The sequence below is a fragment of the Halosolutus sp. YCN4 genome (genome assembly GCF_059736495.1).
In genome coordinates, this window is the sequence record NZ_JCASSM010000004.1 from 285,229 (window position 1) to 510,675 (window position 225,447).

The window sequence follows — 225,447 nt, forward strand, 5'->3', positions numbered from 1 at the left end:
GGGCGAAGAATTATAACCGGCGGCGACAATGCCCGCGCATGGAACTGGAGGGCGACCTCGACGTGCAGGTATCGGCGGACGCAGAAGACGGGACGGTCGCGTTCACGTTTTCGGTCACCAACGCCGGCGCGGACCCGGTCGAGCTGCAGTTTTCTGACGCCCGCAGGGCCGACTTCGCGGTCCGGGCCGACGGGCAGGAGGTCTGGCGGTTCACCGACGGCCGCATGTTCGCACAGGTCCTCGGATCGGACCGGCTCGCACCGGACGAAACGGCGACCTACGACGGCGAGTGGACCGATCCCCGGCCCGGTACCTACACCGCTGTTGCCGAACTCGAAGCACAGAACGCAACCTGCAAAGCGCAGACCGAGTTCACGGTCTGACCGCTCTCACGACTCCTCCTGTGTCCGCTGTCTCCGGACGCTGAATCGGCCGAGTACAAACTATTCGCCCGTTTTGAATCGAGTTGTTCTATTCCTAAATTATATACGCGGATTCGTTGGCCGTTCTACAGGATGCAACGATCGAAACCCCAGTCGTCGGCTCTCGCGGCGCTCGACACGGCACGGTTGAAACTCGTGTTCGTCTCCCTCGACGCGAACGGCGCGACCTCGACCTGTCGAAACTCGCGCTGTTGCCGATCATCGACGCACTGTCGCGAACGGGCCTCGTGGCACGAACGGAGGACGGCTATGGACGAACCTGATCGCGGAACGGGACTCCGGCGGGCGAACCGAACCGTCGATCGCGATCGAGCGGGCCGCGGAGGCGCGATCGACGATGACTGACCCGACGCTCTCCGATCGAGCCTGTCTCGTGACCGGCGGATCGCGAGGCATCGGCCGCGCGATCGCGATCGAACTGGGCCGGCGGGGCGCGGACGTCGTCGTCAACTATCGGTCCTCGGAGGCGGCCGCTCACGAGGTCGCCGACCGGATCGACGAGGCCGACGGCGACGGGCGGGGCTACCCCGCACAGGCTGACGTCGCCGACTTCGATGCGGTCGAGGAGATGCGGACCGGGGTCCGCGAGGCGGTCGGCGACCTGGACGTCGTCGTCACCAACGCGGGGATCAACGTCGATCGGACGTTCGACGACATGACCGTCGAGGACTGGCGCCGCGTCGTCGACGTCTCGCTCCACGGCGCGTTCAACACCACGAAGGTCTTCTACGACGACGTCCGATCGGCCGACGAAGGGCGACTGATCACCGTTTCGAGCGTGATCGGCAAACAGGGCAACGTCGGACAGGCGAACTACGCGGCCGCCAAGAGCGGCCTGTTCGGCTTCACGCGATCGCTCGCGCTGGAACTCGCGGAGTGGGGATCGACCGCCAACTGCGTCGCGCCGGGATTCACCCGGACGTCGATGGTCGAGGCGATTCCCGAGGAGATCAAAGAACGGATCCGATCGGACGTCCCGCTCGAGCGGTTCGCCGAACCCGAGGAGATCGCCGGTCTCGTCCGGTACCTCGCGAGCCGGGAGTCGTCGTACATCACGGGCGAAGTGATCGACATCAACGGCGGTGTCGATCTATAGTAGCCACTGACAGTCAGTGCCCACTCGATCGCACGACGACTGACCGATCGATGTGGAAACAGTGTCAGTGGCTACTATAGCGGCGACGCGGGCCGCCAGCGAAGTCACTAAACCGTCCCCATCCTAACGCCCGCCTATGCAAGCGCTGGTCATCGCGGCGCACGGCTCGCACCTGAACCCGGACGCCTCGGACCCGACGTACGCCCACGCGGACGCGGTCCGCGAGACGGGCGCGTTCGACGAGGTCCGGGAGGCGTTCTGGAAGGAAGAACCCCACTTCCGCGAGGTGATCCGGACCCTCGAGTCCGACGAGGTGTTCGTCGTCCCGCTGTTTATCAGCGAGGGCTACTTCACCGAGCAGGTCATTCCCCGCGAACTCCGACTCGAGGAGTGGGACCCGGACCTGTGGGACTCGGACGGTACCGACGCCTCGCAGGTCACGCTCGAGGCGACGGACGTCGACAAGACGATCCACTACTGCGGCCCGACCGGGACCCACGACGCGATGACGGACGTCATCGTCCAGCGGGCCGAGAGCGTGACGGGCGATCCGGACGTCGGCGAGGGGGTCGGACTCGCCGTCGTCGGCCACGGTACCGAGCGGAACGAAAACTCCGCGAAGGCGATCGAGTACCACACCGAACGGATCCGCGATCGCGATCGCTTCGACGAGGTGAAGGCCCTGTTCATGGACGAGGAGCCGGAGGTCGACGACGTCACCGACTACTTCGAGAGCGACGACGTGGTCGTCGTCCCGCTGTTCGTCGCGGACGGCTACCACACCCAGGAAGACATCCCCGAAGACATGGGCCTGACCGAGGACTACCGACTGGGCTGGGAGGTCCCCGCCGACGTCGACGGTCACCGGATCTGGTACGCCGGCGCCGTCGGCACGGAGCAACTGATGGCCGAGGTCATCCTCGAACGGGCCGCTGACGCCGGTGCCGACGTCGGCGACGCCCGCGACCTGATCCAGGACGCCGCGAGCGTCGCCGGTCCGGACGGCGATCGAGATCCGAACGCCGGCGCAGAGGCGGGGGACTGACCGTGACCGTGGCGACGGCCGACTTCGACGGACTCCGTGAAACCGTCGAGGCGGAGGGCGCGATCGCGTTCGACGGTCTCCACCTCGAACGAGGCGACGAGGGGTACGTCCTCGAGACACCCGACGGCGACTGGCGCGGACTCGACGAGGAAGGTCTTCGCGACGCCCTCGAGACGGTCGAGGAGTACGTGACGAACTGGCGGTACTGGCAGGAGACGGTCGGCGGCGAGGAGACGGCCCGTCGGGCGTTCCTCCGGTGGTGCGAGCGGGCCCCGATCGCCGCCGTCGAGGACGACGACACGGTCGGGAGCGGCGACCACCCTCACGCGCCCGACGACGTCGAGACGCGTCCCGTTCCGGAGCGGTACGAGTTGCTCCGGGACGGCCTCGATCGCGAGTGGGGCGAACTCTGCGTGACGGCCCGTCTCGTCGAGAGCGACGCGGGCGAGGAACCCGCCGGCGAACGCGTCTACGACCTCTGGCACGTCGACGACGCCGACACCGACCTCGGGGCCCTCGAGGTGTACGACGATCCGCGGGACGCCCGCGAGATCGCGACCGCCGACGCCGACGATCGGTACCGGCCGCTGAAGACCGCTCCGACGCTGGTCTCGGGGTGGGCCTTTACCGGCCTCTCGGGCGGAGAACTGGTGGAGACGATCGAGTTCTTCTATCCGGCCACGATCGCCAACTGGCACCGCGAACTGCGGGGGGAACTCGACGTCGACCACTGGCTCGAGACCGCCGAGCGCCAGAGCGGCATCTACGACGTCATCGACGAACTCCCACGGGAGGCCGTCGACTGGATGGCCGAGGCCTGTTGCGTCGATTCGCAGTGCCTCCGCCGGCGGGAGTGGGAGTACGAGGCGGGCGACGAACTGGACTCCGACGGTGGTGACGGCCCGTTCCCCTGCCGGGAACCCTGCTCGCTCGTCGTCGCCGCCGCCCGCAAGTGGACCGTCCTCGAGTCCGAAACGGAACGGACCTACGAACTCGAGTTGACCCCGAGCGAACTGAACCAGCTGACGGAACTGATCGACGCCGTCGCGGAGGGACGCACCGACGAGATCCGCGAGGCGGACGTCTACGACGGTGCCAACCGGTATCGCGCGCGCTATCTCCGGGCGAAGCGCTTCGACGAGGAGGGCTCACTCGCGGCTCGCGAGGTCGACGAGTAGCCGCGATCGGCTAGCGCAACAGGAGGCCGAGCCCCACGCCGACCCCGCCGACGACGATCGCGAGGCCGCCGAACGCGACGGGACCGCCGATCGACGCCGCCGTCGCGGTCGCGATCGCGATCGCGACGAGGCCGAGCGCGACGACCGCGATCGTCCCCAGTTCGATGTCGATCAGCGCCGAGACGCCGGTCACCGCGCGTTCGATCGGCGTCGGCTCCGGGTCCGAGCGGGTCGGGTCGGCGAGCGAGTCGTCGACGTCGACCTGTGGTGGGCCGGGCGTGATGATGACGTCGATCGAAACCGATTCGGCGCCGTAGCCGCCGACGATCTCGAGCGTTCCCCTGACCGGATCGTCGATGTCGTCGACGTCGACGTTGATCGGGACGGGCGTGACGTCGTCCGGTTCGACGTAGTAGTTCGACTGCGGGATCGACGCGATGCGATCGAGGCGCTCGTCCAGCCGACAGTGGACGTGAGCCGGCGTCTCGTGGCCGTGGAGCACGAGTTCGATCGGTTCGCAGGTCTCGACGGAATCCACGTCAGTCTCCAGGACGGCGTCGGTGGACCCGCGATTGACGTGAATGGTGACGTCGAGGGGAGACACGATCGATCAGGCCGGGGTTTCTTCGCGCATGTCCGGCGGCAGCAGGTTCGGAATGCCGTCGTCGATCGGGTAGCGCTCGCCGCACTCGGTGCAGACGAGGTCACCCGCGACGACTTCGTCGTCGTCGTATTCGGCGTCTTCGAGTTCCAGGTCGTGTTTGTCTAGTGGACAACAGAGGATCTCCAGCAACGACTCGTTCATGGTATACAGCATTTCCGCCGTCAGCAAAAGGTTTCGGGATCGGACGGAGAGTATCGCGCGGTGAAGGCCCGGGAACGACGTCGTTACTCGTACGGGTTCTCGAGGACGATCGTCTCTCCGCGACCGGGGCCGACGCCGACCGCGTAGATCGGGGTGTCCAGTTCGTCGGCGATGTACTCGAGGTAGGTCCGGGCGTTCTCGGGGAGTGCCTCGTAGCCCTCCTCGGCGACCGCACCCCAGTCGACGTCCGGCCAGCCGTCGAACGTCCGGAACGTGGCCTCACAGCGACTCCACTTCTCGGTCGTCGGTGGCATGGTGAAGGTTTCCTCGCCGTCGAACTCGTAGCTGTGACCGACCTTGACCTCGTCGAGACCGGCGAGGACGTCGACGTGGTTGACCGCGAGACCGGTGAAGCCGTTCGCGCGGGCGGCGTGGCGGAGCATCGGCATGTCGAGCCAGCCGACGCGGCGAGGACGGCCCGTCACGGTCCCGTACTCGCCACCCTCGTCGCGGATGTAGGTCGCCAGTTCCTCCTCGTCCTCGCCCGCGCCCGATTCCGAATCGTACTCCGGCGTCTGGCCGTCGACGCCGCCCAGTTCCGTCGGGAGCGGGCCGGTGCCGACCCGCGAGAGGTAGGCCTTGACGATACCGATGACCTCGCCCTGGCCGACGACGGTCGGCCCGAGTCCCGTCCCGACGGCCGCGCCGCCAGCGGTCGGGTTCGAGGACGTGACGTAGGGGTAGACCCCGTGGTCGATGTCGAGCGACGTCCCCTGTGCGCCTTCGAGCATCACGTTGTCGCCGGCGTCGACGCGCTCCTGAAGGAACGAGCCACAGTCTACGGTCATCTCTTCCTCGGCGAGGCGCTCGCCGTACTCGCGGTAGGTCTCATAGAGATGGTCGACATCGAACTCCGGGCCGGTCTCTTTGTCGAAGACGTCCTCGGCGAGGGCCCGCTTCTGCGGAACGACGTACTCGAGTCGCTCCCGGAGCACGTCGGGGTCGAGGAGATCGCCGACGCGAACGCCGCGGCGGCCGGCCTTGTCCTCGTAGGTCGGTCCGATACCGCGCTTGGTCGTCCCGGCCGCGAGGTCCTCCTTCTCGTCTTCCTCGATGCCGTCGAGCAGTCGGTGATACGGGAGAATAACGTGTGCGCGTTCGGCCACGCGAACGTCGGGGTCGAGCCCCCGTTCGCGGAGCGTGTCGATCTCGTCGAACAGCGTCTCGGGATTGACGACACAGCCGTTACCGAGCACGCCGACCTTTCCCCGGACGGCGCCCGACGGAACGAGCGATAGCTTGTACTTCTCGCCGTCGTGAACGACGGTATGGCCAGCGTTGTCGCCGCCCTGGTAGCGAGCGACGACGTCGGCGACGTCGCCGTACAGATCGACGACTCCGCCCTTGCCTTCGTCGCCGAGTTGGGACCCGACGATTGTGACGGTCATAACAGCGGCGGATTCTTGCCGGGCCGATAAACAGATTACGGTATTGCCGGGTAGCTCGATCGAGAATATACACGGACGTGAATACCCCCTCGCGACTCCAGCGCGCGCACCAGGTCCGCCCTCGCCGATCGCCCCCCGCCAACCCGTTACCGGGAACGGAAGCGTTAACTACTGACAGGAACGACCCTCGAGTTGAGAGTGGTCCTCTCAGTTGTCGAGAGTAACTTTTAAAGGGCCCAAAGACAAGTTAACAAATGCCATGATAGACCGACTTGAGAAGGAAGTCGATATGTTGGAACGGCACCTGCAGGTCCTGAAGATGGTTATCGAGAACGAACCGATCGGGATCGTCAAGATGTCGAACGAGACGGGTTACCCGCACCACAAGGTTCGCTACTCCCTCCGCGTCCTCGAAGAGGAAAACCTCATCGAGCCCTCCAGCCAGGGTGCGATCAAGACCGAGCGCACCGCGGAATTCGTCGACGAACTCGACGGCAAACTCGACGACATCGTCGACAAGCTCGAGGGGATGAAGATCGAAGACGTCGCAGAGATCGAAGGCTAACGGGTCGTTCCTCTACAGTTCCGGAACGTTCATGTGGAATCCCTCGGACCGGGACTCCACCAGGCACAGGTGGTAGCCCGCTTTTCGCGAGAGATTGACGTAGCTCAGTTTCGAGCCGCGGCTGAGGAATCCGCCACTCGTCGCCTGTTCCGCGACCTCTAGCGCCCCGGGTTCGAAGTAACTGGACGTGACGACGATCGCGGCCGCGAGATCCGGATAGTTCACCTTCACCGCTGACGCGGCCTCTTCCATCTCCGCGAGCATGCCCTCGGTCGCCGGACTCCGCGAATCGTTGAGGTTCGCGACCACGAGCGGGTTCCCCATCTTGTCGTAAGCGACGACGTCGAACGTCACCTGGTCGGGAACCTCCTCGGTGTCGTCGTCTTCGAGCGAGATCGACGCGTGGAGCTCGGCCCGATCGATCCGTGGGATGGCGTCGTACAGGTCACCCATTCCGTCGGCGTGGCCGGTGTCCCTGATTTCGAAGAGCACCATCTCCGTGAGCCAGTCGACGAACCGGTACTCCATCGTCGAGGCGAGAAACTCCTCGTAGGGCTGTCCGGCGACGGCGACGTCCGCCGCGTCGAACCCGGTGTGGTGTTCGAGCCGCAGGTTCCCGGCCACCTCGTCGCGATCCGCTTCGCCGCCGTGAGCCCGCTCGAGCGTCGGCTGGCTCTTCGAGGCGTACCTGACGAAGAGGTTCGTCTCCGTGAGCGCCCGCTGGGGCTGCAGTTCCGTCCGGGCCTCGACGGCGGTCCCGGCTGGTTCGCTCGCCGACCCGGCCGCGTTCCGTGCCCGATCGAGTTCGGTCTCGAGTTCGTCGATCCGCGACCGCAGTCGCTCGACGGTCGAGACCAGTTCCTGGTTCTTCGATCGGAGCTGATCGCGCTCGGTCTGGAGTTCCTTGGCTTTCTCCCGGAGCGCGTCGCGTTGCTCCTCGTACTGCTGTAGGCGCTCGGTCAACGCCGCGATCCGTTCCTGGGCCTCCGACTGGGTCCGGTCCGTAGCGTCCCCGCCGGCCGACGGCTGCTCGGATCGACCCTGCGTCGCGGCCGCCGTCGCCGTCTCGCTTCCGGCCCCTCGATCGGGACCGGTGGCCCCCGAACTGGCCTGCTGGGACTCGTCGGGATTGCCGGCCGACTGTGCTTCGGACCTCGGCGAGGCGGGCGTGTCGCTGTTGTCCGGATCGATCGACGGAATGCTCCGGGCCTCGCGCCACTGCTCTTCCTCCTGGAATCGCTCCTCGAGGTCGTCCTCCTCGGTCGCCGGCGCCGACGAAGCGCCTGCCGCGTCGGTGTCGTCGCCCGCCGACTCGTCGGACTCGTCTGCGACCCAGGAGATGTCGTTTCGATCGAGTTCCTCGGCGGCGGCCTCGACCTCAGCCAGATCGGGACTGGCCGTCGAGTCATCGGTATCGGTCGACGCCGTCCCGAACCCCTCGGTCGTGGTCCCGGGTTCGACGTTGTCGATCTCGGCTTCGACTTCGGCTTCGTCGATCGGCAACCCGGACGCCGCCTCGTCGTGTTCGTCGTCGGTCGCCTCGTCGACACCCGGGATGCCGACGGACGAGTCGAGGCCGTGGTCGTCCGCGGGGCCGGACTCGGCGCTCTGCGTCGACTCCGGTTCGGCGTCGGTAATCCCGGCAGACGTCGGTTCCGTTTCCGTCTCCTCCGTCGTGGTGATCCCGGCCGGATCGTCGGTGAGGTCGATATCCGACATCAGCGACGACGAATCCGCGGTGGCGTCGTCTTCGGTCGCGTCGGCCGTCGACCCGTCGAGGTCGCCGACGTCGATCGCGTCGATCGCCGACGTCGTGTCGTCGATTGCGGACGTGTCGTCGGTCGACCCGGACGCGTCGCCGGGGCCGCCGGTATCGGCCGCGGTGGTCGTCGTGCCACCCCCAGTGTCGGTCGCGTCACGGCCGGTGTCGGTCGCGGCAGCCGAGTCGGTGCCGCCGGTACCCGGGACGTCGACGACCTCGATGTCGACGGTGGTCACCTCGTAGATGCCGACCTCGTCGTCGGCGCGTTCGAAGGCCTCGTCCCCCGTGATCAGCCGTTCGGCGTTGCCGATGTAGGCGGCGGCCATCCGGCGGCCTCCGTAGTAGACGGCGTAGTAGTCGCCGCTGAGCACGTTTTCGCTCAGTTCGACGTAGCCGGTGAACGATCCGTCCTGGAGGGTGCGATCGACCTCCCGGAGCGGCGTCTCGTTGGTGTAGTACTTCGCTCTCGTCTCGCCGCCGCGTTCCTCCATCGCAGAGAGCAGTGGAAGCGACGGGTGCGGTGCGTCGTAGCGGGTTCCCGAGGCGTTCTCGAAGTCCTCGATGTCGCCGTCGACGACACCGACGATACGGCCGTTGAGCATGAACAGCCACGTTCTGCCCGCGGTCACGGCACCCGAGAAGTCCGCTGCAGCGAGATCAGAGAGACCGTCGTAGCCGCCGCTGAACGAACGCGAGTCCCACCGTTCGACGCGCTCTTGCGTGCGCGAGTCCATACGCCAACAAGCGGGAACCGCACCAAATACGTTTCGCCTAGATATCCCGTTCGCCGACCATTCCGGGTCGCCTATATTTTCGATTCCGCGTCCTCGGCGAGTTCCTTCATCCGCTTGCCGATCCGGCCCGCGCTCGAGAACTCGTCCTCGCTCATCGCCTTCGCCAGCGCGTTGCCGAGCACGAAGACGGCGTGTTTGTGTTCACTCTTCGACTTGTGAACGTGCGAGGGATCGACGTCGAGCTCCCGGTAGGGGTCGAACAGCTCTTCGTCGACCTCCTCGCGCTCGGAGAAGTACTCCATGATCACGACGAGTTCTTCGTGGAGCTCGAGGAGTTCGTCTTTATGCATGGACGCGTATAGGGAGGGTTTCGGTTTAAGCGTTGTGTGCCGATCGATCGCAAAGCCCGTATCACCCGCTCAGCGCGTCGGTATCCGACCACGCGGGACCGCCGACGGGCGATCGACCGCGACCACGAGGATCCAGCCGCCGAACGCGAGCGCGGCGACGAACTCTGGGACGGCGAACCACGCCCACGGATCGGCCGCGCCGGCGCGATACAGCAACCACCCGAGCCACGCGATCGGGTGGGCGATCCCGAGCCAGATAGAGACGAGTCCGCCCCGCCGATCGTCCGCGAGGACCTGCCCCGTTCCGTAGATCCACTGGGCGATCGGAGCCACGCCGAAGAACGTCAGCGCCGCCAGGAAGTGGCGTTCGGTCTCGAGGTAGACCGCCGTGTGATCGAGAAAGAAGACGCCGACGCCGATCAGACCGGCGACCGCGACGACGAGCAGGGCGACGCCGACGCGCTCGAAGACGCCGCGGCTGGTCCGCCAGAGGCGCCACGCGAACGGCAGGCCGAGCAGTCCGCCGACGATCAACCCGCCGTTGAACAGCGCGAACGTCTCCGCACCGTACCGGCCCATGTCCGAGAGCGCCCGGCCGCGCCACGTGAACGTCTCCGGCGACGCGACGATGGTCGCGAGGACGACCGCCCCCAGGGCGACGATCGGTGCCGCGATCCCACACCGCGTCGCGATCCGCTCCCAGTCCCTGTCGCTCATCGGCCCGGACTCGTCGGGGACGGATCAAGAATCTACTCGTTCAGAAACGGCAACCGGTCGGGAACTCGATACTGGCGGTGAGAACTGTCGACCGAATCCGCACTCAGTCGGCCGCGACCGATGGGGCCCTGTTGCGCTGGCCCGCGGGGAACCACGCGAGTTCGTGATCCGCGGTGACGCGAACCCGGACCCGTTCGTCGAGGTCGATCCGATCGGAGTGGTTGTGCATGCACTCGATCGTCTCGCCGGTATCGAGTTCGACCCGGTAGAGGACGGTCGGGCCGAGATACCGGCGGTAGACGACGGTTCCGTCCGCCTCCTCGTCCGCCTCGTCGGCGGGGTAGGCCGTCACGTCGTCGGGCCGAACCAGGAGGTCGATGTCGGTGCCGTCGTACTCCTGGGCGAGACCGTTGACGTTGTCCCGGAGGACCCGACCGAGCGCGGTGTCGACGTGGTCGCCCTCGACCGCGCCGGAGAGGAAACTCGCGTGGCCCAGAAAACCCGCGACGAACCGGGACTCCGGCTGCTGGAACACTTGTTCCGGCGTGTCGACCTGTTCGATCCGGCCGTCGTTCATCACGGCGACACGATCGGAGATCGACAGCGCCTCCTCCTGGTCGTGCGTGACGGAGATCGCGGTGACGCCCGCCTCCTTGATGATCCGGCGGACTTCCTCGCGCATCTCGACGCGCAGGTCGACGTCCAGGTTCGAGAACGGTTCGTCGAGCAGGAGCATCTCCGGTTCCGGCGCGAGCGATCGGGCGAGGGCGATCCGCTGTTGCTGACCGCCGGAGAGTTCGCCGGGGTAGTCCTCGCCGTGGTCGGCGAGGCCGACGAGGTCGAGGAGGCCGTCGACGCGGTCGTCGCGCGCGGACTCGTCCCAGTTCTGGAGTCCGAACGCGACGTTCTCGCGGGCGGTGAGGTGAGGGAAGAGCGCGAACTCCTGGAATACGACGCCGACGCCGCGGTCCTCGGGCGGGACGAACCGCCCGTTCCCCGCGACGGAATCGTTCTGGAGTCGAATCCGGCCGGCATCGGGTTCCTCGAGGCCGGCGATGAGGCGGAGCGTCGTGGTCTTGCCGCACCCGGAGGGGCCGAGCAGGGTGAGAATCTCGCCGTCCCGGACGGACAGGGAGAGGTCCGAGATGACGGCCTCGCTCCCGTACCGTTTGGCGACGTCGTCCAGTTCGAGAACCGCGTCGTCCGCCGTGGACGTCGCTTTCGTGGGTTCTGGAGACGTTTCGTCGGCCACCGTCGTGAGCAGTTGTCCGTTCGCCATTCTCGACTCCCCGGCGTCAGCCGGCGCACATTCGATTTAGGCGTCCCTAAAACACTTATATTTGCCGGTTGGCTCCTGCCCGCCGGGAGCTACTGGGGCGGCTACAGTTCGACGCCGCCCGGGATGAGACTGTGCTGGCGCAGGAGGTTGCCATCGTCGTCGTAGACGAGGAACATCTTCTTGTCGAAGGTGACGAACGGGTCGCCGTCCAGCGTGATCTCGACCTCGTACCGTCCCTCGTCTTCCGTCGCCTCTTCGCCGTAGCCGCGGGCCGCCCGGATGAACCGAAGCACGTCCTCGGCCTCCTCGTTCAGTTCGAGCACGTACTCGCCGGTGATCCGGTTGGTCACGCTCACTACTCCCGCAGTGTCGTTCCCGAGCGGTTCCTGCAGGCGAAGGGCTGCGTCGGTTTCGGCAGCGTCGAGAACGTCTCCGTCGGGACCAGTAAGGCGCTCGCGAAGTTCCGTCGCTGGGCCGGTGAAATCGATCGATACCGCGGGCTTCTTCGGTTCGCCGTCGGTTTCGACCCAGTCGACATTGCTGACGTCTAACGTGAAATGCTCGCGCCTCATTCCGTACCAGTTGGTTCGCACTCCCGCCGTATGAACGTAACGCACGACGAACCGGCGCCGATCGGATCCGACTGCCGACACGATGGTCCCGCCGGTCGGCCGCCGATCGCCGGCCAGTCGAGGTCCAGCGCCCTCGAGATCGGGACGAACCACGCGATCGTCCTCGTCGGTCTCTCGATCCTCTTGTTCGCCGTCTCCGTGTGATACGGACTTGCCGTGCGTCAGTCTCGGCGCAACCGCAACCGAGTCGCGATTGCGCCGCTACAGCAGTACAGGTGTCCGTCAGAGAGATCGATCGCGAACGCTTTTTGCACCCGCCACCCGGAGTACGGACCGATGGACCGTCGGGCGGCCGTCCGCGACACGTACGACCGAATCGCGAGCCACTTCGCCGCAACGCGGGAGTACGCCTGGCCCGAGGTCGAGGCCTTCGTGGCTGACTCGGTCGACGAGAGCGACGCCGTCGGACTGGATCTCGGCTGCGGAAACTGCCGGCACGCGGAGTTGCTCGCCGACGCCGGTCTCGATCGCGTCGTCGGCCTCGACGTCAGTCGCGGCCTGCTGGAGACGGGGCGCGAGCGGGCCGCCGATCGCGAGTTCGACGTCGCGCTCTGCCAGGGCGACGCCGCGACGCTCCCGATCGCCGACGGCAGCGTCGACGCAGCCGTCTACGTCGCGACGCTTCACCACCTGCCCACGGCCGACGCGCGCCGGGCGAGCCTCGACGAACTCGCACGCGTGCTCGCTCCAGGCGGGCGCGCCCTCGTCAGCGCGTGGTCGACCGCCCACGATCGGTTCGACGAGACCGAGGGGTTCGACACCACGGTCGAGTGGACCCTCCCCGGGGGCGAGACGGTCGATCGGTTCTACCACATCTACGCCCCAGACGAGTTCGAGCGCGATCTCGCGGCGAGCGACCTCGACGTCGTCGAGTGGGAGATCTCGAGCGGGAACTGTTACGCGGTCGTGACTGCCGCCGAGCGCTGATCCAGACCGCCCGTCGCGATCGGGTTTCGAGCGGCCGTTCGGCTCGGTCCCGAGCGATCGCGATCGGTCGAATCGCCCGCCGGAACTCGATCGGAAAAGCAAGAGCCTTATTGGTCGAGCGAAAAGCGGGAGATGCGCGCGGATGGTCTAGTGGTAGGACCTGAGCCTTCCAAGCTCATGGCCCGGGTTCAAATCCCGGTCCGCGCACTCCACAGCCCTTCTCTCGTTGGTTTTCCGGGTTTCCAGAAATGACCCGACTATGCCAATCCAAGCTCACAACGTGGGTACTCGAACAGTATCGTTCCGCCGTCATGCGATTATAAAAAGTATCAGGCTTACTAGAGCTAGCAGAGCCGAATCCACGGCTCTCCCCCGACTCGAGGTGATGACGTGATGTTGGACCGTGAGAACAAAGTCGAAGATATCGTCGTGGTACCAGAGCCATCGCAACGGTATCTGAACCAGCGCCAGCTCGAGGACTACTACGGCTTCCGCGAAAACCTGATCCGGTGGCTGCTCCACCTCGGGAAGGACCCGGAGAAAGCCGAGGGCTACGCGTACGACACCGTCCGCCAACGCTGCTACAAACTCGACCAGTTCTACCGCTGGCTCTGGAACGAAGAAGACGGCTACAGCCTGACGGTTACCGAGGAACACGCGGACGCGTACACGAAAGAACTGGTCTACGAGGAGAGCAGTCAGACGCATAAAGCAGCGGTCCAGAAATCGATCAAAGCTCTGTTCAAGTACCTGAATCACGAGAAAGGGAAAGACATAGACTGGGAACCCGAGATCAAGTTCACCAACGGCGGCAACACCCACCAGGTCCGCGACTTCCTCACACCGGAGGAACGGAGAAAGATCAAACAGGCCAGCCTCGAGTACGGCTCCATCCCCCACTACAACTCTCTGGATCCGCGCCAGCGCGACAAATGGAAGCAACACTTAGCGCAACGGTTCGAGAAACCGAAACGCGAGATCGGAAAAGAGGAGTGGGAGCGGGCAAATGGCTGGAAATACCCGTCAATCATCTACACCACGATGGACGCCGGCTTCCGACCGATCGAGGTCGGCCGCGCACAAACCAGTTGGCTGGACCTCCAGAACAAGATGCTGCGGATCCCGAAGGACGAGTCGACCAAGAACAAGGACAACTGGCGCGTCGCAATCAGCGAACGCACCGCCCACATCCTCCAGAAATGGCTGAACGAACGCGAGAACCGTGAGAAGTACAGCGGGACGGATACGCTCTGGCTCACCAAGTACGGCAACCCGTATGGAAGCTCATCCCTCAACCGATTGCTCCGGAAGCTGTGTGAGGAAGCCAATATACCGGTCGAAAACCGCGATCTTTCCTGGTATTCGATCCGACACAGTGTTGGAACACAGATGAGCCGTGACCAGGGACCCGCCGCTGTCCAACAACAACTGCGACAGAAAAGCTACGAGATGGCCGTCCGGTACGATCAAGCACCTGTCGATGATCGTCAAGAAACGGTCAACAAGTGGGACTAGACATACCCCCTTCAGAAAACTCAGTGTATAGTATAGTCGCCCGGGTTTTCAAACCCGATTCAAGGCTGATTTCCGGATACAGTGCAACGGACTCAAGGCTGATTCAAACCTGTCTCGAGCCTGAATCGGAATTCCGGCAGGGAGCAGTCAACACTTCTAAGGGGCCGTGTTTAGACGTAGCAACGATCAGCTCTCACGCGTTATGCTCTACGTGCGAAACTGGACCGTGAGGTGCTCACCACCGAGTTCTGTTTGGTCGACAGAACTCATAGCTCGTCCATTCAGAAGCGTCTAAACAAGACCCATCTAAGGTAGGTGGGCTCGAGGTGTCGTCGTACCGCAGGTCTGGCTCCTCCGGAATCGAACACAAATATCATACTTCGGTTCGCCTCCGCTGTTCTAGTCGAGCGGACGGGCCCGCTTCGGTGCATCGAACACACGTTTCTGGCCGTCGATCACGCGTTCGACCATTCCCTCCGGCTTCTCGACTTCGATAAGCCCCAGGTCCTCGAGTTTGGTGAAGCAGTGGTTGACCTCGTGGTTCACCAACTCGGTTGCTCTCGTGATCTTCTCGATGTCATCTCTCCCGTTCTCGATGCATCGGAGAACCTGTCGATCTTTCTCCCGTAGTGCTTCTACTTCCCGTTCTTCAGGTTCGTGGACCGTGAGTTCGTCTGTCGCGACTTCGAGAATGTGGTACTCGGCGTCCTTTAGGTCCTCAAGCCGTGTGAACGGCTCCCCGTCGGCAGTGTAGAAATCGTAGCTCCCGTATTGGTCGCTGTACCGGTCGCCGTTCCGGTTCACCGGGTCCTCGACGATCTGCTGGAGCGTATCAGTGTCTCCTTCCTCGACGACGAAGATGCACTCTCGGTCATCTTCGACTGCCCGCTCGAGGTTCTGGAGGACTTTGGCGGGTTTCGACAGCGTCGCGTGCTCGGCCTCGAGGTTGGCAACGTCACCAGTCGGGAGGTGAACGTGGCCGTCCGGTCTCTCAGCACCCACATCCTGATAGAGCAGATCGACACGGAGACCGCGCTTCTCAAGCCGCTGTTTCGCGGTCGTAAGGAGCGCCCGGTGCTTTTCTCCGCCACTGTTTGTTCCTGGACCGAGAGATGGACTGAGGCTAGTTCCCTGTGTGGGTGGCGTAGCACTCTGGTGTTTGATGTCGTCGACGTGGTCCCTGTTTCCGTCCCACGGTGGGTAGGTGTCGATGATTCTGGCGTTGTCTCGGTTTCCTTTGCCGGGTGTCTGAACGGCCGCCCTGAACCGTCCTAACTCGGCCAGGTTGCCTTTCTCGATTCCCTGGAGCATTCCCGCGATCCGGGTCAGGTCCTCTGAACTGCCCGGGTTGAACGCGATCTTGGTATTGGTGTTGTTGATGACCGCTTTCTGCATTGGTCGCTCTAGCTGGTGGAGGTACTGGGTGGCGAGCCAGCAGCCTAACCGGTACTCTCGGGCTTCGGACAGGATTTTCGCAAAGTTGCTTCCTTCGCCGCTGTAGTTCTGTAACTCGTCGACGAACAGGTAGAACGGTGTCCGCTCATCTATAGGCTGTGTGACACGGCTCTGTGCAGCTGCCCATACCTTGGTGATGACGATCGAGCCGACGAGTTCCGAGACCGTGGCCCCGACCTCTCCCTTCTGGACATCCACCAGGATGAGTTTCTGGCTGTCTATCGCCTCCTGGAAGTCGATGCCTGAACCGTCGGCGTCGATCACCCGTCGGATCGCCGAGTTCATCATGAAGTCGTTGAGCCGGCGCTGTAACGGCTCCATCTCGTACGATGTCATGTCCTCTTTGACCCGGACCAGTTGCTCCCGAACGACCGGGTCCTGGATCTGGTCGATCAGGTCGGTGAGCGTCTCGTGGTTGATGACGCTGCGGTAGACGTCGACCAGTGTGTGCGAGTCGCCGTTTTTGATGTTGAGCTCGAGGTATGCGTGGAGGAGGGTTTCGAGGACCCGCCCGAACTGGTCACCCCAATTTTCGCTCTGTCGCCGGAACAGATCGATCAGGTCGGAGACGATGATCTCCTTCTGGTTTTCCTGCTGTGCCAGGGTCATCCGCCCGTTCGTATAGGGCTCGAGGACGTTGACCGAGGGAACGGTTGGATGTGCTGGATTGATATAGATGATGTCGTCCCACCGCTCCTCAGAAAGCTTCGCGATGAACTCGTCGATAAGATCGCCTTTCGGGTTGATGATACAGCAACCGTAGCCCTTGTAGGCGTCTTGTAACGCGACGTGAACCAGTTCCTGACTCTTCCCGTACCCCGTTGGGCCTGTCGTCAGGACATGGGTCAATCGATCGGTATCGCGGAGCGTGACGTCTTCTTCGACGCCAAGGATCGAGGTTCGGGTCCCGAGGTACGTGGTGCTGCGGTTCTCCGCATCTTGGATGACTGCTCTGGTTGTTTTCGAATTCACGTCAGGGCACCTCCTACGCGATCGCCAGGTGTTCTACAACGCAGGGGTACTCTATTTTGGCCCGGGAATAGCCCACCTGTTTTCAAGCCGGATTCCACACTGACGTCGGATACAATAGGAGCATGGTCAGGGGTGTGCCGTCCTGAGGTTCTCTTGCTCTCTGTCTGGGATCGATACCAGCCCAGCGAGCTCCTCGGCAGAGGTCTGGAACGGAAGCATCCAGCCGCGAAACTCTTGGTCCGCTACGGCGGCCGCAAAGCCCCGTATGCGGGAGGCTCGAAGCGTCCGAAGATAGTGTGTTTCGAGAAACTGGCCGGTGGTCAAGTTCTCGAATACATTGAATCCGCCCGAGAGTTCTTTCACCCGGCTCAACGTGGCATCACCTGCCCCGATCACCAGGATGCGAATTCCCGTGTTGAATCGCGATCCGTCGACTTTCGCCTCGATCAGGTTAGCCTGTTCTCGTTCACGTGCAGTCACATTGCGCTCGGGCAGCAAGATGCCCGACCGATCGCCTCCGAGGTACTGTGCCTCTTTCTGGGCCTTCCGGGCCCATCGACGATCCCTGATCGACTTCCGCGCAGCCGGTTGGAACAGGACCTGGATAACGAGTCGCGAATCCCGCATGGCATGGCGATGGAGTGAACTCACCACCGAATTGATCGGTGGAGACTCGAAATCAGTCCGGAGTGGATACCAGTCTGTCTTTCCCATGGTGAGGACGCCGCCACCAATGGAGTTCCCCTTCTCGATGGGAAGGCCAGCTTCCCCCGACTCGAATCCGACCCCCGGGACGGTCTCCGCTAACTGGGTTCGGACTTTCCGCTCTAATCGCTTCGTAGGGACCGAGAACTGGAGCTGGAGCCGCTCCGGAGATGATCGACGGATCTCGTAGACAGAGACCGGTGACTTGTTCTGCAAGCCGAACCATGTCGTCTGGTACTCGGTGATACCTTTCACGAACCGGTAGACTGTCTCTGGAACGTCGTCGTTTGACGGTGGCTTAACCCTGACCGTGAACCTCCCGTCCGGCGCCTGAGAGAGGGCGTCCGCTGTCTCTTGATTTATTGTGATGTGGTTGCGGAGGAGTCGGTCTTTCGCGCTCATGACTGAGGCACCCCTGTCAATCGGACGGCAATCCCGAGGACCAGCACCCAGAGCACCTCGATGGCCACGAAGGCCACCGCCAGGGTAATCAGAACCCCCAGGTTGGTCGGCTCAGTGGGAATGATACCGACTGGGTCGAGGATCTGAATGAGCGTCCGCGACTCGACCACCCCCAATACGGAGAGGAGGAGGCCGCCGATGACCCCAGTGAACAGTCCTAGTTCGAACCGCTTGATGGAGGCTTTGGACGCCAGATTGAGGCTTGCGAGGAGGGTGAGCATCTTTCGGTTTGAGTCGGGGCTGTTATCTGAGTCCTGCTGATGCTTGTCTGCGTTCGGCTGCCCACCATCCGATTCCACCACCCGCCGTGGACGATCCGAGATTGCCTCGAGACCGCTATCCTCGTCTGCATGACCGGTTTCGAGGATGTCGTGTTCACGATCAGTGGCTTTGATCCTGAGCGTAGTGTTCACCGGCCCACGGAGCAGCGCCGTACTGAACGGGAGGTCCGACCCTGTCCGGAGCCGATGGAGTTCTCCGGACTCAGTCCCGATCAGGTTGAAGAACGGTTCGATCTCCGTGTCGACGTCTTCCTGCTTGAAGAACAGGTTGCAGTCCACGTTTCGCAGAATGTTCTTCCCTTCCCGCGAGCGGGTGAACTCGTCGGCATTCTGTGTGATCAGCGTGACGGCGATGTTCCGGTCCCGACTCTCTCTGATGAGCCGCGACACCGTGTTGAGCCCGTCGTGATTAATCCGGTCTCCGATCGTGATGGGGCGATGCGCCTCGTCAACAACGACGAGCACTTTCGAATCGGTCTTGGATGCTTCCCGGTAGATGTGGCCGAGTGCCTCAACGAGCAGTTCGGTGTTGTCTTGTGACGGATCCTCGACTGTGTATCGCGTCACCCCATCAGGTTCGACGGCTGTGAGGTTGACGTGATCGAGGACAACGGTCTGACCGCCGAGTGAGTCGGTGACGGCTCCGTAGTCCCGTCGCTTCGGATCAAGGATGTAGATGTCGAGGTTATCGTAGGTCTGGGCCGACCGGAGGAGCATCAGCCCGGTCCAGTACGATTTTCCGGAGCCAGTCTTCCCCATCACCGTCATGTGGCCTGCATCCCAGGAGAACCGATCCAGGATCACGGATGTCCCCTCCGAGGCATCCTGCCCGACCACGACGCCGTCTTCCTCGATCGTGTCCCCCGACGCGAAGGGGAACCCGGATGCGGCCGACCGGCCCGGCACGATCACTGTCTCGTGCAATGCGTCTGCGTGGTACGCCGAAGCAGCTCTGACCGCCTTGTGCGTCTTCAGGGCCGGCTCCTCCGTCTGGATCTGCTTTTTGCTCAGAACGGTCTCGACTGCTTTCCACGTCTCGTCAACCTCCTCGGGCGTCGACCCGGCGACCGTAATGTACACGCCGTAGTTCAGCAGGACTTCGCTCCGCCCTTCGATATCGAGCAGATCCTCGGCATCTCGTAATCTCCGTCTGAGGTCCACCTCGCGGGCCGGGCTCCGCGTTTCCTGCAGTTCAATTTTCAGCCGGCTGATCATCCGACTGATCCACGTGCGCTGATACGTGCTGATCGGCTTCGCAACCTGAACGACGTTGACTAACCCTGGCGCCTCAACGCTCAAGAGATCAGCCAACCAGGCCAGCTCCAGCTCGGCGGGATACTCCGTCACGTAGCGCAATTGCCGAACCTGCTTCTCCCCGTACTCCGTCTCGTATCGTCGCCGGTCGAGTTTCGTCTTCCCGAAGTAGAGCCGCTTCAAATGGGTTTTGAACGCGTCTCCTGTGATCCGCTCTGCGTACAGATCAGCCGCGGTTAACGCGTTTCGAATCTCTGTGCAGCGCTTATCTATCGCCTGCAATCGCTCCTGCACCGATGTGTGGGTTGACTCGTCAACCCGGACCACAACAACGTGGTCAGTGACGACCTCAGAGTCGGCGGCACCTGAATACTGGGAGAGGTCAACAGTCCGCTGTCTGGAGTGGAGTTCAACTTGATATCCGAGCGTCTTCATCAGCTCATGGACGGTGGCCAAGTTCGCCGTTTTCTCCAGATCTGAGAGGGTCTGGATGTCGCAAGACGACACCTTCACGAGGCCGAGGACCGTCCCGTTATCGAGGACAACTGCATCGTTGTGAAGCTGCTCAAACGACGGCGACGATACCTGAACAACCGATCCAAAGCCGATGAGGGTAGCGATATGCTCGTCGAGATGACGATCTCCCTGTTTGAACGCGACGAAGCCGAGTCCGATGATCGTCCCCGCCACCGCACCAAGATCGCCAGCCAGCCCCCAGCCGATGAGCGCCAGGATACCGATCCGGCCGAAATCGCCCACTGTGAATCGGTCCATGAATTTGACCTTGGTATCGATCGGGACTGGGAACGGGACGCGAATCATCGCCGGTCCCTCCATTCGAATCGGTTATCACTGTCATCACGGTCTGACCGGTCTCTATCTGGCCGGCTGTCCTCGCCTGATCGTCGACCCCCTTGGCTTGGACCTCCTCTCCTAGGGCCAGTGTTCGGTGGTCGACCTCCTCTTCTAGGGCCAGTATCCGGTGGCTGGCCCTGCCTGCCATTTGAACCAGATTTGAACCGGTCATACTGTCGCCGAATCGTATTCGGGGCACTCCGCATCAGACTGAGTCCGGGCCCCACCAGAACTGCTCCGGCACTGAGCACAGTCAATGGAAGCCCCAGGAGCATCGTCGTCCCAGCAAGTGCCCACAACCACTCTGGAATGAAGCCATTGGCTTCTATCATTTGGAGGAGCAGGCTGAGAAGCCCGGCGTTAAGTGGGCCAATGAGGAGAAATCCCACCCAGATCTGGGCGAGCATCCGACCATATCTGGTGAGCCCCGGTGTGATAGCCATGAGTGCGATAAGGGGGGCAATCCCCACTCCGAGGAGGATATATACGTTCCGTGCCAGGAACAGGAGGAGGATCCCGAGGACGATGACCACATCCAGGATGGCGATTACCGCCATTTGAAGGGTGAACTGGATAGACGTACGGAACTCTGGATCCGCCGGCAGTAGTGCCTCGGTCGTCTGTGCCGACAGTTCCACAGGGTACCACAGCAGATCCGGGGCAATCGCCCCGAAACCGACTGCCATCAAGACGTATACCGCCGTCCGCACGCCATCAGTCTGGTTGAGCATGTGAGTGATTCCGATCCAGACGATGGCCGCGACCGCGAGTACTAGGGCGACGGTGAACACCATTGCATGGAATTCCTGAACCCATGGCTGTCTTACGTCGGGGTAGTCAGCGAAGAGCGCCGCCATCACGCCTGCTGCTCCCTCGGACACCCACTCGAACGGTGTCAAGATTACGTCGGTCAGTGCCTCCCGGATGGTTTCCCCCAACCCGTCACCTTCTCCTCCATCGGGGGCAGGGGCCGGAGTTGCAGTGTCATTAGACGTTTTCCCGACAGGCGTAGGTTCCGGGGTTGCTCTTGCTAGCCTTGTTGGGACAACCAACGTGAGCAGCGCGAGGGCTACCCAGCGGCTCATTGTGGCACCCCACAAAGTGGTGTCGTGACGATCTCTACCAGCGCGCCGCTAAGGATGATAATCGCCAGTCCAATCGTTGTATTGATGAATATCCGCTTCGCACGTTCCTGTGCCTCGATCGTCCCCAACGACCAGTAGTACCCGGCCACAAGGTAGAGCAGCCCAGCTAGCGGGAACGCGATCCTCACCCCGAGCGCGTGGAGGTGGTCGATCAACGCTGTCAGTCGGACAACAGATGCTTCTTCGTGTTCAACGATATCCTCGCCTTCGTAGGGACTCCTGTTGGAACAGGCTGAGCTCGCCTCGTGTGCCACGGCTTCCCCCGCGAACAGAGATGTCGCGACGAGTACCAGGATAACTACTCGCCCAATGGTTGCTACAGTGGCAGGTCCATCTCTATACAGGCTGTTCTTCCAGCGTGAAATGCAAGTTGTACGTACCGATTCTTTGAATCGGATATTGTGGTTCACCCTCATTTTCAGGTAATCCAACGAGAAGGGACGGCCTACTTCAGATTGAACACCCTCTACAGAACTATGGAGAACTCGCGAAATCGGTTTTGTAGCACCTAAAGCTGGTAAATATTTGTTATTCAATTAATTTAACCTCAGAGCTGGGGTTTCTTATTCAGTATATAGTAATACGGGTGCAAACCCTCCTTCCCCATATGACTTCGAAACAGGTCGAGAGGCACGGGATCACGTATCACCCCGAGGACATTCAGAATCGAGGTACGAACAAGGTTCCAGATGTCCGGGCATACCTTCCGGATGAAATCGGGGACCTCGGCTTAGAAGAGGGTGACTCCATTGAGATAGAGAAAAACGAAGCAAGTGGAGATCCCTATCCGAGGACAGTACCGTATCTCGTCGGGAGAGAGTCGGACGATGAATCCGAGGGTGAGTATAAAATATTCACAGATGGCTCCCAGCGACTCCGCATGACGATTACTCCTTGGAAGGATCTGTTCAACGAAGACAAGAATGTCCCACTCGTTGTTGAGGTGAATCAGCGAGAAAAGACGTTCCGGATTTACAGGAACGAGGACTACCATTACAGGCTGCAAGACCTGTACGATCGCGATATTCACCCACAGCTGAAACAGAAGGGGGTTGTACCCCTCGTAGCCTATCCAAGAAAGGAAGGCACGCAGAAGTTTCGAATTATTCCTTTTAATTGTGAGCACAATATTTTCTCAAAAGTTGCTGCCGAATTTGATAAGGAGAAACGTCCTTCGAATCCAGCGGTGTTCCATGAAGTGCTTGAGAAGGGGGAGCTACCACGATGCACATGCCCGAAGCTGACGGTCTACTGGGACCCAGACGGGAATAGGGCTAGCAATAAAGACAACCTTGAGGCAATCTACACTGCAACGAATGTGGAGGAAGAAGATATCCTTCTACCTACCGAGGGCTATTTCAGGGTTTTAGCAGACCACCACGAAAAAGCAACATGGTTCAGCCACGATGAGCCCTGGGGTCATTCGAAACAGTGGGAGATGCCAGTCGTTGGAAAGTGGGAAGGGCCGAATATAAAAGCAGACGAAAACGATGAGTATATCGCCGTGTATGTCCCCTGTGCATCACCAAAATAGGACTTCTCCCGGGTAACTCGGTTTCGACAACTCATCAGAAATCAGGTGTCTCGTTGAGTACTACCCACTAGTCTTCCCCTGATTGGGTAGGGTGGTACAAAATTCAAGTAGAAACATACCAATTCCACGACTTGGACGGACTCTATCAAACCGCTGAAGATCTTCCTAACGTCGAACGGCACGAGGTCTACGCCAACCATGGAGAGCGAGACGAGTGGGAGCCAGTTCCATGGCGTGATAGCCTCTGGACTAATGAAAGCGATCCACAACTCGCGGGTGAGGTCTCCAACAACGACGAGTTCTACAACGTGATTCAGTACGGCGACATCCTCGAGGCGATCGGCCACGGCGTCGAACAACACGACCTCGATCCAGAGGGGCACGTTTCACTTTCCGAGACACGGCACAAGATGAGCGCCAAAATTGGCCTGGAGCAATCGATCGAGCCCGCGGAAGGAGATCAGATCGAGTTACAGCTCCACGCGCGGTCCGGCCACTCGGGGTACCACGGCGTAAAGTACGACATCGGAGCCGAACGCCTCGTCTGCAGCAACGGAATGACCGCATTCGTCGCCGACCACAGCTACGAGCAGACCCACGGCGAACCGTTCCAACCACAGCTGGCGTACCACGCCGTTGATTCGATGGTAGACGGTGTCGACACGGTCGAACAACGCCTGGAAGATGCCCAGGAACGCGAACTCATGAACCTGGACGAGGCGTTGCTCGTGCTCTACGATTTCGGGATCGACGAGCCACTCGAGAACCCAACCCCGGATCTCCTGACCGCACTCCACGAGGAAGTCGAAGACACTGATGCGCCAACCCTGTACGAGACGTACAACGCCGCGAGCTACGCACTCACCCATCTGATCGAGGAGGACATTCCGGAGTATGCCCTCGACGACGCCTACGAACGGGCGGCCGGCCTCCTCGAGTACGGAGACGGCATCCCACACCCAGAGATCCTTGGGGAGAATGCGGTCACGAACCGTGCAACCCAGTTGCTCGAATCCGACGATCCCCAGGCGGAGGAATACTGGGAAGGTGAAACCGAGTCCATCCGTGAGCTTCTGGACGTCCACGAGGTCGACGCCTGACCGATCCACACAAGCCGGTTACAGCGTGCGAGACGCCTAGCCAGCTACTGCCAACAGCGGTGGGGAGGAAACGGGTAGCCCACTTGGGCTACTTCATCCGAACCACCCCCTTCCCACAGATACCCGAGTCTCGGCATCGGAACAGCCCCTTGTGCGACGAACACAGGACCATCAACGGGTAGAACGCCTACTACGACTCGCCGACGATCTCGAGACTACGGACCCCCAGATCGACCAGTTGCTCAAGGCAGCAACGGTCTCCAATAGTCGATCGCTCACAGACGATGCGCTCACGCTTTTCGCAGCGAAAGCGGCGGAACAGCAACACTATCCATTTCCTGACGATGCTCACAGTGGATCGCTTCAATTTGGTGAAACACCACGGAACCGGCCCGTTGGCCTCGGTCCCAATGACCTCACCAAGCACCTCCTCACAGTCGGACAGTCGGGATCAGGAAAGACCACACTGTTCTACAATCTGATGAGCCAACTCGAGGTCCCGTTCTGGAGTTTCGACCTGAAACAGGACTATCGCCACCTTATCCACGAGTACGACGATCTCCTGGTGTTGCCGTGGTCGGAATTGAAGTTCAACCCGTTGAAGCCACCAGAGGACGTCCCGCTGTTACGTTGGGCACAGGTCTTCGCCGAGATCTTCGGCCACGCGACGGCACTACTGTCCGGTTCCAAGAACTACCTGCTGAAGCACGTAGTCAAACTCTACAAGCTCTACGACCTGTTCAACGACCGATCGCCACCGTATCCAAGCCTCCACGAACTCGAACTCCTGATCTGGGACGAGAACATCAATTACGTCCGGAAGACGTCGAACTATCGCGACACCGTCCTCAACCGGTTGGACGCGATGAACCTCGTTGCCGGAACTGTCTTCGACTGTAGCCACGGTCCAGCCCTGAACACGCTGCTCGATCGGAACATCGTGTTCGAGTTCGACGGCCTCAGCCGAGACCTCCAGAACTTCTTGATGGAAATCCTCTTCGCGTCCGTCTACGAGTACCGGTTGGCGCAGAACCAGCGAGACACTGGCCTCGAGCACGTCTTCTTCCTCGACGAGGGAAAGCAGGTGTTCTCCGTCTACAAGGAACGCCAGGACGCCGCGGGTATCCCTGAGATCGATCAACTGACCGCAAAGATGCGGGAATTCGGTGAAGGGCTCGTCGTCGCGGATCAGGAAGCGTCGAAACTCACCGATTCGATCAAGGCCAACACCGATACCAAGGTGTTGCTGCCGACTGGCGACCAGAAACAGTTTCGTGCGATTGCGGACTCGATGTCGCTGTCCGACCGCCAGCAAGCGTTCGCACAACGGCTCGAGGTTGGAAAGGCGATCGTTCAGGTCGGGAATAAAGATCCAGTGCCAGTACACCTCCGGAATTACAGTGTGCAAAAGACGATCTCCGATCAGGAATTAGAGGAGCATCAGCGCGAAGCGTGGCAGCAACTCTCTCACGAACCACGTGAAATTGCACCTCGGTTAGATTACATGCTCAGTGGTGGACGGACAGGCGATCGAACCAGATCGGAGTCCAGTGACGATCACGGTGATGAAGGGGTGTCGAGGGATGCTGACCGGCTCCTCAAAGACGTGGTCGAACACCCGTTCAAGCCGTTGCTCGACCGATACCAGCAGTTCCCGAGTCGGTACAAGGGAAACAAGTTGAAGAACGAACTCGTCGACCACGGCCTCGTCATCGAGAGAAAGGTAAAAGGTGGGGATCAGCGGAAGTTACTGGAACTTACCCAACACGGACGGGAGTACGTCGAGGACAATCTCGATTTCAATCCGAGATTCGAGGGACGAGGCGGTATCGTTCATCGGTACTGGCAACACCGAATCAAAGAGCGATTCGAAGAGGCAGGCTGGACAGCCGACCTCGAAGGTGATGATGCGGATGTCTACGTTAGCATGGGAAACACAGATCTGGCAGTCGAAGTCGCGATGGGAAACAAGCCACGGGAACTGGAACATGTGGAAACGCACCTTGAGAACGATATCGCTGTCTGGATCGTCTGTCGAACCGAGATCGTCAAAAAAGGACTACGACAACGGATAGCGGAACGCGATATCCAGAGTGAGCAGATCACACTTCACCTGTTTCAGGACTTCAGCGAAACTAAGACACTCCCCGAATAGCCGCTCACCGAGGGTGTCATAGAACTAATCACAGCGGTTTGATTTGCCCGCGATTCGAGGAATGCTATAGTAGACTGAGCGTGCTTGTTGATCGCCGCGTTCCTACCAGTTGGTGTGAGTGTTCGTAACCTCATGCAAGATACAAGGCGTATACTGCGAATGATTTGATCGTAGAATATTTTCGGCGCAGGTAGCTCTCGTTCGCGAGCCGTTTCGCTGTCGTACTCCGTGGAGTGCCGGGGAATGAGCGATTGAGGTCCTCGTGGTAGATCGGGATGTAGCGCTGCTGGGCGAGAAAACCGGGCACGTTCAGCACGTGCAAACAGACGAGCGCTCCGTGGATGTCTTCGGGTTCGTAGTGGTCCGCGACCTCCTGAATGATTTTGATGCCGTTGAGTTCGTCGCCGTGTACCGCAGCAGTCAGAAAAATTGTCGGTCCCGCTTGCTCACCGTTGATGACTGTGACCGGAATCTCGATCGGATCGTCGTTCCGACGGCGTACCTGAACTGTGTCTTCTCGCCCGGAGAGACCGTCTGGTCCCCAACTTCGAGCGATTGGTGGGTGTCGTCAGTCATGGGTCATCTCTCCGTGAGGCGTTGGTGTGTTCATGTTGTACGGGCCGCTGGCTCGGACGACCGATGAATCGAGGAACCGACTCGCGGTACGCCTCGTACGCCTCTCCGTACTGGTCTCGGAGCCACGGTTCCTCCGCAAGCGGCGCCATCAGGAACCAGACGATCCCGAGTAAGACCAGAACCACTGTCATCCAAGATCCAGCGATAACCGCTCCACCGATGAGCATCGTGACGTAGCTGACGTACTGCGGATTCCGAGAATACCGATACGGTCCATCAGTGTGTAATTGCCCTTCGAGACCGGCACTCTCGCGGAATCCGAGACGCCACACCGCCCAGAGAGAGACCAGCGCGCCAGCCAAGAGCAACAGTAGACTGGCAATCTGGAGGAGCGTCGAGGGACGGTACCAGCTCCACCAGTCGAGGTACGCCACTCCGAACAGACTTCCAACGTAGACGATCCATGCTGTCCAGCCGAGCCAAAACGTCCAGTTGCGGGTTCCGTGGGGCCAGAACCGGACTGACTGGCTCCGGATACTCACGAGAAGCCCACCGAGCAGTATCCCTCCGGACAGGAGTCCAAGGCCAAACAGCGATGTCTTGATGACGGGCATGGGTGAGATTGTGGGTTACGCAGGCAGGGAGAGATCTACATTCCCTAGTCTGCGGGCGTTAATCGCGACGATGACCGTCGACAGCGACATAAACACGGCGCCGATCGCCGGCGACAGGAGGATACCGATGGGCGCGAGAATCCCCGCCGCAAGCGGGAGCGCAAACACGTTGTAGCCGGTCGCCCAGACAAGATTTTCTTGCATCTTCCGGTAGCTCGCCTTCGACAGTCGGATGAGCCGCACCACGTCCACCGGGTTGTTGTCGACGAGGATGATATCGCCCGATTCGATGGCGACGTCGGTCCCCGATCCGATGGCGATACCGACGTCAGCTCGCGTGAGCGCCGGCGCGTCGTTGACACCGTCGCCGACCATCGCGACGAATTTCCCTTCCGACTGGAGTTGTTCGACCTTCGTGTCCTTCGCCTCGGGCAGCACCTCCGCGAAGTACTGGTCAATACCGAGTTCCTCGGACACAGCCCTCGCGACATCCTCGCTGTCGCCGGTGAGCATTGCCACTTCGATGCCCATCCCGTGCAGCGCCTCGATAGCCTGCCGGCTTGCTTCCCGAATGACGTCCGCCAGCGCGAACGCTGCGGCGATCTCGGATTCATCGTGGACCAGGTAGATGACCGTCTGTGCGTTCGAGCCGGCTTCCTCAGCGAAGGCAGCGATATCGTCGGGTCGTTCGATGCCGAGTTTCTCGATCAGGTTGGGGCCACCCAGATGAACTGTCTCGCCGTCGACGGTGGCTCTGACACCGAGACCGCGGAGGTTTTCGAAGTTCGAGACGCTCGCTCGCTGGACCTCCCGTTCCTCGGCAGCATCCCGGATGGCGCGAGCGATCATGTGTTCGGAGTCGCCCTCGACACCAGCGGCGATTTCGAACACGCGCTCTTCACTCCAGTCGCCTGCCGTCTCGACGCCGACGACGCCCTGTTCGCCCTTCGTGAGCGTGCCCGTCTTGTCGAACATCACCGTATCGAGGTTCCGGGATTCCTCCATAGCTATGCGGTCGCGGATGAGCATCCCGTTCTGGGCAGCGGTCGAGGTGTTGATTGCGACAACGAGCGGGACGGCTAGGCCGAGTGCGTGGGGACATGCGATGACGAGAACCGTGACCACGCGTTCGAGAACACCGATGTTGAACCCGACTGCGACGATCCACGCGACGGCCGTAATGCCCGCAACGGCGAGTGCGATGTAGAACAGCCACCCTGCTGCGCGGTCCGCCAGGAGCTGCGTGCGGGATTTGGACTGCTGGGCTTCATCAACGAGCCGCATGATGCCCGCTAACGTCGTCTCCTCGCCCGTCTTCGTGATTCTGATGCGGAGGCTCCCGTCCTGGTTGACCGTCCCGGCGACCACTTCCGAGCCGGGTTCCTTGCCCACGGACCTGGACTCGCCAGTGATCATCGATTCGTCGACGGATGACTCGCCCTCGGCGACCTCGCCGTCGGCGGGAACCGAAGTACCGGGACGAACGAGTACGACGTCGTCCTCGGAGAGTTCGGAGACTGGCACTTCCTCGGTATCCCCACCCTCGGTGACGCGCTCGGCGGTGTCGGGCATGAGCTTCGCCAGTTCGTCGAGCGCACCGGAGGCCTGTCGAACCGAGCGCATCTCCATCCAGTGGCCCAGCAGCATGATGTCGATCAGCGTGACCAGTTCCCAGAAGAACGGCGTCGTCCCCTCGAGAAACAGGCTCGCGATCGAGTAGACGAACGCGACGGTAATCGCCAGCGAGATCAGCATCATCATCCCTGGCTCACGGTTCTCGAGTTCCGTTCGGGCCATCGAGAGGAACGGCACGCCACCGTACGCGAAGATCACGACTGAGAGGACGGGTGTGATCCAGACGCTTCCAGAGAACGACGGCGCCGTATAGCTGAAGACATCCTGAATGAACTCGCTGAAGAAGATGACCGGCACCGAGAGCACGAGCGATACCCAGAACCGCCGCCGGAACATCTGCTCGTGGCCCGTGTGATCCGTATGAGCGGCATGATCTTCGTGCCCTCCCTCGTGGACGTCCGCGCCTTGGTCGTGTGCGTCGTGATCGTGTTCGCCCTCTCCAGTATGGGCGTGGCTGTGTCCGGGCTCGGCTTCGGGATCGTGGTGTGCGTGTTCGTCGGTGCTTCCGGGTTCTGTGGTAGTCTCGCCCGTCCGGTCGTGGTTCGTGTGCTCGGAGGAGTGGGGAGGCTCCGTAGTGGATGAGGGATCTGTCGCTCGCATCTCTTCATCTGCTTCTAACTGGCAAATACGGCAGCAGTAGACGGGTCCCTCGGAATCAGTTTCCGACGAAGCGTCCCGTGTACGCACGTGATCTAGGTGGTTGCTCATGGGTTGGGTGTTGGTGCCATTCCCCATTATTCTGTCCGGGGCCTGATACTGCGCGGGACGATCAGGGCAGGCGGACTTGGAAGAGAACGACGGGGCGGTCGTCCGCGAACGTTCTGGGTGCTCTCAGGCGTGGGCTGTGTATCCAGCGTCTTCGACGGCTTGCACGAGGGCCGTGACGTCGGCGTCACCATCGACGCTCGCCTGTTCGGCCTCACGATCGGCGGTGACGTCAGTCACACCAGACACGTCTTGAAGTGCCTCTTCGACTGTCTGTTCACAATGGCCGCAGGTCATTCCCTTGACGGTGATCGTTTGACTCATTCCAGTGAGAGATATGGACGGCTCCTCTTTGTCGTTTGCTGCTTCGATTCTGCTGGTCGAACGGCCGTGAAACGACGCATTCCAAAGTATCTGCTGGGGAATCGTATTGTATCCTGGGTCCCTATCGCCTCGTATGCGGGACTTGGACGAAACCGACATGGAGATTCTCTCGCTGTTAGCCGAGAACGCCCGTCGCCCGTTCAGCGCGATCGGCGAGGAAGTTGGCCTCTCGGGGCCAGCCGTCTCAGATCGCGTCACACGACTCCAAGAGACCGGGGTCATCGACCACTTCACTATCGATGTCGACCGTAGCCAACTCAGAGCTGGTGTGCCGGTACTTGTCCAGCTAGATATCTCATCTGAGTCGTTCGACGCGGTTCGTGAGCGGGTCAGAAACGACGACGCCGTCGAACACGTGTTCATTACGTCGGAGGGTGACCTCTGGTTCTATGGACGTGCAGAAGCACAGAACGTCCGGGCGTGGGTGAACACGCTTCTCGATGGTGCTGACTCGGTTGATTACACAGTCACGTTAGTCGACGAAGTCGAGTGGACGCCATCGATCGACGGCGTCGAGTTCGCACTCACGTGTGCCGAGTGCAGTAATACTGTGGATTCTGAGGGGGAGACGAGTCGCATTGGCGGAGAACTCTATCATTTCTGTTGTCCATCGTGTCAGAGTCGATTCGAAGATCGACACCAGCGTCTCGAAGAGGGCGTGTAGCGCTGACTTCGGTTTGGAACCGAAAGTAAACGCCGTTGATTACCCTCACTATCCAAGCAGAAACTCACCTAACGGAGTAGCCCCTCTAGTATGACAATGGAAACACGCACCGCACATCTCGACATCACAGGGATGACCTGTGCCAACTGCTCGGGGACAGTTGGCGACGCCCTGGAGTCACTCGACGGCGTCGTCGAGGCGAACGCCAATTTCGCCACGGACGAGGGTTCCGTCGAGTACGACCCTGACGAGGTATCGCTTGCAGAGATCTACGAGACGATCGAGGAGGCCGGCTACGGTGCGGTGTCTGACACGGTGACCATAGGCATCTCCGATATGACCTGTGCCAACTGTGTGCAGACGAACGAGACCGCACTCGAGAACACGCCGGGTGTTATCGCGGCCGAGGCGAACTTCGCCACCGACGAAGCGCAGGTCAGGTACAACCCTGCGGACACATCACTCGACGCGCTCTACGACGCTATCGAGGACGCTGGGTACTCGCCGGTCCGTGAAGACAGCGACAGCGGTGAATCGGGTGAAGATGCTCGTGACGCTGCACGACAGGGTGAGATTCGAAAACAGCTTCGACTGACGCTGTTCGGAGCCGCGCTGTCTGCCCCGATGCTGTTTTTCCTCGCAGAGAAGTTTCTGCTCGGCGGGGGAATTCTCCCGGAGACGGTCTTCGGCGTCGAATTCGGGTGGGTCGAGTTCCTGCTAGCGACACCCGTTCAGGCTGTGCTCGGCTGGCCGTTCTACAAGAACTCGTACAACGCGCTGGTCAACAACAGGCGCGCCAACATGGACGTTCTCATCGCACTGGGTTCGTCAACTGCGTATTTCTACTCCGTTGCAGTACTTGCCGGATTGATCGCGGGGAGCTTGTACTTCGACACTGCCGCGTTGATCCTGGTGTTCATCACCCTTGGGAACTACCTCGAAGCCCGCTCGAAAGGGCAGGCAGGTGACGCCCTTCGGAAGCTCCTCGAAATGGAGGCCGAGACAGCCACCCTCGTCGACGAGGACGGTACCGAAGTGGAAGTGCCACTCGAAGATGTCACCGTCGGCGATCGCATGAAGGTCCGTCCCGGCGAGCAGATTCCGACCGACGGCGTCGTCATCGATGGGCAGAGTGCTGTTGACGAGTCGATGGTCACCGGCGAGTCGGTCCCCGTCGAGAAAGGCGAGGGCGACGAGGTCGTCGGGTCCACCATCAACGAGAACGGTGTGCTCGTCGTTGAGGCGACGAAGGTCGGAAAGGACACCGCCCTCCAGCAGATCGTTCAGACGGTCAAGGAGGCCCAGTCCCGCCAGCCAGACATCCAGAACCTCGCCGACCGCATCTCGGCGTACTTCGTCCCAGCGGTCATCGCGAACGCGTTACTATGGGGCACTGTGTGGTTCCTCTTCCCCGAAGCACTCGCCGGATTCGTCGACTGGCTCCCGCTCTGGGGTGCGGTCGCTGGCGGACCTGCCGTGGCTGGGGGCACTGTCTCAGTCTTCGAATTCGCGCTCATCGTCTTCGCGTCGTCCGTGTTGATCGCCTGTCCCTGTGCGCTGGGGTTAGCAACGCCTGCTGCAACGATGGTTGGGACGACGATCGGTGCCCAGAACGGCGTCCTGTTCAAGGGCGGTGACATCCTCGAACGGGCGAAAGACGTCGACACAGTCGTCTTTGACAAGACCGGGACGCTCACCAAAGGTGAAATGGAGCTGACTGACGTCGTCGTCTTCGATGGCGACGGACAGCCTCTCACAGACGGCGGCGACACCGCTACCGATGGCGGCCAACTAACCGCACGCGATCGTCTTAGTGAGGACGACGTTCTCCGGTTCGCAGCGACGGCCGAAAGTGGAAGCGAGCACCCGCTCGCGCGGGCCATCGTCGATGGAGCTGAATCCCGCGGTATCGACGTGACTGAACCAGACGACTTCGAGAACGTTCCCGGCCATGGCATCCGCGCAACTGTCGGCGACAGTGAGGTGCTGGTCGGTAACCGAAAGCTCCTCCGCGACAACGGGATCAATCCTGCACCCGCCCAGGAGACGATGGAGCGTCTCGAGAACGAGGGGAAGACGGCGATGCTCGTCGCCCGCGTGCCCGCTGGCACGGACGAGGGCGAACTCGTCGGTGTGGTCGCTGATGCTGACACGATCAAAGAAAGTGCGACCGAGGCCGTGAGCCAACTGCAGGAGCGCGGTGTCGACGTGATGATGATCACCGGTGACAACGAACGGACCGCCCGCGCCGTCGGCGAGCAGGTCGGCATCGACCCCGAGAACGTCCGCGCGGAGGTGCTCCCCGAGGACAAATCCGACGCCGTCGAGGCCATTCAGGACGAAGGTCGCAAGGCGATGATGGTTGGCGACGGCGTCAACGACGCACCCGCGCTGGCTGTCGCCTACGTCGGGACTGCCATCGGGAGCGGGACGGACGTCGCCATCGAGGCGGCGGACGTGACGCTGATGCGCGACGACCCGCTCGACGTGGTGAAGGCCATCCGCATCTCGGACGCGACACTCCAGAAGATCAAGCAGAACCTCGTGTGGGCGCTTGGTTACAACACGGCGATGATCCCGTTGGCTTCACTCGGGTTACTCCAGCCCGTGCTCGCGGCCGGCGCGATGGCCTTCTCGAGTGTGTCGGTGCTGTCGAACAGTCTGCTGTTCCGTCGGTACACACCGGATCACGATTACGAGTTGCTCGGCCGACTCCGCTAATCGACTCACCCAGAATCACCATGTCCACCGCATCCCGCCAACTGGTTCGGTCGTATCTCGTCGAGACAGTCGGTGCCGAACTCACGTATCTCCGAGCTAGTGAAATCACCAGCGACCTTGACGACTCACCCCAGTTCGTCGCACAACACCTCAGCCTTCTACAGGAAGACATCGTCGGCATGTCACTCGAACAATCGAGGCCGGTCGAAGAGCATGACATGGCGGGTCGAGGCGATTGACTTATGAATGCAACGATTATGATAACGCGGCAGTACGGTGCAGCGATCGCGCTCACCTCCGGTCTGTACTCGCTGATCTCCGCGACGGGTGGCAATGGGATGATGGGATCGACCAGCGGTCTCCTCATGACCGTTCTCGGCTTTGTCGTTGTAATTCACGGCGTCGTCCTGCTGACGCCATACGCCAGCCGCCTCGGAAACGCGAGTGGCCCGCTGATGATCGGATACTCGCTGGTGATGCTCCTCAATCAGGCGCTCGTGGCCACCACTGGAAGCATGAACTGGGGGATGGGTGGCGGGATGGAGACCGGAATGAACGGCGGGATGGGGTCGGGGATGACTGCCGGGATGGCGTGGGACTTGGGAATGGTCGCGCTTGCCGTGTTGATGCTGATAAGCGGTGTCATCATGACGAACCGCTCTGGTTCGGAGACGGGAATGTGACCCGCCCCTCGTGTGCATAATACGTTGGTTCTCCCCGGTGAGACTCGAAATACGGGAAATTAACCGAGAAGATATCGCGCCCAAGGATACCGTTCGATCAGCGGAACGCCACCAATCTCGTACTGTTCGATGTACGCATCGAGACCAAGTATCCGCCCTGCCCCGAACGCGGCGACAGAGAGGAACACGAGCATGTACGCGAAATCGCCGTTGATATAGCCGTGTGCGACGTCCCAGTTCCCGAAGTAGAACAAGAGCATCATGAACGCCCCCCAGAACGCGGCGAGGCGAGTGAGTGCGCCGAATAGGAGGCCAAGTCCGATGAGCACTTCGCCCCACGGAACGGTGATGTTCACGAACTCAACGAACCACGGCGTGTTTCCCATCGCCACGAACAGATCTGCGAGTGGACTTCCGTTGTTTGGGACTGCCCCCGTTAGATAGCCGCCAGCACTAAAATCTCCAGAGAGAACCTTGTCGAGGCCACTCTGGAAGAACGCCAGCCCCATCATCAACCGAAGCGCGAAGATGAACCAGACACTCAGCGTGTGTAGGCGACCGCTTGCAGTGAACCCCCCAATCGTACTTTCTAACTGGACTTCGTGAGATGCCATACCGTGTGCTGACTCTCGGACGACAAATAAACCCAGCCAGTACTTTACCTCCTCAGTACCTCTTAACAGAGGACCGCAGTCAGACACGTCACAAAATCAGTATCACCAGTAGCGTTCTTCGTCGTGTCCGGAGAAGACGACTCTCTGGAGAGAGGAGGCTATTCCTCAGTGAGTAACCGACGGAGCACCAGATGAAGAATTCCACTATTTTCGACGTATCGAACGGCTGCAGGCGTCCCACCCTGTGCCGTGACCGGGAATTCGACGGTTGTGCCATCGGCATGTTCTGCGACGACGGTGAGATCGTCGTTCACGTATAGGTCGTCGAGTCCGTGAATCGCGACCCGTTCCGAGCCGTCGAGGCCGAGCGACTCCCACGAGTCACCGTCGACGAACTGGAGCGGCAAGACACCCATACCGACAAGGTTGTCGCGGAAGGTGCGCTCGTAGCTCTCGGCGATCGTCGCACGGACACCTAGCAGATCCGTTCCCTTTGCCGCCCCAGTCACGACTCGATCCTGTTCCGAGTTCTTCACCCGCAAACACGACCAGTAGCGTGTCGTTCTCGCGATAGCGATGGCTGGCTTCGAAGACCGTCGTCTGGTCATCGGTTGGGTGATAGATCGTGTAGCCGCCTTCGACGTCGTCGAGCATCTGGTTCTCGACGCGGACGTTCGCGAACGTCCCACGCATCATTGCCTCGTGGTTCCCGCGTCGGGCGCCGTAGGTGTTGAATTCGTGGGTTCGACGCCGTGGTCGACGAGCCACTCTCCGGCCGGTTGCTCGCGAGTAAACGGCCCGGCGGGACTGATATGATCGGTCGTGACCGTCTCACCGAGCAGCATCAGCGTGCGGGCGTCTTCGATGCGGCTTCGGTTTCTCAGGTGCCGCCGATTCGATGCGGTCCTTGAAGAAGACGAGTTCCTTGTTCGTATGGTCGTAGAGTTTTGCCTTCCCGGCAAGAGCGGTCGTGAACACCCATTTCAGCGCTCGGCCCCGTCGGTTATTCGGGAAGTCCATCCAGACGGCGTGTGACATCCGAGTCCCGTCTTCAGTCTCTTCGAGTCGAATGGTACCTCCTTCGGGAATCCGAACGGTGACGAGTCCGCGAAGGAGCGGATAATACGCCGTCCCCGTCCAGACCGCCACGTTGGGATGGTCGATATACTGGAATCGGCCATGCAGGTCGGCGTACATCCCGGCGACCTCTTCGGCCTGGTGGAACGTCCCGCCCTCGCGCGGGCGGTTGTCGGGCGTGTCGTATTCGAGCCCGTAGTGTTCCTCGGGGTTCGACGCCGTCCAATGGACTGGGTCGGTCACGTACTCCCAGATCTCCTCGGACGATGCGTCGATGACGATTTCGGCTTTGGCGGTGGCGTACATGGATTGACTCCCCGATTTATGATGCGAAGGCGTTGTACAGCCACGCGAAGGCGTACATCAAGACGAAGCTGATCACCGCTGCCTCGACCATGCCCGCCACAGTCCCGACGACGGTCGGTTCGAAGAACAGGTGCCACTGCTCCATCGCTTCGACTGCGCCCTCGTAGACGCCGATTGCTCCGAACACACCGAGCAGGAGCATCGCGACGGCAGAGACAACTGCTGCTGCGCCCGCCAGTGCCAACGAATCGAGCTGCATTACGTTGGTCGTGGAGTCCATTTCGTACGCGTCTTGGTTTGTGGTAGTAGTACTCATGACTAGAGATACGCTCTACTCCTTCATTCGGGTTGCTCTTACAATTCGAAAGGAAGAGTCTCCCTGGTAACACGGCGCAAGAATATCGTGGGGGAAACAGCGGTACAACCCCCATATCTGTGTGACCGGTCCGTCGGAAGATCAAGCAGCAACTACCGACCGGAATCGGTGACACGCAGAAACTGATGTGCTCGAACGGTTGACCACAGCTGATAGCAAGCATCACCTTTGAATACAAGATTTACTCCGCCCACAGCCCCAGTTTCTTAAGAACAAATACCAAAACAGATGACTGCGATAGTCTAGATATGCAAGCCGCCCTCGTTGACGGAATCCTCGAGTCCTTACGAATAGGTGTCGGCTTCCTCTGGACCGCTGCGTGGGCGATCATCATGGGGCTCGTCATCACGAGTCTCGTTCAGGTTTACGTCTCGAAAGAGCGGATGGCCAAAGTACTCGGAGAGGGGAATCTGAGTGGCCTCACGAAAGCAACAGTGTTCGGCGCCGCGAGTAGTGGTTGTAGCTTCGGCGCGGTCGCCATTGGGAAGGGGCTGTTCAAAAAGGGAGCGCACACGGTGAACTTCTTCGCGTTCATGTTCGCCTCGACGAACCTCATCGTCGAGCTCGGGCTGATGATACTCATCCTCCTCGGGTGGGAGTTTCTGGTTGCAGAACTCCTTGGCGGCGTCATTCTCATTGCCGTGATGGCGATCCTCGTCCATCTGACGCTCCCCGAGAACCTGTTCGAGCAAGTCCGGAAGGAACTGAATCAACGCGACGACGAGCAGGGAACCACCGAGGACCCGACCTGCGGGATGGAAGGCAAAGACGAGTACTCACTGGTGACCGACGGCGGCGAGACGCTGAAGTTCTGTTCGGAAGGGTGCATGGAAACCTACCAGCAGGAGACCGCTAGCAACGGCGGGTGGCGCGACGAACTCCTTTCGTGGGGTGGCTGGTACAAAGTCGGGAATCAGTATCGTAAAGAGTGGTCGATGATCTGGAAAGACGTCATCGCGGGCTTTCTCATCTCGGGATTCGTTATCGTGTTCGTCCCCCAGCGGGTGTGGAACACGCTTTTCCTCCAAGGCGACGGGCTGCTCGTCAGCGCCGAGAACGCTATCATGGGTGTGGCGATCGCCGTCATCAGCTTCGTCGGGAGCATCGGCAACGTCCCGTTCGCCGTCGCGCTCTGGGGTGGCGGTGTCAGCTTCGCCGGGGTCATCGCGTTCGTCTACGCCGACCTCATCACGATTCCCGTGTTGAACGTCTACCGGAAGTACTACGGCTGGAAGGTGATGCTGTACATCCTCGGCGTCTTCTTCGTGACGATGGCGTTCACGGGCTTTCTCATGGAGCAACTGTTCGCGGCGCTCGACATAATCCCGAACCTCGCTGGCGGGCAGACGGCGTCCGAACAGACGTACTTTGAGCTCGATTACACGTTCTACCTCAACCTCATCGCGTTCGCATTCTCCGGGTTTCTTCTCTACGTCTACCGCCGGGGATTAGGTGCGCCCGGGCAGTACCGCGACCCCGTCTGTGGGATGCGGACCGACGACAGCGGGCCGAGTCTCACCCACGACGGCGAGACGTACCACTTCTGTTCGAATCGGTGTAAGCGCTCGTTCGAGAAGCACCCATCCGAGTTCGCACATCACCATCCGCAGGTCTCAGGGACAGGAGATTCCCAGAGCCATGACCATCACTGAACGCCGCATCACGATATCGAGTTTCGGTGCCAGGCAGTCCCGTGTATTGCTTTGACCAATCAAAACTGGTACACCGATGCCTCACAAACACTCATACATGAGCAGGTACACCGGCGGATCGAGGTGGAGGAAATGAATCGACAGCGAGCCGATACAGTAGTCGGTAGCTTGGTCGCTGCTGTCATCATAGTCGGCGGTGCCCTTAGCTGGGAAGCGTACCAACAACAGCAGGCCTTCGAGCAAATGGGATCGATGATGGGGACGTCAATGGGGGCGGTTCACGGAACGAATCCATTCTGGTACGTCCTCGGAACCCTCGTCGTCTCGGCTGTCATCGGTGGGGGATATCTCACGGTTCGGGACGAGGCCACCAGCACGGACGTAAACGACCTGTCACAGAATGAGATGGCGGATCCGACCGACCGTGAGAGCACCGAATCACCAGAGGGAACTATCCAATCGAATGGAGCCATCAATCCAGAGTCTCAGCCACAGGCTCGCGTATTAGACCTCTTGCCAGATGATGAACGCCGTATCCTCGAACCAGTCTTCTCCTCACCCGGCATTACACAGATCGAATTACGGGACCGCTCTGACTTCTCGAAGAGCAAGGTGAGCCAGACGGTCAGCGCCCTCGAGAAACGTGGCCTGTTGTACCGCGAGCGCCAGGGGCGAACGTATCGTATCTATCCGAGTGACGATTTGCAGCAGAATCAGGCGCACTAGCAATCGCTACTGCAGAGCCAGAACGGTTTGGAACCGTGGTCGTGGGTGCTGCACTCAGGAGAGGAAGGGTTGAGGGCCAACCCGGCGAATTCGAGCCGGATGAACGATCACATCCCTGAAAAACGGTTAAATCGCCCTATACACGCTCTCGAACGTTCTCCTGTGTGGATTTACACCCACGTCGATAACTCGCGAGCAGTCCTACGAGTAACCGAGGAGAAAGACAATGACCAACTTCACACTCGGCCGCTGGCTGCTCGTGGCACTCGCGATCGTCGGACTCGCGTTCGCCGCACCCGTGGTCAGCGCACACGGCAACGAAACGACCGCTGACGACGCGCCCCCGTCCGATGGGGCCGCCGCCGACTGGGCAGGCTGGATGGAGGCGCAGATGACCGAGCACATGGGCCCTGGTAGCGTCGAGTGGATGGAGTCGCACATGGGTGTGACCGTCGACGAGATGGCCCAGGACATGGCTGACGACGACTACAACGGCGGGATGGACGGGCAGGGTCACTGCTGACGCCCCTGTCCGTTTCGATCGCTTCAACCGAACACCGCGACTCACCAACTCAAGATAATGACGCAATTCACCACTCACATCGGACGCACTGCTCGTCGACTCGCGATATTCGCCGTCCCACTGCTGGTCGCGACGACTGGAACGGCTGCTGCCCACGGTAGCGGGAGCTACGGCGGCGGTATGATGGGCGGGAGCGGCTGGGGCCTCTTCGGCGGAGCGATGGGGCTCTGGGGGCTCCTCTGGATGGGGCTCCTCATCGCCGTCCCGCTCTACATCGTCTATGCCCTCCTCAACCAAGGATCCGGCGAGAACGATGAGCAGTCGCTATCGGTTCTCCGCGAGCGCTACGCCCGCGGGGAGCTCTCGGACGACGAATTCGATCGACGGCGAAAACAGCTCGAACGTTCCGGATGACCGGAACAGCTGCTGTTCCAGCCGATACACCACCTCTCCAACACCCGTCGTTCCGGCACCCAACCGTTAACCCCGTGGACGGGGTATGATATTCCATGGAATACACAATACAGACTTCAGTCACCAGTGAGTTCGACAACGTCGTCGACACGACGATTGCTGCGCTCAAAGACGAAGGATTCGGCGTCCTCTGTGACATCGACATCCAGGCGACACTCGAGGAGAAACTGGGCGAAGAATTCCGCCAGTACCGCATTCTCGGTGCATGCAATCCCCCGCTGGCATACGAGGGACTGACCGAAGAAATCGAACTCGGCGCACTCCTCCCGTGTAACGTCATCGTCTACGAAACCGATGACGGCGATATCGTTGTGAGTGCCGTCGATCCGCAGCAATTGGTCGGCATCGCAGACAACGATGCGCTCGACTCGATCGCGACCGAGGTCAACGAGCGGTTCGAGCGTGTTCTCTCGGCCGTCACCGACGAACTAGGCTCCTCGTTGGAGGCCTGATCTTCGATGGCTTCGTCGAACCAGCTCGACACCACGACCATCGTTCTCCTGATACTCGGAGCGATCATCCTGCTCCCGTTGCTCACAATGGGGATGGGATTCGGCGGGATGATGGGGTACGGTGGGATGATGGGTCAGTATGGCGGAACTGGTGGATGGTGGCCGTTCATCGGGATGCTCGTCCCGTTCCTCATCCTCCTCGGCGGTGGCTACCTCGTCTTCCGGCGCATGAGCGAAACGCAGACATCTCGAAATCCCGCAATGGAGGAACTCCGCACGGCATACGCTCGCGGCGACCTCACTGACGAAGAGTTCGAAGCCCGCCGCGACAGGCTCGAACGGTCGGAGTAAACCAACGAGTACGCACTAAGGTGCGTATTCCCCACGCCTGTGTGATCGAATGCATTCGTGATGCTACTCCCGATCACCACTGTGTGAGCGCGCCTTCGAATCGAAGAGATGGAGTTCTCTCAGCTTATGATTCTGAATAGCAATGTGGTTAAGTCCCAATACCGTAGTATACTATGTGGCCGAAGTCATCCTCTTCACCCAAGAGACGTGCGGAGCATGCGCAACACAGCGGGAGAAAAACGAGGGCATCGAGGACGAATACCCCGACGTCGAGTTTCGAGAGGTCGACATCCAGAAAGATCTGGAAACGGCCGAGGAGTACGGCGTCCGGAAGACGCCGACGACACTCGTCTACGCGAACGGTGAACAGACCGCCGAATTCATTGGCATTATCGACCGGAACGACCTGGAATCGGCTATCGAGAGCGCGACCCAGCAGTCATCTGGATTCGCCCAGCGCCTCGTCGATGTCGTGCGCGGATAACGAACAACAGCGACCGATTGAACTCATATGACGAACTATAGTCGACAATAGTCGACGGCAGTTTCTGAGAGTGCTCGGTGCAGGCGCAGTCGCCAGCGCAGCCCCCTCTCAGCCAGCGAGCGTACAGGAGACGCCCGTCGTGAAGATGGGCAACAACTATTTCGACCCGATCGGGCTCCACGTCGAACCCGGCACGACCGTTCGTTTCGAGATAGCAGCCGGTGCACACTCGGCAACGGCCTACGAGAACCGGATTCTATCCGACGCCAGCGGATTCGATCGTGGGGTCATCTCGTCGGGAGGGTTCGAGTACACGTTCGAAGAACCAGGCACGGACGACTACTACTGCATCCTGCACAAGTCGGTCGGGATGGTCGGTCGCATCGTCGTCGCCAGCCCTGACGGTCCAGCCGAAGAGAGTCTGGTTTCGAACGGTGACGTGCCCGAGAGCGACGCGATCATCGAACAGGGCGCGATAGCGTATGGATCCAACATCGGAAGTGACGGGAGCTTCGGTGGCGGAATGATGGGGCCCGGATGGGATCTGGTTCTGGAATGATGAACGGTCGAAACGGTGGATGGGATGGCGGGCTGCCGTTCGTCGGCGGGGTACTCGGAATGCTGGGGCTGGTCGACGGACTCCTCTACTGGGCACTGGGTCGAGGTGTTGCACCTCCAGAAAGTGACGATTCCGCGATGGAACCCCTCCAACGCCGTTACACACGAGGCGGGATCGACGAAGCGGAGTTCCAGCGACGCCGTGAGCGATTGGTGAAGAATCAAGAGAACGGCTCTGTTGAAACCCAATTCTTTAGATGTGTTTTGGACTGAAACAACTGTTACGTAGATATGCGCATTGAGCACCTGTCCGACGAACTGGATGCCCGAGAGACGATGACAACAGCCGATTTTCTTCACGTGTTTATGATACAGAAAATACTTATCGTTCTCTCAAAATAGTGTGGTATGTCCGATTCACTGTTGTCTCGCTCGTCGGTCGCCGACCTGGACAGGCTCACGTTTGCTGGCTTGTTGAGCGGCATCGTCGTGTTCGGACTGGCGTTACAGGTGTTCTTATTGACACAAACGACGACTTGGTCGATCGAACTGGGACGAATCGTCACTTTGGCGCCCATCGTGGTTGCAACCCTCGCGTACGTCCGCAACCGCCCAACAACGGCGGCCTGGGAAATCGGCGCCGTCGCAGTATGGGGGTTCCTTGCCCAGCGGATTGTGGATATTGCCTGGTTCATCGCCGGACCCGCATTAGCGGGAGGGGGCCGGGTCTCAGCCATCCTGTTGTCTGGCGGCGCTGAACTCCGTCTGGCGGAACTGTTACGATATCTCGGAACGGTCGCCGTCTTTGCCGGGTTCTACACCGCAGCGGCGTCTCGACGCGATCGACCGATCGTGAGCGCAATCACGCTGTTGGTCGTACCGGTCGTGTTGATCGTCATCTATGCAGTCATATAGAATCGTAATATCTTGGAGGTACTCACTATATGGAGAATGTCAATTGTACGTCCGCCGTGAGTAACTCCATGTTGTAAGTAACAGGGTCGATTCGGACTTCGTCGAGAGGCCAACTAAACGGTACATAGAGATCCTGTATCGAGCGGAGGTGACAGGTGCCAATCTTTTATGGGTTAGACTTTTGTCGGCGTCCCGAAACGTTGATCGGTATTAAATGATCGCATGGATCACGACTAACGGAACTGGAATGGCAAGTAGCGTGAGTACGCTAATGAGCGGCCGATCACGTTGAGCCCCCGCGGCGGCGTAAAACCCAGCAAAGACAATGGCCATTCCGAGAAACAACACCAGTGCCATCAGGCGGAATCGGGCAGTACCGGACAGTATTGCATTCGAGATCGAGGCATCTCTCGCGAACTCGAGTAAGTGAACCCCAAAGAAAAAGTAAACGAACGTCGCGATCCGCTGAATGAAGACTCCCCATACTGCGACGACACTGAGTTCAGAGATCGGTGCCGTCGGCCGGTTGTGAACGTAGGCAAGCGTTCCAACCACGACGGGAACCAGCCTGATTCGTACCAGTTCGATGCTGATCCCCGTCGACGGCAACAGGAAAAGCGCCTGCACGGCCAGCCAGAGCATGACGATCCCGCCCAGCAAGCCAACAAACAAGGCATTATTCAACTCGGCGATCGACGAACGGGTCAACGGAATTGTAATCATACCAATCCGTTCTCTGATAGCCATAAGTACTTTCTAGGATTGCTACTTTCCATACAGATCGGTCATCGCGACGTTACATGCCCATCCTATACGTAACACGGCCACCGGGAGCCTATCATGGCTGGAGGGTTTCAACAGAGCCCAGAGAATTGGAGCCCCTCGAATGCTGTGCGTGTGGAGGGCCTCACGCTCGCTGATCACGAGCCAGTAGTCAATCTCGATACCGGACGATCCGTACCGAAACCAGGTATCACCAGCGGAGAATTGCGAGCACAGCGATTTATGCCGATAGCTACCGTACGTTCGAGGAACCAATGGCTCGATGCTACATCTGTGATTCACGGTGCGCCAGCGATGACGAGGTGTTCATCTGTGAGCACTGCGGGTGCTGCTGTCACCGGCACTGTATGGAAGAATACGACACCGATGACTGCCCGAAGTGTGTGGGAGAGCCAATGATCGGGGCAATCGAATTTTAGTAGTTCAGGCACACCACCGCCGGTGACAGCCCGGGGTCGAAGTATGGATGTTCAGCTGGCGAAATACTTTCTTGACTCTTCCCCGTAGCACGGGTATGTCTACGACCGTCGAACTCCCCGATGTCGATGAGACGTGCGCCTACTGCAGATCGCGTATCTTCGACCACGATCCGATCTGTGTGCGCGACTGTACCGACGACTGTGGGTCGCCGACGTACTTCTGCAACTACGCGTGTCTCTCGACCTACGTGGACGAAAACAACTTGACGACTGGCGACGCGTGTGAGTGGTCGCCTGACGACTCCGACTGCTGCTGAGTGGACTCACCTCAGTCAGAACACAGAGCAACGTATCGGCTATCCCCAAGTGAGGAGCCATCACTGGAGCAGTACTGGTCGTCCAACTTTATGGACGCAGTCGACGAAGTCCGTAGTGGTTCACCATGTCCACCGAGCGCACCTCCGACGGCCTGCTCCGCATCGTCCTGATCGTCCTCGCAGTGATCGTCCTGTTCCCACTGCTAATGATGGTATTCGCGGTGCCGATGATGGGGATGATGGGGTGGTGGTGGGGCGGCGGGATGGCTGGCGGCCTCTCACCTCTGTGGGGCATCGGGATGATGCTCGTCTGGCTCGTCGTCCTCGTCGGTATCGGGTACCTCCTCTATCGCGGCCTCGTCGGCCGCGTTGGACCGTCGATGAGCTCAGACCGCGCCCTCGAGGAACTCCGAGTGGCGTACGCTCGCGGTGATCTCTCCGACGAGGAGTTCGAGGAACGTCGTGCGAAGCTCCGCCGCGAGGAGTCGCAGTAATCCACCATCATGTCCCCGACAGTACAGCGGCGGAAATTCCTGACGGCGCTCGGAGCTGGCATCACAAGTCTCGCGGGCTGTGTCAGGAACCTTCCAGGCAGTGGTGGCGGTGTCGACAGAACGATCTACATCGGAGCCTACCACTGGGGCTTCGTCATCTTTGACGAATCTGGCGAGGAACTGGAGCGTGTCAGCCTGCAACGTAACGATGTTCTTCGAGTCGTTTCGTTCAACACGCTCTCGAGTCAAGCCATTCAATCTCTTCCATCATCGATCCGCGAGGCCATCCCCGACCACGAAGCGCTCGAAGAGCGAAACGAAGAGCGCATCCCGCCCCCTGCTGACGGCGACTTCCACGAACTGCTGGAAGAAGCAAACGAGCAGTATCCCGACCACAGCATCGCGATCATGCCATCCGGACAGGTTCACATGGCAGGTGGTATGATGCACCCAGTCGCGCTCCCTCAGAGTGCCACCAGACCTGCCGTTCGTCAACTCAGTGCGACGCGACGTGGCGATTACACGTTGAGCTGCCTGACCTACTGCGGCTACGGCCATCCCTACATGGAGATCGACGGCGGCATCATCGTCACGTAAGCAATCGTCGCTTACCACGAACCGACGGTCAACTGCTTCCAGTACTATCGTCTGACGAGCCCGTGAACTGCCTCGCTTGCTCGATCCAGGACGTCACTCGTGATTCACTGAGACCGAGTCGGTCAGCGAGCGAGACTGGTTCTGCGGCTGCGAGTTTCGTCACCGTCGTGATCCCGACGTCGTGGAGACGCGCCTCGTACGTCGGACCGATTCCGTCAAGCGTCTGTAACGATCGATCCTGGTCAGTCTCTGCTTCAGCTTCACCCTGATCGACCGTGGCCGACTCCTCAGATTGTGTTGCCGACCGCTCACGGAACCACGTCGCAACGCGGGGCCACAACTCCGCATGAGCCTTTCCCGAGACGGCCATCCCGACGTGACCGGTCGGAAACTCATAGATGTCGGTGTCCGCACTCGGAATAACGTCAGTAAAGGGCTTGCTCGCCTCCGATGGGATGAGATGGTCGAACGAGCCGATGATCTGTAACATAGGCATCGTGAGATTCTCGATGTCGACAGGGCCGCCGTCTAGTACCAGTTCGTTCTGGTAGAGTGCGTTCTCTTGGTAAATGTCCTCGATGAACTGGCGGTAGGCTTCCCCCGCAACGTCAACCCCATCGCGGACCCAGCGTTCCATCCGGCCGAAGTTCTCGACGGCGGTCCTGTCGTCGAGGTTGTCGAGGAGGATCGTGTATTTGCCGAGATACGTATCGACGGGGTTCATCTGGGCGAACCCCGCAGCGAGAAACTCCGCTGGGACGTTCCCGTACGTCCCGGTGATCGCTCCCGGATCGAAGTACTCCTCGCTTCCCCATTGTTCGAGGATGCCACCGGTGTCGTCGAAACAGAGGCCCGTCGCCATGAGCCCGAGATTGTTGACCTTCTCCGGATGGAGCGCCGCATACATCGTACTCAGCGTCCCGCCCATGCAGTAGCCGAGGATGTTGATGGCGTCAGTTCCAGTTCGCTCACGGACGACGTCGGCGCAGTTGTCGATGTATCGATTCACGTAGTCGCCGAGCGTCAGCGACGCGTCGAGCCGGGACGGTTCACCCCAGTCGATGAGATAGACGTCGAAGCCGTCCTCGAGGAATCGGCGAACTACACTCTTGTCGGGCTGCAGATCGAGAATGTAGGGCCGATTGATCAGCGCATAGACGACGAGGAGCGGTGTGTCGTGCGGGTCGTCTGTGAGTGGTTCATAGTGGAGGAGATCGAGTTTGTTCTCGGAGTAGATAGTCTCACTCGGGGTCTGTCCAACCTCGACGGAAGCGAGGTCACCGAGTCGCTCTGGAAGAAGGCGCATGGTCTCAGAGGCTTCCGTTCCCTGGGTTTGTATCCTGCGTTGAATCTTCAGTGGGGCCGTGAACGGATTCATGGTCTTGACTAGGCTGTACAGACGAGTCACTCCGGAAGCGGATCGATCAGCACCGTTGCCGTCCCGTCGAGGACGATCTCGTCAGCGTCGTTTTCGATGCGCGTCGTGAGTCGATACCGGTCGTCTTCGAGTTCGTCGACGATCTTGCACTGGGTCGTCAGCGACTCGCCGATGTCGACCGGCCGCCGGAAGTCCAGATTTTGCGAGATGTAGATCGTGAGGCCAGGGAAACACGCGAGGGCAGCGCTAATCAGTCCGGAGACAAGCGTCCCGTGGACGATCCGGTGGTCGAACCGGGTCTTCTCGGCGAACGCGTCGTTGAGGTGGAGGGCATTCGTGTCGCTGGTCGCTTCGGCGAATTTCCGGACGTCGTCGTCGGTGATAACTTTCGAGAAGCTAACGCGGTCGCCCTCCTGGAGTGACGCGGGATCTTCGATGTCGATGTCGAACTCGCCTTTTGCACGGCCATATGGTAGTCGTGGGAGAACGGCTCCACTCGCCTCGACAAGGTGCGGGTGTGGGGTTTCGACGTACTTCTTGGGGCCGCTTTCGAACAGTTCGAGGCAGTCCGTAGAACAGAAGCGAAATGACTCTCCCTCGTATTCGAGAGTCGCTTCGGCGGCATCCGTCGGGATTTCCATCCCGCATACGGGATCAACTGGCATGGATTCGGTGATTGGATGACTGAATAACGTACTTCTTCGATGCCGGAGTTGTTCACCACCTGCGAGGAACTGACGTTGGGGATCACTATCAACGTTCGCGTCGTTCCCAGCCACGCGGCCGAAAACTAGAGTGGAAGAATCGGGGCCTCACGCGTTACTCAGTGCGTTGAATCGACCAATACCTGTCAAGAACGGTGTGCGAGATATAGAGAATGAGTTCAGCACGATGGTCTCATTTGTTCCACGCCCAATCTAATGAACCAGCCGTTCCGTAGATATGCGAACTGATCAGTTATTAGTCTCCGAAACTCGTCTGTCGCTCTTGCTCAAGTCGTTGGCAGCCGATCACTAACGAATCGGGAATGTCGGTCGCAGTTGCGTGTAACGCGTCGAGAACGACGGCGATCTCGTTGAACTGCGGGCCACGAGATGCAACCAACGGCTCTGTTTCCCAGTCGATGAACCCCTGCTCAGCCAATAGAGGAAGATGGCGGTGATTCAATTCCTGCCGAATTTTTTCGGGGTCAGCAGGAATATTTGGATTTATTGCATGTTCTGGCAATGAAACTGATTGGCTCGGTGGTGCATCTAACAGGGAGACGATGAGTTGACGGCGAGGTTCTGCTGAGAGTGCCTTGAAAACGCGATTCCATTTTTCAACGATACGGTGTCCATTCTCAATTCGCACATCCAGTTCTTCCATGCCAGGGAACCGGACTCCTCCGATATAAGCTACCACCCAAACAACAAGAATTCCAACCAATCTCTGAGATTGATGCATGAATACGTGCTTTTTGTCTGGATCGCAGTGGTAACGCTTTCATCTGTACTGAACGATCACTCCCGTCGCAAATCGGGCCAGATCTCGTGCCACATTCGCGCCCTGTATCTCGTACGGTTCTTTGAAGTATCTGGAAGGCTCCCGAGCGATCAATACGCACGTTTAGTGAGCAGTAGTTCCACTTGATTAGGCGTCTGAAAAATAGGATTCCAACAGAGTCGCCAGTACAAGAGACGGGACGTCCTAGACCGAAAATTAACGAGGAAGCACGCCTGAGTTGGGGGTAAGGTCTGGATCGGTCCACAGGTTTATGATTCTAAGGGGCAGTTCCTACTCTCCAAGCCGTCCTCGTGTTGCCCATAGGTCATAGACTTCCTCGAGGTGGGTGCGCCATAGGTCACATCTGGCACTCGACGTAGCGGGGATCTCTTGCCCGAGAGTTTCTAAGAGGACAAAGAATCCATCGGATGCCACGTCATCGGACGCGCTCGTCACAACGGCGGTGATCAATGGCCGATCTCGTCGGAACTCCATCGCACTGATGATGCCGAGAATGGAACCGATGCGAGCATACGACGCGATTTTGAACCCCTCAGTTACTTCTTCATACGTGGTCGTCTGCCGAATGCTGGCAACGTACCGAAGACGTGGATACAGGTGAACCACTTTTTCGAGTAGTAATTCCTCAGATAGATCTACGCTGATCAACTCTTCTTCGTACGCGAGTTCCCGAACGAGGTCCGTATCGACACCAGCAGGTTCACTGATCATGGTGTTTTTTATCCAATATGAACCGTAGTTAGTCACCTCGTTCTTGACATTCAAGGGCAGCACTCACGAATGTGAGCCACTTGACCCACGTCAAGGTCTAGGTGGGTCCAGCCAATGTTACAAGCGAACTGCGGCCTAGAGATAGCCACTTCTTCACGCACTCCCCACAGGTATATCGTGGTGGGACAATGGGCAAAACAACGTTCCGGATCCGTGACGGCGAATGCCACCGGATAGGGTCGAGTGGGTCTATAGTAGTGCCGACTCCCACCACCACTACCCTCGTTGAGGCCAAACTCTATGAAGTTGAACTCGCTGCTCGATCGCCATCGAGCTGGCGGATCGAGGATACGCCCTTTACTAGACCGTGGTGATCACGCATGGGAAACGATAATTTCTGCTTCTACTTTGGGTGTGCCTCCGGGAGTGCTCGGAAGGCGCTCCGGAAGCTGGAAGAGCCGAATGTGATGCTCAACTACACGAGCGCGAACAACACCCCGTTCGACACGATCGAGAACCTCTTCGTCGACTCCGGCGGGTACAGCCAGCTACTCACGACCAAAGCGTACCAGACTTCCGATCAGGAGTATCTCGACTATCTCAGAAGCCATGACCCCGAGTTCTTCGCTCTTCGAGACTACCCCTGTAGTCCGGCAGTCCTTCGAACACACGACCGCACAGTCCGCGATCACCAACAGCGGACGACTCGCCACCACCGTCGGCTTCTCAATGCCTATGAAGACATGGATCTGGCCGCTGAACCCGTCGCGGTTCTTCAGGGCCGGACTCCCTCCCAGTATCTCACGCACCTCGACGAATTGCGGTCGGAAGGCGTGCTCACACGGTACGTCGCGATCGGGTCGCTCGCTCGCCGCCAGGACACCTCGACAGTAGCACGGATCATCCACCGAGTCCGGGACGCACTTCCGGCCACCTACCGATTGCACGGCTTCGGCGTCACGCCACGCGTACTCGAGTGTCCACGGGTGGTGACCGCCCTGGATTCAGCTGATTCGACGGCATACGAACTCAGTACTCGGCTCAATGAGAAGCGAAACACCTGGCGCAGACAGGCCTACCACTATCTCCGGCTGAAGCGCCGGATCGAGACACTCACAGCGAAACAAAGCGGCCAGCAGTCGTTACTTCACTACAGGACTTGAGACCACACTGTCCGTCGAGATCGCACTACGAACGGTTCTCATCAGGTCGGTGTATCGCTACCACCATCCGAAACCCAACGTGCAAGCGACGGAGCGGGTGAATTCTGAAACGAGGTCATACGAAAGCAGGTATAGAATGTATCCCAGTCGAAAGGCGCTATACAGCTGTATCTACAGATAAGCGGTACGCCCGCCCCGATAAATAATCCGAGGGGCGAAATCCACGACAATTCGGCGGCTTCGGCAGAAACGAAGAGTGGAGATTTTCGGTAGAGGGGGAGTTCGGGGAGTTCGGCATATCGGAATAGGGACTCTGGTAACTCGCTTGCTATCAGGGGATACGAGGAACGAGGTGTGCATACTCGTCGGACCTTGATTCCGGTGATGAGTATGGGGTTGCTGGAACGAAGTGTGTATCCGATACGTGCGCAGCTGCGCGAGTCACCAGAGTATACGCCCGGTTCCGGTGTACGCTTGTCCACCCCGTGAGCATATAAATGTCGGTAACTAGTATGTTCACAAATCCACAACCGAAGGAAGGGGAGACTCGTGACCAACAAAGGGCTCCGAACGGTTTGTTCGCCGGGCGTTGGGCCCACTGAATCAACCGTTCGATGGGCACCCAACTGAACGATTGTCTTCACGTGCAAACGAAGCCTGGTCACTCCTTGCCTTCTTCGAACTCAGCACCGTGAATCACACTATGTCTTCCACCAAGTACGTCGACGTCTCACGCAGTCTCCAAAATCTGAAAGAGGAAGTCCATCCGGAGAACTACCGTGCGATACGTGAGTTTATCAATCACCAGGCTGCCGAAGACATCAGTGAGGTGCAACAGCAACGGCAAATCCAGTCGTTCAAAGCCCTTCTGACAACCTTTGCTACCAACGATTTCCGGCTTCGGGATGCCACCGAAGCGGAACTCAAGGATCTTCTCGCCCAGCTGAATCGGAGCGACTACGCGGATGGGACCAAGCACAAGTTCAAGGGGACGCTCAAGAAGTTCTACAAGGTGGAAAACGGTGGTCGAAACCATCCAGACAAGGTCGACTTCTTCTCGGTAACACGGAAAAAACCAACCACAGTTACTCGCGACGATCTGTTCACAGACGCTGAACTCACGGACCTCTTCCAAGGGTTCACGAACACTCGAGATCGGGCACTCACGATGGTCCTCTACGAATCCGCAGCGCGGCCCGGCGAACTCCTGTCACGAAATATTGGCGACTTCACGTCCACTGCCGACGGCGATTTCATCCATCTTGAAGGCCTCAAAGGAACACCGGATCGGACCAACCAGCTCGTCCGGGCAGGACGGATCGTCCGTGAATGGCTCGCCCAGCACCCCTTCGGTGGTGAACTCGGGGATATCGACGATCCAAGCGCACCGCTCTGGGTCAAAACTGAACAGCAGGACTGCAAACACTGCGGGACGTATCCGCGATACCACGATGACGACGACTGCACTTACGAACCCGATCTGCGGGATCGGCTGAGCTATGATGCGTTTCGTCGCCGGTTTAAAGACGCCTGCGACCGCGCTGACATCCCCGAGAACAAACGCCGCCCCTACAACCTTCGGCACACCCGGCTTACAGAGGTTGCGACGTTCATGGGCTACGAACAGTTGAACAAGTTCGCCGGCTGGAAACCGGGCAGCGATCGCGCTAAAGTCTACGTCCACCTGAACAACGACGACGTCAATCAGGCGATCAGAGATCAGTATGGACTCGACACTGCGGATGATGAGGCGGAGCGTGTCGAGTGTCCGTTTTGCGGGAGCGAGAACCAGTCTCAACACACCGAGTGTCGCAACTGCGGTCGTCCACTCAGCCTGGAAGGAAAAACCCGACAACAGGAAAAGCAACGGATCTTGGAACGTCTAGCGAAACTCGAAGAGACAGGCGTTTTAGAGAAAATCGCTGATCTTGATGAACTTGACGACCAACGTGGCGGATAGCGTACCGGCAAGGCTGGTCGCTGTCATTGGGACCTTCATGCCGTTGCATAGCCGTCTGTGTAGGGCTCGTGATGCGCTCTTTCAACTCTATTGAAATCCTGTTGTTCGGACAGTCATCTCAGTGAACGGGCCCACACTCTAGAGCGATTATTTTTGCCGGAGAACCATCGCTACGAGAATCAATCTACGACAACTTTTCCTGAACAGAGGTGTTCAAAACCCATCGACGTCACAGTTGCAATCCTACCACGAGAAGGGCGGGCGCAACCAGCACGTCCGAACACGCCATCAAGGATCGTACCGACCTCGAATGATTAGCGCGGAGCTAGCGACACATCGTATACTTGACTCACCGATTCACGATACGTATCATCAATCGTCGATACCAGTTCGGGGTTCGCCACCACGAGGTCGACGAACGCCTCCTTCAGCGCGCTGGTGTAGGCGTCGAACAAATCGCCGTCCGGTTCCATCTGGATGTCATACGATGCCACGATCATATCCCTCGTGTTGCCCGTGATTTCCGCCGAAGTCGGGAGCAGGCCGACGAGTTCTTGCCGCCGATCGGAAAACCGCTCCGAGAACGCGTTGATAAATTCCTGGTCGTTTGCCCCCATATTCCTGAAATAGACCTTCAGTGTTCGCTCGCCGACGGCCAGGTCCCGATTCCGCCCGAGACGATGATGGAAGCCGATTCGGACATCGTTGCGATCGTCGGGCCTGGCGTAGATCTCCCGCTCGAGATCGTCGACGTGTCGCCACCAGCCGTCTTTGAATAGCATCCCCCAGTCGGAACTGCTCGTTCGGAACGTCCAGTGTCTCAGTTCGTCCCGCTCGAGATCGAGTTCGACGGCCGTACGATCATCGCCGGCGGCAGAATAGGAACCGAAGTCAGCCGCTTCGAGCGCGGCTCCTAATCGATCTCCCCAGGTATCAGTGAAGGCCTCCCATTGCTCGTCAAACGTCTCGCTCACGTCTTTAATAGCTTCGTAGTGGTCGAGGTACAGTCCAACTTTGGCTTGCTCGTTCTCGTGGTGGTCGGTCATGCCCGTAATGTTCTGGAGATCGTCTTTGAACTCGCGCAGCTGTGCAACGGTCCGTTGTGGATACCTGGGAGCGTGTTCGGCGAGGAAGGGTTCCAACACATCGTCCACAACCGCTTTCCACGTCCAGTTCACGAAATTCGGTTCGGTCGCCTCTGGCTCGTCGTGCTGATGCACGTACAGATAATACTGCCCGGATTCGTAGTCGGCTTTACGTCGATCTCCCACGTGAGTCGATTCCTCGTAGTAGAACACCGTCTGGGTATCTTTCGCCGAGAATTTCAACTCGATTACGAGGAACCATTCGTTGGGCACTTCGATAACGAGATCCGCGATGCCTGCCGAGTCGACTTCGCCGTCGATCACCTTGCGAATCCGCACCTGGTCATCCACCCGGACGTCAGAGAGATCATGGATATCTTCTTGGAACCGACACTCGGCAGGGAGCCCCTCCAGAAACGCCCTTAGGAACTCTACCCCCATACAGTGTGGTTCTTTCGGATCCAAGAAATACGCTAACAGCCGGTTGGTATACACCTCGGCTTTTCGTCGACTCCCCAGCGAATATTCGATCACATCCATCAGAGACCGAGGCAGTTCGGGGGTGTCCGTAATTCGTTCCCACTTGCGGGTGAGTACCCGTAACTCCGCGCCCAACTCCGTGTCTGAGTCCATCAGTCAGGTCACGTTCATTGACTGAAGCTATTGCATATAGAAACTTTCTCCGGTATACGGGGTTCAACTGAACGCCGGGGTCTGAGTATCCTCATGAAGTTCGCCATCCGATGGTAGGGGGTGGTGAGGTGAATGGATCTCCAAGACGTATACGAAGCGGAGGAATTGCTCGCTGAAGTCCGTTCCTGGTCAGAAGCAGAGATCGAGGCGCTACCTCTATTCTACAAGCGAAAGGCACAGGAATACCGCCAGCTATCGCAACCGGGTGAGGAGTGACCATCAACCCGGTGCGTTACACAACATCTGATTGTGAACGGCGAAATCTATGATGTAGATCCTGCAGCTGTCGACGATGTCGACATCGCGGAGTTGCTCGAGCAGTCGTACGAACAGAAACGCCAACGGCTCAAGGCCGAACTACAGCGAATCGACCAGGAACTGGAGAACCGCGATGTACTCCTGGATCAGGCCGTCGACGAACTCGAGTCGAAACTGCAGTGGTACGTCGATCGACTGGAACTCCTCTATACACGGTCGACTGGGAAACACGGAGAACGAAACCGCCTCAAGACCCGGATCGAATCGTTCTACCAGGCGCTCCGTGACGAACGGCGTACCCACTGGCGTGACCGGCAGGACCTGCTGACCGATCGTCGCGACGTCCAACGCGAACTCGACTCACTCGAGGGGGAGAACTTACTCGATCTCCTCTGAATCTGATCGTGACTGCCAGTCAACGAGCCTGATTTCACGGGTTTTCCCTTTTGCTCCGCCATAGTGGTACGTCGTCTCAATGAGGTGAAGCAATTCGAGATGGGTCAGAAAATCGCTCACACGGCGTTCACTCAGTGGAGCTACCGCAGCCGTTTCGCAGTGCCGCTGGTACTCGTCGTACACCGTCCCAGTCAAATACGGTGGCTCGAGTTCGCGGTCGAGCCGTTCGATCGCTTCATAGAGCCGGTGGTGGTGTGGTGTGAAGTCGTTGAGCAGGGACGTCACGTATTCCTGGTAGGCGGTCGACTGGAGGTCTTCGACGAGTTCCTGCGTGATATGTTCGTCCGCAGTATCGGCGGCCTCGCGAAGCCACGTCAACCCGATCGTGATGTTCTGGGTTACCTCCGCGATGTGCGAGAGGACGGACTGTTCGATCGAGTCCGGACTGAGTGCTTGCCGCGCCCGGTCGGCGAGTATCTGATGAGCCTCGTCCGGTGAATAGGGCTCGAGCTCGAGATGCTGGGGACGGAACGAACTGTAGGTCCGGTCGTCGAGTGGCTCCTCGAGCGCCGGGTTGTTCGCTGAGACGGTGATGACGGCTACGTTGTCGAGTCGGGTGAGAAAGTAGAGCAGGTCGTCCCCGTCGTTCAACAGCAGGAAGTCGATCTCGTCGAGGACGACGACTGTTGGAAGCGTCACCTGCTCAGTGATCTGTCGCTGGATATCGGCAACGTGATGCCCGGTCCCGAGTTCGGTGCCCGTGAGCTGTTGATAGAGGCGCTCGAGTGCTTTGTACTGGGTGTCGTGGGGGATACCAGAGAGATAGCAGGTCGTCACCGTCGGCGGAAACGTCGTCAGAAACTGCTGGAGTAGATGTGTCTTCCCCGTCCCACGGACGCCGTACACGTGGAGGTGCTGTCTGGGAGAGTCGGTTTCGACGGCGAAGCTATCGCTGAGTGCGTCCTGGAATTCGTCGCGTCCGACGAACTGTGTTGGGATGTACGAGTGTTCCAACGGTGGCCGTGAGTCGATGATGGATGGTGGCATAACCCTGTGAGGGGGAGGAATAGCTACACCGTTTTGGCGACCCCTGGCTTCAGTTGGCAGCCAGCGGGACGAACGTATCTACTGATGTGGGATAGCTAGTTTCGAACATATATCTAGAACATCACATACGAAATAGCGTCCCGGGCTCGCCTTTTGAATCCTGACTGATAGATTGTCTCTAGTTCGGAGCGTGAGACTGCTATGTTCGACGACAGCTACGGAAGCAAGATCATTCGGGCAGAAGAATACCTGACAGCTGACCATCCACACCATCCCCCAGTCGAACGTGACGCCGAGCTTCACGCGATTCGAGACGCACTGAGGCCACTGACGAAACGAAAGACGCCGGAGAACCTCCTCGTCCATGGGCCGCCCGGAAGTGGAAAAACCACCTGTGTCGATCACGTCTTCGAGGCGTTAGAAACCGAGGCGGGCGTGAAAACCGTCCAGATCAACTGCTGGCAGTACAGTACGCGGCCAGCACTTCTGACCGAGATACTCATCCAGTTAGGATATCCGGCTCCACGGAAGGGGAAACCCGTCGACGAACGGCTCGGCAAACTCCGCGAATGGCTCGACAAGAACCGAAGCGTCGCGATCGCGCTCGACGAGTTCGATCAACTGGAAGACAAGGCCGCGATCGTCTACGATCTCCACATGCTGAGCCAGCAGACAGAGAACAAACTCGGTCTCGTCCTCATCTCGAATGTTCCACCTGACGAGTTCGTTCTCGACGAGCGGAGTTGGAGCCGGTTGAACTGCCGAACTGTCGAGTTCAAACCCTACACAGCCGAGGAACTGCTGGCGATCCTCAAAGACCGCGTCGAACAGGCTTTCCGACCAGGCGCTGTCCAGCCTGAAGTGCTGGAACTCGTTGCAGACAGCGTTGCAGAAGACGGTGGGGACTGCCGGGATGCCTTCGAACGGCTTCTCCAAGCAGGGCGACGAGCGACACAAGAAGGCGCACGCGAGGTCACGCCACAGTTTCTCAAAGAAATTGAAGGGTGAAACGAGATCGGGTGGAACGAAGGCGATCCGCTAACCGAGGTTGAGGCATTTCTGACCCTCTTCAACGTTGACGACGAGGAACTTGGATTCGTCCTCGGGCCGCGCATCTACGAGGAGACAGGAGAGATCGGCCTTGAGATCAACGTGCGGATGTTCGAGGAACCGGACGATGGCATCTACGGAATAGATGGCGTTTACACCTACGACGAGGCGACTGTCGAACAATTTATGACGGAGGTGTATCCAACTATCATTGATCGATTCAAAAGCACTTTCGAGGGGGCTCAGTTCCAGTATTACCAATTATGACATATCCTTCAGTGATATGCTTAATCCAGTGGCTCCTGGGACGTCTCGGATGATCGGCCTACGATCGCCTCGCGCATCTCCGGTGTTGTATCGATCTGTTCCTGCAGCTTCTCCTCGCCACGCACGTACTTGATCCAGTAATACCAGAGACTGCTTGCATCCGGACTATCCAGATTCAACTCCTTCCGACGCTCGGAAAGCACCTCGAACAGCTCTCTCACCGCGGCATCACCTATCGAGTCGGACGGCAACGTAATCATCAGGAAATCCCGAAAGTCGTCGAATAACGCGTGATGCTTCTTTGCCGATTTCCGGAATCGCGCTGATCGCTGATCTGGCTTTGCAGCCCGCCGGTATCCAGTGCTCACCGCGATGTCCGGTTCGTACTGCTCCATCAGCTCGGGGAACTCGTCGAGCGCCGGCTCACGGTAATCGTTATCCAAGAAGAGGATCGGTGCGTTGGCGTTCGGATAATCAGCGTTCTGGAAGCCGGAGGTGTACTGCCTGAAGCCGACCGCGAATCCAAGGTCGCACGCATCGGTCGCAAACGGGTGGCGACCGGTGACACAGATGCGATCTGCCTGTCGTGCCTCTACCCGGGACGTACAGTACTCATTGAGTGATGTTTGCTCGATCCATCCACCACCAGAATAGAACAGGAACTGGACTTTTTGAGGGAGAATACTTATTCTACAAACATATTTTCTTTGGAAAAGACGTCAATCCTAACCTCTGTCCCTTCTGTTGGTTTCACTTCCAGTCCGGATGGATGACCTTTTTGCAGGAAGTACGTGAACAGTTGTGTAACCGCATACTGTCCACCATCAACCGGAGAGGAGATTGCCAATGCCTACGTTCGATGTTGATCCGACGGAGATACACGCGTTCAAGATTGACGACACCTATGTCTTCAAACATTATTTCGATAACCGGGACGCGTTCAATGAGCTAGAAGACTATTATCAGCAAGATAAATATCGGTTCGAAATCCCCGAAGGACAACTAGAAACTGTTCAACAGATACTTGATACGTATTACTGTACGCTCCACTTAGTCGAAGATCCTCATTCCTATTGTGTAGTTGTAGAAAAGGGGACGGATTATTCGGATATCTTGAAAACTGCGGTCCTAACGAAAGAGCGAAGTGGCTATCTCATTCTTCTTCTGAAAGATGACCTTTCAATGGAACAGGCGATTGAGCAAGGTGCCCATACGCTTAAGGAGGCTGAAGTAAATGTTGAGCTTTGAACCGGAAAACCGACGGATCGTATCGGGGGCACCAGTAGGTTCAAGTAGTTGTGCTATGGGGAACTAATAAAGGACTATGAGTGCAAACACAGACGGTTTAGAGATATTTGATGCTGGACAGGAAGAGGGCACGTCTGTGTTCGAAAACCGGACACTAGAGGATATAAATGGGGAAGTTCAAGAAGTATACCTTGCTGATGACCGTCCGTGGGTAATTGGATACAGTGGTGGCAAGGACTCCACCACGGCGCTGCAGCTCATCTGGTACGCCGTCAAAGACCTACCACCAGAGAAACGGACCAAGACTGTTTATGTCATCTCAAGTGATACACTGGTTGAAACACCGAAAATCGTCAATCACATCACGTCTACCCTCGAAAAAGTCAACGAATACGCTGAAATGGAGGATCTCCCGTTCGAGGCTCACAAAGTCACCCCTCAACTCGATGACTCGTTCTGGGTGAATCTCATTGGCCGCGGCTATCCCGCACCGAACCAGACCTTTCGCTGGTGCACGGAACGACTCAAAATCGATCCAGCTGACCGATTCATCCAGGAGAAAGTCTCAGAGCACGGCGAGGTCGTCGTTGTCTTAGGTGCTCGCAAGGCAGAAAGTGCGACACGAAAGCAGGTGATGGACCTGCACAGTATCGATGGCAGTGTTCTCTCCCGCCACTCCAAGTTTGCCAATGCGTTCGTCTATACCCCGATCGAAAATTGGCTTGTCGATGACGTCTGGTCGTACCTCCTGCAGGTCGACTGCCCCTGGGGGAAGAACAACCGTGATTTGGCCGCTCTCTACCAAGAGGCGGACGACGAGTGTCCGATGGTGATCGATACCAAAACTCCGTCCTGTGGTAACAGCCGATTCGGATGCTGGACTTGCACCGTCGTCTCCGAAGATAAAGCGATGCAGAATATGATTGATGGCGGTGAAGATTGGATGGAGCCGCTGTTGGAGTTCCGGGATTTCCTCAAACAGACTCAGGAACCAGAGAAAAAGTCCCGGTATCGACAGGTGAAAGGCCGCCGATTCGGAAACGTCCGAACCAAGGATAATGGCGGAGATGGTATCATCCCTCGAGCCCATAAAACCGAGTTCTGCAAGGATCTTCTGCGGAAATTACTGGAAACTCAGAAAGAGGTGAACGAACGCCTACCCGGTGATGAAGAGGAAATGGTGCTAATCCGTGTTGAGGAACTGCACGAAATCCGGCGACTCTGGCGGGAAGAACGCGCGGATTGGGAGGACTCCGTTCCGAAGATCTACGAAGAGGTCATGGGTGAAGAACTGGACTGGGTGGAAGACGACCTCGGCTCGTTCGGCGAAACCGAGGCAAGGGTGCTGAAGGAAGTTTGTGAAGACTACGATGTCCCGCCAGAATTGATCCAACGACTCTTAGACACCGAGTTGCAGCACCACGGGATGAAACGCCGTGCCTCCATCTACAACGAAATCGACAGGGTCCTCAAAGAGGACTGGCGTCCAATGGAAGAGATCATCGCCGATATCGAAGGCGAAGAGAATGTAGAGAAGTGGCAATACGAGATAGAGCAATGAAATTTCATAAGCTTATTATTGAGGATTTCGGGCCGTACAGAGGGCGGAACGAGCTGGATTTGACGACGACACAGGAATCCCCCATTGTTCTGTTCGGCGGTCAGAACGGCGCTGGGAAAACGACTCTTTTCCAGGGCATTCAGATCTGTCTTCATGGCCGGAGCGCGTTAGGCCGCCGCGTCAGCGAAAAAGAGTACAAACGGCTGATTCGCAACAAGTTCCATGCCTACCCGGATAAGACGGCGAAAGAGGCGTCGATCCGGCTAGAGTTCGAGTACGCACACCTCGGGGAAGTCGATCAATATGCCGTGGAACGGTCGTGGCGCGACCGTGGGAAAAGCATCGTGGAGAACGTGGAGGTCAAGCGGAACGGGAAACCATTATCTGACCTGAACGAGGACCAGTGGGAGGACTTCCTAAAAGAGCTGATTCCTCCTGGTGTCTCCCAGCTGTTTTTCTTCGATGGAGAGAAGATCAAGGAGCTTGCGTCGGCGATCGAAGACGACGATACGTTTGAAGACTCGCTGTTCTCGTTACTGGGCTTGGACCTGGTTGAGCGACTGGATGCTGACCTGTCGATCTATATCTCCCGAAAACTGGATGAGAGCGAGGTCGACGGTATCACTGAGGAGATCGAGAATCTGCGGGAGAAGGAGAGTGACTTCAACCAAGAGATGAAGGAGTTGAAGGAGCGCAAGCGAGAGGTCACCAGCGAACTTGACCGGCTGGAGCATCAGATCAATAAGAAGGAGTCGAAGATTGCGCACGAGGGCGGGTCGTACGCTGATAAGCGGGAGGAGATGAAAGAGCGTCGAGCCGAACTACGAGCGAAGATCGACAACCACGAGGATCAAGTTAGGGATATCGTTACGGATTCGTATCCGTTTGCGTTGGCTCCCGATCTGTGCCAGAGCGTTGTTGACCGGTTGCAGAAGGAGAGCGAACAGCAGCGCCGTGATGCAGCCCGGGAACAGGTGGCTGAAAAACTGGATGCGGTGCTTGAAGACGGAGAGGCATTGGCAGATGTGGAGCTCGATGAGGAGATAAAAACGCAAGTCGCGTCGCAGCTCCAGACAGCGGTTGAAAACCGGTTACAGGGTGATGAAGACGGTGACCAGCAACTGTTGCACCAGTTCTCTGAGGCGCAGCGCCAGGAGATGTTTTCCGTCGTCGACGAAGCCTTGAACGACGTCCCCGGCCAGCTCCGTGATACGACGGACGAACTGGAGTCGCTTGTCCGTGAACACCAGAACATCGAATCCGAACTCGGTCGTGCTCCCAGTGAAGATGTGCTGACGCCGTTGGTGGAGGAACTGAACGAACTCACGGAACGGCGGGGTGCTCTCAAATCTGAGTTGGATGATCTCGAGGAAGAGATCAGCAAAATGGATACGAAGATCGGCCGGTTAGAGAATCAGATAGACAACAAACTGGAGAAAAAGTCCGAGGTCGAAGGTGTGTCCGACCGGGCGAACCTCGCATCCGAGGTGCAGGAAGTGCTCGACGACTACCGGCAGCGTCTCGCGAAGGAAAAACTCCAGCATCTTGAATCGGTGCTCAGTGACCGGTACTTGGCGCTGTCGAACAAACGGGAGTTCTATGACGGTATCGAGATTGACAAGGACAGTCTGAACATCTTCGTGCGAACGATCCATGATAACTTCAAGCCACTGTCCGAACTCTCGGCAGGCGAGCGGCAGATATTCGCCACCTCGCTTCTGTGGGCGTTGGCAGATATCTCTGAACGGCCGCTACCGTTCATCGTTGACACGCCGCTCGGCCGGCTTGACCAGGCGCATCGGGAGAACATGGTGAATAATTTCTTCCCCGAGGCGGCGCATCAGGTGTTTGTATTCTCCACGGACACCGAGATCGATGATCGCCACCATCAGGTACTTGATGACGCGATCTCACAGACGTACCACCTCAATTACGAGGAAAAAGAGGGATATACAGACGTCGAACAGGGATACTTCTGGTCATCAAACAACGACTCCACGGATGACCACGTTGTCGCCGACTTAGAGGTGACACAATGAGTCAGGATTTCAACCGCGTGCAGATCGGCTCCAGGGCGACGAACCATCTGAGTCAGCTGAAAGGCAGGACTGGGCTGACGCCGAATTTCCTCTGTCGCATTGGGCTGTGCTATTCGCTGAACGAGCCGCGGCCACCGAACCCGGAAGAGTACAATGCAGACGGGCAGACGTTCAACCGGTACACGCTGCTTGGGGAGCACGACGCCCTGTATATGGCACTTCTCAAAGAACGGTTGATACAGGAGGGAAAAGACCCGGAAGAGGATCTGTACGACGAGTTCGTCGCCCATCTCAACCGCGGAGTAATCCGGGTGTTCGGAAATATCAAAGACATCAACGACTTCTACCAGCTCATACCGGAGGATCTGAAAAAAGAGTCTGGAGAAATCGAGGTTGATTCACCATGACGGCGGAGCTCGAGGATGCGGTGTATCTCGATCATCATGCGACGACACCTGTTGATGAACGGGTTGTTGAGGAGATGAAGCCGTACTTCACGGAGGTATTCGGCAACCCGGCCAGCGACGATCACAAGTTCGGTGCGAAGGCAAAACAGGGAGTCGACGAAGCCCGTGAACGGATTAGTGACGCGATCAATTGCAGGAAAGAGGAAGTCATATTCACCAGTGGGGCCACTGAATCCGACAATTTAGCGATTCGGGGCACACTGGACTATGCTCTGAAGCAGGACAAAGGAAACCACGTCATCACGGCTGAGACAGAACACGAGGCCGTGTTAGAGGTTTGTGAAGACCTTGAGGACGACGAGGTGGAGGTCACGTATCTCTCGGTAGATGCGGAAGGCCGGATCGATCCAGCCGATGTCGAGGCAGCGATTCGTGACGAGACGGTGCTGATCTCGATTATGACTGCCAACAATGAGATCGGTACCATCGCACCGGTCAAGGAGATCGGTGAGCTTGCCAAGGAGAACCGGGTCTTCTTCCATACAGACGCGGTGCAAGCGATGGGCTTCTTTGATCTGGATGTGGAGAAGATGGGGATTGATTTGATGTCCCTGTCCGGACACAAGATTTACGGGCCGAAAGGAATCGGCGCGTTGTACGTGCGGCGGCGTCGGCCCAAGGTGAAAATTGAGCCGCTGCTTCACGGCGGTGGCCACGAGCGCGGCTGGCGGTCTGGGACACTCAATGTTCCTTCGATCGTGGGCTTCGGGAAGGCAGTCCAGCTCGCTGACCAGGAGCGCGATGAGCGTATCGAACACGTGGATACATTGACATCCTACCTCTGGTCACGGTTCGACGATGAACTCGAGGATGTCATTCTGAACGGACCGCAGGAGAACCGGCTTCCGAACAATCTGAACGTGAGCTTTCTCGGTGTGGAGAACAAGGCGCTCGTGAAGAATCTCCAGCCGGATCTCGCTGTTTCTGCTGGATCAGCATGTACGACTGGGAAGGTTGAAGCCTCACACGTTTTGCAGGCGTTGGGCGGCGATGAAACGCGCTGGCACTCAGCAATCCGGTTTGGGCTCGGGAAAGACAATACAGAGGAAGAAATCGAATACACGGCTGACACGGTTATTCAGGCGGTAAAGCGGTTACGCCGCATTCAATTCACGTAACTTCGAGTCCCTTGCCGGGATGGGTGTTACATCTCTTCGAAGTCTTGTCGGATCTGCTCCAAGACGCTTCGCTGCGATTCTTCGGAATCGATATCGCGGTGTTCTCGTAGGAATTCGACCATGTTAATCAGGAGTTCGCCGGGCTGTTCGACGATCTGTGACTGGACGATATCGATGCCACCGGCCGCATATTCGCGGAGGACCTCGACCTGCATGTCGTGATCCATTAACGCTTCTTCGTCGCCGGTTTCTGCGTACGCCATGGATGCCATGACAACCTCATCTTGCGGGGTCAGCACATCCCACGGAATTTCTCCGCTGTTGCCCGGTTCGTCTATGCTATTTCGGCTATACCCGATGCTGGCTGCAAAGAGCAGGGCATCCTTGTAGGTTTCAAAGATTGCCTCGTCGCCCTTGACCAGCGTTTCATACGTATCGGTCTGCTCGTATCGGATTCGTGGCGGCATCAGTGATTACACCTCAATCTCTGCTTCCGGTTCCTCCCGGATCTCTGTATATTCGTAGTCAACGTCATCTTCGTCGGGGTCGTAGTAGTTGAGGTGGTACTGTTCCCCGGCATAGGGTTCGAGTTCCGCTTTGACTTCCTCGCCCCACTGCGAATCACTCACCAAGACAATCACTTGGTCAGCAAGTTTTGGGATTTTCCTGCTGACTGCCTGTCGATATTCTTCTTCCAGATAGCCGAACGGGGCGTCCATCAACATCGGGTAGACTCCCCCCTTGAAATATGGTTGGTCGCCGCTGGAGAGGAACTGTTCCCGGGTTAGATACGTGAGGGCGCCGATGAACGAGAAGCTGGCCACCTGCCGTTCCCCGGTGGAGGTCCCGACCCGGGTGACTTGGTCACCGACTTTCTTGTAGACGTCGAGCGAATAGTCCTCACCGATTTCAGTCCAGTAGTTCTTGGCGATGATGTCGGAGAAGATCTCGTCGACCTTGTCATCTACCCGGTCGCGGACCTGGTCCTGGTAGGACTCAAACTCGTCCTGGATGAACTGCTTCGCTTTCTGGGTGGCGACAAACCGGCGGCGGGCGAGTTCTGCTTCCTCCTTTTTTTGTTCGGCTTCTTCGATGTCCTGTTCGATCTCCTCGATGGTGTCGTCGATCCGGTCGATCTGCCGCTGGACCCGGTCGCTTTCCCGTCCCAGATTCTTGATCTCGGTTTCCAGTTCTCCGCGGCGCCGTTCCAGCTTTCCGATATCTTCTGTATCCTTGTCCTCAAGCTTGTTGCTGATCTCGTCGAGCTCTTCCTCGATTTCGTCGAGTCGCCGTTCGTGCCGACTGCGTTCTTGGAGGTTCTCCTGGATCGTGTCGAACAGGTCTTCCCGTGATCCGACGATTTCGTTCAATCGGTTAGTGATATTATTGGCGGCTTGCTGTAGATCTTCATCTCCAGCTTTGGTCTTCCAGTTTTTGACCGCTTGGAATGGCTCGGTGCCGGGTTCAAGCGGCCGATCACAGATACATTCCTCCATATCCAGCCGCTCTTCGACGAACTGCTGTTTGATGTCGTAGGGAATCTCCCCCTTATCCCGTTTCTCTTTTAGCACCTCAGCAGTTTCCTGTACGGCCGGCATCGCAAACACGTAGTGACCGTTGTCGGAGCATACCTGCTTGATTTCGTCGTTCAGCTCCTCGATCTTGTCCTGTAGCTCCTCTTCTTCGTCTTCTAACTCGTCACGCTCTTCCTGTAATTCACGTGCCCCCTCAAGTTCCCGGAGACGGTCTTCAACATCCTCCAGCTCGTCCTCGGCTTCCGAGATGCTGTTTTTGGTGTTCTCCAGCCGCCGTTCCTTGTCCTGGCGGTCGTCCTGCTTTCGCTCTTTCCGTTCGGTCAACTCGTTCAGTTCTTCACTCCCGGTATCCTTCATCTCCTCCGAGAAAACATCATCATTCACTGACTCGAGATGCCGGATTGCCCGCTCCATTATCTCGAGGCCCATCAGATCCCGGATTGCTTCTTTGACGCGTTCCTGATGGCCCTCTTGGGTCAGCTTGTCGATGTCCTCTCCATGGAAAAAGAAGAGGTGGCTCAGCCGTTTCGGTATGAACCGTTCTAAGTATGATGTCGGATTATCAGGGGTGACGGTCCGGCCATCAGCATCGATGTACTGAACGTCTGCCCCTTCGTCGACCAACTCTCCGTCTAAGTCGTCGGAGCTCTGCTTCTTGTAGTCAGCCCATCGCTCACACCAAAAATCCTGGTTTCCGTCAGAAAACTCCAGTACCACGCGGACGCGGACGATGTCGCCCTCTTCCACTTCCGCCATTGCTCGTTCATTGGCGATGTGGTCTGGACGGGAGAAATTGTCGTCAACCTCGTGGTAAAACAGCCACGTGAACGCGTTCCGGAGTGCTGATTTCCCCGCACCGTTACCGCCGTGGATGACGGTCAGGTTTCGATCCTCGTCTTCGGAAAATTCGATTGGCTGGTCTTGATAGAACTGCCGAAAGTTTTCCACTGTGAGTTTTTCGAGTTTCATTGGCTACTGGATCTCCTCTCGGATGATTTCTTCTAGGTCTTCGGTGATGTTCCGTGGGCTTTTCAGGTGTAATTTTTCCTGCTCTGCTTCCAGCACCTGTTCGACCAGCTCTCGCACCTTTTCATCGGTTATCTCGATGTTGCTGTCATGTTCGCTCATATGTTACACATCCAGGAGATTGTAATCATTTTTCAGCTCTCTTAACGACCCCGTACTCGTTGACACCCCTTCAATGTCAGCATCAGGATGATTCATCGCTGCGTCACTAAATATCGATGCACGTCGCAGTTCCTTCCGAAGGAAGCGACGTTCGGTGTTGAACTGTTCGGCTGGCATCGTTCGCGGGTTCACCGAGCTTGGCGGTGCCACGATGAAGTCATGGATCACAGCATGGCTTTTTCCAGGGTAGGTCCGAAGAATCCGGCCTCGTCGCTGCACGAACTGGATCGGGTTCGTGGTGCTTGCCAGGATGTATGCCGTCTGTGTCGACGGGACGTCCACACCCTCGTCAAGACACCGGATGGCTACTAACGCCTCGAGGCGTCCTTGGTCGAATCGGTCGAGAAGTTGCTGGCGCTCCCGGTGCGATTCTTCGTGGGTGAACGGATGTACCCGAAGCCCGAGATTGTTCCCCATTACGTCAACCGTGGCGTCGATGTGGCGCTGGGTTTCATCGTGGAGGTCGTCATCGCCAGTGGTGCCATCACCACAGTAGACCAGTGTGTGGTTGATCTGTTCCTGCTCCTCCGCGAGTTCCTCGAGCTTGCTCAGCTTGTTTTCGGCAGTCCCGATCAGTCGAGCGCGTTTGATCAGCAGGCTCTGGAGATGGCTGTCTTCGGTTAGTTCGATGTCGTTATCAATTGCGTGCGCTTTTTTGACGATTCGCTGGGAGAGGTCCAAGTATTGGTCTTCTTCCTCCTCGGTGAGTTCGATGATGTGGGGGATGTAGTAGTATTCGCAGAGAAAGCCGTTGTCGATCGCTTCCTTGATGCCGAACTCGTAGACGACGCCCTCATCGAAGTAGTTGAACAGTTTCTCTGTACCGGTATCGTCGTACCAGCGTTCCGGTGTTGCGGACAGGCCTAATCGGTTCGAAATATTGAGCGGGAGGTTCTTGCGGTAGTGAGAGGCCCCCATGTGGTGGACTTCATCGAGAATGACGAGTGAGTCATCGCCGTCCAGTCGGCCAAGCAGGTTCTGGAAGGTATCAGAGCAGAACGTCTTGTGTGTCGTGATAACGGAGAACAGATCCGAGGATTCCCAGTTGAATTCGGTGACGGAGCGGGCGAGTTTGTCTTCCCACCGCTCACGGGTTTGATAAGCAAGAATCGGATTCATATTGAAATCCTCCATCGCCTCTTTCCACTGCTCGACGAGGTGCTGGTAGGGGCAGGCCACAATCAGACCAAGACGCTCACCCTGCCGTTCATAGAGTTCGACCGCACCGAGCAGGGAGGTAAGGGTCTTCCCCGTTCCGGTCGCCATTTTGAGGATGCCTTTTGCCCCGCTGGTCAACCATGATTGGACCGCGTCTTGTTGGTATGGGCGCCGTTCGATCCATCCTGGTTCTGTCAGTTGTGGTGCAGGGCTTTTCATGCTATCTGGTTCCGGGTAGGCCCGGTTGTCTGAATCCCGTAGTTCGGCGATATCGTTTTTAATTCCTTGAGGAAGTGAATAAATGTTGAGATCAGGGTTCTGGCCGTGCCAGAGCGCGTCGAACCGCTCTTCGTGGTGGTCGACGCGGGCCGTGTCCTGTCCGGATTCCCAGTCGTAAAAGATGTCGTAGGATTCGTAGTTGAAGAATCCTTGACGGCTATCGTTTTGGGAGCCGTGAAACGCTAGGCGGCTGCCATCAGTGCCGTAGATGACGCCCCATTTATCATGGAAGTCACCGCCGAGATCGCCGTCTGGGACAGCGAATTTGATTTGCAGGAGTTCATCGGCGATCATCCAGGCCAGCGTGTTGAGTGTGTCCTCCTCGAGCCCTTTCTCGAGTTCATCGACGGTCCGATGAAGGGATTCGTAGAGGACTTCGTTCGTCCGTGCTTCCTCGCCTTTCCGAAAGGCTTCCCAGTCATTCTCATCGAGCATTGGGCTGGTAATCCATTTCGCCGTCCCTCCGTTTGCTGCGAGTCCGGCGACGCCCCGAGCAGCATATTGGAGCCAGCCGCTCGTGAAGTAGCCAACACCGCGTTTATATTCGATTGCTCGCTCAAGCGTGGGGTTATAGAACTCTTGAATGAAATCGGTAGTCGACGTTTCTATGACGGGGGGGAGATCTAGGTCGCTGAGTTGCCCGTCTTGTTGTGTCATGCTAGATGAAATGGGGCCGGTTCGCCGGTGATCGGCGTATATCCAGGCCCGTAGTATAAAAATACCGGCGTGTTGTCTATGTATTTTCAGCGTGTGAGAGATACTGTCTATGTGAACAACTCACAGAGTTAGCTTCACTAAATATTCGTACTCGTGCTCCTCGAGTACTTCCACATCACCGGGGACAGTTTCGTGCGTTTGATCGAGCTGCTCAGGCGGGATATAGAAGGTGAGTGTGGTGTCGTCGTGAACATGGATATCGTCGGCGAGAACGTCGAGGTCGTCAACGATGGTCTGTTGAACGCTTTCGACATCGGTTTGAGGCATGTTCTCGGTATTGTCTGTAAGGGACCGTAAACTATCCGCCTCATCAAGGAGGACCGTCACTGGCTCCAATCACGCCATTGAGTTTGGCCATTGACATCCGGCCGCTCCCAGAAATGACTCATCGGTGCCTGATTCCCGGTGTCCACGTCGGTATCTCCGTCCAGGTACTGGTCGATGCGCTCGGTTTCAGCGTTGAGCCACTGCATCTGCTCGCCGATCCCGTCGAAACCGTGTTCTTTGAACGGGAACCGAATGTCCCACGGAAACGGCTCGAACACGTCATGTTCCAGTAACGGGTCGACGTACCGGTCGCCGGCGAGCACGATCAACTGCTGGCAATGCGGATCTTCCTCGGGAAACCCGGACCGGTACTCGAGCCAGCTGACCACTCCGTAGTGGACGCGGCGCGTCCAGAAATCTAGCCGCGTCTCATACAACGGTTCATCCCACGGGTATCGCGTATGCTGATAGGCGTCAGGTTCGACCGGTGCCGGCTCCTCCGCCAGATCCTCAATCGTAGTATCGTACGGTTCGACCGGGATATTCGGCCAGAGCACGTCGTGTTCTGCGGAGAGGATGGTGTACCCTTGGTTTCCGGTGCAGGCGTTGAGACTGCCTCTGCATACCGCTGTTTACACCGGAAGTAGTTCGAGGTGTACAGCTCCTCAGCAGGGATTGGTTCGTCCGTGTTCCGTTTCTGCTGGCTGTAGCCAACGAGGATGTACGTGCCGATCGTGGCCTCACCTGTTTGTCGGCTCTTGTTCGAGATGGTCGCCGCGGATAATCGACTGTATAGAGGCGCTGTGTGGGTTTTCGACCGTGTGGAGTTCTTGGGCGGCGGCCAGTACCATCGTCACCTGGAGTAGGGTGAGGTCTTCCCGGAGCTGTTTGAGTAGTGTCAGGGCTTCCTGTGCGAGATTGATGCGTTCTTCCACTGTATGGGCCACCGAGCAATTCTTCAGGCCCAGATTTTTTAACTGAGACAGGTTGTTCCACCGGGAATAGCGAAGTGTAAAAATCAGAGGCTGATCAACGGTTTTGACCTGCGTTGCTTCAAAGGAACATGGTAGTGAGGGGAAAATTCAATAAGAGAGACTGTTTTGCCCTTACCAATGGCTGCGGACGCACCCACGACCCCAGATACTGCATGGCTGGAAAACCGGTTAGATAACCGGCCAAAGCCGTTCCTGGTCCGGTTGGGAACCCAGTTTTTCGAGGAAGACGTCGACGGGGATGACTACTCGGCTCCGGAACTCAAGGAGACGATTTTATCCGACTATTCCGATGACTGGGCTGAGTTCCTCCGGAAATATGAGAAACTGGATCGAAATAGTATCTCCATTCGGTCTGCGAAAGAATATCTGAACCAAGAGCGCGGATTGGGCAGAGACGTGCTTGATGTCACGGGGAAATATGAACTGCTCTTAGTCCTGTATGAACACGAGTTAGAAGATGTCCTCGACGAACTCATCAGACACTCCAGAATCATCGATAAGCGGAGCAGCCGAGCCTACATACTCGACGAAGTCCTCGAACTCAAGAACATCAAACCCGATCTGCGTACCTTCACAAAAAAATGGAATAACAGCGACCGATTAGATGCAGTCCACATAAAAGCCGAAGAGGAAGATGAGGCAACATTCTTCGAGATTTACAAGGAATACGGCCGTCGCACACAGGAGGTCTTCACGTTTCGCGAAGACAACGGAGACACTACCGAGTATCCGAGTGAACCCGAGATTGAATCGATCAGCTACTATCCTTTGAAGAAACTCCGGTTCAAGGCTACCCAGAAAGACGGTGAGACAGAGATCATATTCAGCGATGATTACGACAGTGGCTGGGCGAGAACCCTGAACCGGCTGTTTGACGAGGTCTTCGGCGTCGAAGATGTGACGGATCAACTGGAACGGAAACGGTCCCCGATCGCAGAAGAAATCGCAGAAGACGTGGACGACAGCGTAGACGAGCCAGAATCCACTACCGGTCTCATCCAAACCAGTCTCTCAGACCGGCAGGAACAGGCAATCGAGAAAGTAGAAGCGGAAGGATTCCCAGCTGATGAAGAACTGGATCTGGTGGATCGGATTGAGAGTATTGAACTCGGTGGTTCAGATGTGCAGCAGGACTACTCAATCGGTGCCGACCAGCTCCGTATCGTCGCAGACCTGGATGATCTCTTCGATTCGCTTAGCGGCATGGAAGCCAGTTTCGAGGCTTTACTTGAAAAGACCGCAGAAGAGAACCGGACGCTGGTGATCAAAATTCAGAACCGTCCGGTCGGAGTCCAAGGAGGGACCTGGAGCGCACTTGGAAACGGAAGGCTGAGTGATTCGAATCGAACGGCATTGGAATACTTCTTCGGAGACGCATAGCGATGAACAAAACCGTCATCACGGATTTGCAATCAGTTCTCACGACAGAGGACGGGAGTACTCGAATCAAACCTGAGAACATCCCTGAGACGCTGATCCCTGAGTACGTCAAACCACGATACCCAAAACCGGGCCAATGCATCCATGATGGCTGTGGTTCCTACTGCTCGGTAGATGAGGACGGCGACCAGTATATCGTTCGCTGTGATGATGGGCATGTTGAATCAATCGCGAAAAAGCAGAACATGCGTTACCGTCTGGACTTTGAGGAAATCACCAGAGGGTTAGCGAAAAGGCTCAAACGGGATCTGATCGATTTCGACCCGAATCTCCCAGGATTTGTCCGTGGGACAATGGACGATCAAATTGATCTTTACGTGGTCGTATCTCCCAATGACTATGAGCAGTTGGCTCACAAGATTCTGTACCACGTCGTGAACCGAGGCCGCGCTTCTGTGTTCATCACTCCCCGAGACTACGTCATGAATATCCTGTCTACTCAGGCGCTGTTTTCATCCGGTAACCTTCTGTACGCGGTTCCGATGAAACGGCTCGCCAAAGGACGGCCGAGCGTTCTCCAGGGCATCGACAATATGACTGCGGTCCGTGGGATGGAGGCAGAGATTTTGCAGGAACAGGTCGATAACGATCAACATCATATTGTTGACCGGGTGAACTCAAACCCGCGGTATATCCTCACCGAACTCAATCATATGAAACTGCTTCGGCAGAACAAAGAAATCCCGAGAAACGAGGGAACACGTCTGGAGAAGATATCAGAGTCTGCATTGTCACATCTCTTCCCGACGTATGCGGGCAGAGGTGGTGAGGACGACCTATTTGAAGAACTACCTGATAATCTCTTCTGGATCCATAGCTTGGCGCAGGATCCAGATATTGATGAGTACGAAACAGTGCTGGGAGTCGTCGATACGAAGTCCGGCGAGTCGGCAAACTTCTCGAGTGAAGATTCAGATAAGCACTTGGAATACATGAAAAGAGGACGTGATGCCGGTGTTGACCCAGACAAAATAGCGCATATCTTCGTCGTACTCGGTATCACAGGCGACAATGAAATCGACTTCTTTGATCGGATGAAGGAGAACTATCGCAATGATGAGTACATGGTAGTGCTCACCGCAGAGGGATTCATGACTCTCATGGCCGCGTATCTGTCCTGCACAGTATCTCGATCTGTGAAACTGAAGACAAACACGTTCCAGAAAGCAATCTATCCCTTGTTCAATGATGACCACTTCAACGACAACGATCTTGACCAGTATATCCGGCCGCTGAGTCAGACCGTGGACAAAGAAGAGTACCAAATGAAGTACCAGAAGCGTAACAAGCTACTTGTTATTTCACGGGAAGTGGTCATCAAGCACCTCAAGGACGTGGCTGAGGGCGATAGCGGGATTGAGTTTAGAATGGAGCGATATTTCAGCCAAGAGTAGTCAGTCGGGCTAGGCAGACGACTTGTCACGGTCTGGGAGAACCCACAGCGCAAGATAGCCACACGCTGCAACGAACAGGATTCCAGCTACTGTTTTCATCCACGGATTCATCGTTCATCACCAGCGTTCTGCGTGATCTCTGTTACTGGTTTCGGGAGCATCATCTTTCGGTGCAGTATTTCTAAATGGCCGTTAATCACCGCGCATAGCTGCATCTCTATCGCGTTATAAGCTACTATAACGCTATATACATCCGCTGATCTGCTCAGAGTCCTTGGAATCACAGCAATCATCGGAGCAATTGATCTCACTCTCGTTCTCAACTTTTCCTCCATCCTCGACTTCCTGATCGGGGATATCTTTGGGTTAGCAGGGTTGAGAAATCTCTTAACCGGGCTTGCGGTTCTCGGTCTCGGTGGACCTGTCGTGAACTACTTTAAATCAATTCGAAGCCAGTAACGGTCATCGAGGCAGGCGGCGGGAGATTTGACGGAGAGCTATGGAAGATATACTGAGTGATCTTCTGAGTCAGTTGATTCAAGATCGTAGGAGGAAAGTCCGTCGAAGAACTCATCAATAATCGGGATTAGGTGGCTAAAGTCAGAGATCAAGGTATGCATCATCTCGTTCGGGTCCTGGTTCTCTACTTCGTATCCCCAGAAATCCTCCGGTGGGATATCGAATTTCCCTACTGAATCGTGGGTAACGGTCATATCGAAGTCGCTGATGTAGTTGTCTGTTATCTCGAATTTGTACTTCCGGTCGCTGATTCCGGTAGATATCTTGTAATCAGGGGATTCGTCGATTTCCTGGTACCCGGTGACTTCCCATTTGTTCAACTCGGAGCGGCCCTCCGTCTGGAAGGAAACTTTCAACCCCTTGTATTCCTCCTCAGAGCCACCACTGACGGCTTTTACACTCTGCACCTTCCAAGGATGGTTCTCGTATTCCTGCAGCCGAGTCTTCAGATCTGGGACGGAAGAAAGTGTTTCCCGATATTCGGACCGCGTGGTGTATAACTGGGCAAATAGCCCTCCATCATCCTCTGGTTCGTAGTCATCGGGCTTGATGCTGCTCGGCTCCCACTCCTCTAACAGCTCTTCTACCTCTTCGTCGAAACTGGGCTTAGTGGAGAATGCCTCCATGATCCGCTTGAGGGACGGCGGTGTTCCACCCTCGGATTCAGGCTTCGTAGATCCGCTGGAATCTTCACTGAACTCCTCTCGGAGATCTTTGACACGGGACTGGTATTGACCTCTGTAGTCCTCGGTAAAGTCGAGAATTGTCTCAATATCGCTCTTTGTCAGGTCTGGTCCTGCTACGTCACGTAGGTCGTCGAAGTCAAGGTCTGAAGGATCTCCTTGAGGCCCGGAGTTCTCGGTCCAGTGCAGTCCAACTTCGAAGAGTGCCCAAGTCAGATGCTTAGGGACTTTTACACCGCCGTCATCACCAGGCTTTCTCGGTCTGTAACCGAGTTCTCGATAGATCTCCTCCGTTACTTCTGGAGCCTGTAGCGGGAGAGGATGACTAAGACCAGAGACATGTGCATGGACATAGTAACCGTCCTTATCGTTGGATTCGGCATACTCCTTCAGAACCGGCATAAGCCGTAGTTGGTGTAACCCATCATATAGTCCTCGCTATATTCGAGTGGAACTGCTTCACACTGTTTCTTGACCCAAAAAGGTTTCACAGGTCTGCACATCGGTACTATCCAAGATGACCTCGTCTGCAGCAGACACCGAGTACGTCGTTGAGGCATTGGCTGAGCTTGATTACGTGATACGGGATGATATACACGTAAGCGAGGATGACACCGTGACTACGTACGTCCCGACTGACCGGCTGGAAGACGCTGAGCAGTTGGAAGGGATCACTGTCGAAGTGTTGGAAGAATATGACTATGAGTATCTGATTTCGGCTAAGCCAGAGCAGTAAAACTCGGACTCTGAAGAACTGGGTTCCTGTAGTTCTATAGGACAGTCACTCAATAGAAGGCAATATGAACATTTCGTCGGATGTCAAGCAAGAGGTCCATGAACGTGATGAGTACTATTGCCAACGCTGTGGTTCAAGAAACCATCCAGGTAGCCTGAACTGTCATCATATCAAGCCAGATGCGGCTGGTGGGGAGGCTGTGCCGAACAATTTGATCACTCTGTGTAATGAGTGTCATGACCGGGTACACCGGTATCATGAGGATATGTCGGATACTCCTGACCGCGGAATTTCCGAATGGACTGGACGGAACGTGTTTTTCAAGGAATATGTTGGCAGTTTAGGGGAGAGTACAGGTGATGACACGGTTTGTATCCCTGTTCATATCCGTGAAGCAGTTTACTCGGTGCTCACAGTGGAGGGGGACGATGTGGATCAGGCGGTTAATTATTGGCGAGTGGACCTGCAACCAGAGGAAGATGGTACAATCGGTGTCTGTGACTGCCCCTCTGAGAAGATCTGCAGACACCTGATTGAAGCTAAAATGGTGGATCCGTCGGATATCAAGGAGAACGAGGAGTGGAACATGCACACTGTTGATCCAGGAACTGGGAGTTGTTGGGCACCGCTTTGCATTTCCGACTTTCTAAGTGAAGTGCCGCGTCACCCTCAGATGCCGTTTGAGTCCCGGTTATCGAAGATTGCTGAGCCATACCGGTTCTCAGAGTAGATCCGTTTCAAAGGTTTAGCACCACCTGATTTTTTCTAGGTACAGCTACAACACCCTTAGTAGCATGGCGGAGCAGGAACCGATTCGACGTCTTCAGGAACGGAGTTTGGTGGAGAAGGTTCGTTCCGGTGCTTCGGACGTTGTTGAGGCCGGACGTTCTGCGGTGAAGTCTATGAAGAGGAAAGTGGGATATCTAAGGTAGCCCCTGTATATGGCGCAAGGTGTCAGAGCGAGGGATCACAGTTTTCGACAAGATGTGTTCGCAGGTCTGTGAATACGGGGTTACCGCAGAGAGGACAGTTTTGATTGACGTTGAGGCGTACCTGATTGGTCAGGAACTGGAATCGCAGAGTATGTTCTGTAAACCAGAAGCCGGGTTCCCCGATTTCGTAATGTAGCACAAACTTCGGCGGCGTAGAGCCTTCAGATCCGAGATCTAATTGTTCTAAGATTTCCTCTACCTTGGAGGAGTCATTGCTGAGAGTTTCGACTAAGTCCTTGTAACCGCCTTCATACCCTCTTGCAACGACTTGGAGATCTTTACCAGGATCTCCCCATTCTTCCTCAAACTGTTCTGTAACCTCGTCCTCGTAGAATTCGATATCAGGGATCAGCTCGCCCGGGATCTGGCAGACAGGTTCAGACTGGAGTGTCCGCCCATCTAAGGTGACTAAGTCGACATGAACGGTTGTCCAATGGTTCTTTTTGCCGACTTCTTTCAACTCCTCTACAGCGGCTATAGCATCGTCTCGTTCCAGGTCTGATTCGATGCACTCGTTGATGATGTCGCCTTGTTGCTGGGCAAAATTCAGGGGTATCGGGATTCGCTCGCCACTGATCTGTTGAAGCCAGTATAACTGCTCTAATTCTTCTCGTTCCAGGAAGTAATCCAGCTTCTCTGGGATGTTCAAGTTCTCTGGACTTCCGGTGTCGATTTCTTTGTCGGCGTGTTCGTCGACGATGATGATTCTCTCTATACCGTCTCCATCTAACTCCACTTCCTGCAGTTTGAGGTATTCGAAATACTGGTTGACGTCAAGCTCGTTGACGAGGAAATTGAAGTCGACGCCGAGTAGAGGTTGCGGGGTGAGCCCGACCAATCCGCGTTGTAGTGTCGTGATCTCTACAGGGTACTCTTCTGAAGTTTCGTTGTCGTATCGGGTCTTGATATAGAGGGTGCGATGATCCAGCTCGATTCGGCCAGGGAATGTCCTTTCCTGAGGTTGCTGTAATTCTTCGAGTTCCTTGATCTTGGGCAGAATGATGACTCCACTCTTGTTTGTGGCGGTGATCCACTCTTGTTCATCCCCATCATCGGTTTCCTCGAATCTAAAGAAGGAGAGATCAATTTTCTCCCCAGAAGTCTCTGCCCGCGAAATCTTCTTGAGGTAGCTGAATACCCGGTGTGTTTTCTCAGCGATCGTTAGCGAGTGATTGATGAGATAATCGATAGGTACACCGGCGAAGAACGGCTTCCATTCCTCTGTCCTACAAAGAAACAGTACGAAGTTCAGATCAACTTCAAGTTCCGTGCTTTCCCCGTTTTCCCTGGAGATCGTGAAGCCATTCTCCAATTGGGGTAAAGCCCTGTTCCCGTGTTTTACTGCGTTGTAGATGTCGTGGAAGTACAGATAGAACTCGCCTATACGCCGAATATTGGTGTCCAAGACTTCGATGGACTGGTCGATTGCTTCCCGGACTTCTTCTTCAGAAGCCTCTTCGCCAACTTCGTCGATGAAGGCGTAGCCAAACAGCGACTCGAGAACGGTCTCGTAGTCTTCGTCAATTCCCTGGTCTTGCAGATATTCTTCTTCCTCTCCATCCTGCAGACTTTCGAAGAAGCGACGCAGGTTTTTAGGCCGTATTTCGACGAGATTGTTGACGAGGTCCTCTTTGCCTTTGATGTAGGAGAGTAGGTAGATTCCGAAGGCTTCGACGTACTGTATGGTGGACTGGAATACTTCTACCTGTGTGTGTGCATTGATTTTTTCCTCTTTTCCGTCAGCGTCGATCTCTACGCCGGATTTCGTTTTTTCATAAGCGTCTTGGATGTAGTAGTAGAGAATATCTTCATCGTGGATTGTGTCGATGAACTCTCCTGCAGTCCGTTCCTCAGACCCTGATGAAAATTCCAGGCCCTCAAGAGGGTCCTCTGTCATTAAATCGGTGTTAGTTCTTCGCGGTATATAGGGCTACGCTCTACAGGGATGCAGAGCGGTGCTTCCATGAGTTCTTTAACAGAAGTGGGTAGAAGAGAAATGAGGAGTAATTCAGTCTGTTGAGAGGTTGTCGCTGATCTTGTCACGCATTTCTGTGGTCCGGGTAGGTGCGTCCGGATACTTGGCCCGGTAATCTTCTACGTCGTCTACGTTTCCGGTGCAGTTCTGGCTTTGCAGGTGGCCTTTCTCAATGGTCTTGAGTTCTTCTCCGCATTCTTGGCACTTGATCGGTCCAGGAGCGTACTTTGTATCACTCATATCTACTTGCTATCTGCTCTTGATATGCAATATTCTTGTGTTCCAGAATATTACCAACAAGCATCTATCAAGACCATGGGATTATTTTGAAGGGGTAGTTGCCCCCCGGATTCGAGTGTTTAGGCCGCCCTAGACGCCGTTTACGGCGATAGTTATATGGGGGTGGAAAACCTACGCTGACATGTCTCCCACAGCAAAAACACACCCGGAGACGAGGAGCAAAACTTGAGTTCGCCTGCAAAACCCACTGAACTCGGTAGAGGGCAGCAAACGGTCCACGAAGCGATTAATTCTCACCGGATCTACGAACCGGTTAGAGGCGTACATCCCCGTGTCGAGCTTCCGGACGAGGAGTATGAGGAGTGGCTTGACGGCAACCATGGCGTCGAGTACGTGGTGATCAATTTCTCAGACGCCGACGAAGTCAAAGAGCGGGACGGCGACTTGAGCCAGGTCTTAGAGCCGTGGCACATCCCGGTCATTCTCGGCACTGAACACGATGACGAAGTCAATGAACGCACCCTGCAGGACGTCTTGGATTTGCTGGAGGTGGCGCAGCCAGCGATCTACGTCCCCGACGTGGTCTACAACTACAACTGGATGGAGGAGGAGATCCAGGAAAACGCTATCGAGGCATACACTGGCCACGTCACTCAACTGCAGGAGCTGATCATCGAGAAGGATCTGGAGATCCGGTTGATCCCGACGAACAAGGGCTGGAAGTACGAGCACTTCCAGGAGTACCAGGAACTGTTCAACCGGTTTGACTACGAGGAGTTCGCGTTCTATGCTGTCCAGTACACTGGCGGTGACGCCGGGAACGCGACTCGGATTCTTCGGGGACACGTCCGGAACGTGAGAGCCGCCCTGAAGGTGGAGAACGTTTTCATGGTCGGACGTCTTGCGGAGAATGACCTGCTGCGGTTTCCTCCGTGTGTCCGTGGAGCTACCGGGCTTCGGCAGTGGAAGAGGAAGTGTTCGACTGGGCACGGACTTTCGCAGGATCCGTGGCCAGATTTCAAAGAGAATCGGGAGGCGAAGCTTGAGGTAAATGACGGTCAGGAGCAGAGGCCTGTCAACGAGTTCAGCGACAAGAAAGAGGACAACTGAACGATGTTCGTATTCCTTGGTTCATATAGCGGAGGCGGCGGAGGTTCGTCGGACGACGATGATTCGCAGGATGAAGGATCGACTGATGACCATGCTCAGACCGGTGTAGACGATTTCACTGGTGACGATGAGGGCGAGGATTCTGATAGCGATGCGGCTGCTGCAGGCGTAGCCGGTGCTGCCGGTGCCGCAGGCGCTGCCGGTGCAGGCGCTGCTGGTGCTGCTTCCGGTGCCGGTGCAGGTACGGTTACCGGGCCGCCAGAAGGCGATGATCCGGGAGACGGTGGAGATACCGAGGAAGGTGAAGAGTGTGAGGATGAAGAAGAGGAGCAGCCCGAAGCCCCGGACATCGAGGAGCCAGAGACAGAGCTGGAGGATGACCCAGAAGAGCAGGACGACGTCGACGACTCCGAGACAGAAGAAGACCTGGAAGAGGAAGACGATATCGACGATTCGGACGACGTTGAAGAGGATACAGAAGAGGAGGACGCCGACGACGAGGAAAATGAAGACGACGAAGACGAGGAGGAAGATGAGAGAGTAGTCGTGGTTCAGGAAGTCGATGCGTTGAGCGCGATGTCGTGGGGTGTCCAACCAGTGATGAAACGTGTCAAGGAGTGCTACAGTGAAGAGATCGAGCTCTTCTACAAACCGGCTCCTGTCCGTGAATTTAACCCTAGGCAGGAGAAGCAGAAGTGGATTGACGTCGGACAGCAGCTCGGTATGCCGGTTGATCCTTCGTTCTGGGACAGCGACCCGCCGGAGTCCACGGAACTGGTCAACAGGGCGTTCGAGGCAGCTAACAGGCAGCGCCGGGGTATGGATTACATCCGGTCGATGTGGCGACGTGGTGTTGCAGCTGGCCGTGACATCAACGACCGGGATGTCTTGGTTGAGTTAGCCTCTGATCTTGGCTTGGACCGGGAGCGTTTTGAGGAGGATCTGAACGAGGTTGAACTGGAATCCGGTGAGCGTGGAGAGCTTCCGTTCACGTTTATGGAAATCCAGGGGAAGCCAGTGCCGAAGAATGGGCGTGTCCGGTATTCGGACTTCGAGACCCAGTTCACGTTCCAAGGGATAGACAAGCAGGACCCTCAGGATCTGTCCGGTTTCGTTGAGGAGCATGGTCCTGTGGCAACGGTCGAGGTGATGGAGGTCTACGAGATCCAGGAACGCGGTGAGGCTGTCCAACGATTGGAAGACCTGGATGATGTTTCTTCCTTTAAGGTCGGCGGCGAACGGTTCTGGACTCTGTAGGAATTACCCTGAGGCTTCGCTGGGTACTACTTTCATTCTGGTTAGCTGGGGTATATGGTGGTTCCAGTCTTTGACTTTGGTAGAGGGTGTTTCAGATCCCTCAGGCACACGCGCTTCAAATACGGCACCCTTGGCCGTACTCCCCTCTACAAAAATGAGTTCCCAGAGTTCCCGGCTCGGAAGTTGCCCACGTTGCGGTGAGGAGATACATCAAGGCGATGTATTGATTGAGTATGAGTCCGGGGATGGTCCGTGTTGGATGACGCTAATTGGAACGGGTTCCGGAACAAGGACAGCATCCGGTACTTCCTGTACGAGTACGAGCTGTATCTCCGTGAAGGGAATCCGGAAGGCGATTTCCAATCCCTGCCCTCGTTCGAAGACTGGCAGTCACAGGATACGGACGGTATTCAGATTGTGCATATTTGGGCGCAAAACCCTGATGAGGAGTTGACGGCGGAAGAAGAGAGTGATCACGAAACTTACTATCAGGCGCTCGGAAAACTTGCTCTTCTCAGTCCCGGTGAGAACAACACAGGTAGTGACATGAGCTATGCGGAAAAATGGGATGAGGTCTACGGCGATTCCAGCAAGGCGATAATTCGGGAACTTCCGTCGCCTGAGGATACGACTTGTGAGTCCAGTGATTCTCTGTCCGTAGAAGAGATGTGAAATTTTCCCTGAAATACTGCCTTCATTGACTATCAGATGCGTTTCTTTTGAAGGGGGTTAACAGGTGTAGGTGGGTAGACGGTTCTGCTACGTTCCTTCTGATCTATATGTGCTGGATGGCGAAGGTGGCGGCAGAGATCACGAACGCCAGCAGTGACAGGAAGATTATTCGGTTGGTCAGCATTTGCTGGCTTTTCGCATCTGCTTTCCGGTAGACCCGTTCCTGGACAGAATACACCCGGTTCAGCTCTCTGGGGAACCATTTCCAGCCGAGCTGAGTCAGTATCTCGCTTACCGCCTTATTACTCACTTCGTCTTGAGGGATGTCGATCAGTTCATGGAGATGGTCTTCCGGTGATGTAATCACTCGCTGTATCTCAAAGAACTCAGTTGAGAGAACGGATAATTGATCGTCTATCTCGGATAGCTCCTTACTCCTAATTCCTACGCTGAGATTGTCTAACCTCTTTTCTAAAGCAATAAGCTGGCTCTCTATTCCGAAGATTTCGCTGATGAACTGTACCGTCTGTTCGTGACCGTGATCGCCCGGCGTTCTACTCAAGAATCGTTTCGCACGGTCCTCAAAAGAGACATCTGATTTCATTAACACCAAGTGGCGGACTTCTCCACAAAGGTATTCCCATCAAGGAATAAGGTGTTCAACCGCGAATAGGTGTGGTTCGATCCTATGTAACGCTAGACAGTTTTTCGGGATATGAGCTCTGAGGAGAAGCACGAGTTGATTATTGAGAAAGTAGCCGAGGCGTGACCTCTTTGCTTAGATAGTCACAGCATTGGTTCGTAGTCGGGGAACACTTTCTCTGCTTTCTGATTGACGGCGTGTGGAGGTTTCACCGGTTTGTTGTCGTGGGATACGTAGTACCGGTCTTCATCGAGTTTTTGGATGTGGTAGTTGTCTCCGTCCGCTGTTTCAACCATGACACGTACTTCCTGTTCTTCGACAGTGTTTGTGGTTCCTGGGTTGAGATGATGTGAGAAGTCTGCTCGGTCGAGGTACGGTTTAATCGTGGCCTGGACGTCGTCGGGAAAGACTCTGCCACTACTCACTAATGTGTATCTCCTGCCTCGTGCGTTCGGCATTTCGGTTTCCTGGATGATGGTGGCGTGTTCGTAGTCGTCCCTAACTTTCTGCAGTTCGTATCCCAGGTTATCGTCGTCATCAATTTCTGAAGGAGCAGTCTTCACGTATACCGATTTGATCGTGGCTTCAGACATGGATGGGTCAGTTAGACGTGACTTTTCAATCAGGGGCCATCAAGCTTTGCACAGCAAGTAATCCTCAAATCTTGTGTGTCCACTGTGACGCCGGGATATAAGTCAGATGGAAGATACACTTCGAGTTATGCCCAGTGATGCTGATAGCTTTGAAGCCGATCTGGAGAGCTTTAAGGAGTTCGTGGACAATGAGGGTCGGCACTTCTACGTGATCCAGTTCGAGGATGAGAGTGGACGTATTCTCAGGAAAAAGCCGAGCGAGGATGGGAACTCGTTAGCTGAATTTGAGATCAGAGATCGGTATGCGAAGGAGGGGATGCGGAAGATTGCATCAGCAACTGATTTCGATGTCGATGAGGACGCGAATACTCAGCAAAATCTTCGGAACTTGATGGCCGGGGAATAGGGGCCGTCAGATCTAGTTATTCTCTTGTTTTAGGTTGGAATCCTTTGATGATGTCTTTCCGGGCAAGGGTATCGATTACAGTGAATACTTCTTCGGCACCGGTTTTGTCTTCCTGCCAGACGTGGTCAAGGACATGGACTGATTCGTCACTGATGAAGACCTGATTCTGGTAACGGGTTTCGTCTTCAGCTACGAGGTAGCCAGGGTTAGAGACCGTTTTTCTATTCCATCTTCCAGCGGTGATTATGATCTCGTCTGGATAGAACCGGGTTTCTTGTGCTGTATCCCAGTCGACTTCCTCAAATTCGTATTCAACGTGCTTCCATCGGCCATCTTCCTCACTCGTTGCCCGTTCTCGTTGTGTCGGAGTAATGGGTGGCGAGAGTATTTCGTCAAGCGTGGTTTCTGCCATTTATCTCTGAGAACGTAGATCTGACAGATCTATAAATGATGTTGAATCTTGTCCAACGAGGAAGCATTCATCAGCTGCACAGGAATCGAGGTTTGTATTTCGGGATACTGGACGTTTATGCTGCTGGCTGAATGATTCTGGGTTAGAAAAATGCCTTTCATTGAGGACCCTGACGATCTACAATGGTACCGAGAGGAATTCAGTAGCGTCTGGAAGTCGGCCACTCTCACCTTCTCCAGTATCGAAGTTGATGGAGTTCAAATCCCAAATGGAGAGCTCTCGTTTTCACACGAATCCAGTGAGGAAGGTACGGAAGTCCTGTACCGGGAAGGAGCGCTTTCGATCTACGAGGTTGTCTCAAATTCTCCGTTCGATTTGCTTGAGCAGATACTGGATGGAGAAATCCCTACAGGTGGGGACTCAGTAGAAATAGAAAGCAAGTTGCTTCAGCACAATCCCAGCAACTATTTCCAAGACGGTCTTCAGGAAGGCCGAGTACGGGAAACCCGGCCTCGAATGGAGGTCAATGCCGCTGTTAATATCGAGGTCCCAGAGGATGTCGAGGATGAGTACTCAGAGACAACCAACGAGTTAGATGACCAGTTGATGAGAGCTGAGGAACCGTACTATGATCTTGGCCGCTGCGAAGGATACTACTTTGACTATGTTTTCCGCTCCAATCGGGAGAAACCTGCTATCCTGCTTTTCGCTGATTCAGGGATGGGCTTCAACATCGATGAGTCGGGTATGTTAGAAGTCGTATCTCCTACGGAATTGTTTGAGGACTTGTTCGTCAGTGTGCTCCCCCAGAAGCCGTATGATGAGCACAGAGGTTGGCGGATCGGACTTGATGAGGATCAGCTGGAATCGGTTGATGATGGCCGATCTCGATATACGGAGGAGTTAGAGTTAGACGGTATCGACGAGATCTATGCGATCCTGTATCTCGAGGACCGGATGGTCAACATGATTGAACACATTACGGGCGATATCGTGCCAGAGAATCCTCGGTATGAAATCATGCAGGCGTTCGACCAAGCCGATAATTTAGAGGGTTACTTGGAGGGGCATAACGCGGATTGCTTTGAGCCGGCTGTGGTGAATGCGTTGTGTACAGCTGGCTGGCTTGTCCAGTGGTACGGGGACGATCAGTTCGTTATCCCCAGTTTCTCGGAAGAAGTTCCCGGTGCTCCGTATCAGGAGATCGATATCATAGCTTATCACCCTGAGAATATGCAGATTCTCTTTATTGAGTGCACTAATCAGGATATCTCTGCGAAAGAGCAGATACTAGACCGGGCAGAAGCAATCAGCTCGATTCTTGAGGACTATTTCATCCCGACGGACGTCGGGCTGATCGAGCCTTTGCAAACGGTTCCCTGTGTTGCAACGCCTCAGACGCCAGAGGAACTCAATGATGGTGTTGTGGAGGAATTCAAAGAGAAGGGTATCAAGATTCTGGACTGCGAACGGTTGAAAGCGATTTACGCAGCCAGTGAGGATACTACGGAGACAGTGGACGCCGACACCCAGTTCATAGAGGTCTTCTAACTATCTCTGCAGTATTCTACAAGGCGTAGATCCGGTTATTTCACTTTCACTTTGGTGACGGAGCGCTAATAGGTCTCGATATGGAACTAGTAAATATAGATGACAACACGAAGACCCGTCCGGAAGGTCTCGGGTGCTGCGCGGCTACTCTCTCTTTCACCGGTTCTGGATCTGCGGTTGGCTCAACGCAGCCCAGCAGTTTGACGCAATCCGTCAAGAGTTTCGAGGAGGACCTGGAGGAGCGAGCTTTCATACAAATGGTATGTGAACGTGGACGATAATGCCATTCATCGCCCGCAAGGACGACCGCACCGTGATCCTGGCCGAGGTCGACGACGGCGAGGACGTCTACTGCACCCAGTGCGGTGACGTGATGCGGGTGCGCGGACCGTTCGAGGATGGCCGTTCACGTCATTTCTACCACGTCAATAATGTCGGTGGCAGTTGCACTGGGTCGGGACCCGACAGTGAGCCGGGACCGGCGGAGTCCGAGACCCATCAGAGACTGAAAGCACTCGCTGTCACCGGGTTACGCGACCGGTTTGACGAATATGCTCGATGCGGGCCGGAGATCACAATTGATGTCTCATCGACGCCAACCGAGGCGGATCAGCGACGAGCAGATGCGTTACTGGAGTTCGAGGACATAAACCGGTTCTTTGGCAAGGGCGTGATCGTTGAGGTCCAGCATTTGAACGCGGGGAAGGATATCCGGGCAACAACACACGATTATCTGTCGCAGGACTTCAGCGTGTACTGGGCGACGGTGGATGATTTCTCGGATGATCGGTTCCTGGTCGAGGAGATGGAGGATGCATTTGATGAGCGGCAGGATGCAGCGTTTGCGTCGTATCGGGATGCACCGCCAGCGTTGGATGCACCGGACCGGTTGATTACACCGGACGAAGAAGAGGATGCGCGGTATACGACGACAGATTTGGTGCCGGAGTGCAGTCATCTGTTGGTGCCGGCGGATGAGGCGTACCGGTGTTGTGTCCGGTGTGGGGTCGAGATCGAGACGTGTGTGTATGATGATCAGCGTGGGCGGTTGCGGAGTACGGACACGGTGCCGTCGTATTTTGAAGGTGAGCGGGTGTTGGCGGCGGATCGGCGATCGGTGGATTATCCGGTGTCGATCCGGCCGGTTGAGGAAGTGGGGGAGTCGCCGGATCATACGCATATCTGGGGACGGTCGTCCGGTATCTTTGGCGGAGATAAGTATCGGTGTACGCGGTGTGATAGTACGTTGCTGGTTTCACCGAATCGTATCCAGTTGACGCATGAGGTGGCGGAGCCGTGGAAGCCGGATGAGGCGCCATGGGAGTAACTTCTGGTGACCCTCTGGGGCTTGACGAGTATGTGCACATCCTTCCCCCAGTAGCGGCGAGCTTGCTGCAGTAAGGGGATTGGTTGATTCTGTAGACTCCGAACTTTCGAAGCGTCATGGCGGCTGGATCATTTATTTAAATGTTCTTACATAGTATGTACTCATGGCGACGGAGCAGTGGGTGGAGACCCGGACCGCAGACCCGTGCGGCAACAGTGCTCACATCCGGGTGCCGAAACGGTTCCGCGGCAAAACGTTCCAGGCAGAACTGGTAGACGAGTCTGAGGAATGGCGTAAGACTCTGGAAGCCAAGGCCTGCGGCAACAGCGCCCACCTCCTCCTCCCCAAACGATTCCGGGGAGAGACATTCCGGGTAGAGTTGGTTGAAGATAACAGTGATCCTGATGGTTGATGAAGTATGCGGGGTCGTAGCTCAGTCCTGTCTCCGATGGCTAAAGGCACAGGTATTCGAGTCGACAAATGGCGCAAGCTCCGTGATGCCGAACATCCGAGTGCATCCGACCTGCGAGGGGAAGAAAGGTCGCACCAAATGAGTGAATTCGGTTACGAGCAGGCTATGAAAGGCGTTATTCGGGTTCGAGACCCGCCGACCCCACTGCCCATTGCCGGCGAATTAGTCGGTTCAACGGGCACCCCGGCTCCGGGGGACATCCACAAAACTGGAGTGGTGTTTCAAACATGCAGTAGGCGACGGGTGAGTTAGCTCAGGCTGCTTAGAGCGGCGGATTGGAGGCCCGCAGTCCTCGGTTAAAATCCGAGACTCATCCACAGCCGAGGACGTCCGATCTGGATACCAGCCTCCGTAACCGTAAGAGATCGTGATCAACTGAAAACAACGGTAGAGCGGGTGATACGTAGTATAGATGTCAGCCCCTACGCTCACGACACGGGCCTTTATAATATCCTAGATAGTATTACGAGCCGAGGAAACCAGGAACGCTAACGAGGGAAAATGCAAGACAGAGACGGGGTAACTGTCGAAGCCGGTGTTGAATCTGTGTTGTTCTGCGTCGAATTGAACCCTGTTTGATGGGTGAAATCACACGGATTGTGATAGAAGCCTTCCAAGCTCATGGCCCGGGTTCAAATCCCGGTCCGCGCATCACCGTTCTCCGCGTCGGTAACGCCGATTCGATCGAAGAGCATCTCAGTGCAGTAAGCTAGCGACCCACAAACAGGGGCCACGCGAAACTGGACGAGACGTAGCTCGTGGCTTCCGAGGTTCCTCACATAGACCTACATACGGTCAGTCGACCTATGAGTGAAGAAACCGAGAACATCGTCCTCGTACCCGAACCGTCAGCGAACCACCTCAACCCTCGACAGCGCGTCTCCTACCGAGACCACCGGAGCAAGCTCGTCGACTGGATGCGCTCCGAGGGAAAAGATCCGAAGCGATCGATCGGCTACGCCCATTCGACGACTCGTCAACGAGCGTACCGCCTCGACACGCTCTACCGAAAAACGTGGAAAGCAGAGAACCGATATACGGAGAATATCACCCCCACGCACGCGGATGCCTGGATGCAGGAACTAGCGGAGACGGACTACTCTCAAAGCTACAAACACTGCTGTCAGAAAGCAGTGCAGACGTTGTTCAAGTGGAAACGACACGAGCTCGGCAGCTCAGTCGAATGGGAGCCGAAACTATCGTTTGCATCGCGATCGCTCCACAGTCCGCGCGATTTCCTCACGCGTGACGAACGAGAGCGAGTTCGAGAGGCTGCGCTCGAATACAGAGGGATTCCCGACTACGACGCGGTCCCACCGGACGAACACGAACGCTGGTCTCGGTACCTCGCGCAACGATTGGGAAAGACGAAAGAAAACGTGACGGTAGACGACTGGAAAGCCGCGAACAGCTGGAAGATCCCGTCGCTACTGTGGACGACGCTGGACGTCGGATTACGACCGATCGAAGTGCGGCGAGCGCCGACATCGTGGATAGACACGTCGAACAGCGTACTACGGATTCCGAAGGAAGACTCGGCGAAGAACACGGACCACTGGCGGTGTAGCTTGTCGGATCGAACGGTGATAGCAGTCGAACGGTGGCTCGAAGAGCGGAGCTGTCGGGAGAAATACGAGAATACGGAGCAGCTCTGGCTCACCCGGTTCGAAAACCCGTACTCGACTGGATCACTGAACCGAATATTTCGAGAGGTCTGCTCGGAGGCCGGAATCGCAGTAGAGGATCGGGATCTGACGTGGTACTCGATGCGTCACAGCGTCGGGACGTACATGGCGAACGAATTGACGGTGAAGGCGGCCGCAGCCCAGTTGCGCCATCGATCGATCAAATCTACGGTGCGGTACGATCGAGCGCCGATCGAGGAACGAAAAGCGGCACTCGAACAGATGGGCTAAGTTGTAACGGTGGCGGTCGATTAGTTTCTACTCCTAACACGACTGGTCCACCGGAGTCCCATCGTTTGATTAGTCGTTTTGCGCGTTGCTACGCGGATACCAGTTTTATATTCGTATAGCATGAATAGTCGATACTGATGGAGCAGGACGACCAAGCGGAGACGTTAGACGGGTGTGATTTCGCTCTCCGAGAAGGTGAACTCGAGCAGTTGTCGAACCGTTCGCTCGACGCCCAGGTTACCCTCTTTTCCGCACTGAGTAACGAAACGCGGTATCGGATTCTGTTGTTCGTCGCCGAGGCGAAGGAACCCGTCTGCGGTTGTGAACTCGAGCCACATCTCGACGTCGGGCAGAGTACTGTGAGTCAGTCGTTGAACCGGCTTCGCAAGGCAGGGTTAGTTACACGGACGAAGGAAGGACGATGGAGATACTATGAACCGACACCGTTAGCCGAGCGACTCGTCGAACAAGTCGAGACTGAACTGACCGACGAGCCGTTGACCGCCGATTAAAGGTCTATCGGTCGGTTGCTGTCGATCCACTCTGTTTGGTAGTCGTAAATTCCAGCGAGACGACCGAGACGGAGGTGTTCTGAAGGCACCGTATCCGGTCCGAATCGTCAATCTCGATCGGCAGCGCGATCGTACCGACTGAAAAAACTGTGAAAACGCCGATTTTGGAACGTATGAGACGTAGACGCTACGGATAACACAGTACAGATATATAGACTATCCTGCGACTTTGTCAGACGCTAAAGGCATATTTTTGTTCTTCCCTACCTGTCGTGCCCCCTAAATAAGGGATAATTATTAATATTACCATATTACAATATAGCACTATATGGTCTGCGACAGCATCGAACATGGGCGGGCGGATTCCCTTCCGCGGGAAATTCCAGAACCGACAGTAAACAGGGGCACGACGCACGCAAATCGTCGAAGAAGTCCGCTTCGAGAATCGACCGAAGCACCACTCACCGTCGTTACTACGGACAACTCATGACGAACTCAGAAATGCGCCGGCGACTGTTCCTCGCCTCCGCAGGAGCGGCGGCAGGAAGCGCATTAGCCGGCTGTAGCACACCGTTCGCAGGTGATGAGCCGGAAGATGCGCCGAGCGAGCGGATCGATCGGCTGGACAAGTATCCCCGAATTCGTGTGGGGAGCGTCGACGAGTTGTCGGAGGGGGACGTGGATACGTTCACGTATCCGCTCGACGGAACGAAGAACTTCCTCACTCGTGTCGACGGAGAGGCGTGGGGTGGCGTCGGCCCGGACGGCGGCATCGTAGCGTACAGCAACGTCTGTACGCACATGGGCTGTAGCGTCGGCGACCAGGTGAAACCCGAGCAGGAAATGGCTGGCCCGTGTCCGTGTCACTACACGACGTTCGACCTTTCGAAGGGCGGACTCGTCGTCTCCGGCCCGGCAACAACGGATCTCCCGCAAATTCGTCTGGAGATCGAAGATGGTGAGATCTTCGCTGCAGGCGTCGACGGGCTCGTCTACGGGCAACGACACAACCTGCGGGATGGCGAACGGGTCGAAACTGAAACGGAGGAGCAATAATGGCAGACAATCCTAACGTCAGTGAGGTTCCGGTTCCTCCCACGGACACGGAGCGTAGCACACGATCGTGTCGATACTGTATCGTCGGCTGTGGCTACGAGGTTTACAAGTGGCCGGTCGGGGAGGAAGGCGGTCCCACGGCCGACGAGAACGCGTTGGGTATCGATTACCCGGCCGACTATGGCGAGTGGCCCTCGCCGAACATGCACGAGATCATCAAGGAGAACGGCCAGGAGTATCACGTCCTCTTCAAACCGGACACCGAGTATCCAGTCAACGAGGGCGGTTCCCACTCCATTCGGGGCGGAACGCAGGCACAGTCGCTTTATACCCCCAACAACGAGGATTACGACGACCGGCTCAAGCACCCCCAGATTCGAATCGGCGGCGACCTCGTCCCCGTCGACTGGGACACCGCCATCGAGGCGTGGGCCCGTGCGACCGAAATAGCGACCGACGACGGGGAGAACCCGAACGGGTACGGCCAGAAGCTGTACTTTTACCAGTTCATCGAAAACACGTACGCTGGAACAAAGCTCTGTTTCGACGTCGTCGGGTCCCCGAACTGGGGCGGGCACAATCGGCCGGCGCTCACACCAGAGTGTCCGGGGATGGTCAACGCCGGCCTCTCGGAGTGGTCGTACTCCTACGAGGATGCTGCGGAGGCGGATACGCTGGTCATCGCGGGTGCGGACCCCAAGGAGAACCAGGACGTCATCTTCAGCAAGTGGATCAACGAACAGGGCAACCCGGACATCGTGTTCATCGATCCACGTCGGAAGTTCACGGCGAACTACGCCGAAAACAACGGCGGGATACACCTGCAGGTCAACGAGGCGACGGACCCGATCCTGCTCAACGCCATCGCCCGTCACATCGTCGATCAGGACTGGCACGATGAGGACTTCGTCGACGAGTGGGTGATGGACGACCGCGAAACCATCGACGAGGAGGGTTGGTATCAAGAGGAGTTCGGGATGACGCCCGAGGAATACTTCGACCTCCTGGACGACTCACGATACGATCCGGACAACGCCGCCGAAACGACCGGTGTTCCCGCCGAGGACATTCGCACGGCGGCGGAACTCATTGCCCAACCGGATACCGACGAGACGAACACGCTGTTCATGCTGGAGAAGGGACTCATCTGGGGTTGGTCCCACGAGAACACCGGTGGGCTGGCGAATTTGGCGTTGCTGACCGGCAGCGTCGGTCGGCCGGGGACTGGAATCACTCGCGCCGGCGGGCACCAAGAGGGATTCTGGACGCCCGGCGTCGAGGGCGACGTCATCGCCGAACGATCGACACAGACCTTCGACGGTGAGAACGTCGAGGACGTAACGATCGCACCGAACACGGTCGAGCGCGTCAGGAACGGAGAGATCAGCCACTGGCACGTCATCGGTAACGATCCGGGCCGCCAATCGTACGCGACACAGGACCTTCGCAACGCCCTTCGCGAACGCACTAGCGGCCCACAACCTCAGTCCGTCGACATCGACGAGATCGAACGAGCGTTCCGCGAACGGATCGAGCAGGGCGGGCTGGTTCTCACCCACCAGGAACTGTATTCCAACACGACGACACAGTTCGCCGATATCGTCCTGCCGGCGCGAGCGGTCGAAGCCGGTGAGGGCGGTGACTACCACCGCTGGAACGGTGAACGCCGATTCCGACAGTATCAGGGATTCATGGAGGGTCCCCCTGGGGCGAAAGAAGACTGGGAAATCTTCTCTATGATGGGGCAGCGTCTCGGCGCCGACGACATGGACTGGGACGGTCCCAGGGAGATATTTAACAGGATCTGCGAGGAGCACTCACACGACGGTGGTGAACACTCGCTACAGGGGATCGCAGACGCCGCGGAGGCCCAGGGATCGACCCCCGCCGAACTCATGGCAGAGGTCGACGACGGCGTCCAGCTACCCACCTACGAGGAGAACGGCGAACTCCAGGGGACGCCCCGCTCGCACGCCCCCGATGAGCAGCGAGAAGTTATGGAAAGTCGCTTCCACACCAGCACGGGCGAAGCGATATTCCAGCGCGTCGACTGGGATCGGGTCGTCGATCCAGACGAGGGACTCACAATCGGCGACGTCTACGAGCAACTCAGTCCCGGCGAGGACGAGATCTGGGTGACGAACGGTCGACTCCAGCATCTCTGGCAGAACATGTACACCCACCAGCGGCTGGAGTACATCCAGAAACGCTTCCCCCAGAACATCCTCCAGCTCCACCCCACCGATGCCGAAGCGCACGGCATCGAAGCCGGCGATCTCGTCGAGGTGACCAACGACGACGTCTTCAATATCAACGGGGAGAACACCGAAGGCAGCTTCACCGCGGTCGCCTACGTCGTCGACGAGAACGACGCAGCTCAGGGACAGCCCGTCTCGGAGGGGTTAGCCTACACCTACTGGCTGTACCCGAACCAGGTCAACAACGACGTCAATCCGGCGTATCTCGACCCCGCAAACCCCAACCCGGGATACAAGTACGGGAAGGGACGCCTCAGACGGCTGGGTGAGAGCGACGTCAAAGGCGAGATGAGCTTCAAACCGATGAATATAGCTCCCGAATGATGGACGCACCAACTTCCACGGCGGAACGGTCGTACCTCCGAATTGACTACGTCGCACGGACCGGAAACGGACGAATCATCGACACGACCGATCCGGAAACGGCCGCTGACAGCGACCTTGCCGATCTCGAGGCATCCGGCCCCGTCGTCGTGGTCCCCGGCGAAGGACATCTGTTCGAACCTGTCGAGCGGGCGATCGTCGATGCCGAACCGGGCACGACGATTCGGGTGACTGTCGACCCCGAAGACGCGTTCGGAACCGTCGATCCCGGGAAGACGGTCACGCTCAGCGAGGAAGCCGTCGCTCCGGAACAGCGCGAAATCGGGCGGACGATCCGACTCGGAGGGCAGCAAGGAGTGATCGAGGACGTCTCGGACGGATCGGTGACCGTCGATTTCAACCATCCGCTCGCGGGCGTTATTCTCGATTACGAGATCCAGATACTCGAACGCCTCGAGGGGACCGAGAAACGCGCCGCCGGTCTGGCGACGATTCACGGACTCCGTGACGCGTCCGTCGAACACGACCCCGGATCGGAGACGCTGACGCTGCACCACTCAGACTCGGAACCGACGAGCGACCACGATGCTCGCAAGCGAGCGTACGTCAACGACGTGCATCGACTCCTCGAAATCGCGTCTGTGACGGTGATAGAAGAGTATGGAGGTGAAGACAACTGAGGTTCCCATCGGCCTTTCATACGTCTCGTGACTCGTCCGGCTAAACGAGGCCCAGCGGGTATATTCAGCAGAGGCGTTATTTGTCGGACTGGAGTTCTTCGAACAGGTCCTCTACGCGTCGTTCGATCTCGTCGCGGATCTCTGCGACCGTGTCTGCTGGCTCGCCATCCGGATCGGGCAAGTCCCAGTCGCGGTTCTCGCCGGCCCATCCCGCAGGACACACGTTTTCTGCGGAACAGCCCATCGTAATCACGTAGTCACTTCCTTGAATCTCCTCGAACGTTACTTCACGGGGTGTTCGATCGCCGATATCGATTCCGGTCTCTGCCATCGTCTTGACGACCACCTCGTGAACATGATCGGCTGGTTGAGTCCCTCCAGTGATGAGTTCGAACTCGGTCTCGAGCCCACGCTTTTCCAGTTCTTGCTGAGCGAAGGCGTAGGCCATCTGAGAGCGACCTGCATTTTGGACACATACGAAAGCCACCCGGACGGGGTCGTCGCTGTCAGCAGTATTCGTCATCGGTTCTGGATCGCCTGTCGTTCTTCTGTTGTCGGTAGATCATTGAGTAGTTCGATGACTTGTTGTTCAATTTCCGTACTAATCGCTCCCACTTCATCGTAACTTCCTAGGGCAGGGTCGATGAATCCCCAGTCTCTGACGACGACCCCCGTAGGTAAATCCTCCGCAGAGAGCGAACATCCCATAAGGGCAACAATGTCGAACGTTGCCAGCTCGTCCCGCGTAATTTTTCGCGGCGACTGGTTCGAGAGGTCGTATCCTTTTTCAGCCATTACGTCCACGACGACCGGGTGGAGTTTGTCGGCGGGGTCAGTCCCTCCGCTGTGAATCTCTACGTCGTCACGCTCTCGAATCTGAAGTTGTGTTTCGGCCACCGCTTCGGCTATCTGACTCCGACCGGCATTCTCTACGCAGACGAACCCGAGTTTCACACGGTCGGCCATACGGAGGTGGTAATTTTACGGATGAATAGAACTTGCTAAGTGCTCTATTTAGTGATCTATAGGCCGTGGTCAACGATAGAACGAACTTGACAGACACGCGCATTGTATTCAGTATAGCCAGAATGATGTATCTGTTGTCGACGATTCTAACAGCATCGGATAGTCGATTATCGCAAATCGACCCGAGAACAGATTTGGGCCACAGAGACTCTCACAACCCGAGACCGCTATCAGAGAAACGGCACTAACAGCAGTCGCCGGCTCCGCAAGCGTCGCCGTACTCGATACCGGTTTCCTCGCTGATCGCCTCGTTACACTGTTTCAGGATCGACTCGAACTGGAATGACGTCGACTCGGACTGCGCTACTGCAAGTTCCTCGCCGAGGTCTTCGGCGGCAGCCAGGACCTTCTCGTCGGTGGTACTCAACAGCATCCACCTCCCGTCGACTGGGCGAACTCCCGGCCGATCGAGTCGCTGATCACGTCGTTCGTCTGCTGGAGGAGGTCGACGAGATCCTCCTGGGCTTGCCGGTGCCGTTGGATGGTTTCGTTTTCCGAGAGTTCCGTCTGGAGTTCTCGGAGTTCGCTCAGGATCGACTGGTCGAAGCCGCCTCGTTGCATCCGCCGCTGTTTCTGCTGGTACTCGTCGAGCAGCGCCATCGCTTCCGAATCCTCCTCGAGTCGCTCGCTGGCCGCCACGAACTCCCGGTAGGTCTCGGAGTCCTGTACGGCGTCGATGAACGTCCGAAGCGTCTCTTCGACGGCTGCCTCGTTCGCTTTGGACTCGCTCATGGCGCAGTCACCTCCTCTTTCTCCTGGGTTTCCTCTGCGAGACCGGCCAGGCCGCTGATTTCCTCACCGAACGCGCGCAGTTCATCCAGTCCGATCGGCTCGTCCTGTCGAAGCGGCGCGAGCATCATCGGAACGTCGAAGCGATCGCTGATCTCCCCGAGGTACTCCTGCTGTTGGTCGCGGCGGTTCTCGAAGAACGAGTTGTCGCCGTACTCCTCCGGCAGCAGGTAGTTCGCCACCACCAGCGAGGTTTCGATACCGACCTGCTCGTGGAGGTCCTCGGCGGCCCGGTAGGCCTCCATCATCGGCGTAAACTCGGGATACATGACGAACGCGAACGAACTCTTGTCGGGATCCTGCATCGTTTCGATGACGGTGTCGTATTTGCCCTCCTTTTCGGGGGCTGCTCCCTTCGTCAGCGATCCGAGGTCCATGAATCCCTTCCAGTCGGAGGGCAGTTCGAGGAGTCGGAGCGTGTGGCCGGTCGGGGCGGTATCGAAGATGACGACGTCGTACCCGTCCTTTTCGAAGTAGCTGACGAACTTCTCGAGCGCCGCCATCTCCTCGGCGCACGGCGACTCCAGTTCCTCCTCGACGTTCGCGATCGCCGCCTCGACGTCGATCGCCGTGTCGTCTTTCTCCTCGTACATCTCGGTGACGTGATCGAGGACCTGCGCGCGGTACTCTTCGAGGGCCTTCTCCTGGTCGATCCGTGCTGCATCGAGGTTTTCCTGGCCGACAGACGTCGGTTCGTGGCCGACCGGCTCCCCGAAGATGTCCTCCAGGTGGGCCGCCGGATCGGTCGTCACGACGAGCGTCTCGTACCCCGTTTCAGCGAGTGCAGTCGCCGTCGTCGAGGCGATCGTGCTCTTGCCGACGCCGCCTTTCCCGGTGAAAAAGAGGTACCGGGTTCCGTCAACCGGCCGCAACTCCGCCGCGACGGCCTCCGGATCGGTCAACGAGTCGACTTCGACGGAATTCTGTTCGCTCGCGTCCGCACCGTCGATGGTACCCACGTCGACGGTTGCCTCGTTCCCATCGTAGATGACGCCGCCGACGTCTGCCAGCAGGTCGAGACCGGCGATCTCACCGGGCTGAAGCGGATAGGTCGCGATCGCCTGCTCGTCGAACCTCGTCTCTACGCGATCGATAACATCCTGTTCGTCTTCCCGTTTTCCGGTGAAGAAGGGGTCTTCGCAGACCGATTCCGGGAGATAGCCGTTGACGACGACCAGCTGCGACTCGATACCGAGTTCGCTGAGGTCGGCGGCGCTCCGTTCGATCTCGTCGATCGACGACGCTTCCGGCTTACCGACGAAGGCGAACGACGTTCGATCGTTGTCCTGTAGGGTGTCGATCGCCCGCTCGTACGCTGCCTTCTTGTCCTCCATGGACGCGGCGGGACCGATACAGGTCGATCCTCCCTTCTCGAGTTCGGCGTTCCAATCGGAAGGAAGTTCCATTAGCCGGATCGTGTGGCCGGTCGGCGCGGTGTCGAAGACGACGACGTCGTACTCGGGGCTGTCCATGAAGTCGACGAAGTTGTCGAAGGCCGCGATCTCTTCGACACACGGACTGTTGAGTTGCTCCTCGACGGTTTTGAGTTGTTCCTCGCCCAAGAGTTCCCGCATCGGTTCGATCGTCTCCTGACGGTACTCTTCGGCTGCGACGTCTGGATCGATCTCGATCGCTGAGAGATTGTCGATGTCGTCGATCGCGGTGACCTCGTGGCCGATCACCTGGTTAAAGATATCGGAGAGATTCGGCGCGGGGTCGGTCGTTACCAACAGCGTCTCGTAGCCGTTGTCGGCCAGCCAGGTTGCAGTGGCGCAGCTGACGGTACTCTTGCCGACGCCGCCTTTGCCGCTGAAAAAGACGAATTCGGTCTCTTCTCCGCTCGGTTCGACGATTTCTCGGGCACCAGTTGGTGCGTCTGTCATTCCGCGGCCTCCTGTGGCTGGGTATAGTTTTCCAGGGCCGCTTCGAGTTCGTCGTACGAGAGGTACGATTCCTTGGCGACGATCTCGTCGTCGACGACCGTGATCGGGAGAATCGACGGGCCGTGTTCCTGGACCAGGTCGTAAATTCGCTGCGTCTCGAGGAACCGGTCAATGTCGTGTTGCATGTTCGCCCGCGTGATATCGAGGTCGTCGAACGCCGCCTCAAGTTGGTCGAGCGCGGCGCTGACCTCGACGAGTTCGTCGTCAGGGTCCGGCCCGCAGACGCCCGTGGAACAGCACATCGCTTCTTCGTACAGCGTGAGTTCGGTCATTGAGTTGGAACGGATGTAGTGATCTGATCGTTCAATCGTTTCTGCTATATGTCGAGACCGCTTGAGTCTCAACCAAGCGTATCGTGTCGTACTCGATTAAGGGATCGCTCAACCGTATCAATAAATCCTTCGATCGGTCGGGAGTCGGCGCTCCATCACGAAAACGCTGCCAGTACCACAGTGGCGGGCGATTAGTCGATAAATCCGTTAGTCGACCACGGATCATCGTCGTTCCCACAGTTAGCCGTCACACAGCACGAAGCCGGCGCGCTCACGAGTACGAACGCACTTTCGATGTCGCTATTTCGGAGCTGACGCGTCGATCCGGGAGAATCCAGATCGCGTCGTCGCTTTCCATCTCGACTGACTCGCCGTCGAACATCCGTCGAGAAGAATGTAGATCTCTTCACGGGCTTGAAAGTGCGCTGTAATACTGGTTCGGACTTGCCTGTTCCTTGTGGCTAGTCGATTTGAATATTATTAAATTGTTTTGCGACACATCTTCGTCAAAGTGTGGGCCAGACTCCAAAACGCTTAATTCACTATCAGTTCAATTATTGCCCATGTCATCGACTGAGCGATTACAGCGCTATCTCTCCGACGAACGAGGCGTGTGTGGCGACGACGAGGTAGCCCAACGGTTAGAAGAACTCGAGGAACTAGACGCAGCCGCAGGAGGTCCGGACCTCGAGTCGGACGTGACGCTCCTCTCGGCACTGGCGAACGAGACTCGCTACAAGATCGTTCGCATTCTCCACCTCGCCGACGACGAACTCTGTGTCTGCGAGATCGCACCGCTGCTTGACGTCAGCGATAGTGCAATCAGTCACGCACTTTCCCAACTCACCGATGCTGGACTCGTCGCACGACGAAAGGATGGGAAGTGGCGCAAATACCGGGCGACAGCACAAACCAACGCTATTCTCATCGCCCTCGACGGGTCCCGAAACTTGTGAGTTACAGTTCCGCGTTTACCTGGAGGTGGGCTGAGTGACGGTCAGTTCTCACTGGATGAAGTAGAGAACGTGGGGAAATACGGTCTCAATCGTACCGCTACGCGAGATCTGAACGGACTCTCGTCGGAGTGATGGAGAATGTATCGATTCGAACGCCATCGGTTCTTCTACAGCGCGAATGTGAAAACGGCTTACCCGAATAAGCCCCTAAGCTCACGACACGGGCCTTTATAATATCCTAGATAGTATTACGAGCCAAGGAAACCTAGAACGCTGACGAGGGAAAATACCAGACGGAGACGGGGTAACTGTCGAAGTCGGTGTTGAGTCTGTGTTGTTCTACGTCGAATTGAACTCTGTTTGATGGGTGAAATCACACGGATTGTGATAGAACCCTTCCAAGCTCATGGCCCGGGTTCAAATCCCGGTCCGCGCACTTTTCGACTGGTTGGCGGTGAGAGGCGAAGTGGGGCGAACGGACCGCTGACGGAGCCGTTCCTGAGGTCTATGATCTGTCCGTTACTCGTCCGATTCGTCGGTCTCGGACTCCTCTGCCTCCACTTCTTCGGATTCGGCTTCCGATTCCGCCGACTCGTCACCCGCTGATTCGGCGTCCGGCTCCGCTGGCGGCACCTCCCACTCGGGTTCGATCTCGTCGGCGTCCTCGCCCGTTTCGCGTTCGACCTCGAGTTCGAACTCGAGGGTCTCGTCGGGCCGTTCGATCGTGGCCGAGCCGTCGTCGCCCGCGACGGTCAGGTCGCCGGTTCCATCGAGGTCGTCACCGTTCGAACCGGCGGACGTCAGTCGTCGGTCTCGCGAGCCTGGGTCGCGATCTCGTCGACGAGATCGGCGTCGTAGGTCCAGAACCCGGCGAACGAACCGGAATCGCGCTCCTCGGCGAGCAGCCCGCAGGCCTGCCGATCGTCCGGGCCGCCGTCGAACGCGAGGAACCAGAACTGGGCGAGTTCGTCGCCGGGGTCGGTGTGGATCGTCACGCCGGGCAGCGTCGGCGGGTTCCAGTCGTCGCTGCCGTAGACGTGGATCTCGAGCGCCGTGTCGTCGGCCATCCGTGCGTACACCGGAAGCTGTGCCCGCATCGCGGAGAGGCGCTGGAACCCGACCCGCAAGGTCCCCGAGCCGACTCGCCACGCCCGGTCCTCGATTTCCCGGGTCGTCGCCAGCAGCTGTCGGCGATCGAGCGACTGCCACACCGCCCCGTCGAGGACGTCCAGTAGCGTCCGGTAGGGAGCGTCGACGAACGCCTCGTCCCAGGGCCGGTAGATGGGGGGTTCGAGGAAGTCGCGGGCTTCTTCGAGGCCGATCGCACCGGCGAACCCGTCCGCGTCCCTGAGGACGAGAAAACCCTGGCTCGTCACGTCGGGGAGCGAGCAGTGAGTGACCGTGACCCCTCTCGATTCGAACTGGGCCGCGACGTCGGGGTGCGGCGTGCTCGCATACACGGTGATCGTCCGGCGGGGATACTCCAGCCGATCGAAGACGTCGGTGAGGGTCATCGTGGACGCGTGTCGATTACGATCCGGTTTCGGCGAGACAGGCCAGGTGGACGAACTCGCGGACCGCGTCCGGGCAGGGGGTCAGCGAGACCGTCTTCGACGCGTCGTCGTAGTCGACGACGCCGAACTCGACCAGGACTGGCACGTGCTGGTGGACCAGCGTCTGGTACGCCCGATCGCGCTCCCGGCGCGTCGCCATGCCGTTGGTCGACGCCCCCATCCAGCCGACGACGACGTCGGCGAGTTCCGTGACCGAGGCCGTCTCCTGTTCCAGGAGGAAGTAGAGCGCGTACCGCCGCTCCTGGTTCCGGAGGGCGACGAACCCGTGGTCGATGGTCGCCCGGTCCGGGTCCGCCTCTCCGGACCCCTCTTTGTCACTCATTAGCACGATCTATGCGACTGGGATGGATCACTACTGTCCTTGCATGCGCCACAGGATTGGGAGTACGACCCCCTCGAGTGCTCTGTCGGGGAGTCGGGACTGCGAGGGTCCGTCGAACGCGGATCGGAGCGTGGCGGCAGTTCCGGAACCCGATGCGAGACCCACAGTAGGAGAATTGTAGTGGCTGGATCTCGAACGCTGACCGTGGAGTACGACCTACTGGGGTGGCCGCCGGACGGGCCCCAATTACGTCTCGATCACGAGCGGTTCAGCTACGCCGGCAAGTTCGTGATGACGAACACGGGGAAGGCCGTCGCGCGGGACGACGACCAGGCCGACGAGCCGATCGTCGCCGCCGTCGCGTTCAACGAGGATCGCACCGACCCCGACACCCTGTGGCTTCGGTACGTCACGGTCGCGCACGATCGCCGAGGCGAGGGAATCGGGCCACAGCTACTCGGCAGGGTTCGCGATCGGGCCATCGAGCGGGGCTACGATCGGCTCCGAATCGCCGTCAACAACCCGTTCGCCTACGAGGCCCTGTATCGAACAGGATTCGAGTACACCGGGGAGCAGACGGGGATCGCCGAACTGCTTCTCGAGTACGAACCGGACCAGGGACCGCCGAGCCGCGAGCGCTACCAGGCAGGCCTCGACGAGTTCCGCGAGCGCGGCCTCTCCGCAGAGGAGGAGGCGTTTCTCGACTCGCGGCGTAACAGTGAGCCACCGGCGATCGAGTCACACGACGGATGACTCGGGCGCTGACTCACCGACCATAATTGCCCAAGAAGAACAAGATCGAACGCCGGAAACGAGTCGACTGGCGTCCGGTGGGGAACGTGGTCAGCCATACCGGACGATCGAAATCGACTTACGGAGTGCCTCGAAAAGCCGTTATCTGTATGGATACTACAGGAGAATCCCCGGGTGGCTTCCAGAAGAAAACCTTCACGATCCGTTCCTTGGCTACCGGTGTTGTCCGGTTCGCACATAACATCCCGCGACTCGTGCGGGCAAAGCGTGCCGACAGAGTCAGCGATCAGTTCGCCGAGAAGATCATGCTCGCGGTCACGGCGGTCAACGACTGCCAGTACTGTACCCGGTATCACACCGATCTCGCACGGGAGACCGGCGTGGACCGGAAGACGATCGCTCGGATCCTCGAGAACGACGTCGACGCGGCCGTCGACGACACCGAACTGCCCGCGCTCCTGTTCGCCCAGCAGTACGCGGAGACGGACGAAGAGCCGGGTCGGGAGGCAGTGATGGCGTTGCGAGACGCCTACGGCCGCGAGACGGCGGCCGACGTCCTCGCGTTCGTCCGTGCGATCTACTTCGGGAACTTGCTGGGCAACACGTACGACGGAGTCCGTTTCGCGCTTGCCCGGCGCGCGCAAGCGGGACGACGGGGACTGCGGGACGCGTCGTCGCGTATCGGCCGTGCCGCCGAACGACTCCGCGAGCGGTGTCCGGTCTGACGTCTCGTCGACCGGACCTGGCGACCCGAGGTCGGTTGCGTCCGTCGTCTCTTCTCTCGGTCCCGGCGTAGCACGACGAGGCGATTCAGCCTCCGATCGCGACCGGGAGTCAGTCAGCGGCCGATTGCGGCGCGTCCGCTCCCTCGCGAAGCACGGTGACGCCGCTGTAGACGACGGCTCCGCTGACGAGCAGCGCCGCCCCGAGGATGATCGCCAGGCTCACGACGTCGAGCACCGGCATTTCGAGGACGCCACCGACTTCCCGGACGGCGACGGCGATCGCGCCGAGCAACAGCATGACGCCGAAGTAGACCTTGATGTCGTTTTCGTTCACCAGATTGGTTGCGGCCGCGCCGACCCGCGCACCGAGTGCGCTCCCGGCCAGCAGCGGCACGACGATGTGCAGGTCGACGGCGCCCGACTGGGCGTAGAGGAAGCTCCCGATCCCGCCCGAGAAGACGATCTCGAACAGGTCGGTGCCGACCGCGACCGGGACGGGGACGCCGATCAGGTAGAACAGCGCCGGCATGCGGATGAAGCCGCCGCCGACGCCAAGAAAGCCCGACAGCAGCCCCGTCGCGAACGCCACCAGTAGTACCATCCACAGCGAGACGGTGAAGCCGCCGCGGATCGAGATCATCGGCGGGATCCGGTAGGACTGGATCGTCTGTGCGATCTCGGGGATCTCCGTGTCGTCGACGTCGGCGTCCTCGTCGACGTCGTGCTCGAGGCCGCCACCGCCACCGTTCAGCGCTTCGTAGGTGACGAAGACACCGATCCCGCCCAGCAGGAGGACGTACGCGACGCTGACCACCGATCCAGCCAGTCCGAGCTCCTGGAGGTGCTCGAGGCCGATCTTGCCGACCTCGATGCCGGCAGTGGTGCCGGCGATCATCAACACGCCGAGTTTGTAGTCGACCTGCCCGAGGTCGCGGTGTTTGAGTGTCGCGATGACGGAGGTCCCGAAGACGAACGCGAGTCCGGACCCAACTGCGACGTTGGCGTCGTAGCCCATCACCAGCAGGGCTGGCGTCACCAGGAACGATCCGCCCATCCCGAAGAATCCGAACAGGATCCCGATGAGCAGGCCGAACCCGGCGAACATCCCGACGAGAAGGACGCTCATACCGAACGGTTCCATCGCTACTCACCCCGTAACAGACCCACGGCGTAATCACCGAGGGCTCGCTCGAGGACGCCGTACCCGACGTAGAGGAGGATCGCCTCGAGCAGCACGATGCCGACGAGGACGACGGCGTGCGCGTTTCCGGAGAGGGAGTCGAGTCCGAACATGATGGAGTGAAACGACACTCGATCAGTCGTCGGCGACGGCGCTATCCGACGTGGCGGCACAACGGTTCGGCCCGAGTTCGAGTTCGGTCTCTTCGTCCTCGTCCGCCGGTTCGTACTCGCCGGCGTTGGTCGCGATGACCTGCTCGTAGTTCGGCGGCTTCGACGGCAGGTTCTCGAACATGTGCTCGACGAAGTCGTCTTCGTCCAGCCGGAGGATTTCGTTGTTCTCCCAGAGGTAGCCGACGGTCGAGAACATCGGCTGGCCGGGCGTCACGTCGATGTACTCGCCGTCGTCGGTGACCGAGAAGTGTCCCGGCAGGATCTTCACGTCGTTCGACTCGGTCATGATGACCCTGTGGAGCGTCTCGTACTGGACGCGTGCCCCGTCGCGGGCGTCCTTGTCCGCAAACTGGAGTTCGGTTCGGCCGATGGACTCGACGAACAGCGTGTCGCCGGTGAGCAGCGCTTCGTCGTCGACCAGGTAGGACGTCATCCCCGTGGTGTGGCCCGGCGTGTGGACGGCTTTGATCTCCACGTCGCCGAGTTCGATGACGTCGTTCGGCTCGATGGGATCGAACTCGAACTGCGGGTCCCGCGTCTCGGCAGGCGCGCCGAGGTGGTAGGGGACGCCGAGCCTGTTGGCGAGCCTTCGGCCTCGCGAGATGTGATCCGCGTGGATGTGCGTATCCAGCACGTGCGTCACTTTCAATCCGCGCTCGCGTGCGACGTCGAGGAACACGTCGGTGGCGCGGGTGACGTCTACGAGCGCCGCCTCGCCGGCCCGTTTCGAGCCGACGACGTACCCCAGACAGCCCTTCGATCGGCGTTGAAGCTGCAACACGACGAGGTCCTCGTTTTGCGTGGCGACCGGCACGACGTCGTAGACCATACTCCAGGCCTCCATGCCGCCTTCGACCGTCTCGACCTCGTCGACGATTCCCTCGCTCTCGAGGTACGCCGCGAAACTGCTCGCGGAGTTGCCCGTTGCACAGATCGTAACGACGGTATCGTCCGCCTCGAGGTCGTCCGCGTCGAACTCGCCGACCAGTTCGTCGTCGTCGCCGGAGTACTCGACGTTTTCTGCGCCGGCGATGTGCCAGTCCTCGAAACTGTCCGGCGATCTGGTATCGAAGAGAACGAACTGCTCGTCGGCGTCGATCATCTCTCGCAACGTTTCGGCCGTGATTGTCTCGACCATCGTCACCGTATCGTACCGAGAGGCCACGTAAAACGTCTCGAGCGGGGAGAATAATTTCCTTCAAATCTCGGCCGAGAGCGTGAACTGTGGAGGTAGCCGAAATTATTTCTGCTACTCGGCATTCGGGTTCCGGGAAGTTGAGTTACTTTTTCACCAACATTGATTCAGACGATTGTACCAATAGCAATTTCATACGCAAACCACTAGTTAGTATTGCCCAAAATATGCACAATCCCGACGTAGAGGAGGCCCTGATGGATCTCCCGCCGAGTTCGAAGTTCATCTACAAGACGCTGTCTCGGGAGGGGTCGATGACGCTGAAGCAAATCACAGAAGAGACACTTCTCTGTTCGCGGACGGCACGGTACGGCCTCACCCAGCTAGAGGAGGAACACCTGATCGAGACCGCACCCGCGCTTCACGATGGACGCCAGACCTGTTACAGTATCAGTACCCGATCGATCGGAGCCGACCGGACCGGCTATCCGAAACAGGTACTCGTCAAGCCGGACAGCGCCTACAAACAGCTGGCCGCGTTCAAAACGGACGATCCGGACCTCCGACTCGTCGAAATCTCGACCGGGTACGACGACGGACACGTCCCCGGGGCCGTCGAACTGGACCCGCGAGCGGACTTCTTCGATGCGGGGACGCGGACGATTCCGGGCCCCGACCGACTCGAGGCGATCCTGGGCGAGCGTGGTATCGGCCCGGACAGCACGGTCGTCCTCTACAGCGACGGGTTCAACGAGTTCGCAGCGTTCGTCTACTGGACGCTCAAGTACTACCGTCACCGGGACGTGCGACTGCTCAACGGCGGGAAACACTACTGGACCGAGAACGGCTTTCCGCTGACGGAGACGGCCCCGGACGTCACGCCCGTCGAGTACGAGATCCAGCCCCCGAACGATCACATCCGTGCGTACCGTCAGGACGTCCAGAACGCGCTCTCGGAGGACGTCGCCATCATCGACGTCCGATCGCCCGAGGAGTACTGTGGCAACGTGGACGGGCCGGCACGCGCGAACGGCCACATTCCCCGGACGGTAAACATCGAGTGGGAGAGCGTCGTTCGGGAGTGTGGGCGATTCGAGCATCGTCGGGCGCTCGAGCGCCCGTTCGCCGAAGCCGACATCGACGAGGAAGACGAGATTCTCGTCTACTGTAACGTCGGCGAACGCTCGGCACTGGTCTGGTTTGCCCTCTCGGAACTGCTCGGGTATCCGGACGTCGCGAACTACGATGGCTCCTGGACCGAATGGGGAAACCTCGTCGACGTTCCCATCGAGACGTGTGAGTCGAGCGACCCATAAGCCACGGACAGCGATCGATTGGAGACGTCGTTCGCCGCAGTAGACCGGTTCGTTTTCCGACGCTTCGTCGCGTGACGACGAGGTCGAGCGATCCGTACGACCGGCGCGTTCTTCGCGACTAGTCGTTCGAGTCGACGTCGACCGTACGGCGGTCGCGATCCGGCAGTCGGGCATCGATCGGCCGGCAGCGGACGGGTCGTCGGGCAGTAGCAGAAATTTTTTGGGGAAGGTCGCCAGGTCGCGATACTCGCCCACAATGTCTCGGCTACCTCAGCGCTCAGGTAGGAGACCGGCCAATGTCGACTGTCTATGGACCACATAGTCGTGCTCGGTGCTGGCGTCGGCGGCACGATGACCGCCAACATGCTCCGCCGTCGACTGGACCGATCCGACGCGGAGATCAGCATCGTAGACAAGAGTACAGACCACGCGTATCAACCCTCGTTCTACCTGCTACCGTTCGGATACATGGAACCGGACGATCAGTTCCGCGACGTCCGCGAACTCGTCCGGGACGGCGTGGACTTCGTGCAGGCCGAGGTGACGGGTGTCGACCCAGACGCGAAGACCGTCGCACTCGGGGATGACGAACTGTCGTACGACTACCTCGTCGTCTCGCTGGGCCACCGACTCGCACCCGAGCAGACGCCGGGCATGCTCGAAGGCTGGAAGGAAACCGACGCAGTCCATCCCTTCTATCACTTCGAGGGGGCGATGAGTCTGCGGGACGCGCTCGAAGACTTCGACGGCGGGACGTTCGTCGTCTCCGTTCCCGACACGTCGATCAAGTGCGGCGGTGCGCCGCTGAAGATGACTATGCTCGCCGAGGACTACTTCCGACGACGGGGGATCCGCGACGACGTCGAGGTGGTCATGACCAAGCCGAGCGACGCCATCTTCGGGGTTTCCCCCTATCGGGAGAAACTCGAGGAGATCTGGACCGATCGCGACATCGACTCCAGGCTGAACTTCACCGTCTCGGAAATCGACTACGAACAGCAGGTCATCCGCTCCGGGGAGGGAGAGAGCCAGGAGTACGATCTGTACGCGCCGGTCACCCCGCAGTGCGGGCAGGAAGCGCTGACCGATAACTCGCCACTGACGGCGGGCGACGAGGAACACGGCGGGGAGTACGTCACCGTCGACGAGCACACCCTCCAGCACACCGAGTACGAGGACGTCTTCGCGCTGGGCGACGGCTGTAACACGCCGAACGCCAAGACGGCCGCCGCGGCGCGCAAGCAGTCCCACGTCGTCCTCGAGAATCTCACTGCCCACGTGGAGGGGCGACGACAGACCGCGGCGTACGAGGGGTACGCCGCCTGTCCGCTATTGACGAAGAAGGGCAAGGCGATGATCGCCGAGTTCGACTACGAGGAGAGCATCTCCGCGCCCGTCGAGAGCCGACTGAACTGGATCATGGACATCAACGTCTTGCCCAGTTTCTACTGGGACTCCTGGCTGCGCGGCTACGACCCACTCCCGTAACGATGGCGAGCAACGACCACTCCCTCGACGCCGACGGTTCGATCACCGACGAAACGGAACTGGCGCGGGCGATCGAGGAAAACGAAACGGAACTCGCGGAACTGCTCCGCTTGCTCGCGACCGCGGAGGAACTTGCCGAGGATCTGGCCCCGGAACTCCGCGGGACCGTCCGAGAGAACCGCGACGCCATCCGCGAGTTGCGCCTGGCCTTCGAGCGCGAGGAGACGATCGCCCTCCTGCAGAAAGTCGGCGAAGAATCGGACACGCTCGTCGAACTGCTCGACGTTCTGGCAGCGTCGAAGGACCTCACCGACGACCTCGTGCCGGAACTACGCGTCGCGATCCGCGAGAACCGTGAGATCATCGAACGGAGTCGGCTCGCCCTCGAGCGCGAAGAGACGATCGTCCTCCTCGAAAGGCTAGGTGACAACGCCGACACGCTCGCGGAGTTACTCGACCTGCTCGACGCGACCCACGAGCTGGCGGCCGATCTCACGCCGGAACTGCGAGACGTGGCCCGGGACAATCGGAACGTCATTCGGGATCTCCGGATGGCCGCGGCGGGCTTCGCGGACGCCCACGCCGAAACCGACGTCGACATGTACGAACTCGGCCGGAACGCGGGCAACATGATCGCACTCGTACAGACGATGGGAGACCCGACGTTCACCGGGGCGCTCGACGCCACGATCGACGGATTCTCGCAGGACGATCCAGAACCGGTCGGCCTGATCGGTCTCCTCACGGCACTGTTCGACGCCGACGTCCGGCGCGCGCTCGGACGCGTCCTCGCGGCCGCCCGCGCACTCGGGAACGCCTCGCTCGAGGAGTCCGACTGACGAACCGACCGGCCGACGCGTCCGCTCCCCCGTGGACGCCGTGGGAACTTCGCCGGGGGAACTACCGGAAAGAATGTTCCGTAGCCCGAAACAATATCTTATGAAATGGAAAAATATCGTTGGTTGGCGGCCAGTTTAATGGGCGGATACCAAACGTCGGGATGTACGATGACGCGACCAACAGCCGCCGCGGACGAACCGACGATCGAAACGCCCGGAATCGGCGATGCGTTCCCCGACCTGACGGTCGAGACGAGCATGGGCGAGCGAGCGCTCCCCGACGACTACGAGGGATCGTGGCTCGTCCTGTTCAGCCATCCCGGTGACTTCACGCCCGTCTGCACCTCGGAGTTCGTGGCGTTCGAGCAGCGTCGCGAAGAGTTCGAGGACCTGCAAGCCGAACTCCTCGGACTCTCCGTCGACCGCGTACACTCTCACATCAAGTGGACCGAGTGGATTCGCGACACCCTCGACGTCGACATCCAGTTCCCGATCGTCGCCGACGATCAGGGACGCGTCGCAGAGACGCTCGGCATGCTCCATCCGGGCGCGGGGACAGCGACCGTCCGGAGCGTCTTCATCCTCGACCCGGATGGAATCGTCCGGTTGATCCTGACCTATCCCATGGAGATCGGTCGCAACATCGACGAGATCCTCCGGTCGCTGCGTGCGCTCCAGAAGAGCGACGCCCACGGCGTCGCCGCCCCCGCCGACTGGCCGGACAACGACATGTTCGGTGATCGGGTCCTCCTGTCGCCGCCTGCGACCGAAGCGGACGCCAGTGCTCGCAAAGCAGAGGCCGACGACGACGACGAACTCGACTACTACGACTGGTGGTTCGTCACGCGCGAGCAGTAACGGACCGACGGCCTAACTGACCGGCACTCCACCGGTGGCTCCTCCGGTCGGGGACAGCCACCGACCTGACACCATCCAACTGTACTATGATCGACCCAGTCATCGCCAGCAGACTTCAGTTTGCGGTGACGACGATAGTCCACATCATCTTTCCAGTCATGAGTATGGGGCTCGCGCCCTTTCTCGTCTACTTCACGTGGAAAGAGATACGGACGGGCGCACAGGTATACGAACAGCTCCGAACGTTCTGGACGAAGATCTTCGCCATCTCGTTCGTCGTCGGAACCGTCACGGGGATTGTCCTCGAGTTCGAGTTCGGGACGAACTTCGCGGCGTTCTCGACGACCGCCGGGGAACTATTCGGTGGCCCGCTCGCGATCGAGGGAATGATGGCGTTCATGCTCGAGGCGACGTTCCTCGGTATCTTCGTCTTCGGGCGCGACCGCGTCGGCGACCGTCTCTACATGCTCTCGAGCGTGTTCGTCGGTCTCGGAACCTGGCTGTCGGCGGTCTGGATCCTGATCGCCAACTCGTGGATGCAGACCCCGCGAGGCTACGAGATGGCGACGGAGAACGGACAGCCGATCGTCACGCTCGTGGATCCGATCGCGGCCTACGCCAATCCGCGCTTCCCGTGGATGTTCGTCCACATGCAGAACGCGGCGGTCCTGTCGGTCGCGCTGTTTCTGACCGGCACGGCCGCCTACTTCGTCTGGACGAACCGCGACACCGAGTTCTGGCGCAAGACGATGAAAATCGGGCTCGCGGTCCTGCTCGTCACCGCGCCGTTTCAGGCGATCCACGGCGACGCCTACGGTCGACACGTCGCGGACACGCAGCCCCAGAAGTTCGCCGCAATGGAAGCACAGTACGAGACCGACTCGACAGTCGGGCTGAAGCTACTGGCGGTTCCGACGAGTCTCAAGGGCGTCACCGATCCCCACGCCGACGACCTCTTCGCCGTCGAAATTCCGTTCCTCGCGTCGCTGCTCGCGAGCGGCGGTGATCCCGGCGCGACGATCACCGGATTGAACGAGATGGACACCGAGCCGCCGCCGGTCGCCATCGTCTTCTGGGCGTTCCGGGCGATGGTCGGTCTCGGAACGTGGTTCATCGTGCTGGCCTTCTGGGGCGGCTACCGGTGGCTCCAGGGCACCCTGTTCGAGGACGATCTGCTGGCGAAGGCGCTGATGGGGTCGTCGGTCCTCGGCATCGTTACCGTCGAACTGGGCTGGATCGTGACCGAGGTCGGTCGCCAGCCGTGGGTCATCCAGGACGTGATGAAGACACACGCGGGCGTCTCGCCCGGACTGGGCGGAACGGAAGCCCTCGTCACGCTGGCTGGCTTCGTCGGGGTGTATACGGCGTTGCTCGTCCTCTACTGGTACGTCGTAGTTCGGCTCATCCGCGAGGACGCGCCGACGGCACCGCCAGCACCGACTCGTGAGCCGAACGTCTCCGAGGAGGTCGTCCCGAGCGATGACTGACGTCTCGCTCGCGGCTGTGGCGCTGGCTCTCGCCGACGGACCACTGCTCGGCTTGCCGCTCGATCGCCTCTGGTTCGGGCTCGTGTTCGCCGTCTTCGGAACCTTCCTGTTTCTCGACGGCTTCGACTTCGGCGTCGGCGCACTGTTTGCCACCCGGACGACGGACGCCGAGCGCGAGCAGTTGCTGGCCGCGATCGGTCCGTTCTGGGACGGCAACGAGGTGTGGCTGGTCGTCTTCGGCGGCATGCTGTTCGCGGTCTTCCCGGAGGTGTACGCGGTGCTGTTCAGCCGCCACTACCTGCTGATGTTCGCGATCCTCGGCGCGCTCATCGTGCGCGGCCTCGCCCCGGAGATGTACGAACAACGCCACGACGAGGCGTGGCAGCGGTGGTGGGGTCGGGCCTTCGTCGCCGGGAGCGTCACAGCGCCGTTCTTTCTCGGCGTCTTCACCGGTAACTGGCTGTTCGGCGTCGAGGGCACGGCCTCGGTCGCGAGCCTGCTCGTCGGACTGGCCGTCGTCGCGCTCACCGTCGTGGACGGGGCAGCCTACCTCGGGCTGAAGACGCGGGACGACGTCCGACTCGAGACGCGGCCGCTCGGCCACCTCGCGCAGGTCGCTTACCTCCTGCTGGCGGTCGCTGCGCTGCTCGTCGGGAGTCGATCGTCGCCGCACGTCGCGATCGGTTCGGTTCCGACCCTCGGACTGGTCGGACTGACGGTACTCCTGGCCGGCGTTCACGTGATCGCGGGCCGTGCCGGTCGCCACTATCTGGCCTTCGGGGCAGTCGCAGGGCAGGTGTACGCGCTCGTCGCGCTCGTCGCGACGCTCCTGTTTCCCCTGGTCGAACCGGTGACCGGGCTCACGATCGAGGACGCGATCGTCTCGACGCTGGCGCTGAATCTGACGACCATCGGCGCGGCCGTCCTCTTGCCGCTGGTCGTGACGTACTTCGTCGTGCTCTATTCCGCGTTCAGCGGTCCCGTCGAGGAGAGTGACGCCTACGCGTAGGCCAGTCACCTACGCTCGACGCCACTTGCGATAGAAGCCGACGCTGAACAGCAACAGGAACAGCCCGATCCCCAGGTTCCGGAAGAACGATCCGAGATCGCCGGTCATCGACAGTTGCAACAGACCGATGCAGACGAGAAACGTCACCACGACGAGCGACAACGCGAGCATCCACGTCGCCTCGTCAACGGTGCCAGCACTACTCACGGCCGCTCACACCCGGTCGGCGCGTTGACAGACGCCAGCGATCGATCGCGATACGCCGCTTCGAGTCGGCTGGCGAGTGGCGTGCGTGTCTCGCATGAGAGAGGGCAGTACCGCGGGAAGTGGTCAGTGGGCGGTTTCCTCGGGTGAAAGCCCGATTCCTGCCAGTAGCAGTCCGGCGACGACGAGCAGTCCGAGCCCCAGCGCTGTGACGATGTCGCCGAGTCTGAACATCCAGACGGCCGTGGCGAGGCTCGCGAGGACCAACGTAACGCCGGTCACGAACAGGGAACTGTTGAACGGCTTGCGGTCGTGTCGCTGCGTCATTGGCTGACTCACAGTCGGAGAAACGTACTCGCCGGGCTAAAGCGGTGAGCTGCTGGACAGTATTATCCGATTCGGCCGGCAAATCTCGAGTTGCGGTAATAATTTCGAAGACGACGGGTCGACGGTGGAAGCCAACGTTTCAAATCCCAGCCCCGACAATTCCCCGGTAATGGGCAACGCTGCACTTCGGGACATCGCGGTCATCGAGGAGATCCCGTTCGCCGAGATCGAGGGCGTCGTGGCCGTCGACGCGCACAACTGGCTCTACCGGTACCTGACGACGACGGTCAAGTGGACGAACGGCGACGTGTACACGACCACCGACGGAACCGAGGTGGCGAACCTCGTGGGGATCGTCCAGGGGCTCCCCAAGTTCTTCGAGAACGACGTCGTCCCCGTGATGGTCTTCGACGGCGGCCCCTCCGAACTCAAGGACGACGAGATCGAGTCCCGGCGCGAACAGCGACGGAGCTACGAGGCTCAACTCGAAACCGCCCGCGAGGAGGGCGACGAGGTCGCCATCGCGCAACTGGAATCGCGTACCCAGCGCCTGACGCCGACGATCCAGGAGACCAGTCGGGAGCTCTTCGACCTGCTCGACGTCCCGATCGTCGAGGCGCCGGCCGAGGGCGAGGCCCAGGCCGCACACATGGCCCGGCGGGGTGACGCTGACTACGTCGGGTCGGAGGACTACGACGCCCTGCTGTTCGGTGCGCCCCAGACGCTCCGCCAGCTGACGAGCAAGGGCGATCCCGAGCTGATGGACCTCCAGGCGACGCTCGATCGCCACGACCTCACCCTCGAACAGTTGATCGACGCGGCGATCCTGATCGGGACGGACTTCAACGAGGGCGTCAGGGGAATCGGCCCGAAGACGGCGATCGCCGAGATCACCGAACACGGCGACCTCTGGAGCGTTCTCGAGGCCCGCGGCGAGAGCATCGAGTACGGCGATCGGGTCCGCCAACTGTTCCGGGACCCCAACGTGACCGACGACTACGAGTTCGACACGACGCTCGATCCCGACCTCGCGGCGGCACGGGAGTACGTCACCGACGAGTGGGACGTCCACGCCGACGAGGTCGAACGCGGATTCGAGCGGATCGAGGAGAGCGTCACCCAGACGGGGCTCGATCGGTGGACCTGAGGAGGCCGACCGTGGCGTCTCCCCGTTACAGCATCCAAAGGACGATGATCGCGCTCGGTATCGCCGCACCGACGAGCAGTCCGAGGATAATTTCTGCCGTCTCGTCCACGATCGATCCTCGATCGTCGTCCCCCTAATTCATTGTGACCTGACCGAACGCGGGCGATCGACGGCTCAGTCGGACGACTCCGGCGAGAACCCCCGAGAGACGTGCTCGACCGCGTTGCGGACGGCCCCGATCGACGAGAGGTAGCCGACGCCGACGGTCGTCTTCAGCGTCTTCGCCGCACGGCCGGTGAAGACGGCCGGTCCGACCTGTGCGACCGCGTCGTCGCCGACGCTGACCAGCCAGCCCGGCGAGTCGAACGAAAACGTCTCGAGGTGCGGGTCGAGCGGGGCGCTCTCGGACGATCTGGCGTCGACGAGACGAGCGATGTTCTCGGCCGCGGTCCGGGCCTCGCGGACGGCTGACTGTGCGCTCGCCGGCACGGCGTCGCCGTTTGCGTCGACGACCCGGGCGGCGTCGCCGAGCGCGAACGTGTGCTCGTCGAGGCGCAGGTCGCCGTCCACGGTCGGTCGATCGCCCGCGAGCGCGTCCGGCCCGCGGATTCCGCCGGTCCAGACGAACTGGTCGTAGGGGACGCGCTCGCCCGATTCGAGCGTGATCCGCTCCGCGTCGGCTTCGACCACGGTCGCGTCGGTTCGAACCTCGACGCCGCAGTCCTCGAGCGCTCGCCGCACCGCTCGCCCGAAGTTCGCCGGAAATCCCGGTGCGACTCGATCGAGTTGCTCGAGGACCGTCACCGACGCCGTACTGCCTTCCTCGCGCGCGAGGGCCGCGAGTTCGCCCGCGACCTGCACGCCGGACAGGCCAGCCCCGCCGACGACGATCCGGCCGCCGTCGCGCCGGCACACCGCGAGCGCGCGCCGGCGAATCCGGGACGCGTGTGACAGTCGCTTGAGCGGCGTCCCGTACTCGGTGACGCCCTCGAGCCCGTAGAACGCGGTCTGGGCACCGAGACAGATCGCCACCAGGTCGTAGTCGAGGGCACCGTCCGACAGCGAAATCACGCGCGCGTCCCGATCGATCGCCTCGACCCGTGCGACGCGGACGGTCGCCCGGTCGAGGACCCTGGGGAGCGACACCGTGATCTCGGCGGCCAGGTCCGGACGGCGGATCACGCGGTGGAGTTCGTGCTGGACGAGGTGGTCGGGCGACTCGTCGACGAGCGTGAGGTCGACGTCGGTCGGGAGCCGCCGTTCGAGGAGGCGCGTCAGCGTCAGGCCGGCGTAGCCCGCGCCGAGCACGACGACGTGCATACCGATCGGTTCGGACGCGAGGCGTATAGTTGTGGTCGCGTCTCGGACGGGTCAACACCGCTCGCCGAGATCGCGCCAGTCGTGGCCGTCGTGGAGCGTGAGTTCGACCTCGCGGCCACAGCCGCCGCAGTAAAACGCCACGGTCCGGTACCCAGACTGGAACTCCTCCCACTCCCCGTGATCGGTGCACTCGACCCGAATTCCGCGTTCGTCCTCGTCGGGAACCTCAACGGTGTAGGTAGTCATCGTTAGGTGTCCGTATCGAGTGGCTACGACGGAGTCGCCCCTCAGTGTTTTCCCGGTGTCCGAAGCGATCGCGAAACGACGGTCCGCGTGGAATCGGACCTAGAACAGGTGGTCGTCCTCGTCGAGCAGGCGCGCTGGGCCGCCGACGTCCCAGACGGTGGTGGAGACGCCGCAGTCCGAAATTTCCTCCTCGACGCGATCGACGTGTTCCTCGGTCGTGTTGACGTAGACGCTGGCGCCGGTGTCGGTCGAGAAGTAGACCGGGATGTCATCCTCCTCGCGAAGTTCACGGACGCGGTTGAAGATGGCGAGCGTCGCGGGTTGCCAGTAGACCCAGCCCGAGGGTCCGGTCATCGTGGTCGCGGCGAGCGAGAGCGAGTCGTGTTCGGCGAGTTCGAACGCCCGATCGAAGTCGTCGTTGCGGAGGGCGTCGCGCATCTCGGCGATCTGGCCGTGGATGTGGGCGTTGCGCGCCTGGAACATGTGGCTGTCGGCCGCCTCGTCGTGGGCGTCCTCGGTCTCCTTGTGGTAGGGGACGAGTCCGACGACGATTTTCAGGTCCTCGTGGAGATCGGACGGGATACGCCGGGAGCGACAGTCCTCGTCGTTGAGCCCGGTGTGAAGCTGGGAGAACGCGCCGGTGACTGCGCGGGCCGCCGACGCGGAGCCGACGCGCGCGATCGTCGAGATGTCCTGTTTCGAGGCGTCGAGTTCGGCCGCCTCGGCGAGCGCCATCGCGGCGGCGGCGAACCCGGAGGAAGAGGAGCCGAGGCCGACGTTCGAGGGAAAACTGTTCTCGCTCTCCAGCCGGACGGGGTAGACGGTGTGGGCCGCGTCCGACATGTTCCGGGCCTTCTCGACGACGGCTTCGACGCGCTCGTACGCGCGCCCGTCGAGTTCCTCGCCGTCGACGACGAAGGTGTCCTCGTCGTAGTCCATCGAGAATTCGACGGTCGTTCGCGTGTGGCTCGGGGCCGTACAGACGCTGATACTGTCGTGGTATGGGAGCCGTTCGATGTCGTCGCGCATCCCGTGATACTTGACCAGCCCCTGGATCGGGTGGGCCATGGCCGTTGCTTTCATACCCGCATACGCGCAAGACGGCCGCTTAAAGGTCACGGCATCCCGCTCACCGGCCTCGTGGGTGCCACCCGGCCGCGTCGGGATCCGACGCGCTCACTGGAGCGCCGTTTCGAGTGACTTCCGCCACGCCTCGACGTCGTCGAGGTCGGCCGCGAGCGACTCGAGGTCCGACTCGAGGTCGTCGAACTCGCCCTCGAGGTCCGCGATCGACGCGTCGATCGTCTCCGCCAGGGTCTCGAGGTCGTCGTCCACGTCGGTTTTGAACTCCCCGAGCCGATCGTCGAGGCGGGTTTCGACGCGACCCAGTTCCGATCGCAACTCGTCGTCGGTGTCGGCCAGGTCCGCCTCGAGGTTTCGGACGTCGCCCTCGAGGGCCGTCCTGAGTTCGGTGAGTCGATCGTCGAGCGTCGATTCGAGGTCGGCGATCGCCGATTCGAGCCGTCCAGTTCGCGATTCGATGGTCGACTCGGCGTCGTCGACCCGGTCCTCGAGCGACGCGATCCGTTCCTCGAGCGCGTCGGTGCGGGCCGCCATCTGGCCGGCGACGGTCTCGAGGTCCGACTCGAGGTCGTCGATCGACGCGTCGATCGAGTCGTGGGTTTCGGCCACGTCCGCCCGGAGTTCCTCGGTGGCCGTCTCGATCGCCCCGGTCCGATCGTCGAGGCGAGCGGCGGCGGCGTCGACGCGTTCGACCTCGGTTTCGAGCGCGTCGATGCGGTCCGTCCGCCCGGTGCCGGCGTCGTCGAGACGTTCGACCTCGGCTTCGAGCGCGTCGATCTCGTCGCGGGCCCGATCGAGTCCGTTCTGGACGTCCGCGAGGACGGTCTCGGCGGTCCCGTTCTCGTCGAGAAACGCCTCCAGCGCGTCGGTGTAGGCGGCGAGCGATTCGACGGTCGACTGCAGTCGTTCGATGCGGACTGCGTCGCTCGTGTCGATCGGCGGCGTGGCCGACGTCGAGTCCCGCGATGTCCCCGCCTGCTCGGCGTCGCCGTCGACGCCGGCGTCGATTTCGAGTGCGCGCTTGAGCGCCGCGCGCCTGATTCCCCCCTGGTCGTCTTTCAGTTCGGTCAGCAGTGCGTCGACGACACTGTCGCGATGGTGTGCTTGCGATTCGGTGTCGAGCGTGAGTGTGTCATCCTGTACCGTCATGGTTCTCCCCCCATCGTCGATCCCTTCGGTCCCACCCTGCGATCGACGTGCGACTCACTCCGTGAGTCGTTTCGATATGTACGACAGTCATCGTAATAATAGTGTCCCACGACGTAACACGGGAGACACGCCCACATCGGCGTCTTGTGCCGGAACTGACGGACAGCAATCCGTACGTGCCCCGGGACTGAAGCGTGGCGGTTCTGCGTGGGTGGTGCGATAGCGGTCACCCGACTGGAAGCCGATCGTCCCCGCAGCGCCGAGGAATCCAACAGATAGTTAGCACGGACAGTCCATCGGTCGCGCATGGGAACCCCACTGGCGACGCGGCGCGAGCAGGCGGCGGAGATCGTCGATCGACTCGAGGAGGCCTACCCCGACTCGACGATCTCGCTCCGGTACTCGAACCGGCTGGAGCTTTTGATCGCCGTGATCCTCTCGGCCCAGTGTACGGACGAGCGGGTCAACCAGGAGACCGAGCACCTCTTCGAGAAGTACGACGGGCCGGAAGACTACGCGAACGCGCCCCAGGAGGAACTCGCGGAGGACCTGAACTCGATCACCTACTACAACAGCAAGGCCGAGTACATCCGCAGCGCCTGCCGGACGATCGTCGAGGACCACGACGGCGAGGTGCCGGACACGATGGACGAACTGACCGCCCTCTCGGGGGTCGGCCGGAAGACCGCGAACGTCGTCCTCCAGCACGGCCACGACGTCGTCGAGGGGATCGTCGTCGACACGCACGTCCAGCGCCTCTCGCGCCGACTCGGTCTCACCGAGGAGGAGCGCCCCGAGGCGATCGAGCAGGAGCTGATGGAGATCGTCCCCGAGGGCTACTGGCAGCAGTTCACCCACCTCTGTATCGACCACGGGCGGGCGGTCTGTACGGCCCGCAACCCGGACTGTGCGGACTGCGTACTCGCGGACGTCTGCCCCTCCGAGAAGGGCGACAGCGAGATCGATCTCGCGTCCGGCGAGCCCTGGTAGTCGAGCCGTCGGCGATCGCGTCGGCCGTCCGCTCTGCCGACCGTCGCAAGCCCAACGCCTTTTCGGGGACCGACGGTAGCCTCGATCGGATCACTATGTCCGACGACAGCGACGACCGCGGCGAGACCGGCACGGACGAGCACGGGCGCGACGTCGAACTCGCACACGAGGACACCGACGCCGAGGACGAGGACGAAGAACTGACCGAAGCCGAAAAGGAGGCTCGCGAACGGCAGGACGAAGAGCAGCGCCGACAGGACATCGAACACAAGTCCGACGATCGAGAGGACGACGCCCTCGAGAACGTGAACCCGGACAATCACCGGGACGAGGAGCCGTACAACAGCTAGAACGGCGCCGACGCGGACGCCGCCGGCTACAGACTCGATTCCGGAACGACGAGCGTCGAGAGCGTCCCGTCGACGCCGACGGTGACGCGTTCGCGGGGCGAGATCGTCTCGACGATCCGATCGTCGGCGAGCAAGGAGACGTCGCCCTCGTCGCGTTCGACGGCGATCGCGAGGTCGTCCTCGGGGAGCACCCACCGGCGCGTCGCCGTGACGAAGGGTGCGATCGGGGCGACGCCGACGGCGTCGACGGCCGCCGAGAGACGCGGCACGTCGACCGCGCTGGCGTAGCCGTAACTCCCGGCCGGCGTCGCGACGACGACCCCATCGGCGCGAAACTGCGCGATCGACTCGCCACGGCTCCGGAGGCTGTACTCCGAGATACGGGCCGGTTCTTCCGTGACCAGCGTCACGTCGAACAGCGCGCGCTCGCGATCGTTCTCGCCCGTCCCCGATCCCGGTTCGCGTTCGACGCCGAGCAGCGGCCGGTCCCGTTCGACTGTGTTCCCGTCGAGAACCGCCGCGAGACCCGCTTCGATCCTATCGACGGGCACCGTCTCGATCCCCGGAACGGAACCGACCGGGAGGACGGGGACGCCGGGTCCCGCCCGGGCGAGGGCCGTCAGTCCGGCCTCGCGAATCGCGACCAGCATCGACGGCCCTGCGGCGAGCACGTCCTCGACTGTTCCCGTCGCGATCGAGGCGTCTCGATCGACGAGCGCCGCGTCGATCGCTGTGGCCGCGTCTCGGTCGGCTTCGGGGTCGATCGCGTCCGGATCGGGATCGACGACGCCGACGATCGGGTCGTCGTCCGGGAGCCACGCCGCGGAATCCATGTCCGTCAGTTCACAGGGACCGCCCAAAAGCGTGCGGTTGTCGTCTCGGTCGATCGCGCGGGCCAGCCGGGTCGAACGGAAACCGATCGACTACTCGCCGTAGGGCCAGTCGCCGGTAACCCGCATCCCTTCCGCGAGGTCCTGGGCCTCGAGGTCCGCGGCGATCGCCTCCGGATCGCGGTGCTCGATCGTCGCGGCCGAGTCGGCGAGCTCGACGACCAGGTCGGTCAGGAGGATCGCCTGCTCCCGGAGGTCGCGTCGCTCCAGTTTGTCGAGCGTGTCGGCGAAGGTGTGGCCCCAGCCGCGTCCGACCTCGTCCGACGTCGAGGTGACGTGATATCCGGGGACGCCCCACTGGACGAACGGCCAGTGGTCGCTGTGGGGGCCGAGTTCGGGCACGGTCTCGATCGGGTGGTCGTACCGCTGGACGACGTCGTTCGCGGCGGTTTCGAGGCCGTCGAACCCGTGCGTGGTGAGCGAGAGCGTCCGATCGCGGACGACGCCGTCGTTGTTGACGATCGCTTTGACCGTCCCGTGGTCGGTTTCCTCGGCGTGGTAGCCGGACCCCACGAGACCGACCTCCTCGGCCCCGTAGGCGACGAACTCGACGCGGGTGTCGAGGACGTCTTCACGGGTCGCGAGCGCGTTCGCGATCTCGACGACCATCGCCGTGCCTGCGCCGTTGTCGAGCGCGCCCTCCGCGATGTCGTGCGCGTCGACGTGGCTCGTGACCAGGAGGCGCTCCTCGGTGTCCGGGCCGAGTTCGGCGTGGACGTTCTGGCTCTCCACGGGGTGGATCTTCGCGTCGACCGAGACGGTCACGTCGTCGCCCCTGTACCGGCGTGCAAGCCGCGCGCCGACCTCCGCGGAGACGCCGACGGCGGGAATCTCCCCGATCGGATCGGCGTCCGTTCCCACGCTGCCGGTCGGCGGCAAGCAGCCCTCGACGTGGTTGCGGTAGACGAACGCGGCCGCCCCGTTCTCGACCGCGTGGTAGTACTTTTCCCGGCGGTGGACGTACCGATCGTAGTAGTCCGGGATGTCACTGCGGACCATCACGACGGCGTCCTCGACGTCCGCCGACGCGAAGTCCTCCGGCAGGCCGTAGCCGAGGTCGACGAGCGGCGCCGCGACGGCGTCGGCGGGGCTGCGGGGGAGTGCGATGCAGTCGAGGTTCTCGTCGCCGGCTGCGATCGCGCTGTCGCCGCGCGTCCATCCTTGAATGTCGAACGTGTCGAGACGGGCGTTTCGCGCGCCGGCCTCGGCGAGCGCGTCGCGGGTCAGTTCCGCGGCCTCGCGTTCGCCGTCGCTGCCGGCCATCCGGTTGCCGATATCGACCAGTCGCTCGAGGTGCGTCCAGCCGACGTCACTGGTGAAGACGTCACCGATCCAGGTCGTCATGCGAGTGGCGAGGACCCACGAGCGGGTAACTGTTCGGAATCGAGACGCGATCGACGACGGGGCGCCGATCGGTCGAGATCGGGGTCGAGAACGGCGCCGGCCCTGGTCGTCGGCGATCGTCACGAAAACGGCGTCGCGGTTGTCGAGCGATCCGGAGACGCAGGTCTCCTACAGTTCGCCTTCGTCCTTCAGTCCGGCGATGATGTCGTCGACGAGCGAGTCGACGTCGTCGTAGGGAAACTCCTGCCGGCCGGAGGCCCTGGTACCCAGTTCCATCGCGGTGAAGCTGAGATCGCCGGATTCGAAGGAGGTCGCCAGCCCGTTCGGCAGTGCCGGTACGAGATCCATCTGGCTGCTGACGGGGTAGTCCGCGCCCTCGAACGCGTCGACGAGTTGCTCGCGAAGTTCGGCTTCGTCTGCCATGTTCCCGCGTCACCTTGCCGCCCGATTAGGGGTTCCGGAATCGTAATAAATCCAACCGATGTTGTCCACGAAGAACTGAATCTTTTTGAGGCCGCTCCCTCTCTGGGGGTGTATGCGGAAGACGCTTGCGGAGTGGCGGCCAGCTATCGACGAGGCCATCGCCGACCTCCTTCCACGCGAGATCGACGTCGACTACCTCGAGTCGTTCTTCGGCGAGGCGACGTACGAGTACGATCCCGACGGGCTCCAGCGGGCCCTGTCGGATCCGATCTGGGAACTGCTCGATCGGGGCGGGAAACGGTGGCGCGCGGTGCTCTTTCTCGTGTTCATCGACGCGTTCGGCGAGGACCCGGCTGCGTACCTGCCCTACGCCTGTATTCCCGAGATCCTCCACAACGGGACGATCATCGTCGACGACGTCGAGGACGAGGCCGCGATGCGCCGCGGGGAACCGGCCCTCCACCACCTCTACGGCGCGGACGTCGCGCTCAACGCCGGAAACGCGATGTACTTTCTGCCGCTGAAGATCCTGACCCGTGACCCGGCTAACCTGCCGGCCGATCGGCGCCTGGCCGCCTACGAGATGTTGATGGACGAACTCAACCGGACCCACCTCGGCCAGGGGATGGACATCTGCTGGCACAACGAACGCGACGTCCGAGTCACACCCGAGCAGTACCTCGAGATGTGTGCGTGCAAGACCGGCTGCCTGGGGCGGATCGTGGCCCGACTGGCCGCGATCATCACCGATCAGCCGGTCGAGGTGGAGGAAGCCGTCGCGCGGTACGCCGAACTGACCGCGGTCGCGTTCCAGATCGGCGACGACATCCTGGACGTCGAGAACTCGCTCGGCCGTGCCGGCGAGTTCGGCAAGGAGTTCGGCAACGACATCCGCGAGGGAAAAAAGACCCTCCTCGTCATCCACGCGATCGAGAGGAGCGACCCCGAGCGCACCCGCCGCCTCCAGGAGATCCTCCAGGCCGACACCAACACCGACGAGGAGGTCCTCGAAGCCCTCTCGATCATCGAGGACACCGGGAGCCTCGCGTGCGCCCGTGAGCGTGCCCTCGACCTGGCCGCCGAGGCGCGCGCCGAGATCGACGGCCTCGACTTCGATCCCGAGACCGTCGACGAACTCCACGAGTTCACCGAGTTCGTCATCGATCGCGACGAGTAACGGTCGTCGATCCCGCGCCTCGATCCCGCCTCGGGACCGCTCGATCGTCGCCTCCGAACCGATCGACCGGTATCTTCCGATCGCTCGGCCACCGCCTCCGAACCGACCGGCAACCGCTGTCCGCCCGCTCACCCGACCGGCACGTCCTCGTCTCCGATTCTGTCACGGATCCGTGACTGTCGTCACCGCCGACCTCCGGGACCAGTTACTACTACGGGGCCGTGGTAGGGTGCGTATGGCCGATCACACCACCCGGACCGACGGCCGGACGACCGCGAGTCCGTGGCCGTTCCTGCTCGCCGTCTCCCTCGTCCTGTCCGAGGTCGGCATCCTCGTCGGTCTCGTCCCCCTCGCTGTCGGCGGCCTCGTGCTGTTCGTGGCCAGCGTCGCCGGCTTCGTCACCGAGTCGAACCACGTGACGAGTCCGTGGCCGATCGCGGCGGGTCTCGGGACGGTCTTCGCCGCCGGCGGCACGTTCCTGTGCGCCGTCGGGACCGACCTGCTGACGATCGCCGGTAGCGACGCCCTCGTCGGACTGGCGACTCGGGGAACCGCGATCGCTGTCGCCGGCGCGCTCGCAGTCCTGGGGGCCGTGATCGGGCGCTATCGTGACGGATGAACGGCTACCGAACGCACTCCACAGGCGACACCACCACCAATGAGTCGACGAGCCTTCGACACCGAAATCGCGATCGACCTCGCAGTCAACGCCATTCCGCTGGCGATCATCCTGTTCTTCGTCGCCACCTTCGCGGTCTTCAACCCGTGGGGGGTCGACCCGCTCCAGTCGGGCCTCCAGTTCGCGATCCTCCTCTCGATCGCCACCGTGCTCGCGATCGCGACCGGTCTGGCGGCCCGGGTGATCGAGACCGATCCGCGGACCCGGGGCGAGTCGGCGTCGGTGATCGACGGCGGCGACTCGGCACCGACGGTCGACGACGGCGACGCTGGGGACGCGATCGACGGCGTCGAATCGGCGGCCGGGGTCGAGGAAGGCGATTCGACCGACCGGGAGTGACGGGGCAGCCTCGCCGCTCGCGTACTCAGGTGGCGATGAGGACGTACCCCGAGACGGCCATCAGGAGCGCGATTCCGACCAGTACCAGGCCGAACAGTTCCTTCTCTTTCACGGTTTCCGTATCACCGAAAACGGACAAAAAGCCTCTGCCACGCGCACTGACCTGTCACCGATGACGTCGGATCGAGCCTCCGATTCCGTGCGGTCCCGGACTGCGGACGGAGCCGAGACGCGGTCGCTCGCGGGCCGCCGCGTCGTTGTCGGACTGGGCCTCGCGCTCGTCGCCGTCACCGCCGCGTTCGGGGCGGTGCTCGGCCACGCGCTTCCCGCACGATCCGGCGTGGAGACGATCGCCCTCGCCGGGGTCTCGATCGCAGTCTCGCCCGTGACGATGGCGCTCTACGGGGGTCTCGCGGTGGGAACGCTCCTGGCAGTGGGTCTGCTGGCACTACACATCGTGTCGCGGTTCGACGAGAACGCGGTGTGAGCGCGGGTCGCGGACGGTAGCGCGGGTTCCGGACGCCGTCTGTCGGAGTCGATCCCTTCCGTACTGTCGCCCGATCCGCGGGGATTCGTCGATACCGGGAAGTTCGACCGCTGCGATACCGCAAGGACCCTTCGACAGGGGCAGGGTATCACGCACTCGAACGGGCGGTTATCGTACTGCAGACATTGTCATCGAAGCAATAAATTATGGAAACACATCATCCCCGTATTATGTTGATTGCGGGTGTGGGGGCCTGTGAGTCCGTCCCAGCCGCTACCGTGGGACACTCGAGAGGCACGAGCATGACGGATAAGCCACGATACACATCGGCAGAATCGGACGCCGAATCGATGCGGGCGACGCGCCGAGCCGCGCTTCGCGGAGCGGGACTCGCCGGCGTTCTCGCGATGGGCGTCGGCAACGCCACCGCCGACCAAGACGCCGCGGGATCACCCGCCCAGCGGGTCCGACAAGACGCGTCGGAAGATGGCGAGCCAGTCCCGGTAACGTGGGAGAACTACCCGCGCGCAGAGTCCGACACGTATCTCGCGCGATACGCCGAACTGGGTGGGTTCGGGGAATTCTATCACCTCCGAGAGCTGGTCCCCATCGACCAGCAGGACGTCATCCAGATGAACCGCGATACGCTCTACTCGGCTGGCGTCTTCGATCTGACCGAGCCGGTCACCGTCACCCAACCGGACACCGGTGACCGCTACCAGTTGCTGATCGTCATCAATCAAAATAACTACTTGCGGGGATCGTCAACGACCGCCGGCGAATACACGCTGACAGAGGACGAAGTCGGGACGCGGTACTGTCTGGTCCTGGTCCGAACGTTATTCGATCCGAACGATCCGGACGACGTCGAGACCGTTGACGCCATCCAGGACGAGATCACGGCGAGTCAGGAATCGATCGGGACGTTCGAGATCCCCAACTGGGATCAGGAATCGCTCGAGGGAATCCGAGAGGCGCTCATCACTGTCGGAGAGACTATGGACGACTCACGGGGCGTGTGGGGCGACGCCGACGAGGTCGATCCCGTCAAGCACCTCCTCGGCACCGCGATCGCCTGGGGCGGAAGTCCGGAGACGGACGAGTTCGTCCTCTGGCGAACGCCCGAACAGAACGACGGCGACACGCCATATACGCTCACTGTCGAGGACGTCCCCGTCGACGGGTACTGGTCGGTCACCGTCTACAACAGCGACTGGTACCTCGAGGAAAACGAGTACGACGCGTACGCAGTTAACAACGTGACTGCACAGCGGGATGACGACGGCAGCGTCACGATTCACTTCGGCGGTGACCCCGACCAGCCGAACTTCCTCTACACGCCGGAGGGCTGGAACTATACGGTCCGACTGTACGGTCCGCGCGAGGAGATTCTCGACGGGAGCTATCAGTTTCCCGAGGCCGAACCGATCGAGTGACGAGTGCGCTGATACCAGTCGTCAGGGACGCTAGAGCCTGAATCAACGCGATATCGAGCGCCGACCTGGCGAACGTCGGCCCGGCGAACGTCGACTCGGCGTCTATCGATCCCGACAGCAGGGGGAGAGCGATTCCGAGGCGAGCAACGGCGCTCGTGACCGATTCAGGCCAGTCCGATCTCCTCGCTGTAGGCGCCGTGTGCGTCCTCGAACACCTGCATGATCTCGCCCATCGTCGCGTACGCCTTGACGGCATCGACGATGTACGGCATCGTGTTCTCGCCGCGATCGATCGCGGCCTGAAGTTCGTCGAGCGCGTCTTCGACCGCGTCGTCGTCCCGATCGGCCTTGACGTCCTCGAGGCGGGCGAGCTGGCGTTCCTTCGTACTCTCGTCGATCTGGAGGATGTCGGGACTGGTGTCCTCCTCGAGCGTGTACTTGTTGACCCCGACGACGACCTCCTCCTCGCGTTCGACGCGTTCCTGGTACTCGTAGGAAGCTTCCTGGATCTCGCGGAGGAAGTAGCCGTCGTCGATGCCCTGCAGGATGCCGTCACGGACGGAGCCGTCGCCCATGTCGCGGATCTCCTCGAGGTAGCGCATCGTTCGCCGTTCGGTCTCGTCGGTGAGCGCCTCGACGGCGAAACTCCCCCCCATGGGGTCGACGATGTCCGCGGCGCCGGACTCCTCGGCGATGATCTGCTGGGTTCGGAGCGCGACCCGGACCGCCTTCTCGGAGGGCAACGCGAGGGCCTCGTCGAAGCTGTTGGTGTGAAGCGACTGGGTGCCGCCGAGGACGCCGGCCAGCGCCTGGATCGTCACCCGGACGACGTTGTTCAGCGGCTGCTGGGCCGTCAGCGACTGGCCGGCGGTCTGGGTGTGGAACTTGAGGCGCTTCGACTCGGCCTTCTCGGCACCGTACCAATCGTCCATCACTTGCGAGTAGATCCGTCGGGCCGCCCGGTACTTGGCGATCTCCTCGAAGAAGGAGTTGTGACAGTTGAAGAAAAAGGAGAGCCGGGGGGCGAACTCGTCGACGTCGAGGCCGCGATCGATCGCGTCCTCCACGTAGCCGAAGCCGTCGGCGAGCGTGAACGCGAGTTCCTGGACGGCGGTCGACCCCGCCTCGCGGATGTGATAGCCCGAGACGGAGATGGGGTGGAACTTCGGCGTCTCCTCGGTGCTGAACTCGACGACGTCCGTGACGAGGTCGAGCGAGGGTTCCGGCGGGATCACCCACTCCTTCTGGGCGATGAACTCCTTGAACATGTCGTTCTGGAGGGTGCCCCGGATCTTCTCGCGCGGGACGCCCTGCTGGTCCGCCAGCGCGACGTACATCGCGTAGATCACCGGCGCGGACGGGTTGATCGTGAAACTCGTCGAGATCTCCTCGAGGTCGATCCCGTCGAAGAGGATCTCCATGTCCCGGAGCGTGTCGACGGCGACGCCCTCCTTGCCGATCTCGCCCTGGCTCATCGGGTCGTCGGAGTCCAGGCCCATCAACGTCGGCATGTCGAACGCCGTCGAGAGCCCGGTCTGGCCCTCGTCGATCAGGTAGTGAAAGCGCTCGTTGGTCTCCTCTGCGGTCCCGAAGCCGGCGAACTGGCGCATCGTCCACGTCCGTCCGCGGTACATCGTCGGGTACGGGCCACGAGTGTAGGGCTCTTCGCCCGGGAAGCCGAGATCCTCGAGATAGTCGAGGTCGGCGACGTCGTCGGGCGTGTAGAGCCGATCCACTTCGAGGTTCGAGACCGTCGCGAATCGATCCTGGCGCTCCCCGTGGCGCTCCAGCACGGGATCGAGCGTCTCTTCTTCCCACTCCGCCGTGGCCTCCCGGATCGATTCGAGGTCCTCGTCGTCGTACATAATCGCAATTTTTGCCGGGCCGAGCATTAAGGATTCCGGGACCTGCTGGCACGCCCCACGTCGCCGGTGCCTCGTACGGATTGTTGTCCGCCAGTTTCGACGCCCCCGCAGACGGATCGCGGTTGCGTCGTACAGCAGTCCGTATCAGAGGCGCATCCGATCGCTATCGGCCTGGACGCGATCGAACGCCCAGTCGACGTCGACGAGATTCGACGGCGTCCCATCGAGGCCGTCCCGGCTGACGACCTCGAACGTCCGGTTTCGCGCCTCCGGGGTGAACGGCGCTGCGGCCAGGAGCCGCGCCAGGTCGGTTCGGGCGATCGATCCCGACACCGAGTCGCCGCCCTCGCCGATCAGCAGGTCGCCGGTCGGCGGCGCGTCCGTCAGCTTTCCGGGCCGAACGATCGTGTAGTCGAGCCCGGACCGCCGGATCGCTGCCTCCGCGTCCTGTTTCGCCTTCAGCGAGCCGCGGATGAGGAGTCTGGCGGGGAGGGAGAGTCCGGGCTTCGAGTTGCCGACCCCGATCGCGCTGGTGTGGACGACGTGGGAGACGTCCTCGCTCACCGTCGCGGTCAGGAGGTTGAGCACGCCGGTTCGATCGACGAGTTTGCCCCCGATCGTGTGGCGGTAGCTCGGCGGGGTTCCGAGCGTACAGTAGACGGCGTCACAGTCCTCGACGGCGGTGACGGCGTCCGCGGGGTCGAAGAAGTCCGCCACGACGACCTCGTCCGCGCCGAGACGCTCCAGGGTCTCGACGGCGGCGTACGATCGGGTAGTCGCGCGGACGGTGAGGTCGGTCGGGCGGAGGACGGACAGCAGTTCGGTGCCGGTGTCACCGGTTCCGCCGGCGATCAGGACGCGATCGACGGTTGCTCCAGTGGTAGTCATCAGGGAGGGTACTCTCCCGGCGGGGATAACCCTCACCAGTCGTCACGCCGGGCGACAGTCGCCGAGACGAACCCGATCTGGTCATGCGAAGGCGAGCGGACCGTGAGCGGAGTGAAGCCCTACTCGCCGGACTGGAGCCGTTTCGTCGTCTGGACGAGCGGGTGGCGGGCGTAGTCGACGACCTCGATGTCGTCGATCTGCTCGAGATTTTCCTTTTCGGCCGTCTTGGCCATCCCGAGGTCGACCTCGTGGTCGACGACGATGACGTAGGCGTCCATCTCGTCGATCGAGAGGCGGTCCGCCGCGAGCACGCGGTGGTGGCCGTCGGCGAGCAGGAGCGTCCCGGCGTTGTCGATCACGACGAGGGGTTCGGCGAGACCGTGCTCCAGTTCGTACCGTCGCCCCTCGAGTTCGTCGGCGTAGACCCGGCCCTGGGTGGGCGTGAGTTCGTCGAGCGGAACCGTGCGACGTTCCTGGCTGAGCGTCACGTCGTGAATCTGCTCGAGCGTTCGCATCAGTTTCCCGACCTTCTCGGGGGTCGCCCGCTCGATCTGGCTCCGGATCACGTCCGCGTTCGAGATGATGCCGACGAGGTTCCCCGCGTCGTCGACGACCGGGAGTTTCTGGATCCCCGATCGGAGGATGACCCGGGCCGCGTCGGTCACCTTCATTTCGGGGTGGGCGACGAGCAGGTCGGTCGTCATCACCTTGAAGATCGGGTCGCCGTCGTCGGCGAGCAACAGGTCCCGGGAACTGACGAACCCTTCGACCCGACGGCGTTCACAGACCGGGAACCCGCTGTGCTTGTCGCTCTCGGCGATCCGCTTTGCGACCGCGCCGACGGTCGCGTCGGGCGAAACCGTCGCCACGTCGCGCGTCATGTACTCCTCGACCCGGGGTTTGCTCTGTTCCGACGCGATCTCCATGCCCACAGATTGGGCGTCGGCGAGCAAAAGTACTGTCCTGTCGGCGTCGACGACTCCCCCAGCCATCGCGGATTGTGCCCGTGAGAGAGACGGCCCGCCGACCGTCATCCGAACGATTTTGTCACCATCGTCGGTAGCGGACGTATGTCCAGTGCTCACCCGCCCGAAAGCGATCTCGTCGCGTACGCCATCCTGCTCGGTCTCGGACTGTTGACGATCGGCGTCGGCAGTCTGGTCGGGGCCCTCCTCTTCGGAATTCCGGTCACCGTCGTGGGCCAACTGCTCGGCGACGTCGCGTCGCTCGTCGTTTCCCTCCTGTTCCTGTATCTCTTCTACAGGCTCGTTCTCGCCATGGAACGCATCGCCAGGAAGCTCTAACCCAGTTCGAGCGATCGATCGTAGCGCGTGTCCCGGGAGATCAGGACGTCTCCTCGTCCATCGTGAACAGCCACTCGCTCGTCCGCGTGTAGGTCCCGACCGGGATACCCGGCTGGGTCCGGATCGCCTCGAAGAACCGGTTGGTAATGACCTCCTCGACGACGCTGACGATCGAGTCGACCTCCTCGTCGCCGTCGGCGCTGGCGAGGATGCCGATCTCGAGTTGCGCGCCGGCCATGTCGGCGTGGCCGCCCGCGCTCCCGATCTGGTCGAACGCGTCCCGGAGCGTCTCGCCGAGGTCGACGTCGCCGGCCCGCGACCGGGCCGACAGGAACGCCATCTCGTCCATGAACCCGAAGACGAGCGTCGTCTCGACGCCCTCCATCGCGAGCAACTGGTCGGCGGCCTGCGGCAGGGCGTCGCGGTTCCCGATCCGGCCGACGCTCGCGACCGCGACCGAACCGCGCTGATCCCGGTTCTTGATCGCCCGCGCGATCGTCTCCAGGGTCTCGCCCTCGATCGTCGGCTGTTCGATCTGGTGCAGGACGCTCGTGTCGACGTGGGGCCACAGCATCGACGCGGCGTTGAAGTCCGCGGCGGACACCTCGCGGGTGAAGTCGTTCGTGTCGACGCGGATGCCGTACAGTAGTGCCGTCGCCGTCGCCGGGTCGAACGGGACGTCGAACCGATCGAGATACTCCGTCAGAACGGTACTCGTCGCCCCGACGTACTCTCGAAGGTCGACGAACTCGGCGGGGACCGGCCCGCGGGGTGGGTGGTGGTCGATGACGATGTCGGCGTGGAGGTCCGCCGGCAGTTGGTCGTTGACCCCGGGCCTGGAGTGATCGATCAGGGCGAACGCCTCGTACTCCGACAGGGAGTCGTCCGACCCGAGATTCCGCAGATCCAGATCCAGCAGGTTGACCATCGCCCGGTTCTCCTGGTGGGAGATCTCGCCGTAGTAACAGGCGTCGGCGTCGACGCCGACCGACGCCGCGATGTCGACCAGCGCGACTGCGCTCGCGATCGCGTCCGGGTCCGGGTTGTCGTGCATCATCACCCCCAGTCGACCGTCGATCGTCTGCAGCTGCGCCCGGAGTTCGATGGCGGCCTCGGCGGACGTGGTCGTGGTCTCCGCGAGCACCTGGTCGACCATCGCCGCTTCGGCGTCGACGACGTGGTCCGCGAGGGCGCGACACTCCCGGCGATCGGTTTCGGACGCGTTCCCGCCCATGTAGACGACGATCGAGGACGACGGAAACGCCGCCCGGGCGTGTTCGAGTGCGGCGCGGTTGACGTCGGTCCGGTCGGCGGCCACGAAGATCACGTCCGGCGTCTCGAGGCCGTCGATCACCGATCGATCGGTGGGATCGCCGCGGCGCGCCGGGATGCTCTCGTCGCGCAGGGTCTCGACCGTACGCTGATCCTCGGTGATCACGAGGAGGCGGTCCCCGTCGGGGAGTCGTTCGACGACCCGTCTACCGACGGACCCACACCCGAGCACCAGCCGGAAAACCATATATCGCGGCTTGCGAGCGCGACGGGTAAAAGCTACCGGGTCGACGACTTCAGCCGAGAACGGCGGCCGCCGCCTCGGATGCGGTCTCGGCGACCGGTCCGAACGCCGGGAGCAGGACGACCGTCATCACCGCCGCGACGACGATCGCCGCGTAGAGCGCGGTCGGCTGGGTGAGCGCGTCGCGTTCGACGATCGGCTCTTCGATCCAGACGGCCTTCACCAGCCGCGAGTAGTAGTACAGCGAGAGCGCGCTGTTGACCACCAGCGCCGCGGCGACGACGAGCATGGCGGTGGTGCCGACCTGGAGCGCCCCGGTGAACAGGAAGTACTTGCTCCAGAAGCCACCCAGCGGCGGCACCCCGGCGAGGCTGAACATGAAGATGCCGAGGGCGACGCAGGCGACCGGTGCCCGGTTCGCCAGACCGCCGTAGTCCTCGAAGGTGCGACCGACGCCCCAGTGTTCGGCCAGCGCGACGAACAGGAACGCACCCGTGTTCATGAAGCCGTAGACCAGCAGGTGCATCATCGCCGCGCTCATCACGACCTCGCCGCCGTCGGCCGTCACACCGGCCAGGCCGATCAGCACGTAGCCCGCGTGGCCGATCGAGGAGTACGCGAGCATGCGCTTGACGTTGTCCTGGGTCGCCGCCGCGAAGTTCCCGACCGTCATCGTGACGATTGCGAGGATGACGAAGGCCCAGGTCCACTCGATCCCGATCACCTCGGTCGTCGCCTCGAGCGGGAACGCCGTCGTGAACACGCGGAACGCGATCACGAAGCCGGCGGCCTTCGAGGCCGACGAGAGGAACGCCGAAATCGGGGCCGGCGCGCCCTCGTAGGCTTCGGGCGCCCAGAAGTGGAACGGGACGCTCGCGGTCTTGAACGCGAAGCCGCCGACGAGCATCAGGATGCCGAGTCCGAGCAGGCCGCCCAGTTCGGCGACGTCGTGGCCCGAACCCGGCGCGACCCCGCCTGCGACCGCGTCGGAACCGCCAACGATCACGTTCGCGATCGCGTCGAGTTGGAGGCTCCCGGTCGCGCCGTAGACGAGGCTGATCCCGTAGACGAAGATGGCCGACGAGAGCGCGCCGATCAGGAAGTACTTCAGGCCGGCCTCGACGCTCCCGCGGTTGTCCTTGAGGATCGAGACGAGCGCGTACGACGGCAGGCTCGACAGCTCCATGGCGATGAAGATCGTCACGAGGCTGTTCGCGGTCGCCATCGTCGCCATCCCGGTCGCCGCGAGCATGATCAGCGAGTAGTACTCGGCCTGGTAGGTGTGATCCTGCAGGTAGTCGTAGCTCGCGACCGAGACCAGCGCCGTCACGATCGCGACGATCATCGTGAAGTACAGCGCCAGGCCGTCGACGACGAGTTGCCCGTCGAACAGTTCGATCGCGCCGGTGCTCTCGACACCGGTGGCGCCGACGCCCGCGGCGATGAACCAGGCGGCGACGCCGAGCGACGCCAGCGAACCGGCGGTCGCGGTCCCCGCCAGCAGGGCCCGGTTCGTCGATCGAGGCGAGACGCTATCCATGAGGAACAGTACCATCGCGGTCCCGACCAGGAGCAGGACGGGTGCGAGCGCCGTCCACTCGGGGAGTTCGAGGAGTGCCATTACAGTTCACCTCCGTTTTCGATAATCGGTCCGACCGCGTCCGCGATCCTCTCGAGGATCAGGTCGGGTGCCACGCCCAGCAGAATGATCAGTCCGAGCAACACGAACATCGGCGCGACGTCGTGCAGCGGGGCATCGGACACCTCGTAGTCGGTCTCGAGGTGGTAGGGACCGAAGACGGTCCGCTGGAGCGCAAAGAGCAGGTAGCCGGCGACGATGACGATGCCGAACATCGCCAGCGCCGTGACCAGCGGTGCGTACGGGAAGTCGGCCCCGAACGAGCCGAAGAAGATGTAGAACTCGGCGGCGAAGCCGCTCATCAGCGGCAGTCCCATGTAGCCGAACGCGCCGGCGACGAGGATACCGACGGCGACGGGCATCCGATCGGCCAGCCCGGACATGTCGGTGACCATCCGGGTGTGGGTCGCGTTGTAGACGACGCCGACGGCCATGAACATCAGCCCCGAGATGAGGCCGTGCGAGACCATCTGGAAGGTCGCACCGCCGACGCCCCACTGGGTGTAGGCGATCAGTCCGAGGATGACGTATCCCATCGACGAGACCGACGAGTAGGCGACGATCCGCTTGAGGTCGGTCTGGGCCAGCGCCAGCATCGCGCCGTAGATGACGCTGATCACCGCGATCGCGGCGATCGGCACGGCGAAGGCCTCGACCTGGTCGGGGAACATGGTGAAGTTGAACCGGAGCAGCGCGTAGGTCCCCATCTTCAGCAGGACGCCCGCGAGCAACACGGAGGCGGGCGTCGGGGCCTCGACGTGGGCGTCGGGAAGCCACGTGTGGAACGGCACCACCGGGACCTTCACCGCGAATCCGAGGAACATCGCGACGAAGACGATCGAGGCGAGGCTCGTGCCGCCGACGCCGAGGAAGCCCTCGGGGCCGCCCGCGAGCATCGCGCTCGCGATCTCGGGCAGGGCGAAACTCGTGACGCCGTCGCCGAGGCCGAACACGAGCGCGACGAACGACCCGAACATCACGAGCGACGCCACGTTCGTGTAGACGAAGAACTTGATCGCCGCGTACTTCCGGCGCGGGCCGCCCCAGACGCCGATCAGCAGGTACATCGGGATCAGCACGGCCTCCCAGAAGACGAACCAGAGGAAGAAATCCAGCGCGACGAAGACGCCGATCAGGTTCGTCTCGATGAACAGCAGGAGGCCGTAGAACTGCGATTCGCGCTCGTCGATCGGCGTCCACGAACTCACGATCGCCAGCGTCGTCAGGATCGTCGTCAGCACGACCAGCGGCAGGGAGATGCCGTCGAGGCCGACGAACCACGAGATCGTGTAGTCGCCGAACTGGAGCCACGCGGCCTGCGATTCGAACGCCAGGTCGCCGTCGAGCAGGGCGTTCCCGCTGCCGTCGAAGGCGGCGAACAGCCAGAGGCTGAGCCCCGCGGGAACGAGGCTGATGGCGAAGGCCAGTTTGCCGGCGATGCGATTCGGCGCGACGAACGTGACGAGCGCGCCGACCAGCGTGACAGCGATGAGTGTCTCGATCATCATAGGAACCACCCGCCGAGATATCCGAGCACCAGCAGTAACAGGATAAAGCCGGTCACCAGCAGTGCCGCGTAGTTCGTCACGATCCCCGTCTGCAGTCGCTTCACCCGGTCACTGCCGAACAGGCTGACGGTCGAGATACCGTTGACGGCGCCGTCGATCGCGGTCTGGTCGAAGCGATCGGCCGCACGAGCGAGCGGGAGCGTCAGGCCCTCCGCGAGCCAGACCTGGTACTCGTCCTGGTAGTAGTTGCTCCGCAGGAGGTCGTACGCGGCGCCGAGTTTCGTCGTGTGGCGCGTCGGTTCGGGAACGTTGTACAGGGTGTGGGCCGTGAACGCGCCGGCCAGCGCCAGTCCGAGCGAGAGGCCGGCACCGAGCACCAGCGTGAGCGTCTCGGAGCCGATCGCCCCTTCCTCGAAGGGAACCGTCTCGTGGTAGGCGTGGTAGGTCAGGCCCTCGACGGCGCCGTACTCGCCGTCGAGCCAGAACTCGAGGTACGTGATGTCCACGCTGGCGAGTTTGGCGATCGGGGCGAGGTTCACGAGGCCGGCCACCGTCGCGAGGACGCCGAGGACGACCAGCGGGGCCTTGATCGACCAGCCCACCGCGTGGGGGTCCTCGGCCGTCTCGGTCCGCGGTTCACCGTGGAAGGTCAGGAAGACCATCCGGAAGGTGTAGAAGCCGGTGAAGAAGACGGCGACCAGGCCCATCGCGTAGGCCGCGAGGATGACCGGTTCCTCGAGGCCGACGATCAGCGCGTCGTAGAGGACCTCGTCTTTCGACCAGAAGCCCGAGAACGGGACGATCCCCGCGAGCGCGAGTGCGCCGGCGAGGAACGTGTAGTAGGTGACGGGCGCTTTGTCCTTCAGGCCGCCCATCTCCCACATGTCCTGCTCGTGGTGCATGAGGACGATGACGGACCCGGCGCCCAGGAAGAGCAGGGCCTTGAAGAACGCGTGGTTCATCAGGTGGAAGACCCCGGCGACGTAGCCGCCGACGCCCAGTCCGAGCATCATGTAGCCGTACTGGCTGATCGTCGAGTACGCCAGCACCTGCTTGATGTCGTCCTTGACGACGCCCATCGTCGCCGCGAACAGCGCCGTGAAGCCGCCGACGAACGCGATGATCGCGAGCGCGGTCGGGCTGAGTGCGTAGTAGCCGTACATCCGGGCGACGAGGTAGACGCCGGCCGCGACCATCGTTGCCGCGTGGATCAGCGCTGAGACGGTCGTCGGACCCTCCATGGCGTCCGGAAGCCACGTGTGAAGCGGGAACTGCGCGGACTTCCCGACGACCCCGCCCAGGACGAGCAGGCCGGTGATCGTCACCCAGGTCCCGGCGTCGAAGCCGAACAGCGTCGCACCGTCGTCGATCGCCGTCTCCGCCGCGGTGACGAAGGAGTCGTCGCCGGCGAAGCCGAGCGTGCCGAACGTGGCCGCGATCGCGACGACCCCGATCAGGAAGAAGTAGTCCCCGAAGCGGGTGACGAGGAACGCCTTCTTCGCCGCCGAGGGCGCGGATTTCGTGCGGAACCAGAACCCGATCAGCAGGAACGAACAGAGGCCCACGAGTTCGAAGAACATGAACGCCATCAACAGGTTGTCCGCGTAGACGAACGCGAGCATGCTGAACGTGAAGAGGCCGAGTCCGGCGTAGTACCGCGGGAGACCGGTCTCGCCCTCGGCGTTCATGTACCCGAGGCTGAAGACGTGGACGAGGAAGGCGATCAACGAGACGATCACCAGCATCAGCGCCGAGAGCGGATCGATCAGGACCCCGAACGTGAACTCGATCCCCTGCGCTCCGGCCTCGCTCGTCGCGTCGCCGGCCGCCCACGTGTACAGCGTCTCGTGATAGGATTCGCCGCCCGCGACGGTCCAGACCATCATCAGCGAGAGCAGCAACGAGCCACCCGTCGCCGCGATGCCCGGGATCGCCCCCTTCTTCGGCAAATAGTTGCCGAAGACGAGCGCGATGACGAAGGCCGCGAGCGGGAACAGTGCGATCGCCGGAGCGAAGCCGAATGTGCCTGTGGCTGCCATCTTACCACCTCATCGTCGTCGGTACCGTGACGTCGACGTCACGGAAGTTGCGGTACAGCACCAGGATGATCCCGAGTCCGACGGCGACCTCGGCGGCGGCGAGCGCCATGGTGAACAGCGCGAACACCTGCCCCGTGAGGTTGCCGTGGTAGAACGCGAACGCGATCAGGTTGACGTTCGCCGCGTTCAGCATGAGTTCGACGGACATCAGGAACATCAGTGCGTTGCGACGCGTCAGGATGCCGAACAGCCCGATCGAGAACAGGGCCATCGACAGCAGCACGTAGTACTCGACGGCGACGCTCATCGATCGTCACCTCCCGCATCCGCGTCGACCGGTTGTTCGTCGCCGCCGTCGGCGACCGCCCGATCGGCCGGGGTGGACGCGCCAGCACCGGCCTCCGATCCGGTCCCCGCTTCCGTACTCGAGAGCGCGGCGACCGGTTCGCCCGCCTCCTCGCGTTTCGCGAGGACGAGCGAGGCGTCGAGCGCCGCGTCCAGCACGACCGCGATCAGCAGGAACGAGACGAGGAACGGTTCGCTGTCGATCTGCTGGAGCGCCGTGAGGTCGAGCAGGGCGTAGCCGATGTTCTCGGTGATCGTCGTGTCGGCCGGCGCGAAGCCCTCTGCCGGCATCGGCGCGAACGGCGTGTTCACGACGATCAGCGCCATCACCCCGAAGAGGGCGACGGCCAGAAGGCCGGGAGCCAGGGAGCCGCCGAGTCGGAGTTTCGGGCCGTTCGTCATGTCTGTACCACCTCGTCCGTGTCCTCGCGCTGGGTGAGCATCACGGCGAACGTGATGAGGATGAGCACCCCGCCCACGTAGACGAGAATCTGCATCATGGCGACGAACTCCGCCGCCAGGATCACGAAGTGCACCGCGATGCTCAAAAGCGCCACGCCCAGCAACAGCGCCGAGTGCCATGGATCACGCATGAGCACGACGCCGAGTGCGCTGGCGAGCGTGACGGCGGCGAACAGCGCGAACGCGATCAGCTCGTATGTCATTGTTGGTAGTTGCCCGTTCTCTGGGGACGGGCGACCCGTTACTGGTAATCGACCTCCCCTTCCCCTTCGCCGATCCACGCGCCCCGATCGGGTTCGCGGGACTCGAGCGGATCGATGTCCTTGTACCACGGGACGGCCTTCAGCTGCTCCTTGTTGTACACGAAGTCGTGTTTCGTGTCCGCGGTGAACTCGAAGTTCTGGGTGAGCAGGATGGCGTCGACCGGGCACACCTCCTCGCAGAGTCGGCAGTAGATACACTGGCCGATGTGGAGGTTGTACTGTTCGCCGTTTCGCTGGTCGTCCATCACGATCTGGATCGTGTCGTTCGGACAGACGTTCTCACACTGGCGACACCAGATACACCGCTCCTGACTGAACTTGTGGACGCCACGGAATCGCGGCGAGACGTCGGGTGCCGTCTCCGGGTACTCGACCGTGAAGGTCGAGCCGTCCAGCGCGTGCTTCATCGTCGTTGCCATCGATTTGAGTAGTCCGATCATACGAGTACCCCCACGATTACTGCGGTGAGCACGAGATTCGCGAAGGAAAGGACGAGCAGTCCCTTCCAGCCGATCTCGATCAACTGGTCGATCCGGACCCGCGGCACCGCCGATCGGAGCCACTGGGTCAGCAGGAACACGCCCCAGATCTTGACGATGAACCAGACGATGCCGATCTCCGCCGGGCCGGGACCGGCCGGCCCGCCGAGGAAGATCGTCGCGATGATCGCGCCCCCGAGGAAGATGTGGAGGAACTCCCCGAGGTAGATCAGGACGAAGTAGACCGAGGAGTACTCGGTCTGGTAGCCGGCGACGATCTCGGTCGGCGCTTCGGGCGTGTCGAACGGATTGCGGCCGACCTCCGCGAAGTTCGCCACCAGGAAGAGGACGAACGCGAACGGGTTGACCAGCGCGTACCACGCCGGTATCGAGACGACGCCGAGGTCGACCAGCGTCTGGGCCTGTGTCTCGACGATCGTACTCATCTGCAGGGACCCGGCGAAGATCACGACCGACATCCCCGTCACCACGAGCGGGATCTCGTAGGCGATGTTCTGGGCGACCGCACGGAGGCCGCCGAGCATCGAGTACTTGTTCGACGACGAGTAGCCGGCCATCACCAGGCCGATGCTCGCGATCCCGGCGATCGCGAACACGTAGGCCAGGCCGACCTCGGGGTCGGCGAGTTGCACGCCGCTTCCCATCGGGATCACGGCGAACCCGAGCAGCGCCGACCCCGCGACGACGATCGGCGCGAGGTCGTAGGCCGGCCGATCGGCGTTCTCCGGGATGATCAACTCCTTCGAGAGGAGGCGGACGGAGTCCGCGACGATGATCAACAGGCCGGCCGGGCCGAGCCGATTGACCGCGATCCGGTCCGTGAACGCGGCGGTGATCTTTCGTTTCGCCCACGGGCCGGCGACGCCGGTCATCGCGAGCATCAGGTTGCCGACGATGAACGCGGCGATAAACGCCGCGACGAGTTCCCCGGCGAAACCGAACCCGTCGAGACCGGTCAGTTCGCCGATCCGCTCGGGGAGCAGGACGGTGTCCTGGAGCGGCACCGCCGGAATCGTCCCAGCCATACTAGCGGTCCACCTCCCCGAGAACGATGTCGAGGCTGCCCAGCGACGCGATCAGGTCCGGGATGTACTCGTCCTGGACCATCTCCTCGAGCGCCGAGAGGTTGTGGAAGCACGGGCTCCGGATCTTGAACCGACCGGGCTTGTCGGTGCCGTCCGATCGGATGTAGATCCCGAGTTCGCCCTTCGCGGCCTCGACGGCGCGGTAGACTTCGGTGTCGGCGTCGGGCTTGAGCGTCCGCGGCACGTTGGCCTGGATCTCGCGCTCGTCTTCGGGCCACTCCTCGAGCAGGTCGACACACTGCTCGATGATCTTCGCGGACTCCTCGACCTCCTGCATGCGCACGAGCACGCGACTGTAATTGTCGCAACCGTCCTCGGTGACGACGTTCCAGTCCAGGTTCTCGTAGTAGCCGTACGGATCGTCCCGGCGAAGGTCGTAGTCGATGCCCGACCCGCGGGCGACCGGCCCCGTACAGCCGTAGTCCTTGGCGACCTCGGGTTCTAAGATCCCGGTGTCGACGCACCGAAGCTGGAAGATCTCGTTCGAGGTGATGAGGTCGTTGTACTCCGAGACCTTCGCCGGGAGTTCGTCGAGGAAGTCGCGCGTCTTCTCGAAGAACTCCTCGCGGGGTTCGGGCAGGTCCCAGGCGACCCCGCCCAGCCGGAAGTAGTTGAACATCAGGCGCTGACCCGTCAGATCCTCGAGAATGTCCTGGACGACCTCCCGATCGCGGAAGGCGTACTGGAAGACGGCGGTGAAGTCGCCGTAGACGTCCAGCGCGAAGGTCCCGAGCGCGAGCATGTGCGAGGCGATCCGGCAGAGTTCCGCACCCATCGTCCGAATGATCTGGGCGTACTCGGGCACCTCGATGTCCGCGAGGTCCTCGGCCGTGCGGGCGTAGGCCCACTCGTTCAGGAGGCCGGCCGAGACGTAGTCCCAGCGATCGGGGTAGGGCATGATCTGGTGACGGTAGGTCCCCTGCTGGCACATCTGTTCCTCACAGCGGTGGAGGTAGCCGATGTCGGGATCGACGTCGACGACCGTCTCGCCGTCGAGGACGGTCTTGACGTGGAGGACGCCGTGTGTCGCCGGGTGGTGGGGCCCGATGTTCAGGAACATCGTGTCCGACTCGGCGTCGTGGTGATCCGGTTGGATCGGGTTGGCGTGCTCCGAGAGGGTCACGATCTGTGGCTTCTCCTGGTCGTAGTCCTTCGAGAGCGGGTGGCCCTGCCAGGTCTCGGGCAGGAGGATCCGGCGCGGATCGGGATGGCCCTCGTAGTCGATGCCGACGAGGTCGAAGGCCTCGCGCTCGTGCCAGTCGGCGGTCCGGAAGACCGGTTCGGCCGACTGGCTCACCGGATCGTCGATCGACGTCGGGACGACGATCGAGACCTCCTGCGTGGGATCGGCGTACTTCTTGAGGTGGTAGATCGACTCGTACCGGTCCGTGTACTGCTGGGCGGTCAGACAGGACAGGTGATTGAAGCCGGCCTCCGCCTCGAGGTCGGCAAGCACGTCCTGGACGTCGTCCGGCCGGATGACGAAGCCGGGTGCGTTCAGGTGATCGTCGCGCCCGAGTGCGCGATCACCGATCAGGGCCTCGAGTTCGTCCTCGGTGACCTCGACGGCCCGCTGTGTCTCTCGCTCGACTCCGGTTCCCGTGCTCATGGCGAATCAGCCCAGTTGTACCGCATGACGAGGTCGTCCTCGTCGATTTCGTCTGCGAGTTTCTGTACGAGTTCGTCCCGCTCCAGGTCGCCGAACTCCTCGAGTTCGTACGGTTTGACGACCACGGGCGAGGTTTCTCCGTTCCGGATCCGCTCCTGGAGCTTCATGACGCCGTAGACGAGCGCCTCCGGTCGCGGGGGACAGCCGGGAACGTGGATGTCGATCGGGATGATTTCCTCGGCACCCTTGACGACGTTGTATCCCTCTTGGAAGGGGCCGCCGGAGATCGTACACGATCCCATCCCGACGACGAACTTGGGTTCGGGCATCTGGTCGTAGACCCGCTTCATACGGGGGCCGAACTTCGAGACGATCGTTCCGGGCACGATCATCACGTCGGCCTGCCGCGGCGAGGCCCGGGGGACCCCGGCGCCGAAGCGATCGAGGTCGTGCTTGATCGCGTACGTGTGGATCATCTCGATACTGCAACACGCGATCCCGAACTGGAGCATGAACATGGAGTTGCCGCGAACCCAGTTCATGAACTCGTCGAACTTCGTGAGGATGAACGGTGACGCGCCGAAGGCCTCACGGAGCTTCGAGTTGAAGCGATCGTCGACGCCTTCGCCCATCCGCGACTCGCGGGTGTCCGTCGACGGAGCGGTACTCTCGTAGATGTCCTGCCGTGGGTTGTCGCTACTCATGGTCGATCAGCTCCGGACTCTACCTGCCGGGGTGTCCGTGCCCACTGTACAGCACCGGTGCGCCACGCCCACGCGAGTCCGACCAGCAGGATGGCGACGAACAGCAACATCGGCCCGAGCGCGTGGAGCAGACCGTACTCCTCGGCCGCGAGCGCATCCTGGTAGACGACCGCCCACGGGAACAGCAGGACGGTCTCGATGTCGAAGACGACGAACAGAAGCGCAACCATGTAGTACTGGATATTGAACCGGATGCGCGTTCCGCCGGTCGGAACCTCGCCACTCTCGTAGGTGGCACGTTTACTCGTTTCGGGAACGCTCGGCCGCAGGAGGTACGATACCGACATCATTCCGAGCGGTATCAACAGTCCCACGAGCGCCAGCATCCCGATGGCGATCCAATCATTCATCTCCGTAACGTTCGGCACTTCAAACCGCACGCACATAAGGGTTGATTGTTCGTTTTGGGGCCGGAAACGGGCAAAGCGGCGACTTCAGTGGCCCCAGAACCAACCTGAATGATCACCACATACTATATATACCCGCTTTGGGGCTGAACGAATCGGTAGCGTCACATTACCCCGCCGATCGATCCGATCGGCTGCGGCGTGAGAATTGTCGAACCGAGATTACTCCGACGAGAAGGCGTCCGTCCCCCGGTCGTGGAGGTCTCTAGAAACGGTGCCGACGCCCTCGCGCAGGTCCTCGTGGTAGGCAACGAGTCGCTCGCGAACGGGGTCGTGCTGTCGGGCGAGGATCTGTGCCGCGGACAATGCCGCGTTGAACGACTTCCCCGCGTCGACGGCGACCAGCGGCGCGCCCGTCGGCATGCCGATCACCGAGTCGACGGACTTCTCCTGGACCGGGACGCCGATCACCGGAAGCGGGTACGCGATCGAGGCCGTCATGTTCGGCAGATCGGCCGACTTCCCGCCGGCGCCGGCGATAATCACCTCGATCCCCCGATCCTCGGCGGTCTCGGCGTAAGCCTGCATTAAATCCGGGGTGCGGTGGGCCGACGTGACGTAGGTCTCGAACGTGAACCGTTCGTCGGGCGCGTCCTCGTAGTCGGTCTGCTCGGCGAAGCCGAGTTCGTCGACGAAGGCGTCGTAGGCCCCGCGGCGGCGGCCGCCGGTCATCATCACGTCGAGATCGGAGTCGCTCCCCATGACGATCCCCACGTCGGGGGTCTCCGCGGACGGTCGGTCCTGGTCGGCCTCGCGGTGCAGTCGATCGATCAGGTCGGTGACGCTGTCGCTCATAGTTCCTGCTGGTCGGGCCGAGGACTTCAATCAGTGGTAAACGCAACGCGAGCGGCAGAGGAGTCAGTCGCCTGCGGTCGGAACGTCACCGCGTCCAGTCCCTTACGATCGGAACGTCACCGCGTCCTCGAGTTCGCGCGCGGTCGCGAGCAGGTCGTTGGTCGACGCCTCGTCCCGGCCAGTCAGGGTGACGTGGCCCATCTTGCGAAGCGGGCGCGCCCGGCGCTTCCCGTACCAGTGGAGGTTCGCGCCGGGGGTCTCGAGGATTCTATCGACCCCGTGCAGCGCCGCCTCCGTCGACTCGTCGACGTCGCCGAGGAGGTTGACCGAGACGGTCGGCGACCGGAGATCGGTCGCGGCGAGGGGCCAGCCGAGTACCGCGCGGACGTGCTGTTCGAACTGCGAACTCTGGGCGCCTTCGATCGTCCAGTGGCCGGAGTTGTGCGGGCGCGGGGCGATCTCGTTGAGGAGTATTTCTTCGTCGCTCTCACGCGGACTTCGTCCGCTCGAGTCGTCCGAGGCGCGTGGCGCCTCGCTCGTCTCGAATAGCTCGATTCCGTAGACCCCCCGTCCCTCCATCACGTCGAGCACGTCCGCCGCGACGTCCCGGGCGCGTTCCGTGACTGCGTCGCTCGATCCCGCGGGAACGATCGTCTCCCGGAGGATCTCGTCCTCGTGGACGTTCTCGCCGATGGGGAAGGTCGCGATCTCGTCGTCCCCCTTGACCGCGATCACCGAAATCTCGCGCTCGAAGTCGACGAACGACTCGACCATTGCGGGCCCGGCGACCGACTCGAGGGCCTCCGCGGCGTCGGCCTTGGACTCGACGGGCACGTTGCCGCGGCCGTCGTAGCCGCCGGTGCGGGCCTTGAGCATGACCGGCGCGCCGTAGTCGTCGATCGCCGCGCGGACGTCGTCGGCGTCCGCGACCTCGCGGAACGGCGGCACCGGAACCCCCGCGTCTCGGAGTGCGCGCTTCTGGACGAGTTTGTCGTGGATCGTCTCCAGGGTCGACGGCTTCGGGTGAACCGGCGTTCCCGAGTCCTCGCTCACGCGCTCCAGAACCGTCTGGTCCGCGAGTTCGATCTCGAACGTCAGCACGTCGGCCCGCGCCGCGAGTTCGCGAATCCCCGCCTCGTCGTCGAAGTCGGCGACGATCTGGTCGCGGGCGACCGGGGCGGCCGGACAGTCCGGCGTCGGGTCGAGCACGACGAGTTCGACCCCGAGCGGGGCCGCCGCCTCGGCGAGCATCCGTCCGAGTTGCCCCCCTCCGACGACGCCGATCGTCGGGCCTGGCGTCTCCAGCGTTGTCATTGCGCGCCGGTTGTCCGCGTCGGCGCTTAAGGGTTCTCAATTGACGTCACGATCGTGCTCACCGGGCGGACAGATCGCGTCTATTTTGAGCACAAACGAGGGTATTCGAGCGACGTCGAGGCTATAGTAACAACTGAAACGATTCACACACTGATCGCAAAGCTGTCTTGCGATCAGATGTGCATTGACTTTCAGTGGCTACTATAGGCGACCGACCGGGACCGATCGCCGTCTCCGGACGGGATCGCTCGCGACGCCGGCCGACCCGGATCGACGTCCGGTCCGGCTACCCGAGAACGGTACCTCTTTTACCCGTCCTCACCACCGCTCGGGTATGACCACGCTCGGACTGGTGGTCGCGGAGTTCAACCGGCCGATCACCGAGCAGATGGAGCAGGAGGCCAAAGCGGCGGCAACCGCTGCCGGCGCGGAGGTGTACGACACGGTCCACGTCCCCGGCGTGTACGACGCCCCGCTGGCGGCTGATCGACTCGCTCGCCGCGAGGCCGTCGACGCCGTCGCCGTCGTCGGGTCGGTCATCACCGGCGATACGGACCACGACCAGGTCATCAGCGACGCGACGGCCCAGCGGCTCTCCGACGTGAGCCTCGAGCGTGACACTCCCGTAACGCTCGGCGTGACGGGACCCGGCATGTCCGCCGCCGAGGCGCGCGAACGCGTCGAGAACGCGGCCAAGGCCGTCGACGGCGCGTTCGACCTCGTGTCCGAACTGCCCGACGCCGAATAGTACCCCAGCGAATCGACACCCACCCATGACCATGGAATTCACCGACCGCGTAACCCGAGTCGAACCGTCCGCAACGCTCGCGATTTCCGCACTCGCCACCGAACTCGAGAACGAGGGCGCAGACGTCGTCGATCTCTCTGTCGGCGAACCCGACTTCCCCACGCCCGAGAACATCGTCCAGGCGGGCAAGGACGCGATGGACGCCGGTCACACCGGCTACACCACCTCCGCAGGGATCCTCGACCTGCGCGAGGCGATCGCCGACAAACTCGCCGACGACGGCCTCGAGCACACCACGGACGAGATCATCGTCACGCCGGGGGCGAAGCAGGCGCTGTACGAGATCGTGCAGGCGCTCATCGAAGACGGCGACGAAGTCGTCCTGCTCGACCCTGCGTGGGTCTCCTACGAGGCGATGGTCAAGATGGCCGGCGGCGATCTTACCCGGGTCGACCTCTCCGAGTCGGACTTCCAGCTCGAACCCGCGCTCGACGACCTCGGAGCCGCCGTTTCGGACGACACCGAACTGCTGATCGTCAACTCGCCGTCGAACCCGACCGGCGCCGTCTACTCCGACGCGGCCCTCGAGGGCGTCCGCGACCTGGCCGTCGAGCACGACGTCACCGTCATCTCCGACGAGATCTACAAGGAGATCACCTACGGGGTCGAGCCCACCAGCCTGGGGACGCTCGATGGGATGGCCGATCGAACCATAACGGTCAACGGCTTCTCGAAGGCCTACTCGATGACCGGCTGGCGGCTCGGTTACTTCGCCGGCCCCGAGGACCTGATCGACCAGGCCGGCAAGCTTCACAGCCACTCGGTGTCTTCGGCCGTCAACTTCGTCCAGCACGCGGGGATCGAGGCGCTCGAGAACACTGACGAGACTGTCGAAGAGATGACCGCAGCGTTCGAAGAACGTCGCGACCTCGTCGTCGACTTACTCGAGGACCACGGCGTCGAGGTCGCCGTGCCGGAGGGTGCGTTCTACATGATGCTTCCCGTTGCCGACGACGATCAGGCCTGGTGCGAGGGCGCGATCGAGGACGCCCACGTCGCCACGGTGCCCGGCAGCGCCTTCGGGACCCCGGGCTACGCCCGGATCTCCTACGCCGCGAGCGACGAACGGCTGAAAGAAGGGATCGAACGGCTGGCGGCCAAGGACTACCTGTAGCGACGTTCGACGGATCGAGCCCGCCGTATTTTCCCGATCGATCGGCTACCGGACGACCGTCACCGGCACGCCCGCCCGTCTGGTGACCGTTTCTGCGACGCTGCCGAGGAGGACCCGCGAGGCACCGTCGCGGCCGTGGCTCCCGATGACGATTCCGTCGACGTCGTGCTCGTCCGCGTAGTCGACGATCGTGTTCGCGGGCCGCCCCGCTTCGACCACCGTCTCGAGCGTCGTATCCGCGGGATCGGCATCCTCGAACCGCCGTCGGGCCGCTTCGCGGAGTTCCTCGCCGGCGTCCTCGGCCTGCTCGCGCGCCCCCGAATCGAACAGTCCGCCGTCGTCGGGGGCAAAGAGACCGTGGTCGTCCGCATCCGTGAACAGTCCGTGCGCCGGATGGATCACGGTGAGCGTGGTGATCGTGCTTCCTTCGTGGTTCGACAGCGCGTACTCGAACGCTTTCCATGACTGCCCCGATCCGTCGATCGGAACCAGAACGTGGCTTGCCATATTTCCGGTACGTCCTCCGAGGTCAAAAACGTACGTCGTGAACTCACACCGCGAGCGGAATCTCGGTCGTCGGCCGGTGGCCCCCGGAAATCGGCATCGGTCGTCGCGACGTCGATCTCCTGGATACGGGTGTCGACCCGGTTGCGGACCTCGACGATCGCTTCGAGACGGTCCTGCAGTTGCTCGATCGTCGTCGCGCTGGTCCCGATTCGATCGCGGAGGTTATCCCGTCGATGAGCGCGATGAGCGGGGTGAGCGACGCGATCGGTGACGGGTTCTGGGCCGGGAATTTATCCGGGATGGCGCGGCGAACTGGCGCATGGACTGTCCGACGTGCGGAAAGTCCCTCCGGACGGAACAGGGGATGCGCCAGCACCACACGAAAGTGCACGGCGATCCACTCCCGAACCGGACCTGCAAGGGCTGTGAGACGGCGTTTTACGATCTGAAATCGCGGCTGGAGTACTGCGACGACTGCGATCCGAACGCGGGTGAGCACAACGGGAACTGGAGCCACGCGAGCGAAACGGGAACGTGTGCAACCTGCGGCGATTCGTTTTCGTTCTACCCCTCGAACAAAGTCGGGACGTACTGTCCCGATTGTGTCAGAGAGGCCGACGGACTTCTGCCCGAAAACCCATCGGAACCGGGTGAACGGGTGTCCGTGACCTGTCGGTACTGTGGGGCGGGGTTCGAAGTCGTTCCTTCCAGAGCAGCGAATCGGAGTCGTGGCGTATTCTGTACGCGCGAGTGCTACAGGCGACTGGCTCTCCGAGAACGTCGTCGGACCGGATCATCACCAGTGGAACGGTGGCCCGATCGAATACGGTCGGTCGTGGTGGCGGGTTCGAAGGCAGGTCCTCGAGCGAGACGGGTACGAGTGCCAACGTTGCGGTGCCGGACCGGACGAACTCGGCCAGAACCCGGACGTGCATCATCTGACGCCCGTTCGCGAGTTCGATCGGCCGGCGGAGGCGCACACGCTGGCGAACGTGATCACGCTCTGTCGACCGTGCCACAGGAGGGCAGAAGCAGGTGAGATCCGCGTTCCGTTCCGGGATGAAAAGTAACACTATTGTACCGACGAGTGATTAGACCGGGTACGAAGTCCCGTGGTGGTGAGCAGTCCCGTATGGGCTGCGAGATATGCGGGACCTCGAACGACGTGAGAAGTCCCGTGGTGTAGTGGCCAATCATCTGAGCCTTTGGACGTGTCCGGTTCGATCCGTCACGGAAGATAGCTCAGGACGGCGGTTCGAATCCGCCCGGGACTATATCCATTTTGGCACGAATCCTCTTTTTCGAGGCAGATCTTTTCGCGACTCGTAGAGGCGCTCGCCGCGTCGTTGCGAGACAGCGATCCGGTTAGCACGACCGGATGTATTGCGTGTTTTGCGTTTTCTGAGTGTTCTGATTCTCTCGAATCGATTGTGTGTACTGGAACATCCAGATCGCCCAGGTGTATCAGATGGTTTGTGTGCACTGCGTGTACCAGAACATGCACTCCGCCCAGAACACGCGTGTGTACCAACCATGTCTGAATAAGAGGATCTGTTGAAACCCTCTTCTTTAAAGACTTATTCGCGTGAATCTACTGCACACTACACGTGCGGACTGACCGCTGAGATTCCTACCGGTTATGGATGATGTTCGTAGTGTCGTGCAAACCCCAGGGCACATATTCAGCAGCGAATCAATTACGGTTCCAGGTTACTTGTCACGATCGTCAGCGATCTGTTCTAGAAATCGACGCACCTCGTCGAATCTCGGTCCTCGCCGTACCTCGTCTTCGAATCTGTCGAACTCGACAAGTCCCATATCCGCTAATTCGGGAAGTAGAACGTAATGGAGTTCGTAACAGATCGTGAGGTACTCCTCGGCGTCGAGAGTCTCTCCCTTTCGAAGAATCGGATCTGCAGACATCATACTCTCGTCCAGTAGCGCACGTAATACTCGCCACTGTTGCGCTGAGAGCACACGTCCGATGCGATCATCGTTACAGCGGTCCTCTCTCACGGACCTGTTATCTGCGACGACCGGTAACCCTCGCCGTCGGTCACTCCGAATGCTCGTTCTTTTCGACTTCCGTGACGATCACGTCCCAGTCAGGATGTTCGACCCCATTTCGACACTCGAATCCGCCCTCCACATCGATTCCGCTCTCGTAGGCCCTGCGAAGGAGCGCTTTCAGCTCCGCGTTCAATTCCTCCTTCGACGTAAGCAAGGTCTCCTCAGAAGTCATCTTCCCTCGCTCCTGCCGTATTTCTCCGCTGTGAGTTCGTGTTCTGGTGTGATGGCGACCACACCGTAGCTGTGTACGGTTATCGCGTGACCCTCGTGCGTGAAGGTAACGTGGGTATCTCCGTTCGTCCCGTTGCGAACGCGGACGAGCGCATCTAACTCTTCGGGGTCAACGGTGGAATGGAGCGGGGTCAGATCAACCGGATCAGTGTCCATTACATCTGCTAGCGTTGCGATAACAGCCATGCTCGCAGGTGTCTTCTCTTGATCGAACTGGGTGCGAACAGTCCTAGATTCCGGGGCGTACTCGACCGCTTCGACTCTAACCCCAGAAACCGTTGCGTTCATCTCGCCTGATTCTAGCCGTCCGAGTCGGTTCAACAAGGATACTGATTATACAGTAGGTTTAATACGAGACGTCTATCCAAACGATCACGACGAACTGCTGAGCGTCGCTCCAATGAGGCGTCGATGCCCGCGTCGAAGACGTGACGATAGTGACTGCTGGGTGATGCCGAGTTCGTCTGCGATATCTTCGAGCGATGCCTCGCGTGGGACGTCGAAGTAGCCCCGTTCGTAGGCTAATACCAGTGCCTCGCGTTGCGTCTCTGTCAACTCGTAGCCCTCTCCCTGGATCGGAAGCATGGCGTGGACCGCGGTGATCGCTATCGGGATGTCGTTTTTCTGGCAGTATTCTCGGAATTCAGCGAGTGTCTCCTGACTCTCGCCGCGTACCTCGAATCGCCACTCGTCTTTCGTTCCAATCCCGGAAAGCACGACGACGTTGGCCTTGGCAAGTGCACTCAGGATGCCGAAGTACTCTTGTTCCCACTCGGCACGCATGAGATACTCGTCTTCGACGTGATCGACCAGTCGGATGTTGCTCACGCCGGAATGTGCTTCGAATGACGCTTCGATGTCCTCCGTTTCTGCACCACGTACCCAGAAATACGGGATAATCAGCGTCTCGTGTGGGATGAGTCGCTCCAGTTCGACCGTCACACCCGGCAAGTTCTCGAACACACTCCCCAGCGGAAACTCCGCTACCGGACTCGTAAACTCCATTACAGTCGCCATGCGGGAGCCTTCGTCTAGCAGACGAATAACCGGCATGGGTGGTGTGCCATGGCTTCGAGACGAGCTAATGCACCGTTGATGGCTGGGATAGTGTGCGCTGCGAGCGGGGAGTACGTTTGGCAACCGATCGTCCATGATACACCATGTCATCTCCTTTTGTACGACCGACCGATCTAGTCTCACAAGTTAGTATGAGTGTGATAACGGAGATTCGCATCCCATCCGATGATTTTGAACTCGGACAAATTCTCAGTCTAGAGGATGCGTCGACCATCGAACTCGAAACGCTCGTCCCGAGTGGGGACGCTACCGTGCCGCTCTTTTGGGTCTACGAACCGGTCGGAAACGGCTTTCTCGAGACCGTCGAACGCTATCCAACGGTCAACAGCGTCACGGAGGTTGACGTGTTCGAAGACCGGACGCTGTTCAGAATCGACTGGGATGCGAGTCAGGATCACCTTTTTCAGTGCATCTTGGAACACGATGGGCAAATACTGAGTGCTACTGGATCACCGGAAGGGTGGAATTTCGAGATACGTTTCTCAGACCGCGAGGCATTGAGTCAGTGCCAGGACTGTTGTGAGGACGCGCACATCACCCTGAAAATAATCCGTATATACAATCCAACGGACCCCGATGCTGGTCCGTGGTACGGCTTGAGTGAGCCCCAACGAGAAGCGCTGACGCTTGCCGTCCGAATGGGATACTACGACATTCCACGCGGCTGTACGACCGCGGAGTTAGCTGGCGAGCTCGGGATTTCCGATCAGGCAGTGACGGAGCGACTGCGTCGTGCTATTGGTACGTTCGGGAGGTACGCACTTCTCACGCCCCAGTCAGCAGCGGAAACGGACTGACTACTTCCATTATACACCATGGGACAGAGCCAGGCAGTTGGGCCTACGCTAGGTGAGTATGGATGAGAGTCGAAGGCTGGGGACACGTGATATCCAGTCAATTGATGCGGTTTCCGGTTCCTCGGAGCGTGAGAGACCGATCTCCCCCGATACGATTCTGTCGGCAGTAGCGAACGAACATCGACGTGCCATCCTCGACGCGTTGGACAACGCCCCCGAGAAGACACTGGAATACGATGTGCTCGCCGATCGCGTTGTAGACCGGGTTCGGAACGAAGACCCGAGACGGGAGGCAGACGAACACCAACAACGCGTCCGAATCGCACTTCACCATACTCATCTTCCAAAACTGGAGGAGGCTCGGATAATCGACTACGAGGCTGAAACGGGGAACGTCCAGTTTGTTGGTGGTGAATTGGAACGAGATCTCCTGACGCTGGTCAAACTGCATGTCGTCCACGAGTGAAAAGCGGGTGTGATTGTAGATGAGTAACTCTATTTTCAAATCCAGTACTTATCGGATATATTGATATTTCTCGACAAGTGATGAAGAGTAGATCCATTCACCGAGCCGATGCGACTCAGTGTGGTCAGTTTGGGATCGTAATTCTTGACTTTCCGCCAACTCCTAATTCACTATGTTGTTCATGTCATTTACATAGTATCTCAAATCTAGGCATGTCCATCCGGAAATATCAGACCCATCATCGAGAGATCAGCCTGGCCCCTTCACGTACAGAAACAGCGGGGACACGGGCACGGAACTCATAAAAAAGGGCGTTTAAAGGAGTACATGGCTAAGAAGAGCGGGCTGCCACAGCGGTCTTCGAACTGGAATGCACTGACGATCTTCGCAGTGGTAAGCACGGCGCTCGCCGTACTGCTCGTCTTCGCATATTTGCAATACGTCTTGCTCGCGATCGTGCTCGCATACGTTCTCACACCCGTCCAACGGAGACTCGAGCAATGGCTGAGCTCGGCGACAGCAGCGGTCGCCACTATCGCGATGTCGATAGTCGTATTTTTCATTCCAGTTGTATACGTCCTCGCGATTGCATTTCAGCAGGGCCTAGCGCTCCTCACCGCAATCCAGGAGGGGGCATTCAGCACGGACCGCATCCAGGACCGACTCGAAACTATCGGATTCGTCGTCGACCTCGACCTGTTGTACGCGACCTATCAAGGCCCGATCGCGCAGACCGCGCAACGACTCGCCACTGGCACACTCTCCGTCATCGGCGGCCTCCCGGGCGTGCTGATTGGGCTCACCGTGACAGGTTTCGTCCTCTTTGCACTGTTACGCGATGGCGACCGGTTCGTCGCGTGGCTAGAATCGGTCGTCCCCGTCGACGATCGTGTACAGCGAGAACTGTTCGTAGAACTCGACCACCTCATGTGGGCCTCCGTCGTGGGTAACGTCGCTGTCGCGGGCATCCAGGCCGTGCTGTTGGGAATCGGACTCGCACTCGTTGGAATGCCCGGGGTCGTCTTCCTGACCGTCGCGACCTTCGTCCTCACGCTGCTCCCGCTAATCGGCACGTTCGGTGTCTGGGTGCCGGTTTCGACCTATCTTCTTCTGCTCGGACGGCCCGTGGCAGCGAGCGCGATACTGGTGTACGGTTCGATAATTAGCGTCTCCGACGTCTACCTTCGGCCAGTAATCATCGGCCGGAGCGGGGCGATCAATGCGGCGACCATCGTGGTGGGCATTTTCGGCGGACTCGTCGTGTTTGGAGCGATTGGCCTGTTCATCGGCCCCGTGGTCCTCGGGGGAGCGAAAATCGTACTCGATCTGTTCGCCCGGGAGAACACCCAACCGATCGCCGACTAATTGCAACCGTCTCCGTCATCTACGTTCACCCCTGAATACTCAGCGCTCGATATCCCTCCGCCTGTGAGAATAGGTGGCACAGGTATAACCGTCCAGGACCCCTCTCGCTAGAGAGTTACCCCATGGATATCTCTGAGATTCTCTCGACGGAATTCACCGAGTTCGACATCGGCACACCGCTCTCGAAGGTCGCCGGGGCGTTCGAGAACCAGGACCTCGATGCCGTCATCGTCACAGACGGCGACGAGTACCGCGGTGTCGTCAGTCGTCGACAGCTGGCCTCCTCGTCCAACCAGCCCTCGGCGAAGGTCGGCTCACAGGCACAGCACGTCCCGACGGTCGACCGCACCGAGGACGTTCGCGAGGTCGCGCGGCTCATGATCGGCAGCGACGCCAAAACGCTCCCCGTGCTCGACGACGCTCGTGTCGTCGGTGTGGTGACAGGGGACGCCGTTCTCGAGGCCGTCCGTTCGTTTCTCGACGCGGCGACTGTCGATGACGCGTACACGGCGAAACTGATTAGCGCGACCCCTGAAACCACGATCGGGAAAGCGCTCAATATGCTTCGAGAGGCCGGTATCGCCCACCTCCCGGTCGTCGACGGGGACGACCTCGCGGGAATGCTGAGCCTGTACGACGTCATCGACTTCACGACGCGGGGCGGCAGCAAGAGTCAGGGCGGTTCGTCGAGCGGCTTCGGTGGCCGCGGTGGCGGGGGGCAGAACCGTGGCGGGTTCGGCGCGCGAGAGGGCGATGCCGACCGGATGCTCGACCTGCCGGTACGGAACCTGATGTCCGACGCAGCCGCGACGGTCGAGCGAAGCGCACCGCTCGACGAGGTCGTCGAGACGATGTTCGAGCGGGAGATCTCCTCGCTCGTCGTCACGGCAGACGACACCGACAATCCGGTCGGTATCGTCACGAAGACGGACGTCATCGAGGCGCTCACCTGGGAGCGCGATGACCAGAACGCCGTGCAGGTGTTCGGGCTTGACCTGATCGACGAAATGGACTACGACGACGTTTCCGCGCTGATCGAGAGCATGACCTCGAAGTACGGTGAGATGACCGTGATCAAGGCCAGCATCGAACTGCAGGAGCACAAGGAACAATCCCGAGGAGTACCACTCGTGCTCGCACGAATTCGACTGGTCACCGATCGGGGCTACTTCACGGCTGATGGGGAGGGATACGGTGCCTCTCACGCCCTTCGACTTGCCGCGAACGCGGTCGAACGCCAGCTGCTCAAGGGGAAGACCTACGGCCAGTCAAAGAAGCATTCAGACACTGACGAACAGGCACAGCTCTATGGCTGGTGGCTTGGCGGGTAATCGGATAGATATCTACAAACAAACGAGTAACCGTTGCTGGATGGTACACTCATTAATTGTAGCTCTGTTGATATACTTGAGGAGTTATACGTTTGGCCAGTAGTGTCCCCGAACGTGCCAACTGCTCTCGGTGATACACGTAACCTTGGAACCGCCGACGACTTGGAAACAACGAAGCAGATAGAATTTGCGTTCGTGAACGAGTCCGTCGCCAACGTGTGATATCCTCCGCACTGTCGATGGCGGGATTCCCTCGCTGAAGTAAGATAGATGCGTACGATCACCCGAACGTGGCTCTGGCCGGGACTTAACTCTGTGTTTGACGAACGAATTCGTCGAGTTTTGCTTCGATGAGTGTCGCGACGCGCTCGCTGTATTGCCAGAGTGCTGCGTTGAGTCGCTCTTCGGTCTCGTCGTCGAGGTCGTCGGCTCCACGGAGGACGGAATCTTTGGTGATCTGTGGATAATAGACACAGACGACGCCAAGTGAGGTATCCGAACTCGAGGTCCCCGCTGTGTGGATTCCGTACTGATCGGTTCCCCAGACACCATCGCCGCCCTGTCGCTCCAGTTCCGAGTCGAGCGCATCGAGGAGTTGTACCTCTTCAGGGGGGAGCACAGGCTCGTCACCTTCGAACAGTCCAGCGTACGCTTCTCTCCGGGCACTCTTCGTCCACTGGTCCAACTGGGAACGCGCCCGTAGTACGAGCTATCGTTCGTCTGGAAACTCGGCCATACTTCTATAGTAACCGTTAGAACTATTTGCTCAGATGCTGTTGTTGAGTGTAGTGGATCATCTCGACGAGATCTCTGTCGAGGAACTACAAACTGCCCTCGACAATGTGGAAGGAAAGAAGCCGACACAACGGCTCTTAGCCGCAATTGCGTACAAAAACGGTCTTACACAAACTGAACTAGCTGAGTGGTACGACGTTCAGCGGCGAACGATCTACAGTTGGCTCAAGCGACTCGACACCGACGAGTCGCTTGAGCAGGCTGTTACTGATGCTCATCGATCTGGGAGAAATCGAAAGCTTTCAGGACAAGAGCAACAAGAATTCGAAGAAATGGTCCACGAATCTCCCGAAGAAGTTGGCGTTGACGCGCCGGCATGGACGCCGGCGCTCGTCCAGCAATATCTTGACGAGACCTACGATGTCGAGTACTCAATCCCGAGTTGTCGGCGGTTGCTTAACGAAGCGGGATTGAGCTATCAAAAACCTCGCCGCACAGCCGCCGAATCTGATGCTGATGAGCAAGAAGCGTTCCGTGAGAATCTCAAAAAAAGCGGCGGAAAATGGATGCCACGGTAGTCTGCATCGATCAAACCAAGAAATCTGTGCAAGTCGAGCCGCGTGCCGCATGGTTTCCTCGCGGCACGCGGCCGTCTGTCGAATTATCCGGACAACGTGAATGGACGTGTCTCTTGGGCGCGATCACCGAGGACGGTGATCGCTTTTTCTCTCGATTTGAAGAGTACGTTACCGCCGATCACGCAAAACATTTCATTCTCGCATTATAACAAGAGTTTGAAATGACTTGGTCGTTGTGTTAGATGGAGCATCGTACTTTCAGGCGTCGGCCGTCACGGACCTGGCGGCCCGTGACGACCTCGCCTTCGTCACGCTCCCGGTGTATTCACCGGAACTCAATCCGGTCGAAGAGTGCTGGAGGCAGTTACAAACGGCTCTCAGCAACCGGTTCTTCGACTCACTTGGCGAGTTGACAACGGCGATCGATACCGCACTTGATCAACTCTCCGTTCCAAAAGTGAGCAATTATTTCTAACGTCTACTACAGGTGAGTATGGATGAGAGTCGAAGGCTGGGGACACGTAATATCCAGTCAATTGATGCGGTTTCCGGTTCCTCGGAGCGTGAGAGACCGATCTCCCCCGATACGATTCTGTCGGCAGTAGCGAACGAACATCGACGTGCCATCCTCGACGCGTTGGACAACGCCTCCGAGAAGACACTGGAATACGATGTGCTCGTCGATCGCGTCCCGATCGGCGGTGTCGATTCACCGCTCAACTGCCCGTCGCGGCCGTACCCGAGCGTCGATCAGTCACCGTCAGGCTTCGAACACTGATGAATACACGGTAGACGCGGCTAAATCTATCCGTGACCGGGATCGCCGACCGATCGGTCTCCACTGGCGCGATCGAGACGAGTCGGCCACCCGTCGCACTGCCGCCTGTCCAGCCGATCGTCGGTCATCGCGATCCACCGCACTTCGTTCCAGCTCAACCGGTAGTGGCAGGTCTCGGGTTCGAGTTGCTCCCAGTAGATGGTCCGCATCGACGGCACGTCCGCGTCGCCAGGCGTTACCGACGGTGTCTCTCCCTCCGGTTCGGCCTCCTGCTCCATCGACGCGAGCGTCGACTTCACGGACGGCGAGGCGGTGTTCCAGACGAGCCCGGAAAAGATGAGGAGCCCGGCGACGGCGACGACCGCGACGACCGACAGCAGACGGCGGTTCGGTCGGATCGCGGCGGTCGGTCGACGATCGGTCACCGCAGTCACTGATCGATACGCGTGCGTGAGCAGGGGATCGACGGCGATGGCCACGCCGATCGCGACGAACGCGAGCCAGAGAAACGTGTCCGTCGCGCCGTCCATATCGACGAACAGCACCTGGAGGCCGAGGACCAACCCGCCCGTCGGGACCCACCACAGCCGCCGCAGGTCGCGAACGGCGGCGTAGATCCAGCCGAACAGCGCCACCGGGAGGAGTACGGATCCGTAGCCGAACACCAGCAGGATCGAGTAAACGCTCTCGGCCAGGGTAGACGACGATCCCGCAACCAGCGGCGCGACGATCGTCTGGACGATCATCGGAACGAGCGCCCCCGCGGCCGCGAACGCGACGACGACCGCACCGGTCACGACGCCGCCGCCCGCGATCACCCTGAGCGCGTCTTTCCCGCCGGCTCGCTGGAAGGCGATTCCGACGACTAACGGCGCGAAGACCGCTCCCGCCTGCCACGACCCGGCGCTCAGCGCCGCCGCGGCCCCCGCGAGGAACGGCCGATCGCGAAAAGCCAGCGCGAGCGCCAGCGTCCCGAAGAACAGCGAATAGAACTGCGATCGGACTCCCAGCAACGGGAGCACGAAGAGTTCCGGAACGACGAGCATCGTGAGGCCGGCGGCGATCGCGGCCGCGTTCCGCCCGGTCACGAGGTACGCCACCCACCCGACGAGCATGACGCTCGCGGCGGCGACCAACACCGTGAGCGCCACGCTCAGGCCGTGCAGGACGAGCATGTCCCCGCCCGAAACGGCGGCGAGCGCGGCCGTGATGGCGAACGGAACCGGCGGGTTCACGTCCCAGACGTCGACGTACGGGACGCCGCCCCGGAGGACGTACCAGCCCGTGTGCTGGAAGAACGCCGGGTCGGTCGCGATTCGCGGCCACTCGGTCAGGAGATACGCGACGAATCCGCCGACGAACAGGACGCCGACGATCGGACCGAGAGCGGCGACCCAGCTGTCGCAACGCGTAGCCCGCGATCGAATCGACGTGATGCGGAACCCCATCCCTGTGACCGTACTAACATCGGAGAGATACCTCATAGTAGTGGTCGGAGAACCGACGGATCTCGAGAGACGTCGTCGTCGGAGGACGACGTGGTCGAGGGTGGGCGTCGTCGGGGGTCGTCGACCATCGCTCCCAGCGATCGGGAATCCGGGCTACGCTTAGGGAGGGGCGGCCCCGAGTACCGGACATGGCGACCACGTCCGACTACCCGTCCCAGTTCCCGCGTCCACCGACGACGGTCACCGATCGGGAGGGGCGAACCATCACGATTAGCGAGTACGATGGCGGCCCCGCGCCGCTGGTGGAGATGTACGGGCACTTCGACGACGACTCGCGATCGCAGGGGTTGCCGCCGAGGGACGAGTCCCGGACAGGGGAGTGGATCGACGGCCTCCTCGAGGACGGGCTGAACACCGTCGCGCGACACGGGGACGACGTGGTCGGGCACGCCGTCCTGGTGCCGTACGACGGGACGGCCGAACTGGCGATTTTCGTCCGGCCGGCGTACCAGTCGGCGGGAATCGGTACCCATCTCATCCGGGGCCTGCTCAGACACGGCCAGGACAACGGGCTGACCCACGTCTGGCTGACCGTCGATCGAAACAATCGGATCGCGATGAACCTCTACCGATCGGCCGGCTTCGAGACGACGGCACGCAATCGCGGGGAACACGAGATGGAACTGGACCTGTGAGCCCCGCATCGGACGTGCGTGGGGCCGATCGATAGTCCGGGAGCGATCGCCGGTGTTCGGGCCGCGAACGCGGTCGACGGGGAGTCCGATTTGCGGAGTGCGAACCTCGGATACGCTCAAGTAGGTGGTCGGTGTAGACCTCCGCGGATTCCATGGTAGCCGCTAGCGAATTACAGGCCATGTTCGAGGACATGGTCACGGCTCGGTACTACGAGGAGCGCCTCCAGGAGGAGTACCTGGAGGGGAAACAACCGGCGTTCGACATCTCGGCCGGACCGATTCCCGGCGAACTCCACCTCGCGGCGGGACACGAGGCCGCCGCCGCGGGCGTCTGTCGACACCTTCGCGACGACGATACGGTGACGGCCCCGCACCGGCCACACCACGTCGCGATCGCCAAGGGTGTCGACCTGAAGCGGATGACCGCCGAGATTTTCGGCCGGGAAACCGGACTGGGCGGGGGAAAGGGGGGCCACATGCACCTGTTCGATCCGGACGTCAACTTCGCCTGTAGCGGCATCATCGCCGAGGGCTGTCCGCCGGCGGTCGGGGCCGGACTCGCGGCGAAGAAGCGAAACGAGGACAGCGTCGCCGTCGCCGTCCTCGGGGAGGGCGCGATCAGCCAGGGGGCGTTCCTCGAGTCGCTCAACCTGGCGGCCGTCCAGGAACTGCCGGTCGTCTTCGTGATCGAGGACAACGACTGGGCGATCAGCATGCCCAAAGACCGGATCACCGACGTCGAGGACGGGTCCCGGCGCGCGGACGGCTTCGACATGCCGGGCGTTCGCGTCGACTACGACGACGCGACGGCGGTGTACGACGCCGCGAAGGACGCGATCGGCCGCGCGCGGGCGGACAACGGCCCGACCCTGATGGAGGTTCAGGTCCACCGCCGGATGGGACACTTCATGGGCGATCCGGAGAGCTACCGCCCGGACGCGGACGCGGAAGCCGCACAGGAGCGAGACTCGATCGAGCGACTCGCGGCCGATCTGCGGGCGGCGGACGTTCCGGACGACGATATCGAGGCGATCCGCGAGCGGGCCCACGACCGCGTCGACGAGGCGATCGAGTGGGCCAAAGACCAGCCGGAACCGGAACCGGAAGACGCCTACGAGGACGTCTTCGTCAACCCGCCCTCGGGCGTGACGACCGACGAACCGACTCACGAACTGGCGGAATCAGGGGGTGACGACTGATGGCACAGCAAGAACCGCAGGCGATCGAACGGGAACTGACGATGAGTCGCGCGATGGTCGAGGCGATCGCCCACGAGATGCGCGAGGACGACGGAGTGTTCTACATGGGCGAAGACGTCGCCGACTACGGCGGCATCTTCGACAGCACGGAGGGGCTTCGCGAGGAGTTCGGCTACGATCGGGTGATGGACGTCCCGATCAGCGAGACGGCCTACCTCGGGGCCGCCGTCGGCGCGGCCCAGGCCGGAATGCGGCCGATCGCCGAACTGATGTTCGTCGACTTCTTCGGCGTCGCGATGGACCAGATCTACAACCAGATGGCGAAGAACACGTACATGAGCGGCGGGAACGTCTCCGTGCCGATGGTGCTGACGACCGCCGTCGGCGGCACCTACAACGACGCCGCCCAGCACTCCCAGACGCTGTACGGCACCTTCGCCCACCTCCCGGGGATGAAGGTCGTCGTCCCCTCCACCGCCTACGACGCGAAGGGGCTGATGCACAACGCCATCCGCGACGACGATCCCGTCGTCTACATGTTCCACAAGCGCCTGATGGGGATCGGGTGGATGCCCGCCCCTGACGGCCCCAAGACGCCGGTTCCGGACGAGTCGTACACCATCCCCTTCGGCAGCGCCGACGTCAAGCGCGAGGGGAGCGACGTCACCGTCGTCACGCTCGGCCTCCACGTCCACCGGGCGCTCGAGGCAGCCGAGACCCTCGCCGAGGACGGGATCGACGCCGAGGTGATCGACCTCCGGACGCTCGTTCCGCTGGACACCGAGACGATCCTCGAATCGATCGGCGAGACGGGGCGACTGGTCGTCGTCGACGAGGACTACCGATCGTTCGGGGTGACCGGCGAGATCGTCGCGAGCGCGGCCGAGGAACGCCTAGCCGACCTCGAGGCGGTCGAGCGGGTCGCCGTCCCGGACGTCCCGCTTCCGTACGCCCGGCCGATGGAAGACGAGGTCATCCCGGGCGTCGAGGACATCGAAGCCGCCGTCCGTCGCACCCAGGAGTAACCATGAGCGGAACCGAAGACCGGGTGCCGATCGAGGCGGCCGACGTCTGGCCCGACGACGTCGAGGAGGAGGAAGGCGTCGTCGTCAACTGGTTCGCGAGGGAAGGTCGGCAGGTCGACGAGGGCGAGACGCTCTGTGAGATCCAGGTGGAGAAAGTCAGCGTCGACGTGCCGGCACCCGTCGCCGGGGAAGTGGTCGAAATCGAGCGCGACGAGGACGAGGAGTTCACGCGCGCGGACACGCTCGGATGGATCGACCCCGCCTGACGGGGATCGACCCCGCGGTACGTCTTCGCATTCGATCGGTTTCGTTCCGAAGGCAGCCCGAACGACTCGCGGCGATCGATAGGCGCCGGAACACGTATTCGCCCGGACCCCCTAGGGGTGAGGGGCTATGAACGATCTTCGCACCGGGCTGAGCTACGGGGACGTGCTCCTCGTCCCGAACCGATCGCCGGTCGATAGCCGGAGCAACGTCGACCTCTCCGCGCCGCTGACGCCGTCGATCGACCTTGAGACGCCGCTCGTCTCTGCCGCGATGGACACCGTTACGGAAGCCGAACTGGCGATCGAACTCTCGCGTGCTGGCGGACTCGGCGTCCTGCACCGCTTTCTCACGCCCGAAGAGCAGGCCGATCAGGTCGCGCGGGTGACCGGGGCCGACGAACGGGTCGGCGCCGCCGTGGGGATCAACGAGGACTACGTCGACCGCAGCGCCGGTCTGGTCGAGGCCGGCGTCGACGTCCTGGTTGTCGACGTGGCTCACGGCCACCTCGAACGGACGATCGACGCCGTCGAGACGCTCCGGGCCGAGTTCCCGGAACCCGATCTCGTCACCGGCAACGTCGCCACTCCCGCGGGCGTCGAGGACCTCGCGGCCGCCGGTGCCGACTGCGTGAAAGTCGGTATCGGCCCCGGGTCGCACTGTACCACCCGGAAAGTCGCCGGCGTCGGCGTCCCGCAACTGACGGCCGTCGACGACTGCGCGGACGCGGCCGAGGATCTGAACGTCACGATCTGTGCGGACGGGGGCATCCGCACCTCCGGCGACGCCGTGAAGGCGCTGATGGCGGGCGCGGACACCGTGATGCTCGGGAGCCTCTTCGCCGGCACGGAGGAAGCGCCGAGCGCGGTGGTCGAGGTCGACGGAGCGCTCTACAAGCGATCGCGCGGGATGGCGACGACGACCGCCGCCGAGAAGCGCGACGACAAGGCGAACAACGTCCGCGCGGACGAGGGCGTCGAGGCGCTGACGCCGTACAAGGGGCCGGTCGCCGACGTCGTCGCGGAGTTCTGTGCCGGGATCCAGTCCGGACTCTCCTACTGCGGCGGCCACACGATCACGGAGGCCCGCGACGGGGCCGAGTTCATCCGCGTCGCCCCGAGCGCGAAAGAGCGCGAGGGCTACCACGCCGATCACGACTGGGAGGGCGTCAGCGTGGATAGCGCGGCGACGCCCGTCGACGAATCGCAACTGGCGGACGACGAGACCACCTCGGCCGCCGAGAGCGACGACTGACGGTCCGATCGCGAATCGGACGACGGCGCTCGATCGTCCCCTCGTCCCAGCGGGAGACCGACGGCTACCGCTTTTATTGCCCGTATAAGGAAACCCGATCGGGGCCGACCGGTCGAGCATGCAAACCGTCGTTCTCGCGGCAGGACAGGGAACGCGCATGCGTCCGCTCTCCGAATCGATCCCCAAGCCGATGTTGCCCGTCGCCGGACGGCCGCTGGTCGCACACACCGTCGACGCGGCGATCGAGGCCGGGTCGGACGAAATCGTCCTCGTCGTCGGCTACGAGGGCGAGGTCGTCCGCGACTACTTCGGCGATCGGTACGGGGGCGTCCCGATCCGGTACGCCACCCAGGACGAGCAGGACGGGACCGGGGGCGCTCTGCGCGCGGCGAGCGAGTGTCTCGCGGACGAACCGTTCGCGGTGCTCAACGGGGACGTCCTGTTCGATCGGGAGTCGCTCGCGGCGCTGTTCGACGCGGGGCCGGCCGTCGGCTCGGTTCGCGTCGACGAGCCGTCGAACTACGGGATTCTGGAGGTGTCCGACGGCACCGTCGAGGGAATCGTCGAGAAGCCCGCGGAGCCGCCCGGAAACCTCGCGAACGCGGGGGTCTACGTCTTCCCGGCGGGGGCGCTCGACTGTCTCGACGTCCCGCTGAGCGAGCGCGGCGAGTACGAACTCACGGACGTCCTCGCGCGGGTGCTGGCCGACGCCGACGTCGGCCACGTGGAACTCGATCGCTGGCTCGACGTGGGGCGGCCGTGGGAACTGCTCGAGGCGAACGAGTGGAAACTGGGCGACCTGGAACCGGCGCTTCGCGGGGACGTCAGCGACGACGCCGTGATCGACGGTCCGGTCGTCGTCGAGGAGGAGGCGACGGTCCGATCGGGAGTCGTCGTCGAGGGACCGGCCCTGATCCGATCGGGTGCGACCGTGGGGCCGAACGCCTACGTCCGCGGGGCGACCCTCGTCGGCGAGGACGCGAAGGTCGGCCACGGCGTCGAGGTGAAAAACAGCGTGCTGATGGCCGGGGCCACCGTCGGCCACCTGTCCTACGTCGGGGACAGCCTCCTCGGTCGGGACGTCAACTTCGGCGCGGGCACGACGGTCGCGAACCTGCGCCACGACGACGATCCGGTCGAGATGACCGTCTCGGGGGACCGCGTCTCGACCGGCCGCCGGAAGTTCGGCGTCGTCCTCGGCGACGGCGTCAAGACGGGGATCAACACGAGTCTCAACGCCGGCGTACGGCTCTCGCCGGGAGCGACGACCGCCCCCGGCGACGTCGTGACGAGCGATCGGTGACCGCCGCCCGACTGATACGGATTGCTGTAACTATTTGCCGCCGATCGCCGACCCCGTTCCGATGATCGGCGGTAATTGACTACAGCAGTCCGTATGGAGCCGTAGACGGTCGTCTCGAGTCTCCGTAGCCCCCTCGTCTCTTCGGGGTGCATCCTCGATTCTCCGTAACCTGCAGGTGACCCCGGTTAGCGACGGCATAGTAATCCGGGACTCCGGACTGGGTGAGGGTATGTTCGGAACGAGCGGCATCCGTGGCACTGTTGGGGACGAGGTAACGGCCGCCCTCGCGCTCGACGTGGGGCGTGCGGTCGCGTCCGACGGCTACGATCGGGTCGTCGTCGGGCGGGACGTGCGATCGAGCGGCGAGGTCCTGGTGGACGCGCTGACGGCCGGCCTCCGGGAGTGCGGCGCGGACGTCCTCGAGGCCGGGGTCGCCCCGACGCCGACGATCGCGAGAGCCGTTTCGTGGGCGGACGCCGACGCGGGCGTCGTCGTCACGGCCTCGCACAACCCCGCGCCGGACAACGGACTCAAACTCTGGTCCGCCTCCGGCAAAGCGTTCGATCCCGACCAGCGCGAGGCGATCGCCCGGCGCGTCGACCGGGAGGATTTCGACCTCCAGCCGTGGGACGGTCAGGGCTCGATCGAACCGTTCGCGGACGCGATCGATCGCCACGCGTCGGCACTGCGGGAGGCCGTCTCGATCGACGACCCGCCGAGCGTCGTCGTCGACGTCGGGAACGGGACCGGCGGGATCACCGCCCGCGTCCTCGCCGACGTCGGCTGCGACGTCGTCACGCTGAACGGACAGCGAGACGGGAGCTTTCCGGGCCGGCCGAGCGAACCGACCGCGGAGACGCTCTCCGACCTCTCCTCGCTCGTCGAATCGACGGACGCGCAACTGGGTATCGGCCACGACGGCGACGCCGATCGGATGCTCGCGGTCGACGAGACGGGGACGTTCGTCCCGAAAGACGTGCTACTCGCGCTCTTTGCGCGCGAGGCCGCGACCGACGGCGACGCCGTCGCTGCGCCGGTCGACACGAGCATGGCCGTCGACGACGCGCTGGCCGAGGTCGGCGCGTCGGTGCGGCGAACGCAGGTCGGGGACGTCTTCGTCGCGGAGCGAACCACGGACCCGGACGTCGTCTTCGGCGGCGAACCGAGCGGGGCGTGGATCTGGCCCGAGGAGACGCTGTGCCCGGACGGGCCGCTCGCCGCCTGCAAACTCGTCGGACTCGTCGCCGAACGGGGGCCGCTCTCGGACCTCGTCGCGAGCGTCGAAACCTACCCCATCCGCCGCAGGTCGATCGAGGTCGCGGACAGGGAGGCCGTCGTGGATCGGGTCTGCGATCGCGTCCAGGATCGGTACGAGGACGTCGAGACGCTCGACGGCGTCTACGCCGATCTCGACGAGGGGTGGATCCTCCTGCGTGCGAGCGGGACCGAACCCGTCGTGCGGATCACGGCCGAGGCCCGGACCGAAGACCGGGCCGAGCAACTCGAAGCGATCGCCGTCGAGGTGCTCGAGGACGCGATCGACGCGGCCTCGTGACGTCGCCCGCCGCGACGCCCCGTCACTCCGGGGCCGATTTCGGGCGGCGATCGGGCTCCTCGACGATCGATCGCCCGGTATCGCGAACCACGTTTTCAGGCGGTAGAAGCGTTTAACGAACCGATAATGAAGTGTTCCAGCTACCTCGAACGGGGTAGTTACCCGTGTTGTATCGAACGATACCGCTGCCGCGGTACCGTCGGCAGCGGCCGAACGTATCGACTGGTACCGACCACCTTCCACTGCACCGATGACCCGGACGTTCCGACGAGACGACGACGTATCGAGGAGTACCGCGACCGAATCGACCGGCCTGGAGACGTTGCTCGTCGGGATCGACGCGGGCTGTGTACCCGTCTTCGAGCGACTGTTCGACGAGGATCGGATCCCGACCATCGAACGACTCTGTTCGGAGGGCGTGACCGCGCCGCTCGAGTCCCAGATTCCGCCGTGGACGCCCAGCGCCTGGCCGTCGATCTACACCGGGGTCAACCCAGGGAAACACGGCGCGATCGGCTTCGTCGGCTACGACGGCTACGACTGGCACGTGACGAGCAACGAGGACGTCCGCGAACACCCGCTGTGGACCCTGCTCGACCGCCACGATCGGACGAGCGTCGTCGTCAACGCGCCGGTCACCCACCCGCCGGACGCGTTCGACGGGGCCGTGATCCCGGGCTTTCTCGGGCCCGAGGATCCGCCCTGTCACCCCGACGGCCTGCTGGAGGAGGTTCGCGACGCGATCGGCGACTACCGCGTCTACCCGGGCTACACCCGCGACGACGACTCGCTGTCGGACGTCGCGAAGATCGAGGAGTACCGGCGCCTGATCCGGATGCGCGGCGAGGCGTTTCGCTACCTCGTCGACGAGTACGACCCGGACTTCGGCTTCCTGCAGTTCCAGAAGACCGACACGGTCTTCCACGAGTTCGATGGTGCGGAGCAACACGTCGATCGCGTCTACGAGGCGGCAGACGAACAGATCGCGGCGACGCTCGAGGCCTGTGACCCGGACCGAGTCTTCCTCGTGAGCGATCACGGGATGGGGCCCTACGACGGCTACGAATTCCGGATCAACGAGTTCCTCCGCGACGAGGGCTACCTCGAGACGACGACGGGCGGAAAGGGCATGCCGTCGTGGACGCCGATGCGCAGACGGCTCCGCGAGGGCGAGGAGTGTGACAGCTGGGAGCCCGGAGCGGCCGCCCGAGCGGCCTCCATCGCCGCCCGGTTCGGCGTCACCGCCAGCCGGATCAGGGCCGCCCTCGAACGGGTCGGGTTGGCCGACCTCGCGATCGAGTACGCGCCGGGCGGCATCTCGAGAACGGCGAACGAGCAGGTCGACTTCGCCGAGTCGAAAGCCTACGTGCGTGCACGGACCGAACTCGGGGTCCGGATCAACCTCGAGGGGCGGGATCCGGCGGGCGTCGTGCCGTCCGATGAGTATGAGGAACTCCGCGAGGAACTGATCCGGGTCCTCCAGGGCGTCGAAACGCCCGACGGCGATCCGTTCTTCGAGACGGTCGCGCCGCGAGAGCGGTACTTCCACGGGGCGGCCGTCGAGGACACGGTCGACGTCGTCACGATCCCCGCCGACTTCGAGCACGTGCTCACCGAACAGGTCGGCCCCGGCGACTACTTCGGGCCGGCCGAACCGTGGAATCACAAACTCGACGGCGTCTTCGTGGCGGCGGGCGAGGGCATCGACGAGGACGCCGCGATCGATCGAGCACACATCTTCGACGTCGCGCCGACGGTGATGGCCGCGATGGGCGTTCCCTACAGCGATCGCATGGACGGGAGCGTCGTCCCGGTCGTCGACCCGATCGAACCGACCTCCTATCCGGCGTACGACGGCGACACCGACGGCGACCGTTCGGAACCTGACGCCGACGTGACCGACCGACTGGCCGATCTCGGCTACCTGAACTGAGACGGATCGCTGGCACCGTTCCCGACCCGACCGCGAACACCCGGCGGGTGTGACGGCGAATCGGTACGGCAGACCGTCCGAGCCGATCCGATACCGGTCCGTTCGAGTCGGTGCAACCGTCGTTACTCGCGCTATAAGTAAGGGCCGGAGGGCCGGACGATCGGGTACGACATCGATCTCTCAATGGGATTTATTGCAGAAGTTCACCTCGTCCACGACGAACTGCCGCTGGGGCCGACGATCGAGCGCTGTCCCGGCGTGACGTTCAGATACGAGTACGGGACGACGGTCGACGGGCGACGATTGCACTTCGTGTCCGCCTTCAGCGACGAGTACGGGACCATCGAGGACGCGATCGCGGCCGACCCCACCGTCGCCGACAGCACCCGGGTCGCCACCTTCGAGAACCGGACGATCTATCGCGTCGTGGTCGAGACGGACCTCGAGATCGTCCCCCACCAGTGCGCCGAGCACGGGGTGTTCGTCTTTTCCGTCACGAGCGGTCAGAAAGGGTGGATCGCCCGGGTCCACCTCCCGAACCGCGACGCGCTGACCGCGTTCCAGTCGTGCTGTCGCGACCAGGGTATCTCGTTTCGCATGACCCAGCTGTACGACTCGTCGGTATCCGACGACCGGACCTACTTCCTGACCGAACGCCAGCGCGACATCCTCACGATGGCGTACTACGCCGGCTACTACGAGATTCCGCGGGAGATCACCCAGGACGACCTCGCCGATCGGCTCGAGATTTCGGATTCGGCGGTCTCCCAGCGGCTTCGCCGCGCCGTCTCGGAGCTGATCGCCGCGACGATCGAGCACGAACACTCGCCCGACGAGGTCGGATAATCCCCGATCGGCGACTCGGTGACCCGGCCGCCGGAACCGATCCTGGCTCGTCGAAGCGGGGCTGGCCGTGGCGCGGATTCCCCGCTTAGGTGGGTATTAAACGCCTGCCAGCGGCGTGACGATACCGGTCGACGTCGCGATCGACGGCCGGAGCCGAACTTAAAAGCTTGCTATCCGAATCCATAGTTACTGGACCCCTACATTCCCACTGCAGAGTGGCTATCAATGTCGGACCGAAGTGATATGCGGAATTCGAATCGTGGGGACGTTCCTCGTTCTCGGTCGGATCGTCTGGATGGCGATCGATCGATTGCAGAGGATACGACTGTTTCACAGACTGTGGAAAAACCGACTGTTTCGGAGCGATCGCGACGAACCTTCTTGCAGGGACTCACGGCTGCGGGTACGGCCGGCATCGGACTGTCGACGACTGCGAGCGCGTCGACGTCGGATCCGTACGCGCACTACTACGACGACTACGCCAACGTCGTCGACGTCGTCGAGGCCGGGGCGGACGATACCGGGAACGAATCGATCACGCCCGTGCTCGAGGCCGAACGCGCCGACGACACGCTGTTCGTCTTTCCCGAGGGGCGGTACTTCATGGACGAACAGTTCCGGTTTACGGGGTTCGAGAACGTCGGCTTCGTCGGTGACGGCGCGACGCTGGTGCCGGCCGACTACTACGCGTTCGACGGCCCGCAGTACCGGCTGTTCCGTCTCGGCGTCTCCTACAGTCCCGGTCGACAGCTCCGGTTCGAAGGGTTCGACGTCGATCAGACGGCACCCGACACCGGGATTCGGACGATCGAGGCCTACGTCTCCGATCGGCTCGAAGTGCGTGACGTGACGATTCAGGGCCAGCACGACAGCGGCACCTGGGGGCCGGGGATGTTCAACGTCACCGACTCCGACGGCTGGGGGATCGTCGAACGGTTCCGCGCGCCGGACGGCGGCGAGTGGGTCGAGAACACGCCGAACGACGGGAATCGCTGGCGAGGACCGATCGGGATCGAGGCCAACCAGAACGCGGGAACCCTCGAGTTCCGGCGGTGCTGGCTCGGCGCGTTCCCGAACAACGGGCTCTACGCGGCCGGCGGCGACGGGGAGATTATCGTCCACGGCGGCCTCTACCGGAACAGCAACGGCGCGAACATCCGTGTCGGCGGGCGCGGGAGCGAGGTCCGCTGGCCGACGGTCGAGGTCGACCATACGCGCTCGCAGGACCGATCCCAGCGCGGGATTCGGATGGAGAACGGCCGGAACATCACGGTCCACGGGGCCGCGATCGAGGTGACGTCCCCGAAACCGACCAGCCACGCGATCTCGGTGATGAACACCTGCGAGAGCGCGCGGATCGAGAACACGCGCCTGCAACTCGAGGGGGCGGACGTGAACCACGGGATCGTCGTCTCCCCCGAGGCCGGCGAGACGACGATCGTCGACACGGAGATCACGCACGAGACGGCGGGCGGCTATCCGCTCTGGATCCGGAACAGCGATCGAACCGAGCAGGTGCTCGCCGAGAACCTCACGATCACCGGGCGGGCGGGCGACGAGAGCGGCTTCCGCGACGGCATCCGCTGCGAACGGGACGGCTGTCGCTTCAGTCACATCGAGGTCACGCAGAACGGACGCGACGGCGTCGACCGGAACGCGATCGTCAACACGGCGTCCGATCTCACGGTCTACAAGAGTACCCTCCGTGCCAACCAGTACCCGTATATCGACACCGGGAGCAACGCGGTCGTTCGCGACTCGGACCTCGAATCGTCGGGTGGTCACGAGGCCGTCTGCCTCTATTCGTCGTCGGAGAACCCGGCCTTCAAGAAGAACCGCCTCGTCGACGGGATCCGCGACCTCGGTGCGAGCGGCGTCGTCGTCTGGGAGAACACCTACGAGTGACGGAACCGCGTCGCCGGCGCCCCGAATCGACGTTTCGGCCCTCCCTCCCGCAGAGTCCGAGCCATCGCGGCACCGATTCGCCGTCCCTGGTCGTTTAACCCCCGTATAATAACGCCACGCCGTCGCCCACCTTCCGGTAACCGTGAGTACGTCGGATGCCGAACGAGCGTCGGCGTGGAGAACGCCTCGTCGGTCGGTCGATCGATCCGGGGTGATGCCGTGAACAGGAGTATCGCGAGCGGCGTGGTCTCGGTCGTCAGCGCGAAGGTCGTCGTGCTCGTCGTGACGACGCTCTCCACGCCGCTCCTGTACCGATTTCTCGGTGCATCGGCGTTCGGCGAGTACGCGTTCTTGCTCTCCGTGTTCGCGATCTACATGATCTTCGTCAGTTCCGGGATCACGGACGGCGTCCGGAAGTTCCTCGCCGAGGATCGCGGCGAGGCGAACTGGAGCGAACACGTCGTCGGCTTCTACTTCCGGCTGGCGGTTCTTCTCGCCGCCGTCGGCGCGCTCGTGCTCGTCCTCGCGACCCGGTCCGGGCTCGTCGCCCGCGCGTTCGGACCCGATCTGGCCCCGTACTTCTACGTCCTCGCCGTGCTCGTGATCTCGGCGCAGTTTCGCGACTACGCGCGGAAGACGCTCATGGGCTTCGGGCTCGAGCGGTACTCGGAGCCGCTGAAGATCCTCGACAAACTCGGCTTCGTCGCGATCGCGATCCCGTTGACCTACGCCGGGGTCGGCGTCGTGGGCGCGCTCGCGGGTCACCTGGTCGCGAGCCTGCTCGTGACGGCCGCCGGACTGGCGCTCGTCCACCGCCGGATCTCGCTGTCGTGCGTGTTCACCCGCCCGTCGAACCGGTTTCCGCGACGGAAGATGCTCACGTTCAACTCGCTGAACATCGCGCTCGTCTTCCTGCTGATGTCGCTGTACCACATCGACATCGTGATGCTCCAGCGCTTCAGCGAGAGTTCGGCCGTCGGGAACTACCGGGCGGCGCTCACGCTCGCCGAGTTCCTCTGGTTCGTCCCGCTGGCGATCCAGACGGTGTTCGTCCACTCCACGTCGGAACTGTGGTCGCAGAACCGCCACCGCGAGATTTCGAAACTGGCCTCGCGGACGACGCGGTACACGTTCCTGCTGACGGCCGTCATGGCGGTCGGACTCGCGGCCCTGGCGGACGTCGCCGTCCCGATCTACTTCGGCGAGGAGGCCGTCCCGGCGATCGAACCCCTCCTGCTGTTGCTCCCGGGCGCGCTCGGCTTCGCGCTCGCGCGGCCGATCCTCGCGGTCTCGCAGGGGAACGGCGCTCTCCGGTACCCGATCCTGGCCACCGGCAGCGCGGCCGTTATCAACGTCGTGCTTAACGTCGCGCTGATCCCGCGCTACGGGATGCACGGTGCGGCCATCGCGACCAGCGTGGGGTACGGATCGATGTTCGTCTTTCACTGCTGGACCGCGCGCCTCGTCGGCTTCGACCCCCTCGCGGACGCGCGCCTCGGGCGGGTGGCGCTGGCGACGGCCTTCTCGGCTGCCCCCATCGTCGCCCTCTCGACGGCGATCGCGAACCCCTGGATCGCGCTCGCAGTCGTCCCACCGATCGGGTTCGTCGTCTTCCTCGGGTTCGCACTGCTCGTCGGCGCGCTGGATCCGGCGGAGCCGTTCGAGGTCCTGGCGACGTTCCCGGACCCGATCGGGACGAAGGCGGATGCGATCCACCGGCGGCTCCGGGGCGTGGGTCGCGACGGCTCCGCCCGCGACTGGGTTCAGAGCCTGCTGGTTCTGGCCGGCCTGTCGTTGCTCGTCTCGGGGCTCACCCTCGGCGTCCTGAGCCCCGACCTCCAGTACGTGCTCCCGTGACGATCGGTGCGACGACGGGACGACGGTCAGGTCGATATCGGATCGCTCGACGTCGGGCGGGGAGCCGTTTCGGCGGTCACTGCCGGGAGCGTGAACGCGAACGTCGTCCCCTCCCCCGGCTCCGAGTCGATCCAGATCTCGCCGCCGTGGCGCTCGACGATCCGCTTGCAGATCGCGAGTCCGATCCCCGTCCCCGAGTGCTCTTCCTGGGTGTGGAGACGCTGGAAGACCTCGAAGATGCGTTCCTGATCCGCCGGATCGATTCCGATGCCGCGATCGCGCACCGAAACGATCCACTCGTCGGTCTCCCGTTCGGCGGAGACGTCGATCCGCGGGGGGTCGTCCCCGCTGTACTCGATCGCGTTCGAGAGGAGGTTCTGGAACAGCTGGCGCAACTGTCTCTCGTCGCCCTGAACGCGGGGCAACCCGTCGGTTTCGATCGTCGCGTCGGTCTCCTCGATCCGGAGTTCGAGATCCTGGCGCACGTCCGCGAGCACCGCGTCGAGATCGACGGGTTCGAACGGTTCACCCTGCGTATCCACGCGCGAGTACTCGAGCAGGCCGTCGATCATCTCTTTCATTCGCTCCGTTCCGTCGATGGCGTACTCGATGAACTCCTCGCCGTCGTCGTCGAGGTCGTCGCCGTACCGCCGCTCGATAAGTTGCACGTAACTCGACACCATCCGGAGCGGCTCTTGCAGGTCGTGCGAGGCGGCGTAGGCGAACTGCTCGAGGCGTTCGTTCGACTCTTCGAGTTGCCGTTGCGTGCGTTCCAGCAACTGGTTTTGCCGTTCGGCTCGATAGGCGTTCGTCTTCGCCTGCGAGGCGTACCACCCAACACCGTATCCGGCGACGGCGCTGAACCCGGTGAGGATGAGGACCGATCGGACAGGGTTCGAGAGGCCCGGTCCGGGCTGGAAGTCGTAGAGCCCGAGAATGGCGAGCATCGCCCCGATGCCGAGGAGACACCACCTGGCGATGACGGGATAGAATTTCGGGTGGATGTCGGTGCGGGGCAGTCGGTAGCCGCCGACGAAGAGGACGAGTCCGGACCCGCCGATGAAGCCGGCGACGATGAGGCTGTTCGACAGGGACATCTCCGGGGGCATCGGTGCGACCGCCCAGCCCACAGCGAGTAGGAGGTACAGCACGCCGAGAGCGAGAATCAGTCGTCTCCCGCCAGTAACGGGTGCGAAGCGGCCCCTGCGGTCCATTGCCGTAACTGATCCGGCGTCGATTATAGCCCTTTTGTGTCGTCAAGGACGCCGTTCAGATATACAGACTGGTCTGGCCGGACCACTTGCGGAGACGTCGAACGACGGCGTACGGATCGCCCGAACGTTACTGGATCTGCGCCTCGAGGTGTTCGCTCTCGGCCATGTCGAACACCATCGCGAACAGCAGGAACGCGACGCCCGCGAGGAACAGCAACAGGCTCGTCGACCCCTGGACGATCGGCGCGCCGATCGCCGAAAGCGCGGTCCCGACCGTCAAGAGTGCGCCGAGCACGCCGATCGCGGCCGTCCCGGCCCCGACGAGGTAAAACAGCGCGAGCGGGTGGAAATCCAGGACGAGGTACTTCGTCTTCAGCCGCCACAGGAAGTTCCCCAGGAGCATCAGCGAGACCTTCGGGATGTACTCCGCATAGGCGATGCTCGACTCCTCCTCGCCGTAGACGGCCGGCATCGCCACGTCGGCGACGCGCATCCCGCGGACGTTCAGTTTCACCAGCAGGTCGTTGCAGTAGCCGTAGTACTCGTAGAGGTTCTCGACCTCGATCGCGGCGAGCGCGTCGTGTGAGATCGCGGTGTAGCCGTTCTGGGGGTCCATCGTCTTCCAGTAGCCGGACGCGATCTTCGTCAGGACGGAGAGGATCGCGTTTCCGACGAACCGGAAGCGCGGCATCGCCGCCCGGTACTCCGCCGAGAGGAGCCGGTTCCCCTTCGCGTAGTCGGCCTGGCCCTCGACGATCGGATCGAGCAACCGGGACATCTGCGAGAGGTCCATCTGTCCGTCCGCGTCGACCGTGACCGTCGCGTCGACGCCGTCGGCGAGCGCGGCGAGGTACCCGGTCTTGATCGCGCCGCCCGCACCGCGGTTCTCTCGGTGCTGGATCGGGACGACGCGACCGATCGCGTCGTGGACCGTCGCCCGCGCCGCGAGGGCGGACGTGCCGCCGTCGGCCACGAGCGGACCCACGTGCTCGGCGTCGTCCGTCGCCGTCGTCGCCGCGTCGTCGTGTGCCGCCTCGCGGATCTCGTCCCACGTGCTGTCGGTCGATCGATCGTCGATCGCGTAGATTCGATCGACGAACGCGGGCATCTCGCGGATAACGTCGCCGACGAAGCCAGCCTCGTTGTAGGCGGGCAACACGACGCCGACGGTCGCGTCCCGGTACATCAGCCGCCCTCCGTCGCGACCCGCTGTTCGACGGCGACGCTCCCGGGGACGGGGTCGTCCGTCTCAGCCCTGGTCATGCCTCCTCCAGCAGCTCCGTCGCGGTGACGACCTCGACGTCGGCGGCGTCGACGTGCGCGAGCAGGTCCGCGAACCGCCCCTCGCTGATCCCCTCCGGTCCGACGTGCTCGAAGTGCAGGACCGCGAGCTGGCCGTGCTCGGCGGCGAAGTCGACGTACGTCTTCGCCTCCTCGCCGGCGTCGCCGGAGAAGAACCCGAGGTTGTGCGGGTCCGTAAGCGGCAGGCCGTTCGGTCCACCGCCGAACCGGAACGCCGCCTCGTGGTACTCCCGCACGAGGTCGACCGACGTCGGGCCGAGCACGTTTCGCGGGGTGACGAAGCACTTCGCCCCCGCCTCGTAGCCCCGGTTCTCGAGGAACGCTTTCGTCCGACGGATCATCCCCTCCTGTTCCTCGGGCGTGTACTCGTGGAGGAAGTGCGCGCCGGTTCGCGGCCGGGCCACCATGTCCCAGCCGGCATCCGACAGCGCGTCGAGTTGGTCGATCGCGAGCCGCCCCCCTTCGCCGACGGCTTCGGGGATGACGGCCTCGACCCCCGCGAACCCGTACTCGTCCATGTGTTCGCGGGCGGTCGTGTAGTGACTCTCGAGGGTTCCGTCGAACAGCAACACGACCGTCCCCGTCTCCGGTCGATCGACCGCCCGGAGGTCGTCGACCCGACACTCGATCGGCCCGGACTGGTCGCCGCGACGACGCGCGATCAGGCGGATTTCCCGAACGTCGGCGAGGTCGGGCTGGGTGTCGATCCCGCCCGTACCGAAGTCGACGCGGACCCAGCGATCGGCCGGACCCGTGAGCGTGCGACGCAGGGTGTGGACGTTGCGCGAGTTCGGCGCGAACAGTTCGAGCGTGAGGTGAAGCTGATCGCGGCCGGTGTACGAGACCGCGAGCGAGAGGTTCTTCCCGCGCAGGTCCAGTCCGTCGGTCTGCGTCGTGTATATCGCCGCGTAGTCGGCGTCCGCGTCGGCCGTCAGGCGCGCCGACTGTGACCCGCCGTACGGATCGTCCGTCGCGGCCTCGACGTCCCCGGCGTCGATCATCGACATCCACCGCTCGAGGTCCTCGAAGTCGGCGATCGACTCCCCGGGCAGTGCCGGCAGGTCCGTCCCCGCGGATCCGTCCTCGTCGCCGGGAGACTCCGTGGCCGTCGGCTCCTCGCCCCCGCCGCGCCACTCGCGCACGCTCGAGAGGCACCCGGCCAGCCCGAGCGTTCCGGTCGCTGCAACCGTGGTTACGAACGATCGTCGGTTTCGGTTCGTCATCGACCGCGAGGACGAATCGATCGCCCTTTCTTATACAGCTCTTAGCCGGTCGACGGGCCGGATCTGCCGCTGGATCGATGCGCGCCTGCCGGGCGATCGATCGATCGACAAGAGTCGACGACGGGGGCGACCCCACCGCTGAAAACGGCGCCGAAACCGGGGTTTAGCGACGCGATAATAATCCGGCCCGGTCGGCAACCGCCTGCAAATGACTCGCGTCAGCGTCATCATCCCGACGTACGACAGAGCGGCGACACTTCCCCGCGCGATCGACAGCGCGCTCGACCAGACGATCGACGACCTCGAAGTGGTCGTCGTCGACGACGGCTCGACCGACGAGACCGGGTCCGTGCTGGCGAGCTACGATGACCCGCGGGTCCGGCCGGTCGTCCACGCGACGAACCAGGGGGCGAACGTCGCCCGCAATACGGGCATCGAACACGCTCGCGGAGAGTACGTCGCCTTCCTCGACTCGGACGACGAGTGGCATCCGGAAAAACTCGAGCGGCAACTCGCGACCCTCTCCGATCGATCGGACGACTGGGTCGGCGCCTACTGCGACGCGACGTTCGACCTCACGGGGACGAGCGGCCGGGTCCGATCGGCCGCCGCGTCCGTGCTCGCCCGCGGTGACGATGACCCCGTCCGGGAAGGCGGCGAGGAACTGGTCGGCGAGATCCTCGCGGACAACGTCCAGCCGGGTGCGGGGTCGACGCTGCTGGTCCGGACGAGCGTCGCCAGGGAGGCCGGCGGCTTCGACGAGACGCTCGATCGGTTCCAGGATCCGGAGTTCTGTCTGCGCGTGCTCGAACACGGCAACCTCGCCTACGTCGACGAGCCGCTGGTGCGCCGCGAGGAGACCGGCCACCCGCCCGCGGACGTGATCCGGAACGCAAGCCAGCAGTACCTCTCGGCCCACGAGGACGAGGTCGACCGCTTCGAGGCGGCGGGCTACGAGATCCGATCGACGCACGAACTGCTCGTCGGGAAGCGATACCTCGCCGAGGGACGACTCCTGCGGGGTGCGTGGCACCTCCGGCGGGCGGCCGCGTCGCCGCGACACGTCCCCGGGCTCTGCTGGGCCGCCGGAACCGGGATTCGACGTCGGCCGATACCGATCGGCGCGACGGTCCTGCTCGCGGGACTCGTCGCGACGGTCGGCCAGCGGAGGGTCGCACGCGGGGCGATCGATCCGGACGAGTCCCGAGACGAAACGGACGAGCAACGGGACGAGAGCGACGACGAGGCGCGAGTCGAGGGCGGCGACGAGTCGTGACTCGCGGTCGGGGACGGGAGATCCCGATACGGCGGCGGAACCTACCAGCAGACGAAATGATCGAGATCCGATCGTTCCGGGCTCGAAACGCTCGCTAGGGTCCGTTCCAGAACCGAAACGTCGGAGGACCGATCGTTATCGAGACTGTAGTAAACAAACCCGAATTCCACCACCGGGATGGAATGGAACGCGATAGCCTTTCACGACGAACCGCGTTGACACTGACAGCCAGTTCTGCGCTCACGACCGTCGGCGTCGCCCGAACGGACGACGGAACGGCCGAGACCGACGGCGAAGACGTTTCTCGCGACTCGTTCGTCATCCGCGAGGGGACCGACCAGGAGACGACGGTGTACGTCACGACCGCCGACGCGGACGGCCCCACGGTCGTCGTCGTCGGCGGCCTGCACGGGAACGAGGTCGCGGGGTACGTCGCGGCCGGCGAAATCGCCGACTGGCCGATCGACGCCGGGCGACTCGTCACGATCCCCGAGGCGAACGCCGTCGCGATCGATCGGGGGACCAGGACCGACGACGACGGCGTCGATCTCAACCGACAGTTCCCCGAGGGAAGCGAACCCGCGATGGACCTCGCACGGGCGATCTGGGGCGTCGTCACCGAGTACGACGCCGACGTGGTGGTCGATCTCCACGAGTCGACCGGGATCTACGCGGGCGATCCGGTCGACGGCGTCGGACAGGCGATCTTCCGATCGGACGGCGAGACGGCCGCCCGAACCGCCGCGGACGCCGTCGAGTACGTGAACCGCAACTACGTGGACGATCCCGATCTCGCGTTCCAGACGGGCCGCTTCTCCAGTCCCAGTACAGAGCCGAACGGTCTCCTCGTTCACAAGGCGGCCCGCGACCTGGACGCCGACTCCTACCTCGTGGAAACGCTCTCGACTGACGTCGATCTCGAGACCCGCGTCCAGTGGCACTCGGCGATCGCCGGTCGACTCGTCGGCGATCACCTGTTCTCGGACGGGACGCCCGACGGCATCGACGCTCCCGACGAGGTCGACGAGGATCCGGCCGAGTCCGAGGAGCCAGACGACGATCGATCGGACGAGGGCTCCGCCGAAGACCGTCCGGACGAAGCCGATCGCGAGCCACCGATCGCGAGGATCAACACCGTTCCCGCGTGGGCGCCCGAACTGGACCTCGAACCGGGCCGGACGGTCACGATCGACGGGTCGTGCTCGTGTGCGCCCGACGGTGAACTCGTCTGCTACGAGTGGCGCATCGGACAGGACGGGACGTTCGACGAAACGGGCGAGACGATCGACGTGACGATCGGGACGGCCGGCGACCACCCGGTCGTCTTGCGGGTCACAGACGACGCGGGGCTGACCGACACGGCGGAGATCACGCTCTCGACCGACTGATTCCGGTCTCGTCCGTCCGGGTCTCGATCGCCGAGCCCGGTTTTCGATCGTTCCTTCCTCGCTTTCGGCGCCGATCGCGATCGATTACGCGGCGATCCGGCCGGGAACGCCGTCCGTGGACGTGCCGCGAGACGTTGCGTCCGGGGAGACGTTTCTGGGATCGCTGGTCGGGGGTACAGGTCGGCGTCAGAACGAGCGACGACGATCGCGGAGCGTCAGTGGTTTTCCGTTCGCATCGTCCAGAGGTCGTCGAACGTGACGACCTCGACGTCGGCCGCGTCGATGTGCTCGAGTAACGCCTCGTAGTCGTCTTCCGACATCGTGTTGTCGGCCCCGAAGGTGTGGAAGTTCAGGATCGTACACTGGTTGTGGGCCGCGGCGAGGTCGACACACCGCTTCGAGATGTCGAGGTCGTGGCCGATCGTTCGCGGAAGCACCAGCGGGTCGAACCCGTAGACGTTCGTGGTGTTGACGTTGCCGGCCTGGTTGAACCCGCCGCAGTGGTGGTAGGTCGTCTTGCGCTCGAGGCTCGTCCTGTCGAAGCTGTTGTGGGGGTAGACGATGTAGTTCGCCCCCTCGAACTCGTTGTCGATGAACCACTGCTTGTCCTGGCTCAGCCGGGAGTCGATCGCGTCCTCGTCGTCGAGTTCGGCGATCGGGTTGTGGGTGCCGTGGACGACGATCTGGTCGCCCTCGTCCTGGCGCTCTTTGAGTTCCGAGACCGACATGGTGCCGTCTCGACCCTGTTCGACCCACTGCGGAATCGGCGCCTGCACCGTCCGGAAGCCGAACTCGTCGTGAAGTGGCGCGGCCGTCTCGTAGTAGTCGCTCGTCCCGTCGTCCCAGGTCAACATGACGTAGCCCGACTCCGGCCGCTCGTGGGTCCGCAGGTCGTCGATCCAGACCTCCGCCTCCGGCATGGTGTGTAGCACCTGGATCTCGAGTCGATCGAGGTGATCCATCGCGGGTTCGTACTCGCTCTCCTGGAAGACGCCGGGGCTCGATCGGAACCAGCCGACGTCGGGTGACCGGTACGTGATTTCCCGGAGCGAGTGTACGCGCGCGCTGCCGAACTGGTCGACGATGCGCAGGTTGATCGTCAGGTTCTGGGGCGTCGTCGTCCGGATCGCGAACGACAGGTCCGTCGCCGTCAGGTCTTCGTCCGAGATGTCCCGCTGTGCAACGACGTTCTCGCTGCCGTTCGACCGGAGTCTGAGGCTCTGATCGCCGGTGAAGACGACCTCTTCGTCCGCCTCGCCCGACCCCTGGACGACGTCCCAGGCGTCGACGTCGCTGAAGTCGTCCAGCGACGTCCCCGGCTGGCGAAACCGCTCGCGACTGTCATACTCGGTCTCGAGCGACGGAACGCCCTCCGTGACCGCGGACGCCGTGGATCCGTCCGATCCGGTCCCGGACTCGCCCGAGGCGTCGTCACCGAGGCGGTCGGACGCCGACTGGAGCCGATCGGTACAGCCGGCCATCCCGGTGATGCCGGCCGCACCCGACAGTGTGAGGAATCGTCGTCGCGTCGTACGTTGCGCTGTCATGGCGGGCCGAAGCTACCGACAGTGACCCTATTATTATGGATCCAATAGTCGGAGCTCACGTCTCCAGCGGTCGGAATCGATTCCCGTTCGAACGGGCGCACGAGCGCCGCTGTGGCGCTTAACGGTGCCATAGTAATGGGAAACTGGCGTCTCCTGGTGATCGAGAGGCGTACGTGAGACGGATTGTGCGACGTTCCGGCGAAGCCCCGTCCCCGACTGCGGGCGGACCGGAACTGACCGACAGCAGTCCGTGCGAGGCCACTCCGACGACGCCACACCTCGATCGTACGCCACCCCGAGGTGCGCATCGATGAACAGGGAACTCTTCGGCGTATTTGGCGGTATCGAGACGTTCGAGCGGTTGAGAGCCAGTGACGAGTTCGACGAAGTACTCATCGGATCGACTATCACGGTCGGGATCCGGGACGCCGACCTCGGAACCCCGGGCTGGAGCGCCCGATACGTGGGTGCCGACGGCTACTGTGTGATCTGGGGCGAGGTGTACGTCCCCGACGACGAGTCGAACGCCGCCCGGTGGCTCTTCGAGCGGTACGAACGAGATGGACGGGACGCGCTGTCCTCGCTCAACGGATCGTACCTAGCCGTCCTCGACCACGAGGGCGGGGGTGAGGCGCTCGTCGCCACCGACCCGGTTCGGTCGCGGGAGTGTTTCCACACCGACGACGCCGGGGTTCGCGTCTTCGGAACGGACGCCGCCGCGGTCGCAGAGACGATCGACGAGCCGATCCTCGACCGGGACGGCATCCTCGAGTTCCTCCACCTGGGGGTCACACTCGGGGAGAAAACAGCCGTCACGCAACTCGATCGGCTCCCGCTGGACAGCCTGCTCACGCCGACGTCGATCGATTCGCTCGATCGGTTCGTCTACCAGCCCGGGGAGTTCGACTACGTGAGCGAACTCGCCGATCGACTCGAGCGGGCGCTAGAGCGGCGATCGGTGCTCCCCGGGCGAAAGGGGCTGCTCCTCTCGGCGGGATACGACTCGCGGATCATCCTTTCCCGGATCGACGCGATCGAGAGCTGTTACACGGTCGGCACGCCGGCCGCACAGGAAGTTCGCGGCGCGAAACGCGTCGCCGCGCAGTACGACGCGAGCCATACCGCGTTTCCGCCCGACGAGCAGTATCTCCGGCCCGGCGAGTCGAAGATCCGGTACTCGCAGGGGATCAAGGAGTCCTTGCACATCCACCACGCCGGCTATACCGGAGCGATCGACGTCGACACGATGTACCACGGCCTCCTCTGTGACACGTTCTTCCGGGGTCACTTCACCGCACAAGATACCGTCGGCGTCCTCGGGAAACGCGTCCCGACCGGGCGACTCGATCCCGACCCGGATCCCGTGGAGTCGCTCCTCGAGAAGTTCGGGTACGACCTCGAGGCGAGCCTCGAACTCGCCGAGCGCACGTCGTTCGACGTCGATCCGGAAGCGTTCGTCAGGAAAGCGATCGCGGACGAATTCGAATCGAGACGATCGCGCGCGGACCGGGAGCAGAACGCGCTCACCTGCTGTGGCATCGCCAACCAGCCGTCGGTGCCGTTCCACGCCCACCTGTCGGATCACTTCCTGACGTCGTTCCTGGCGACGGACCGCGAACTAATCGACTGGCACCTCCGGACGCCCCCGGAACACCGGACGACGGAGACGTTCCTCCGGGCCTGCGAGCAAATCGACGGTGAGATTCTTCGTCATCGGCCGCCCGACCGGCCACACGATGCGACGCTGCTCAACGAGATCGAGGGGTTCGTCCGTCGAAAGACCCCGTTCCTCTCGTCGTTCGAACCGCCGTGGCCCGACCGCGAGCGGCTGTTCGACCGCCACGACTTCGATCGGCGCCTGCTCGCGGACGCAGAGCACGTCCACAGTCTCCCGGCCAGACACAAACTTCGGCTCACCGACCTGCGCGGCTGGCTCGATCGCTGGCAGGAGCCACGAGAGCACCCACTGCCGTGGCTCGACCCGCCCGAATCCCCGGTCGCGTAACCCCGGGGACGGCGGCGGCGTTTTCACGGTTGGGTACAGTTGTATTCCGTAGATATCCGCTGAAAGAGGGTCTAACAACGATTTATATCGTTCAGGAGTGATAAACCGTGAGTATACTTATATACCACGAGCAGTTACCGCGGAATATGCGTCTGACGCCGTCGTGGTTTCGCTCTTCATCCGACGCTCCCTCCGAGGAGCGTAACGAAGATGCCGATACTACCGCAGGAGTGACGATTTATCGGACCACGGGGTGCGAGTTCTCCGAGGAGGGGGTCGGGGAGAGCGATCTGGTCGGGGAGTTTCTTCCGGAGTCCAACGACAGCCTACTGGCGATCATAGAGGGGATGCACACGCCCGTCACCGTCGACGAAGTCACCGACGAACTGATCGGTCCTGCACGACCGTCGATCGAAACGTGGGCGGCCGTCCACGAACGACTCCACCGGGAGCGGCTGCCGGCACTCGACGCCAGCGGGGAGATCGCGTTCGACGAGACACAGGGCCTCGTCGAACGGCCCGCACAGCGCGGCGAGCGCACCCTGCTCTCGCTGACCGCGCTGGGAGCGATCGCGATCGCGTGCGTGCTCGTGCTCATCGCGTTCGTCTCGACGTCAGTTCTGACTGCAGTGCTGGTCACGCTCGTCACGACGGTTGCCGTCTGGTTCGTTCCGTGATAGCGGTCGATCGTCAGTTGATGTTCCAGCCGATCGTGAGCACCGTGTAGAGGATCAGGATCAGCGCACTGAGCCCGATCCCGGAGAGGAACGAGGTGAACGGTAGTTCCATCACCGCGCCCAGCAGGACGACGTAGCCGACGACGGTCGCGCCGATGTAGTAATCGCCCCAGTGGGCCCCATCGGTCCCGGGGTCCGCCGGCGATTCGTCGGAGGGTTCCAGTTCGAGGTACGCATCGACCTGGTCCGCGAGCGGCTTTCGCTCGACGATGCCGCGATTTTGCTGGTAGTCGATGACTCCCGCTTCGTCGAGTTTCGTGAGATGGGACTGGTAGAGCGGGATGTAGACCCGCTGGCGCTGGGTCGACGTGAGCTCTTCGACGGTCGTATCGTGTTCCCACGCGGCGACCTGTTCCGCGATGTCGCGCATGCGGACGGGCCCGTCCGTCCCGCGGAGGTACCGGAGGACCATCCGCCGCCGCTCGTTTTGCAGGAGGTGAAAGATATCGTCTTTCGAGAAGGCTGGCTCTTCAGAGGGGGCGTCAGCTGCGTCGTCCGAAGCCTGCTCACCCTGTTCTTCTGAGCTGATATGTGTCGCGTTCATCGCACCAGTCTTCCCTAATCAGAAGTGGGTAATAAAGGATTGAAACCGTGTATCCGTGAACGATATACTTTATCCAGTTTCACAGCGTCAGACAACTCTTTGTGTGATTTTTAAACCGAAACGAGGCAGTCAAGAAGTCCTGAGACTCACGATATAGATGCAGAGTTCGATGTTTGTTAGCCACCCATAGTTGACGAATATTTCGGAAGCTAAATCTGAATTTTCGACTGTTCTGACTTCCGGAACGGTTCAGAACCGGCGAAACTTACTTATGCTGAAACCAGTATCGAGATTGTGATAAGTGGCCGTCAGACGGCCGTCACACCGACCCCATCTATCGGGGCTTATTCGGGCGATAATAAACCCCCTCTGGCCCCCAGATACCGACGACATGAGCGACTCCAACTGGTGGTTTGCCGATCAGGCGATCGTCATCGCGGTCACCGGCGCGCTCTCGCTGAGCATGTTTACTGGACTCGACGGCAGTGTGCGAATCGCGGTCGCGATTCCGCTCGTCCTCTTTCTCCCCGGGTATGCGCTCGTCTCGGCGCTGTTTCCGGACAGGCCGACCGACGACTACCAGTCGTTCGACGAGGAGAAGACTGGCCTCGGAAACCCCCTGCTGGTCGACGGGGGACTCGAGGCGATCGAACGGATCGCCCTGTCAATTACCTTTAGCCTCGCGCTCGTCTCTGCGATCACCCTTTTCACGAGCGTAACCCCAGGGGGTTTGGCCGCCGGTCCGGTGCTTTCCGCCCTCTCAGTACTCACCGTCGCCCTCGCACTAATCGCGATCGGTGCTCGCTATCGGTGTGCACCGGACCGGAGATTCGTCCCGTCGGTCACCGCCGCGACGCTGTTTTTCACTCGATCGCGGCCCTCGCTCTACAGCGGCCGGAATCGTCGACCGTACAACGCCGCCATCGTGATCAGCCTGGTCCTGCTGGTCGCGAGCGCCGGGTTCGCGGTCGCGAACCCGCCACAGGGCGACGGCTTCACGGAGTTTTCGATCGACACGGAGGAGGTGTCCGGCGAGACCGAGACGATGTACGAGTCGACCTACACGGCCGGTGAGACCGGGGAACTGGAGGCGACGATCACGAACCAGGAGCACGAGGAGCGGACCTACACGACCGTCCTGTTGCTCCAGCGGGTGAGCTACGAGGACGGCGACGTGACCGTCCAGGAGTCGACCGAACTCGATCGGGCCACGGCGACGGTTCCCGACGGCGAGACGCGCCGCCAGAGCCTCGAGGTGACCCCGACGACGTCGGATGGGGAGTTCCGGCTGACGTTGCTCCTGTACGACGGCGAGCCGTCTGGTGAGCCGTCTGCCGACGACGCGTACCGCGCCATCCACCTTCCGATCGAGGTCGAGTAGACGGCGACGATCACCGGAGCCCAGTCGCGACGACCCGTACGAGCGATCGAGGCGACCCTGAACGCCCGGCGGTCACAGGGACGCGAGCGGGCGGTTGTGGCGGATTCTTCGACCACACTGTCCTCATCCTTCTTCCGGACGCGAACCGGAACTGTCGAGGGTCTGTCTCTGCGAGCGGCGTCTCAATCGGCGGCTTCGTCTGCAACTGGCGACCGAAACTCGATCGCTCCGGTCCAGCCGATAGCGAACGGCCAATTCCAGCCTCCCCTGCTATTATCGCGCGCTTGAGCGATCCCGTGATACGGAGAATCTCGCTCGAAGTCCGTTTCACCGCACCGGATCGGAAACGCGTGTGACGCCGATCTCCGACCGGAGACGGGGCGGACGAGCCATCGATTCGATCGTCAGTACTTGCAGTCTGCTGTACCGGTGTAACGCGATCGCGTTGCGGTTGCACCGGAACTGACGTGTAGTAGTCCGTAACTGGGGTCCGCGTGACGGTGTTTCGGAAAGGGACTTCGACCGTTAGATCGGACGGAGGTGGTTCAAGCGAGACCGTCTTACTGCCCGCCGTGAGCGTCGACTGTCCGTCGGTTCGTCGCGACCTGTCGGTTTCTTCCTGGAGGAAGGAAGCCGGTCTCGAGTCGATGCAGAGAGGCAATCGGACTCGAGGAGTCTCAGAACCAGCACGAGGTCTTCGAACCGCGAGACCGATTACTCAGCCGTCGCTATGAGGCGTCCGACGACGGGCGATCTCCGGGAACCGACGAACGATCGAGAAGGGGCGGTCGCGTCAGCGGGGGATCGATCACCCACTCGCCGGCGACGGGGTACACATCGTCACGTCTCCGTTCGCGTAGACCGTAGCCTGATCGGGCCGACACAGTCGGTCCGGCGAGATCCGCTCGATCCGCCCCTCGCCGCGCTCGTCCGAGAAGTAGACCGCGTCGGACGACTGGCGCGATCGGTAGACGGTGTACTCGTGGTCCGCCCCGCCGCCGTCGGGGACCGTCGCGGTCGTCGTCGACGGATACGCGCCGGTCCGGCTGAGCAGCGTCTGGTAGGGGTGGTCTGTGTAGAGTCGCTGATCGGGACGGATCTCGCTGCCGTCCGGCGAACCGGTCATCTCGGCGATCGACTCGGCGGCCGCGAGTTCCGTCCGGTCGTAGGCGAGACGCTCGTGCTGACCGTCGAAGACGGGGTTGTCGATGTTGCTCTCGGTCGCGAAGATCATCGCCCCCGGGTAGACGAGCACGAACAGCAGGAGGACGGTGACGACGAGCGCCGGCGAGAGCTTCCCGCTTACGGTTCGCAGCCCGATCGCGCCGAGGATCGCCATCGGCGCGTAGAGGAAGGCGAACCAGCGCGTCGGGATGAAGGTGTGGATCCCGAACATCGGCATCCCCATGACGAACACGAGCATGAACGCCGACGCCAGCAGGAGCGTGAACACCGACTGTTCGGCGCGTCGACGGTGGACGACGTACAGACAGCCGACGAACGTCACGCCGAGCAGGAACAGGAAGCCGAGGGCGTCGACGTAGGGAACGAGCTGTTCGATCAACGTCGTCGTCTCGGCCCCGGCCTGGGTCGGATCGGCCGACGAGTCGCTCGCGATGTTGAGGAAGCCGGCGCTCTCCTCGACCGTCTGGCTGAAGAAACTCAGGACGGTCGCCAGGAACGACTGCTGGCGATACGGCGTCAGCGACCAGACGAAGATGGTGAGCCCGAAGTTGAAGACGACGAGGCCGACGAGATTGACCGGCTTCTTCGCCCGGAAGACGCTCGCGTCGAGTCGCGTCAGCCCGAGCGGGCCGACGACGAACACGAGTTGTGCGACGAACGCCGCGATCAACAGCACGAGCATGATGAACGTCGACACCTGGTGGGTGAGGATGACGGCGACGCTCAACAGGAGGAGCAACGAGAAGTCCCGGAACGTGTACTCGATCCGCATCACCCGGATCAGCGCGTACAGCATCCCGAGGAAGAAGACGAGCCCCAGACTCGTGGGGATGATGTGAATCCCCCACATCACGACGTGGCTCGCCAGGGCGTAACACGCGGCAGCGAGCGTCGCCCACCGCTGGGAGACGAGCAGGTTCGTCGCCGCGTAGACCAGCAGGATCGAGAGCGGCATCGCGAGCCCCACCGAGAGGTACACCGCCGTGCGGATCGGCACGTCGTACAGCAACGCCGACGCCGCGACCAGCAGGTGGTAGAACGGCGACGCGTAGTGTTTGTCGTCGGAGATCGCGTCGAGCGTCCCCTCCGTGAGAATCGCGCGCACGAGTTCCGTGTGCGTCCAGATGTCGATCCCGACGTAGCCAGGCGTCACGTACAGCGCGGTAAAGCGAAAGACGAGCGCGAAACAGACGACCTGGAACAGCAACAGTCCCGGCTTGAAGTCGCGATCGCTCGTAAAGAGGACCTGGCCGAGCACGAGCGTCCCGACGACGCTCGCGCCCGCGAAGAACAGGTGCGTTCGCGTCCCCTGGAGGACCGTCAGGACGACGAGTCCCGCGAGTCCGGTCAGGACCACGCTCGGGAGCGCCATCGCTACCCCCGAGGGGAGCGTCGGGAGGGTACGTGCGTTCTCCTGCTGGTAGAGAGCGATCAGGTACAGCGCACATCCCGTCCCGAGCACGATCGGCACCGTGTTGAGGTAGATCTGCGACGCGAACAACCGGAGCGGGAACAGCCCAATCGCGATCAGCAGGCCGGCGATCGCGGCGACCGTGTCGAGACGCAACGGTCGCAGTTCCGACAGCGATCTATACTCCATGGCTCACCTCCGTCGGCTGGCTCGATCCGCCGGTTCCGTCGAGCACCCGGCGGTAGACGTCGAGGAGCCGATCGCCCAGCGCGTCGATTCCGAGGCCGTCGATCGACTCGCGCCCGTCGGCTCGACCCCCGTCCGCGACGATGCGCTCGAGCCCGCCGATCAGGGCTCCGTCGTGGTCGCTGACGACGCAGTTCTCCACCCCGTCGATCGTCTCGCGGGCGAAGCCCACGTCGGTCGAAACGATCGGCAGGTTGCACGCTGCGGCCTCCTTGACGACCATCGGCCCGCTCTCGCGTTTCGACGTCACGATGAGGACGTCGCTCGCGTTCATGTAGTCGGGGATCTCCTCGTGATCGACGCCCGAGACGGTCCGCAGGTCGAGGTCGACGTCCGCTCGATCGACGATCCGGCGGGCCCGCGGGAAGTCCTTCACGTCGCGGTCCCGGTCGTACGGGAAGAGCGCGATCGGTCGATCGGTCTCCCAGCCGACGCGCTCGCGGGCCTCGTCGCGCGGCATCGGCCTGAATCGATCGGTGTCGACGCCGAACGGAATCAGCTCGTGGTCGGTGTCGAGTTCCCGCGCCATGGGTCGACTCGGAACGATCGCGGCGTCCGCCCGGCGGGCCCCGAACCGGCTCGCCGATCGGAGCCACGACTGGTCACTCATCAGGTCCGTTCCCCACAGGGTCACCACGACGGGCCGGGTCGGCTGGGCGAGCGCGAACGGCACGACGAGGCCGTAGTTCGCGTGGACCAGGTCGTAGTCGCCGTTCCGGATCGCCGAGAGGATCTTCGGATAGTACGTCGCGTACGCCGCCGGCGATCGGGACGAGTCGCCACCGTGCTGGCCGGGGACGCCGAGCACCGTACAGTCGACGCCGCGATCCTCGAGGACCGACACCTGCTGGTCGAAGAACGGTCGCGGCGTCGTGACCAACTGGATCACCTTCATCGTTCGCTCGCGGTACTGGCGCGCGTCGATCGGTTCGTCGCGGGCGTCCGCGCGAGCGTTTCGAGTTGCCGGACGACGAGTCGCGTCACGTCGACCCGGTCCTCGAGCAGGGCGGCGCGGCGCTGGGTCCACGTGTCGGGCGGTTCGTCCGTGATCGAGATAGCGCGTTCGAGTCCGCGGACGTGACGCATCTCGCCGGTGTACTCGAACAGCAGCCCGTACTCCGACTCGAGTTCGGTCGTGTAGCCCAGCGAGAGCGGGTTCACGTAGACCGCCGGGGTGCCGAGGACCGCGGCCTCCGACGCGGTCGTCGCGCCCTCGCTCAGGACGACGTCGGCGTACGCTAGCAGGTCGTGCATCCGGTCCGGCGCGATCGAGAACTGGTAGGACTCGAGGTCGTCCGGTGGTTCTCCTTCCGCCGAGAGCAGGACCGTGAGACCCTCTTCCTCGAAGCGATCGACGATCTCGTGCGGGTCGTCGAAGCCGGCGTGACCGACGTCGTGAGAGGCGCCCCAGCTGCTGAGTCGGACGACGGCGAACGCCTCGTCGTCGTCGAGTCCGACCGCATCGAGCACCGCCGGATCGGGGTCGAACCGATCGGGATGGAGGTAGGCGAGTTCGTGGTAGCCGGGATAGGTCACCTGTTTCGGCCCGACGTCGTCCCGGTAGCACGAGGGCGTACAGATCACGTCCGCGAACGGGTAGCCGAGTTTCGTGATCAGGGTCGCGTGTTCGGTGTCGTAGAAGACGACGCTCTTCGTTCGGAGCACCGACGCGACGTGGGCGGCCGCGACACCGCCGATCGCCGTGATCACGTCCGGATCGATCCGTTTCGTGCGCCACAACAGTCGCGACTCGTAGGTCGCCTGCACTGCGGCCAGCGAGAGCAGGCCGCCCGACTCGCCCGCCAGCACCTCGTGGTCGATCTCGTAGGCCTCGAGGAGGTCGACCGCTACGTCGTTCTCGCGCGCGAAGACGTGCACCTCGTGGCCGCGCGCTTCCAGTTCCGCGATCGGGTGGCGGAAGAAGTGGACGTGGCCGGGGTGCTGGATCGTTACGACGACGCGCATCGTCTCACAACCTCCGGTAGACGAACCCGGCATCGACGGCGTCGGCCTCCTCGTACGTGCCGGCCACATCGATCAGCGCGGGATTCGGCTCGAGTTCGGACGCGACGGCTCCGAGGTCCAGCGTTTCGAACTCGGCGTGCGGGGTCGCGAGCAGTACCGCGTCGAACCCCTCGAACGAGAGCGTCTCCTGAACCTCGATACTGAACGCGTCCCGGGCCGCGTCGTCGTCGGCGAACGGGTCGAACCCCGCGACGTCGACGTCGTACTTGGAGAGCGCGTCGACGACCTCGTCGACCTTCGAACTTCGAATGTCCCCGACGCCCGGTTTGTACGACAGTCCGAGGACCAGTACGCGACTGTCCCGGAGCGTCTTGTGACACCGGTTGAGTGCCTTGATCGTCATGTCGGCGACGTGGTCGGGCACCGACTCGTTGACGTGTCGACTCTTCCGGACGAGTTCCGGATCGTAGCCGTCCCGTTCCGATCGGTACGCGAGGAAGTACGGGTCCACCGGAATGCAGTGACCGCCGACCAGCCCCGGCCGGTAGTCGTGGAAGTTCCACTTCGTGCCCGCCGCCTCGAGGACCGCCTGCGCGTCGACCCCCATCTCGTCGAACGCCATCGACAGTTCGTTGACGAACGCGATGTTGAGGTCGCGCTGGGCGTTCTCGACCACCTTGCACGCTTCCGCGACCTCGATCGAGGGCGCGCGGTGGACGCCCGCGTCGACGATCGACTCGTACAGCGACGCCACGTCGTCGAGCACCGCCTCGTTTTGTGCGCTGACGACCTTGACGACGTCTTCGAGGCCGTGCTCGGGGTCGCCCGGCGTGGCGCGTTCCGGCGAATAACCGACGAAGAAGTCCTCGCCCGCGACGAGATCGGACGCCTCCTCGAGCGCCGGGACGAGCACCTCGCGCGTCGATCCCGGGTAGACGGTCGACTCGAGGACGACCGTCGTTCCGGGGGCCATCTTCGAGCCGACGGTGGCCCCCGCGCTCTCGACGTAGGCCAGGTCCGGCCGATCGTCGTCGTCGATCGGCGTCGGCACGGTGATGACGACGTAGTCGGCCTCGCCGATCACGCTCGCGTCGGTGGTGTAGGAGATGTCCCCGTCCTGGATCGCCTCGTCGGAGAGGTCGCCGGTCGTGTCGATCCCCGCCTGCAGCCGTCCGACCGTCGTCTCGTCGACGTCGTACCCGAGCACGCGGTACTCCGACTGCGCGAAGCCGACTGCGAGGGGCAGTCCGACGTAGCCGAGTCCGACGACGCAGATCGTCGCCTCGCGCGTGGACGGTTCCTCGACGTGTTCGAGGGCGGTTCCCCCGTCGCTCGTGTCGAGTTCGTACCGGTCGTGCTCTCGATCGTCGTCTCGCGTCTTCTTGTCGCTGAATGTCGTGGTCATGGGTGATGCGTTGTCGCAGGACCGTCACACGACCGAGTGCGACGGTGACTGTGCGGATCTGTGGAGTGGGGTGCCCCAACCGGGGCGTGCCTCAGACTCCCCAAGCCGCTGGGGGCCGTTTACTATACCTCGAATAAACGGTTGCAAGCGTGCCGGGTGAGGAAATCCGGCCGATCGAGACGGGAACTGGCTGGTTTGACGGATCGACGGGAAGACGCCGTGACGGACGTTTATACTGGAGTTAAACGCTCATGTATCGACCCATAATGAAGGTCCCCCGGATCCGATTACCAGTGCGGTCGGCGAGTTCACGATGGTCGTGACTCGACACGCACCGACCGCGACAGAACCGTGATAACCCATGGTGTCCACTACCCAGACCGGAGTCGGAATCTCGATCGCGTCGATCCACAGCAGGGACCCGATTAGCATGGTTTCCGCTCCGAGCTACCACCCCGAAGTAGACGCGATCGTAATCCCGGCGATCGGTTCCAGGATCGGCGTCCACTACGGTGGACCGTTGTCCTGGATGCAACCGCTCCGTGCGGCAGCGATCTGGGAAGTCACCATGGTTGCGGTTCTGTTCCTGCTCGTCAGCGGACTCGTCGGAATCCGTCTCGCGGATATGCTGTCGGAACGTGACGTCCAGATCGCGTCGATTCCGCTGCCCACGCAGGCGACGACCGAATCGGACGAGAGCACCGACTCACGCACCGACGATCACCTGGGCTACGAACGGTACCTCTCGCCCGAAACACCACCGGAACTTCTGAGCGACGAAGGGAAAGTGGTCCGACTGCTCGTCGCGAACCAGGGTCGCATTCGCCAGCACCAGATCGCCGACGAGACTGGCTGGTCGAAGTCGAAGGTCAGCAGGATCTGCTCGCAGATGCACGCCGACGGCACGATCGAGAAGTCGTCGGTCGGGAGGGAGAACGTCATCACCCTCGCCGAGAGCGATCCGGACGACGAGACGCGGTCGGACGAGGTCGAGAATCCGCTTCCATAGTTACGGATTGCTGTAACGATGTACCGGCGCAACCGCCGCCCGGATCGCGGTTGCGCCGGAAATGACTTACAGTAAACCGTAAGCCACCACCGCGCCGGTTGTCACCGCTCCGTTTCGCACCACCCGGAAGCGATTCCGACCCTACCGCGCCGGCAACCGCCACTTTTCCCGTCTCCTCGATCGAACGGCCCCGCTGCTCGCCGTCCGAGTGCCTCCTGGCGCTCGCGTTCCAGTCGTTCCCGGTGATCCGATCGCGAGAGCGCAATCGATAGAGTCGCCACGCCGCCACGACGCGCGCAAATCTCGGTCGCGTTTGACGCCGTTTAACCCTCGAGTAAGGGGATCAGCCGCCTCATCGCGATACCGGCCCGGTGACCCGCGTGCATCGACCGCGGTGATCTCGAGGACGAGGAGTCGAAACGCGCATCCGCCCCACCGATCGTGATAATTGGGGATGAAAACGGACGAATTGCACAGCGCGAAACCGTGTCTGACGGAATGCCGTCTACAGTGACCGTCTTATTCGTCGTATAGTAATGGCCGCTGTCCGGTTTGGGGGAGAGTGGAGGCCCGCCCGTCCAGCAGTGGACGACGGACGCGGGTAGGAATCTACAATGACACGGAACAGTACTGCACTGCGGGCAACGGTCTCGAATCGAGGCGACACGACCGACGCAGCCGTCTCACGCCGATCACCAGGCGGCGTAGCGTGGTCGACGCACGTCTCGCGAACGGAGGTGAACGGCTAATGTGCGGTATCATCGCCCGCATCGGCCAGGGTGAGGCGGCCGAGACGCTGCTGTCAGGACTGGAGAACCTCGAGTACCGCGGCTACGACTCGGCGGGGATCGCCGTCCAGAACGGCTCCGGCGTCAAGGTCCACAAGACCTCGGGCGAAGTCGCGGACCTCAAGTCCTCGCTCGACACCCGGCCCCACGGGAACATGGGGATCGGCCACACCCGCTGGAGTACGCACGGCCCGCCGACGGACGAGAACGCCCACCCGCACACGGACACCGCGGGCGACGTCGCCGTCGTCCACAACGGCGTCATCGACAACTACGACGAACTTCGGGCGGAGCTCAGCGAGAAGGGCCACGAGTTCGAGAGCGACACCGACACGGAGGTCATCCCGCACCTCATCGACGAGTACCTGGAAACCGTCGACGACACCGAGCAGGCGGTCAGACGCGCCGTCGACACGCTCGACGGCAGCTACGCGATCGCCGCGATCGTCGACGGCGAGGAACGGGTCTACGCGGCCCGGAAGGGCTCCCCGCTCGTGCTCGGTCTCGACGAGGCGGAGTGGTACCTCGCCAGCGACGTGCCCGCGTTCCTCGATCACACCGACGAGGTGATCTACCTCGAAGACGGCGACCTCGTCGTCCTCGAGCCCGACTCCTACCGGATCACCGACCTCGAGGGGACCCCGGTCGATCGGCCCGTCGATACCGTCGACTGGGACCCCGAAGACGCGGGGAAAGGCGAGTACGACCACTACATGCTGAAGGAGATCCACGGCCAGCCCACCGCCCTCTCGAACACGATCGAGGGCCGGATCGAGGACGGTGAGGTGGCGCTCGACGCGCTGTCGCGGGGGACGTTCGCCGACGTCGAGGCCGTCCAGTTCGTCGCCTGCGGAACGTCGTACCACGCGGCGATGTACGGCGCACAGCTGTTACGGGCGGCGGACGTCCGGACGGACGTCATCCGCGCGAGCGAGTACGACTCGATGGCCGGGCCGGTCGACGAGGACACGCTCGTCGTCGCGGTCACCCAGAGCGGCGAGACCGCGGACACGCTCGACGCGCTCCGGACGGGTGCCGATCGAGGCGCGCGAACGCTCGCGGTCACGAACGTGGTCGGGTCGACGGCGGCGCGCGAAGCCGACGACGCGGTCTACATCCGGGCCGGCCCAGAGGTCGGCGTCGCCGCGACGAAGACCTACTCCTCGCAGGCGGTCACGCTCGCGTTGCTCACCCAGCGCATCGCCGCCGACGTGCCGGCCGCGACGCCCCGCGCGGATCGCGCCGCGATGCTCGAGAGCCTCGCGGACCTGCCCCAGCAGGTCGAGACCGTCCTCGAGACCACCGACGCCGAGGCGCTCGCAGCGGAGTTCATCGACAGCCAGTCGTACTTCTTCATCGGGAACGGCCTCGGCCACTCGGTGGCACTCGAGGGGGCGCTGAAGTTCAAGGAGATTACCTACGAGCACGCGGAGGGGTTCGCGTCCGGTCAGCTCAAACACGGCCCGCTCGCCCTCGTGACCGAGGCGTCGCCCGTGATCGCCGTCTCGACGGGCAACGACGACGACAAGACCCGCACCAACGCGATCGAGGCCCAGTCCCGCGGTGCGCCGATCGTCGCCGTCGGGCCGGACGACCACCCGCTCGTCGACGTCGCGGACGCACACCTGTCGGTCCCCGAGACCCACCCCGTCTGGGCGGGCCTGCTCGCGAACGTCCAGTTGCAGTTGCTCTCCTACCACGCCGCGAAACTGCTCGATCGGCCGATCGACAAACCGCGCAACCTCGCGAAGAGCGTGACGGTCGAATGACCCGCCCGGTCCCGAGATAACGCCTTTTCCTGCACCGTTCGAACTGCAGACGGCAAGCGGTCGCTATCCGCGTTCATCGCCCGATAGCTCCCGCTACAGTTCGTACGACAGGGTTCATTACAGCGCCAGCCAGCGATCCGTGAGGCCTGGATTCCGATCGGTAGTGCAGAAGTCCCGGTCGGCGCTCTCGATCGGTGTCCCCACCGCACGACGACGTTCGTGCGATCGATTTCCGCCTCACCTCAGTCGATTCGGTCGGTAGTCGTTACTGCCGTTTGCTCGTCCTGTTCTCCAGGTCGTATCGATGTACCGGTGCAAACGCGGCCGCCTTGCGGTTGCACCGGAACTGACGAACAGCAGTCCGTATCGAGAACGATCGACCGTCCACCGAGCAGGAGTCGCTCGCTGATCCGTCCGTGACGATCGATTCGAGACTGGACGGTCCGTGGGCCACGACGAGTCCGCTCGCGCAGACCGATCGACCTCGAGCCGGACGCGTCGTCGCTCGGTGGGCTACCGCCAGCAGGAACGAGCGGCGACTCGTCAGCCGACCGATCGTGAACCGCGTCCCGGACCCGATCACTGGTCCCGGGCCAGATTTCGCCCGCGATCGGTCGCCACAGACGTCGACGGCGGTGGCCCAGCTCACGATCCCCGATCCACTGTCTGCTCACGGCGCGGTCGATCGGATTGTCCCGGAGAGTCGCTCAGCTTGCACCGGCAGACTGGAAACGAGACTGTCTTCGATTCCGGCGCCACGTGGACCACCGTCGATGCCAGACTCGCGGACCATCGCCGACCCGGGACCTGGACACTTTGCTCCGATCCCGGCGCCACGCGGCCCGCCGCCTGGTGCTGGACCGACGGTCATCGACTCTCCCGGACCGATTTAGACGTCTACCGGGTACACCGAACCGGGCCCAAGGTATGCGACCGCATGTTCGGGCGCTGTCGTCGCTACTGAAAATCAGCGGACACCCGATCGCACAGCCGTCGTGCGATCGATGGCTCGTCACCGTCCTCGTAGGAGGTCGAGAAAATCGTCAGTGCGGGAGGGTGGGTAGTGTCTCTGCCCCCGGAGCCTAATACTGGGGCGAGATATCGGGACGCGTCGAGCCGCGTTCAGCTTTCCTCGAGGGTCAGCGTGATCGTCTCGTCGTCGCCGTCGATCGTGACGTCGGTCGACGACTCGTCGTAGCCGTCTGCGCTCGCGATCACCGTGTAGTCGCCGTCCTCGAGTTCGAACTCGGCTTCGCCGTCGTCGTCGACGTCTCGCTTCTCGCTCGAGCCGAAGAGGCTGTCCTGCTTGACTTCGACGGTGGCGTTGTCGATCGCGTTCCCGTCCTCGTCTTCGACGATCGTCGTCAGCGTGTGCGGCGAGTCATCGCCGCTGTCACCGTCGTCGGACGATTCGAGCGTCAGCGTGACCGTCTCGTCCTCGCCGTCGATCTCGACCTGTTCGCTCGTTTCGTTGTACCCGTCGGCGGTCGCCGTCACCGTGTACTGGCCGTCCTCGAGTTCGAACTCGGCCTCTCCGTCGTCGTCGACGTCTCGCTCCTCGGCCGTGCCGAACGTGGTGTCTTCCTGGACTTCGACGCTTGCGTCGTCGATCGCATTGCCGTCATCGTCTTCGACGATCACCGTCAGCGTGTGCGGTCCGTCGTCACCAGTCTCGTTGCCGTCAGTCTCGTTGCCGTCAGTCTCGTTGCCGTCGTCTTCGCTTCCGTCGTCTCCGCTTCCGTCGTCCACAGACCCGTCATCCTGGTCGTCGCTGTCGGTTCCACCGGTGTCGTCGCCGCCGTCGGTGTCGGATTCGTTGGCTCCGTCGTCGGCCGTCGTGTCGTCGTCGGCCCCGTCGACGTCGTCCGGGGCCGGGTCCGAATCGTCCCACTCGTCGCTCACCGACCCGAACGCGCCGCCGACGGACGCACCACTCGCGGCGAGCGTCAGTCCGGCCAGCAGGAGGACGACTCCGCTGACGGTGAGCAACACCTGGACGCTGGTCTGAATCGATCGCGACTTCGCACGGTTGTGTCGGACGTTACGGCGCATTGTCAGTATACAGTGTTCGGTGAGTCACGCACTCGTCGACCTGTCCGTTCTCCCCGACCCCGAGCGGTCGATCGGGGGCCCAGCGACGCACCGGGCGGGAAATCGTTCGGTCGGTCTCACGACGCCGGCTAGGGGAGGGCGATCCGGCGGACGAGTCGAGGTGTGCTGTGGACCGCGTCGCCCACGACGCACTGGTTGGAGCGGCTTCATTACCCGGCAGTTTCGCTCCTCGGTAGTTCACTATACTCTCGATAAACCGTTTCACGCGGCGAAACAGTCCCGGATACCCCAATCCAGCCGGGACCTCCCGCCGGGACCGTCGGATTTCGCGAGGATGACCTGCACGACGGATTCGATCGGCTGGCGGAAGCAGGGCTGCGTCGGGAGTTGGCCGCACGTGCCACCGGGAGCGGAAACGATCGCCGGCGCTGGCGGCGAGACAGGTTGGGCCGTGACGATTACTGGTCGATCCCGGGCCGCTGGAAGGTCGATTCGGCCGCGTCGTCCTCGGCAACCGCCGCCTCGAGTTCGGGCGCGTCGAGGACTCCGGTTCGGGTGTACTCTTCGTCCCGCCAGAAGTAGTACGTCTCGGCACACCCCGCGACCAGTTCGGTGAGCGGCGTCTCCTCGTCGTGGACGACGGACACGAGGTCACCGGTCACGGCGATCAGGACGGCGTCGTCGGGCTTCCGGAACGCCTCTCGAAGGTCGGCGCAAGTGCAGTCCGCAGGAACTTCCACAGAGACCCCGTCCACGGTCGCCCATCGTGTTTCCATATCCGTTCGGTCGGGCGCGACACCCTACTGGATTCGGCCCGCAGGTACAGGCCAGTCTTCATGCGTCGATCCACGGTGGGGACACAGGACGGCAACTGAGTGGAGAATCCGCGTGGCGGGGCGGTTAGTCGGCCGATCGCTCGTGACCGTATTCCGCTCCTTGTGGCTCCCCACGAGAAGGGGTTGCCAGCCGACGTGCCTGTGTGACCAGTTGGGCGAAAAACCGCAGGAGGTTTGACGGTCCGGCCCCGGGGCCGGGGGCACGATAGCCGACGATCAGCGACCACATCATCGGAATCGATTACTTGATATCGAGTAAAAGACCCTCGATATCGGAGCCAAGGAATCGGCCGCGGGTCGCCCCTCCACGACGAGTCGATCGGCCGGGACCGTCGGCCCGCGCTCGGAGGGACGCCACTCAAATGGCTTCGACACCTACGAGACGGTATGACAGATCAACGGTCCGACGACGAGCGATCGGCGCGGGACGACGACTGGCGGGACCGACTGGACGACGACCAGTACCGCGTCCTGCGCGAGTGTGGCACCGAACCCCGCGGCTCCTCGGAGTTGCTGGACGTCGACGGGGACGGCGTCTTCCGCTGTGCCGGCTGCGGCCAGGAACTGTTCACGACGGACGAGAAGTTCGGCTCCGGAACCGGGTGGCCGAGTTTCTGGGATCCGGCCGACGACGACGCCGTCGAGACGAAGGTTGATCGGAGCCACGGCATGATCCGTACCGAGGTCGTCTGCAGCGACTGCGACGGCCACCTCGGGCACGTCTTCGACGACGGTCCGGAGCCGACCGGCAAACGGTACTGCATCAACGGCGTCGCGCTCGAGTTCGAGACCGACGAGTGATACGGATCGCTGTGCCGACGTCCCGGTGCACCCGTCAGCCCGGACCCGCGTGATCCGGCGGGCCGCGATCGGCGTCCGACGGTGGTCCGGCGTGGTCGGGCGGCCCCGGTTCGTCGGCGCGCCCCGGCGGGCCATCGCTACTGTCGCCATCGTCCTGTGACCGGTCCGGATCGGGTTCGTCCCCGTTGCGGTCCGACACGGCATCCGGGTCGGAGACGTCCTCGGACGACGCCTCGTCGGTTCCCGCCTGCTCTGCATCCGCCGTCTCGTTCCCGTCGCTCGTCCCGGTGTCGTTCCGATCGACGACGATCGGCGTCTCGTCTCCCTCGCTCGCGTCCGACGGCGTCGACCGGTCCGGGATCACCCCGGGCACGAACGCGACGACGAGCAGACAGCCCGTTCCCAGCACGACCGCGACCGTGAGGAGTACGACGCGATCGGACGGCTCCTGATCGTCGCCGGACATGTGAACCGGGTCAGACTTCGATCGCGACCGGCTTTGTTAAGCGTCGCCCACAGCGCCGATCGAGCACGTCCGGTCGCCGACCGGGTCGAGATCGATCGACGACCGCCCTCGCGATCGGAACCGGTCGATCGGCCGAACAATCATATAGCCGGCACGCCGAGTAAGCGCCAACGGCTTTCCCGAGAATGACCAGTCATTACGACCACGCGCAAGTGCAGGAGTTCTGGCAGTACGTCTGGGAGCGCGACGACGTCTACGAACTGGACGACGACGCGGTGGATCCGACCTACGTCCTCGGAATGTTTCCCTACACCTCCGGGGAACTCCACATGGGCCACATCCGGAACTACGCGATCACGGACGCCTACGCCCGCTACCGACGGATGCAGGGCGACGACGTCCTCCACCCGATGGGCTGGGACGCGTTCGGCCTCCCGGCGGAGAACGCCGCCTACGAGCGGGCGAGCGATCCGGAATCCTGGACGCAGGCGTGTATCCGCCGGATGCGCGAGGAACTCGAGACGATGGGCTTTGGCTACGACTGGTCCCGGGAGATCACGACCTGCGAGCCAGACTACTACCGCTGGAACCAGTGGCTGTTCAAGCGCCTCTACGAGGAGGGACTCGTCGAGTACGAGGCCGCGACGGTCAACTGGTGTCCGGACTGCGAGACCGTGCTGGCCGACGCACAGGTCGAGGAACGCGAGGCCGAACGGAGTGACGTCTCGGAACGAGCGAGCGGCGAGGCCGCAAGCCGCGAGGCCGAACGCAATGAGGCCTCGGATGGTGAGAGCGGTGACGCCGCGAACCGCGGCGAGGCCGATCGGGTCTGCTGGCGCTGTGAGACTCCCGTCGGCCGGCGGGAACTCGACCAGTGGTTCTTCACGATCACCGACTACGCCGAGGAACTGTACGAGGGACTCGACGACCTCGAGGAATGGCCCGACGGCGTCCGCGAGATCCAGCGCAACTGGATCGGTCGGCAGGAGGGCGCACGGATCTCGTTCGGCGTCGAACGGACGGGCGACGACCCCGAAGACGGGACTGACGTGGTCGACGTGTTCAGCACCCGTCCCGAGACGGTCTTCGGCGCGACCTACGTCGCCGTCTCGCCGGGCCACGACCTCGCGCGGGAACTGGCAGCTGCCGACGACGCGGTCGCGGACTACGTGGAGACGGTCCGCGAGCGGGGGCCGGACGAGGTTGGCTTCGTCGGCGTCGAAACGGACGCGCGGGCGGTGAATCCGCTCACCGGCGCGGAACTGCCGGTGTACGTCGCGGGCTACGTCCTCGACGACGTCGGGACCGGCGCCGTGATGGGCGTCCCCGCGCACAACGATCGCGACCACGCGTTCGCTCGCGAACAGGACCTGCCGATCGAGTCGGTCCTCGTGCCCGAGAAGGCGGACGATGCCCCGAACTCGGATCTGGAACCCGAGTCGGCGGCGTACACGGGCGAGGGGCGGCTCTCGGTCCCGGGGCACCCGACGTACGACGGACTCGAGAGCGCCACCGCCCGGGACCGACTGCTCGACGGATACGACGCGATCGAGGAAGACGTCACCTACCGGCTGCGGGACTGGCTGATCTCCCGCCAGCGCTACTGGGGGACGCCGATCCCGGTCGTCCACTGCGACGACTGCGGGCACGTGCTCGTGCCGGACGAGGATCTCCCCGTGGAACTGCCGGAGTTCGTCCGGACGACGGGGAACCCGCTCGAGGAACACGACTCCTTCCGCGAGACGACCTGCCCGGAGTGTGGCGAGCCAGCCCGGCGGGAGACGGACACGATGGACACCTTCGTCGACTCCTCGTGGTACTTCCTGCGATTCCTCTCGCCGGACCTCGACGACGCGCCGTTCGACGTCGATCGGGCCGCCGAGTGGCTCCCGGTCGACGTCTACGTCGGCGGCGACGAACACGCCGTGCTCCACCTGCTGTACATTCGCTTCTTCACCCGGGCGCTGGCCGACATCGGCCTGCTCGATCGGCGCGAACCCGTCGAGAAACTCGTCAGCCAGGGGACGGTGCTGTACGACGGCGAGAAGATGTCCAGTTCGAAAGGCAACGTCGTCACGCCACAGGAGTACGGCGCGGAGACGACGCGGCTGTTCCTCCTCTCGGCGGCACATCCGGAACAGGACTTCGAGTGGACCGCGAACGACGTGCGTGGGGCCTACGACCTCCAGCAGACCGTCCATCGGATGGTGACCGAATTCGTCACGGAGGACGAGACCCGCGTCGAACGGCGCGACCACGACGACTACCTCGCCGCCGAGATCGATCGGACGATCGCCGCGGTGACCGACGAGTACGAGCGGTTCCGGTTCCACCGCGCGGCGACGGAGATCCAGGAACTCGCGCGCCTGCTCCGGCGCTACCGCGAGTTCGATCGGCCCCACGAGGCGACCTATCGGCGGGGCCTGCTGACGCTGTCGGCGCTGCTGGCCCCGATGGCACCACACCTCGGCGAGGAACTCTGGAACAAACTCCGCGGTGACGGACTCGTCGTCGAAGCGGACTGGCCCGATCCCGACCGGGACGTCACCGCCTACGAGCGCGAGCGGCGACTCGTCGAGACGACCGTCGACGACGTCCGCGACATCGTCGACGTGGCGGCGATCGACGATCCCGAACGGATCGAACTGGTCGTCGCGCCGGACTGGAAGTACCGGGTCGCGGCGCTCCGAGCCGCGGACGATTCCGACGAGGGAGCGGCGCTCGTCGATCGAGCCGTCGACGACGAGGCGGTTCCCGTGGATCGGGAGACCGTCGCGTCGTTCCTCGCAGACCTGGACCCGGAGGCCGGCCAGCAACTCCCTCGCGATCGGGAGCGGGCCCTCCTGGAACAGGCAACGTGGCTCGTAACTGACGAGTTCGACGCGGACGTCGTCGTCCGGACGGCCGCGCCAAGATCGTCGTTTGCCGCGAAAGCCCGTCCCGGAAAGCCGGCCATACACATCTCCTGAGGTTCGTGTCGCCAATCTAGTACTACCGGCGAATTCCGGCAAATTCTGTTACCGTCGATTACTACAAAAACGTCCGGCTGTGGCCCGATAACGAAACCTTCGATACCGAAGGTACCGAGAGTACGGGTCTATCAGTATCTCGATCCGAAAGGAATACATTTATTCGATCGGCCTGGGAAGGAGCGAGTAGCATGGAGGGGGGCGGTGACGGCGTCGATACGACGGTTCAGCGATCGCCGAGCCAGGCGGTCGTCGAGGCAGTTGCGACTGTCGAGGGAGTTTCACCGGCGGAACTCGGGCCACCGGAGTACGAGGCGCTCAACGAGGTCGTCGACCCCGACGCACTCGACGCGATCTTTGCCGATCGGCCCAGGAACGCGTCCCGCCCCGGCGGTTCCGTCTCGTTCACGTACTGCGGCTACGGGATCACCGTCGACGAGTGCGGGTCAGTGACGGTCGACGGATCGGTCGTCGACTGAGACGGAGTGCTGTCCCGGCACGATGGCGACCCGTCTGCGGGTGCACCGGAACTGGCGCACAGCAGTCACTCGACCGCGACGGCTCGATCGCCTCCCGTTCGACCGGCGAGCCGTCCGGAAGGGCAAGACAGATACGGACGCTTTCCTAACCCCCGACAATGGCAACCGCGGACGCGAGACGACGCCTTCGAGAGCGCCCGATCGGCGTAACGCTCCTGTTGACGATCGTCGGCTACGGACTCGTCGTCGGGACGTTCGTTCTCGACGTCCCGTTCTACCCGGATCTCACGAACGAGCAGGTGCACGTCCTCTCGCACGCGATCGCGATAATCAACGCGTCGGCGACGATACTGCTGGTGGCCGGCTGGCGCTGGATCCGTGCGGGCGAAGTCGAGAAACACCGCTTCGCGATGACCGGCGCGTTCGGGCTAATCTTGCTGTTCCTGGTCGTCTACCTGATCCGGGTCGGGGGCGGCGGCGAGAAGTACTTCGTGGGCCCCGATCCCGTCTACTACGCCTACCTGCTCATGCTGGCGATCCACATCGTCCTCTCGATCGTGGCCGTGCCGGTGGTCCTCTACGCGCTGATCCTCGGGCTGACCCACACCCCGGCAGAACTGCGGGACACCGCCCACGCGAGGGTCGGACGGATCGCCGCCGGCTCGTGGATCCTGAGTCTCGTCCTCGGGGTCGTCACTTACGTGTTACTCAACCACGCCTTCGACTACACGTTCACGCCGACGTTCCTGCTCCCGCTATAGGGCCCACTCACGTCGGGGCGTGTTCGCCGCGATCGCGCCGGGAATCACTCGCGAAGCTGTTCGAGGAGCTGTTCTCCCCACCGCGACTCCCGCTCGGGGTGGTCGCTCCAGACCCACTTGCAGTAGCGTAAGTGCTCTATACAGTCGCCGTGAGAGAGCCGGGACTTGCAGCCGGGGCAGACGGGCATGAAGAGCCGTACGCTAGCCGAGTGAGAGTAGTTTCCGGTGAGGCTCACCCCGGACGGGTCGGCAACGAAGACCGTTCCGGTGACGCGAGCCTCACGACACGCGATCGGTTGGCAAGCGCTTTTCAGCCCGGACGTGGCCTCAGCGTGTATGCAGTTCGGTGCAGCGGCGATCGGTATCGGTGGCCTCGGCCAGCTCGAACTCGAGATCCTGGCCGGAATCGACGGCGTGGACGTGGTCGCCGGGGTCGACGTCTCGGCCGACGCGCGATCGGTGTTCGAGAGCGAGTTCGACGCGCCCGCCTACGCCGAGACCGGGGAGATGCTCGCGGCCCACGGCGACGAGATCGACATCGCCCTGATCGTCACGCCCCATACGCTCCACTACGATCAGGCGCGAGCCTGTCTCGCGGCCGACATTCACGTCTATCTGGAAAAGCCGATGGTGACCGACGTCGCCGACGCCATCGACCTGGTCGAGCGAGCCGATCGGAACGATCTCGTGATCCAGATCGGCTACCAGCGCCACTTCCACCCGGGGTTTACCGAGATCAAACGGATCGTCGACAGCGGCCGGATCGGGGAGATCCACGCCGTGAACGCCGCCATCGGCCAGAACTGGATCGACCTCCACGAGGGGACCTGGCGGGTCGACACGTCGCTCTCCGGCGGCGGACAGCTTTACGACACCGGCTCGCACCTGCTCGATGCGCTCCTGTGGCTCACCGACGCAGAGCCGACGCACGTCTCGGCGACGATCGAGTACGCGAGCCCCGGCGTGGACGTCAACAGTTCGCTCTCCGTGGAACTCGACCGGGACGGCCGGCGGGTGCTGGGCGGCGTGACGATCAGCGGCAAGGGGGTCGAACTCGCGCCGTTCGAGGGGTACACGATCTGGGGGACGAACGGCCGCGTCACCTTCGACGGCGAACGGATCCGACTCGCGGAGCGCGACGCGGCAGTCTACGAGAGCGTCATCGAAGCCCAGACCGACTTCGCGACGCTCACGACGGCCAAACTCCAGAACTTCCTCGACTCGATCGAGGGCACCGCCGAACCGGAGGTTCCGGCGACCGTGGGCCTGTCCGTCACCGCGCTGACGGAGGCCGCCTACGAGGCGGCCGACACCGGTCGACGCGTGGCCGTCCAGGAACTGATCGACGACGCGACCTGACGGCCCGCGCTTATGCCCCTCGAGGCCGATAGCTTCCGTATGAACGTCCGCGGCCCCCTCTCGACCGACGAGATCCGATCGTTTTTCGCGGAAGCGACGATTCCGGTCCGCCTGGCCTGTCAGACGCCGTCGGGCACCCTCTGGATGGTCTCGCTGTGGTACCGCTGCCGACCGGCCGGCGACGACGCCGACGAGTGGGTCCTCCAGTGTGCGACCGGGGCCGACGCGGACGTCGTCGCGTTTCTTCGCGAGCGCGAGGGCGTCGCGTTCGAGATATCGACGAACCACGCGCCGTACAGGGGCGTCCGCGGTCGTGGCACGGCCGCGATCGAGCCCGATCCGGAGAAGGAGACGCTTCGAGACCTCCTCGAGCGTTACCTCGACGGCACGGACTCGCCGCTGGCGCGGTCACTCCTCCGCGAGGACCGCGACGAGGTGACGATCACGATCGACCCGGCCGTGGTCTCGACCTGGGATTACACCGCTCGGATGGGGACGGACGAGTAGACCGGAGATCGAAACGGGATCTTCCTTACGTCGGGACGGGGTGCTGGGCCGAGTCGATCCAGAACCGCTCGATCGCGCGGGCGATCGAACTGAACTCGTCGGGACTGTTCGGCTTGGTGAGGTACGCGTTCGCGGCCCGTTCGTAGCTCCTGGCGATGTCCGCCTCGTCGGTCGAACTCGACAGAACGAGCACCGGCGGTGGCGGCCCCTCGATGTCGCGTTCGAGCACTTCGAGAATCGTAAAGCCGTCCACCCGCGGGAGGTTCAGGTCCAGAAGGATCATGTCGGGACAGGATCGCGAGGCGTCTCGCTGGCACCTGTGGAGGAACTCCAGGGCCTCGTCGCCGTCCGTGGCGGTGCGAAACCGTATCTCGCTGTCGGTCGACTTGAACGCCTCCCGCGTGAGGCGAACGTCGCCCGGGTTGTCCTCGACGAGGAGGATGTCGATCGGTTCGGTTGGGGAGTGGGCGGTCATGGTGCTCACGAAGTGGTTGGGGAGTCGGACGCCTAAGAGCACTCCCTAATCACGTGGTGTCGACCGATCGGTCCGGTCGCCGTGGTGGCGTCGTCCCGATCGCCGCGTCCAGCGGGACCTGTGAGCCGGTTGCAATTCTGTGGTTTTCAATGGGTGCCTTTACGGCCACGGACGAATTAGCGTAGCCGAGATGACCCCGTCCTCCGACGCCGAATCGGACGGCCGCGACCCCGTTCGCCAGCAACGGATCCTGGCCGACCTCGGCGACCGAGCGCTCGCGGACGGCGATCTCGATCGCCTCTTTCGGGACGCGACGGAGACCGTGCGGGCGACCCTGGGGACGGACACGTGCAAACTCCTCGAGTTGTTGCCCGGGGACGATCAGTTCCTGCTTCGTGCGGGCTGCGGGTGGGCAGATGGGGCCGTCGGGTCGGAGACGGTACCGGCGACCCGCGACTCGCAGGCCGGCTACACGCTGGAGGCGACGGACACGGTCGTCGTCGACGACCTCGGTACCGAGGAGCGATTCGACGCGCCGGACCTGCTTCTCGAACACGAGATCGTCAGCGGCGTCAGTTGCGTCGTCGGTCCGGCCGACGACCCGTGGGGCGTCCTCGGAACCCACGCGACCGCGCCGCAGGAATTCGACGAGGGAGACGCGGCGTTCGTCCGAAACGTGGCGAACGTCCTCGCGTCGGCGATCCGGCGCGACCGCGAGACGCGCCGCCACGACGAGGAGACGGTCCTCGCGGATACGATCGTCGAGACGAGTCCGATCGGGATCACGATCGTCGACGTCGACGGCGAACTGCGATTCGCCAACGACCGTGCAGAGGAAATCTTCGGCCGGAGGCAAGCGCAAATCGGCAACCTCCGGTACGACGACCCGGAGTGGGACGAGGTGGGTCCGGACGGCGAGCCGCTGACGGCGGACGAGTTACCCTTCCGGCGGATCGTTGAGTCCGGAGAACCGGTGTTCGACCAGGTGACCGGTGTACTACGGCCCGACGGCGAACGGGTCTGGGTGTCCATCAACGGGGCCCCGGTTCGAGACTGCGACGGGGAGGTGGACGCCGTCGTCTTCGCGATCGAGGACGTCACGGACCGGTTCGACCGGGAACGGGACCTCGAGCGCTACGAGACCATCGTCGAGACGGCCCACGACGGCATCTACGTGCTCGACGAGGAACGCCGCTTCGAACTGGTCAACGACTCGTTCGCGACGCTGACTGGGTTCAGCCGCGACGAACTGCGCGAGGCTCACGCATCCACCGTGTTCGGCGAGGAGTTCGCGTCCATCGAGGCCGACCAGATCGAGGCGACCGACTCGCGGAAGACCCCGACGTTCGAGGAAACGATCGTCGTGGGACCGGACGGGACCGACACGCGGACGATCGAGAACCGGTTTGCGATCCAGTCCACGGAGGACGGAACCAGACGGATCGGGGTGGTCCGCGACGTCACCGAGCGCAAGGAGGTCGCGGCGAAGCTTCGCGAGAGCGAAGAGCGGTTCCGAACGCTCAGCGAGCACTTAGAGGAGGTCGTCTGGATGACCACCGCCGATCCGGAATCGCTGACCTACATCAACCCGGCCTACGAGGAGGTCTGGGGACTCGATCGCGACTCGCTGTACGAGGACGCGCTCTCGTTTCTCGAGGTCGTCCATCCCGACGACCGCGAACGGGTCCGGGAGGCGTACACCGGCCTTCCCGAGGCGGAGTACGACGAGGTGTTCCGGATCGAGAGACCGGACGGCGAGAAGCGGTGGATACGCGGCCAGGCGACACCCGTCCGCGACGAGGGCGGTACCGTCGATCGGATCGTCGGCATCGACACCGACGTCACCCGGCGCAAAGAGCGCGAGCGGGCCCTCGAGGAGAGCGAACAGCGCTACCGGACGGTTCTCGAACACTTCCCCAACGGAACGATCGCCCTGTTCGACGAGGACCTCCGGTACAGTCTCGTCGGCGGGCGGGCGCTCGAGGAGATCGACCTGTCCCCCGACGAGGTCGGCGGCGCGACGATCGAGGAGTTCTACCCCGACGAGATCGTCCCGAAACTCGAGTCGGCGTGTCGTGGCGCACTCGAAGGAGACCCGACCCAGATCGACGTCGCGTTCCGCGGCCGGGACTGGAGCGTCCACGCGGTCCCCGTGAGAGACACCGGCGGCGACGTGTTCGCCGGGATGCTCATGGCCCAGGACGTCACCGAGCGCAAGGAGTACGAGCGACGACTCGAGGAGTCGAACGAGCGACTCGAGCAGTTCGCCTCCGTGGCCTCCCACGACTTACAAGAGCCCCTGCGGATGGTCTCGAGCTACCTCGGACTCGTCCAGGATCGGTACGGCGACGAGTTGGACGAGGAGGGTCGGGAGTTCGTCGAGTTCGCCGTCGACGGTGCCGACCGCATGCGCGAGATGATCGACGGCCTGCTCGAGTTCTCCCGGGTCGAAACGCGGGGCGACCCGCTCGAACCGATCGAACTGGACGATAGCTTCGCCGACGCCCGCCGCGACCTGCAACTCCAGATCGAGGAGCACGACGCCGAGATCACGGCCGAACCGCTCCCGCGCGTCGTGGGCGACGGCAACCAGTTGCGCCAGGTCTTCCAGAACCTGCTCTCGAACGCGATCGAATACTCGGGCGACGAACCGCCGCGGATCGACGTCTCGGCCCACCGCGAGGGCAGCGAGTGGGTAATCTCGATCGAGGACCAGGGGATCGGGATCGATCCCGCGGACACCGATCGTATCTTCGGCATCTTCGAGCGTCTGCACGCCGCCGACGAGGGGTCCGGGAGCGGCATCGGACTCGCGCTCTGTAAGCGCATCGTCGAGCGCCACGGCGGCGAGATCTGGGTCGAGTCCGAACCCGGCGAGGGGGCGACGTTCTCGTTCACGCTTCCGGCAGCCGACGGCGCGGACCGACCCTGAACCGGGAGCGCAAGCACACCGGTGTCCGAGTCCTGAGACGCGATCGACCCGAGACCGTCGACGCCCCGTTATTATCGTCGTCGCGATCCATACTCGTGCGATGAAGGTCCGTGGCTCCCTCTCGGAGGAGGACGTACAGTCGTTTCTCGCGGAGACGTCGATCTCGATCCGGCTGGCCTGTCAGACACCCACCGGCAACCTCTGCATGGTCTCGCTGTGGTACCGCTACCGGGCAGACAGCGAGGACGACCCCGATGGCTGGACGCTGCAGTGTGCGACCGGAGTCGACGCCGACGTCGTCACGTACCTGTGCGAGGATCCGACGGTGGCGTTCGAAATCTCGACGAACGAACCGCCGTACGCGGGTGTCCGCGGCAAGGGGTCGGTCGCCATCGATCCCGATCTCGGGAAGGAAACGCTCCGGGACCTCCTCGAGCGATATCTCGGCGGAAACGACTCCGAACTGGCGCGGACCCTGCTCCGCGAGGGGCGCGACGAGGTGACGATCACGATCGATCCAGCCGTGGTGTACGGCTGGGATTACACCGATCGGATGAGCGATCGGTAGCGTTCGTGGACGTCGTTACTATCCGCCGTCGGACTGTCCTGGTGCGAACGGATTATGATCGTCCTCGGGACGATCACCTCGGCCGCGCGTGATCGTTCGGACCGGGGCCCCCGCCGCCGGCGACGGCACCCTCGAAGGACGGTGCCCGCTTCGCGCCGCGATCATCGTGCAGGAACACGATTCCGCCGTCGATGTCGCTGGCGATCGTGAACCCGCGACCGTGGACGGCCGTCCAGAACGACGTATCCTCGGTTCGGTAGCTCGCGAGTTCCTCCGGATTCACCGGGTCGGTGAAATCGAACACCCTAACGCCGCCATCGTACCAGCTGGTGTAGAGGCGGTTCGCGGTCACATCGAAGTTGTGCGACGTGCGGAACACGTCTACGCTCGGCGGATCGATCCGAGTGACCATCTCGGGATCGTCAAAGTCAGTGACGTCGAAGACCTTGATGCCGCCGTAGTCGTCGTTATCGGGGTCATCCATCAGTCCGCCGGGGAACGTCTCCGCGCCCTGCAGTACGTAATTACCGTCGGGAGTCGGCTGGACGTAGTGGGAGTTGCCCGGCGGGAGGAGCGCCCGTTCCGCCCACTCCGCGGACGGATACTCGACGTCTTCGTCGGCGTCCGGCGCTTCGCCGAACGCGCTGACTTCCACCGGATCGGTCGGATCGCTCACGTCGAGAATCCGGGTACCGGCATCCCAGTACGCGAGGTACGCGAGGTCGTCCTGCACGTACACGTCGTGCAGGAAGTTAGTCGGCTGGTCGAGTTCCGGGCGTTCATCCTCGACGCGCCACTCGGAGAGCAGCGTCGGGTCCGTCGGATCGCTGACGTTGACGATCTTCAGCGCGCTGTCGTCGAACGGGGCCTCCCGGCAGATGTACGCCACGTCACCGTCGAGGAAGTGGTTGTGGACGCCCTCCGGGAGTTCCGTCCACGTGCTCAGGAACTCGGGATCGGTCGGTTCGCTGACGTCGTAGAAGTGCGTCCCGATTTCGTCTTCCGGCAGATCGCTCCCCCCGTCACCGCCGTTCCCGTGATCGTGTTCTTCGGCGCCCTGGCTGCTGATCGCGAGCAGGTCGCCGTCAACCTTGACGTCCCAGACGCCGACGCCTGGAACCTCTGTGTCGACGAGTAGTTCGGGCTGGCCCGGATTGCTCCAGTCGACGATGGCGAGGCTGTTCTCGGCCGCCACGAACGCGAGGTTCTTCTGCGTGACGACCTCAGTCGCGCCTGCTACGGTCTGTTCGCCGAACACCCGTAGCCGATCGTCTCTTGCCTCCGGTGGAGCGGCGCTTGCCACTCCGAGGCTCCCGATCGCGCCGGCAGCGGCGAGCGATCCGAGAACGGTTCGTCGTGACGGTGTTGGCTCTCGTACCATCGTCGGTCACCTCTCAGTAGCCCTCGAATTCGAAGACGTAGAACCCGGTAGTGGCGTCGGACACGTAGACGCGCCCGCTGTCTCCCGCGAGTGAGCTTTCCGCACCCCACGTGAACGGAACGCTGTCAACTAAGTCCAGACGCGCCGGATCTTCCCGCCGAACCTCACCGACACCCTCGGTCGGCATGTACTGGTCGATGCGCACGGGGTCTTCGGGATCCGAAAGGTCGAACACCTGGACGCCGGCTTTGTAGTCGCCGCTGAACAGGACGTCCTCCTGGTCGCCGACGCCCCAGTCCGAGAAGTGCCCCGTCCACCAGAACACCGTTTCGGAGGTCTGGTTGGCGTGCTGCGGGAACTGGAACGACGACAACAGTTCGGTCTCGCCGGTGTTGAGGTCATACTCGATTACGTGCTTGTAGCCGGGTTCGCCCGTTCCGATCTCTTCGCCGAGCAAGACGAGGTCCTTCGAGGGGTGCGGGACCGCGTGATGGGCGTGCCCGAGATGCATTTCGGTCTCGTCCTGGTGTTCCTCGTAGTCGAACGTAGCGGCCAGTTGTGGGTTCGCGGGATCGCTCAGGTCGAGGATCTCCAGACCAGTATCTCGACTTGCGAGGTACGCATAGTCGCCCTGGACGTGCGCGGCGTGCGCCCCGTCCTCGCCGGCCGGGTAGTCCGAGACCTCGATGGGATCCTCGGGATTGGAGATGTCGTAGACCACGATACCGCGCCCGTGGCCCGCCGTGATGAGGTAATCGTCTCCGAAGGTCTGGACGTTGTGGACGCCGCTGGACGCCCCGTCGACGGTGAAGGGGCCGATGAGTTCTGGATCCTCTCTGTCGCTCGCATCGACGATCGCCCAACCGGCGTCCTCGCTGCCCTCGTTGGCGGTGACCACCCACGGTTTCGTGGGGTGGATGTCCGAGTTTCGGATGTCAGTGGAGTGGCCGTCGGGATCCGTGCCGATCGTCGACACCATCTCCGGGTCGGTTGGATCCGAGATGTCTATGATCCGTAATTCGTTGTTGCCGAGGTAGAACGATCCCGCCGCCGCGAGGTCGAGGTCTTCGTTGACGGCGCCGTGGGTATTCGCCCCGTCGCGCGCCCCGAGCGTGGTGTGGCCGACCAGTTCTAGCCGCCCACTACGGCCGCCGTCTCCCGCAGTTGCACTCGCCGCGGAACTCGCCGCACCGAGACCGATCGCGGTCGCACCGAACGCCTTCAGTACTGTTCGCCGGTTCGTACGGTCACGTTGTCGAGACATTTCGGATGCGACGTATTTCACCGTGTGATAAGTATACGACCCGCGCGTTCGATGGATGCAACGAGACAGAAATTATATGAACAACTCAAATAGATTCTAGAAAGTCTATTTTATATTACATTATGGGATTACATGTTGAAACCGACACCGCGCGCTCGAAAGACGACGCGGCTTCTACTTCTCGATTCGAAAAATCGTCGCCCGCTGGAGGGGCGCACCTCGTACGGATTACTGGAAGTCGTTTCCGGTGCAACCGCAGGCGGTCGCAGTTGCACCAGCAGATCGGTACAACAGACCGGATCAATCCGTTCGCGGGATCGATCGGGCCCCGAGCGCGAACGCGACGACGGCCAGCCCCGCCAGGATCGCGAGGTTCGCCAGCGCGGGATCGAGGCCGGCGACCGCCGGGACTCCGGCGTCGGGGGAGGTCACGGACCGGACGCCACGGGCGAAGTAGGTGAGCGGCGAGAGGTTCACCAGCGGCTCGAACCAGCCCGGCAACTGGTCGAGGGCGATGAACGTCTCCGAGAGGAACAGAAGCGGAAGGCCGATCGCGTTGCTGGCGGCGATGGCCCCGTCCTGGGAGTCGGTGTAGCTCCCGAGCATGGCGCCGACGCCGTTGAAACAGACGACACCGACGAGGACGTACGGGACGAGCAGCGGCGAGAAGACGATCTCGGCGCCCGTCAGCATGATCACCAGGCCGAGGATGAGCAGGCTCGCGAGGCCGATGATGACGGCGTTGACGACGGTCTGGGCGAGCAGCCACTCGGCCCGCGTCAGCGGGGTCGTCGCGAGTTTCTCGAAGCGGTTCCCCTCGCGGTGGCGCGCCACCTCGCTCCCCATCCGCGACAGCGGCGTGAAGAGGACGACGACGGCGAGATAGCCAGGAACGTAGTACGCCGGCGGCTCCGTAAAGAGTCCCTCGCCCGTCGGATCGGTCCGGACGAGCGCGCCGAAGATGACGATCAGGATCACCGGGAAGAAGAACGTGAAGAAGACCGCCGTCCGACGACGAACGAACGATCGCCACCCGGCCCCGGTCTCGGCCCCGACGCGGCCCAGTCGGGTCACGCCGTCTCACCCGCTCTCGCGAGGCCGGCGGCAGTGCCGGTCCGATCCGTCCGTGCGCGTTCGGCGTCGTCGGCCAGCGCGAGGTAGACGTCCTCGAGATCGGGTTCGGCCCACGTCAGGCCGGTGTAGGCCACGCCGCGATCGTCGAGAACGTCGACGACGGCCCCGATCTCGGCAGGGTCGACGTCGCGGACGACGAGCGCGCCGTCGCGGGCGTCGACCGGGAACGCGAGGTCCTCGAGCGCCGACGGGTCGGCCGACGTCTCGATCGTGAGGCGACTCGGTCCGCCGTGCTCGCGGACGAGCGCCCCGGGCGTCCCCTGGGCGACGAGCGAGCCGTCGGCGAGCAGTCCGACCCGATCGGCGAGTCGCTCGGCCTCGGCCATGTCGTGGGTGGTGAGCAAGACGGTCGTGCCGCTGGCGGCGAGATCCTCGATCAGGTCCCAGATGGTCCGTCTGCCGGCGGGGTCGATCCCCGTCGTCGGCTCGTCGAGAAAGCAGATGTCGGGGTCGTTGACCAGCGTCGCGCCGACGCAGACCCGGCGCTTTTGGCCGCCGGAGAGGTTCTCGTACCACGTGTCGCCGGCGTCGGCGAGCCCGACGTCCGCCAGCACCGCGTCGGGGTCGCGGGCCTCGTCGTAGAGGCCGGCGTAGTAGGCGAGTAGCTCGCGGGCGCTCAGCCGGTCCGGCGGCGAGAACGCCTGGGGGAGCACGCCGAGCCGGTGCCGATCGACGGTCGCCGGCGACTCGCCGAGAACCCGCACAGTCCCGTCGTCGGGTTCCGTCGTCCCGGTCAGGGCCCGAACGAGGGTCGTCTTCCCCGCCCCGTTCGGTCCGATCAGCCCGTAGACCTCGCCGGGCTCGACCGAGAGGGAGGCTCCGGACAGCGCGATCGTCTCGCCGTAGGTTTTCCGAACGTCGTCCGCCTCGACCACGGCTTCCATACGGGCCGGTAGCCACGCGTGGCGGGTAAGGGGTTCGATTCCGTCGGTCGGCCGACCGTCCGATCGCGTGACTGCCGTCGCAGGGCCAATCCTTAGGCCGCCGATCGTCGTCCGATCCTCCCATGGTCGAACTCGGATACACCCTCTCGAGCGAAGAACACGGACCGAAGACCCTCGTCGAGAACGCGCGCCACGCCGAGGAGGTCGGCTTCGACTTCGTCTCCATCTCAGATCACTTCCACCCGTGGATCTCCGCGCAGGGTGAGTCGCCGTTCGTCTGGTCGACGCTGGGCGGGATCGCGGCGATGACCGACGAGATCGACGTCGGCGTCGGGGTCACGTGCCCGACGATGCGCATCCACCCGGTCAACGTCGCCCACGCCGTCGCCACGGTCGACGAGATGCTCGGCGATCGGTTCACGTTCGGCGTCGGGACCGGCGAGAACCTGAACGAGCACGTCACGGGTCAGCGGTGGCCGGAACACGACGTCCGACTCGAGATGCTGGACGAGGCGATGGACGTCATGCGCCGGCTCTGGACCGGCGAGACGACGAGCTACCACGGCGACCACTACACGGTCGAGAACGCCCGCCTCTACACGTGCCCGGACGACCAGCCGACGACGATCGTGAGCGCGTTCGGCCCGAAGACGGCGCAGTGGGCGGCCGAGCGCGGCGACGGCCTCTGGAGCGTCGGCCCGCAGGAGGCGGTGCCCGACGCGTACGAGGATGCCGGCGGTGAGGGACCGAAATACACGCAACTGGACGTCTGTTACGCCGAAACCGAGGACGAGGCGATCGAGACGGTCTACGAGAACTGGCCGAACGGCGCGCTCCCGGGCGAACTCACGCAGGAACTGCCGACGCCCGCCCACTTCGAACAGGCCGTCCAGATGGTCGAGAAGGAGGACGTCGCAGAGGGCAGCACCGTCACCGATCCCGACCCGCAGGCCCACATCGACAGCGTCCAGGGGGCGATCGACGCCGGCTACGACCACGTCTACGTCCACCAGATCGGTCCCGAGCAGGAACTCGCGCTCGAGTTCTACGAGGAGGAGGTGCTGCCGTCGTTCCGGTGACCGAGTCCCCCGATCGATCGGGCTGGTGTCCGCTCCGTGCCCCGTCGGTCACCGCACACGAGTCGTTGTGTGCCGCGCTTTTCACGACTGCCTGTGGACGACGATCCGTCCATCGTCGGCGACGTCGACCGCGTACGTGCGTCCGTTCAAACCTCGAAGGCGATGACCACGTCTCAATGTGTGCCAACCAGGGCCTCCCGATCTGTCCGTACCCGCCGCGCGCAGGCGGGCTCTGGACTGCTCCCGGGCCGGTCTCACGGCTCGATCCGATCGACGCGCCTCGATGTGCGATCGAATCGTCGGCTGGACGCGATCCGAGCCGTCGTCGAATCGCCAGGTTAGATAACCTCCAGTTGCTATACGGGGACAATGAATACGTGGTGGCGACGCATCGCGATTTCGCTCGTCCCCGTATTCGGGCTGATCCTCCTCTATGCCGTCCTCTACCAGTGGGGAATGGCGACGTTCGAGGAGACGGATCGATCGCTGATCAAGTCGGTACAGATCGTCGTCGAGATCCTAACGACCGCCGGGTTCGGGGGCGACACGGATTCCTGGACGAGCGCGCCCATGAACCTCATCGTGATCCTGATGAATCTCAGCGGGGTGTTGCTCGTCTTCCTCGCGCTGCCGCTGGTCGTCGTCCCGCTCTTCAAGCAGGCGCTCGCGACGCAACCGCCGGAATCGACCGATCTCACCGACCACGTCATCATCTGTTCGCACACCGAACGCGAAGACGTGCTCAGGAACGAACTCGAGGCCGCGGACGTCCCGTCCGTCTTCATCGACGCCGATCGGGAGACGGTGATGGATCTCGTCGACGACGGTATCGACGCGATGCTCGGTGATCCGGTGCAAGAACAGACCCTCCGGGCGGCGAACGTCGACGACGCTCGCGCCCTGGTGGTCGACGTCTCCGACGAGGCCAATCCCGAAGTGATCCTCACGGCACGGGAACTCCGCGACGACGTCAGGATCATCAGCGTCGCGGAGGACCGGGAGGTCGCGACCTACCACCGCTACGCCGGCGCGGACGACGTCGTTCGGCCGCGGCAGGTGCTCGGACACAGCCTCGCGGGAAAAGCCACGATATCGGTGACCGCAGAACTCCAGGAGACGATCGAACTCGGCGACCAACTCGAGATCACCGAACTCCTCGTCGAGCGCGACAGCGATCTCGCCGGCCGGACGATCGCCGAGTCGAGCATACGCGACCGGCTGGGCGTCAACGTGATCGGGGCCTGGTTCGACGGCGAATTCCAGCCGGCACCGGACCCCGAGACGGTCATCGACGGAAATACGATCCTGCTCGTCGCCGGCTCCCACGAGACGCTCACGGAACTGACCTCGCGAACGATCTCGCCGTCCGGCGACGGCTCCTATCGCGTGGTCGTCGCCGGATACGGCGAAGTCGGGCGCACCGTCAGCGAAACGCTCGACGACGCCGACGTCCCGCACACGGTCATCGACAGCGTCGACGAGCCGGACGTCGACGTCGTCGGGAACGTCACGGACCCGGACGCACTCGCCGCTGCGGGCGTCGAGAACGCCCGATCGATCGTGCTCGCGCTCGACGACGACACGGCGGCGATCTACGCCACGCTCGTCCTCGAGAAGATCGCTCCCGACACCGAGGTGATCGCCCGGGCCAACGAGACCGAAAGCGTCCGGAAACTCTATCGGGCGGGTGCCGAGTACGTCCTCGCGCTGTCGACGGTGACGGGTCGAATCCTCTCCTCGCTGTTACTCGAGGGCGAGGAGGTCCTGACGCCGGATACGCAGTTCGAGATCGTTCGCATGACGGCACCGGAACTCGCCGGACAGAGCCTGGGCGAGGCCGACATTCGTGCACGACTCGGGTGTACGGTCGTCGCCGCCGAACGGGGCGGCGAGTTACTGACCAACCTCGGGACCGAGTTCACCATCCGGGAAGACGACACCCTCATCGTCGCCGGGAGCGACGAGACCGTCAACCGGTTCATCGAAGTCGCCAGGTGAGCGCCCGACGGTCGACACGAGGACAGTAGCGTTGCGAAGCAACGCCCGCCGAGCCGGTACCCGAAGCCGTCGAAAAAGGTTCAGTAGCCGGCTGTTCAATACTCGTACATGGAGCGCTGGCAACGGCGGGCGGCCAAAACGATCGGCGGGATCCTGGTCCTCATTTTCCTCACGTCGATCCTGTATCACTACCTCATGGTCGCCGTCGAGGGCCGATCGACGACCTACTTCCACTCGACGCAGGTCGTCGTCGAGACCGTCACGGGAACGGGATACGGCTCCGACTCGCCGTGGAACTCACCCCTCGCGAATCTGTTCGTGATGGCGATGGATCTCGGCACATTCCTGATCCTGTTTATCGTCCTGCCCTACGTCTTCCAGCCGATCCTCGAAGAGACGCTCTCTCCCGACGTTCCCCGGACGACGGACCTGACCGACCACGTCGTCGTCTGTGGCTACTCGCCGCGAGGCGATCGGCTCGTCTCCGAGTTCGAGGCCCGCGGCGTCGACTACGTCGTCGTCGCCGAAGACGAAACGGAAGCCCTGGAACTGGACGAGGCGGGCGTGTCGGTCGTCCACGGGGACCCCACGGCCGTCGAGACGCTCGTTCGGGCAGGGATCGACGAGGCCGCGTCGGTCGTGATCGATACCGAAGACGAGATCGCAGCCAGCGTCGTGCTGGCGGTCAGGGAACGCTCCGAATCGATCCGAATCGCCGTCATGAGCAGGGACCTGACGTTCGAGCGGCCGATGCGCTACGCCGGGGCCGACACCGTCGTGACGCCACGACACCTGCTCGGACAGCGGATCGCCGAACGGATACAGGCGGAGATCGACCCGCGACTGAGCGACGTGACGAGTCTCGGCGGGGACTTCTCCCTCGTCGAGGTGACGGTCTACGACGAGAGTCCGATCTGCGGCCAGTCGCTCGCCGAGACGGACATCTTCGAGAGGGACGACGTGTCGCTCGCCGGCCTCTGGACGGACGGCGAGTTCGTCAGTTCCCCCTCGCCGGACCTCGTGATCGACGAGAACACCGTGTTGCTCCTCGCCGGGAGCGAGGCCCAACTGAAGGCCCTCGAGGCCCGGACTGCCCCCGCCCGTCCCGAGGACTCACGCGTCGTCGTGGCCGGCTACGGCGAGGTCGGTTCGACGGTCCGGGACCGACTCCGATCGGCCAAGATCGATTGCACGGTCATCGACGTCGAGGACGACGAGGACGTCGACGTCGTGGGCGACGTGACCCGAGAGTCGGTACTCAGGGAGGCCGACCTCGAGACGGCGACCGCGTACGTCGTCACGATCGGGGACGACGACGAGGCGATCCTCTCGGTACTCGTCGCCCGCGAACTCGCCGCCGACCTCGACATCGTCGTCCGGGTGAACGACTCGGAAAACGAGAGCAAGGTCCGGCGGGCCGGCGGCGACTACGTCCTCAGCCTCCCCGACATCAGCGGCCGATTGCTCGCGCTCGACGTCCTCCGCGAGGAGATCCTCTCCTACGATCGCCAGCTACAGGTCGTCCGGTTCGACGCCGACGACCTCGCGGGGCAGTCCCTCGCAGACACCGAGATCCCGGACACGGACTGTATCCTCGTCGGCGTCGAGCGATCGGGCGAGATCCTGCGGGACGTCCCGCCCGAGTTCCAGTTCGAGGCCGACGACAGCCTCCTCCTCGCGGGCGACGACGAGGCGATCGACGCGGTCGAGTCGGCGTCCGAACTGACCTGACCGCCGCAGGCGGGTCCGCCTCGGCTGGCGGACACGGACGACTGCGACGGCTACGCCGTATCCCGAACGCGCTCGACGATCGCGTCGGCGTCGAACGGGTCGTCGACCTCGTCCCCGTCGACGAGGACCGTCGGCGTTTCGGCGACGCCGTGGTCGTCCCCGCGTTGCCAGTCGGCCGCGAGCGTCGGGTAGTACGTGCCCTCGTCGAGGGCGTCGCGAACGACGGTCGCCTCGACGTCGGTCTCGTCGGCCGCGATCGTAGCCAATCCGTCGTCGCTCAGGTCGTCGGCGTCGATCACGGCCAGTTTGTAGGTGAAGAACGCGCCGGCCGGGTCGTCGTCCGTTCTCGTCTCCGCCTGGACCGCCCGTGCTGCGTTGGCCATCGCGATCGACCGATCGCCGGCCGGCAGCGGGAAGTCGCGGTGACGGTAGCTCGCCTCGTCGGCCTCGAGGACACGACGTTCGAGTTCGGGAAGGACGTCCTCGTGAAAGTCGTGACAGTGCGGACAGGCGAAGTCGACGTACGCGTCGATCGGAACGGGCCCGGAGCCGATCGACGGGGTCGGGAGCTGGTCGGAGTCCGGATCGGTCCCTTCGAGTTCGTCGGGGAGCGACGCCTCGAAGAGCGCCGTACAGCCGGCGATCGAGAGGGTCGCTCCGGTGGCGGCGGCGGTCAGAAACGAACGGCGGTGCATCAACTGGGGGTACGAACTGGACACTGTTAGGGATGCGGATTCCGGCGCGCGACGGACGGTCCCCGGTCAGAGCAGCGGGTCGGAGAGTCAGAGCAGCGGGCCGGAGAGGACGAGCGCGTCGACGAGGATCGCGACGAGGATCGCTCCGAGGAAGGCGTTCGAGGCGTGGAACGCCCGGAACGCCGCGGCCTCGGTGCGCTCGAAGTGGAGGCGGACGGCCGCCCAGAGGAAGACCCCGCCGAAGACCGCGACCGTCCCGGCGTACAGCGCGCCGAGGTCGGTGAGCCAGGCGAGCGCGATCGTCCCGACGAGCGTGGCCGCGATGTAGTAGACGATGTGTTTCCGGGTCTCCGTCTCCCCGCGAACGACGGGCATCATCGGGAAGCCGCCGCGAGCGTAGTCGTCCTTGTACGCCAGCGCGAGGTTGTAGAAGTGCGCCGGCGTCCAGAGGAAGATGACGCCCGCGAGCGCGAGCGCCGGCAGTCCGATCTCGTTTGTGACCGCCGCCCAGCCGATCAGTGCGGGCAACGCACCGGCGACGCCGCCGATGACCGTGTTCTGGACCGTGTTCGGCTTGAGGAGGAGCGTGTAGACGACGCTGTAGAAGAGGATCGCGGCGAACCCGAGCGCCGCCGCGAGCCGGTTGATCGTCAGGAAGACGGTCATCGACGCCGCGGTCAGGAAGAGCCCGAAGAGCAAGGCGTTCCGGACCGGCACGAGGTCGGTCGCCAGGGGCCGATCGGAGGTCCGCGACATCTGCCGATCGACGTCGCGCTCGAGGACGTGATTGAACGTCCCCGAGGCCCCGATCGCGAGCACGCCGCCGCCGAGCGTGGCGACGATCGTGGCGGCGTCCAACGCCGGTCCCGCGGCGAGGGCCATCCCCGCGGCGGCGACGAGACAGAGGAGCCACATCAGTCGGGGCTTCATCATCTTGAAGTACGCGAACGCGGTCAGCCGGGCGCGAGCGAGCCGTCCCGCGGGCAGCGTCCGTTCGGCTGCCGGAGCGGCGGGGTCCGCGATCGGCTCCGGCTGCTCGATGGCGTCGTTCTCCCGGCCGGTCGCGAGTTCGAGATCCCACGCGAGCGCGAGGACGACGGCCGTGAAGATCACGAGACCGAGCGCGAGGTGCAGTCCCGGTGCGATCGCGGCGGGACCGACCGTCGCCGTCACGGCACCGACGCCGACCTGGACGACGTAGAGGAACGCCCCCGCGAGCAGCGTTGTCCGGACGCGACGGGAGACGTCGCCCAGCGCGGCGGTGAACGCCGTCGCCGCGACGAGCAGACCGACGAGGACGGCGGCGATCCGGTGGCCCCACGCGATCGCGAGTTGCGTCTGGCTGAGCGGATCGGTCGGCGCGTGACAGGTCGGCCACGTCGAACACGCAGACGCCGCGTTCGTCAGCGACGTCGTCGCCCCCACGATCAACAGGAGGTAGACGCCGATCGCGGTCGTCGCGAGCAGCGCTGAAAACCGTCGGTGCGTGCCGATCGGACGAGGGAACGACTCGGTTGTCACGGCTGTTCTCGTTTGGATTCTTCGGCTCCGGCTATTTATTCGTCTCGCTTTTGGGGGCTCCCCCTGTCGTCAATCCCGGGTTGATCCGAGATTCTCGTCGGACCCGGCTTGCACCGAGCGAACGCCGCCCCAACAGCCATGATCGCGCGTCCCGTCCGTCAGGGTATCGTGGCGACGGGAAACACCGAGACCGACCGCGTGGCGTCCTCCCCGGTTCCGACGGCTGACCCCGGCGGCGAGTCGGCCGAGCGGTGTCCGTACTGCGGGCAGCCGTTCCGCGATCGACGCCTCCGACGGCTCCACGGCGGCCGTACTCACCCCGATCGGCTCTCCGATCGCGAGCGCGCGGCCTTCGAACGAGCCGTCCGCGAGGAGCGCGCCGCCGTACGACGCTTCCGCCTCCAGGTCCTCGGCGGTCTCGTCCTGCTGTACTTCGGCTTCCTGCTCACGTACGCGATCGTCGCGTGAGTCGCTCGACGACGGTTCGTCGGAACTGCCCGATCGGCGGCTCTCACATGCCCATATCTTCGGCGGCCGGCGGCACCGGGAGGTCGTGCGGCGAGACCCCCAGCAACTCGCCGGCGTGATCGAGCGCCATGTCGAACCCGTAGTAGCGCTCGAGTTCGTCGCCGTCCGCGGTCGGACGCACTTTCAGCATCGCGTAGCCCTCGACGTTCTGGGCGATCGCGGCGGTCCCGCTGGCGCGCGTCGACTCGTCGGTCGATCGAAACGCGAGGACCCGCTCCGTCGCCGTCTCCTCGTAGGTCGCCCGGATTCCGTTCGCCTCGGCGGTCTGGTCGTCGCTCATGGCCGATAGTCGGGAATCGAACACCGGGAAGCTGTCGGTTTCGGCAGCCGGCAACGCGACGGACGACCAGTGGTCAGGGCGGGTCCGGACGGAGCGACCGACACCGATACGACTTTTTTCGATCCCGCGAGAGTGTGTGGCGTGACAGCGACGGAGTCCGATGCGGCCCCGGAGCCGCGGCCGATCGCGACCTTTCGCCCCACGCGGCCGATCGCCGCCCGGACGATCGTCGTCTCGGTCGTCGCCTTCTTCGGCTTCGCGTACGCGTTCGGCCGGCTTCGCGGGGCGATCCGCGGCGAGCCGTTCGAGCCGATCGTCGTCCCCGCGGTCGCGCCGTCGGCGGTCCTCGGGTGGCTCGTCGTCGCGCTCGCTCTGGTCGCGCTCGTCGTCGTCCTCCACGAACTCCTCCACGGCCTGTTCATGACCCGGTACGGTGGGGCACCCTCCTTCGGGGTCGGGGTCTCGACGTTCCTCCTGCCGTACGCCTACGCCGCGACGGGCGGAACGAGCTACACGCGAAACCAGTTGCTCGTCGCCCTGCTCGCCCCGTTCGTCTGTATCACGGCCGCCGGGATTGCCGCGATGACGATCCTCTCCTCTACGCTCGTCGTCGTCGTGCTCGCCGCGAACGCCGCCGGATCGGTCGGCGACCTCCGGATGGCCGCCGCGCTGGCACGGTATCCGGAGTCCGTTCGAGTCGCCGAACTCCCCCGCGGCGACGCACAGGGGGTCGCCATCTACGGCGCTCCCGACGCGGCCGGCGATCACGGCCCCCGCTGGGACGCGCTCGCGTCGATCGTCTCCGGGACCGTCGGCACCCTCGTCCTGGGCACGGCGACGCTGGGCGCGCTGGTCTTTCACGCCCTCGTCGTCGGCACCGGGGACGTGGTCGTCGGCGGCGACGGCTGGGTGCTCTTCCGCCACGAACTGCGGCCGGACGGCACCGCCCGCCTCGAACTCGGGGCTCGACTCCTGCTCGCCGCGGCGATCGCCGGGGGGCTCGCGTGGGCGGCGATCGATCGGGTACGGCGCGGGCCGGCGTGACGATCGGCTGCCCGGCGCAGTCGGAACCGGAACCTTCGAGCGGCTGCCCCGCCGATCCCGCCCCATGGTGAAGTGGCTCCGGAGCGGCCGACGACGGGACATCTGCGTCCTGCTGGCGGCCGGCGGCGAGATGCGCGGCCAGCAACTGAAATCCGATCTCGAATCGCACTACGACGATCGGCTCGAGCCCAAAGCGTTCTACGGCTCGCTGTCGGCGCTGGTCGACGCGGGGTTCGTCGAGAAGCGCACGGAGGGGATCCACGACGTGTACGCGCTGACCGACGCCGGCGAGCGACGGGTGTACGAGCACTACGAGTGGCTGCGATCGTGTCTCGAGGAGGAAGTAAGCCGAGAAGAAGACCACAATTGGGACTGACCGATTACGGAAAATTCGAGGCGAAAGCCTTGTCCTTCAGGGCGGGGATGAAGCCGACCAACAGTATTCAACCGCCGACGATGGCATAGACGGGGTTCCAACGCAATTTTTAAGCCGGCTGACCTAGATAGTATACATAGATGGTAAAGAGTACCCGTCATGCGAAATACGAACTCTACTACCACATAGTGTTCGTGCCAAAATATCGGCGTTCGTACCTGACGGGGAAGACGAAGGAACGTCTCCAAACCATCTTCGCGGAAATCTGTGAGGATAAAAACCTCGAACTGGCCGAGTGCGAGGTCATGCCCGACCACGTACACCTGTTCATCGGGAGTCAACCAAAGAACGCCCCGTCCCTCATCGTCAACTGGATCAAGGGCATCTCCGCGCGGAAGTATAATCAGCGGTACGACGACCGCGTGAAGTGGACTCGTTCGTACTACGTCGGAACAGCGGGAAGCGCCTCGAAAGGCGCTGTCGAACGCTACATCGCTGAACAGGGAGGTGGCGACGAATGAAGCGCGTCAACACCTTCGAGGTCGTGCCACAGTCCGAAAATGACAAAGTGTGTCTCCTACGGCTACTCGACGCCTCCGCCTCCCTATGGAATGAACTGACCTACGAACGCCGTCAGAACTACTTCGGTGACGGCGATGTGTGGGACACCTCCGAGTACCGAGGGCGCTACAATGGCGTTGTCGGAAGCGCGACCGTCCAACAGGTCACGCGCAAGAACAGCGAAGCGTGGCGGTCGTTCTTCGCCCTCCTGGAGAAAGGCGAGGACGCCAACCCACCGTCGTACTGGGGCAACGAGGAGGACGGACGCGAACTCCGAACCTACATCCGCAACAACCAGTACACGATTCAGTGGGGCAAGCGGTCGCGTCTCGAAATTCCTGTCGGGCAAGAACTGAAAGATGAATACGGACTCGGCTACTACGAACGACTCCGCCTCGAAATCCGAGGGAACCCGAAGTGGGACGGCAAACAGGGTCGTCTGGAACTTGAGTACGACGAGGTGAGCGACACGTTCAGGGCTTTCCAACCAGTCACCGTGCCTGATTCTCGACTGGATTCACCACTGGCTTCCGAAGAAGCCGCCCTCGACGTTGGCGCGAACAATCTCGTCGCCTGTTCCACGACCACTGGGAACCAGTACCTCTACGACGGACGTGAGTTGTTCGAACGGTTCCGCGAGACGACCGACGAGATCGCCCGCCTACAGTCAAAACTCCGTGAGGGACGCTACAGTTCCAAACGGATTCGACGGCTGTACCGACAGCGGACGAAGCGCCGTGACCACGCACAGAACGCGCTGGTACGCGACCTCGTTGAACGGTTGTACGACGAGGGCGTGGCGACAGTGTACGTGGGCGATTTGACCGACGTGCTGGAAACGCACTGGTCGGTCAGGGTGAACGAGAAGACGCACAACTTCTGGGCGTTCAAGAAGTTCATCCACCGTCTCGCGTGCGTCTGTGAGGAGTACGGCATCAGTCTCGAAGTCGAGTCGGAAGCGTGGACGAGTCAGACATGCCCCGAGTGTGGCGACCACGAGGAGACGGTTCGCCACAGGGATACGCTGACGTGTCCGTGCGGATTCGAGGGGCACGCCGATCTCACGGCGTCAGAGACGTTCCTTCGAGAAAACATCGATACGGAAGTCAGGCCGATGGCACGGCCCGTGCGATTCGAGTGGGACGACCACGAATGGTCGGGGAAACCACACCCTCACGAAAGTCCCAAAGAAGCGCGCACAAACCCGCAAGTTGCCTCCGTGGAATCGGCATAGCCGAACCCCCAGCGGAGGAATCCTCGCGCTTTAGCGCGGGGAGGATGTCAATCGTCGAGCAACCGGTCGCCGATCGTGTTCCGGAGCACCTCGCTGGTGCCCTCGTAGATCTCGTTGAGTTTGGCGTCGCGGTAGAACCGCTCGGCGGCGAAGTCCTTGGTGTAGCCGTAGCCCCCGTGGATCTGGATGCCCTCGTTGGCGACCTCGCGGCTCACTTCCGAGGCGTAGAGTTTGGCCTGGGCGGCGTCCTTGATGTAGTTCTCGCCGCGGATCTTCTTGTCCGCCGCCTTGTGCATCAGCATCTTGGCGGCCTGGATCTTCGTGTCCATGTCGGCGAGTTTGTGCTTGATCGACTGGAACTCGCCGATCGGCTGGCCGAACTGCTCGCGCTCGGTCGCGTAGTCGCGGGCTTCCTCGAAGGCGGCGCGGGCGATGCCGACCCCGCGGGCGGCGATCGTGATACGGCCGCCGTTCAGGGTCTTCAGCGCGTGGACGAACCCGTCGCCCTCCTCGCCGAGCAGGCGATCCTCGGGAAGCCGAAGGTCGTCGAACCGGAGTTCGGCCGTCGGACAGCCCTTGTCGCCGAGTTTCTCCTCGGTGCCCTCGACGTAGAAGCCGTCGTCCTCCTCGGGCCGGACGACGAAGGAGGAGATGCCCTTGTTCCCCGCGTCGGGGTCGGTCTTCGCGAAGAGCGTGACGGTGTCGGCTTCGGAGCCGTTGGAGATCCAGAGTTTACCGCCGTTGACGACGTACTCGTCGCCGTCCTGCTCCGCGGTGGTCTCCATCGCCGGGACGTCGCTCCCCGCACCCGCCTCCGAGAGGGCGAACGCGCCGACGTCCTCGCCGGCCGCGAGGGGCGTCAGGTACTCCTCCTTCTGGGCCTCGTCACCGAACTCGTAGAGCATGTTGCCCGCCAGCGACGTGTGGGCGGCGACGATCGTTCCCAGGCCGCCCGACCCGCGCGAGATCTCCTCGAGTCCGATCGCGTAGGAGTGGTAGTCGAGGCCGGCACCGCCGTACTCCTCGGGGAAGGGCATGCCCATCAGTCCGAGATCGGCCATCTCGCTCACCAGTTCGTGGGGGAACTCGTCGTCGTGATCGATCTCGTCCGCGATGGGGACGACCTCCTCGTCGACGAACTCCGACACCATGTCCCTGATCTGCTGTTGCTCGGCTGAGAGCGCAAAGTCCATAGCCGGGATATCGGCCGGTCGGTTCTTTACTGTTTTCGTACGCGCGGCCCGTTCACTGCTGTGGCCGTCGATTCTGCCCCGTCGACGGGATGGGATCCCCGGTCGACGGCGACTGGCGATCGGCCGCTACTGTCAGCGATCGGAATATCCCGCCGGGACCGCGGCGTTTTTCCGGTATGGGAACAAACCAAACGCGAGTAGATGACCACGGGACAGCAGGACGAGCCAGCCCACGCCGATTTCGAGTGGTGTTTCGAGGCGGTTCACGGCGTTTCGCGGACTTTTTCGATCACTATCGATCGGCTCGAGGAGCCGATGTCGAGACACATCTGTCTGGGGTATCTCCTCTGCCGGGTCGCAGACACCATCGAGGACGCGGGTCACATTCCGCCGGAGACGCAGGCGACCCTGTTGAGCGAGTACGATCGGTTGCTCGATCCGGACGCCGACGTGACGGTCGAGGCGTTCATGGACGACGTCGAGCCGTGGATCCCGGACGATCCGAACGCCGACTGGGAGGTCGTCGCCGAGACGCCGCGGGTCCTCGGGACGTTCGACGCGCTCGAGGACGAACCGCGGGAGATCATGCGTGATCCCGTCCGCGAACTCGTCGGCGGGATGGCGATGTTCACCGACCGGTACGCCGAGGAAGGCGGACTCCGCCTGCAGACCCTCGAGGAACTCGAGGAGTACTGCTGGTACGCCGCCGGCACCGTCGGCAAACTCATCACCGGGCTCGTCGCTCGCGGGGCCTCGCAGGACCGTGCGGACGAACTGCGCGCGAACGCGCGATCGTTCGCGCTGCTCTTGCAACTGGTCAACATCGCCAAGGACGTCGAGAACGACTATCACGAGGAGAACAACGTCTACCTCCCGGCCGAGTGGCTCGCCGAGGAGGACGTCGACCTGGAGGCCGTCACCGACGAGTCGAACCACAGCGGCGTCACGGCCGTGATCAAACGCGTCACCGGCCGGGCCGAGACGTACCTCGACGACGCCCAGCGCTACCTCGAGATCGTCCCGGAGAGTCACGGCAACCGCCTCTCGGCGTGGGCGATCCCCTACCTGCTCGCGGTCGGGACGATGCGAGAACTCCGCGAACGACCCGAGGACGTCATCCGGGAGGGCGACGTGAAAGTCTCGCGAGCGGAGGTGTTCGCGCTCCTCCAGCAGTTCGACGAGGGCGTCTCGCGATCGAACCTGCAGGACCTGCGCACGGAGATGGCCGAGAAACCGCTCCACCAGTGATCGGCGACGGTCGCCGCCCGTGACGACGGATCGACGCGGACGAACGCGGGACGAACCGTAATTTTGACGGCGAGGCCCGGAACAGCAGTGGTATGTACTGTCCGTCGTGTGGCGAGGAGATCCCCGGCTCGAGCGTCTACTGCCAGTACTGCGGGGTCGACGTTTCGACACCAGCCGATGACGACGACCCGGCATCGAACACGGCCGAGTGGGGCCGCTCGGAGTCGCGCGCCCAAGACACGGGTGTCGATTCCGACGGACACGACACCGGATCGGCGACGGACTCGGAGACGATCGCCGCCCTCACGCACGTCCTGGCGCTGTTCACGTGGGCGATCGGCCCGGCCGTACTCTTGCTCTCGACCGACGACGAGTTCGTCCGCGAAAACTCGCGAAACGCGGTCAACTGGCAACTGTCGTTCGCGATCTACATGCTCGTCTCGATGGTGCTGACGCTCGTTATCATCGGCGTCTTCACCGCGATACTCGTCGGCCTGCTGGATACGGTGTTCTGTCTCATCGCGGCGGTCAAAGCCGCGGACGGGGACACCTGGGAGTATCCGCTCACGATCGACTTCGTCTGAGCGGGCACCGGTTCCGATCGACCCGCACCGACGCCGTACGGGGATGGGCGAGCAACCGCTCCACGACGGGTCCAGTCCGCCCTCGCGGCGGAACGTATTTCATCCCGAAAGCCCACGGCTTCAGCCGTGAGAGGAGGTCAATCGTATTCGTAAAACCCCTTGCCGGTCTTCTTGCCGAGTTCGCCGGCCTCGACCTTCCGCTTGAGCAGGTAGGCGGGTTTGTACCGATCGCCGAGTTCCTCGTGGAGGGTCTCGGAGGCGTGCAGGCAGATGTCGAGGCCGATGTGGTCGGCCAGCGTCAGCGGCCCCATCGGGACGTTCGTCCCGAGTTCCATCCCGGCGTCGATGTCCGCCTTCGAGGCGACGCCCTCGTCGTAGGCCCGGATGCCCTCGTTGATCCAGGGCATGAGGATGCGGTTGGTGACGAAGCCGGGTTTGTCGTCGGACTCCCAGGTCGTCTTCCC

General features: G+C 62.0%; 217 protein-coding genes, 3 tRNA genes and 7 pseudogenes (1 of these 227 only partly in view). 119 read left to right on the forward strand and 108 right to left on the reverse strand.

Annotation, left to right across the window (positions count from 1 at the left end):
• Positions 1 to 38 precede the first annotated feature (38 nt).
• The 4 genes from AC6I6X_RS16060 to AC6I6X_RS16075 all read left to right on the forward strand — a co-directional run bounded on the left by AC6I6X_RS16060 (position 39) and on the right by AC6I6X_RS16075 (position 3,762).
• Complete coding sequence (locus AC6I6X_RS16060; protein WP_497931557.1) at positions 39 to 383, forward strand: BsuPI-related putative proteinase inhibitor; 345 nt, start codon at positions 39 to 41, stop codon at positions 381 to 383.
• 397 nt (positions 384 to 780) lie between these two features.
• A complete protein-coding gene (fabG, locus tag AC6I6X_RS16065; RefSeq protein ID WP_497931558.1) occupies positions 781 to 1,539 on the forward strand; it encodes a 3-oxoacyl-ACP reductase FabG in 759 nt (252 codons plus the stop codon).
• Positions 1,540 to 1,675: 136 nt separating this feature from the next.
• Positions 1,676 to 2,584 (forward strand): CbiX/SirB N-terminal domain-containing protein, encoded by a 909-nt coding sequence (locus AC6I6X_RS16070; protein ID WP_497931559.1) that lies wholly within the window; start codon positions 1,676 to 1,678, stop codon positions 2,582 to 2,584.
• Positions 2,585 to 2,586: 2 nt separating this feature from the next.
• Positions 2,587 to 3,762 (forward strand): DR2241 family protein, encoded by a 1,176-nt coding sequence (locus tag AC6I6X_RS16075; protein WP_497931560.1) that lies wholly within the window; start codon positions 2,587 to 2,589, stop codon positions 3,760 to 3,762.
• 10 nt (positions 3,763 to 3,772) lie between these two features.
• Here AC6I6X_RS16075 and AC6I6X_RS16080 read toward each other — a convergent pair whose 3' ends face one another.
• The 3 genes from AC6I6X_RS16080 to AC6I6X_RS16090 form a co-directional block, all read right to left on the reverse strand.
• Entirely contained in the window at positions 3,773 to 4,366 is a 594-nt protein-coding gene (locus AC6I6X_RS16080) for a DUF7524 family protein (protein ID WP_497931561.1), read from the reverse strand.
• Positions 4,367 to 4,372: 6 nt separating this feature from the next.
• Positions 4,373 to 4,567 carry a methytransferase partner Trm112 gene (locus AC6I6X_RS16085; RefSeq protein WP_250138423.1) on the reverse strand — a complete coding sequence of 65 codons (195 nt, stop codon included), beginning with the start codon at positions 4,565 to 4,567 and terminating at the stop codon, positions 4,373 to 4,375.
• An 83-nt stretch (positions 4,568 to 4,650) separates the two neighbouring features.
• Positions 4,651 to 6,015 (reverse strand): adenylosuccinate synthase, encoded by a 1,365-nt coding sequence (locus tag AC6I6X_RS16090; protein ID WP_497931562.1) that lies wholly within the window; start codon positions 6,013 to 6,015, stop codon positions 4,651 to 4,653.
• 259 nt (positions 6,016 to 6,274) lie between these two features.
• Between AC6I6X_RS16090 and AC6I6X_RS16095 the strand changes: the two genes are divergently transcribed.
• The gene (locus tag AC6I6X_RS16095) at positions 6,275 to 6,580 is read left to right on the forward strand and encodes a hypothetical protein (protein ID WP_250138421.1); all 306 of its coding nucleotides are present in this window, start codon (positions 6,275 to 6,277) and stop codon (positions 6,578 to 6,580) included.
• Between the two features lie 12 nt (positions 6,581 to 6,592).
• Here the strand turns inward: AC6I6X_RS16095 and AC6I6X_RS16100 are convergent, their stop codons facing one another.
• From AC6I6X_RS16100 to AC6I6X_RS16120, 5 genes are all read right to left on the reverse strand, one after another.
• Positions 6,593 to 9,076, reverse strand: a complete 2,484-nt coding sequence (locus AC6I6X_RS16100) for a DUF7527 domain-containing protein (RefSeq protein WP_497931563.1) — start codon at positions 9,074 to 9,076, stop codon at positions 6,593 to 6,595.
• Positions 9,077 to 9,147: 71 nt separating this feature from the next.
• A complete protein-coding gene (locus tag AC6I6X_RS16105; RefSeq protein WP_250138419.1) occupies positions 9,148 to 9,426 on the reverse strand; it encodes a UPF0058 family protein in 279 nt (92 codons plus the stop codon).
• 69 nt (positions 9,427 to 9,495) lie between these two features.
• Positions 9,496 to 10,143 (reverse strand): DUF998 domain-containing protein, encoded by a 648-nt coding sequence (locus tag AC6I6X_RS16110; protein WP_497931564.1) that lies wholly within the window; start codon positions 10,141 to 10,143, stop codon positions 9,496 to 9,498.
• A gap of 103 nt (positions 10,144 to 10,246) precedes the next feature.
• Positions 10,247 to 11,422, reverse strand: a complete 1,176-nt coding sequence (locus tag AC6I6X_RS16115) for an ABC transporter ATP-binding protein (protein ID WP_497931565.1) — start codon at positions 11,420 to 11,422, stop codon at positions 10,247 to 10,249.
• Between the two features lie 101 nt (positions 11,423 to 11,523).
• A complete protein-coding gene (locus AC6I6X_RS16120; protein ID WP_497931566.1) occupies positions 11,524 to 11,994 on the reverse strand; it encodes a DUF5793 family protein in 471 nt (156 codons plus the stop codon).
• Between the two features lie 30 nt (positions 11,995 to 12,024).
• Here AC6I6X_RS16120 and AC6I6X_RS16125 point away from each other — a divergent pair, with 30 nt between their 5' ends.
• From AC6I6X_RS16125 to AC6I6X_RS16140, 4 genes are all read left to right on the forward strand, one after another.
• Positions 12,025 to 12,198 (forward strand): hypothetical protein, encoded by a 174-nt coding sequence (locus AC6I6X_RS16125; RefSeq protein ID WP_497931567.1) that lies wholly within the window; start codon positions 12,025 to 12,027, stop codon positions 12,196 to 12,198.
• A gap of 132 nt (positions 12,199 to 12,330) precedes the next feature.
• Positions 12,331 to 12,981, forward strand: coding sequence for a class I SAM-dependent methyltransferase (locus AC6I6X_RS16130; RefSeq protein WP_497931568.1), 651 nt, complete (start codon positions 12,331 to 12,333; stop codon positions 12,979 to 12,981).
• Positions 12,982 to 13,117: 136 nt separating this feature from the next.
• Positions 13,118 to 13,188, forward strand: a tRNA-Gly gene (locus AC6I6X_RS16135).
• Positions 13,189 to 13,374: 186 nt separating this feature from the next.
• Positions 13,375 to 14,496 carry a tyrosine-type recombinase/integrase gene (locus AC6I6X_RS16140; protein WP_497931569.1) on the forward strand — a complete coding sequence of 374 codons (1,122 nt, stop codon included), beginning with the start codon at positions 13,375 to 13,377 and terminating at the stop codon, positions 14,494 to 14,496.
• 399 nt (positions 14,497 to 14,895) lie between these two features.
• On the opposite strand, the gene AC6I6X_RS16145 is transcribed toward AC6I6X_RS16140, so the two are convergent.
• The 5 genes from AC6I6X_RS16145 to AC6I6X_RS16165 all read right to left on the reverse strand — a co-directional run bounded on the left by AC6I6X_RS16145 (position 14,896) and on the right by AC6I6X_RS16165 (position 21,879).
• Positions 14,896 to 16,923 (reverse strand): type IV secretory system conjugative DNA transfer family protein, encoded by a 2,028-nt coding sequence (locus AC6I6X_RS16145; RefSeq protein WP_497931570.1) that lies wholly within the window; start codon positions 16,921 to 16,923, stop codon positions 14,896 to 14,898.
• A 126-nt stretch (positions 16,924 to 17,049) separates the two neighbouring features.
• Positions 17,050 to 18,030 carry a DUF8128 domain-containing protein gene (locus AC6I6X_RS16150; protein WP_254767467.1) on the reverse strand — a complete coding sequence of 327 codons (981 nt, stop codon included), beginning with the start codon at positions 18,028 to 18,030 and terminating at the stop codon, positions 17,050 to 17,052.
• Positions 18,027 to 20,447: a helicase HerA domain-containing protein gene (locus AC6I6X_RS16155; RefSeq protein ID WP_497931571.1), complete on the reverse strand. Its 2,421-nt coding sequence runs from the start codon at positions 20,445 to 20,447 to the stop codon at positions 18,027 to 18,029. Before AC6I6X_RS16155 ends, AC6I6X_RS16150 begins: the two co-directional genes overlap by 4 nt.
• A complete protein-coding gene (locus tag AC6I6X_RS16160; protein WP_497931572.1) occupies positions 20,444 to 21,418 on the reverse strand; it encodes a hypothetical protein in 975 nt (324 codons plus the stop codon). The genes AC6I6X_RS16155 and AC6I6X_RS16160 overlap by 4 nt, the downstream gene beginning before the upstream one ends.
• Before the next feature lie 143 nt (positions 21,419 to 21,561).
• Positions 21,562 to 21,879: a hypothetical protein gene (locus AC6I6X_RS16165; RefSeq protein WP_254767470.1), complete on the reverse strand. Its 318-nt coding sequence runs from the start codon at positions 21,877 to 21,879 to the stop codon at positions 21,562 to 21,564.
• A 353-nt stretch (positions 21,880 to 22,232) separates the two neighbouring features.
• Between AC6I6X_RS16165 and AC6I6X_RS16170 the strand changes: the two genes are divergently transcribed.
• The 3 genes from AC6I6X_RS16170 to AC6I6X_RS16180 all read left to right on the forward strand — a co-directional run bounded on the left by AC6I6X_RS16170 (position 22,233) and on the right by AC6I6X_RS16180 (position 26,414).
• Positions 22,233 to 23,159, forward strand: coding sequence for a hypothetical protein (locus AC6I6X_RS16170; protein WP_254767471.1), 927 nt, complete (start codon positions 22,233 to 22,235; stop codon positions 23,157 to 23,159).
• Between the two features lie 131 nt (positions 23,160 to 23,290).
• Entirely contained in the window at positions 23,291 to 24,259 is a 969-nt protein-coding gene (locus AC6I6X_RS16175) for a DUF932 domain-containing protein (protein WP_254767472.1), read from the forward strand.
• A 481-nt stretch (positions 24,260 to 24,740) separates the two neighbouring features.
• Positions 24,741 to 26,414 carry a putative type IV secretion/conjugal transfer ATPase gene (locus tag AC6I6X_RS16180; protein ID WP_254767473.1) on the forward strand — a complete coding sequence of 558 codons (1,674 nt, stop codon included), beginning with the start codon at positions 24,741 to 24,743 and terminating at the stop codon, positions 26,412 to 26,414.
• Positions 26,415 to 26,598: 184 nt separating this feature from the next.
• Here AC6I6X_RS16180 and AC6I6X_RS16185 read toward each other — a convergent pair.
• From AC6I6X_RS16185 to AC6I6X_RS16200, 4 genes and pseudogenes are all read right to left on the reverse strand, one after another.
• A pseudogene (locus AC6I6X_RS16185) lies at positions 26,599 to 26,990 on the reverse strand (succinylglutamate desuccinylase/aspartoacylase family protein); the annotation flags it as partial.
• Positions 26,987 to 27,604: a methyltransferase family protein gene (locus AC6I6X_RS16190; RefSeq protein ID WP_254767474.1), complete on the reverse strand. Its 618-nt coding sequence runs from the start codon at positions 27,602 to 27,604 to the stop codon at positions 26,987 to 26,989. The gene AC6I6X_RS16190 and the pseudogene AC6I6X_RS16185, both read right to left, overlap by 4 nt.
• A gap of 15 nt (positions 27,605 to 27,619) precedes the next feature.
• Positions 27,620 to 29,839, reverse strand: a complete 2,220-nt coding sequence (locus AC6I6X_RS16195; RefSeq protein WP_497931573.1) for a heavy metal translocating P-type ATPase — start codon at positions 29,837 to 29,839, stop codon at positions 27,620 to 27,622.
• Between the two features lie 231 nt (positions 29,840 to 30,070).
• Positions 30,071 to 30,268: a heavy-metal-associated domain-containing protein gene (locus AC6I6X_RS16200; RefSeq protein WP_497931574.1), complete on the reverse strand. Its 198-nt coding sequence runs from the start codon at positions 30,266 to 30,268 to the stop codon at positions 30,071 to 30,073.
• 133 nt (positions 30,269 to 30,401) lie between these two features.
• On the opposite strand from AC6I6X_RS16200, the gene AC6I6X_RS16205 reads away from it, so the two are divergent.
• The 3 genes from AC6I6X_RS16205 to AC6I6X_RS16215 all read left to right on the forward strand — a co-directional run bounded on the left by AC6I6X_RS16205 (position 30,402) and on the right by AC6I6X_RS16215 (position 34,396).
• A complete protein-coding gene (locus tag AC6I6X_RS16205; protein WP_254767476.1) occupies positions 30,402 to 30,992 on the forward strand; it encodes an AsnC family transcriptional regulator in 591 nt (196 codons plus the stop codon).
• Between the two features lie 96 nt (positions 30,993 to 31,088).
• Positions 31,089 to 33,713, forward strand: coding sequence for a heavy metal translocating P-type ATPase (locus AC6I6X_RS16210; protein ID WP_497931866.1), 2,625 nt, complete (start codon positions 31,089 to 31,091; stop codon positions 33,711 to 33,713).
• 242 nt (positions 33,714 to 33,955) lie between these two features.
• On the forward strand, positions 33,956 to 34,396 hold the full coding sequence (locus AC6I6X_RS16215) for a hypothetical protein (protein ID WP_497931575.1): 441 nt from the start codon (positions 33,956 to 33,958) through the stop codon (positions 34,394 to 34,396).
• 59 nt (positions 34,397 to 34,455) lie between these two features.
• Here the strand turns inward: AC6I6X_RS16215 and AC6I6X_RS16220 are convergent, their stop codons facing one another.
• The 4 genes and pseudogenes from AC6I6X_RS16220 to AC6I6X_RS16235 form a co-directional block, all read right to left on the reverse strand.
• Entirely contained in the window at positions 34,456 to 35,010 is a 555-nt protein-coding gene (locus tag AC6I6X_RS16220; RefSeq protein WP_254767479.1) for a DoxX family protein, read from the reverse strand.
• A 158-nt stretch (positions 35,011 to 35,168) separates the two neighbouring features.
• Positions 35,169 to 35,882: pseudogene (locus tag AC6I6X_RS16225) on the reverse strand (aconitate hydratase); the annotation flags it as partial.
• Positions 35,842 to 36,393, reverse strand: a complete 552-nt coding sequence (locus AC6I6X_RS16230) for an SRPBCC family protein (RefSeq protein WP_254767480.1) — start codon at positions 36,391 to 36,393, stop codon at positions 35,842 to 35,844. The gene AC6I6X_RS16230 and the pseudogene AC6I6X_RS16225, both read right to left, overlap by 41 nt.
• Positions 36,394 to 36,409: 16 nt before the next feature.
• Positions 36,410 to 36,673 (reverse strand): hypothetical protein, encoded by a 264-nt coding sequence (locus AC6I6X_RS16235; protein ID WP_497931576.1) that lies wholly within the window; start codon positions 36,671 to 36,673, stop codon positions 36,410 to 36,412.
• A 344-nt stretch (positions 36,674 to 37,017) separates the two neighbouring features.
• On the opposite strand from AC6I6X_RS16235, the gene AC6I6X_RS16240 reads away from it, so the two are divergent.
• From AC6I6X_RS16240 to AC6I6X_RS16280, 9 genes are all read left to right on the forward strand, one after another.
• On the forward strand, positions 37,018 to 38,421 hold the full coding sequence (locus AC6I6X_RS16240; protein ID WP_497931577.1) for a permease: 1,404 nt from the start codon (positions 37,018 to 37,020) through the stop codon (positions 38,419 to 38,421).
• A gap of 132 nt (positions 38,422 to 38,553) precedes the next feature.
• The gene (locus AC6I6X_RS16245) at positions 38,554 to 39,147 is read left to right on the forward strand and encodes a helix-turn-helix transcriptional regulator (protein WP_497931867.1); all 594 of its coding nucleotides are present in this window, start codon (positions 38,554 to 38,556) and stop codon (positions 39,145 to 39,147) included.
• A gap of 226 nt (positions 39,148 to 39,373) precedes the next feature.
• Positions 39,374 to 39,670, forward strand: a complete 297-nt coding sequence (locus tag AC6I6X_RS16250; RefSeq protein ID WP_497931578.1) for a hypothetical protein — start codon at positions 39,374 to 39,376, stop codon at positions 39,668 to 39,670.
• A 57-nt stretch (positions 39,671 to 39,727) separates the two neighbouring features.
• The gene (locus AC6I6X_RS16255) at positions 39,728 to 40,084 is read left to right on the forward strand and encodes an SHOCT domain-containing protein (protein WP_497931579.1); all 357 of its coding nucleotides are present in this window, start codon (positions 39,728 to 39,730) and stop codon (positions 40,082 to 40,084) included.
• 95 nt (positions 40,085 to 40,179) lie between these two features.
• The gene (locus AC6I6X_RS16260) at positions 40,180 to 40,596 is read left to right on the forward strand and encodes a DUF302 domain-containing protein (RefSeq protein ID WP_497931580.1); all 417 of its coding nucleotides are present in this window, start codon (positions 40,180 to 40,182) and stop codon (positions 40,594 to 40,596) included.
• A 6-nt stretch (positions 40,597 to 40,602) separates the two neighbouring features.
• Positions 40,603 to 40,947, forward strand: coding sequence for an SHOCT domain-containing protein (locus AC6I6X_RS16265; RefSeq protein WP_497931581.1), 345 nt, complete (start codon positions 40,603 to 40,605; stop codon positions 40,945 to 40,947).
• A 175-nt stretch (positions 40,948 to 41,122) separates the two neighbouring features.
• Entirely contained in the window at positions 41,123 to 41,431 is a 309-nt protein-coding gene (locus tag AC6I6X_RS16270) for a thioredoxin family protein (RefSeq protein WP_497931582.1), read from the forward strand.
• Positions 41,432 to 41,576: 145 nt separating this feature from the next.
• On the forward strand, positions 41,577 to 41,990 hold the full coding sequence (locus tag AC6I6X_RS16275) for a plastocyanin/azurin family copper-binding protein (RefSeq protein ID WP_497931583.1): 414 nt from the start codon (positions 41,577 to 41,579) through the stop codon (positions 41,988 to 41,990).
• A gap of 407 nt (positions 41,991 to 42,397) precedes the next feature.
• Positions 42,398 to 42,904 (forward strand): hypothetical protein, encoded by a 507-nt coding sequence (locus AC6I6X_RS16280; RefSeq protein WP_497931584.1) that lies wholly within the window; start codon positions 42,398 to 42,400, stop codon positions 42,902 to 42,904.
• A 210-nt stretch (positions 42,905 to 43,114) separates the two neighbouring features.
• Here the strand turns inward: AC6I6X_RS16280 and AC6I6X_RS16285 are convergent, their stop codons facing one another.
• Positions 43,115 to 43,627, reverse strand: coding sequence for a hypothetical protein (locus AC6I6X_RS16285; RefSeq protein ID WP_497931585.1), 513 nt, complete (start codon positions 43,625 to 43,627; stop codon positions 43,115 to 43,117).
• A gap of 574 nt (positions 43,628 to 44,201) precedes the next feature.
• Between AC6I6X_RS16285 and AC6I6X_RS16290 the strand changes: the two genes are divergently transcribed.
• The 3 genes from AC6I6X_RS16290 to AC6I6X_RS16300 all read left to right on the forward strand — a co-directional run bounded on the left by AC6I6X_RS16290 (position 44,202) and on the right by AC6I6X_RS16300 (position 45,514).
• On the forward strand, positions 44,202 to 44,423 hold the full coding sequence (locus AC6I6X_RS16290) for a hypothetical protein (RefSeq protein WP_497931586.1): 222 nt from the start codon (positions 44,202 to 44,204) through the stop codon (positions 44,421 to 44,423).
• Positions 44,424 to 44,548: 125 nt separating this feature from the next.
• Entirely contained in the window at positions 44,549 to 44,917 is a 369-nt protein-coding gene (locus tag AC6I6X_RS16295; RefSeq protein ID WP_254767492.1) for an SHOCT domain-containing protein, read from the forward strand.
• Between the two features lie 9 nt (positions 44,918 to 44,926).
• Positions 44,927 to 45,514 carry a cupredoxin domain-containing protein gene (locus AC6I6X_RS16300; RefSeq protein ID WP_254767493.1) on the forward strand — a complete coding sequence of 196 codons (588 nt, stop codon included), beginning with the start codon at positions 44,927 to 44,929 and terminating at the stop codon, positions 45,512 to 45,514.
• Between the two features lie 28 nt (positions 45,515 to 45,542).
• Here AC6I6X_RS16300 and phaC read toward each other — a convergent pair whose 3' ends face one another.
• The 3 genes from phaC to AC6I6X_RS16315 all read right to left on the reverse strand — a co-directional run bounded on the left by phaC (position 45,543) and on the right by AC6I6X_RS16315 (position 48,260).
• Positions 45,543 to 46,892, reverse strand: coding sequence for a class III poly(R)-hydroxyalkanoic acid synthase subunit PhaC (gene phaC / locus AC6I6X_RS16305; RefSeq protein WP_497931587.1), 1,350 nt, complete (start codon positions 46,890 to 46,892; stop codon positions 45,543 to 45,545).
• Between the two features lie 26 nt (positions 46,893 to 46,918).
• Positions 46,919 to 47,557 carry a MaoC/PaaZ C-terminal domain-containing protein gene (locus AC6I6X_RS16310; RefSeq protein ID WP_497931588.1) on the reverse strand — a complete coding sequence of 213 codons (639 nt, stop codon included), beginning with the start codon at positions 47,555 to 47,557 and terminating at the stop codon, positions 46,919 to 46,921.
• Between the two features lie 295 nt (positions 47,558 to 47,852).
• Positions 47,853 to 48,260 (reverse strand): hypothetical protein, encoded by a 408-nt coding sequence (locus tag AC6I6X_RS16315; protein ID WP_497931589.1) that lies wholly within the window; start codon positions 48,258 to 48,260, stop codon positions 47,853 to 47,855.
• 1,229 nt (positions 48,261 to 49,489) lie between these two features.
• Here AC6I6X_RS16315 and AC6I6X_RS16320 point away from each other — a divergent pair.
• Both AC6I6X_RS16320 and AC6I6X_RS16325 read left to right on the forward strand, forming a co-directional pair.
• Positions 49,490 to 50,272 (forward strand): deazapurine DNA modification protein DpdA family protein, encoded by a 783-nt coding sequence (locus tag AC6I6X_RS16320; RefSeq protein WP_497931590.1) that lies wholly within the window; start codon positions 49,490 to 49,492, stop codon positions 50,270 to 50,272.
• A gap of 703 nt (positions 50,273 to 50,975) precedes the next feature.
• Positions 50,976 to 52,232, forward strand: a complete 1,257-nt coding sequence (locus tag AC6I6X_RS16325; RefSeq protein ID WP_497931591.1) for a tyrosine-type recombinase/integrase — start codon at positions 50,976 to 50,978, stop codon at positions 52,230 to 52,232.
• Between the two features lie 314 nt (positions 52,233 to 52,546).
• Here AC6I6X_RS16325 and AC6I6X_RS16330 read toward each other — a convergent pair whose 3' ends face one another.
• Positions 52,547 to 53,857, reverse strand: a complete 1,311-nt coding sequence (locus AC6I6X_RS16330; RefSeq protein WP_497931869.1) for a PD-(D/E)XK nuclease family protein — start codon at positions 53,855 to 53,857, stop codon at positions 52,547 to 52,549.
• A 225-nt stretch (positions 53,858 to 54,082) separates the two neighbouring features.
• On the opposite strand from AC6I6X_RS16330, the gene AC6I6X_RS16335 reads away from it, so the two are divergent.
• Together AC6I6X_RS16335 and AC6I6X_RS16340 are read left to right on the forward strand one after the other, a co-directional pair.
• The gene (locus AC6I6X_RS16335; RefSeq protein ID WP_497931592.1) at positions 54,083 to 54,226 is read left to right on the forward strand and encodes a hypothetical protein; all 144 of its coding nucleotides are present in this window, start codon (positions 54,083 to 54,085) and stop codon (positions 54,224 to 54,226) included.
• Positions 54,227 to 54,259: 33 nt separating this feature from the next.
• On the forward strand, positions 54,260 to 54,664 hold the full coding sequence (locus tag AC6I6X_RS16340; protein ID WP_497931593.1) for a DUF8104 domain-containing protein: 405 nt from the start codon (positions 54,260 to 54,262) through the stop codon (positions 54,662 to 54,664).
• Here the strand turns inward: AC6I6X_RS16340 and AC6I6X_RS16345 are convergent.
• On the reverse strand, positions 54,647 to 55,711 hold the full coding sequence (locus AC6I6X_RS16345; RefSeq protein ID WP_497931594.1) for a Cdc6/Cdc18 family protein: 1,065 nt from the start codon (positions 55,709 to 55,711) through the stop codon (positions 54,647 to 54,649). The two genes, AC6I6X_RS16340 and AC6I6X_RS16345, sit on opposite strands and share 18 nt — an antisense overlap.
• 201 nt (positions 55,712 to 55,912) lie before the next feature.
• Here AC6I6X_RS16345 and AC6I6X_RS16350 point away from each other — a divergent pair, with 201 nt between their 5' ends.
• A complete protein-coding gene (locus AC6I6X_RS16350; protein ID WP_497931595.1) occupies positions 55,913 to 56,719 on the forward strand; it encodes a Cdc6/Cdc18 family protein in 807 nt (268 codons plus the stop codon).
• Between the two features lie 30 nt (positions 56,720 to 56,749).
• Here the strand turns inward: AC6I6X_RS16350 and AC6I6X_RS16355 are convergent, their stop codons facing one another.
• On the reverse strand, positions 56,750 to 56,944 hold the full coding sequence (locus AC6I6X_RS16355) for a hypothetical protein (protein WP_497931596.1): 195 nt from the start codon (positions 56,942 to 56,944) through the stop codon (positions 56,750 to 56,752).
• A 104-nt stretch (positions 56,945 to 57,048) separates the two neighbouring features.
• Positions 57,049 to 57,717 (reverse strand): DUF6610 family protein, encoded by a 669-nt coding sequence (locus tag AC6I6X_RS16360; RefSeq protein WP_497931870.1) that lies wholly within the window; start codon positions 57,715 to 57,717, stop codon positions 57,049 to 57,051.
• A 157-nt stretch (positions 57,718 to 57,874) separates the two neighbouring features.
• Here AC6I6X_RS16360 and AC6I6X_RS16365 point away from each other — a divergent pair, with 157 nt between their 5' ends.
• The 5 genes from AC6I6X_RS16365 to AC6I6X_RS16385 all read left to right on the forward strand — a co-directional run bounded on the left by AC6I6X_RS16365 (position 57,875) and on the right by AC6I6X_RS16385 (position 63,461).
• Positions 57,875 to 58,276, forward strand: coding sequence for a hypothetical protein (locus tag AC6I6X_RS16365; RefSeq protein WP_497931597.1), 402 nt, complete (start codon positions 57,875 to 57,877; stop codon positions 58,274 to 58,276).
• Positions 58,277 to 58,352: 76 nt separating this feature from the next.
• Positions 58,353 to 59,837, forward strand: coding sequence for a DNA phosphorothioation system sulfurtransferase DndC (dndC, locus tag AC6I6X_RS16370; protein WP_497931598.1), 1,485 nt, complete (start codon positions 58,353 to 58,355; stop codon positions 59,835 to 59,837).
• A complete protein-coding gene (gene dndD, locus AC6I6X_RS16375) occupies positions 59,834 to 61,876 on the forward strand; it encodes a DNA sulfur modification protein DndD (protein ID WP_497931599.1) in 2,043 nt (680 codons plus the stop codon). The genes dndC and dndD overlap by 4 nt, the downstream gene beginning before the upstream one ends.
• Entirely contained in the window at positions 61,873 to 62,283 is a 411-nt protein-coding gene (dndE, locus tag AC6I6X_RS16380; RefSeq protein WP_497931600.1) for a DNA sulfur modification protein DndE, read from the forward strand. The genes dndD and dndE overlap by 4 nt, the downstream gene beginning before the upstream one ends.
• Positions 62,280 to 63,461 carry a cysteine desulfurase family protein gene (locus AC6I6X_RS16385; RefSeq protein ID WP_497931601.1) on the forward strand — a complete coding sequence of 394 codons (1,182 nt, stop codon included), beginning with the start codon at positions 62,280 to 62,282 and terminating at the stop codon, positions 63,459 to 63,461. Before dndE ends, AC6I6X_RS16385 begins: the two co-directional genes overlap by 4 nt.
• Before the next feature lie 26 nt (positions 63,462 to 63,487).
• Here AC6I6X_RS16385 and AC6I6X_RS16390 read toward each other — a convergent pair whose 3' ends face one another.
• The 7 genes from AC6I6X_RS16390 to AC6I6X_RS16420 all read right to left on the reverse strand — a co-directional run bounded on the left by AC6I6X_RS16390 (position 63,488) and on the right by AC6I6X_RS16420 (position 69,540).
• Positions 63,488 to 63,928 (reverse strand): DNA phosphorothioation-associated 4-like protein, encoded by a 441-nt coding sequence (locus AC6I6X_RS16390; protein WP_497931602.1) that lies wholly within the window; start codon positions 63,926 to 63,928, stop codon positions 63,488 to 63,490.
• Between the two features lie 6 nt (positions 63,929 to 63,934).
• Positions 63,935 to 65,965 carry an AAA family ATPase gene (locus AC6I6X_RS16395; RefSeq protein ID WP_497931603.1) on the reverse strand — a complete coding sequence of 677 codons (2,031 nt, stop codon included), beginning with the start codon at positions 65,963 to 65,965 and terminating at the stop codon, positions 63,935 to 63,937.
• A gap of 3 nt (positions 65,966 to 65,968) precedes the next feature.
• Positions 65,969 to 66,124, reverse strand: coding sequence for a hypothetical protein (locus AC6I6X_RS16400; RefSeq protein WP_497931604.1), 156 nt, complete (start codon positions 66,122 to 66,124; stop codon positions 65,969 to 65,971).
• Positions 66,125 to 66,127: 3 nt separating this feature from the next.
• Entirely contained in the window at positions 66,128 to 68,278 is a 2,151-nt protein-coding gene (locus AC6I6X_RS16405) for a DEAD/DEAH box helicase family protein (RefSeq protein ID WP_497931605.1), read from the reverse strand.
• A gap of 120 nt (positions 68,279 to 68,398) precedes the next feature.
• Entirely contained in the window at positions 68,399 to 68,665 is a 267-nt protein-coding gene (locus AC6I6X_RS16410) for a hypothetical protein (RefSeq protein WP_497931606.1), read from the reverse strand.
• Positions 68,662 to 69,162, reverse strand: a complete 501-nt coding sequence (locus tag AC6I6X_RS16415) for a hypothetical protein (protein WP_497931607.1) — start codon at positions 69,160 to 69,162, stop codon at positions 68,662 to 68,664. Before AC6I6X_RS16415 ends, AC6I6X_RS16410 begins: the two co-directional genes overlap by 4 nt.
• 183 nt (positions 69,163 to 69,345) lie before the next feature.
• Complete coding sequence (locus tag AC6I6X_RS16420; protein WP_497931608.1) at positions 69,346 to 69,540, reverse strand: hypothetical protein; 195 nt, start codon at positions 69,538 to 69,540, stop codon at positions 69,346 to 69,348.
• 177 nt (positions 69,541 to 69,717) lie between these two features.
• Here AC6I6X_RS16420 and AC6I6X_RS16425 point away from each other — a divergent pair, with 177 nt between their 5' ends.
• Both AC6I6X_RS16425 and AC6I6X_RS16430 read left to right on the forward strand, forming a co-directional pair.
• Positions 69,718 to 70,980 carry a hypothetical protein gene (locus tag AC6I6X_RS16425; protein WP_497931609.1) on the forward strand — a complete coding sequence of 421 codons (1,263 nt, stop codon included), beginning with the start codon at positions 69,718 to 69,720 and terminating at the stop codon, positions 70,978 to 70,980.
• Between the two features lie 2 nt (positions 70,981 to 70,982).
• The gene (locus tag AC6I6X_RS16430; protein ID WP_497931610.1) at positions 70,983 to 72,434 is read left to right on the forward strand and encodes a hypothetical protein; all 1,452 of its coding nucleotides are present in this window, start codon (positions 70,983 to 70,985) and stop codon (positions 72,432 to 72,434) included.
• A 497-nt stretch (positions 72,435 to 72,931) separates the two neighbouring features.
• On the opposite strand, the gene AC6I6X_RS16435 is transcribed toward AC6I6X_RS16430, so the two are convergent.
• Entirely contained in the window at positions 72,932 to 74,038 is a 1,107-nt protein-coding gene (locus tag AC6I6X_RS16435) for a hypothetical protein (protein WP_497931611.1), read from the reverse strand.
• A gap of 115 nt (positions 74,039 to 74,153) precedes the next feature.
• Here AC6I6X_RS16435 and AC6I6X_RS16440 point away from each other — a divergent pair, with 115 nt between their 5' ends.
• On the forward strand, positions 74,154 to 74,372 hold the full coding sequence (locus AC6I6X_RS16440; protein ID WP_497931612.1) for a hypothetical protein: 219 nt from the start codon (positions 74,154 to 74,156) through the stop codon (positions 74,370 to 74,372).
• Positions 74,373 to 74,436: 64 nt separating this feature from the next.
• On the forward strand, positions 74,437 to 75,102 hold the full coding sequence (locus AC6I6X_RS16445; protein WP_497931613.1) for an HNH endonuclease: 666 nt from the start codon (positions 74,437 to 74,439) through the stop codon (positions 75,100 to 75,102).
• Between the two features lie 224 nt (positions 75,103 to 75,326).
• Here AC6I6X_RS16445 and AC6I6X_RS16450 read toward each other — a convergent pair whose 3' ends face one another.
• Entirely contained in the window at positions 75,327 to 77,261 is a 1,935-nt protein-coding gene (locus tag AC6I6X_RS16450; RefSeq protein WP_497931614.1) for a hypothetical protein, read from the reverse strand.
• Positions 77,262 to 77,372: 111 nt separating this feature from the next.
• Positions 77,373 to 77,579 (reverse strand): hypothetical protein, encoded by a 207-nt coding sequence (locus tag AC6I6X_RS16455; protein ID WP_497931615.1) that lies wholly within the window; start codon positions 77,577 to 77,579, stop codon positions 77,373 to 77,375.
• A gap of 225 nt (positions 77,580 to 77,804) precedes the next feature.
• Here AC6I6X_RS16455 and AC6I6X_RS16460 point away from each other — a divergent pair, with 225 nt between their 5' ends.
• The 4 genes and pseudogenes from AC6I6X_RS16460 to AC6I6X_RS16475 all read left to right on the forward strand — a co-directional run bounded on the left by AC6I6X_RS16460 (position 77,805) and on the right by AC6I6X_RS16475 (position 80,618).
• On the forward strand, positions 77,805 to 78,689 hold the full coding sequence (locus tag AC6I6X_RS16460; protein WP_497931616.1) for a hypothetical protein: 885 nt from the start codon (positions 77,805 to 77,807) through the stop codon (positions 78,687 to 78,689).
• A 3-nt stretch (positions 78,690 to 78,692) separates the two neighbouring features.
• Positions 78,693 to 79,946 (forward strand): DsbA family protein, encoded by a 1,254-nt coding sequence (locus AC6I6X_RS16465; protein ID WP_497931617.1) that lies wholly within the window; start codon positions 78,693 to 78,695, stop codon positions 79,944 to 79,946.
• Between the two features lie 154 nt (positions 79,947 to 80,100).
• Positions 80,101 to 80,160, forward strand: a pseudogene (locus tag AC6I6X_RS16470) (DUF7837 family putative zinc-binding protein); the annotation flags it as partial.
• 38 nt (positions 80,161 to 80,198) lie between these two features.
• A complete protein-coding gene (locus AC6I6X_RS16475) occupies positions 80,199 to 80,618 on the forward strand; it encodes a GmrSD restriction endonuclease domain-containing protein (protein WP_497931618.1) in 420 nt (139 codons plus the stop codon).
• 103 nt (positions 80,619 to 80,721) lie between these two features.
• Here AC6I6X_RS16475 and AC6I6X_RS16480 read toward each other — a convergent pair whose 3' ends face one another.
• Together AC6I6X_RS16480 and AC6I6X_RS16485 are read right to left on the reverse strand one after the other, a co-directional pair.
• The gene (locus AC6I6X_RS16480; RefSeq protein ID WP_497931619.1) at positions 80,722 to 81,222 is read right to left on the reverse strand and encodes a hypothetical protein; all 501 of its coding nucleotides are present in this window, start codon (positions 81,220 to 81,222) and stop codon (positions 80,722 to 80,724) included.
• A gap of 182 nt (positions 81,223 to 81,404) precedes the next feature.
• Positions 81,405 to 81,854, reverse strand: a complete 450-nt coding sequence (locus tag AC6I6X_RS16485; protein WP_497931620.1) for a hypothetical protein — start codon at positions 81,852 to 81,854, stop codon at positions 81,405 to 81,407.
• Positions 81,855 to 81,960: 106 nt separating this feature from the next.
• On the opposite strand from AC6I6X_RS16485, the gene AC6I6X_RS16490 reads away from it, so the two are divergent.
• The gene (locus AC6I6X_RS16490; RefSeq protein ID WP_497931621.1) at positions 81,961 to 82,260 is read left to right on the forward strand and encodes a hypothetical protein; all 300 of its coding nucleotides are present in this window, start codon (positions 81,961 to 81,963) and stop codon (positions 82,258 to 82,260) included.
• 16 nt (positions 82,261 to 82,276) lie between these two features.
• Here the strand turns inward: AC6I6X_RS16490 and AC6I6X_RS16495 are convergent, their stop codons facing one another.
• Positions 82,277 to 82,672 carry a hypothetical protein gene (locus tag AC6I6X_RS16495; RefSeq protein ID WP_497931622.1) on the reverse strand — a complete coding sequence of 132 codons (396 nt, stop codon included), beginning with the start codon at positions 82,670 to 82,672 and terminating at the stop codon, positions 82,277 to 82,279.
• A 150-nt stretch (positions 82,673 to 82,822) separates the two neighbouring features.
• Between AC6I6X_RS16495 and AC6I6X_RS16500 the strand changes: the two genes are divergently transcribed.
• The 9 genes from AC6I6X_RS16500 to AC6I6X_RS16540 all read left to right on the forward strand — a co-directional run bounded on the left by AC6I6X_RS16500 (position 82,823) and on the right by AC6I6X_RS16540 (position 92,768).
• Complete coding sequence (locus AC6I6X_RS16500; RefSeq protein ID WP_497931623.1) at positions 82,823 to 84,223, forward strand: hypothetical protein; 1,401 nt, start codon at positions 82,823 to 82,825, stop codon at positions 84,221 to 84,223.
• Between the two features lie 280 nt (positions 84,224 to 84,503).
• Positions 84,504 to 85,550 (forward strand): hypothetical protein, encoded by a 1,047-nt coding sequence (locus tag AC6I6X_RS16505; RefSeq protein WP_497931624.1) that lies wholly within the window; start codon positions 84,504 to 84,506, stop codon positions 85,548 to 85,550.
• A 163-nt stretch (positions 85,551 to 85,713) separates the two neighbouring features.
• Entirely contained in the window at positions 85,714 to 85,962 is a 249-nt protein-coding gene (locus tag AC6I6X_RS16510; protein ID WP_497931625.1) for a DUF2080 family transposase-associated protein, read from the forward strand.
• A 301-nt stretch (positions 85,963 to 86,263) separates the two neighbouring features.
• Positions 86,264 to 86,339, forward strand: a tRNA-Ser gene (locus AC6I6X_RS16515).
• 756 nt (positions 86,340 to 87,095) lie between these two features.
• On the forward strand, positions 87,096 to 87,938 hold the full coding sequence (locus AC6I6X_RS16520; protein WP_497931871.1) for a tyrosine-type recombinase/integrase: 843 nt from the start codon (positions 87,096 to 87,098) through the stop codon (positions 87,936 to 87,938).
• Positions 87,939 to 88,075: 137 nt separating this feature from the next.
• A complete protein-coding gene (locus AC6I6X_RS16525; RefSeq protein ID WP_497931626.1) occupies positions 88,076 to 88,450 on the forward strand; it encodes an ArsR/SmtB family transcription factor in 375 nt (124 codons plus the stop codon).
• 486 nt (positions 88,451 to 88,936) lie between these two features.
• Complete coding sequence (locus AC6I6X_RS16530; RefSeq protein WP_497931627.1) at positions 88,937 to 89,506, forward strand: arsenate reductase (azurin) small subunit; 570 nt, start codon at positions 88,937 to 88,939, stop codon at positions 89,504 to 89,506.
• Entirely contained in the window at positions 89,506 to 92,088 is a 2,583-nt protein-coding gene (locus AC6I6X_RS16535) for an arsenate reductase (azurin) large subunit (RefSeq protein WP_497931628.1), read from the forward strand. The genes AC6I6X_RS16530 and AC6I6X_RS16535 overlap by 1 nt, the downstream gene beginning before the upstream one ends.
• On the forward strand, positions 92,088 to 92,768 hold the full coding sequence (locus AC6I6X_RS16540) for an FKBP-type peptidyl-prolyl cis-trans isomerase (protein ID WP_497931629.1): 681 nt from the start codon (positions 92,088 to 92,090) through the stop codon (positions 92,766 to 92,768). The genes AC6I6X_RS16535 and AC6I6X_RS16540 overlap by 1 nt, the downstream gene beginning before the upstream one ends.
• Before the next feature lie 76 nt (positions 92,769 to 92,844).
• Here the strand turns inward: AC6I6X_RS16540 and AC6I6X_RS16545 are convergent, their stop codons facing one another.
• From AC6I6X_RS16545 to arsD, 6 genes are all read right to left on the reverse strand, one after another.
• Positions 92,845 to 93,291, reverse strand: coding sequence for an arsenate-mycothiol transferase ArsC (locus AC6I6X_RS16545; RefSeq protein ID WP_497931630.1), 447 nt, complete (start codon positions 93,289 to 93,291; stop codon positions 92,845 to 92,847).
• On the reverse strand, positions 93,288 to 93,734 hold the full coding sequence (locus AC6I6X_RS16550; protein ID WP_497931631.1) for an arsenate-mycothiol transferase ArsC: 447 nt from the start codon (positions 93,732 to 93,734) through the stop codon (positions 93,288 to 93,290). The genes AC6I6X_RS16545 and AC6I6X_RS16550 overlap by 4 nt, the downstream gene beginning before the upstream one ends.
• Before the next feature lie 244 nt (positions 93,735 to 93,978).
• A complete protein-coding gene (gene hcsS, locus AC6I6X_RS16555; RefSeq protein ID WP_497931632.1) occupies positions 93,979 to 94,167 on the reverse strand; it encodes a halo-CC-star protein HcsS in 189 nt (62 codons plus the stop codon).
• Positions 94,158 to 94,526, reverse strand: a complete 369-nt coding sequence (gene hcsL / locus AC6I6X_RS16560; RefSeq protein ID WP_497931633.1) for a halo-CC-star protein HcsL — start codon at positions 94,524 to 94,526, stop codon at positions 94,158 to 94,160. The genes hcsS and hcsL overlap by 10 nt, the downstream gene beginning before the upstream one ends.
• Complete coding sequence (gene arsA, locus AC6I6X_RS16565) at positions 94,523 to 96,466, reverse strand: arsenical pump-driving ATPase (protein WP_497931634.1); 1,944 nt, start codon at positions 96,464 to 96,466, stop codon at positions 94,523 to 94,525. Before arsA ends, hcsL begins: the two co-directional genes overlap by 4 nt.
• On the reverse strand, positions 96,463 to 96,798 hold the full coding sequence (arsD, locus tag AC6I6X_RS16570; protein ID WP_497931635.1) for an arsenite efflux transporter metallochaperone ArsD: 336 nt from the start codon (positions 96,796 to 96,798) through the stop codon (positions 96,463 to 96,465). Before arsD ends, arsA begins: the two co-directional genes overlap by 4 nt.
• Positions 96,799 to 97,361: 563 nt before the next feature.
• Here arsD and AC6I6X_RS16575 point away from each other — a divergent pair.
• On the forward strand, positions 97,362 to 97,754 hold the full coding sequence (locus tag AC6I6X_RS16575; protein WP_497931636.1) for an ArsR/SmtB family transcription factor: 393 nt from the start codon (positions 97,362 to 97,364) through the stop codon (positions 97,752 to 97,754).
• Positions 97,755 to 98,554: 800 nt separating this feature from the next.
• Here the strand turns inward: AC6I6X_RS16575 and AC6I6X_RS16580 are convergent.
• Both AC6I6X_RS16580 and AC6I6X_RS16585 read right to left on the reverse strand, forming a co-directional pair.
• Positions 98,555 to 99,268, reverse strand: a complete 714-nt coding sequence (locus AC6I6X_RS16580; RefSeq protein ID WP_497931637.1) for a DICT sensory domain-containing protein — start codon at positions 99,266 to 99,268, stop codon at positions 98,555 to 98,557.
• Between the two features lie 16 nt (positions 99,269 to 99,284).
• The gene (locus AC6I6X_RS16585) at positions 99,285 to 99,650 is read right to left on the reverse strand and encodes a DUF7344 domain-containing protein (RefSeq protein WP_497931638.1); all 366 of its coding nucleotides are present in this window, start codon (positions 99,648 to 99,650) and stop codon (positions 99,285 to 99,287) included.
• Between the two features lie 204 nt (positions 99,651 to 99,854).
• On the opposite strand from AC6I6X_RS16585, the gene AC6I6X_RS16590 reads away from it, so the two are divergent.
• Together AC6I6X_RS16590 and AC6I6X_RS16595 are read left to right on the forward strand one after the other, a co-directional pair.
• Positions 99,855 to 100,403, forward strand: a complete 549-nt coding sequence (locus tag AC6I6X_RS16590) for a GNAT family N-acetyltransferase (protein ID WP_497931872.1) — start codon at positions 99,855 to 99,857, stop codon at positions 100,401 to 100,403.
• Between the two features lie 254 nt (positions 100,404 to 100,657).
• The gene (locus tag AC6I6X_RS16595; protein ID WP_497931639.1) at positions 100,658 to 101,128 is read left to right on the forward strand and encodes a carboxymuconolactone decarboxylase family protein; all 471 of its coding nucleotides are present in this window, start codon (positions 100,658 to 100,660) and stop codon (positions 101,126 to 101,128) included.
• 109 nt (positions 101,129 to 101,237) lie between these two features.
• Here the strand turns inward: AC6I6X_RS16595 and AC6I6X_RS16600 are convergent, their stop codons facing one another.
• Genes AC6I6X_RS16600 through AC6I6X_RS16610 form a run of 3 tightly spaced genes read right to left on the reverse strand, consistent with a single transcriptional unit; the run spans position 101,238 to position 103,619 of the window.
• A complete protein-coding gene (locus AC6I6X_RS16600; RefSeq protein ID WP_497931640.1) occupies positions 101,238 to 102,269 on the reverse strand; it encodes a sulfite exporter TauE/SafE family protein in 1,032 nt (343 codons plus the stop codon).
• A gap of 2 nt (positions 102,270 to 102,271) precedes the next feature.
• Entirely contained in the window at positions 102,272 to 102,421 is a 150-nt protein-coding gene (locus tag AC6I6X_RS16605) for a DUF7512 family protein (RefSeq protein WP_497931641.1), read from the reverse strand.
• Positions 102,422 to 102,443: 22 nt separating this feature from the next.
• Positions 102,444 to 103,619 (reverse strand): MBL fold metallo-hydrolase, encoded by a 1,176-nt coding sequence (locus tag AC6I6X_RS16610; RefSeq protein ID WP_497931642.1) that lies wholly within the window; start codon positions 103,617 to 103,619, stop codon positions 102,444 to 102,446.
• A 224-nt stretch (positions 103,620 to 103,843) separates the two neighbouring features.
• On the opposite strand from AC6I6X_RS16610, the gene AC6I6X_RS16615 reads away from it, so the two are divergent.
• The 6 genes from AC6I6X_RS16615 to cydB all read left to right on the forward strand — a co-directional run bounded on the left by AC6I6X_RS16615 (position 103,844) and on the right by cydB (position 110,613).
• Positions 103,844 to 104,932: a rhodanese-like domain-containing protein gene (locus AC6I6X_RS16615; protein WP_497931643.1), complete on the forward strand. Its 1,089-nt coding sequence runs from the start codon at positions 103,844 to 103,846 to the stop codon at positions 104,930 to 104,932.
• Between the two features lie 309 nt (positions 104,933 to 105,241).
• The gene (locus AC6I6X_RS16620) at positions 105,242 to 106,420 is read left to right on the forward strand and encodes an NAD(P)/FAD-dependent oxidoreductase (RefSeq protein ID WP_497931644.1); all 1,179 of its coding nucleotides are present in this window, start codon (positions 105,242 to 105,244) and stop codon (positions 106,418 to 106,420) included.
• 2 nt (positions 106,421 to 106,422) lie between these two features.
• A complete protein-coding gene (locus AC6I6X_RS16625) occupies positions 106,423 to 107,259 on the forward strand; it encodes a DUF1641 domain-containing protein (protein ID WP_497931645.1) in 837 nt (278 codons plus the stop codon).
• Between the two features lie 168 nt (positions 107,260 to 107,427).
• Positions 107,428 to 108,117 (forward strand): peroxiredoxin, encoded by a 690-nt coding sequence (locus tag AC6I6X_RS16630; RefSeq protein ID WP_497931646.1) that lies wholly within the window; start codon positions 107,428 to 107,430, stop codon positions 108,115 to 108,117.
• 86 nt (positions 108,118 to 108,203) lie between these two features.
• On the forward strand, positions 108,204 to 109,604 hold the full coding sequence (locus AC6I6X_RS16635; protein WP_497931647.1) for a cytochrome ubiquinol oxidase subunit I: 1,401 nt from the start codon (positions 108,204 to 108,206) through the stop codon (positions 109,602 to 109,604).
• Positions 109,597 to 110,613, forward strand: coding sequence for a cytochrome d ubiquinol oxidase subunit II (gene cydB / locus AC6I6X_RS16640; RefSeq protein ID WP_497931648.1), 1,017 nt, complete (start codon positions 109,597 to 109,599; stop codon positions 110,611 to 110,613). The genes AC6I6X_RS16635 and cydB overlap by 8 nt, the downstream gene beginning before the upstream one ends.
• Before the next feature lie 9 nt (positions 110,614 to 110,622).
• Here the strand turns inward: cydB and AC6I6X_RS16645 are convergent, their stop codons facing one another.
• Complete coding sequence (locus AC6I6X_RS16645; RefSeq protein ID WP_497931649.1) at positions 110,623 to 110,820, reverse strand: DUF8073 family membrane protein; 198 nt, start codon at positions 110,818 to 110,820, stop codon at positions 110,623 to 110,625.
• A gap of 123 nt (positions 110,821 to 110,943) precedes the next feature.
• A complete protein-coding gene (locus AC6I6X_RS16650) occupies positions 110,944 to 111,156 on the reverse strand; it encodes a hypothetical protein (RefSeq protein ID WP_497931650.1) in 213 nt (70 codons plus the stop codon).
• Between the two features lie 157 nt (positions 111,157 to 111,313).
• Here AC6I6X_RS16650 and fen point away from each other — a divergent pair, with 157 nt between their 5' ends.
• Positions 111,314 to 112,291 carry a flap endonuclease-1 gene (gene fen / locus AC6I6X_RS16655; RefSeq protein ID WP_497931651.1) on the forward strand — a complete coding sequence of 326 codons (978 nt, stop codon included), beginning with the start codon at positions 111,314 to 111,316 and terminating at the stop codon, positions 112,289 to 112,291.
• Positions 112,292 to 112,465: 174 nt separating this feature from the next.
• Here fen and AC6I6X_RS16660 read toward each other — a convergent pair whose 3' ends face one another.
• The 4 genes from AC6I6X_RS16660 to AC6I6X_RS16675 form a co-directional block, all read right to left on the reverse strand.
• Complete coding sequence (locus AC6I6X_RS16660; RefSeq protein ID WP_497931652.1) at positions 112,466 to 113,611, reverse strand: NAD(P)/FAD-dependent oxidoreductase; 1,146 nt, start codon at positions 113,609 to 113,611, stop codon at positions 112,466 to 112,468.
• Between the two features lie 51 nt (positions 113,612 to 113,662).
• Positions 113,663 to 113,857, reverse strand: a complete 195-nt coding sequence (locus AC6I6X_RS16665; protein ID WP_497931653.1) for a hypothetical protein — start codon at positions 113,855 to 113,857, stop codon at positions 113,663 to 113,665.
• Between the two features lie 99 nt (positions 113,858 to 113,956).
• Positions 113,957 to 114,940 (reverse strand): phosphomevalonate decarboxylase MvaD, encoded by a 984-nt coding sequence (gene mvaD / locus AC6I6X_RS16670; RefSeq protein WP_497931654.1) that lies wholly within the window; start codon positions 114,938 to 114,940, stop codon positions 113,957 to 113,959.
• 93 nt (positions 114,941 to 115,033) lie between these two features.
• The gene (locus AC6I6X_RS16675; protein WP_497931655.1) at positions 115,034 to 116,089 is read right to left on the reverse strand and encodes a hypothetical protein; all 1,056 of its coding nucleotides are present in this window, start codon (positions 116,087 to 116,089) and stop codon (positions 115,034 to 115,036) included.
• Positions 116,090 to 116,395: 306 nt separating this feature from the next.
• Here AC6I6X_RS16675 and nth point away from each other — a divergent pair, with 306 nt between their 5' ends.
• Together nth and AC6I6X_RS16685 are read left to right on the forward strand one after the other, a co-directional pair.
• Positions 116,396 to 117,079, forward strand: coding sequence for an endonuclease III (gene nth / locus AC6I6X_RS16680; protein WP_497931656.1), 684 nt, complete (start codon positions 116,396 to 116,398; stop codon positions 117,077 to 117,079).
• Positions 117,080 to 117,174: 95 nt separating this feature from the next.
• Positions 117,175 to 117,429, forward strand: a complete 255-nt coding sequence (locus AC6I6X_RS16685) for a hypothetical protein (protein ID WP_497931657.1) — start codon at positions 117,175 to 117,177, stop codon at positions 117,427 to 117,429.
• 26 nt (positions 117,430 to 117,455) lie between these two features.
• Here the strand turns inward: AC6I6X_RS16685 and AC6I6X_RS16690 are convergent, their stop codons facing one another.
• From AC6I6X_RS16690 to AC6I6X_RS16700, 3 genes are all read right to left on the reverse strand, one after another.
• Positions 117,456 to 118,262, reverse strand: a complete 807-nt coding sequence (locus tag AC6I6X_RS16690) for an NAD(+)/NADH kinase (protein WP_497931658.1) — start codon at positions 118,260 to 118,262, stop codon at positions 117,456 to 117,458.
• A 90-nt stretch (positions 118,263 to 118,352) separates the two neighbouring features.
• Positions 118,353 to 119,663, reverse strand: coding sequence for a M28 family peptidase (locus AC6I6X_RS16695; RefSeq protein ID WP_497931659.1), 1,311 nt, complete (start codon positions 119,661 to 119,663; stop codon positions 118,353 to 118,355).
• 168 nt (positions 119,664 to 119,831) lie between these two features.
• Complete coding sequence (locus AC6I6X_RS16700) at positions 119,832 to 120,086, reverse strand: MTH865 family protein (protein ID WP_497931660.1); 255 nt, start codon at positions 120,084 to 120,086, stop codon at positions 119,832 to 119,834.
• A 112-nt stretch (positions 120,087 to 120,198) separates the two neighbouring features.
• On the opposite strand from AC6I6X_RS16700, the gene AC6I6X_RS16705 reads away from it, so the two are divergent.
• The 5 genes and pseudogenes from AC6I6X_RS16705 (at position 120,199) to AC6I6X_RS16725 (ending at position 124,204) form a co-directional block, all read left to right on the forward strand.
• Complete coding sequence (locus AC6I6X_RS16705) at positions 120,199 to 121,263, forward strand: polyprenyl synthetase family protein (RefSeq protein ID WP_497931661.1); 1,065 nt, start codon at positions 120,199 to 120,201, stop codon at positions 121,261 to 121,263.
• A gap of 235 nt (positions 121,264 to 121,498) precedes the next feature.
• Positions 121,499 to 121,882: a DUF7541 family protein gene (locus AC6I6X_RS16710; protein ID WP_497931663.1), complete on the forward strand. Its 384-nt coding sequence runs from the start codon at positions 121,499 to 121,501 to the stop codon at positions 121,880 to 121,882.
• Positions 121,883 to 121,921: 39 nt separating this feature from the next.
• Positions 121,922 to 122,161: pseudogene (locus tag AC6I6X_RS16715) on the forward strand (DUF6684 family protein); the annotation flags it as partial.
• 292 nt (positions 122,162 to 122,453) lie between these two features.
• On the forward strand, positions 122,454 to 122,768 hold the full coding sequence (locus tag AC6I6X_RS16720) for a DUF7520 family protein (RefSeq protein ID WP_497931664.1): 315 nt from the start codon (positions 122,454 to 122,456) through the stop codon (positions 122,766 to 122,768).
• A 302-nt stretch (positions 122,769 to 123,070) separates the two neighbouring features.
• Positions 123,071 to 124,204, forward strand: coding sequence for a DUF1214 domain-containing protein (locus AC6I6X_RS16725; RefSeq protein WP_497931665.1), 1,134 nt, complete (start codon positions 123,071 to 123,073; stop codon positions 124,202 to 124,204).
• 164 nt (positions 124,205 to 124,368) lie between these two features.
• Here the strand turns inward: AC6I6X_RS16725 and AC6I6X_RS16730 are convergent, their stop codons facing one another.
• The 3 genes from AC6I6X_RS16730 to AC6I6X_RS16740 form a co-directional block, all read right to left on the reverse strand.
• Positions 124,369 to 126,069, reverse strand: a complete 1,701-nt coding sequence (locus tag AC6I6X_RS16730) for an acyl-CoA mutase large subunit family protein (RefSeq protein WP_497931667.1) — start codon at positions 126,067 to 126,069, stop codon at positions 124,369 to 124,371.
• 144 nt (positions 126,070 to 126,213) lie between these two features.
• On the reverse strand, positions 126,214 to 126,957 hold the full coding sequence (locus AC6I6X_RS16735; RefSeq protein WP_497931668.1) for an SDR family oxidoreductase: 744 nt from the start codon (positions 126,955 to 126,957) through the stop codon (positions 126,214 to 126,216).
• Between the two features lie 119 nt (positions 126,958 to 127,076).
• The gene (locus tag AC6I6X_RS16740; protein WP_497931669.1) at positions 127,077 to 127,883 is read right to left on the reverse strand and encodes a CBS pair associated ParBc domain-containing protein; all 807 of its coding nucleotides are present in this window, start codon (positions 127,881 to 127,883) and stop codon (positions 127,077 to 127,079) included.
• Between the two features lie 144 nt (positions 127,884 to 128,027).
• Here AC6I6X_RS16740 and AC6I6X_RS16745 point away from each other — a divergent pair, with 144 nt between their 5' ends.
• Positions 128,028 to 128,261 (forward strand): hypothetical protein, encoded by a 234-nt coding sequence (locus tag AC6I6X_RS16745; RefSeq protein WP_497931670.1) that lies wholly within the window; start codon positions 128,028 to 128,030, stop codon positions 128,259 to 128,261.
• A gap of 40 nt (positions 128,262 to 128,301) precedes the next feature.
• On the opposite strand, the gene AC6I6X_RS16750 is transcribed toward AC6I6X_RS16745, so the two are convergent.
• The 14 genes from AC6I6X_RS16750 to AC6I6X_RS16815 form a co-directional block, all read right to left on the reverse strand.
• A complete protein-coding gene (locus AC6I6X_RS16750; RefSeq protein WP_497931671.1) occupies positions 128,302 to 129,780 on the reverse strand; it encodes a DHH family phosphoesterase in 1,479 nt (492 codons plus the stop codon).
• 49 nt (positions 129,781 to 129,829) lie between these two features.
• On the reverse strand, positions 129,830 to 131,398 hold the full coding sequence (locus tag AC6I6X_RS16755; RefSeq protein ID WP_497931672.1) for an NADH-quinone oxidoreductase subunit N: 1,569 nt from the start codon (positions 131,396 to 131,398) through the stop codon (positions 129,830 to 129,832).
• On the reverse strand, positions 131,398 to 132,924 hold the full coding sequence (locus AC6I6X_RS16760; protein ID WP_497931673.1) for a complex I subunit 4 family protein: 1,527 nt from the start codon (positions 132,922 to 132,924) through the stop codon (positions 131,398 to 131,400). Before AC6I6X_RS16760 ends, AC6I6X_RS16755 begins: the two co-directional genes overlap by 1 nt.
• Positions 132,921 to 134,963: an NADH-quinone oxidoreductase subunit L gene (nuoL, locus tag AC6I6X_RS16765; RefSeq protein WP_497931674.1), complete on the reverse strand. Its 2,043-nt coding sequence runs from the start codon at positions 134,961 to 134,963 to the stop codon at positions 132,921 to 132,923. The genes AC6I6X_RS16760 and nuoL overlap by 4 nt, the downstream gene beginning before the upstream one ends.
• 1 nt (position 134,964) lies before the next feature.
• Entirely contained in the window at positions 134,965 to 135,270 is a 306-nt protein-coding gene (nuoK, locus tag AC6I6X_RS16770; protein WP_497931675.1) for an NADH-quinone oxidoreductase subunit NuoK, read from the reverse strand.
• Positions 135,267 to 135,710: a hypothetical protein gene (locus AC6I6X_RS16775; RefSeq protein ID WP_497931676.1), complete on the reverse strand. Its 444-nt coding sequence runs from the start codon at positions 135,708 to 135,710 to the stop codon at positions 135,267 to 135,269. Before AC6I6X_RS16775 ends, nuoK begins: the two co-directional genes overlap by 4 nt.
• Positions 135,707 to 135,973, reverse strand: coding sequence for an NADH-quinone oxidoreductase subunit J (locus AC6I6X_RS16780; RefSeq protein WP_250141331.1), 267 nt, complete (start codon positions 135,971 to 135,973; stop codon positions 135,707 to 135,709). Before AC6I6X_RS16780 ends, AC6I6X_RS16775 begins: the two co-directional genes overlap by 4 nt.
• Before the next feature lie 38 nt (positions 135,974 to 136,011).
• Positions 136,012 to 136,473, reverse strand: coding sequence for a NuoI/complex I 23 kDa subunit family protein (locus AC6I6X_RS16785; protein ID WP_250141330.1), 462 nt, complete (start codon positions 136,471 to 136,473; stop codon positions 136,012 to 136,014).
• On the reverse strand, positions 136,470 to 137,558 hold the full coding sequence (locus tag AC6I6X_RS16790) for a complex I subunit 1/NuoH family protein (RefSeq protein WP_497931677.1): 1,089 nt from the start codon (positions 137,556 to 137,558) through the stop codon (positions 136,470 to 136,472). Before AC6I6X_RS16790 ends, AC6I6X_RS16785 begins: the two co-directional genes overlap by 4 nt.
• A gap of 1 nt (position 137,559) precedes the next feature.
• A complete protein-coding gene (locus AC6I6X_RS16795) occupies positions 137,560 to 139,227 on the reverse strand; it encodes an NADH-quinone oxidoreductase subunit D (protein WP_497931678.1) in 1,668 nt (555 codons plus the stop codon).
• Positions 139,224 to 139,931 carry an NADH-quinone oxidoreductase subunit B gene (locus AC6I6X_RS16800; RefSeq protein ID WP_497931679.1) on the reverse strand — a complete coding sequence of 236 codons (708 nt, stop codon included), beginning with the start codon at positions 139,929 to 139,931 and terminating at the stop codon, positions 139,224 to 139,226. Before AC6I6X_RS16800 ends, AC6I6X_RS16795 begins: the two co-directional genes overlap by 4 nt.
• Complete coding sequence (locus AC6I6X_RS16805) at positions 139,928 to 140,341, reverse strand: NADH-quinone oxidoreductase subunit A (protein WP_497931680.1); 414 nt, start codon at positions 140,339 to 140,341, stop codon at positions 139,928 to 139,930. Before AC6I6X_RS16805 ends, AC6I6X_RS16800 begins: the two co-directional genes overlap by 4 nt.
• Before the next feature lie 219 nt (positions 140,342 to 140,560).
• Positions 140,561 to 141,193, reverse strand: a complete 633-nt coding sequence (locus tag AC6I6X_RS16810; RefSeq protein WP_250141325.1) for an AIR carboxylase family protein — start codon at positions 141,191 to 141,193, stop codon at positions 140,561 to 140,563.
• A 102-nt stretch (positions 141,194 to 141,295) separates the two neighbouring features.
• Positions 141,296 to 142,507 carry a 5-(carboxyamino)imidazole ribonucleotide synthase gene (locus tag AC6I6X_RS16815; RefSeq protein ID WP_497931681.1) on the reverse strand — a complete coding sequence of 404 codons (1,212 nt, stop codon included), beginning with the start codon at positions 142,505 to 142,507 and terminating at the stop codon, positions 141,296 to 141,298.
• Positions 142,508 to 142,841: 334 nt separating this feature from the next.
• Between AC6I6X_RS16815 and ribH the strand changes: the two genes are divergently transcribed.
• Both ribH and AC6I6X_RS16825 read left to right on the forward strand, forming a co-directional pair.
• Complete coding sequence (ribH, locus tag AC6I6X_RS16820) at positions 142,842 to 143,255, forward strand: 6,7-dimethyl-8-ribityllumazine synthase (RefSeq protein WP_497931682.1); 414 nt, start codon at positions 142,842 to 142,844, stop codon at positions 143,253 to 143,255.
• Between the two features lie 25 nt (positions 143,256 to 143,280).
• Positions 143,281 to 144,429, forward strand: a complete 1,149-nt coding sequence (locus AC6I6X_RS16825) for a pyridoxal phosphate-dependent aminotransferase (RefSeq protein ID WP_497931683.1) — start codon at positions 143,281 to 143,283, stop codon at positions 144,427 to 144,429.
• Positions 144,430 to 144,474: 45 nt separating this feature from the next.
• Here AC6I6X_RS16825 and AC6I6X_RS16830 read toward each other — a convergent pair whose 3' ends face one another.
• Positions 144,475 to 144,936: a universal stress protein gene (locus tag AC6I6X_RS16830; protein ID WP_497931684.1), complete on the reverse strand. Its 462-nt coding sequence runs from the start codon at positions 144,934 to 144,936 to the stop codon at positions 144,475 to 144,477.
• Between the two features lie 319 nt (positions 144,937 to 145,255).
• Here AC6I6X_RS16830 and AC6I6X_RS16835 point away from each other — a divergent pair.
• Positions 145,256 to 146,006: pseudogene (locus AC6I6X_RS16835) on the forward strand (HNH endonuclease).
• A gap of 101 nt (positions 146,007 to 146,107) precedes the next feature.
• Positions 146,108 to 146,210: transfer RNA gene (locus tag AC6I6X_RS16840), tRNA-Gln, on the forward strand.
• A 782-nt stretch (positions 146,211 to 146,992) separates the two neighbouring features.
• On the opposite strand, the gene AC6I6X_RS16845 is transcribed toward AC6I6X_RS16840, so the two are convergent.
• The 3 genes from AC6I6X_RS16845 to AC6I6X_RS16855 form a co-directional block, all read right to left on the reverse strand.
• Positions 146,993 to 147,178 carry a hypothetical protein gene (locus AC6I6X_RS16845; protein WP_497931685.1) on the reverse strand — a complete coding sequence of 62 codons (186 nt, stop codon included), beginning with the start codon at positions 147,176 to 147,178 and terminating at the stop codon, positions 146,993 to 146,995.
• Entirely contained in the window at positions 147,175 to 147,525 is a 351-nt protein-coding gene (locus tag AC6I6X_RS16850) for a HalOD1 output domain-containing protein (protein ID WP_497931686.1), read from the reverse strand. The genes AC6I6X_RS16845 and AC6I6X_RS16850 overlap by 4 nt, the downstream gene beginning before the upstream one ends.
• 84 nt (positions 147,526 to 147,609) lie before the next feature.
• Complete coding sequence (locus AC6I6X_RS16855; RefSeq protein ID WP_497931687.1) at positions 147,610 to 148,254, reverse strand: helix-turn-helix domain-containing protein; 645 nt, start codon at positions 148,252 to 148,254, stop codon at positions 147,610 to 147,612.
• Between the two features lie 191 nt (positions 148,255 to 148,445).
• Here AC6I6X_RS16855 and AC6I6X_RS16860 point away from each other — a divergent pair, with 191 nt between their 5' ends.
• The 4 genes from AC6I6X_RS16860 (at position 148,446) to AC6I6X_RS16875 (ending at position 152,273) form a co-directional block, all read left to right on the forward strand.
• Entirely contained in the window at positions 148,446 to 149,111 is a 666-nt protein-coding gene (locus AC6I6X_RS16860) for a helix-turn-helix domain-containing protein (RefSeq protein WP_497931688.1), read from the forward strand.
• A 58-nt stretch (positions 149,112 to 149,169) separates the two neighbouring features.
• On the forward strand, positions 149,170 to 149,577 hold the full coding sequence (locus AC6I6X_RS16865; RefSeq protein WP_497931689.1) for a DUF7344 domain-containing protein: 408 nt from the start codon (positions 149,170 to 149,172) through the stop codon (positions 149,575 to 149,577).
• Between the two features lie 327 nt (positions 149,578 to 149,904).
• Positions 149,905 to 150,942, forward strand: a complete 1,038-nt coding sequence (locus tag AC6I6X_RS16870) for an AI-2E family transporter (RefSeq protein WP_497931690.1) — start codon at positions 149,905 to 149,907, stop codon at positions 150,940 to 150,942.
• Positions 150,943 to 151,064: 122 nt separating this feature from the next.
• Positions 151,065 to 152,273 (forward strand): CBS domain-containing protein, encoded by a 1,209-nt coding sequence (locus AC6I6X_RS16875; RefSeq protein WP_497931691.1) that lies wholly within the window; start codon positions 151,065 to 151,067, stop codon positions 152,271 to 152,273.
• Positions 152,274 to 152,580: 307 nt separating this feature from the next.
• Here AC6I6X_RS16875 and AC6I6X_RS16880 read toward each other — a convergent pair.
• Positions 152,581 to 153,009 (reverse strand): annotated as a pseudogene (locus AC6I6X_RS16880) (DUF7539 family protein).
• Between the two features lie 52 nt (positions 153,010 to 153,061).
• On the opposite strand from AC6I6X_RS16880, the pseudogene AC6I6X_RS16885 reads away from it, so the two are divergent.
• Together AC6I6X_RS16885 and AC6I6X_RS16890 are read left to right on the forward strand one after the other, a co-directional pair.
• Positions 153,062 to 154,061 (forward strand): annotated as a pseudogene (locus tag AC6I6X_RS16885) (IS630 family transposase).
• Between the two features lie 18 nt (positions 154,062 to 154,079).
• Entirely contained in the window at positions 154,080 to 154,364 is a 285-nt protein-coding gene (locus tag AC6I6X_RS16890) for a hypothetical protein (protein ID WP_497931692.1), read from the forward strand.
• Positions 154,365 to 154,390: 26 nt separating this feature from the next.
• Here the strand turns inward: AC6I6X_RS16890 and AC6I6X_RS16895 are convergent, their stop codons facing one another.
• Positions 154,391 to 155,812, reverse strand: a complete 1,422-nt coding sequence (locus AC6I6X_RS16895) for a DolP-mannose mannosyltransferase (protein WP_497931693.1) — start codon at positions 155,810 to 155,812, stop codon at positions 154,391 to 154,393.
• 188 nt (positions 155,813 to 156,000) lie between these two features.
• On the opposite strand from AC6I6X_RS16895, the gene AC6I6X_RS16900 reads away from it, so the two are divergent.
• From AC6I6X_RS16900 to AC6I6X_RS16950, 11 genes are all read left to right on the forward strand, one after another.
• Positions 156,001 to 156,507: a GNAT family N-acetyltransferase gene (locus AC6I6X_RS16900; RefSeq protein ID WP_497931694.1), complete on the forward strand. Its 507-nt coding sequence runs from the start codon at positions 156,001 to 156,003 to the stop codon at positions 156,505 to 156,507.
• Between the two features lie 179 nt (positions 156,508 to 156,686).
• Positions 156,687 to 157,706, forward strand: a complete 1,020-nt coding sequence (locus tag AC6I6X_RS16905) for a thiamine pyrophosphate-dependent dehydrogenase E1 component subunit alpha (RefSeq protein ID WP_497931873.1) — start codon at positions 156,687 to 156,689, stop codon at positions 157,704 to 157,706.
• A complete protein-coding gene (locus tag AC6I6X_RS16910; RefSeq protein ID WP_497931695.1) occupies positions 157,706 to 158,731 on the forward strand; it encodes an alpha-ketoacid dehydrogenase subunit beta in 1,026 nt (341 codons plus the stop codon). Before AC6I6X_RS16905 ends, AC6I6X_RS16910 begins: the two co-directional genes overlap by 1 nt.
• A 2-nt stretch (positions 158,732 to 158,733) precedes the next feature.
• Positions 158,734 to 158,997 carry a lipoyl domain-containing protein gene (locus tag AC6I6X_RS16915; protein WP_497931696.1) on the forward strand — a complete coding sequence of 88 codons (264 nt, stop codon included), beginning with the start codon at positions 158,734 to 158,736 and terminating at the stop codon, positions 158,995 to 158,997.
• Between the two features lie 127 nt (positions 158,998 to 159,124).
• The gene (locus AC6I6X_RS16920; protein ID WP_497931697.1) at positions 159,125 to 160,249 is read left to right on the forward strand and encodes a guanosine monophosphate reductase; all 1,125 of its coding nucleotides are present in this window, start codon (positions 159,125 to 159,127) and stop codon (positions 160,247 to 160,249) included.
• Between the two features lie 118 nt (positions 160,250 to 160,367).
• The gene (gene glmU / locus AC6I6X_RS16925; RefSeq protein ID WP_497931698.1) at positions 160,368 to 161,552 is read left to right on the forward strand and encodes a bifunctional sugar-1-phosphate nucleotidylyltransferase/acetyltransferase; all 1,185 of its coding nucleotides are present in this window, start codon (positions 160,368 to 160,370) and stop codon (positions 161,550 to 161,552) included.
• Positions 161,553 to 161,781: 229 nt separating this feature from the next.
• Positions 161,782 to 163,107 carry a phosphoglucosamine mutase gene (gene glmM / locus AC6I6X_RS16930; protein ID WP_497931699.1) on the forward strand — a complete coding sequence of 442 codons (1,326 nt, stop codon included), beginning with the start codon at positions 161,782 to 161,784 and terminating at the stop codon, positions 163,105 to 163,107.
• A gap of 250 nt (positions 163,108 to 163,357) precedes the next feature.
• Positions 163,358 to 165,040 carry an alkaline phosphatase family protein gene (locus tag AC6I6X_RS16935; protein WP_497931700.1) on the forward strand — a complete coding sequence of 561 codons (1,683 nt, stop codon included), beginning with the start codon at positions 163,358 to 163,360 and terminating at the stop codon, positions 165,038 to 165,040.
• A gap of 183 nt (positions 165,041 to 165,223) precedes the next feature.
• The gene (locus AC6I6X_RS16940; protein ID WP_497931701.1) at positions 165,224 to 165,886 is read left to right on the forward strand and encodes a helix-turn-helix domain-containing protein; all 663 of its coding nucleotides are present in this window, start codon (positions 165,224 to 165,226) and stop codon (positions 165,884 to 165,886) included.
• A gap of 243 nt (positions 165,887 to 166,129) precedes the next feature.
• The gene (locus AC6I6X_RS16945; RefSeq protein ID WP_497931702.1) at positions 166,130 to 167,791 is read left to right on the forward strand and encodes a right-handed parallel beta-helix repeat-containing protein; all 1,662 of its coding nucleotides are present in this window, start codon (positions 166,130 to 166,132) and stop codon (positions 167,789 to 167,791) included.
• Between the two features lie 219 nt (positions 167,792 to 168,010).
• A complete protein-coding gene (locus AC6I6X_RS16950; RefSeq protein WP_497931703.1) occupies positions 168,011 to 169,648 on the forward strand; it encodes a flippase in 1,638 nt (545 codons plus the stop codon).
• Between the two features lie 26 nt (positions 169,649 to 169,674).
• Here AC6I6X_RS16950 and AC6I6X_RS16955 read toward each other — a convergent pair whose 3' ends face one another.
• The 3 genes from AC6I6X_RS16955 to AC6I6X_RS16965 all read right to left on the reverse strand — a co-directional run bounded on the left by AC6I6X_RS16955 (position 169,675) and on the right by AC6I6X_RS16965 (position 173,387).
• Positions 169,675 to 170,862 (reverse strand): ATP-binding protein, encoded by a 1,188-nt coding sequence (locus AC6I6X_RS16955; RefSeq protein ID WP_497931704.1) that lies wholly within the window; start codon positions 170,860 to 170,862, stop codon positions 169,675 to 169,677.
• Positions 170,863 to 170,989: 127 nt separating this feature from the next.
• The gene (locus tag AC6I6X_RS16960) at positions 170,990 to 172,048 is read right to left on the reverse strand and encodes a glycosyltransferase family 2 protein (RefSeq protein WP_497931705.1); all 1,059 of its coding nucleotides are present in this window, start codon (positions 172,046 to 172,048) and stop codon (positions 170,990 to 170,992) included.
• Positions 172,049 to 172,121: 73 nt separating this feature from the next.
• Complete coding sequence (locus AC6I6X_RS16965) at positions 172,122 to 173,387, reverse strand: polysaccharide deacetylase family protein (RefSeq protein ID WP_497931706.1); 1,266 nt, start codon at positions 173,385 to 173,387, stop codon at positions 172,122 to 172,124.
• Between the two features lie 208 nt (positions 173,388 to 173,595).
• Between AC6I6X_RS16965 and AC6I6X_RS16970 the strand changes: the two genes are divergently transcribed.
• Complete coding sequence (locus AC6I6X_RS16970) at positions 173,596 to 174,663, forward strand: glycosyltransferase family 2 protein (protein WP_497931707.1); 1,068 nt, start codon at positions 173,596 to 173,598, stop codon at positions 174,661 to 174,663.
• Between the two features lie 182 nt (positions 174,664 to 174,845).
• Positions 174,846 to 176,051, forward strand: coding sequence for a PKD domain-containing protein (locus AC6I6X_RS16975; protein WP_497931708.1), 1,206 nt, complete (start codon positions 174,846 to 174,848; stop codon positions 176,049 to 176,051).
• A 215-nt stretch (positions 176,052 to 176,266) separates the two neighbouring features.
• On the opposite strand, the gene AC6I6X_RS16980 is transcribed toward AC6I6X_RS16975, so the two are convergent.
• Positions 176,267 to 177,598: a polysaccharide deacetylase family protein gene (locus AC6I6X_RS16980; RefSeq protein ID WP_497931709.1), complete on the reverse strand. Its 1,332-nt coding sequence runs from the start codon at positions 177,596 to 177,598 to the stop codon at positions 176,267 to 176,269.
• A gap of 310 nt (positions 177,599 to 177,908) precedes the next feature.
• Here AC6I6X_RS16980 and AC6I6X_RS16985 point away from each other — a divergent pair, with 310 nt between their 5' ends.
• Both AC6I6X_RS16985 and AC6I6X_RS16990 read left to right on the forward strand, forming a co-directional pair.
• Positions 177,909 to 179,603: an asparagine synthase-related protein gene (locus tag AC6I6X_RS16985; protein WP_497931710.1), complete on the forward strand. Its 1,695-nt coding sequence runs from the start codon at positions 177,909 to 177,911 to the stop codon at positions 179,601 to 179,603.
• Between the two features lie 230 nt (positions 179,604 to 179,833).
• Complete coding sequence (locus AC6I6X_RS16990) at positions 179,834 to 180,280, forward strand: hypothetical protein (RefSeq protein ID WP_497931711.1); 447 nt, start codon at positions 179,834 to 179,836, stop codon at positions 180,278 to 180,280.
• Positions 180,281 to 180,293: 13 nt separating this feature from the next.
• On the opposite strand, the gene AC6I6X_RS16995 is transcribed toward AC6I6X_RS16990, so the two are convergent.
• Complete coding sequence (locus AC6I6X_RS16995; RefSeq protein ID WP_497931712.1) at positions 180,294 to 180,884, reverse strand: DUF7344 domain-containing protein; 591 nt, start codon at positions 180,882 to 180,884, stop codon at positions 180,294 to 180,296.
• 391 nt (positions 180,885 to 181,275) lie between these two features.
• Between AC6I6X_RS16995 and AC6I6X_RS17000 the strand changes: the two genes are divergently transcribed.
• The gene (locus AC6I6X_RS17000) at positions 181,276 to 182,265 is read left to right on the forward strand and encodes a DUF1616 domain-containing protein (RefSeq protein ID WP_497931713.1); all 990 of its coding nucleotides are present in this window, start codon (positions 181,276 to 181,278) and stop codon (positions 182,263 to 182,265) included.
• 808 nt (positions 182,266 to 183,073) lie between these two features.
• Here the strand turns inward: AC6I6X_RS17000 and AC6I6X_RS17005 are convergent.
• The 4 genes from AC6I6X_RS17005 to AC6I6X_RS17020 are packed head-to-tail and all read right to left on the reverse strand — an operon-like array spanning position 183,074 to position 188,477.
• Positions 183,074 to 185,050 (reverse strand): putative glycosyltransferase family protein, encoded by a 1,977-nt coding sequence (locus AC6I6X_RS17005; protein ID WP_497931714.1) that lies wholly within the window; start codon positions 185,048 to 185,050, stop codon positions 183,074 to 183,076.
• A complete protein-coding gene (locus AC6I6X_RS17010) occupies positions 185,040 to 186,002 on the reverse strand; it encodes a glycosyltransferase (RefSeq protein ID WP_497931715.1) in 963 nt (320 codons plus the stop codon). Before AC6I6X_RS17010 ends, AC6I6X_RS17005 begins: the two co-directional genes overlap by 11 nt.
• The gene (locus AC6I6X_RS17015) at positions 185,999 to 187,072 is read right to left on the reverse strand and encodes a DUF354 domain-containing protein (protein ID WP_497931716.1); all 1,074 of its coding nucleotides are present in this window, start codon (positions 187,070 to 187,072) and stop codon (positions 185,999 to 186,001) included. The genes AC6I6X_RS17010 and AC6I6X_RS17015 overlap by 4 nt, the downstream gene beginning before the upstream one ends.
• 4 nt (positions 187,073 to 187,076) lie before the next feature.
• Positions 187,077 to 188,477 carry a nucleotide sugar dehydrogenase gene (locus AC6I6X_RS17020; protein WP_497931717.1) on the reverse strand — a complete coding sequence of 467 codons (1,401 nt, stop codon included), beginning with the start codon at positions 188,475 to 188,477 and terminating at the stop codon, positions 187,077 to 187,079.
• A gap of 361 nt (positions 188,478 to 188,838) precedes the next feature.
• Here AC6I6X_RS17020 and AC6I6X_RS17025 point away from each other — a divergent pair, with 361 nt between their 5' ends.
• Both AC6I6X_RS17025 and glmS read left to right on the forward strand, forming a co-directional pair.
• Positions 188,839 to 189,486, forward strand: a complete 648-nt coding sequence (locus AC6I6X_RS17025; RefSeq protein WP_497931718.1) for a helix-turn-helix transcriptional regulator — start codon at positions 188,839 to 188,841, stop codon at positions 189,484 to 189,486.
• Between the two features lie 748 nt (positions 189,487 to 190,234).
• The gene (glmS, locus tag AC6I6X_RS17030; protein ID WP_497931719.1) at positions 190,235 to 192,043 is read left to right on the forward strand and encodes a glutamine--fructose-6-phosphate transaminase (isomerizing); all 1,809 of its coding nucleotides are present in this window, start codon (positions 190,235 to 190,237) and stop codon (positions 192,041 to 192,043) included.
• A gap of 1,122 nt (positions 192,044 to 193,165) precedes the next feature.
• Here the strand turns inward: glmS and AC6I6X_RS17035 are convergent.
• Together AC6I6X_RS17035 and AC6I6X_RS17040 are read right to left on the reverse strand one after the other, a co-directional pair.
• Positions 193,166 to 194,095: a carboxypeptidase-like regulatory domain-containing protein gene (locus AC6I6X_RS17035; RefSeq protein ID WP_497931720.1), complete on the reverse strand. Its 930-nt coding sequence runs from the start codon at positions 194,093 to 194,095 to the stop codon at positions 193,166 to 193,168.
• Between the two features lie 458 nt (positions 194,096 to 194,553).
• Positions 194,554 to 194,871, reverse strand: coding sequence for a hypothetical protein (locus AC6I6X_RS17040; protein WP_497931721.1), 318 nt, complete (start codon positions 194,869 to 194,871; stop codon positions 194,554 to 194,556).
• A 447-nt stretch (positions 194,872 to 195,318) separates the two neighbouring features.
• On the opposite strand from AC6I6X_RS17040, the gene msrB reads away from it, so the two are divergent.
• Complete coding sequence (msrB, locus tag AC6I6X_RS17045) at positions 195,319 to 195,732, forward strand: peptide-methionine (R)-S-oxide reductase MsrB (RefSeq protein ID WP_497931722.1); 414 nt, start codon at positions 195,319 to 195,321, stop codon at positions 195,730 to 195,732.
• A 34-nt stretch (positions 195,733 to 195,766) separates the two neighbouring features.
• Here the strand turns inward: msrB and AC6I6X_RS17050 are convergent, their stop codons facing one another.
• The gene (locus AC6I6X_RS17050) at positions 195,767 to 196,198 is read right to left on the reverse strand and encodes a hypothetical protein (protein ID WP_497931723.1); all 432 of its coding nucleotides are present in this window, start codon (positions 196,196 to 196,198) and stop codon (positions 195,767 to 195,769) included.
• A 185-nt stretch (positions 196,199 to 196,383) separates the two neighbouring features.
• On the opposite strand from AC6I6X_RS17050, the gene AC6I6X_RS17055 reads away from it, so the two are divergent.
• The 3 genes from AC6I6X_RS17055 (at position 196,384) to AC6I6X_RS17065 (ending at position 200,407) form a co-directional block, all read left to right on the forward strand.
• Positions 196,384 to 199,167: a class I tRNA ligase family protein gene (locus AC6I6X_RS17055; protein ID WP_497931724.1), complete on the forward strand. Its 2,784-nt coding sequence runs from the start codon at positions 196,384 to 196,386 to the stop codon at positions 199,165 to 199,167.
• Between the two features lie 191 nt (positions 199,168 to 199,358).
• Complete coding sequence (ddfA, locus tag AC6I6X_RS17060) at positions 199,359 to 199,646, forward strand: DdfA family disk-determining factor (protein WP_497931725.1); 288 nt, start codon at positions 199,359 to 199,361, stop codon at positions 199,644 to 199,646.
• Positions 199,647 to 199,804: 158 nt separating this feature from the next.
• Positions 199,805 to 200,407, forward strand: coding sequence for a DUF420 domain-containing protein (locus tag AC6I6X_RS17065; RefSeq protein WP_497931726.1), 603 nt, complete (start codon positions 199,805 to 199,807; stop codon positions 200,405 to 200,407).
• Between the two features lie 44 nt (positions 200,408 to 200,451).
• Here the strand turns inward: AC6I6X_RS17065 and AC6I6X_RS17070 are convergent, their stop codons facing one another.
• The gene (locus tag AC6I6X_RS17070) at positions 200,452 to 200,595 is read right to left on the reverse strand and encodes a hypothetical protein (RefSeq protein ID WP_250141272.1); all 144 of its coding nucleotides are present in this window, start codon (positions 200,593 to 200,595) and stop codon (positions 200,452 to 200,454) included.
• Positions 200,596 to 200,743: 148 nt separating this feature from the next.
• Here AC6I6X_RS17070 and AC6I6X_RS17075 point away from each other — a divergent pair, with 148 nt between their 5' ends.
• Together AC6I6X_RS17075 and AC6I6X_RS17080 are read left to right on the forward strand one after the other, a co-directional pair.
• Entirely contained in the window at positions 200,744 to 201,766 is a 1,023-nt protein-coding gene (locus tag AC6I6X_RS17075) for a Gfo/Idh/MocA family protein (RefSeq protein WP_497931727.1), read from the forward strand.
• A 39-nt stretch (positions 201,767 to 201,805) separates the two neighbouring features.
• The gene (locus AC6I6X_RS17080) at positions 201,806 to 202,273 is read left to right on the forward strand and encodes a pyridoxamine 5'-phosphate oxidase family protein (protein WP_497931728.1); all 468 of its coding nucleotides are present in this window, start codon (positions 201,806 to 201,808) and stop codon (positions 202,271 to 202,273) included.
• Between the two features lie 25 nt (positions 202,274 to 202,298).
• Here the strand turns inward: AC6I6X_RS17080 and AC6I6X_RS17085 are convergent, their stop codons facing one another.
• The gene (locus AC6I6X_RS17085; RefSeq protein WP_497931875.1) at positions 202,299 to 202,748 is read right to left on the reverse strand and encodes a response regulator; all 450 of its coding nucleotides are present in this window, start codon (positions 202,746 to 202,748) and stop codon (positions 202,299 to 202,301) included.
• Positions 202,749 to 202,938: 190 nt separating this feature from the next.
• On the opposite strand from AC6I6X_RS17085, the gene AC6I6X_RS17090 reads away from it, so the two are divergent.
• Together AC6I6X_RS17090 and AC6I6X_RS17095 are read left to right on the forward strand one after the other, a co-directional pair.
• Positions 202,939 to 205,680, forward strand: coding sequence for a PAS domain S-box protein (locus AC6I6X_RS17090; RefSeq protein WP_497931729.1), 2,742 nt, complete (start codon positions 202,939 to 202,941; stop codon positions 205,678 to 205,680).
• A 100-nt stretch (positions 205,681 to 205,780) separates the two neighbouring features.
• The gene (locus AC6I6X_RS17095) at positions 205,781 to 206,248 is read left to right on the forward strand and encodes a pyridoxamine 5'-phosphate oxidase family protein (RefSeq protein WP_497931730.1); all 468 of its coding nucleotides are present in this window, start codon (positions 205,781 to 205,783) and stop codon (positions 206,246 to 206,248) included.
• 73 nt (positions 206,249 to 206,321) lie between these two features.
• Here AC6I6X_RS17095 and AC6I6X_RS17100 read toward each other — a convergent pair whose 3' ends face one another.
• The 4 genes from AC6I6X_RS17100 to AC6I6X_RS17115 all read right to left on the reverse strand — a co-directional run bounded on the left by AC6I6X_RS17100 (position 206,322) and on the right by AC6I6X_RS17115 (position 210,911).
• Positions 206,322 to 207,629, reverse strand: a complete 1,308-nt coding sequence (locus AC6I6X_RS17100; RefSeq protein ID WP_497931731.1) for an LVIVD repeat-containing protein — start codon at positions 207,627 to 207,629, stop codon at positions 206,322 to 206,324.
• Between the two features lie 13 nt (positions 207,630 to 207,642).
• Positions 207,643 to 208,893 (reverse strand): LVIVD repeat-containing protein, encoded by a 1,251-nt coding sequence (locus tag AC6I6X_RS17105; protein ID WP_497931732.1) that lies wholly within the window; start codon positions 208,891 to 208,893, stop codon positions 207,643 to 207,645.
• Positions 208,894 to 209,193: 300 nt separating this feature from the next.
• The gene (locus AC6I6X_RS17110; protein WP_497931733.1) at positions 209,194 to 209,967 is read right to left on the reverse strand and encodes an ABC transporter permease; all 774 of its coding nucleotides are present in this window, start codon (positions 209,965 to 209,967) and stop codon (positions 209,194 to 209,196) included.
• Positions 209,964 to 210,911: an ABC transporter ATP-binding protein gene (locus AC6I6X_RS17115; RefSeq protein WP_497931734.1), complete on the reverse strand. Its 948-nt coding sequence runs from the start codon at positions 210,909 to 210,911 to the stop codon at positions 209,964 to 209,966. Before AC6I6X_RS17115 ends, AC6I6X_RS17110 begins: the two co-directional genes overlap by 4 nt.
• Before the next feature lie 122 nt (positions 210,912 to 211,033).
• On the opposite strand from AC6I6X_RS17115, the gene AC6I6X_RS17120 reads away from it, so the two are divergent.
• The 3 genes from AC6I6X_RS17120 to AC6I6X_RS17130 all read left to right on the forward strand — a co-directional run bounded on the left by AC6I6X_RS17120 (position 211,034) and on the right by AC6I6X_RS17130 (position 215,719).
• Positions 211,034 to 211,990 carry a TIGR03557 family F420-dependent LLM class oxidoreductase gene (locus tag AC6I6X_RS17120; RefSeq protein WP_497931735.1) on the forward strand — a complete coding sequence of 319 codons (957 nt, stop codon included), beginning with the start codon at positions 211,034 to 211,036 and terminating at the stop codon, positions 211,988 to 211,990.
• A 369-nt stretch (positions 211,991 to 212,359) separates the two neighbouring features.
• A complete protein-coding gene (locus AC6I6X_RS17125) occupies positions 212,360 to 213,988 on the forward strand; it encodes a potassium channel family protein (protein ID WP_497931736.1) in 1,629 nt (542 codons plus the stop codon).
• Between the two features lie 108 nt (positions 213,989 to 214,096).
• Positions 214,097 to 215,719, forward strand: coding sequence for a potassium channel family protein (locus AC6I6X_RS17130; protein ID WP_497931737.1), 1,623 nt, complete (start codon positions 214,097 to 214,099; stop codon positions 215,717 to 215,719).
• A 50-nt stretch (positions 215,720 to 215,769) separates the two neighbouring features.
• On the opposite strand, the gene AC6I6X_RS17135 is transcribed toward AC6I6X_RS17130, so the two are convergent.
• Together AC6I6X_RS17135 and AC6I6X_RS17140 are read right to left on the reverse strand one after the other, a co-directional pair.
• Entirely contained in the window at positions 215,770 to 216,414 is a 645-nt protein-coding gene (locus tag AC6I6X_RS17135) for a DsbA family protein (RefSeq protein WP_497931738.1), read from the reverse strand.
• A gap of 87 nt (positions 216,415 to 216,501) precedes the next feature.
• The gene (locus AC6I6X_RS17140; RefSeq protein ID WP_497931739.1) at positions 216,502 to 217,935 is read right to left on the reverse strand and encodes a heme o synthase; all 1,434 of its coding nucleotides are present in this window, start codon (positions 217,933 to 217,935) and stop codon (positions 216,502 to 216,504) included.
• 168 nt (positions 217,936 to 218,103) lie between these two features.
• Between AC6I6X_RS17140 and AC6I6X_RS17145 the strand changes: the two genes are divergently transcribed.
• Positions 218,104 to 218,403 (forward strand): DUF7410 domain-containing protein, encoded by a 300-nt coding sequence (locus AC6I6X_RS17145; protein WP_497931740.1) that lies wholly within the window; start codon positions 218,104 to 218,106, stop codon positions 218,401 to 218,403.
• Positions 218,404 to 218,446: 43 nt separating this feature from the next.
• On the opposite strand, the gene AC6I6X_RS17150 is transcribed toward AC6I6X_RS17145, so the two are convergent.
• Positions 218,447 to 218,743, reverse strand: coding sequence for a DUF7111 family protein (locus AC6I6X_RS17150; RefSeq protein WP_497931741.1), 297 nt, complete (start codon positions 218,741 to 218,743; stop codon positions 218,447 to 218,449).
• Between the two features lie 141 nt (positions 218,744 to 218,884).
• Between AC6I6X_RS17150 and AC6I6X_RS17155 the strand changes: the two genes are divergently transcribed.
• The 4 genes from AC6I6X_RS17155 to AC6I6X_RS17170 all read left to right on the forward strand — a co-directional run bounded on the left by AC6I6X_RS17155 (position 218,885) and on the right by AC6I6X_RS17170 (position 221,958).
• A complete protein-coding gene (locus AC6I6X_RS17155) occupies positions 218,885 to 219,787 on the forward strand; it encodes a DUF3267 domain-containing protein (RefSeq protein ID WP_497931742.1) in 903 nt (300 codons plus the stop codon).
• Positions 219,788 to 219,851: 64 nt separating this feature from the next.
• Positions 219,852 to 220,163 carry a PadR family transcriptional regulator gene (locus tag AC6I6X_RS17160; RefSeq protein ID WP_497931743.1) on the forward strand — a complete coding sequence of 104 codons (312 nt, stop codon included), beginning with the start codon at positions 219,852 to 219,854 and terminating at the stop codon, positions 220,161 to 220,163.
• Between the two features lie 140 nt (positions 220,164 to 220,303).
• Entirely contained in the window at positions 220,304 to 220,684 is a 381-nt protein-coding gene (gene tnpA / locus AC6I6X_RS17165) for an IS200/IS605 family transposase (RefSeq protein WP_497931744.1), read from the forward strand.
• The gene (locus AC6I6X_RS17170; protein WP_497931745.1) at positions 220,681 to 221,958 is read left to right on the forward strand and encodes an RNA-guided endonuclease InsQ/TnpB family protein; all 1,278 of its coding nucleotides are present in this window, start codon (positions 220,681 to 220,683) and stop codon (positions 221,956 to 221,958) included. The genes tnpA and AC6I6X_RS17170 overlap by 4 nt, the downstream gene beginning before the upstream one ends.
• Positions 221,959 to 222,005: 47 nt before the next feature.
• Here AC6I6X_RS17170 and AC6I6X_RS17175 read toward each other — a convergent pair whose 3' ends face one another.
• Positions 222,006 to 223,151 carry an acyl-CoA dehydrogenase gene (locus tag AC6I6X_RS17175; protein WP_497931746.1) on the reverse strand — a complete coding sequence of 382 codons (1,146 nt, stop codon included), beginning with the start codon at positions 223,149 to 223,151 and terminating at the stop codon, positions 222,006 to 222,008.
• A 201-nt stretch (positions 223,152 to 223,352) separates the two neighbouring features.
• Between AC6I6X_RS17175 and AC6I6X_RS17180 the strand changes: the two genes are divergently transcribed.
• Both AC6I6X_RS17180 and AC6I6X_RS17185 read left to right on the forward strand, forming a co-directional pair.
• On the forward strand, positions 223,353 to 224,399 hold the full coding sequence (locus tag AC6I6X_RS17180) for a phytoene/squalene synthase family protein (protein WP_497931747.1): 1,047 nt from the start codon (positions 223,353 to 223,355) through the stop codon (positions 224,397 to 224,399).
• Between the two features lie 92 nt (positions 224,400 to 224,491).
• Positions 224,492 to 224,983, forward strand: a complete 492-nt coding sequence (locus tag AC6I6X_RS17185; protein ID WP_497931748.1) for a magnetosome magnetite crystal formation protein family — start codon at positions 224,492 to 224,494, stop codon at positions 224,981 to 224,983.
• Positions 224,984 to 225,120: 137 nt separating this feature from the next.
• Here AC6I6X_RS17185 and AC6I6X_RS17190 read toward each other — a convergent pair whose 3' ends face one another.
• Positions 225,121 to 225,447: the end of a 3-hydroxyacyl-CoA dehydrogenase family protein gene (locus AC6I6X_RS17190; RefSeq protein WP_497931749.1), read on the reverse strand. Its footprint extends 528 nt past the window's final position; 327 of the gene's 855 nt are visible here — the last part of the coding sequence; the start codon falls outside the window, past its right edge; it ends in the stop codon at positions 225,121 to 225,123.

Coding starts and splice junctions, on each gene's coding strand:
- AC6I6X_RS16060 (WP_497931557.1), top strand. CDS start 39: ATGGAACTGGAGGGCGACCTCGACGTGCAGGTATCGGCGGACGCAGAA.
- fabG (WP_497931558.1), top strand. CDS start 781: ATGACTGACCCGACGCTCTCCGATCGAGCCTGTCTCGTGACCGGCGGA.
- AC6I6X_RS16070 (WP_497931559.1), top strand. CDS start 1,676: ATGCAAGCGCTGGTCATCGCGGCGCACGGCTCGCACCTGAACCCGGAC.
- AC6I6X_RS16085 (WP_250138423.1), bottom strand. CDS start 4,567: ATGAACGAGTCGTTGCTGGAGATCCTCTGTTGTCCACTAGACAAACAC.
- AC6I6X_RS16090 (WP_497931562.1), bottom strand. CDS start 6,015: ATGACCGTCACAATCGTCGGGTCCCAACTCGGCGACGAAGGCAAGGGC.
- AC6I6X_RS16095 (WP_250138421.1), top strand. CDS start 6,275: ATGATAGACCGACTTGAGAAGGAAGTCGATATGTTGGAACGGCACCTG.
- AC6I6X_RS16100 (WP_497931563.1), bottom strand. CDS start 9,076: ATGGACTCGCGCACGCAAGAGCGCGTCGAACGGTGGGACTCGCGTTCG.
- AC6I6X_RS16105 (WP_250138419.1), bottom strand. CDS start 9,426: ATGCATAAAGACGAACTCCTCGAGCTCCACGAAGAACTCGTCGTGATC.
- AC6I6X_RS16110 (WP_497931564.1), bottom strand. CDS start 10,143: ATGAGCGACAGGGACTGGGAGCGGATCGCGACGCGGTGTGGGATCGCG.
- AC6I6X_RS16115 (WP_497931565.1), bottom strand. CDS start 11,422: ATGGCGAACGGACAACTGCTCACGACGGTGGCCGACGAAACGTCTCCA.
- AC6I6X_RS16120 (WP_497931566.1), bottom strand. CDS start 11,994: ATGAGGCGCGAGCATTTCACGTTAGACGTCAGCAATGTCGACTGGGTC.
- AC6I6X_RS16125 (WP_497931567.1), top strand. CDS start 12,025: ATGAACGTAACGCACGACGAACCGGCGCCGATCGGATCCGACTGCCGA.
- AC6I6X_RS16130 (WP_497931568.1), top strand. CDS start 12,331: ATGGACCGTCGGGCGGCCGTCCGCGACACGTACGACCGAATCGCGAGC.
- AC6I6X_RS16140 (WP_497931569.1), top strand. CDS start 13,375: ATGTTGGACCGTGAGAACAAAGTCGAAGATATCGTCGTGGTACCAGAG.
- AC6I6X_RS16150 (WP_254767467.1), bottom strand. CDS start 18,030: ATGAGCGCGAAAGACCGACTCCTCCGCAACCACATCACAATAAATCAA.
- AC6I6X_RS16155 (WP_497931571.1), bottom strand. CDS start 20,447: ATGATTCGCGTCCCGTTCCCAGTCCCGATCGATACCAAGGTCAAATTC.
- AC6I6X_RS16170 (WP_254767471.1), top strand. CDS start 22,233: ATGACTTCGAAACAGGTCGAGAGGCACGGGATCACGTATCACCCCGAG.
- AC6I6X_RS16180 (WP_254767473.1), top strand. CDS start 24,741: ATGAGCCAACTCGAGGTCCCGTTCTGGAGTTTCGACCTGAAACAGGAC.
- AC6I6X_RS16190 (WP_254767474.1), bottom strand. CDS start 27,604: ATGCCCGTCATCAAGACATCGCTGTTTGGCCTTGGACTCCTGTCCGGA.
- AC6I6X_RS16195 (WP_497931573.1), bottom strand. CDS start 29,839: ATGCGAGCGACAGATCCCTCATCCACTACGGAGCCTCCCCACTCCTCC.
- AC6I6X_RS16200 (WP_497931574.1), bottom strand. CDS start 30,268: ATGAGTCAAACGATCACCGTCAAGGGAATGACCTGCGGCCATTGTGAA.
- AC6I6X_RS16205 (WP_254767476.1), top strand. CDS start 30,402: ATGCGGGACTTGGACGAAACCGACATGGAGATTCTCTCGCTGTTAGCC.
- AC6I6X_RS16210 (WP_497931866.1), top strand. CDS start 31,089: ATGGAAACACGCACCGCACATCTCGACATCACAGGGATGACCTGTGCC.
- AC6I6X_RS16215 (WP_497931575.1), top strand. CDS start 33,956: ATGAATGCAACGATTATGATAACGCGGCAGTACGGTGCAGCGATCGCG.
- AC6I6X_RS16220 (WP_254767479.1), bottom strand. CDS start 35,010: ATGGCATCTCACGAAGTCCAGTTAGAAAGTACGATTGGGGGGTTCACT.
- AC6I6X_RS16230 (WP_254767480.1), bottom strand. CDS start 36,393: ATGTACGCCACCGCCAAAGCCGAAATCGTCATCGACGCATCGTCCGAG.
- AC6I6X_RS16235 (WP_497931576.1), bottom strand. CDS start 36,673: ATGGACTCCACGACCAACGTAATGCAGCTCGATTCGTTGGCACTGGCG.
- AC6I6X_RS16240 (WP_497931577.1), top strand. CDS start 37,018: ATGCAAGCCGCCCTCGTTGACGGAATCCTCGAGTCCTTACGAATAGGT.
- AC6I6X_RS16245 (WP_497931867.1), top strand. CDS start 38,554: ATGAATCGACAGCGAGCCGATACAGTAGTCGGTAGCTTGGTCGCTGCT.
- AC6I6X_RS16250 (WP_497931578.1), top strand. CDS start 39,374: ATGACCAACTTCACACTCGGCCGCTGGCTGCTCGTGGCACTCGCGATC.
- AC6I6X_RS16255 (WP_497931579.1), top strand. CDS start 39,728: ATGACGCAATTCACCACTCACATCGGACGCACTGCTCGTCGACTCGCG.
- AC6I6X_RS16260 (WP_497931580.1), top strand. CDS start 40,180: ATGGAATACACAATACAGACTTCAGTCACCAGTGAGTTCGACAACGTC.
- AC6I6X_RS16265 (WP_497931581.1), top strand. CDS start 40,603: ATGGCTTCGTCGAACCAGCTCGACACCACGACCATCGTTCTCCTGATA.
- AC6I6X_RS16275 (WP_497931583.1), top strand. CDS start 41,577: ATGGGCAACAACTATTTCGACCCGATCGGGCTCCACGTCGAACCCGGC.
- AC6I6X_RS16280 (WP_497931584.1), top strand. CDS start 42,398: ATGTCCGATTCACTGTTGTCTCGCTCGTCGGTCGCCGACCTGGACAGG.
- AC6I6X_RS16285 (WP_497931585.1), bottom strand. CDS start 43,627: ATGATTACAATTCCGTTGACCCGTTCGTCGATCGCCGAGTTGAATAAT.
- AC6I6X_RS16290 (WP_497931586.1), top strand. CDS start 44,202: ATGTCTACGACCGTCGAACTCCCCGATGTCGATGAGACGTGCGCCTAC.
- AC6I6X_RS16295 (WP_254767492.1), top strand. CDS start 44,549: ATGTCCACCGAGCGCACCTCCGACGGCCTGCTCCGCATCGTCCTGATC.
- AC6I6X_RS16300 (WP_254767493.1), top strand. CDS start 44,927: ATGTCCCCGACAGTACAGCGGCGGAAATTCCTGACGGCGCTCGGAGCT.
- phaC (WP_497931587.1), bottom strand. CDS start 46,892: ATGAATCCGTTCACGGCCCCACTGAAGATTCAACGCAGGATACAAACC.
- AC6I6X_RS16310 (WP_497931588.1), bottom strand. CDS start 47,557: ATGCCAGTTGATCCCGTATGCGGGATGGAAATCCCGACGGATGCCGCC.
- AC6I6X_RS16315 (WP_497931589.1), bottom strand. CDS start 48,260: ATGGAAGAACTGGATGTGCGAATTGAGAATGGACACCGTATCGTTGAA.
- AC6I6X_RS16320 (WP_497931590.1), top strand. CDS start 49,490: ATGGGAAACGATAATTTCTGCTTCTACTTTGGGTGTGCCTCCGGGAGT.
- AC6I6X_RS16325 (WP_497931591.1), top strand. CDS start 50,976: ATGTCTTCCACCAAGTACGTCGACGTCTCACGCAGTCTCCAAAATCTG.
- AC6I6X_RS16330 (WP_497931869.1), bottom strand. CDS start 53,857: ATGGATGTGATCGAATATTCGCTGGGGAGTCGACGAAAAGCCGAGGTG.
- AC6I6X_RS16335 (WP_497931592.1), top strand. CDS start 54,083: ATGGATCTCCAAGACGTATACGAAGCGGAGGAATTGCTCGCTGAAGTC.
- AC6I6X_RS16345 (WP_497931594.1), bottom strand. CDS start 55,711: ATGCCACCATCCATCATCGACTCACGGCCACCGTTGGAACACTCGTAC.
- AC6I6X_RS16350 (WP_497931595.1), top strand. CDS start 55,913: ATGTTCGACGACAGCTACGGAAGCAAGATCATTCGGGCAGAAGAATAC.
- AC6I6X_RS16365 (WP_497931597.1), top strand. CDS start 57,875: ATGCCTACGTTCGATGTTGATCCGACGGAGATACACGCGTTCAAGATT.
- dndC (WP_497931598.1), top strand. CDS start 58,353: ATGAGTGCAAACACAGACGGTTTAGAGATATTTGATGCTGGACAGGAA.
- dndD (WP_497931599.1), top strand. CDS start 59,834: ATGAAATTTCATAAGCTTATTATTGAGGATTTCGGGCCGTACAGAGGG.
- dndE (WP_497931600.1), top strand. CDS start 61,873: ATGAGTCAGGATTTCAACCGCGTGCAGATCGGCTCCAGGGCGACGAAC.
- AC6I6X_RS16385 (WP_497931601.1), top strand. CDS start 62,280: ATGACGGCGGAGCTCGAGGATGCGGTGTATCTCGATCATCATGCGACG.
- AC6I6X_RS16390 (WP_497931602.1), bottom strand. CDS start 63,928: ATGCCGCCACGAATCCGATACGAGCAGACCGATACGTATGAAACGCTG.
- AC6I6X_RS16395 (WP_497931603.1), bottom strand. CDS start 65,965: ATGAAACTCGAAAAACTCACAGTGGAAAACTTTCGGCAGTTCTATCAA.
- AC6I6X_RS16400 (WP_497931604.1), bottom strand. CDS start 66,124: ATGAGCGAACATGACAGCAACATCGAGATAACCGATGAAAAGGTGCGA.
- AC6I6X_RS16405 (WP_497931605.1), bottom strand. CDS start 68,278: ATGACACAACAAGACGGGCAACTCAGCGACCTAGATCTCCCCCCCGTC.
- AC6I6X_RS16425 (WP_497931609.1), top strand. CDS start 69,718: ATGGCTGCGGACGCACCCACGACCCCAGATACTGCATGGCTGGAAAAC.
- AC6I6X_RS16430 (WP_497931610.1), top strand. CDS start 70,983: ATGAACAAAACCGTCATCACGGATTTGCAATCAGTTCTCACGACAGAG.
- AC6I6X_RS16435 (WP_497931611.1), bottom strand. CDS start 74,038: ATGCCGGTTCTGAAGGAGTATGCCGAATCCAACGATAAGGACGGTTAC.
- AC6I6X_RS16440 (WP_497931612.1), top strand. CDS start 74,154: ATGACCTCGTCTGCAGCAGACACCGAGTACGTCGTTGAGGCATTGGCT.
- AC6I6X_RS16445 (WP_497931613.1), top strand. CDS start 74,437: ATGAACATTTCGTCGGATGTCAAGCAAGAGGTCCATGAACGTGATGAG.
- AC6I6X_RS16450 (WP_497931614.1), bottom strand. CDS start 77,261: ATGACAGAGGACCCTCTTGAGGGCCTGGAATTTTCATCAGGGTCTGAG.
- AC6I6X_RS16455 (WP_497931615.1), bottom strand. CDS start 77,579: ATGAGTGATACAAAGTACGCTCCTGGACCGATCAAGTGCCAAGAATGC.
- AC6I6X_RS16465 (WP_497931617.1), top strand. CDS start 78,693: ATGTTCGTATTCCTTGGTTCATATAGCGGAGGCGGCGGAGGTTCGTCG.
- AC6I6X_RS16480 (WP_497931619.1), bottom strand. CDS start 81,222: ATGAAATCAGATGTCTCTTTTGAGGACCGTGCGAAACGATTCTTGAGT.
- AC6I6X_RS16485 (WP_497931620.1), bottom strand. CDS start 81,854: ATGTCTGAAGCCACGATCAAATCGGTATACGTGAAGACTGCTCCTTCA.
- AC6I6X_RS16490 (WP_497931621.1), top strand. CDS start 81,961: ATGGAAGATACACTTCGAGTTATGCCCAGTGATGCTGATAGCTTTGAA.
- AC6I6X_RS16495 (WP_497931622.1), bottom strand. CDS start 82,672: ATGGCAGAAACCACGCTTGACGAAATACTCTCGCCACCCATTACTCCG.
- AC6I6X_RS16500 (WP_497931623.1), top strand. CDS start 82,823: ATGCCTTTCATTGAGGACCCTGACGATCTACAATGGTACCGAGAGGAA.
- AC6I6X_RS16505 (WP_497931624.1), top strand. CDS start 84,504: ATGCCATTCATCGCCCGCAAGGACGACCGCACCGTGATCCTGGCCGAG.
- AC6I6X_RS16510 (WP_497931625.1), top strand. CDS start 85,714: ATGGCGACGGAGCAGTGGGTGGAGACCCGGACCGCAGACCCGTGCGGC.
- AC6I6X_RS16520 (WP_497931871.1), top strand. CDS start 87,096: ATGCAGGAACTAGCGGAGACGGACTACTCTCAAAGCTACAAACACTGC.
- AC6I6X_RS16525 (WP_497931626.1), top strand. CDS start 88,076: ATGGAGCAGGACGACCAAGCGGAGACGTTAGACGGGTGTGATTTCGCT.
- AC6I6X_RS16530 (WP_497931627.1), top strand. CDS start 88,937: ATGACGAACTCAGAAATGCGCCGGCGACTGTTCCTCGCCTCCGCAGGA.
- AC6I6X_RS16535 (WP_497931628.1), top strand. CDS start 89,506: ATGGCAGACAATCCTAACGTCAGTGAGGTTCCGGTTCCTCCCACGGAC.
- AC6I6X_RS16540 (WP_497931629.1), top strand. CDS start 92,088: ATGGACGCACCAACTTCCACGGCGGAACGGTCGTACCTCCGAATTGAC.
- AC6I6X_RS16545 (WP_497931630.1), bottom strand. CDS start 93,291: ATGACGAATACTGCTGACAGCGACGACCCCGTCCGGGTGGCTTTCGTA.
- AC6I6X_RS16550 (WP_497931631.1), bottom strand. CDS start 93,734: ATGGCCGACCGTGTGAAACTCGGGTTCGTCTGCGTAGAGAATGCCGGT.
- hcsS (WP_497931632.1), bottom strand. CDS start 94,167: ATGCTGTTGAGTACCACCGACGAGAAGGTCCTGGCTGCCGCCGAAGAC.
- hcsL (WP_497931633.1), bottom strand. CDS start 94,526: ATGAGCGAGTCCAAAGCGAACGAGGCAGCCGTCGAAGAGACGCTTCGG.
- arsA (WP_497931634.1), bottom strand. CDS start 96,466: ATGACAGACGCACCAACTGGTGCCCGAGAAATCGTCGAACCGAGCGGA.
- arsD (WP_497931635.1), bottom strand. CDS start 96,798: ATGACCGAACTCACGCTGTACGAAGAAGCGATGTGCTGTTCCACGGGC.
- AC6I6X_RS16575 (WP_497931636.1), top strand. CDS start 97,362: ATGTCATCGACTGAGCGATTACAGCGCTATCTCTCCGACGAACGAGGC.
- AC6I6X_RS16580 (WP_497931637.1), bottom strand. CDS start 99,268: ATGACCCTCACCGACGTCTTCGATCGGCTGGAGTATCCCCGCCGGACG.
- AC6I6X_RS16585 (WP_497931638.1), bottom strand. CDS start 99,650: ATGAGTGACAAAGAGGGGTCCGGAGAGGCGGACCCGGACCGGGCGACC.
- AC6I6X_RS16600 (WP_497931640.1), bottom strand. CDS start 102,269: ATGGAACCGTTCGGTATGAGCGTCCTTCTCGTCGGGATGTTCGCCGGG.
- AC6I6X_RS16605 (WP_497931641.1), bottom strand. CDS start 102,421: ATGTTCGGACTCGACTCCCTCTCCGGAAACGCGCACGCCGTCGTCCTC.
- AC6I6X_RS16610 (WP_497931642.1), bottom strand. CDS start 103,619: ATGGTCGAGACAATCACGGCCGAAACGTTGCGAGAGATGATCGACGCC.
- AC6I6X_RS16615 (WP_497931643.1), top strand. CDS start 103,844: ATGCACAATCCCGACGTAGAGGAGGCCCTGATGGATCTCCCGCCGAGT.
- AC6I6X_RS16620 (WP_497931644.1), top strand. CDS start 105,242: ATGGACCACATAGTCGTGCTCGGTGCTGGCGTCGGCGGCACGATGACC.
- AC6I6X_RS16625 (WP_497931645.1), top strand. CDS start 106,423: ATGGCGAGCAACGACCACTCCCTCGACGCCGACGGTTCGATCACCGAC.
- AC6I6X_RS16630 (WP_497931646.1), top strand. CDS start 107,428: ATGACGCGACCAACAGCCGCCGCGGACGAACCGACGATCGAAACGCCC.
- AC6I6X_RS16635 (WP_497931647.1), top strand. CDS start 108,204: ATGATCGACCCAGTCATCGCCAGCAGACTTCAGTTTGCGGTGACGACG.
- cydB (WP_497931648.1), top strand. CDS start 109,597: ATGACTGACGTCTCGCTCGCGGCTGTGGCGCTGGCTCTCGCCGACGGA.
- fen (WP_497931651.1), top strand. CDS start 111,314: ATGGGCAACGCTGCACTTCGGGACATCGCGGTCATCGAGGAGATCCCG.
- AC6I6X_RS16660 (WP_497931652.1), bottom strand. CDS start 113,611: ATGCACGTCGTCGTGCTCGGCGCGGGCTACGCCGGCCTGACGCTGACG.
- AC6I6X_RS16665 (WP_497931653.1), bottom strand. CDS start 113,857: ATGACTACCTACACCGTTGAGGTTCCCGACGAGGACGAACGCGGAATT.
- mvaD (WP_497931654.1), bottom strand. CDS start 114,940: ATGAAAGCAACGGCCATGGCCCACCCGATCCAGGGGCTGGTCAAGTAT.
- AC6I6X_RS16675 (WP_497931655.1), bottom strand. CDS start 116,089: ATGACGGTACAGGATGACACACTCACGCTCGACACCGAATCGCAAGCA.
- nth (WP_497931656.1), top strand. CDS start 116,396: ATGGGAACCCCACTGGCGACGCGGCGCGAGCAGGCGGCGGAGATCGTC.
- AC6I6X_RS16685 (WP_497931657.1), top strand. CDS start 117,175: ATGTCCGACGACAGCGACGACCGCGGCGAGACCGGCACGGACGAGCAC.
- AC6I6X_RS16690 (WP_497931658.1), bottom strand. CDS start 118,262: ATGGATTCCGCGGCGTGGCTCCCGGACGACGACCCGATCGTCGGCGTC.
- AC6I6X_RS16695 (WP_497931659.1), bottom strand. CDS start 119,663: ATGACGACCTGGATCGGTGACGTCTTCACCAGTGACGTCGGCTGGACG.
- AC6I6X_RS16700 (WP_497931660.1), bottom strand. CDS start 120,086: ATGGCAGACGAAGCCGAACTTCGCGAGCAACTCGTCGACGCGTTCGAG.
- AC6I6X_RS16705 (WP_497931661.1), top strand. CDS start 120,199: ATGCGGAAGACGCTTGCGGAGTGGCGGCCAGCTATCGACGAGGCCATC.
- AC6I6X_RS16710 (WP_497931663.1), top strand. CDS start 121,499: ATGGCCGATCACACCACCCGGACCGACGGCCGGACGACCGCGAGTCCG.
- AC6I6X_RS16720 (WP_497931664.1), top strand. CDS start 122,454: ATGACGTCGGATCGAGCCTCCGATTCCGTGCGGTCCCGGACTGCGGAC.
- AC6I6X_RS16725 (WP_497931665.1), top strand. CDS start 123,071: ATGACGGATAAGCCACGATACACATCGGCAGAATCGGACGCCGAATCG.
- AC6I6X_RS16730 (WP_497931667.1), bottom strand. CDS start 126,069: ATGTACGACGACGAGGACCTCGAATCGATCCGGGAGGCCACGGCGGAG.
- AC6I6X_RS16735 (WP_497931668.1), bottom strand. CDS start 126,957: ATGACTACCACTGGAGCAACCGTCGATCGCGTCCTGATCGCCGGCGGA.
- AC6I6X_RS16740 (WP_497931669.1), bottom strand. CDS start 127,883: ATGGAGATCGCGTCGGAACAGAGCAAACCCCGGGTCGAGGAGTACATG.
- AC6I6X_RS16745 (WP_497931670.1), top strand. CDS start 128,028: ATGTCCAGTGCTCACCCGCCCGAAAGCGATCTCGTCGCGTACGCCATC.
- AC6I6X_RS16750 (WP_497931671.1), bottom strand. CDS start 129,780: ATGGTTTTCCGGCTGGTGCTCGGGTGTGGGTCCGTCGGTAGACGGGTC.
- AC6I6X_RS16755 (WP_497931672.1), bottom strand. CDS start 131,398: ATGGCACTCCTCGAACTCCCCGAGTGGACGGCGCTCGCACCCGTCCTG.
- AC6I6X_RS16760 (WP_497931673.1), bottom strand. CDS start 132,924: ATGATGATCGAGACACTCATCGCTGTCACGCTGGTCGGCGCGCTCGTC.
- nuoL (WP_497931674.1), bottom strand. CDS start 134,963: ATGGCAGCCACAGGCACATTCGGCTTCGCTCCGGCGATCGCACTGTTC.
- nuoK (WP_497931675.1), bottom strand. CDS start 135,270: ATGAGCGTCGCCGTCGAGTACTACGTGCTGCTGTCGATGGCCCTGTTC.
- AC6I6X_RS16775 (WP_497931676.1), bottom strand. CDS start 135,710: ATGACGAACGGCCCGAAACTCCGACTCGGCGGCTCCCTGGCTCCCGGC.
- AC6I6X_RS16780 (WP_250141331.1), bottom strand. CDS start 135,973: ATGACATACGAGCTGATCGCGTTCGCGCTGTTCGCCGCCGTCACGCTC.
- AC6I6X_RS16785 (WP_250141330.1), bottom strand. CDS start 136,473: ATGATCGGACTACTCAAATCGATGGCAACGACGATGAAGCACGCGCTG.
- AC6I6X_RS16790 (WP_497931677.1), bottom strand. CDS start 137,558: ATGGCTGGGACGATTCCGGCGGTGCCGCTCCAGGACACCGTCCTGCTC.
- AC6I6X_RS16795 (WP_497931678.1), bottom strand. CDS start 139,227: ATGAGCACGGGAACCGGAGTCGAGCGAGAGACACAGCGGGCCGTCGAG.
- AC6I6X_RS16800 (WP_497931679.1), bottom strand. CDS start 139,931: ATGAGTAGCGACAACCCACGGCAGGACATCTACGAGAGTACCGCTCCG.
- AC6I6X_RS16805 (WP_497931680.1), bottom strand. CDS start 140,341: ATGAATGATTGGATCGCCATCGGGATGCTGGCGCTCGTGGGACTGTTG.
- AC6I6X_RS16810 (WP_250141325.1), bottom strand. CDS start 141,193: ATGAGCGACAGCGTCACCGACCTGATCGATCGACTGCACCGCGAGGCC.
- AC6I6X_RS16815 (WP_497931681.1), bottom strand. CDS start 142,507: ATGACAACGCTGGAGACGCCAGGCCCGACGATCGGCGTCGTCGGAGGG.
- ribH (WP_497931682.1), top strand. CDS start 142,842: ATGACCACGCTCGGACTGGTGGTCGCGGAGTTCAACCGGCCGATCACC.
- AC6I6X_RS16825 (WP_497931683.1), top strand. CDS start 143,281: ATGACCATGGAATTCACCGACCGCGTAACCCGAGTCGAACCGTCCGCA.
- AC6I6X_RS16830 (WP_497931684.1), bottom strand. CDS start 144,936: ATGGCAAGCCACGTTCTGGTTCCGATCGACGGATCGGGGCAGTCATGG.
- AC6I6X_RS16845 (WP_497931685.1), bottom strand. CDS start 147,178: ATGACTTCTGAGGAGACCTTGCTTACGTCGAAGGAGGAATTGAACGCG.
- AC6I6X_RS16850 (WP_497931686.1), bottom strand. CDS start 147,525: ATGAACGCAACGGTTTCTGGGGTTAGAGTCGAAGCGGTCGAGTACGCC.
- AC6I6X_RS16855 (WP_497931687.1), bottom strand. CDS start 148,254: ATGGCGACTGTAATGGAGTTTACGAGTCCGGTAGCGGAGTTTCCGCTG.
- AC6I6X_RS16860 (WP_497931688.1), top strand. CDS start 148,446: ATGAGTGTGATAACGGAGATTCGCATCCCATCCGATGATTTTGAACTC.
- AC6I6X_RS16865 (WP_497931689.1), top strand. CDS start 149,170: ATGGATGAGAGTCGAAGGCTGGGGACACGTGATATCCAGTCAATTGAT.
- AC6I6X_RS16870 (WP_497931690.1), top strand. CDS start 149,905: ATGGCTAAGAAGAGCGGGCTGCCACAGCGGTCTTCGAACTGGAATGCA.
- AC6I6X_RS16875 (WP_497931691.1), top strand. CDS start 151,065: ATGGATATCTCTGAGATTCTCTCGACGGAATTCACCGAGTTCGACATC.
- AC6I6X_RS16890 (WP_497931692.1), top strand. CDS start 154,080: ATGGATGAGAGTCGAAGGCTGGGGACACGTAATATCCAGTCAATTGAT.
- AC6I6X_RS16895 (WP_497931693.1), bottom strand. CDS start 155,812: ATGGGGTTCCGCATCACGTCGATTCGATCGCGGGCTACGCGTTGCGAC.
- AC6I6X_RS16900 (WP_497931694.1), top strand. CDS start 156,001: ATGGCGACCACGTCCGACTACCCGTCCCAGTTCCCGCGTCCACCGACG.
- AC6I6X_RS16905 (WP_497931873.1), top strand. CDS start 156,687: ATGTTCGAGGACATGGTCACGGCTCGGTACTACGAGGAGCGCCTCCAG.
- AC6I6X_RS16910 (WP_497931695.1), top strand. CDS start 157,706: ATGGCACAGCAAGAACCGCAGGCGATCGAACGGGAACTGACGATGAGT.
- AC6I6X_RS16915 (WP_497931696.1), top strand. CDS start 158,734: ATGAGCGGAACCGAAGACCGGGTGCCGATCGAGGCGGCCGACGTCTGG.
- AC6I6X_RS16920 (WP_497931697.1), top strand. CDS start 159,125: ATGAACGATCTTCGCACCGGGCTGAGCTACGGGGACGTGCTCCTCGTC.
- glmU (WP_497931698.1), top strand. CDS start 160,368: ATGCAAACCGTCGTTCTCGCGGCAGGACAGGGAACGCGCATGCGTCCG.
- glmM (WP_497931699.1), top strand. CDS start 161,782: ATGTTCGGAACGAGCGGCATCCGTGGCACTGTTGGGGACGAGGTAACG.
- AC6I6X_RS16935 (WP_497931700.1), top strand. CDS start 163,358: ATGACCCGGACGTTCCGACGAGACGACGACGTATCGAGGAGTACCGCG.
- AC6I6X_RS16940 (WP_497931701.1), top strand. CDS start 165,224: ATGGGATTTATTGCAGAAGTTCACCTCGTCCACGACGAACTGCCGCTG.
- AC6I6X_RS16945 (WP_497931702.1), top strand. CDS start 166,130: ATGCGGAATTCGAATCGTGGGGACGTTCCTCGTTCTCGGTCGGATCGT.
- AC6I6X_RS16955 (WP_497931704.1), bottom strand. CDS start 170,862: ATGGACCGCAGGGGCCGCTTCGCACCCGTTACTGGCGGGAGACGACTG.
- AC6I6X_RS16960 (WP_497931705.1), bottom strand. CDS start 172,048: ATGTACCGGGACGCGACCGTCGGCGTCGTGTTGCCCGCCTACAACGAG.
- AC6I6X_RS16965 (WP_497931706.1), bottom strand. CDS start 173,387: ATGACGAACCGAAACCGACGATCGTTCGTAACCACGGTTGCAGCGACC.
- AC6I6X_RS16970 (WP_497931707.1), top strand. CDS start 173,596: ATGACTCGCGTCAGCGTCATCATCCCGACGTACGACAGAGCGGCGACA.
- AC6I6X_RS16975 (WP_497931708.1), top strand. CDS start 174,846: ATGGAACGCGATAGCCTTTCACGACGAACCGCGTTGACACTGACAGCC.
- AC6I6X_RS16980 (WP_497931709.1), bottom strand. CDS start 177,598: ATGACAGCGCAACGTACGACGCGACGACGATTCCTCACACTGTCGGGT.
- AC6I6X_RS16985 (WP_497931710.1), top strand. CDS start 177,909: ATGAACAGGGAACTCTTCGGCGTATTTGGCGGTATCGAGACGTTCGAG.
- AC6I6X_RS16995 (WP_497931712.1), bottom strand. CDS start 180,884: ATGAACGCGACACATATCAGCTCAGAAGAACAGGGTGAGCAGGCTTCG.
- AC6I6X_RS17000 (WP_497931713.1), top strand. CDS start 181,276: ATGAGCGACTCCAACTGGTGGTTTGCCGATCAGGCGATCGTCATCGCG.
- AC6I6X_RS17005 (WP_497931714.1), bottom strand. CDS start 185,050: ATGGAGTATAGATCGCTGTCGGAACTGCGACCGTTGCGTCTCGACACG.
- AC6I6X_RS17010 (WP_497931715.1), bottom strand. CDS start 186,002: ATGAAGGTGATCCAGTTGGTCACGACGCCGCGACCGTTCTTCGACCAG.
- AC6I6X_RS17015 (WP_497931716.1), bottom strand. CDS start 187,072: ATGCGCGTCGTCGTAACGATCCAGCACCCCGGCCACGTCCACTTCTTC.
- AC6I6X_RS17020 (WP_497931717.1), bottom strand. CDS start 188,477: ATGACCACGACATTCAGCGACAAGAAGACGCGAGACGACGATCGAGAG.
- AC6I6X_RS17025 (WP_497931718.1), top strand. CDS start 188,839: ATGGTGTCCACTACCCAGACCGGAGTCGGAATCTCGATCGCGTCGATC.
- glmS (WP_497931719.1), top strand. CDS start 190,235: ATGTGCGGTATCATCGCCCGCATCGGCCAGGGTGAGGCGGCCGAGACG.
- AC6I6X_RS17035 (WP_497931720.1), bottom strand. CDS start 194,095: ATGCGCCGTAACGTCCGACACAACCGTGCGAAGTCGCGATCGATTCAG.
- AC6I6X_RS17040 (WP_497931721.1), bottom strand. CDS start 194,871: ATGGAAACACGATGGGCGACCGTGGACGGGGTCTCTGTGGAAGTTCCT.
- msrB (WP_497931722.1), top strand. CDS start 195,319: ATGACAGATCAACGGTCCGACGACGAGCGATCGGCGCGGGACGACGAC.
- AC6I6X_RS17050 (WP_497931723.1), bottom strand. CDS start 196,198: ATGTCCGGCGACGATCAGGAGCCGTCCGATCGCGTCGTACTCCTCACG.
- AC6I6X_RS17055 (WP_497931724.1), top strand. CDS start 196,384: ATGACCAGTCATTACGACCACGCGCAAGTGCAGGAGTTCTGGCAGTAC.
- ddfA (WP_497931725.1), top strand. CDS start 199,359: ATGGAGGGGGGCGGTGACGGCGTCGATACGACGGTTCAGCGATCGCCG.
- AC6I6X_RS17065 (WP_497931726.1), top strand. CDS start 199,805: ATGGCAACCGCGGACGCGAGACGACGCCTTCGAGAGCGCCCGATCGGC.
- AC6I6X_RS17070 (WP_250141272.1), bottom strand. CDS start 200,595: ATGCCCGTCTGCCCCGGCTGCAAGTCCCGGCTCTCTCACGGCGACTGT.
- AC6I6X_RS17075 (WP_497931727.1), top strand. CDS start 200,744: ATGCAGTTCGGTGCAGCGGCGATCGGTATCGGTGGCCTCGGCCAGCTC.
- AC6I6X_RS17080 (WP_497931728.1), top strand. CDS start 201,806: ATGAACGTCCGCGGCCCCCTCTCGACCGACGAGATCCGATCGTTTTTC.
- AC6I6X_RS17085 (WP_497931875.1), bottom strand. CDS start 202,748: ATGACCGCCCACTCCCCAACCGAACCGATCGACATCCTCCTCGTCGAG.
- AC6I6X_RS17090 (WP_497931729.1), top strand. CDS start 202,939: ATGACCCCGTCCTCCGACGCCGAATCGGACGGCCGCGACCCCGTTCGC.
- AC6I6X_RS17095 (WP_497931730.1), top strand. CDS start 205,781: ATGAAGGTCCGTGGCTCCCTCTCGGAGGAGGACGTACAGTCGTTTCTC.
- AC6I6X_RS17100 (WP_497931731.1), bottom strand. CDS start 207,629: ATGGTACGAGAGCCAACACCGTCACGACGAACCGTTCTCGGATCGCTC.
- AC6I6X_RS17105 (WP_497931732.1), bottom strand. CDS start 208,893: ATGTCTCGACAACGTGACCGTACGAACCGGCGAACAGTACTGAAGGCG.
- AC6I6X_RS17115 (WP_497931734.1), bottom strand. CDS start 210,911: ATGGAAGCCGTGGTCGAGGCGGACGACGTTCGGAAAACCTACGGCGAG.
- AC6I6X_RS17120 (WP_497931735.1), top strand. CDS start 211,034: ATGGTCGAACTCGGATACACCCTCTCGAGCGAAGAACACGGACCGAAG.
- AC6I6X_RS17125 (WP_497931736.1), top strand. CDS start 212,360: ATGAATACGTGGTGGCGACGCATCGCGATTTCGCTCGTCCCCGTATTC.
- AC6I6X_RS17130 (WP_497931737.1), top strand. CDS start 214,097: ATGGAGCGCTGGCAACGGCGGGCGGCCAAAACGATCGGCGGGATCCTG.
- AC6I6X_RS17135 (WP_497931738.1), bottom strand. CDS start 216,414: ATGCACCGCCGTTCGTTTCTGACCGCCGCCGCCACCGGAGCGACCCTC.
- AC6I6X_RS17150 (WP_497931741.1), bottom strand. CDS start 218,743: ATGAGCGACGACCAGACCGCCGAGGCGAACGGAATCCGGGCGACCTAC.
- AC6I6X_RS17160 (WP_497931743.1), top strand. CDS start 219,852: ATGGTGAAGTGGCTCCGGAGCGGCCGACGACGGGACATCTGCGTCCTG.
- tnpA (WP_497931744.1), top strand. CDS start 220,304: ATGGTAAAGAGTACCCGTCATGCGAAATACGAACTCTACTACCACATA.
- AC6I6X_RS17170 (WP_497931745.1), top strand. CDS start 220,681: ATGAAGCGCGTCAACACCTTCGAGGTCGTGCCACAGTCCGAAAATGAC.
- AC6I6X_RS17175 (WP_497931746.1), bottom strand. CDS start 223,151: ATGGACTTTGCGCTCTCAGCCGAGCAACAGCAGATCAGGGACATGGTG.
- AC6I6X_RS17180 (WP_497931747.1), top strand. CDS start 223,353: ATGACCACGGGACAGCAGGACGAGCCAGCCCACGCCGATTTCGAGTGG.
- AC6I6X_RS17185 (WP_497931748.1), top strand. CDS start 224,492: ATGTACTGTCCGTCGTGTGGCGAGGAGATCCCCGGCTCGAGCGTCTAC.